This window comes from Pseudomonas sp. B16120, from assembly GCF_044218845.1.
GTDB classification, from domain to species: Bacteria; Pseudomonadota; Gammaproteobacteria; order Pseudomonadales; family Pseudomonadaceae; genus Aquipseudomonas; species Aquipseudomonas paracarnis.
The window spans coordinates 738,870-969,555 of sequence record NZ_CP162588.1; the positions used below are offsets into that span (position 1 = coordinate 738,870).

Consider the following 230,686-nt stretch of genomic DNA (forward strand, 5'->3'; position numbering starts at 1 on the left):
TTTGCACTTGCCCCCAAAGACTGTGGGCGCAGTTGTGGATAACCTGCGCGCATATGGCTGCAAGCTACGGTTTATAAGGCTTTGCGTCGCTTGATTAAAAAGTGATCAGTCAAGCATGCGCGTGTGTGCACAGCGGTTGCCGCAAACGCGGCGTAAGGGCATTCTGCTGGCTGTTTTTTTCCCGATGCCCGCAAGGAGAACACCATGTCCGACACGCTGTTTATCACTGGCGCTACTTCAGGTTTCGGCGAAGCCTGTGCCCGTCGTTTTGCCGAGGCCGGCTGGAAACTGGTGCTCACCGGTCGTCGTGCCGAGCGCTTGAATGCCTTGGTCCAAGAGCTTTCCAAGCAGACCGAAGTGCATGGCCTGGTGGTGGATGTGCGCGACCGCAAAGGCATGGAGGAGGCCATCGCCAACCTGCCGCCGTCGTTCGCCACGCTGCGCGGCCTGATCAACAACGCCGGCCTAGCCGTGGGCACCGACCCTGCGCCCAAGTGCGACCTCGACGATTGGGAAACCATGGTCGATACCAACATCAAGGGCCTGCTGACCACCACCAACCTGCTGTTGCCGCGCCTGATTGCCCATGGCCGCGGGGCCGGGATCATCAACCTGGGCTCCATCGCCGGTAACTACCCGTACCCGGGCAGCCATGTGTATGGCGGTTCCAAGGCGTTCGTGAAGCAGTTTTCGTTGAACCTGCGCTGCGACCTGCAAGGCACCGGCGTGCGCGTGACCAATATCGAGCCGGGCTTGTGTGAAAGCGAGTTCTCCCTGGTGCGCTTCGGCGGTGACCAGGCGCGTTATGACGCCACCTACGCAGGTGCCGAGCCGATCCAGCCGCAGGACATTGCCGATACGATTTTCTGGGTGATGAACACCCCGGCCCACGTGAACATCAACCGCCTGGAGCTGATGCCGGTGAGCCAGACCTGGGCTGGGTTTGCGATTGAGCGTGGGGCCAAAGGCTAAGACCGCGTCGCTGCCACCGCAGGCAAGCCAGCTCCCACATTTGACGGTATTCACACATCCAAGTGTGGGAGGGGGCTTGCCTGCGATGGCGGCAAATCGGCCAAAATGCGGCATAAGGTACACTGCCCGCCTGAAAACCCCACCGCACCCAGCGGTTTAAAGGTTTTGACAGGAGGCAATGTGAGTAACCGAGGTGAGCAGGCACTGCTCAAACAATCGACTATCCTGATGTTCGCAGTCGCGATCGCCGGGATTGTCACGGGTGTGATATCCGGCGCCCAATCCATTCTGTTCGACGGCTTTTTCTCGCTGATCGCCACCGCCATCAAGGTGCTGATGCTGATCACGGCCAAGCTGATCGCCAAGAAAAGCAACGAGCGTTTCCAGTTCGGCTATTGGCACCTGGAGCCAATGGTGCTGTTGATCGAAGGCAGTTTCCTGCTGCTGATCGCCATCTACGCGTTCCTCAATGGCGTGTTCGGCATTATCAATGGCGGGCGCGAAATCGAGTTGGGGCTGGTGATCATTTATGCGGCGGTGTTTACCGTCGTGGAGTTCGCCTACTTCTTCTATGTGCGCTACCGCAATCGCACACTCAAATCGTCACTGATCCAGTTCGACAACATCAGTTGGCTGGTGGACGCGATGCTGTCGGTGGGCTTGCTGATCAGCTTCCTGGCCGCACTGTTGCTCAAGTCCCAGGGCTATGGCGAGTGGGCGGTCTACGTGGACCCGTTGATTCTGATCCTGCTGGCCCTGAGCATGCTGGCGCCGGCATTCAAGATCCTGCGCCCGGCGCTGCGCGAAGTGTTGGGCATCGCGCCGGATCACTTGGACGACAAGGTTCGCGAAGTGATGGACGCGGCGCAGGCCAAGCATGGTTTCGACGACTATGTGTCCTATGTGCAGAAGCACGGGCGTGCGCGGTTTATCGAAATTCATGTGGTGCTGCCAGCGAATTACCCGGTGGATAACGTCGCGACTCTCGATGGGCTGCGGGAAGAGATATCCACAGGGCTTGGGGCGGCGGATGCGGCGCGGTGGTTGACGATCAGTTTTACCGGGGATCGCAAGTGGATTGCCTAAAGTCTGTTAGAGCGAGGTGAGGCTATCGCAGGCAAGCCAGCTCCCACATTTAAATGTGCGAACACTATCAACTGTGGGAGCTGGCTTGCCTGCGATGGGCCCAGCAGGTCAGCCCAGATGCTGGACCAAGCCCTGATAGCAAGTCGCCAAATGATAAGGCGTAGTCGAAGGCATATCCCGTCGGCTCACCTTACCCTCGGCATCCAGGCATTCATGCCAACCCTTGGCATGCAAAAAGCGCTGTTGCAGCGCCTGCAACTGACGCTGCAGCACCGCTTCACTGCCTGGCCGCAAGGTCAACGCCCGCAGGTACTCCGCCTGTGCCCAGATCCGTTGGGTACCGTCGCGCACCGTGCCATCCAGCGCAAGCATGCCGCTGACCGCCCCGCTTAACTTATCCACACCCTTTTGCTCGGCATAGGCAAATGCCCGTGTCAGCGAGCCATGCAGCGCGGTGCCGCGTAGCGCAGCTGAAGACTCGAGCAAAAAGAACCATTCGAACTGATGCCCCGGCTCAAACCAGTTATCCACAGCGCCCACAGGTTTTTCCATCATCACGCCGTGCTCGCGGTCGATGAAACGTTGCTGCATGGCCGTCGCCAGTGCCAGCAGGGCCGCTTGTACCTCGGCGTCCTCACGCACTGCGAGGGTGGCCAGGAAACCTTCGGCCAGGTGCATCAGCGGGTTTTGCAACGGGCCTGAGTTGAGGGAGGCCCAATTGCGTTCCAGTACGGCCTCGTACAAGCCGTCACCGGTGGCAAAACGTTGGGCGACGACTTCCAGGGCAGCGTTGAGCACCGATTCCACCAACGGCTCACGCATCTTGGCCCAGTAATGGGCGCAGGCAAAAATAATGAAGGCGTGGGTGTAGAGGTCTTTGCGCTTGTCCAGCGGTTGGCCGGCAGGGTCGATGCTGTAGAACCAGCCACCGTGTTCGGCATCATGAAAGTGCCGTTGCAGGGAGCGAAACAGCGCTGCCGCACGTTCTTCGGCGAAAGCCGCGCCGGGTTCGCCGATCAGGCTGGCGAACAGGTACAGCTGCCGGGCGCAGGCCATGGCGCGATAGCGCTGGGGGGGCAGTGGCTGGTGGTCGGCGTCCAGGGCCTCAAAGGGCAGTGCCAGGTCGGCATTCCAGCCCGGGCCTTGCCAGAGAGGCACGATCAGGTCATGGAAGTGCGTGAGCACAGGCGTCAGGGAAGAGGGGGAAGCGATGGGCATTGGCTGGCGTCGTCACGGCAGGGGTGTAGGCGCGCATGGTAGCAGGCTGATCGTTCCCACGCTCTGCGTGGGAATGCATTTTATGACGCTCTGCGTCATGCTTTGGAACGCAGAGCGTCTTCGGCTGCGTTCCCACGCGGAGCGTGGGAACGAGAGGCCCTCAGCAGTGCCGCAAATCAGCCCGCCAGCAACCACACCCCAGTCGCCGCCGAAGCCGCCCCGGCCACTCGCACCAAGGGTGCAGCAGCAGCTGGCAAAAAGCGCACGACTGCATAACCGGCTGCATGCAACGCCGCGGTCGCCCCCACAAACCCAGCGGCATACGCCCAAGGGCTGGTCATATCCGGCAGTTCCAGGCCATGGGCCACGCCATGAAACAGCGCAAACAACGCCGTGGCGCCCACGGCCACGAACAGCGGCGGCCGCACCGCCAATGCTACCGCCAGGCCCAAGGCCAGCACCGAAGCAGCAATCCCGCTTTCCAGCGCCGGCAGTTGCAGCCCTTCAAAACCCAGCACGCCGCCGATCAGCATGGTGCCGACAAAGGTGCATGGCAGCGCCCAGCGCGCGGCGCCTTTTTGTTGGGCCGCCCAGAGGCCTACCGCAAGCATGGCCAGCAAGTGATCGAGGCCGCCCAGGGGATGGCTGATACCGGCCACCAGGCCATTGTCGCCATGGCCCGGATGGGCGAAGGCCAGGGCAGGCGCGAGCAGCAGCGCGGCGGCGGCGAAAAGTCTGTTGAGTCTCATGGACAGGTTCCTTATGGGTTGATCAGGCGGCGGTCAGCAGGCCCTGGCGTTCGATGAAGGCGACGATGTCATCCAGGCCGACCCCGGTTTTCTGGTTGCTGAACACAAAGGGTTTGCCGTTGCGCATGCGTTGAGTATCGCTGTTCATCAGGTCCAGCGACGCGCCGACCAGCGGGGCCAGGTCGATTTTGTTGATCACCAGCAGGTCGGATTTGCAAATGCCAGGCCCGCCCTTGCGCGGCAGCTTGTCGCCCGCAGACACATCGATCACATAGATGGTCAGGTCCGACAGTTCCGGGCTGAAGGTGGCCGACAGGTTGTCGCCGCCGGACTCCACCAGAATCAGGTCCAGGCCCGGAAAACGACGGTTGAGTTGGTCCACGGCCTCCAGGTTGATCGAGGCATCTTCGCGAATCGCCGTGTGTGGGCAGCCGCCGGTTTCCACGCCGATGATGCGCTCCGGCGCCAGGGCCTGGTTGCGCACCAGGAAGTCGGCATCTTCACGGGTATAGATGTCGTTGGTCACCACCGCCAGGTTGTAGCGATCGCGCAGCGCCAGGCACAGGGCCAGGGTCAGGGCGGTCTTGCCCGAGCCTACCGGGCCGCCGATACCGACGCGCAGGGGTTGTGTGTTCATGTGCTTCTCCAGAATCAGGAACGGAACAGGCGGCTGTACTGGCGCTCGTGGGCCATGCACGCCAGGGACAGGCCAAAAGCAGCGCTGCCCAAATGGTTAGGGTTAATGCGCTCGGCATCCTGCTGGGCTTGTTGCAGCAGCGGCAGCAGTTCACTGGTTAGACGCTGGGCGGCTTGCTGGCCCAGTGGAAGGGTTTTCATCAGCACGGCCAATTGGTTTTCCAGCCAGCTCCACAGCCAGGCGGCGAGGGCGTCGTCGGCGTTGATGTGCCAGGCGCGCGCGGCCAAGGCCCAGCCAAGGGCCAGGTGCGGTTCGTCGCGTTGAGCGAGAAAGTCACGGGCGCTGTCGTCCAGTTCCGGCAAGCCGTTGAGCAACTGTTGCAGGGAGTAGCCCATCTGGCGGCTTTCCTGATACAGCTCCCGGGTCTCACGGCTGGCGCGGTGCTCGTCGCACCACTGCGCCAGTTGCGCCCAGTCCTGCTCGATGGCTGCGCGGCAATGGGCGAGCAACAGCGGCGCTTCGAAACGCGCCAGGTTGAGCAGCAACTGGTCACTGATCCAGCGTCGGGCGCTCGCGGCATCCTGCACGCGGCCGTTGTCCACCGCCATTTCCAGGCCCTGGGAATAGCTGTAGCCGCCAATCGGCAATTGCGGACTGGCCAGGCGTAGAAGCGCCCAGGCTGGGTTCATAGACGTACGCCGAACTGATGCAGCTTGGGGGCGTAGTTGAAGTCTTCATCCCCATGGCGCGAATGATGATGGCCGCCGCCATAGGCGCCGTGCTCGGGTTGAAACGGCGCTTCGATGGTCTGTGCATCGGCACCCAGCTGTTCAAGCATGGCCTTGAGCACGTAGTCATCGAGCAGGCGCAGCCAACCGTCACCGACTTGCAGGGCTACATGGCGGTTGCCTAGGTGATAGGCGGCGCGAGTCAACTCGAACGCGTTGCGGCAGGTGACATGCAGCAGTTGTTCAGGGCGGGCGCACACCCGTACGACGCGTCCGTCTTCTGCCTGTAGGAATTCACCATCATGCAAGGGCGGCTGGCCCCGCTCCAAAAACAGGCCGACGTCTTCACCGTCGGCACTGAAACAGCGCAGGCGGCTTTTGCTGCGGGCTTCGTAATTGAGCAGCAACTCGGCGGCCCAGAGGGCTTGGGGGGCGATTCGGCGATGTATCACCAGCATCAGAGAGCTTCCAGCTGTGAGCGATGAAAGACCTAGAGCAAGGGGCTTGCCAATCACGGGATTGAGTAGGAATTCCCTGTAGTCAGGCAGGCATGCTGCTCAATAGGGCGTCAGATAATTCAGTGTGTGAATCAATTTGGTGCGTGGCGAGGTTTATAGCACCGGCGAAGGGCGTTTTGCGTTGATGGAGGCGCTTGTCTTGATGAAATTTCTTTCATCTTTTTCTCTGTAGGCAGTTTTTAGGATTTGTCCTACGAATCATGAGGATTTGGAGTTCATGAGATTACCTGAGGGTTCTTTAGGCTATGCGCCCTGTTTAATACCACCGCGACGTTCATCATGCTTCGATCAATTTTCTGTATATGCCTGGTCAGCCTGACCTTCTTTATTTCATCGGCATCGGCCAATTTTCAGCCCCGCGCCAGCTTCGGCTCGTCGCTGCAAAGCCTCAAGCCGGCTTCCATCGACGACGTGATCGACCGCGCCCATGAGTTGCTCGGTACACCCTACAAGTGGGGCGGCACCTCGGCGGAGCAGGGCTTCGATTGCAGCAGCTTCCTGGTGTACCTGTTCAAGACCCAGGCCAATATCCAGATACCGCGCACCACCACGGCCATGCACCGTTCATCGGCGGCGACCATCAAGCGCAATGCGTTGAAGCCTGGGGATGCGGTGTTTTTCAAAGGCAACGGGCGCGGCCAGGTCAGCCATGTCGGGCTTTACATTGGCCACGGCAAATTCATTCATTCGCCGCGCACCGGCAAAACCATTCGTATCGATTCATTGAGCAATAGCTACTGGAACAAGCACTACACCAGCGCCAAACGGTTCCACACGGCGGGTTGATTGCTTTATTCGGTGCTGCCCAGCCCTTGCCAATGCTTGAGGCCGATAAAGATAAAGCGCAGTTGCTGGGTGATTTTCGCTTGGGGCGTAAGGTGGGCCGGCAGGGCGTGGGCCGGTGGGTCGATAATATCGGGCAGGGTGGCGAACACGCTCTTGACGATCAGGTCGGCCATCACATGCAAACCTTCGGCATCCAAGTGCTGGAGTTTGGGCATCAGCGTCAGGTCGGCGGCCAGGTCGCGGGTGATGTCTTCGCGCAGGGCGGCGATGGCTTGGCGCACGGCCAGGCAGCCGCCGTACTGTTCGCGAGCCAGGAACAGGAACTGAGAGCGGTTAGCCGAAACCACATCGAGAAAGATGCGCACCGAGGCATCAATGATGCCGCCCATCACGAATTCGTTGTGGCGCACCAGGCGGATCGTGGCGCGAAAGGTCTGGCCGACCTCGCTGACCAGTACCAGCCCCAACTGGTCCATATCGGCGAAATGGCGATAGAAACCGGTGGGCACGATACCCGCCGTCTTGGCCACTTCACGCAGGCTCAGGCTGCCAAACCCACGGCCGCACTCCATCAGATGCCGGGCTGCGTCCATCAGGGCGAGGCGGGTCTGTTGCTTCTGTTCGGCGCGGGGCAGCATGAGCGGATGAGCTTTGTCGGCAAGTACAGCGACGCACTCTAGCAAAAGCGCTTTGCCGGCGTCGAACTTGGCAGGGGCGGGGCGTGACGCGGTCTATATAAAAGCAAAAGCCCGATCGGCAGATCGGGCTTTTTTCTGGGCCACCACAGGCTTAGCTCTGTGCTTGATGCAGTTCTTGCAGACGGTCGGCACCGCCTTCAGCAACGCCTTCGGTGTAGGCACGTTTGTTGGCTTGTTCAGCACCGCCTTCGACCAAACCTTTCTCTTGCAGACGGTTGTAGCCATTTTCAGCTACGGCGCCTTTGGCGTAATCACGGTTTTCGTCTTCTTGCGAACCGCTGCGAGCCACGGTTTGGCTGGTTTGCACGGCTTGGGCTTTGTTCTGTGGGGTGGCCTGTTCGGCAGCTGGCAGGGCAAAGGCGCTGGAAGCCAGGACAGATAACAGAACGGTAGCGAGTAATTGGCGTTTCATGATGGTTGCTCCTAGGGAGGGCGATAAAGTGGGTACAGGGCTAATGTTACCCTTGATAAGTCGATATAAAAGTTCATAAACACAATGGTAATAATCAACAGAATTGATTGTTCTCGCCGGAGGCTCTAGATCGAGCCTCTCAAGCCCGCGGCTTTGCACCGATGTGGGTATTTTCGACACGAACCTGGGTAACAATGGTGCGTCGTCGATGGGGAAAATTGTCTGGTTGATCAGGAAAATCGCTTTTTTCGGCTAAATCCGCCGTTGCGTTAAACCCCCAGGCACTTTGCCAGTCGTAGTCCTATAAGCTGTTTAAAAGGCTGTTGCCCAGCCAGTCGTATTCAGGAGCCCTGTGCAATGACGCGCACTCGTAAAATTCTCGCTTGGAGCTGCGCCAGCTTCGTTCTGTTGATTGCCATCGTGGTACTGGTGTTGGTGTTCTTCGACTGGAACCGCATCAAGCCGCCCCTCAATGCCAAGGTCTCCGAAGAACTGCATCGTCCGTTCGCCATCAACGGCAACCTCGCCGTGGTGTGGCAGCGTGAGCCCGATGAAGGCGGCTGGCGCGCCTGGGTGCCGTGGCCCCATGTGATTGCCGAAGACCTGACTCTGGGGAACCCCGATTGGTCGAAACAACCGCAGATGGTCACGCTCAAGAAGGTTGAGCTGCGCATTTCGCCCCTGGCCTTGCTGGTGCAGCGTGTGGTGATCCCCCGCATCGACCTCACCGAACCCAGTGCCCAGTTGCAGCGCCTGGCGGATGGCCGCGCCAACTGGACGTTCAAGTTCGACCCCAAGGACCCCAACGCCGAACCGTCCAACTGGGTGGTGGATATTGGCGCCATCGGCTTCGACAAAGGCCATGTGACCCTTGACGATCAAAGCATCAAGACCCAGCTGGATGTGATCATCGACCCGCTGGGCAAGCCGATCCCCTTCGGTGAAATCGTCGGCGACGCCGATGCCAAGAAGGCCCTGGAAAAAGGCTCGGCGCCCCAGGACTACGCGTTCGGCCTCAAGGTCAAAGGTCAATATCATGGTCAGAAGCTCGCGGGCACGGGCAAGATCGGTGGCTTGCTGGCCTTGCAGGACGCGGCCAAGCCGTTCCCGCTGCAAGCCCAGGTCAAGATCGCGGACACCAGCATCGCCCTGGCCGGCACCCTGACCGACCCGCTGAACCTCGGCGCCCTGGACTTGCGCCTGAAGCTTTCAGGCAGCAGTCTGGGCAACCTGTATCCGCTGACCGGCGTGACCCTGCCGGATTCGCCGGCCTATTCCACCGACGGCCACCTGATCGCCAAACTGCATGAGGCCAGCGGCGCCTCCTTTCGCTACGAGAACTTCAACGGCAAGATTGGCAACAGCGACATCCACGGCGACCTGGCCTATGTCGCCAGCCAGCCACGCCCCAAGCTCAGTGGCGCGCTGGTGTCCAACCAACTGCTGATGGATGACCTGGCGCCTTTGATTGGCGCGGACTCCAACGCCAAGCAAAAAGCCCGTGGCGGTGAAAGCAAGCAACCGGCGACCAAAGTGCTGCCGGTTGAGGAGTTCCGCACCGAGCGTTGGCGCGATATGGATGCCGATGTGGAGTTCACCGGCAAGCGTATCGTGCACAGTGCCGACTTGCCCTTTACCGACCTCTACACCCACCTGGTGCTCAACGACGGCCAACTGAGCCTTGAACCCCTGCGCTTTGGCGTGGCCGGTGGGAAGCTCGATGCGCAGATTCGCTTGAACGGCCGCACTACGCCGATGGAGGGCCGCGCCAAGCTGACGGCGCGCAACTTCAAGCTCAAGCAGTTGTTCCCGACTTTCGAACCGATGAAAACCAGCTTCGGTGAACTCAACGGCGATGCTGATATTACCGGGCGCGGTAACTCGGTGGCGGCACTGTTGGGCACATCCAACGGTGACCTGAAGATGCTCATCAACGATGGTGCCATCAGCCGAAGCCTGATGGAAATCGCCGGGCTCAACGTGGGCAACTACGTGGTCGGCCGCCTGTTCGGCGACGAAGAGGTAAAGATCAACTGCGCGGCGGCGGACTTCGGCATCAAGACGGGCCTGGCGACCACACGGTTGTTTGTGTTCGATACCGAGAACGCGATCATCTACATCGACGGCACCGCGAATATGGCCACCGAGCAACTGGACCTGACCATCACGCCGGAATCCAAGGGTTTTCGCCTGTTCTCCCTGCGTTCACCGCTTTACGTCAATGGACCTTTCATCAAGCCCAATGCTGGCGTGAAAGCCATTCCGTTGGCGCTACGTGGTGCAGGCATGGTCGCCCTGGGCGTGATCGCCGGGCCGGCCGCTGGCTTGCTCGCCTTGGTTGCCCCAAGCGGTGGCGAGCCCAATGAGTGCGCACCGTTGCTGCAACAGATGAAGGAAGGCAAGGCGCCCAAGACCGTGAAGTAATTGTGGGAGCGGGCTTGCCCGCGATAGCGGGGTATCAGTCAATGATTTATCAACTGATCCAACGCTATCGCGAGCAAGCCCGCTCCCACAGGGGGATGTTGCGGTGTTAGTTATTACAGATCCTGCAGAATATCCGCCATATCGTCCGCGTGTTCTTCTTCCTGAGCCAGGATGTCTTCGAAGATGCGGCGGGTAGTCGGGTCTTTGTCACCGATGTACTGGATGATCTCGCGGTAGCTGTCTACTGCGATCCGCTCGGCCACCAGGTCTTCGTAGACCATTTCCTTCAAGGTGTTACCCGCCACGTATTGCGCATGGGAGTTTTTCGACAGCAGGTCGGGGTTGAACTCCGGCTCGCCGCCCAGTTGCACGATACGCTCGGCCAGTTTGTCAGCGTGCTCGGCTTCCTGGGTCGCATGTTCCAGGAACTCATCGGCAGCCACGCTGGCCTTGAGGCCGTTGGCCATGAAGTAGTGACGCTTGTAGCGCAACACGCAGACCAGTTCAGTGGCCAGCGACTCGTTGAGCAGTCGGATGATTTCCTGACGGTCGGCGTCGTAGCCTTCGGTCACGGCACCGTTTTCGACGTTCTGGCGGGCGCGGCTGCGCAGGGTCGCAACGTCAGTCAGTTGTGCTTGAGTCATTTCAATCTCCTGGGGCTAATCCGGTTGTACGCCACGCTCTGCCGGCGTGATCGCTATTGGTTGTGAGTCCCGGGCCAGGCGAAAAGTTTTATCGGATTTAACAGGATGTGTCCTGAGGGCGTCTGACCGGTGTGGTCCAGCGCTCCGACAGGATCACTCCACCCAGGGTCAGCAAGCCACCCACCAGGTGATACCGCGCCAACTCTTCCTTCAGCACCACCGCCGCAATCAGCGCGGTAATCAGCGGCAGCAGGTTGAAGAACAACGTGGTACGGCTGGGCCCCAGGGTCTTGACCGAGTGCATCCACGCCAGCGGTGCCAGCATCGAAGCCAGCAGGCAGGCATATAGCACCAGCGGAATATTCGCCCAGCCCAAACCGGCCTTGGCCGAGAACAGATACAGCGGCAGCAGCACCATCACCGCGACCAGCACCTGCAAATACAGCAGCACCAACGGCGGCAGGCGCAGCTGCCATTTTTTCAGCAGGGTGCTGTAGACCGCATAAGCCAATGTTGCCACCAGCATCATGCCGTCGCCCAGGTTGACCCCATGTTGCAGCAACGCGCCCAGGCTGCCGGCCGACACCACCACGACCACGCCTGCGAACGACAGCACCGCGCCGGTCAGCGCACCGAAGGTCAGGCGTTGGCCAAGGCTGATGATCGCGGCGGTCAGCGCCATCAACGGCATCAGAGACAGGATGATGCCCATATTGGTGGCGCTGGTCAGCGTCGCGGCGTAATAGGCCAGGCTTTGATACACCGCCATGCCGAGCACGCCGAGGATAAAGATCTTGCCCAGGTTGGGACGGATCTGCGGCCAGTGGGCGACCACCGGTTTGAGCATGAACGGCGTGAACAGCAACGCAGCGAACAGCCAGCGGTAAAAGCCGATTTCAGCCGGGAAGATCGAGCCCACGGCCAATTTGTTGACCACGGTGTTGCCGGCCCAGATAAAGATAGCCAGCAGCGGATACGCGTATTGCATTGAAAAGAAACCCAGTGTGTTGACGAGGCAGGATTATCCTCTGTCTGGATCGAAGCCTATACTGCGATCCAGACAACTGAGCGTTGAATCCAGACAATATGTCCCGACACACCGTACGCCTGCCCGATTTCGCCCGCCTGCCAAGCCCGGTGTACTTTCGGTATTCCGATTTTGCCCCGGACACCGAATGCACCCCCCACCAGCACACATGGGGCTCGCTGGATTACTCGGCCAGCGGTGTGATGCGCATGGAAGTGGCGGGCAATCGCTTCATGTCGCCACCGCAATACGCCGTGTGGGTGCCGCCGCTTACCGAGCACAGCTCCTACAATGCCGAGGCGATTGTCTACCACTCCGTAGGGCTGGCGCCGCAGCTGTGCGAGCAGTTGCCGCAGCAGCCTTGCACCCTGGCGATCAGCGACATTCTCAAGGCGATCCTCAAGGATTTCGCCCTGCGCGATGTCAATGCACCGCGCACCGATGCCGACATCCGCCTGGCCCAGGTGCTGGTGGACCAGCTCAGGCAGGCGCCGGTCCACGACTGCTTCCTGCCCTACGCCCGCCACCCGGGATTGCTTGGGGTCTTGGAGGGCATGCAGGCAGAACCGGGAGACAACCGCCCTCTGGCGCAATGGGCCGAGCAGGTGCATGTGAGCGAGCGCACCCTGGCGCGCCAGTTTGTGCGCGAGCTGGGCATGAGCTTCGGCGAATGGCGCCAGCGCTTGCGCTACCTGGCGGCCATCGAAGCGCTGGACAGCGACCGCAGTGTGCAACACGTGGCGTTTGATCTGGGCTACAGCACCGCCTCAGCGTTTATCGCCATGTTCCAACGCCACGCCGGCTGCACGCCGGAGCAATATCGGCGGGCGAACATTCGTGGCCGGTGAAGTTGTAACAGGTTTTGACTACACTGCGCTGTAGGCCGTGCCCGTCGGCACGGTAACAGGGAGAAAACTCCATGAAGATGCTGCGTATTCCGTTGTTGATGATGGGCCTGCTGATGTGTGCCCAGGGTTTTGCCGCCACTGCCCAGCAAAACAAAATGACCACCTGCAATGCCGAGGCCACCACCAAGACGCTCAAGGGCGATGACCGTAAGGCCTTCATGAAGACCTGCCTGTCGGCACCTGCCGCCAACGACGCCAAGACCCTGACCCCGCAGCAGCAGAAGATGAAAGACTGCAATGCGTCGGCGAAAACCAAGGCGTTGACCGGTGATGCGCGCAAGACATTCATGAGCACCTGCCTCAAGGGCTGATCGCGAGTTCACGAATGCTGCAGAACCCCTGTGGGAGCTGGCTTGCCTGCCTCGGTATGACGGATACACCGAGGTGCCCGCATCGCAGGCAAGCCAGCCCCCACACTTGATCGTATTCACAACACCCGCTCTCGCTTGATTCTTCCAAGGCTGGCAGACTGCCCATCCTTCAACGCCGTTTGTTTTGAGGCTGTATGCCAACGTTTTCTCAGCGTCATGTGTTGTTGCTGTCCAGCTACATCATCATTTTCGGCGGGTTGCTGCTGGTACTGCCGCTGAAATTGCTACCCAGCCTGCTGGCCGGCCTGTTGGTCTATGAACTGGTCAACATGCTCACCCCTCAACTGCAACGCCTGATCGAAGGCCGGCGCGCGCGCTGGCTGGCGGTGGCCTTGCTGGGCACCTTGATCGTCAGCGTGTTGGCCTTGATCTTCGCCGGCGCCATCAGCTTCCTGCTCCACGAAGCGGAAAACCCCGGGGCTTCCCTGGACAAATTCATGGGCGTGGTCGACCGCGCGCGCGGGCAATTACCGCCGTCCATCGATGCTTACCTGCCCGCCAGCGCCGCGGAGTTTCGCGTGGCCATCGGTGATTGGCTAAGCAAGCACCTGAGCGAACTGCAACTGGTTGGCAAAGACGCCGCCCACATGTTCGTCACCTTGCTGATCGGCATGGTGCTGGGTGCGATCATCGCCTTGCAGCGCGTGCCCGACTTGACCAAGCGCAAACCCCTGGCCGCCGCGCTGTTCGACCGCCTGCACCTGTTGGTCCAGGCGTTTCGCAACATCGTCTTCGCCCAGATCAAGATCGCCGCGCTCAACACCGCCTTCACCGCGGTGTTCCTGGCAGTGGTGCTGCCGTTGTGTGGCATTCACCTGCCGTTGACCAAGACCCTGATCGTGCTGACCTTCCTGCTCGGTCTGCTGCCCGTGATCGGCAACCTGATCTCCAACACCCTGATCACCATCGTGGCGCTGTCGCTGTCGATCTGGGTGGCGGTGGCGGCGCTGGGGTATTTGATCGTGATCCACAAGGTCGAGTACTTCCTCAACGCGCGAATCGTCGGCGGGCAGATCAGTGCCAAGTCATGGGAGTTGTTGTTGGCGATGCTGGTGTTTGAGGCAGCGTTCGGCCTGCCGGGGGTGGTGGCGGGGCCGATTTACTATGCCTATCTGAAAAGCGAGCTGAAGCTGGGTGGGATGGTTTAAGCCTTGTCCGCCTGGGCTGACGCCATCGCGAGCAAGCCCGCTCCCACATTGAAATGCGATCACCTGTGGGAGCTGGCTTGCCTGCGATGACGGCCTGTCAGCCGAAGCCTATCTACCTGAAACCCCAACGATCCAACTATGTGGGCTTGCTCGCGAAGGGCCCGCCACGGTTTCAGCTAAAACTCAGCTGCCGTAACGCTTGCTCGCCTCAATCGCCAAACCACTGCCAATGCTGCCGAAGATATTACCTTCCACATGCCGCGCATTCGGCAGCATTGCCGAGATGCTGTGGCGCAGTGCCGGAATGCCGCTGGAACCACCGGTAAAGAACACCGTATCCACCTGGGCCACGCTCACCGAGGCGTCATTGAGCAACTGCGTGACACTGCCGCGCACGCGTTCGAGCAGGTTGTCGATGGACGATTCGAACAGCGCCCGGCTCAGGTCTACGCTCAGGCCCGCTTCGATGCGGTCCAGCGGCACGTGGCGGCTGTCTTGATGGGTGAGCTGGATCTTGGTTTCTTCCACTTCCATGGCAAGCCAGTGCCCAGCACGCTGTTCGATCAGCTTGAACAGGCGGTCGATGCCGCCGGTGTCTTCGATGTCGTAGCGCATGCTGCCCAGGGCCAGCTGGGATTTTTGCGAGTACACCGAGTTGATGGTGTGCCAGGTCGCCAGGTTCATGTGGTGGCTGGTGGGCATGTAGGCGCCGCTCTTCATGCGGCTGCCGTAGCCGAACAGCGGCATCATGCCAGCGAGCGAGAGTTGTTTGTCGAAGTCGGTGCCGCCGATGTGCACGCCGCCGGTGGCGAGGATGTCGCTCTGGCGGTTGTCGTTGTGACGACGATCCGGCGACAGGCGCACCAGGGAGAAGTCGGAGGTACCACCGCCGATATCGACGATCAATACCAGCTCTTCTTTCTCGATGGTGGACTCGTAGTCGAACGCCGCTGCAATCGGTTCGTACTGGAACGAGATGTCCTTGAAGCCGATCTTGCGCGCCACATCCACCAGGGTGTTTTCCGCTTCCTGGTCGGCCATCGGGTCGTCATCGACGAAGAATACCGGGCGGCCCAGTACCACTTCTTCGAATTCACGACCGGCGTTGGCTTCGGCGCGGCTCTTGAGCTGGCCGATAAACAGTGCCAGCAGGTCGGTGAAGGGCATGGCAGTGCCGAGCACGCTGGTGTCGTGTTTGATCAGCTTGGAACCCAGCAGGCTCTTGAGCGAGCGCATCAGGCGGCCTTCGTAGTTCTCCAGGTATTCGTGCAGCGCCAGGCGACCGTACACCGGGCGGCGCTCCTCGAAGTTGAAGAAGACCACTGACGGCAGGGTGATTTTTCCGTCCTCCAGCGCGATCAGCGTCTCCTCGCCGGGGCGGATCCAGCCGACGGTGGAGTTGGACGTGCCGAAGTCAATGCCGCAGGCACGGGCTGGAGATTCGTTTTTCATGTCTAACAGGTTCCGGTCAAAAAACGGCCGCGCAGTGTATGTCACTCGCGAGCGGATGCGTAGACCGGTGATCCGTAAATCAGTGCGTAATCGCGCTACATAGCTACGTCTTGAACCGGCGGGTGCTTGGTTAGGCTGCGGTTTTACTGCCCTCACGGACGAACTGCTATGCCTGATGCAACCTTCAATGCCGACCTGCGCGGCGTGCATTACGACTTTCTCAAACAACGTGTGCCGAACTGGTTCAAGGAAGGTACGCCGCAACGCCAGGAAGAACTGGGCAAGCACGAGATGGATATTCCTGCCTGGTACCTGGCCGCCACCCACACGGACAAAACCACCCTGGCGGCGCAGCATTCACGCTTTCGTGAAACGCTTAATTCGATTGAGGCGCACCTGGGCCAGATTGAAGACGTCCTGACATTCGCCGAGCAACCGCTGAAAGATGCGATCAAAAAGGAGTTCAATCTGGAGCTGGATGTACGCAATGTGTTCTTCGTGCGCAAGTATGGCTCCAAAGGCGCTCGCGATGACTTCTACGGTGCCTTTGTTTTCGAACAACAAAATGACGCATCGCTGACCTACACATACCGCGGCATTTCATTGCTGGAAGCCGCCCTGGCCAATTTCGAGGCCGATGAAGAACAGCCCTGCGCGTGCACCGATTGCCAACTGATCACCACCTTCAACCCGCAAAACCCCAACATCATTGCGAGCTTCGCGGCGGTCAATGCCCAAGCTGTAGCAATCGCCCCCCACGCGTTCGCCAAGCTCTGCCGCACTCTGGACCTGGGCGCGCTTTACCAGGCGCATATCAAGGCGGTGGTTGAACCTGCAGACGCCGGCGAGCGCCAGGCACTGCAGCAGCTACTGGAAGAACACCAGCGCCAGCAGCTTGCAGTGTGCATCGAGATTGCCAGGCTGCAGTTGAACGGAGCGCTGAGTGCCGATGCCTATCGAATGCTCAAGCAGGTGGTGACCGGTTCTGATATCCCCAGGCTTGGTGGGAAACCGGTGACTTATGCCGCACTTAAAGTATTCGATAGCGTGTTGGTAGGGCCGCTTTTGATCGGGCCCGATCGTCAAAATACGAGCCGCTCCGAGCCGCTGGTGGTGTACATCCCCGGTGACCCCCAGCAGCCCGTCAAGGAATATGCGTCAAGTAGCGAGTTCATGGCTGACTTGCGCACACGCCTGCACAGCGCATCGTATCGACGCTTTTTCAGCCGCTTTGTGCCGGTGCGCGACCAAGGCGGTTTTTTCGCCCGGTTCAATCGGTTGTACCAGCCTGCCAACAACGGAAATGGCGGGGCAGACTATCCGCTGCGCACACCGTTAGCGCGGTTGCCGATGCAAGACTGGGTCGTTGCCGGTGACCTGTGGCAGCGCAGTCGCCAAGCACATATCAGCAAGATTTTGAGTGATGCACGTGCCGTGGCCGTGCCCACTGAAGATGAAGACCGCAAGGCTCGGCTCGAACGTTTGGAGAGCTTTTTCGACGCGGCTGTCAGCGTGTTCAACCTGGCCGCTTTTGTAGTGCCGGGGCTGGGGCCGATCATGCTCGCGGTGGGTGCTTCGCAAATGTGCTACGAAGTGTTCGAGGGCATTGAGGCCTACGAACAGGGCGAGCCGCGCCAGATGTGGGCGCATTTCGCTTCCGTGGCGCTGAACGTTGCCTTCATCGCCGCCGGTTCCAAGGTGTTGCCTGCCGTCAAATGGCAGAGTGCGGTGGATCATCTCAAACCGGTGACGCTGCCAACAGGCAAGCAGGTGCTGTGGAACCCTGATCTTGCGCCCTATGCATCGCCACTCAAACCTTTGCCCGAGGCCAAGCCCGATGCGTTGGGCCTGTACGAGCACGAAGGCCAACAGTTGGTGCCGTTCGACGACTCCCATTATCAGGTCAAGCAAGACCCACACACAGGTCAATACCGCATCCAGCATCCGAGCCGTCCCAATGCCTATGCGCCGGAACTGGAGCACAACCATAACGGGGTCTGGAGCCATGAACTGGAGCAACCGCTGACGTGGGACGAGCCCACGCTGCACAAGCGCCTGGGCCTCGTCGGACAGTCCGAACCGCTACGTATCAGCGGCGTCGAGACCGATGCGTTGCGCCAGACCATGGTCGATCATGAGCCGCTGCCGCTCTTGCTGGACGACACCCTCAAGCGCCTCGAACTGCACCGGCAACTCAGCACCTTTGTCGAGCAAATCAAAAGCAGCGACCCGCTGGTGTACCAGAAAGCCGATCCTGTGCTGCAATTTGACATGCTCCAGCGCCGCGGTTTGCTGCCCGATAACGTACCGCTTAAAGTCATTGGCCCCACCGGCGATGTGCTGTGGGAAACCGCCGATGCGCCAACTTCAGTGCGCAAGCGTGTGATAGTGCTGACCGAAAGCACCGTGGCTCAGGGCCGCTTGCTCAGGGAGTTGCTGTACACCTTGCAGGGTGTCGACCCGCAGCTCAAGGAGTTCCCGGGTAGCCCCGATCAATCCCTGGACGTTCGCTGCGGCCAACTGCGCCAGTACCTCGGCGATGCCGTGCAGAGTCTCAAGGGGCCGTTGCTGGAAGAACGCTACCGAGCGCTGAACCCCGCGCCCGATGCGGATGTACAACGTGTGCTGGACGCATTCCCGTCCTTGCCGACCCTGGCGGCCGAGCGGCTGTTGCAAGGGGCTGCGGCAAACGAACTGGAGGCCTTGCGCAGCAGCGGTCGCTTGCCTGAGCGATTGGCCGAGCAAGCGAAATGGTGTGCCCAGCAAACCCGTGTGGCGCGTGCCTACGAGGGCCTGCACCTGGACACTCAGACCGGACTCGACAGCCATCGCTTGGCCTTGCGCACCCTGGAAACGTTGCCAGGATGGCACCGAGGTTCGCGGCTGGAGTTACGCCAGTATTCCCCTGAGGGCACGGTGCTCGATGCCATCGGCTCACCCGATTTCCCGCACAAGCGAACCTTGGTGCTGCTGGAGAGCGGCGAATTCCAGGCTTCCATGCCCGGCGATTTCTACAGTGCCATCTGGGAGCAACTGGCGCTCGACGAGCGTCAGCGCCTGGGCCTGGGCAGCGCCGCTGAGCTCAAGCAGGCGATTCAGCGCAGCCCTTTACCACGCACGGAGCTGCTTACGGTGCTGGAGGCCAACCCACTGCGCAAACCGGAGTATGACCCGATGGTTCGTCTGTTGGGTGGCGGGCCGGGGTTTCGTCTGTTCAGGAAAATTGGCAACGCGTTGCGCACGGACAGAGGGCGTGTACGGCAGTTGTTTCCCAGCTTCAACGAGGAGCAAATCACCGCGTTTATCCAATCCTTGGGTGATGACGTGACTGGGGGACTAGCGCGGCGGGAGGAAGAGTTTCGGGCACTGAAAAAAACCTTGAAGGTGTGGTGGCGCGCCCAAGGGCCGCAAGCCATGAATGCCTACAGCGTTCAGACAGAGCTGGTCAATCAAGTCGTGCGTTGCTGGCGGCGGGAAACCGGGGCGTCACTGAAGCTGCATTACGGCAGGGGGGAACGGTTTGATTTGCCGCCAGTGAGTGCAGATTTCAGTCATGTGCAACACCTTGAGCTGTCCGACATCAGTTGGTCGAGCAACGCGGGCAAGTTTCTCGACAACTTCAGGCATCTGGAGGGTTTGAAGATCTTCAATGGCGACGTTGCCGAATTTGCGCCTGTGATCGGGGAAATGAAAAATCTGACTTCGTTGAACATCACCTTCAGCGGGCTTCGATTGACACCGCACAGTGCGCACTTGTTAAGCCGGCTCAGCGCGCTTGAAAACCTGGACCTGATGCATAACCCGTTAGGTACATTGCCCGACTTCAGTGGTATGCCAAACCTCACGGAGTTGAACTTGCGCGGTACGCAGATTGACCGGTGGCCTTCTGGATTAACCAGCCTGACCGGATTAAAGCGTGTCGACCTGTCGAATAACCGACTGAAGGAGGTCCCCGCGCAACACTTGACGCCGCCGGCGGATCAGCTCGAAGCGGTCGTGCGCACGAATAACGTCACCATCGTGCATGGCAACCCCTTTGCGGCCGACTATTGGCAGAAGTTCGACCAGTATTGGAAGAACCTGACGCAGAACCATCCGCGGCTCCTGCGAGGCGCCCTTGAGGACGCCTTCGACAGCGCGAATCCAAGGCTTCGGGTTATGCAGAAACTATACCCGAACAACAGCGTGCAGTTTTCCAGGGGGATGATTTGGGCGTTGGGCGAGGCCGCCGAGGCAGAGCTGGCGTCGCGTGAGCAGGCATTTGACACGCTGCTGCGTCAGTTGGAGGGCTGGCGGTTCTCCGGCGGCGGTGAGCGCCAGCGCTATGTGCGGGTTGGGCAACGTTCCACCGAGGTGGCGGCACTGAGTGATCGCGCAACGGCCCAGCAACGTATCTTGAGTTGCTGGCGCAGGGAAACCCCGCAGCAACTCACCCACGCGGGTGACCCCTTCGGTCTGGAGCTGGACCTCAGTGGCCTGAACCTGCCGAGCCTGCCTGATCTGGATGCGGATTTCAGCCATGTCGGTTCACTCAAATTGAGCAACATGAACCTCAATACGTCGCCTGAAGGTTTTCTCTCTGGCTTTCGAGGCGTGCGCTGGCTGGACCTGTCGAGTAACCGGTTGCGCGAATTGCCACCGGCGCTGGGGCAGATGCAGGGCTTGACCCGGCTGTCCCTGCAAAACAACCGGATACGCCTGACCCCCGATTCTGCAGCGATGCTGTCGTCACGCACCACGCTCAGGGCGTTGCTGCTCAATTCAAACCCACTGGGTATCACGCCGGATTTCAGTCAAATGTCGGATCTGCGTTCATTGGGCATGGGGGCAACCGGCATTGATAGCTGGCCGACGGGCTTGGGTGGCCAACCAAGCCTGGATGCGGTGTACCTCAGAGGTAACAATATTTCCACATTGCCCGATTCGCTGATAGCCCCGCCGGAAGAGCAACTGGCACAGACCCTGCGCGTCACCCGTGTGACCGATCTGGATTTGAACCCGCTGTCGGTCGAGACGCGACAACGCATAGTCGCTTACGGCAACCGGCTAAGTGCGGGAGAACGAGCCACTAACAGGCTGGTCGCCAGCGTCATGCGGGTGGCTGATCGTCCTGTGGTGTTGGCTGCCACTGATGCTCCGTTCCGGCGCTGGTCCACCGGGTTCTCCACGCAACAGGTTGCGCAGCGCAGACTTCAATGGGCCGCCCTGCAGGCCTTGCCCGGTGCGCAAGGTTTCTTCGAAGTGCTGCGTGACCTGGAAGTCGCACCAGCAGGCCATGCAGACTTGCAGCGGCGCGTGTGGGACGTGATCGATGGCATCACGCAAAACAGCGCCGAGTCCGAGCAGTTGCGCAAGGAAGTGTTTGAATGGGCGGGCCGGGCGGCCTGTTGTGATCGCGCGGCCCTGACCTTCAGCAACCTTGAGATCCTGCTGATGACCCACAACGCCAGGACCCTCGCACTGGACGCGTCCCAGGGAGCGGCGCTGCTGAAACTGTCCAGGGGGCTGTTGCGCCTGGAGGAGCTGGAGAAGATCGCACTGCAAGATATCGATCAGCGTAGAACTGCGATCCGCAAGCGCGACGACTTGACCTCCGCTCAGCGCGAGGTGGAGTTCAGCCGCTTGGAAGAGGTGGAGATTCGGCTGGCGTATCGTCATGGCCTGAAGGATCGCCTTGAGTTGCCGGGCCAGCCGCAACAGCCACGGTTCGCCCGTCTGGGTAATGTCTCCTTGGAGATGCTTAATGATGCCTATCAGCGAGTCATCAGCCTGGATAACTCCGCACAGGAGTTTCAGGCCGTGCTTTCAAGGGACTTCTGGAAAGATTATGTGGCGAACAAATACCGCGCACGGTTTGAAGTACAGAACGAGCCCCATCACCAAAAAATGGATACTTTGCGGCGTGATTTCGAGGCTGGGACGTTATCGCGCGCAGCCTACGATGCCAAGGCCGAGGAGTTGCAGGCACAGTTTGCGATTGAAGAAGCGCAGTTGATTGAAACCTTGACCCGCGATGAAGTGGCGCAGGCGTTGGTACCCACGGCAACGCTTGAGGCGCTGGTGGAAAGCACCTCCGTGAACCTGCAACTTTCCCAGGCGCAAGCCATTGAATTCAATGGCAAGCAATATTTTGTCGCGAGCATGCCCGACGCGGGCGACGGTGAGTACTACGTGCTGTGGGTACAGGCGGTGGACAATCCGTTGCTGTTGACCAGCAGCGGTGTGATTGCCAAGCCTGATATCACCGGGGTCTGGAAGCGCCGGGGCCTGAGGGGCGGGATGGTACCGCAAGGTTCGGACGATGAATTTGTGGAGGCCTCGGAGTCCATGCCGGTGCGGCCATACACGGCGGGCGAACTCAGCTATATGCGCCGTGAAATCCATTTCACGGCCAATCCCAATCCGGCCGGCAGCTACGTCCGTGCCAACAACGGCAAGTATCCGCTGAGGGATTATCAGGGACGGCCTATTCGAATCAGGTCGCTGGAGAAGCAGGTGACCCAGGACTCGGGCGCCCACTACACCTCGGCGCAGATCAAGCCTTACATCCAGTTCGAGGGATATGAACAGGTCGGCGCGCGCTATGAAGCGCAACTGCAACTGCGCACGTTCACCGAACAAGACGTGAAAGTGCCGGGCGAGAAAGCGTTGATCGGCCAGTCGATGGTGGTGGCCAACCGCCGAATCGCCAAAGGCGAAATCGTCGGTGTGTACGGCGGTACCGTGCTGCCGTTCGGTATCTTCGGGCCTGGCGAACAGACCTATACCATGAAGGTGGGCAGCCAGAGGGTTGCCCACGGGAACACGCTGGTGGAAGAACCGATTCACTTGTCGGGTGACAACATCCTGTCGCGAATCAACACCCACTTTGAGTACGACGAAAACGGCACACCCCTGCGCCAGGCGTTGGGAGGCTACAACGTTGAGACCGTGGCTTTCGACGTCGAGGCCGACATGTGGCTGGGCGTGGGGCCTGACGCGCAGATCAAGCGCAAGCCATTTTTACTCAATGCCATTTTCGCTACCGAAGATATCGCCGCTGGCACCGAGTTGCGTTTGGACTACCAGTACACCGAAGACATGATAAGAGGCCGATTTGCCTGATTCTTGCGTTGCGGGTAACGCGTCTGTCGTCGTAAATAGACGCGTCCTATCTTGAAAGTCCATGTTTTGCCCCAATCTTGTGGGCATATCCAGGCGGTACACAGCCATTGCATTGATGCCGTGTATCGCCATTTAACTTATGACGCGCCCTGACATCAATTCCCAGGCTGCCAGCCATGGCGTGCCGTGTGGCGGGCTGCGCGATATCGATAACGGATGGTGATGCCCCCATGGATTTCAAAGACTACTACAAGATTCTCGGTGTCGAGCCAACGGCTGACGACAAGGAGATTAAGTCGGCTTATCGCAAGCTGGCGCGTAAATATCACCCGGACGTGAGCAAGGAAAAGGATGCCGAAGCCAAGTTCAAGGACGCGTCCGAAGCCTATGAGGCACTGAAAAGTGCTGACAAGCGCGCCGAGTACGACGAGCTGCGTAAATACGGCCAGCATGGCCAGCCGTTCCAGGGGCCGCCGGGCTGGCAGAGCCGTGGCGGCTTTGGCGGTGGCCAGGACGCGGGCGACTTCTCGGATTTCTTCAGTTCGATCTTCGGCTCGCGCGGTGACGCTTTCGGTGGCGGCCAGCGCCGTCCCGCCGGGCGCAAGGGCCAGGATGTGGAGATGCAGTTGACGGTGTCGCTGGAAGAAACCCTGTCGACCGAGTCCAAGCAGATCAGCTTCCAGGTGCCCCAGTACGATGCCTCCGGCCGGCACGTCAGCAATACCGTCAAGAGCCTGAACGTGAAGATCCCGGCCGGTGTGGCCGATGGCGAGCGCATTCGCCTCAAGGCCCAGGGTGCGCCTGGCATTGGTGGTGGGTCCAATGGCGACTTGTACCTGATCATCAAGTTTGCACCACACGCCAAGTTCGAGGTGGATGGTGAAAACCTGATCATCAACCTGCCGCTGGCGCCGTGGGAGTTGGCGCTGGGTACGGAAGTCGCGGTGCCCACGCTGACCGGCAAGATTAATCTCAAGGTGCCCGCCGGCAGCCAGAACGGCCAGCGCATGCGCGCCAAGGGCCATGGCTTGCTGAACAAGGCCGGGCAGCGCGGTTATCTGTTCATCCAGCTCAAGGCTGTCATGCCCAAGGCGGCGGATGATGAGGTCAAGGCGTTGTGGGAGGCCCTGGCGCAAAAGGCTGCGTTCAATCCGCGCGAGCAGTTCTGAACAGATCATTGATTTAGTTAGCGCCAGCCGCAAAAACGGCGTGCCTAGGATGACAACCTCTTCCAAGAAAAGGTTGTCATCCCATGCCGGACTTTCAGGTCATCGACCCCGCCACCCCGCCTCCTGGTGAGCAGGGCCAGCATTACGAACTGATCAAGCAGGCGATCCCCACTTGCCTGGTCAACAGTTCGCCCTCCCGTCGCAAGGCCCTCAAGGACACGCCGCCGGCTATTCCCCGCTGGTATGACGCCGCTTCCCAGGCACGCAAAGATCAGCTCAAAGTGTTGCTGGACGCCCGTTGCGAGTCGCTCAACGAACTGGAGAAAACCTTCAGTCCCATACGCTCGGAGCAAGCGTTTGCCCAACCCTTGCTGGAAGCCGAGCTAAAGGCTATCGGCCACGAGCTGGACGTCAATCAAACCTGGTTGCGCCTGTATGTACCGGTCGAAGATGCCTTTGGCGTGAAGACCGGTGGCTTCAGGGTCAAAACGTTCTCCCTGCTGCACGCTGCCCTCGGCAACTTTGAGCAACGGGAGACTCGAGAGGGCTATTTCAACAGCGCCTCAGGTTTCATTACCCAACCGGACGTGCGCGATCATTTCGAGCGCCACACCACGACCCTGAAGATTCATGCGTTCACCCAGCTGTGCCGAGACCTGGACCTGGGCAAGCAGTACCAGGCTCACCTGCGGGCGCAATTGAAACCTGACGACGCCAAATCCCAAGCCGAACTGCGCGAACGTTATGTCCGGCATCAGAAAGCCGCCTTCAAGGCGGCGGCGTACCTGGCATTGCTCAAAGGCGACATTGGCGACAGCGACCACGCGCTGCTGATGCGCGTGGCGGCCGGGGAAAAACACATCCTCAGCGACGGCAAGCCCATCGGGTATCGCAGCCTGAGCCTGATGAACCTGCATGTGCACGATTGCCTGGTCATCGACACTTGCGCCAAGCCTGGCTACACCTGCTGGGTCATCGTCTATATTCCCGATGACCCCGACCATCCCATCAAGCGTTATGAAAGCTTCAATGACTTTCGCAATGATTTGACCGAGCGCCTGAGCGCGAAAACCACCCAGCAAGCTGACCGCTCCCAAGGCTGGAAGGCTACGCCGAACCAGCATTTTTTTGCCCGGTTCGTTGCCGACAAAGACCGCGCCTACTACTACAAACGACTAACCGAACTGGTGCTGGACGCACCTCCCCAGCCGTTTGGTGCACAGGCCTTGCGATCGGAGTGGGGGCGCTTGCTGACTTCTCCGTCCTTTGCCACGCCTTCGACACTGGGCGAACCCCAGCCCTACGTGCGCGTACATGCCGCTGCCCCTGAATTCAACATTCGCGCCCACACCCTGACGGACCTATGGCAAGTTGCAGACCTGTGGACCTATCGCCTGGGCAGCCTGCGTACGCGGCTGTTCGAGAACGCCCGGCATCGTGCGGTGAGCACCTCCGATGTCGATGAGGCCTCGCGTTCACTGCGCGCTGCGCATTACCTGAGTATCGGCCTGTTCGGCCTGAACCTGGTGGCCATGGCGGTGCCGCCGCTGGGTGTGGTGATGGCTGTGGCGATGGCCGGGCAACTACTTTACGAAGTCATCGACGGTGTTATCGAGCTGAGCGAAGGCGACCGCGAAGCGGGCTGGGCGCACATCACCGACGTGGTGGAAAACCTGGCGGCGCTGGCGGTACAGGCAGCCGTGGTGCACTTCACCGTGTCGCCGTTTATCGAGCAGCTCAAATCCGTTACCCTGCCCAGTGGCAAGACTCGGCTCTGGAAACCCGACTTGTCGGCCTATGAGCACACCGCGTCCCTCCCTTCAGTGGCGGCGGATGAGCAAGGCCTGCACCGGCACAACGGCCAGACCGTGCTGCCGTTGGAGGGCAAACGCTATGCCGTGCAACAAGACCCGCTGACCGAGCAATTCCGCATCCTCCATCCCACACGTGCCGAGGCCTATCAACCGATATTGAAGAGCAACAGCGCTGGCCTCTGGAACCATGAAGTGGAACGCCCGCACACCTGGGAAGGCGCCACGTTGATGCGGCGATTGGGCCCGGTGACGGAGGGCTTCAGCGATGCCGAGTTGGAGCAGGCGCGCAGCGTGGCGGCTGTGAGTGAGGACGTGCTGCGCCGCGTGCATGTGGAAGGCGAGCCGGTGCCGGCGATCCTGCTCGACACCCTGCGCCAGTTCAGGGCGTATCGCGATGCGGTGAACGTCGCCGAGGGCATTCGCCAGGGCTCGCTCAGCAGCGCACTGTGCAGCTATGCCGCATCCCTGGCGGTGGAGTCGCCGGGATGGCCAGCGAGCAAGGCGATCGAGGCATTTGCCGGCACCGAGTTGAGCGGACCGTCGATCAAATACGGTAATCAGCAGGCCGCGGCGGCGGACACCGTGCAGGTCCACCGCGCCGATTTGATGAGCGGCCAGTTGCCCATACGCATTATCGAAGCGCTCAGCGAACCTCAGCGCGATGCTCTGGTGGGCAGTTACACCGCCCGCACACCCGAGGCGAGAACCGAGGCCCTGAGATTGAAACTCGAACAAAGGGCCATCGAGGTGCGCGAGCGGTTGATGAAGAGTATCTACGTCGAGCAGCAGCCACCCTCCGACACCGCGATTATGCTGATCCAGCGCGACTTCAGTGGCGTGCCGACGATTTTGGCGCGCGAAGTGCTGGTGGACGCGACGCCGAGCGAGCGCGACACGATGAACCGCGCCAAGCGCATTCCCCTGCGCCTCGCTGAAAAGGCGCGCCGGGCGCAGCAGCAAATGCGCCTGACCCTCGCGTATGAAGGCTTGTACCTCGACGCGTTGGCCGGCCCAGACACCGAAACCCTGGCCCTGCACACACTGCCGGCACTGCCCGGCTGGTCGGACAATTTGCGCCTGGAAGTTCGCGAAGGCCGGTTTGAAGGCCCATTGCGCGCCAGCTTCGGCCCCCTGGAGGCGAGTAGTCGCAAGGTGTTGGCACGCATGGAGGATGGGCGTTACCAAGCCTTCGATGAGCGCGGCCAGCACCTGCATGGGCTCAATGGTTTCTATGGTGCTTTGCAGCATGCGTTGACCGATGCCCATCGCAACGCGATTGGCGTGCCCCACGTCGGCCAGGGTGAGCAATTGAAGGGGTTGATCAAGCAGCATGCAATAGGCCGAGTACCGTTGCGCAAAGCCTTGGGCATGTCGCCGGAAAAACTGCCTTTTTTTCGACCGCCCAGCGTGTTGCCGGGTGAGCGTCGCGGCTATCCATTGAGCGGGCGGGGTGGCACTGAGTGGGAAAAAATCACGCGCGAGCGGATCCGCAGCCTGTACCCGCAAATCACCCGGGACGAAATGCTCGCCCTGATCAACGAGCGCGGCGCGCTGGACCTGAGCTGGCTGCGTGCGTTGGAGCAAGAGTACAAGACCCTGCAGGCCACCTTGCACAACTGGTTGAGCACACCGCCCCAGGGCATGGAGGCGTTCGGTGACCAGCAACGCCAGGTGCTGAGGGCCAGGCGCAAGATTTATACGGCGCTGGATGACGCCTGGAGAAAGGTCGGCCCACGGCACTACGATCGAAATGGGCGCCTTTTGGGGCAGAAAATCGAATGGTTGGAAGACGACCTGGCACAGCAGCTCAGAACCTTGCCCGCACTGACTGCAAACTTCGACCATGTCAGCTACTTGGGCATTGTGGGAACCGAAGGCTCGCAGCTGACGGATGCGGATGTGCAGCCACTGCTCGCCAACTTTCGCGGTCTGCGTCGATTAGGGATCGAGGCTGCTCAACTGACAAGCGTGCCGTCAGCCATCGAACAGATGCCGCATTTGCAGCGGTTGCATTTGGGCGGCAACGATATTGTCCTGACGCCTGAAGACGTCCTGCGCTTGAAAGATCGGGTGCGTCTCAAGGAGTTGTTTTTGGACATGAACCCACTCGGCTTGCCACCCGATGTTGGGCGCATGCCGCGCTTACAGACCTTGCTGCTCAATGACACAAGCCTGGAGGAGTGGCCTGCCAGTGTGTTCCGTGTGCCCAGGCCGGAAAATTTCATTCTGGATATGCGGCAGAACCCGATAGCGCGGATTCCCGAGTTCGCGCCGGGCTCGGATAAGGCACTGATTGTGGCGAAAACCTTCCTCACCCGTGAAGAGCTGACGCCTGAGCTGCTTGCTCAATTCAAGCGGTACATCGAGGCCGCTGGCCGGGATCCGGATCGCCAATTGCCGAAAAGGGGCGCGCTCGACAGCGAGCAGTGGAAAACCGGTTATTCGGCGCAGGAATGGCCCTCCAGGCAAGTGTTATGGGACATGCTTGAAGGCTCGTTTGGCTCTGAGGGCTTTTTCAATCTTCTTCGTGCCGTCAGGCACTCCGGGGACTCGACAGGCAGGGGCGGCGTATGGTTGCCGGAATTGACCGCCAAAGTCTGGCGCATGCTTGAGGCGATGGGCGAAGACGCCGAATTACGCGAACACTTGTTCCTGATGGCCCGGGACCCAGCGGCCTGCGTGGACGCCGGGGCGCAGTTGTTCAATTCGATGGGCGTTGCCGTGCTGCATTGGTCAGCCTACTTCAGCGAGGATGTCGACGCCGTGCGCAGGGCCGTGTTCAACCTGGCCAGGAGGAAATGGCGCCTTGATGAGCTGGGGCGTATTGCCCATGCTCGCGTCGCCGAGTTGCAGGAGCAGGGCGCCAGGTTTCCCGAGTATGATGCCCAGGGCCTGCGCATTGAGCATTACGATGGCGCCGGTAATGTGATCGCCGATATCGACGAAGTCGAAATCTATCTGGCGTATACGGTGCCGCTGGCCACCCGGCTGGACTTGCCCTGGCAATCCAGAAGCATGATGTTTCGCGAGGACTATGTCACGGCGCCGATGGTGGAGGCGGCATTCCAGCGCGTACAGCTGCAGGATCAGGGCGCGCAGTTGCGTGACAATCTGCTGGAGCAGCCGATGTGGACTGACTTCCTGCAGCGTGCGCATCAAACTGATTACGCGCTGATTGCCGAAAAATTCGACGCCCTGATCGACTATGAGGCCGCGCAGGCACAATGGGCCGCCGCTGCCCACCTCCCCGAGAGAGCGAGGCAGGCCCTGCGTCAAACCATCAGCCAGACAGCCCGGCGCCTGGGCCGATCGGCTTCGGAAAGTGAACCGGGGCAACTGATGCCCCAGCAAGACTACGATGACACCTTTGGCCGCATCAATGCCGAGCTGATCACCTTGAACCAGACACTGACCGATCAAGCGATCAGCGCCATCCTCTAGAACAGGAAGTACCGCTGGGCCATCGGTAACACCTCGGCCGGTTCGCACCACAGCAACTGACCGTCAGCCTTGACCTGATAGGTTTGCGGGTCAACCTCGATATCCGGCAGGTAATCGTTGTGGATCAGGTCGGTTTTCTGCACATCGCGGCAACCCTTGACCACCGCGATCTGCTTCTTCAGGCCCAGGGCCTCGGGCAGTCCGGCCGCCTGCGCGGCCTGGCTGATAAACGTCAGGCTGGTGGCGTGCAGGGAGCTGCCGAAGCTGGCGAACATGGGGCGGTAATGCACCGGCTGCGGCGTCGGGATCGAGGCGTTGGCGTCGCCCATCAGGCTCGAAGCAATGGCGCCGCCCTTGAGGATCAGCGTGGGCTTGATGCCGAAAAAAGCCGGGCGCCACAGCACCAGGTCGGCCCATTTGCCGACTTCGATGGAGCCGACGATATGGCTGATGCCGTGGGTGATCGCCGGGTTGATGGTGTATTTGGCGATGTAGCGCTTGGCGCGGAAATTGTCGTTGCCGGGGCCGTCGCCGGGCAGCGGGCCACGCTGTTTTTTCATCTTGTCGGCGGTCTGCCAGGTGCGTGTGATCACCTCGCCGACGCGGCCCATGGCCTGGCTGTCGGAGCTGATCATCGAGAACGCGCCGAGGTCGTGCAGGATGTCTTCGGCGGCGATGGTTTCGCGGCGGATGCGGCTTTCGGCGAAGGCCACGTCTTCGGCAATGCTCGGGTCCAGGTGGTGACACACCATCAACATGTCCAGGTGTTCGTCGATGGTGTTACGCGTGAACGGCCGCGTCGGGTTGGTGGAGCTGGGCAGCACATTGGGGAAACCGCAGGCCTTGATGATGTCCGGTGCATGGCCGCCACCGGCACCTTCGGTGTGGTAGGTGTGGATGGTGCGGCCCTTGAGCGCGGCGAGGGTGGTTTCGACAAAGCCCGACTCATTGAGGGTGTCACTGTGGATCGCCACCTGCACGTCGTAGGCATCGGCGACGCTCAGGCAGTTGTCGATGCTCGCCGGCGTGGTGCCCCAGTCTTCGTGCAGCTTCAAGCCGATCGCACCGGCCTTGACCTGCTCGATCAGCGGCTCGGGCAAACTGGCGTTGCCCTTGCCGGTAAAGCCAATGTTCATCGGGAACGAATCGCTGGCCTGCAGCATCCGCGCAAGGTGCCACGGGCCGGAGGTGCAGGTGGTGGCGTTGGTGCCGGTAGCCGGCCCCGTGCCGCCGCCGATCATGGTGGTGACGCCGCTGGTCAGGGCCTCTTCGATCTGCTGCGGGCAGATGAAGTGCACATGGGAGTCGATGCCGCCCGCCGTGAGGATCATGCCTTCCCCGGCGATCACTTCGGTGCTGGCGCCGATGGCCATGGTCACACCGGGCTGGATGTCCGGGTTGCCAGCCTTGCCGATAGCGTGGATGCGGCCGTTCTTGAGGCCCACGTCAGCCTTGACGATGCCCCAGTGGTCGATGATCAGCGCGTTGGTGATCAGCGTGTCGACCACTTCATGGGCGAGCAACTGGCTCTGGCCCTGGCCGTCACGGATCACCTTGCCGCCGCCGAATTTGACCTCTTCGCCGTAGACGGTGAAGTCCTGTTCCACTTCGACGAACAGTTCGGTGTCGGCCAGGCGCACCTTGTCACCGACGGTGGGGCCGTACATGTCGGCGTAGGCTTGGCGGGTGATTTTCATGTGTGTGCCCTGAAGAATAGGTGTTGAATGTGAAATCGCTATCGCAGGCAAGCCAGCTCCCACAGGGGATTGCATTTCAACTGTGGGAGCTGGCTTGCCTGCGATGAGGCCCTAAAGGTCGCCCATGACCCGCCCTGCAAACCCAAATACCCGCCGCCCACCACCCAAATCCACCAACTCCACCTCCCGACGCTGCCCCGGCTCAAACCGCACCGCCGTGCCCGCCGGAATATTCAGGCGCATGCCACGGCTGGCCGCTCGGTCGAATTCCAGCGCGTCATTGGTCTCGAAAAAGTGGTAATGCGAGCCCACCTGGATCGGCCGGTCGCCGCTGTTGGCCACGCCGAGGGTGAGGGTGCGGCGGCCGACATTCAGTTCGATCTCGCCAGGCTGGATCTGATATTCACCAGGAATCATGCAGGTTGCCCCAGGGTCTTGAAGTAGATGGCGGTCGGGCTGTAGCGCCCGTCCGGGCTTTGGCAATAGTCGGGCAGCTCACCGATTTTGGTGTAGCGCAGCGACTGGTAAAAGGCTTCGGCGCCGGAGCCGGCCTCGGTGTCCAGGTACAGCAGGCCACGCTTGTGCTGGCGCGCGGCGAGTTCCAGGGTATTCATCAATTGCTGGCCCAGGCCATGGCGACGGGCGCTGCTGTGCACCAGCAACTTTTGCACCTCGGCGCGGTTCAGACCGTTGGCTTTCTGGCACAACGCCAATTGCACGCTGGCGATCACCTGCTCGTCGCGCACCACCACCCACAGCAGCAGGCTGGTGTCCTCGACACCGGCTTGCACGCCGCTCAGGTAGTCCCGGGCCTGGGCCTCATCGAAGTCGGCCATGAAGCCCACCGACGCGCCGTGCTGCACCGCGTCCAGCAACAGCTCGATCAAGCCCCGGCGGTAGTGGGCAAAACTTTCCGCATTGACTCGACGCAGTTGTGCAGCGCTCATCGATGTCACTCCTTGGGCGGTTGTGCGCCCGGGTTCAAGGTCAGTTGCATAAAGGTCAGGTCCAGCCAGCGGCCGAACTTGATGCCCACTTGCGGCATTTGCCCGGTAGTCACGAAGCCCAGGCGCTCATGCAGGCGGATCGAGGCCAGGTTGCCGCTTTCGATGGCGGCGACCATGACGTGCTTGCCGCAGCTGCGGGCGCGCTCGATCAGGGCCTGCATCAGGTGTGGGCCGAGGCCTTTGCCACGCTGGTCATTGCGCACGTATACCGAGTGTTCGACGCTGTAGCGGAAGCCTTCGAAGGGGCGCCAGTCGCCGAATGAGGCGTAGCCGGTGACTTCGTCGTTGTCCACCGCCACCAGGATCGGGTATTGCTGCGCCTGGCGCGCACTGAACCAGGCCTGGCGGTTGGCCAGGTCCACCGGTTGCTCGTTCCAGATCGCCGTGGTGTTCAACACCGCGTCGTTGTAAATGGCGCGGATTGCCGGCAGGTCGTGTTCGGTTGCATCACGAATCATGGCTGCGCCTCAGGCAATGGGCTGGTGGACGGTGACCAGCTTGGTGCCGTCGGGGAACGTGGCTTCCACCTGGATATCCGGGATCATTTCCGGGATGCCTTCCATAACCTGTTCGCGGCTGAGCAGGGTGGTGCCGTAGTGCATCAGGTCGGCCACCGTGCGGCCATCGCGGGCGCCCTCCATCAGGGCGGCGGAGATATAGGCGATGGTCTCCGGGTAGTTGAGCTTCACTCCGCGTGCCAGGCGCCGTTCGGCGACCAGGCCTGCGGTGAAGATCAGCAGTTTGTCTTTTTCCCGTGGGGTCAGGTCCATGGTTCAGGGTCCTTCATAAAATTCATTCTTAAATACATAGAAGATCCCATGTGAAGCTGATTTATGTGGGAGCTGGCTCCACAGTTTGATCTTCATGTGCTCCAGATTCTTGGTGATATCGCTTCCCTGCCGAGTACGGCCGGTCGCAAAAGCCGCCATAAATCAATCAACCACCCCCGCGCCAGCAGCGCTTCACTGGCCAGGCACCGCGCCACCAGCAAGCCGGGCAGTTGGGTCAGGTCACCGCGCACCGCGTGGGGCAGTGAGCGGCATTGTTCCAATAATTCAGGTTCGATCTCACCGGTCACCAACAATGTGGCAAACACCGGCTGCCCATCCAGCCCGATAGGCGAATCCAGCAACCCATCGGCGCCCACAATGCGCTGGCGCTCATGCCAGAGCAACTGGCCGTCGCGGCGAATGTCCAGGTGCGATTGGAAATGGCCCAGGTCGAACCGTTCGCCACTGGCCGGGCGCCCCAGGGCGACCACATCCCAATAGAACAACCGTGCATCGCCCAACAGCTCGATTCGCGTGGTGAGTTCGGCCTGGGCCGCGCTGAACACGATGGTTTCCTGAGGCAGCCATTCCAGGGTCGCGCCGGCTTCCACAGTCAGTTCAAGTTGCTGATACGCCGGGCCGCTGGCGCGGTACCACTTGGCGGCGCCGGGGCTGGTCAGTTGTGCCCAGGCACCCGTGCCCACATGGGCGCTGATATCCAGGCGATCGCCACCGGCAATCCCGCCGGGTGGGTGCACGATGATGTGCTGGCACACCTCGGGGCCTTCGGCGTACAAGTGTTTTTGCACGCGCAGCGGGCCAAGGTGGCGGCGCAATACCGGGCGTGTGGTGTCTTTGACACGCGCGTAGCCGAGTTCCAGTTCGGCGTGCCAGCTGGGCGTGAACAGGGCAGGGGTAATGGGCAGGTTCATGGCGTGTGCTTATCGTTAGGAGGCTACAGATTAGATGGTTACCAGCCCACGCACACCCTCGCTTTCCATATTTTCACCACGGCCCTGCTGCACGATTTCGCCACGGGACATCACCAGGTACTGGTCAGCCAGTTCAGCGGCAAAGTCATAGAACTGCTCCACCAACAGGATCGCCATGTCGCCGCGCTCCGCGAGCTTCTTGATCACCGCGCCGATCTCCTTGATGACCGACGGCTGGATGCCTTCGGTGGGCTCATCGAGAATCAACAGGCGCGGGCGGCTCGCCAGGGCGCGGCCAATCGCCAACTGTTGTTGTTGGCCCCCGGATAAATCGCCGCCGCGGCGGTGCTTCATTTGCAGCAATACCGGGAACAGTTCGTAGATGAAGGCTGGCACCTCTTTGGCTTCGGCGCCGGGGAAGCGCGACAGCCCCATCAGCAGGTTTTCCTCCACGGTCAGCCGCGCAAAAATCTCGCGGCCCTGGGGCACGTAGGCGATGCCGGCATGTACGCGCTGGTGCGGCTTGAAGCCGGTGATGGCCTTGCCTTCCCAGTTCACCGCGCCTTCCTTGGCTGGCAGCAGACCCATCAGGCACTTGAGCAGGGTGGTCTTGCCCACGCCGTTACGCCCGAGCAGGCAGGTGACTTCGCCGACCTTCACGTCGAAGGACAGCCCGCGCAGAATATGGCTACCGCCGTAATACTGGTGCAGCTTGTCGACTTGCAGCATTCTCAAAACCTCCTCAATCCCCCTGCGGGAACCGGATCAACTGTGGGAGCTGGCTTGCCTGCGATGCAGGCGACCCGGTGTGTCAGGTAAACCGCTATCGCAGGCAAGCCAGCTCCCACATACAGCCGTTCGTGTCAGCGTTAGCGGCCGAGGTAAACCTCGATCACCCGCTCATTTTCCTGCACCTGTTCTAGCGACCCTTCGGCCAGCACGCTGCCCTGGTGCAACACAGTCACATGGTCGGCAATCGAGCCGACAAACCCCATGTCGTGTTCCACCACCATCAACGAGTGCTTGCCGGCCAGGCGCTTGAACAGTTCGGCGGTGAACTCGGTCTCGGCGTCGGTCATGCCCGCCACTGGTTCATCGAGCAGCAACAGTTGCGGGTCTTGCATCAGCAACATGCCGATTTCCAGGAACTGCTTCTGGCCGTGGGACAGCAAACCGGCTGGGCGATGCACCGAGGCGGTGAGGCGGATGGTGTCGAGCACTTCCTCGATGCGGTCTTTTTGCTCGCCGTTGAGGCGCGCTCGCAAGCTGGCCCACACCGACTTGTCGGTCTTCTGCGCCAGCTCCAGGTTTTCGAACACGCTGAGGGCTTCGAACACCGTGGGCTTCTGGAATTTGCGCCCGATGCCGGCCTGGGCGATCTGCACTTCGCTCATGCGCGTCAGGTCCAGGGTTTCGCCAAACCAGGCCTTGCCGTGGCTGGGCCGGGTCTTGCCGGTGATCACGTCCATCAGCGTGGTCTTGCCCGCGCCGTTGGGGCCGATGATGCAGCGCAATTCGCCAACGCCGATGTACAGGTTCAGGTCGTTGAGGGCCTTGAAACCGTCAAAGCTGACGCTGATATCTTCCAGGGTCAGAATGGTACCGTGGCGGGTGTTGAGCCCTTTGCCCGCGACCTGGCCGATGCCAATCGCATCGCGGCCGCTGCCTGCGTCGAAAATAGGTTCAAGCATGACGTTCCTCATTTCTTCAGCAGGCCGATAACGCCCTTGGGCAGGTACAGGGTGACGATAATGAACAGCGCCCCCAGGAAGAACAGCCAGTACTCGGGGAAGGCCACGGTGAACCAACTCTTCATGCCATTGACCACACCGGCGCCGAGCAGCGGCCCGATCAGCGTGCCACGCCCGCCCAGCGCTACCCACACGGCGGATTCGATGGAGTTGGTCGGTGACATTTCGCTGGGGTTGATGATGCCCACTTGCGGCACATACAGCGCACCGGCAAGGCCGCACAACACTGCGCTCAACACCCACACGAACAGCTTGAAACCGCGTGGGTCGTAACCGCAGAACATCAGGCGGTTCTCGGCATCGCGCAGGGCGGTGAGCACGCGCCCGAACTTGCTCTTCGCCAGGCGCCAGCCGATGTAGAGGCTGGCCACCAGCAACAACACCGTGGCGAAAAACAACACCGCCCGCGTGCCCGGTTCAGTGATGCCAAAACCTAAGATGCTGCGGAAGTTGGTAAAGCCGTTGTTGCCGCCGAACCCGGTCTCGTTGCGAAAGAACAACAGCATCCCGGCGAACGTCAGGGCCTGGGTCATGATCGAGAAATACACGCCCTTGATCCGCGAGCGGAAGGCGAAGAAACCGAACACCAACGCCAGCACACCGGGGGCCAGTACCACCAGGCACAACGCCCAGAGGAAGTGGTCGGTGCCGGCCCAGTACCAGGGCAATTCGGTCCAGGACAAAAAGGTCATGAACGCCGGCAACTCGCTGCCTGCCGCCTGGCGCATCAAGTACATGCCCATGGCGTAGCCGCCCAAGGCGAAGAACAAACCGTGGCCCAGGGACAACATCCCGGCGTAACCCCACACCAGATCCAGCGCGAGGGCGACGATGGCGTAACAGAGAATCTTGCCCACCAGGGTCAAGGTGTAGGCCGACACATGCAGCGGGTTGTCGGCAGACAAGAGCGAGCACAGGGGCAACGCCAGCAGCAGGAGCAGGATGACTGCACCGACTGCAATCGTGACCTTGGGGCCGGCCTTTTGCGTGGCCGTAAGCATCAATGGCTGGTTCATCAGTCGATCACCCGTCCTTTCAGTGCGAAGAGTCCTTGCGGGCGTTTCTGGATAAACAGAATGATCAGCGCGAGGATCAGGATCTTGCCGAGCACGGCGCCGATCTGGGGGTCGAGGATCTTGTTGGCGATCCCCAGGCCAAAGGCGGCCATGACACTGCCGGCCAACTGGCCGACGCCGCCGAGCACCACCACCAGGAACGAGTCGATGATGTAGCTCTGGCCCAGCTCCGGGCCGACGTTGCCGATCTGGCTCAGCGCCACGCCGCCCAAACCTGCGATACCGGAGCCGAGGCCAAAGGCGAGCATGTCCACGCGCCCGGTGGGCACGCCGCAGCAGGCGGCCATGTTGCGGTTCTGGGTGACGGCGCGCACGTTCAGACCCAGGCGCGTCTTGTTCAGCAGCAGCCAGGTGAGCACCACCACGAACAGCGCAAAGGCGATGATCACGATGCGGTTGTACGGCAGCACCAGGTTGGGCAGTACCTGGATGCCGCCAGACAGCCAGGCCGGGTTCGACACTTCGACATTCTGCGCGCCGAACACCAGGCGCACCAGCTGGATCAGCATCAGGCTGATGCCCCAGGTGGCGAGCAGGGTTTCCAGTGGGCGGCCATACAAGTGACGGATGACTGTGCGTTCCAGCGCCATGCCGATGGCCGCGGTGACAAAAAACGCCACCGGCAACGCGATCAACGGGTAGAACTCGATGGCCTGGGGCACATAGCGCTGCATCATCAACTGCACCACATAGGTGGAGTAGGCGCCGAGCATCAGCATCTCGCCGTGAGCCATGTTGATCACGCCGAGCAGGCCGAAGGTGATCGCCAGGCCCAGGGCCGCCAACAGCAGGATCGAGCCCAGGGACATGCCGCTGAACGCCTGGCCGAGGATTTCACCCATCATCAGTTTGCGTTTGACCTGGGCCAGGCTGGTTTCAGCGGCGGTGTGCACGGCGGCGTCGGCTTCCACGCCTGGCGCCAGCAGCGCTTCAAGGCGCGTGCGGGCCAGCGGGTCGCCGGTGCTGCCGAGCAAGCGCACGGCTGCCAGGCGCACCACCGGGTCGGGGTCGACCAATTGCAGGTTGGCCAGGGCCAGGCTCAGGGCGCTGTGCACCTGCTCATCCGTTTCGGCGGCGACCTGCTGGTCGAGGAATTTAAGTTGTGCAGGCACCGCGCTTTTTTGCAGGGTGCGCGCTGCGTCCAGGCGCACCTTGGGGTCGGCGGCGAGCAGTTGCTGGCTGGCTTGCACGTTATTGATCAAGCCGCGCAGGCGGTTGTTCAGGCGCACGGTCTTGGTTTCGCCGTTGAGCATGAGTTGACCTTGCTCAAGGGCGTCCACCAACTCGATACGCGTTGGGTCGGGGTGGGCGGCCCAGTCCTGCAGGAGTTTGGCTTGCTGCACCGGGTTGGCGGCAAGGAAGTCTTCGGCGTCGCTGGCGTGTGCGCCAAAGGGCAGCACCAGCAGCACGGCGAGGATGAGGCGGTGGAGGGCAGTGGGCATAGCAAAATGTCCTGATCATGCGGGGACAGTGTGGGAGCAGGCTGTGTGGGGGCTGGCTTGCCTGCGATGGCATCGCTGCGGTGTGTCAGGCACACCGAGTTGTTTGCATCGCAGGCAAGCCAGCGCCCACAGTGACCATGTCCTACATTCGAGCTGTGGGGGGCGTTAGTTGCTCTTCACGGCATAGTCCGGCTTTTTGTCATTGCCCGGGATGTAGGGGCTCCACGGCTGCGCACGAATCGGCGCTTCGGTCTGCCACACCACCGAGAACTGCCCGTCGGCCTGGATCTCACCGATCATCACCGGCTTGTGCAGGTGGTGGTTGGTCTTGTCCATGGTCAGGGTGAAGCCCGACGGCGCGGCGAAGGTCTGGCCGCCCAGGGCTTCACGCACTTTGTCGACGTCAGTGGACTTGGCTTTTTCCGCCGCCTGCGCCCACATATGGATGCCCACATAGGTGGCTTCCATCGGGTCGTTGGTCACGGCTTTGTCGGCGCCCGGCAGGTTGTGTTTCTTGGCGTAGGCTTTCCAGTCGGCCACGAACTTCTGGTTCACCGGGTTTTCCACCGACTGGAAGTAGTTCCAGGCCGCGAGGTTGCCCACCAACGGCTTGGTGTCGATGCCACGCAGTTCTTCTTCACCCACCGAGAACGCCACCACCGGTACCTCGGTGGCTTTCAAGCCTTGGTTGGCCAGTTCTTTGTAGAACGGTACGTTGGAGTCGCCATTGACGGTGGAGACCACCGCGGTCTTGCCACCGGCGGAGAACTTCTTGATGTTGGCGACGATGGTCTGATAATCGGCGTGGCCGAACGGGGTGTAGACCTCTTCGATGTCTTTATCCGCCACGCCTTTGGAATGCAGGAACGAGCGCAGGATCTTGTTGGTGGTGCGCGGGTACACATAGTCGGTGCCGAGCAGGAAGAAACGCTTGGCGCTGCCGCCTTCTTCGCTCATCAGGTATTCCACCGCCGGGATCGCCTGCTGGTTCGGCGCCGCACCGGTATAGAACACGTTGGGCGACATCTCTTCACCTTCGTACTGCACCGGGTAGAACAGCAAACCGTTGAGTTCTTCAAACACCGGCAACACCGATTTACGCGACACTGAGGTCCAGCAGCCGAACACCACGGCGACCTTGTCCTGGGTCAGCAGTTGGCGGCCTTTCTCGGCGAACAGCGGCCAGTTGGACGCTGGGTCTACCACCACCGGTTCGAGCATCTTGCCGTTCACCCCGCCTTTGGCGTTGATCTCGTCGATGGTCATCAGCGCCATGTCTTTGAGCGAGGTTTCGGAGATCGCCATGGTCCCGGACAACGAGTGCAGGATGCCGACCTTGATGGTCTCGGCGGCCTGGACGGTCCAGGTCAAACCCATGGCGGCAATGGATGCCGACAAAGTGAAAGCCTTGATCAAGCTGCGACGCTTCATGGTGCGATCTCCGTGTACCGATAATTGTTGTGGGGCAGATACACAGGGCTTTGCAAGGGCTGTGCCTGCTACGCCAGACACGGGTTTACCGGCGGGTTCGGGAGGTAAAGCCGCTCCGTGGCGCACCAGGTTGGCGCCACGGAGGCCGTTGGGTGCACGGCAGGCTTCAAAAGAGGGCGTTGGGCGACAATGCTTCAGGCGTTTGCGCTAATGCGTGACAGCAGCAAGCGATCCAGCGCCCACACCAGGACCAACGAAGCCCCTACCAACGGGAAAATGATCGCCAGCCCGAGCATGATCGCCATCGCGGTTTTCCACTTGGGCAGGTCGTGGCGCAGCGGCGGTACACCCAGTCCACCCTGGGGCCGGCGCTTCCACCAGATCACCACGCCGCTGACCGCACTGAGCAGAATCATCAGGCAGATCACCAGCACGATCAGTTGGTTGACCCAGCCGAACATCTTGCCTTCGTGCAGCATCACGCCGGTCTCGGTGGCGCGTGCGACCAGGTTGTAATGATCCCAGCGTACATCGGCCAGGACCTTGCCGGTGTACTGGTCCACGTGCAGGGTGGCGTCGTTGCGCGGGTCGTCGGCGAACACCGCGACGGTGAATACACCGGAGGCGGTGGTGGGGAAGGTAACGCTGTAGCCGGGCTCGACCTTGCGTGTGTTGGCCAGGTCGACCACCTGTTGCAGGCGCACCGTGGGTGCGGCCGGGCCTGCGTGCATTGCGCCGTGATTCATATGCTCGGCGTGGTCGCCGGACATTGGCATCGGCGTGTTTTCCAGGGCCCAGGGCACGGTTTGCTGGGTGGCCGTGTTGAGCACACGGGCCTGCTGGTCGGACTGCGGCACGCTGTTCCACATCGCGGCTGGGAAGGTGTTCCACAGGTCGGCGTATTGCTTGCCCCAGAAGCCGGTCCAGGTCATGCCGCTGAGCAACATCACCAGCAGGAACGCTGCGCCCCAGAAGCCGGCGACAGCGTGCAGGTCACGCCAGAACAAGCGGCCACGGCTGCCGAAGCGCGGCCATAACACGCCGGCCGAGGACTTGCCCCGCGGCCACCACAGGTACAGGCCGGACACCACCAGCATCACGCCCCAGCCAGCGGCCAATTCGATCAGGCGATCGCCCACGGTGCCGATCATCAGTTCGCCGTGCAGGGCGCGGACGATGGCTTGCAGGTTGTTGTTTGCGTCTTGCTCACCGAGGACGGTGCCGCGATAGGGGTCGATGAACACCGTCACCTCGTGGGCATCGTTGCGCATCACGAACTGCGCGCTGCGAGTGGCGCCGGCAGGGGGCAGGTATTTGCTGATCGCGGCGTGGGGGTAGGCGGCCTGGGCGCGCTGCAGTTGCTCGTCGGCGCTCAGCGCATGTTCGGCGGCGGGCACGGTGAGCAGGTGGCCGTACATCAGCGGGTCGAGCTGGGGTTTGAACAGGTAGATGATGCCGGTGAGGGCCAGCAGCACCATGAAGGGGGCGACGAAGAGGCCGGCGTAGAAGTGCCAGCGCCAGGCCAGGTTGTAGAAGGAAATTTTTTGTGTGGTCATCGGCTGCTCCGCATAAGGCTTTTGATTTTTCTTGGTCTGTTACACCGTCATCGCAGGCAAGCCAGCTCCCACAGGGGACTGTATTGCACCTGTGGGAGCTGGCTTGCCTGCGATGCTTTTAGAAGCTCATGTCCACCTTGGTCCAGAGCGTACGCCCCGGCTCCTTGATGGCCTGCGGGTCGTTGGCTGGGTAACCGAAGCCTGCGTTACCGGCCAGGTTCAGATGCTCGGCGTAGGCCTTGCCAAACAAGTTGTCGACGCCGGTGCTGACCTTGAAGTGCTTGTTGATGCGGTAGGCCGCGTTCAGCGAGAACACGCCGAAGCCGCCGCTCTTGTCGTAGTCCTTGCCGACCACGTTGCCTTTGTTCGGGTCGATACGGTGTTGCGCCGCGACCACCCTCCACAACGCACCAGCGCTCCAATCGTCTTCGCTGTAGGTCAGGCCCAGGCGCGTGTCCAGCGGTGGCATTTGTGGCAGGGCCTTGCCGTCGCTGCTGTTCTTGCCCCAGGCATAGGCGAGGCTGGCGTCGGCTTTCCAGTGTTGGCTCAGCTTGTACGCTGCGCCCACTTCGCCGCCCATGATGCGTGCGTCCACATTGCGCGCCTGGGAGGTGGTGCCCATCATGCCGGGCCTGTAGTCGAACAGGATGAAGTCGCGCACCTGGCCGACATAGCCCGACACCCAGGCTTCCAGGTCGGCGCTCTTGTACTGGGCACCGAAGTCGAGCTGGGTGGTTTTCTCGGGCTTCACGCCGTCGAAGGCATTCACCGAACCGGCCGCGCCGGTGTTGGGGGAAAACAGCTCCCAGTAATCCGGGAAACGTTCCGCGTGGCCCAGGCCGGCATACAGCGTGGTGGGGCTGTCCGCCAGGTCGTGCTCATAACGCACAAAGCCCGAGGGCAATGTATCGGCGCGGGTGTCGCCGGCGGTCGGGTTCGGGCGCGACATCATTCCCGAGCCGGTGCGTTGACGGAAGTCCTTGGCCGAGGCGCGGTCCAAGCGCGCGCCGGTGATCAGGCGATCGTTGTCGGCGGCGTACCAGGTCAGTTCGCCGAACACACCGTAGTTGTGGAAATTGGCGTCCTTGTTGCGCGGCAAATCCTTATACGTGTCGATACCCATGCTGCTGCGCGCACGGTGTTCATTGGTCTGCGCATCCAGGCCGCTGATCAATTGCACATCCGCCCAGCGCCAGGTGGCCTTGATGCGTGCGCCAAGGGTGCGGCGGTCGACGTTGGACGCCATGGGGCCCGCCATCATGCCGGTGCCCGAAGGGACACGCAGGCTGTAGTTGTCCATCACATGATCGGCGTAGTTGTAGTAGACCTGGGCCTCGACCTTATCCAGCACCTCACCGATATTGGACTTTTCGAAACGCAGCCCCAGGCTTTCGCGCAGAAACTGCGAGCCGTCCATGCCGCGCCCGGCGTAGCGCGCCTCGCCGTCGCCACGCCCGGCGGTGAGTTCCAGCAGGGTGTCGGCGTCGGGCGTGAAACCCACGGCCACGTCACCGTTCCACTTGTCATAGCGCGAGGCGACGGTGTCGTTGTTGCCGTCCTTGTAATCGTCGGCATGGGCCTGGTTGCCGATCACCCGCACGTAGCCCAATGGCCCGCCGGCAGCGGCATCGATGACCTTGTCGAAACGCCCGTTGGAGCCGGCCAATACGCTGGCGTTGACCCGTGTGCCCAGCTCGCCGAACTGCTCCGGCTCACGCTCGAACAGGATGGTGCCGGCAGACGCGCCCGGGCCCCAGAGCACGGTTTGCGGGCCTTTGATCACGGTGAGCTTGTCGTAGGTTTCCGGCGAAATATACGAAGTTGGCGCATCCATGCGGCCCGGGCAGGCGCCGAGCATCATGCCGCCGTTGGTGAGGATATTCAGGCGCGAGCCGAACATGCCGCGCAGCACCGGGTCGCCGTTGGTGCCGCCGTTGCGCACCAGGGCGAAGCCGGGGATGGTCTTGAGGTAGTCGCCGCCATCGCTGGCGGGCACCGGTTGGCGAGGGTCTTTGGGGTTGGTGACCACGGTCAGCGGTGAGCTGGGGGCGATCGCGGTGATGACGGTGGGGCTCAGCTCATGCTCGTCGGCGTGAGCGTGGGCAGCCAATAGTGCGCCGCATAAGGCGGTGAGCAGGGCAGTACTTCCCAAACGGGTGTCAGCAGAAAACCTGGACATGACAAATTCCATCAATCAATCGTAAACAACACGGCCAGCAGCCTGCGGCTGTCTGTCTAAAGTCGGCCGGGGTGAAGTAACGCTGTGAAGGGCTTACGAAACGATGGGCGGCGCACGGCTACGGGCGCCGGGGAAGATGCTCTGCCGGGAATGGCCCAGGCGCGTGGCGGGTGTGAGGGCGTTGGCGGGCGGCGGGGTGCCGAGGGCCACGAACGACACACTGCCGGGCAGGGCCGGGCAGCTGAATAGCAGGTCGCAATAGCCGCACTTGGCCCAGAGTGCGTGGTGTTCGGCTGGAGCTTGGGTGTGATGGGATTTACCGTGGTCGCTCGGCATATCCATGGGCATTTCCATGGACATACCGGCGTGATGATCCATCGGCATCGCCTGGGAAATCAGCGGACCGATAAAGATCATCAGCATGGCGAACAGGCTGATCCAACTGCCGCGCTTCACGCGGTAGTGGGGAGACAACCTGGCGCGAGGAGCGCCCATCGAGGTTGGCTTACTGAGCGTGCATATGCTCGTGGCCAGCCATCGGTGGCGCTTTGTGCACCGACACTTGCACCTCGACCTTGCCGGCTTTCTCGAAGGTGAGGGTCAGCGGGAATTGCTTGCCATCGGCGAGCAGGCTGCGGTCCTTGAGGCCCAGCAGCATGACGTGATAGGCCATTGGCGCGAAGGTCAGTTCACCCTTGGCTGGTACGGCCACGTTGGGCACCTGTTGCATCTTCATCAGGTCGCCTTGCATTACGTGCTCATGCAATTCGGCTTTCTCCGCCAAGGGCGTCTCGGCACTGAGCAGGCGATCTGCCGTCTCCCCAGTATTGTGAATCACAAAGTACGCCGCGACGGTGGGCGCATTCGGCGGCAATTCCTGGGACCAGGGATTGCTGACCTCCAAGTCGCCGGCCTTGTAGTCATCGGCATTGGCAGCACTGAACACCGGCAGCAGCAACGCGGCCAGAAGCAGGGAAGATTTAAGCATGGCAGTTCTCCAGAACGGTTCTAAACGCAGTTCACTTGCGAAGAAGATCAGACCGTTGGAGAGGCGCGGGGGTTAAGGCTTGGCCATTGCTGGCGCGGGGTGGGATTGCGCAATAAGCGCGGCGGCAGGCTCTGCACCGCCTCGAAGCGCGTCACATACAACTGCGGCACATGCCCTGGCAACGCCACCAACGGCGCCGAACCCGAGCAACACCAGCAATGCTGCATAGCCGAGTGATCATCCGGCGGCGCCGGGATTTCCAGCTTGCCCAGGGCAATCGCCTTGAGGCTCGCGCCATTGGACGAACAGAACCCGCCCCACATCAGACGCTTGATCGGGTCATCCGTCTGCTGCATCGCACTGGCCAACGGCATGGCAAACGCATTGAACAGCACTGCAAGGCAGGCGATCCAGGCAATTGCAAAGCGTTGACGGGCCATGGCGGATAATCCGTAGGGTTAAACGATCAGGCGGGTATTTAGCCTGATCGGGCGGGATAAGTAAAAAGGGCGGGTGTGGTTTGGTGTCGCAGTGGTGGGTTTGAGGATAGACGAGAACGGCCGCTTGCCAATTTTGCAGAAGGGACGCAGCGTACCAGGCGGGCTGATCGTTCCCACGCTCTGCGTGGGAATGCCGCGTTGGACGCTCTGCGTCCGCTTTTAAAGCCGTGACGCGGAGCGTCACAGGATGCATTCCCACGCGGAGCGTGGGAACGATCAAGTCAGGTATAGGGCTTTTTCCAGCCAATGGTTGCGCAGTTGATTGAGCTAGCGCCTTGGCTGGCTGATCTACTACCGTCATTTGATAACGCAATTCCAAAGTGTGTGCGGGCTTGCTCGCAAAGCGGTGTGTCAGTCGCTGGATGTTTTGGCCGACACACTGCCTTCGCGAGCGAGCCCGCTCCCAAATTATGCAGCGGGTACGCCGTGGACCTGCATATCGACACCCAGGGCTTTTCTAATCACGGCAAAAATCGCCGCAAGGTTATCCATGCTGGGGTTGCCGCTGGCCGAAAGCATTCGGTGCAGGCTTTTGCTAGGTTTGGCGGTTTGTTTCGCAAGGCCTTCAAAGCCTACTGTGGCGTTGACTAAATCACGCAGGATCACGCGAGAGATTTCCGGCTCGCCATTGAGAAATAGCGTAGCGGCCTCGTCGAGAAGCGCTTGGGCGAATGCAGGGTCTCGCTGGGCACGTTCAGCGATGGTGTGTTTGTAGCTACGGGTAAGCGCCATGCTGGTCACCTCTTTTGTTTCAATTTCTTGTCACGCTGATACTCGTTAATCAGCGACTTTACGACCTTGATATCGCGCTTTTGACTGGACTTATCACCACCACCGAACAGGATGATTAATCGATGTCCTTCTCGTATCAAATAGATTCGCAAGCCGGGTCCCCAGTCGATACGGTATTCGCCTAGCCCATCGAACCACTTGATGTTGCTGGTGTTGCCTGTTTCAAGCCGAACTAAAGCGGTTGAAACTCGAGTTGCCGCTGGGACACTCAAGGATGAAAACCACTCATCGAACGGACTGGAATCGTTGTCGCGTTGGTATTCTTCGATCTCAATCATTAGCCGTCCTGAAGGTAACAAATAGGTTACTAATCAAGCAAGCGAGCGATCCTGACTCATCGAGTGAAGTTTGCCAACGCGCTGAGTGTTTCTTCAGACGACAGGAATTCCCTATCTACTTGAGCCAACATCGGCCGCTTCAACACCAACACCGGCACCCCACGCTCACGCGCCACTTCCAGCTTCGGCTCGGTGGCGGTGCTGCCGCTGTTCTTGCTGATCAGCACATCAATTCGCCGTTCTTCGAATAACGCCCGCTCGTCCTCGATGAGGAACGGCCCGCGTGCGCCGATCACTTCACAGCGCTTGTTGCCCGGATACACATCCAGCGCGCGCAAGGTCCAGAACTGCTCGGCGGGGATTTCGTCGAGGTGCTGCAAGGGTTCGCGACCCAAGGTGAACAGCGGGCGCTTGAAGGGTTTGAGCGCTTCGACCAGTTCGGCCCAGTCGGCGACCTCTCGCCAGTCATCCCCCGGCTGCGGCTGCCAGGCCGGGCGGCGTAATGCCCAGCAAGGTACGCCGCATGCCCTTGCAGCCTCGGCCGCGTTGCGGCTGATCTGCGCCGCATACGGGTGCGTAGCATCAAGGATCAGGCTGATGCGTTCGGCACGTACAAACTGCGCCAAGCCTTCACTACCGCCGTAGCCGCCGACCCGCACCTGGCAGGTGAGGTCGGTGGGTACGCGGCCCACGCCGGCCAGGCTGTAGACGTGTTCAGGCCCCAAGGTGCGGGCGATGGCCAGCGCTTCCGTGACCCCGCCCAGCAGCAGAATTCTTTTCATAGCGGCTTGATCACTTCCAGCAACGTGATCGGCAGCGCCTGGCGCCAGGTATCGAACTCGCCCAAGGGCTGCGCCTGGGCCACATGGATGCGGGTCAGTTCGCCGCCATGCTCGGCACGCCAGTTCATCAAGGTCATTTCGCTTTGCAGGGTCACGGCATTGGCAACCAGGCGGCCACCGGGGCGCAGGTGTTGCCAGCAGGTATCGAGCACGCCGTCGCGGGTGACGCCGCCGCCGATGAAGATGGCGTCTGGTGTTTCCAGGCCGCTTAACGCCTCCGGCGCCTTGCCGCGAATCAGTTGCAGACCGGGCACCCCGAGGGCGTCGCGGTTGTGTTCGATCAGGCCTTGGCGGCCGGTGTCGGCTTCAATCGCCAAGGCACGACAGCTGGGATGGGTGCGCATCCATTCAATACCGATGGAGCCACTGCCCGCGCCCACGTCCCATAACAGTTCGCCCGGCATGGGCGCGAGGCGGGCGAGGGTCATGGCGCGCACATCGCGCTTGGTCAGTTGGCCATCGTGTTTGAAGGCTGAGTCCGGCAAGCCGGCAAGACGCGACAGACGCGGTGCGTTCGCATCCGCCAGGCAGTCGATGGCGACCAGGTTCAAATCGGCAACCGTAATGTGCTCCCACGCTTGCGCGTGCCCGTCGATACGCCGTTCAGCCGGGCCGCCCAGGTGTTCAAACACACTGATGCGGCTGGGGCCAAAACCGCGCTCGGTTAACAACGCAGCAATCAAGGCGGGACTGCTGCCATCATTGCTCAGTACCAACAAGCGCACACCACTGGCCAAATGCGTGTTGATTGCCGCCAATGGCCGCGCCACTACCGACAATGTCACCACCTCCTGCAACGGCCAGCCCACGCGCGCCGCCGCCAGGGATACCGACGAGGGCGCGGGCAAAATCGTCAACTCCTCAGCCGCCACTTGCCGGGCCAGGCTGGCGCCGACGCCATAGAACATCGGGTCGCCACTGGCCAATACGCACACAGGCTCTCCACGCCGCGACAACACCGGCTCCAGGGAAAACGGGCTCGGCCACAGCTGGCGCTCGCCACCAATACACTGCGGCAGCAGGTCCAACTGGCGCTGAGCACCTATAATCCGCGTGGCGCGCAGCAAGGCATGCCGGGCATTCCTGCCCAGGCCTTTGAAGCCGTCTTCACCGATGCCTACAACCGTCAGCCAGGGCGACATATCAATTCCTTGAACGACATCCGACGGGCAGGCTTTTCATGCCGCCGGACAAAGCAGGCATAATACCGCGCCTTTGCCCATCAACCGGTAGCCCCGTGAACCCAACGCCCGCTGTGAATACCTTGCGCCCCTCGGCTTGTCCGGGGTTGCTGCGTATTGTGCAGGCGTTGGACGGCGGCATTTGCCGAGTCAAATTGGCGGGCGGCGCGATCACTGCCGCCCAGGCCCACGCCGTGGCGGACGCGGCCCAGGCGTATGCGGGCGGGGTGATCGAGGCGACCAACCGCGCCAACCTGCAGATCCGCGGCATCGGCGCCGAGCAGGAGGCGTTGATCGCCCGGCTGCTGGCGGCGGGCCTGGGCCCCAGCAACGCGGGCGGTGACGACGTGCGCAACCTGATGCTCAGCCCCAGCGCCGGCATCGACCCGCAGATGCTGTTCGACACCCGCCCGCTGGCCGCACAGATCCTCGCCACTCTGGAGAACCATCCGCGTTTCCATGAATTGTCGGCCAAGTTCGCGGTGCAACTCGATGGTGGCGAGGACCTGGCGATGCTCGAACATCACCACGACCTGTGGTTATCGGCCTTCGTACGCCACGGCGAAACCCTGCTCGCGTTCGGCCTGGCCGGCTGTCCGGGCCTGGATGCGCCCCTGGCCGCCGTGCCATTGGGCCAAGGCCTTGAGTTGGTAGTGGCTGTGCTGGAAACCTTTCTGGACCTCGCCACCCCAGAGCAAACGCGTATGCGTCATTTGCCTGTGGATAACGTACTGAGCCATTTGCGCTTGCCGTTGCTGCCAATCGACGGCTTCGAGCGCCCGCCCAGCGACGCGTCGCTCCAGGTGGGCACTTATCCACAAGTGCAAAAGAATCAGTTCTACGTCGCCGCCCTCGCGCCCTTGGGCCGCCTGGACCCGACGATGCTCAAGGGCGCCGCACAACTGGCCAGCGACTATGGGGACGGCACCTTGCGCTTCACCCCCTGGCAAGGTGTGCTGGTGCCCAACGTCGAAAAGCCTCACGCCGTGACCGAGCGCCTGGCGCAACTGGGCTTTATCTGCTCGCTCGGCCACCCGCTGGCGCGCATGATTGCCTGCACCGGTTCCAGCGGCTGCGCAAAAGGCCTAGCCGACACCAAGGCCGACGCCGTGCAACTGGCCGCTCTGCAATCGGGCGTTGAGGTGCATCTGTCCGGCTGCCCGCGCTCCTGTGCTGCCGCGCACACCGCGCCAGTCACCTTGCTGGCGGTGAGCCCCGGCCACTACGACCTCTATTTTCGCGATGCAGCCCAGCCTGGTTTTGGCCGGCTGCACGCGCGCACTCTTTCCATTGAAGCGGCGGGCGCCCTGTTGCGCGCTCGTCCACGGAGCAACACCGATGATTGATTACATCCGCGACGGTCAGGAGATCTATCGCAACTCCTTCGCCATTATTCGCGCGGAAGCCAAGTTGGACCGCATCCCGGCTGATTTGGAAAAACTCGCGGTGCGGGTGATTCATGCGTGCGGCATGGTCGAAGCCATCGACGGCCTGCAATTCTCCGAAGGGGCCGGCAAGGCCGGGCGTGACGCGTTGGCCGCTGGCGCGCCGATTCTGTGCGATGCGCGGATGGTCTCCGAAGGCGTGACTCGCACACGCCTGCCGGCCAATAACCAGGTGATCTGCACCCTGCGTGACGACAGCGTGCCGGAGCTGGCGCGGGAGCTGGGCAACACCCGTTCCGCCGCCGCCCTTGAGCTGTGGCGCCCGCACCTGGAGGGCAGCGTGGTGGTGATCGGCAACGCGCCGACCGCGTTGTTCTACCTGCTGGAAATGCTCGACGCCGGCGCGCCGAAACCGGCGTTGATCCTCGGTTTCCCGGTGGGTTTTGTCGGCGCCGCCGAATCCAAGGCCATGCTCGCCGCTGACAGCCGTGGGGTGCCGTTCGTGATCATGCAAGGTCGCCTGGGCGGCAGCGCCATGGCTGCCGCCGCCGTCAATGCCCTGGCCACGGAGGTCGAATAATGCAGGTGCGCGGACGTTTGCTTGGCCTGGGCGTAGGCCCCGGCGACCCGGAACTGATCACCGTCAAGGCTCTGCGCTTGCTGCGCGAATCGCCGGTGGTGGCGTACTTCGTGGCCAAGGGCAAGAAGGGCAACGCCTTCGGCATCATCGAGGACCACCTGGTGCCGCAACAGACCCTGATGCCGCTGGTGTACCCGGTGACCACTGAAGTGCTGCCCGCGCCGCTGTCCTACGAGCAAGTGATCAGCGACTTCTACGACAACGCCAGCCTCGACGTGGCCGCGCACCTGGACGCGGGCCGCGACGTGGCGGTGATCTGCGAAGGTGACCCGTTTTTCTACGGCTCCTACATGTACCTGCATGACCGCCTGGCCGAGCGCTACGACGCCGAGGTGATTCCAGGCGTGTGCTCGATGCTCGGTGGTGCCTCGGTACTCGGCGCGCCGTTGGTGTATCGCAACCAGAGCTTGTCGGTGCTCTCGGGCGTGTTGCCCCACGAGGACCTCAAGCGCCGCTTGGCGGATGCCGATGCCGCAGTGATCATGAAGCTGGGGCGCAACTTTCCGAAAGTGCGCCAGGTGTTGGAAGAACTGGGTCTGGCCGAGCGGGCGTTGTACGTGGAACGCGCGACCATGGCCAACCAGAAGATCGTGCCGCTGGATCAGGTGGAGCCGATGTCGTCGCCGTATTTCTCACTGATCATCGTGCCCGGTGAACGGTGGCAAGGTTGATGACCCCGGCGATTGTGATTCTGGGCCAGGGCAGCCTGGCGACTGCGCGCAAGCTTCAGCAGGTTTACCCCGGCGCGTTGATCCACGGTTTGGCCACACGGGTTGAAGGTGCAGACCGCACCTACAGCGAATTCGGCGCGACCTTGCGTCAGCTTTATCAGCAGGGCACGCCACTGATTGCCCTGTGCGCCGCGGGCATTGTGATCCGCACCCTGGCGCCGTTGCTGCTGGAAAAGGGCGAAGAGCCCGCCGTGCTGGCCGTGGCCGAAGACGGCAGCGCGGTGGTGCCGTTGCTCGGTGGCCTGGGTGGCGTGAACCTGATGGCGCGCGACATTGGCGCAGCACTCGGCGTGTCTGCCGCCATCACCACCAGCGGCGAGTTGCGTTTTGGCACCTGCCTGCTCAACCCGCCAGCGGGCTATCAACTGGCCGACATCGAGTTGGGCAAACGCTTTGTCTCCGACCTTCTGGCCGGCGAAAGCGTGCGCATCGAAGGCGCGGCGCCATGGCTGGAGGAGGCTAACCTGCCTCAGGATCAACAAGCGCGCCTGGCGATTCATGTGGGCAGTGCCGAGCGCACACCGGCAGCCAACGAGTTGCTGATTTACCCGCAGAATGTCTACGTCACCTGCCGGCCGGGTGCGCAGTTGGCCGAGCGTGTGCGCACGGCGTTGCAGGAGGCGGGCGTGGCCGTGCAATCCCTGGCCTGCCTGCTGGCCAGCGACCTGCAGATGGCTGACGCGTCCTTGCATGAGGCCGCGTCGGCCTTGGGTGTACCGTTGCGCTTTGCCGCGCTGACACCCGTTGCGGACATCAGTATTACCGTGGCCGAGCAGCCCTTGGACCTGTCACAGGTTGGGCGCCCGCGCGGGCGGCTGGCGGTGATTGGCCTGGGCCCCGGCGCCGCAGAACTGATGGTGCCGGCGGTGAAGGCGGAACTGGCGCGTTGCACCGATGTGCTGGGCTATGAAACCTACGTGCGCATGGCCGGGCCATTCCGTGACGATCAAGTGCAACACTGCACCGACAACCGCGAAGAAATGCAGCGCGCCCGCCACGCCTTCGAGCTAGCTGCGCAAGGCCGCTCGGTGGTGGTGGTGTCCTCTGGTGACCCGGGTGTATTCGCCATGGCCGCGGCGGTGATCGAGGCGCTGCACGAGTCCAGCGAGCCGGCCTGGCATCAGGTCGACCTGGAAATCCTGCCAGGGGTCTCCGCCTCGCTGGCCACCGCCGCCCAGGCAGGCGCGCCGCTTGGGCATGACTTCTGTGTGATGTCGCTGTCGGATAACCTCAAGCCTTGGTCTATCATCGAAAAACGCCTGGACCTGGCTTCCCAGGCCGACCTGGCCTTGGCGTTCTACAACCCGATCTCGCGGTCGCGGCCTTGGCAACTGGGGCGCGCCCTGGAAATCGTCGCGCTGCATCGCACGCCACAGACGCCAGTGGTGCTGGGCCGTGACATCGGCCGCCCAGGCCAGACACTGCGCGTCACCACCTTGGGGCAACTGACGCCCGAGCAGGTGGACATGCGCACCATGGTACTGATCGGTTCATCCACCACTTGTGTGTTCCCGCGTGCGGGTGGCGGCGAGTGGGTGTACACGCCACGTTGGTATGGCAACAAACCCAACTCCTGAAACAGCCCCGTTGGCTGCCGGAAAGCTCCGAATATCCCAGGGATTCCCCTGGCGTTGTTCGGAGCTTTTTCTTTTTTATGCGATGAAAACCGCACGCCTGCCCGCCGCGCCTTGTCATTGCTGGACGCTGGTTTTGGGCGGGGCAGGCCAAGGGATGTTTGTCGCATGGAAACCCCGCCGCTCCCTGGACTAGTGTGGAAGCAAGCCCCATGTGGGGTGCTTGTGGAGAACAGAAAATGGAGCGACGTCACAAAAGGATCAACAGCAAAAAAAGGCGCAAGTTGATTGCCGCCTACAAGTTACCGGGCGCACCTGCCAGGCAGGCCACGGCAGTGTTGGATAGCGAGGATGATTGCAATGCGGCCGTGGTCAACAACGGCGTGATTTCGTTTGCCGAAGGCTTGTCGGCGTTGAATCGGGAATACGTGCGCAAAAGCTATCTGCTGGCCAGCAGTTATGTGAGCGATGTGCTGAACGTCCAGCGAGGCAGCGAGGCGTGGTACGAGGAATTTATCAAGGTGATGGTCAGCCTGGGGTGGCTGCCGCTGCGCAGTCGCTTTGAGCGAGTCTCGCGTGCGGGCAAGGGCCTGACGGTGCAACTGGCGGCGCTGAATATCATCGCCTCGATGCTGACGTCGACGGCGCTGTCCGGGCCACTGCTCAGCGCATTGCCAAAGCTGGCTGCCGATGCGCTGGACGCACTGAAGCGCCAGCCAGCATCTTTCGAGCTGTTCAAGCGCAATTGCGCAGTGCGTGAGGGCGGCGATTTCGGCCTGGCCTCCTGCGTTGAAACAGACGGCGAGTTGATCATGGTGCTGGTGACCTACAGCACCCATGGTGTGGATAAACAGGTGGGCCTGCCCTTCCTGGAGTGGGACAGCTCCTCGTTCGAGGCCTTCAGCGGGCAGACTTGCCTGGTGCTCAATACCTCGATGGTCAACGAGAAAACCATCCAACTGATGCGCGAAAGCGCCGGTGACAAAGTGGAAATGGCTATCGCCAAATACCGGATCTAGGGCACCAGGTAGCCGCGTACCCCGGTAAAAATGATTTGCGCGGCCAGGGCGCAGACGAACAGGCCCATCAACCGGCTGACAATCTGCAAGCCCTGGTCGCCGAGAATGCGTTCGATACGGTTGGACAGGTACAGCACCACGCCCACCGTCAGGCTGGCCAGGGCAATACTGAGGATGGCGGTGAGCTTATCGTCCCAGTGCGGTTGGCTGACGCCCATCACCAGTAAGGCGCCAATGGTGCCGGGGCCGACGGTGAGCGGGATGGTCAGCGGCACGATGGTCACGTCCTGCTGCACGTTGTCGGTCTGCACCGCCGACTTGCCCTGAGCCATGCCTAATGCGGAGATAAACAACACGCTGCCGGCGCCGATACGGAACGCATCCACGGTAATGCCGAACACGCTGAAAATTACCCGACCGAACAGGTAGAGCAACACGCTCGATACCAGGGTGGCCAGTGCAACTTTCCACGCCAGGCGCCGACGCTCCTTGCTGGAGTAGCCACGGGTCAGGCTGATAAAGCAGGACAGCACAAAGAACGGGCTGTAGAGCACCAGCATCTTCAGGTAAACGCTGAACAACACATGGAGCATGGGGGCGGCTCGCGGGCGGGGAAAGTGTGGAGGAGTCTATCCGACACAGATCAAATGTGGGAGCTGGCTGATCGTTCCCGCGCTCTGCTGATCGTTCCCACGCTCTGCGTGGGAATGCATCCAGTGACGCTCTGCGTCGCGTTCAAGCAGGACGCGGAGCTTACCGGGCGGCGTTGCCACGCGGAGCGTGGGAACGATCATCAGGAAAGGGTGCTGTGCTCAGGGCGCTGTTGGCGCTGCGCCACCCAGTAGTCCACCAGCTCGCGCAGTTGCGACAGTTCCACCGGCTTGGCCATATGCCCGTCCATGCCCGCCTGGCGTGCGCGTTCTTTGTGTTCCGACAGGATATGCGCGGTAAGCGCCACCACCGGCGTGCGCACGCGTTGATGGCTGATTTCCCACGCCCGCAGTTGCTGCGTGGCGGAGAAACCATCGAGGATCGGCATCTCACAGTCCATCAATACCAGGTCATAACGCTGGGCTTTCATTGCCTGCAGCGCTTCTTCGCCGTTGCTGGCGGTGTCCGGGTTGAGGTTGAGCTTGCCGAGCATGCCGCGAATCACTTTGGTGGAGATGCTGTTGTCTTCGGCTACCAGGATGCGGAAATCGCTGGGCACGGTAATGGCTGCCGGTGCGCTGGGGGCCGGGCGTGCAACGAGGGCGCCTTTGCTGCGCTGGGTCAGCTCATCGGCCAGGGTGGTCTTGAGGGTATAACCCGCCACTGGCTTGGCGAGAATGCGCTTGATCCCACAGTTGCGCGCAATGATCTTGCTCGGCGCGTTACTGATGCCGGTGAGCATGATCAGCAGTATGTCGTGGTTCAGGCTCGGATCTTCCTTGATCTTCGCCGCCAGTTGCATGCCGGTCATGCCGGGCATGTTCTGGTCCAGCAGCACCACGTCAAAGTAATCACGCAGGTGCGCTTTGGTACGCAGCAGCGCCAGGGCCTCCTTGCCCGAAGGCGCGGCGCTGACGTTCAGGCCCCAGGCCGTGCACTGCTGCACCAGCACTTTGCGGCAGGTGTCGTTATCGTCCACCACCAGTACGCGGGCGTCCTTGAGCGGGCCGTCGAGGTCGCTGGTCGGATGCTCCAGGCGTTCCGGGTCCAGGGGCAGGGTCAGCCACAGGGTGCTGCCCTGGTGACTGCCGCTTTTGATGCCGAACTCGCCGTTCATCAACAGGATCAATTGGCGGGCAATGACCAGGCCCAGGTGGCCGCTCAAACGCGTCGCCGAGAGGAAGTTCTTGCTGTGCAGTTCGCTGTGCAGCAGGGCGTCGCGTTCGGCGGCTTCCATGGGCACGCCGCTGTCTTGCACGGCAATGCGCAGGCGTGGCTTGGGGCTGCGCTCATCCAGGGCGACGACGATCAGCACTTCGCCTTCATCGGTTTTGTGCAGGGCGTTTTCCAAAAGGCTCAGCAGCGCCTGGCGCAGCCGCGTCGGATCACCGCTGATCACCCGTGGCACCTGAGGCTGGATAAAGCTGATCAGCTCGACATTCTGCTGCTCGGCCTTGGCGCGGAAGATGCTCAGGCAGTCGTCGATCAATGCATTGAGGTCGAACTGCACATCATCCAGTTCGATCTGACCGGATTCGAGCTTGGAAATGTCGAGAATTTCGTTGATCAGGGTGAGCAACTCGTTACCGGCGCTGTGGATGGTCTGCACATAGTCGCGTTGCTTCACCGACAACGGCGTGCCCAGCAGTAACTCGGTCATGCCCAGCACACCGTTCATGGGCGTGCGGATTTCGTGGCTGATCTTCGCCAGGAACTCGGCCTTGGCGGCGATTTCGGCGTTGCTGGCCGCCAGGTCGCGGCTCAGGCTGAAGCGGGTTTCGACAATGGCGCGCTGGCGCTCGCCGAGGGCCAGGCTCATCAGCAGGCCGCTGAGGCAGATAAAGCTCAGCAGGGTGACGATCAGGCCTTGTGGCGCCACCAGGGTGAGGCCGAGCAGGGCGGGCAGGATGATCAGCGTGCCGATGTTGAACACCACCATGGCCGCCACGAACAAGCGCGCCGGGCGGTAGCCTTTTTGCCAATGATAGGCCGAGACGAACAGCATGCTCAGGCCCGCCAGCGCGACCAGGGCATAGGTGATGATGTTCAGCGGCAAGGTGTTGACGAACAACAACAGCAAGCCGCACAGGACGATCAGCAGGATGTCCGCCATCAACACTTTATTCAGCGGGTGCGGGCCCAGTGGCATGAAAAAGCGGTAGGCAAACATCAACCCGCAGGGTGCGGTCAGCAGTAGGGCCAGGTAGGCGCCAGGGGTCTGGATCGCGTGCCAGTTCGGCAGCCACGGCCCCACCAGGTTGAGCAGTAGCGCCAGGCTGAGCATCAACAGGAATTCGCACGCGGCCAGCCACAGGCTACTGCGCGAGCGGTGGTAGGCGAATCGCGTGAGGTTGTGCAGGATCAGCATCGACAGCACGCCGAACAGCAGACCGTAGATCAATGTCTGGTTCTGGTTGGCAGCGGCCAGCACCGCCGGTTCCAGGGTGATGTAAGGGCGCAGTTCGTGTTCCGAGACCAGGCGCAAATACACCTCCAGGGGCCGCGGGCTCTGGGGCATCGGTAACATGAAGTCACTGCTGGGCAACGGGCGCTCAGCCTGGGGTTGGCGAGTGCCGGTGATTTGCTGCTCCACCAGGGTGTCGCCGTCCAGTACGTACAGGCTCAGGCTGGACAGGTCCGGGGCAAACACCCGCAGCACTTGTTCGTGCTTGCCGGGTTGCAGCCTGAAGCGCACCCACAACGCACCGTCCGGCTGCGCGGCAGTGATCCGGTCCAGTTCGATGGGGCTGAATTGATTGGTATAGCGGGCGGAACGGATGTCGCTCAGTTGCAGGTCGGCCTGTTCATCAAGCAATACCGCCCAGCCACTGCCTTGTGCGGCGGCCTGGGCCGGTAGCAAGCAGAGCAGGGTCAGTAGACTGATTGTGAAACCTATGGCGATCCTGAGCCAGCGCACGGCGAAATCCCTTCGGTAGGTGGATGCACGGGTTAACTATGCGCGGGGCGACAGGGTACGGCAAGGGCCAAAGGCCCTTACCTAACCGAACGGATAGCTACTGCAAGTGTAGCTGCTCAGTTGTTCTCACCACGTTCGCGGGCAATGGCACGGTAGCCAATGTCGGTGCGGTAGAAGCAGCCTTTCCAGTCGATTTTCGCCGCCAGTTTGTAGGCCTGTTGTTGCGCGGCATCGACACTGGCACCCATCGCGGTGGCGCACAATACGCGGCCACCGGCGGTTACAACTTTGCCGTCCTTGAGCGCGGTGCCCGCGTGGAACACCTTGCCTTCCAGCGCAGCGGCGGCGTCGAGGCCTTCGATCACATCGCCCTTGGCGTAGTCGGCAGGGTAGCCACCGGCCGCCAGCACAATCCCAACACTAGGACGTGGGTCCCACTGCGCTTCGACCTTGTCCAGGGCCTGGGCGAGGGCGGCTTCCACCAGCAGCACCAGGCTCGATTGCAGGCGCAGCATCACCGGTTGGGTTTCCGGATCGCCGAAGCGGCAGTTGAACTCGATGACTTTGGGGTTACCTGCTTTGTCGATCATCAGGCCGGCATAGAGGAAACCGGTGTATACGTTGCCTTCATCCGCCATGCCGCGCACGGTTGGCCAGATCACCAGGTCCATGACGCGCTGGTGCACGTCGGCGGTTACGACGGGTGCCGGGGAGTAGGCACCCATGCCGCCGGTGTTCGGGCCGCTGTCGCCGTTGCCGACGCGCTTGTGGTCCTGGCTGGTGGCCATCGGCAATACGTTCTTGCCGTCGACCATCACGATAAAGCTGGCTTCTTCGCCATCGAGGAATTCCTCGATGACCACCCGCGAGCCGGCGTCACCAAAGGCATTGCCGGCGAGCATGTCGCGCACGGCGTCTTCGGCTTCCTGCAGGGTCATGGCGACGATCACGCCTTTACCGGCAGCCAGGCCATCGGCCTTGATCACGATCGGTGCACCTTTCTCACGCAGGTAAGCCAGGGCCGGCTCGATCTCGGTGAAGTTCTGGTAGTCGGCCGTGGGGATCTTGTGGCGAGCCAGGAAGTCCTTGGTGAAGGCTTTCGAGCCTTCCAGCTGGGCGGCGCCCGCGGTAGGGCCGAAGCAGTCCAGGCCACGGCTGCGAAACAGATCGACGACGCCTGCCACCAGTGGCACTTCCGGGCCGACGATGGTCAGGGAAACATTCTTCTCGGCAAAATCTGCCAGTTGCTCCAGGGCCAGCACGTCGATGGCGACGTTTTCGCACTTGGCTTCGATGGCGGTGCCGGCGTTGCCGGGGGCCACGAAGACTTTCTGCACGCGTGGGTCCTGGGCTACTTTCCAGGCCAGGGCGTGTTCACGGCCACCGCTGCCAATGATCAAAACATTCATTTCAAAAACCTCGTTAGGATGATCGTTCCCACGCTCTGCGTGGGAATGCCTCTACGGACGCTCTGCGTCCGAGGGACGCGGAGCGTCCCTGGCTGCGTTCCCACGCGGAGCGTGGGAACGATCAATCAGTGGCGGAAGTGGCGCATGCCGGTGAAGACCATCGCAATGCCAGCTTCATCAGCGGCGGCGATGACTTCTGCATCACGCATCGAACCGCCTGGTTGGATCACGGCAGTCACACCGGCTTTCGCAGCATTGTCCAGGCCGTCACGGAACGGGAAGAATGCATCGGAAGCCATCACCGAACCCACCACCTGCAAACCGGCGTGCTCAGCCTTGATCGCGGCGATACGCGCCGAGTTCACGCGACTCATCTGACCAGCGCCGACACCGATGGTCTGGCGGTTCTTGGCGTAGACGATGGCGTTGGACTTGACGTATTTGGCCACTTTCCAGGCGAAGATCAGGTCGTTGATCTCTTGCTCGGTCGGCGCGCGCTTGGTCACGACTTTCAGGTCCTGGCTGCCGATCATGCCGATGTCGCGGCTCTGTACCAGCAGGCCGCCATTGACGCGCTTGTAGTCCCAGGCCGCGGCGCGGTCTGCCGACCACTCGCCACAGGCCAGCAGGCGCACGTTGGCTTTGGCGGCGACGATGGCGCGGGCTTCTTCGCTGACGCTTGGGGCGATGATCACTTCGACGAACTGGCGCTCGACGATGGCCTTGGCGGTCTCGGCATCCAGTTCGCGGTTGAAGGCAATGATGCCGCCGAATGCGGATTCGGTGTCGGTGGCGTAGGCCAGTTCGTACGCCTGGCGGATACCGCCTTCAGCGTCCGGGCTGACGGCCACGCCGCACGGGTTGGCGTGCTTGACGATCACGCAGGCCGGTTTGACGAAGCTCTTCACGCATTCCAGCGCGGCGTCGGTATCGGCCACGTTGTTGTAGGAAAGTTCTTTGCCTTGCAGTTGGGTCGCGGTGGCAATGCCCACTTCGGCAGGCTTGGCTTCCACGTAGAACGCCGCGCTCTGGTGCGGGTTCTCACCGTAGCGCATTTCCTGGGCCTTGATGAACTGGCTGTTGAAGGTGCGCGGGAACTGGCTGCGGCCTTCGGTGCTGAGGGTGTCAGCCGCCTGGTTCACGGTGCCCATGTAGTTGGCGATCATGCCGTCGTAGGCGGCGGTGTGTTCGAACGCCTTGAGCATCAGGTCGAAGCGCTGGGCGTAGGTCAGGCCACCGGCCTTGAGGTTTTCCAGGACGTTGGCGTAGTCACTGGCGTTGACCACGATGGCCACGTCTTTATGGTTCTTGGCCGCCGAGCGCACCATGGTCGGGCCGCCGATATCGATGTTTTCGATGGCGGTCGGCAGGTCGCAGCCTGGCTTGTTGATGGTGGCTTCGAACGGGTAGAGGTTAACGGCCACCAGGTCGATCGGCTTGATGCCGTGCTCGGTCATGATGGCGTCGTCGATGCCGCGACGGCCAAGGATGCCGCCGTGGATTTTCGGGTGTAGGGTCTTGACGCGACCGTCCATCATTTCTGCGAAACCGGTGTAGTCCGCGACTTCCACTGCGGCCACGCCGTTGTCCTGCAGCAGTTTGAAGGTCCCGCCCGTGGAGAGGATTTCCACACCCAGGGCTTCCAGCTCCCGGGCAAATTCAAGGATCCCGGTCTTGTCGGAAACACTGATCAAGGCACGGCGGATCGGCAGGCGGGTGGTCTGGTCGGTCATCTCAATTTCCATCAAAAGCAAAGGAAGTCAGCAAAAAAGGCGACCGGTTTTACGCGGGCGCCTTTCTGGTTTGATTGAATGCTTACAGCAAATCGTACTGCTTGAGCTTTTTGCGCAAGGTGCCACGGTTGAGGCCCAGCAGCTCACTGGCTTTGGTCTGGTTGCCCTTGACGTAGTTCATCACGCTTTCGAGCAAGGGCGCCTCGACTTCGGAGAGCACCAGGTTGTACACATCCGTGACGGAAGCGCCCTCAAGGTGGGCGAAATAATTGTGCAGCGCCTTCTCGACACTCCCGCGAAGGGTCTGGCCTTCTTCGCTAGGCGTGTTGAGGTGCTGTTTCAAATTGACGTTGTCGCTCACGGGTGTTGTTCCACTCACTAAAGTCTCGGTCATCATCGTCATGCGGCCACCCCTTCTCCATCCCCTGTTCCCAGGCTCTTGTCGCGTCCGGCGAAGAACTCACGAACGGTGGCGACCTGTGCCTGCGTTTCATCCAAACGATTGAACTGAGCGCGGAATTCCTTGGCGCCCGGCAAGGTGGCGAGATACCAGCCGACATGCTTGCGAGCAATGCGTACTCCCATCACGTCCCCATAGAAGGCGTGCAGGGCGGCCAGATGCTCTAGCAGAATACGTTCCACCTCGACCAACTCTGGTGCCGGCAAGACTTCACCAGTACGCAGGAAATGCTCGATTTCACGAAAAATCCACGGCCGCCCCTGGGCGGCCCGGCCAATCAACAAACCATCGGCACCGGTCGCGTGCAGCACGCGCCGGGCTTTCTCGGCACTGTCGATGTCGCCATTGGCAAAGACGGGCATCGACACGGCCTGCTTGATCGCGGCAATGGTGTCGTACTCGGCTTCACCGGTGTAAAGGTCGGCGCGGGTGCGGCCATGCACCGCCAGCGCTGCAATACCAGCCTGTTCAGCGATCTTCGCCACCGTCAGGCCATTCTTGTTGTCCCGGTCCCAACCGGTACGAATCTTCAGGGTCACCGGTACATCTACTGCGCCGACAACGGCCTGCAGGATCTCGGCGACCAACTGCTCATCTTTCAACAGCGCGGAACCGGCGGCCTTGTTGCAGACCTTTTTGGCCGGGCAGCCCATGTTGATATCGATGATCTGTGCACCCAGCTCCACATTGGCCCGGGCTGCATCCGCCAGCATCTGCGCATCGCCACCGGCGATCTGCACCGAGCGTGGCTCGGGATCACCTTCGTGGATCATGCGCATCCGCGACTTGCGGGTGTTCCACAAACTCATGTCGCTGGTAACCATTTCAGAGACTACTAGACCCGCGCCCAAACGCTTGCACAGCTGACGAAAGGGCTGGTCGGTGACACCCGCCATCGGGGCGAGGATCAAGCCGTTCTGCAATGTGTATGGGCCGATGCGTACCGCCGACATAGGACTTCCCTGTTGTGGGGCCGGATCATTAGAGTTCGAAAAAGGGTTGGCATGATACCCGCTCTCGATGACGGGTTAAAGGCTGAATTGGATAAAATCTGAACAGTTATTTTTTTATCGCCATCGGTTTGGTTGACGATGGCCAAGTCAATAATCCGCCGTCAAACCTCGGTGGGCGCGCCGTTTCACTCGGGTGAATGGAAGCTCAGGCTGTAATTCACGGCTTTGTTGCCGGGGTCCAGGATGTCCAGGGAGATGTGGATTGGCGTCTGGGAGGGCATTTCGCTCACGCCGGCCAACTCGCCGCTCAGGTATTCGGCGGGCTTGAAGCGACGACTGGCAATCAGGCTGCCGTTCAAGTCCGCAAAGCGCAGCTCCAGCAGTGGGAAGGGCTGGGAGAAGGTCGCGCGGTTATAGAGGATGGCATCCACCACCAGTGCCCCGGCGAACTCGGGGTGGCTGCGCACCACCAGGTTGCTGCTCTTGATATGGGTAATGTCGACCCGCGATGGCACGGTGCACCCCAGTTTCGGGCATAGCGTCTGGAACCACGGGCGATAGGCGTCCTGGCGGGCCAGGTCGTCGAACTGGTAGGCGATGTACTGGCCGGCCAGGCCGGCGGCGGCGAGTACGACCAACAATATCCAGAGCAGACGGCGACCCCAGCCTGACGGACGCTTCTGCGCATACAGGTGCAGGGGGTCGTCTTCCAGGTCCTGGAGCAACTCATCGTGTACACCGGCCTCCGTTCGCGCGCGCTTGCGTCGCGCGAACGCGCGGTCTTCGGGTTCAGGCTCATCGTGCTCGTCGCGGGTGGGTGTCAGCGGCGGGTCGAGGTCGTCATCCACGGTAGTGGCGTGCGGAGCTGGTTCGTCATCGAGTTCGTTGACGTGGGCCGACAGGGACGGTTCGGTGCGCTGTTTGGACGCAGGTGCCTTAACCGGCTCGGGCTCTTCTTCTGGTGCCTGTGCGCGCTCTTCGGGTGGCTCACTGAACAGGCTGGCCGCCCATTTTTCTTCCTCGGCCTTGACCGTGTCGCGGCTGGCACTGAAGGACTCTTCCTTTTGCCGACGGTCGGCGCCTGGCTGGCGACGTTCTGCGCCCACTGCCTGGGTGTGCTGGATCTCGCGACGTTCCAGCCTGGCCAGTTCCTTGTCCAGGTTATCCAGGTCCAGCTCTTCGGCCGTCCACTGCTTCTGGCTGATGGCCCGCGGTGGCGGGGGAGGCATTTCGACAGTCGGTTCGGCGGCCGGCTCGGCGGTGGTCGGCACTTCAGGCTCCGGCGCAGACGCCTGGGCCCGTTGCTCCAGCAACTGGCGAGCGGCGTTGAATACTTGCAGACACGAGCCGCAACGCACCACGCCGCGAGCCACGCTCAGCTGAGCGTGGTTGACGCGAAAACGCGATTGGCAATGTGGGCACTGGGTGACGAAACTGTCGGTCATGCGGCCATCCGATTCAGGCAAGCGCTCATTCTAGCGCCGACGACCGCTGATGCGTACCCAGCCATCACGGTTGGCGATCGGGTCCAGCTCGAAGTCCTTGGCGTAGGCCGCAGCCACGTCTTCACCTTGCTCGGCGAGGATGCCCGACAGCGCCAGGCGCCCGCCCGGCTTGACCAGGCTCGACAGTTGCGGCGCCAGCGACACCAGTGGCCCGGCGAGGATATTGGCCACCAGCACATCGGCCTGAACCTGGGGCAGGTCCTCAGGCAGGTAGAGTGGGAATTTGCCCTCGGCAATGTTGTTGCGCCCGGCGTTATCGCGGGAGGCTTCCAGGGCCTGCACGTCGATATCGGTACCCACGGCCTCCTTGGCGCCCAGCAGCAGGGCGGCGATGGCCAGGATCCCCGAGCCGCAGCCGAAGTCCAGTACGTTGCTGTCGGTCAGGTCCTGGCCGTCCAGCCATTCCAGGCACAGGGCGGTGGTCGGGTGCGTGCCGGTACCGAACGCAAGGCCCGGGTCCAGCAGCAGGTTGACGGCGTCTGGCTCAGGAGCAGCGTGCCAGCTTGGCACGATCCACAAGCGCTGGCCGAAGCGCATGGGCTGGAAGTTATCCATCCAGCTGCGTTCCCAGTCCTGGTCTTCGATGACTTCGCTGTGATGCTCGGGTAGCGGGCTGCCGGTGAGCAGTTCCATATGGGCCAGAACGGCAGCGGCGTCGGTGCCGTCTTCGAACAGGGCCAGCAAGTGGGTGTGGGACCACAGCGGCGTGGTATTGAGTTCCGGCTCGAAGATCGGCTGGTCTTCGGCGTCCATGAAGGTCACCGACACGGCACCCACTTCGAGGAACGCGTCTTCGTAGGTTTCGGCTTGTTCTGGGCTGATGGCGAGACGGACTTGCAGCCAAGGCATGGCGGGCACCTTTGAAAAAAATGAATGTGCGGCGGGCAGGCCGCGAAAGCGCGCAAGTTTACGCGAGAGCAAGCCAGAAGACGACTGCGCCGACGATCGTTCCCACGCTCGGCGTGGGAACGCCTCTTGTGGCGCTCCGCGCCACGCCTTAACAACGGGACGCGGAGCGTCCGAGGCGGCATTCCCACGCCGAGCGTGGGAACGATCAGGGGTCGGTGGCCCATAAACAACAAAACCGCCCGAAGGCGGCTTTGTTGGGTGGAGCACTTACTGGTTGGCCAGCTTGTGTTCCAGGTAGTGAATGTTCACACCACCTTCGCAGAAGCCTTCATCACGAACCAGATCCCGATGCAGCGGGATGTTGGTCTTGATGCCGTCGACCACGATTTCGTCCAGGGCGTTGCGCATACGGGCCATGGCCTCGTCGCGAGTGGCGCCCCAGGTGATCAGCTTGCCGATCAGCGAGTCGTAGTTGGACGGAACCTTGTAGCCGCTGTACAGGTGCGAATCCACACGTACGCCGTTGCCGCCGGGCGCGTGGAAATGCTTGACCAGGCCAGGGCTTGGGATAAAGGTTTTCGGGTCTTCGGCGTTGATGCGGCACTCCAGCGAGTGGCCGTGCATCTTCACGTCGTCCTGGGTGAACGACAGCACGTTACCGGCGGCGATGCTCAGCATCTCCTTGACGATGTCGATACCGGTGACCATCTCCGATACCGGGTGCTCTACCTGCACACGAGTGTTCATCTCGATGAAGTAGAAACGGCCGTTCTCGTAGAGGAACTCGAAGGTGCCGGCGCCACGGTAGTTGATATCGATGCAAGCCTTGACGCAGCGTGCCAGGACTTCCTGACGCGCCTTTTCATCCAGGCCCGGAGCCGGAGCTTCTTCCAGGACTTTCTGGTGGCGACGTTGCAGCGAGCAATCGCGGTCGCCCAGGTGGATAGCGTGGCCCTGGCCATCGGACAGTACCTGGACTTCCACGTGACGTGGGTTGGTCAGGTACTTCTCCAGGTAGACCATCGGGTTGCCGAACCAGGCGCCCGCTTCGGAGCGGGTCTGCTTGGCGGCTTCGATCAGGTCTTCTTCCTTGTGCACCACGCGCATGCCGCGACCACCACCGCCACCGGCGGCCTTGATGATCACCGGGTAGCCGACTTCGCGACCAATGCGCAGAGCGGTTTCCTCGTCTTCAGGCAGTGGGCCGTCGGAGCCTGGAACGGTGGGCACGCCGGCCGCGATCATGGCGTCCTTGGCCGAGACCTTGTCGCCCATCAGGCGAATGGTTTCGGCTTTCGGGCCGATGAAGGCAAACCCGGATTTTTCCACCTGTTCGGCGAAATCGGCGTTTTCCGCGAGGAAGCCGTAGCCGGGGTGGATGCCATCGGCGCCGGTCACTTCTGCCGCAGCGATGATGTTCGAGACTTTCAGGTACGAGTTCGTGGCCAGTGGCGGGCCGATGCAGATGCTTTCGTCCGCCAGCTTCACGTGCATCAATTCGGTATCGGCCGTCGAGTAAACAGCGACGGTCTTGATGCCCTCTTCCTTACAGGCGCGCAGGATACGCAGCGCGATCTCGCCGCGGTTGGCGATCAGGACTTTTTGCAGTTTCTTCGCAGGTTTCAACATCGAAGGCGCTCCGCGGTTCAAACGATGGTGAACAGCGGCTGGTCGTACTCAACCGGCTGACCGTTTTCTACCAGGATGGATTCGATGACGCCGGCTTTTTCCGCGGTGATGTGGTTCATCATTTTCATCGCTTCAACGATGCAGATGGTGTCACCCACTTTCACGGTTTTGCCCACTTCAACGAAGGCTGGCGAGGTCGGTGCCGGGGTGCGGTAGAAAGTACCGACCATTGGCGACTTGACCACGAAGCCGTTCAGCGCAGGCGCGGCTGGGGCGGCAGGTGCAGTGGCGGCGGCAGGCGCGGCAGCCGGAGCTGCAGCGGCTGGAGCCGGTGCTTGCATCTGTGGCGCGTAGAACTGTTGGGCCGGGGTCTTGCTGTGACGGCTGATCCGTACGGACTCTTCGCCTTCCTTGATTTCCAGCTCGTCGATACCGGATTCTTCCAGCAGTTCGATCAGTTTCTTAACTTTACGGATATCCATGAATCATCAACTCCCAAGGGTCGGTCAGGGGCGTTTAGCCTGTTCTTCAATGTGTTCCAGGGCGGCCTCCAGGGCCAGTCGGTAACCGCTGGCGCCAAGGCCGCAGATCACTCCTACCGCTACGTCGGAGAAGTAAGAGTGATGGCGGAAAGCTTCGCGTTTGTGCACGTTCGATAAATGCACTTCGATGAATGGGATGCTCACCGCCAGCAGCGCGTCACGTAATGCAACGCTTGTATGCGTAAAAGCGGCGGGATTGATCAGAATAAAGTCCACGCCTTCGCCACGCGCGGCGTGGATGCGATCAATCAATTCATACTCGGCATTGCTTTGCAGGTAGAGCAAATGGTGGCCGGCTTCACGTGCCCGTCGTTCCAGGTCGAGGTTGATCTGATCGAGGGTTACTGCCCCGTAGACGCCCGGTTCGCGGGTGCCAAGCAGGTTCAGGTTGGGTCCGTGAAGAACCAGTAAGGTCGCCATTGGCTGTTCCTTGTTATTGGTGTGGGTGCGTCAGAACCCGGCGACTATGCCGCAAAGCCTTTGTGACTGTCCAGTTCTATGCAGTAGCCGGCACGATTAGCGAGGATTGCGCAAAATTTGTGACTGTGGTCTTAGATCCAGTCATCGCTAATACGGCACTGAGATCGCTGGAGACTCATTGTGGGAGCGGGCTTGCTCGCGAATGCGGTGGATCAGCTAAAGATGCATTGACTGACACACCGCATTCGCGAGCAAGCCCCCCACATTTGGTCCACACCGGTCGGGATATCGGGTCAGACGCGGAAGGCTTGCACGGCGGTAGTCAGTTGCCCGCCCAGTACCAGCAGGTGCTCGCCCTGGCTACGGCCCTGGCCAATGCGCAGTAAATTATCCTCACCCAATTGATGTATCCGTTCACTGTTGTCGCGAATCTCGCTCACGGCTCCACTTTGCTGCGCGGTCACATCGGCAATGCGTACGGCGGTATCCGAGATGGTCTGGATCGCGCCGACGATTTCATCCAGCGCGCCATCCGCCGCCTGGGCCTGCTGGGCGGTGGCTTCGGCGTGTTCGACCTGGGCGCGCATGCCTTCTACCGACTGGTGCGCGGCAGTTTGCAGGCCGGCGATCAGGCCCTGGATTTCGGCAGTGGCACCGGCGGTACGCTGGGCCAGGGAACGCACTTCGTCGGCCACCACGGCGAAACCACGCCCGGCCTCACCGGCGCGGGCGGCTTCGATGGCGGCGTTGAGCGCAAGCAGGTTGGTCTGGTCGGCAATCGAGCGAATCACCGTGAGCACGCCGCCGATGGTGGCGGACTCTTCGGCAAGTTTCTCGATCATCTGCGCGTTTTGCTGCACTTCGCCCACCAGCGCATGCAGCCCGGTGAGGCTCAGGCCGATCACACGCTGGCCTTGCTCCACGGCCTGGCCCGCACTGCGGCTGGCGCCGGCCGCCTGGCTGGCATCCCCGGCAACTTGCTGGATGGTGGCTTCCAACTCACCCAGGGAATCACGGATTTGCGCGGTGTCGCCGGCCTGGCGTTCGGCGCCGTCGTGCAGGCCGCTGCTCAGTTCGGCCAGGGCGCGGCTGCTGCCCGCCACTTCTTCGGCATTGCCGCGGATGGTGCTTACCAAATCCACCAGGTAGGCGCGCAGGCGGTTGAGGGAGGCCTCGATATCGTGCAGCTCACGGTTGGTCTTGCCCAGGGCAATCGGTTGGCTGAAGTCGCCTTCGGCCCAGGTCGACAAGGCGGGTGCCAGGTTGGTCAGTACGCGCGCCAGGCGGCGTTGCAGGGTGTCGATCAGCAATGCGATCAGCAGGATCAGGCCAATCATCACGCCCTGCATCACGCGTACTTCGCCCTGGATCCTGGCATGTTGCGCGCGCACCACGGGTTCCAGGCCGGCGATGGCTTGTTGCACGTTAGTGATTTTAAGGTGGGTGCTGGCGGCGAGATCGGCGCGTTGCTGGATCTGTTCACGGGTGCGCTGCAGCTCGGCGGGGTAGCGGGTCAGCAGGCTGTTGAGTTCGCGCTTGAGGTCGACGCCGGTGTCCTGAGCTTCGGTTTTTTCGGTGTTTTCCAGCCCCATCAGCGCGGAAAAATCATCGGTGTTGGATTCAGCGCTGGCCTTTATTCCCAATAGGGGCAGTTGCGCGAGCAGGTCGGCCTGGGTTCGCAGGTTAGTCACCTCCCGCTCGACATCAGCAGCCAACTCGGCGCGCCCGCTGCTGACCAGCTTGTCGCGGGCCAGGGACAGTTTGCCCAAATGTTGCGAGGCGGCGAGCAGCGGCGACATATAGCGCGCAGCCTCCGCGGAATTGACGCCGCTGGCGTACTGGCTCAGTTGTTCCAGGTTTGCGCCCAGTTCACGTTCGGCTTGCAGCAACAGCGCTTGCGGGTCGCCAGCCAATTTACCGGCGGCCAACAGGTCAGTCTTGCTGAAGGTCTCCAACTCCACGAGGCTGGGCCGCAGGCTTTGCGCCAATTCGGGCGGCAGTTCGCCCAGTTGCAGCTGCAGGCTTTCCAGGCTCTGGGTGGCACTGCTCAGGCGCAGGGCATCGCCGCTGGCCAAGTAGTCCTCGATGTTTCGGGCGGCCTGGTTTTGAAAGATCTGGGACAACCCCAGGTAGCGCTCCATCAACAAGTACGGGCGCTCCAGCGCCCGTTGCGACCACCACAGCGTCGCGCCGAGGGCCAGGCACACGGCCACCAGCAGAAGGGTATTGAGATTGGTCAGCAGCTTCAGGCGCATGCGGGGTTTCAACCGACGGCAAGAGATAAGCGCCTGAATTTATTGCGTTTGTATTACAGCGTTATGACCGAATCGGTGGATTCTGGTGAAAAGATGGCACTTTGCTTTGATGTGCGAGCGGCTTGCACGCGGTTGCGTCCGGCGTCCTTGGCGCGGTAGAGCGCTTCGTCAGCCTGAGCGGCCATCATCAGGCTGTCGGAATCGTCGCACAGCTCCACCAGGCCGGCGCTGAAGGTGCACCACAAATCCTGCGGTTGGGCGGGGTAGTGGATTTCTGCAAAGCGCCGGCGAATGTCGTCTAGCACCTTGCAGGCCGATTCCAGGTCGGTGTCGGGCATCACGATGGCGAACTCTTCACCGCCGTAGCGGCCGATGTAATCGGTCTTGCGCAAACGCTGCTTGAGAAACAGTGCCAGGCTCTTGATCACCCGGTCGCCCATGGGGTGGCCGTGGCTGTCATTGACGCGCTTGAAGTGGTCGATATCGAGCATGGCAAAGCTAAGAGGCTTGTTCTCGCGGCGGGCGCGGAAGCTGCAATCTTCGAGCAGTTGCAGGATATGCGTGTGGTTGTACAGCCCGGTGAGGCTGTCGCGCACCATCCGCGCCTTCAAGTTGCGCGCACGCGACGCCCGGTTGCGCACAGTGGTGATCAGGTGACGCGGCTTGATCGGTTTAGTGAGGAAATCGTCACCGCCCTCGCTCATCGCATCCAGTTGCTTATCCAGGTCGTCCTCAGCCGACAGGTAGATGATCGGCACGCTGACGTAGCGGTCGTTGTGGCGAATCACCTTGGCCAGTTCGGTGCCGGTACAGGCAGGCATGTACATGTCGAGGATGATCAGGTCGGGTTGGAAATCCGCCAGCTCGGCCATGGCCTGGATCGGTTCGATCAAGGTGCGGGTGATAATCCCGGCACTGTTGAGCAAGCGTTCGGTGTGCAGCGCCTGGGCCCGCGAGTCGTCGATGATCAGCACTTTGTACGGTTCGTACTGGGCCGCGCAGGTCAGCACTTCGATCTTTTCCAGCAGGCTTGAGGCTTCCAGGGTGCCGGTCAGGAACTCTTCGCCACCGGCGCGCACGGCGGCCAGGCGCGTCGGGGTGTCGGTTTCGTGCAGGCTGAAAAACAACAGTGGCAGCTTGTGCTCCAGGCCCTCTTGGGCTTCTGCAGCGAGCTTCAGGCCCAGGCCTGTGCCGCAGAAGTCCACGTCCATCACGATCGCCGACGGCAAACGCTCTGCCATGGCCGCGCGAAAGGCGGCGACGCTGTCCAGGGCGTGGGCGCTCATGCCAAAGAATTCGAGCTGCTTGGCCAGGCGCTCGGCGCGGTCATGGTCGGCGAGCATCACATAGATCGGCTTGCGCATCGGCGGCAGGAAGGTTTGCTCAAGCTGGTCGCCCTGGCGCAGGCCGGTGCGGGACAGGCGTTGCATCAAGCGGTTGAGCTCGGTGATCAGTTGGCTGCTCAGGCGGCCACGGTTCTCGTCCACGGCTTGCAGGGATTCACTGATATGCCGTGCCAGTTGCGTGTGTTCGGGCTGTTCGAAGCGTTCGGCGAAGCGCTGCAGGCGCAGGTTGGCTTCGCTGAGTTCGGAAAAGTCGGCGTTCGACCACTCGCTGCGTTGCAGGCGCTGCCAGATCTCAAGAATTTGACGTGCCTGATGAATTACCCGCTGGGCAAAGTGCTGCTTGAGACGCTCGCGGCTGGGGTCTTCTGACTCGGTCATATCCTGACTACTGTGAGGGTGCATGCTGAGGTCGACTGATGGCTCTATGCTAGCACCTCTTTTCTGATAGATGAGTGTCATACGTCAATTAAGTCTGCATGCCAGAGATTCAGTTATTGACCGGCTGGTCGCCCAGCGTAAAAGGTGTGCATCCTTTATAGTCCAAGCGGCCCGGTGCGCCACTTTCGTGTAAAAGCCCCGCACCGATGGGCACGATGGGGTAGGGTTGTGGTCGGAATGTTTGAACGCACCCGGACAATTGACGTGCATGAACTCAAGTGATTGAAAGGATATCGCCATGCTGGACTGGAAAAACCGCGAAGGCAGTGCCAAAGGCCCCGCCCCTGAGCCCAAGTCGGCCAACCGCAGCTATTTTCGCAACCTGCTGATGAGCCGGGCGTTGCTCAGCATCATCGGCTTGTACCTGCTGGTCACCGGTGGCCTGGGTTGGTACTGGAGCCAGGAGCCGGCGCTGTTTCCGGTGCAGCAAAACGCCCAGCTTGCCGCCGAGAAGGAAGGCAAGCAGATGGTGGTGGGTTACACCACCGTTGAAACACTCAAGACCGTGGTCGGCACCTTGCTGAACAAGCCAGGCGGCTACATCTCCAACGACCGTTTCCCTCCGGGCTTGTGGATGGACAATATGCCGAGCTGGGAGTACGGCGTGCTGGTGCAGGTGCGTGACCTTACCCGCGCCCTGCGTAAAGACTTCGCCCGCTCCCAGTCGCAGTCGGCTGAAGACGCTGACTTGGCCAAGGCCGAGCCGCGCTTCAACTTCGATAACAAGAGCTGGGTGCTGCCTTCCAGTGAGTCGGAATATCAGGAAGGCATCAATTCCCTGAGCCGCTACGAAGCGCGCCTGTCTGACCCGAACCAGCGCGGCGCGCTGTTTTATGCGCGTGCCGACAACCTCAACAACTGGCTGGGTGATGTGGCCACCCGTTTGGGTTCGTTGTCCCAGCGTCTGTCCGCCAGCGTAGGCCGGGTCAAGTTGAACACTGCGCTGAAAACCGAGGCGCTGGCGCCGGGTGAAGTGCCGCAGGTTGATGAAGAAGTGGTGGAAACCCCATGGATGCAAATCGACAACGTGTTCTACGAAGCGCGCGGCCAGGCGTGGGCCCTGTCCCATCTGTTGCGAGCCATCGAAGTCGACTTTGCCGACGTACTGGCCAAGAAAAACGCCACCGTCAGCGTGCGCCAGATCATTCGTGAGCTGGAGGCCTCGCAGGAACCGGTATGGAGTCCTATGATTCTTAACGGCAGTGGCTTCGGCGTACTGGCGAACCATTCGCTGGTGATGGCCAACTACATTTCCCGGGCAAACGCTGCAGTGATCGACTTGCGTCAGCTCCTCAACCAGGGTTGATGATGGACGCTACTCAAAAGGAGGCCGCACACCGAGCGGCTTCCGATGCTGAACTGATCTGCTGGGTCGACGAGCAGGACCACCTGCTCGGCCACCTGGTCAGGTCCGACCTGCGCCAGCGCGGCTTGATTGGCCGCTGCACGTTTATCTTCCTGTTCAATTCCAAAGGCGAGTTGTGTGTGCACCGGCGCACGCTCAGCAAGGCGTTGTATCCAGGGTATTGGGATACGGCGGCGGGTGGGATGGTGGCCGAAGGTGAGAGTTATGCCGTTTCGGCAGCCCGCGAGCTGGAAGAGGAATTGGGCGTCAGCGGTGTGCCCTTGACCGAACATGACCATTTCTATTTTGAGGATGGCGACAGTCGGCTTTGGTGCAAATCCTACTCTGCCGTCTGGGACGGCCCCCTGCGCCTGCAGCCCGAGGAGGTCATGGAAGCGCGGTTTTTAAGCATCGAAATCATCCAGCAAGAGGCCGAACAAAAGCCCTACTGCCCGGACGCCCAGGAAGGCTTGCGGCGCTATCTGGCCTCGCGTCGCTAAAGTTGCAAAAAATGGCGCCATTTGGCTCTTAGCAAGTCGGCTTTTTGCCGTTACACTGCGCGCCTTTTCACCCGAACCACATTAGCGGTTCGGTAGCGCTGCCCCTGCCTGAGTGGGGCTTCGCGGTCGGTCACCGCCTTGTGCGGCGCCGATCAGTCTTCATCCTCCCAAGAGGATTGCCGGTGGCCAAAAAAGCCGCATCCTTCGCCGCCCTTGGTGGCCTGGTATTTTCCACCGATGCAGGTCGACACTGCCCGGACTGTCGTCAGCCCGTGGATTCGTGCACCTGCAAACAGACCCTGATCCCCGAAGGCGACGGTATTGCCCGCGTGCGTCGCGAGAGCAAAGGCCGTGGCGGCAAGACGGTGACCACCATCACCGGCGTGCCCCTGGCTGAAGAGGCCCTGAAGGAATTGGCCACCTCGCTGAAAAAGCGCTGTGGCACCGGTGGCGCGTTGAAAGACGGGGTTATCGAGATCCAGGGCGATCACGTCGAGTTGCTGTTGGCCGAGCTGATCAAGCTCGGGTACAAGGCCAAGAAGTCCGGCGGCTGAAAGCCTCTTCCCAACCTGTGGCTAAACTCTGTCCTGCCAGTGGGGTCTACTTCCCTTGCAGGCAAATCGTCATTTTCATTCTTTAGACTGCGCCAGCCTCCGCGAGAGGTGGCGCCTTCGCCTTCATTTATAGGGGACTTCGATGTCCGTACGACGCACACGCAAAGACGATGGCAGCCAATGGACAGTTGCGGACAGCCGCAGTGTTTACGGGATTCGCCATTGGGGGGCCGGGTATTTCGCGATCAATGAAGCCGGTCGCGTAGAAGTTCGTCCGAACGGCCCGAACAGCACGCCCGTCGACCTGTACGAGCAAGTCGATGAGCTGCGCAAAAGCGGCCTGTCGTTGCCGCTGTTGGTACGCTTCCCCGATATCCTGCAAGACCGCGTGCGCCAATTGACCGGTGCCTTCGATGCCAACATCGAACGCCTGGAATACCAGAGCAAGTACACCGCGCTGTACCCGATCAAGGTGAACCAGCAAGAAGCGGTGATCGAGAACATCATTGCCACCCAGAACGTCTCCATCGGCCTGGAAGCCGGCTCCAAGCCTGAGCTGCTGGCCGTGCTGGCCCTGGCGCCGAAGGGCGGCACCATCGTCTGCAACGGTTATAAAGACCGTGAGTTCATCCGCCTGGCGCTGATGGGCCAGAAGCTCGGCCACAACGTGTTCATCGTGATCGAGAAAGAGTCCGAGGTGGGGCTGGTGATCGAAGAGGCGGCGAGCCTCAAGGTCAAGCCGCAGGTGGGCCTGCGTGTGCGCCTGTCGTCCCTGGCATCGAGCAAGTGGGCGGACACCGGTGGCGAGAAATCCAAATTCGGCTTATCCGCAGCGCAGCTGCTGTCAGTGGTCGAGCGCTTCCGCGCGGCCGGCCTGGACCAGGGCATCCGCCTGCTGCACTTCCACATGGGCTCGCAGATCGCCAACCTGGCCGACTACCAGCACGGGTTCAAGGAAGCCATTCGTTACTACGGCGAACTGCGCAACCTCGGCCTGCCGGTGGACCACATCGACGTCGGTGGTGGCCTGGGCGTGGACTACGACGGTACCCACTCGCGCAACGCCAGTTCGATCAACTACGACATGGACGACTACGCCGGCGTGGTAGTGGGCATGCTCAAGGAATTCTGCGACGCGCAGAGCCTGCCGCATCCGAACATCTTCTCCGAAAGCGGCCGTTCCCTGACCGCTCACCACGCCATGCTGGTGGTACAGGTCACTGACGTCGAGAAGCACAACGACGAAATCCCGACCATTGAAAACAAGGAAAGCCTGCCCGAAACCGTGCAATGGCTGGTGGACCTGCTGGGCCCGACCGACATCGAGATGGTCACCGAAACCTACTGGCGCGCCACCCACTACATGAGCGATGTGGCGGCCCAGTACGCCGACGGCAAGCTGACCCTGGCCGAAAAAGCCCTGGCCGAACAGTGCTACTTCGCGGTGTGCCGCCGCCTGCACAACTCGTTGAAAGCCCGCCAGCGCTCGCACCGCCAGGTGCTGGACGAACTCAACGACAAGCTGGCCGACAAGTACATCTGCAACTTCTCGGTATTCCAGAGCTTGCCGGATACCTGGGCCATCGGCCAGGTCCTGCCTATTCTGCCGCTGCACCGCCTCGACGAAGAGCCGCTGCGCCGCGCCGTGCTGCAAGACCTGACCTGCGACTCCGACGGCAAGATCAAGCAATACGTCGACGAGCAAAGCATCGAAACCAGCCTGCCGGTTCACGGCTTGAATGAAGGCGAAGATTACCTGCTGGGTATCTTCCTGGTCGGCGCCTATCAGGAAATCCTGGGCGACATGCACAACCTGTTCGGTGACACCGACTCGGTGAACATCTACCAGCGTGAAGACGGTTCGGTGTACAGCGCCGGGATCGAGACCCACGACACCATCGAAGACATGCTGCGCTATGTGCACTTGTCGCCGGAAGAGTTGATGACGCATTACCGGGACAAGTGCGCCAGTGCGAAGATCTCGGCCTCGGAGCGCACCCAGTTCCTGGATGCGTTGCGCCTGGGCCTGACCCGTTCTTCGTACCTGTCCTCGTAATAAAAATGTGGGAGCGGGCTTGCCCGCGATGGCGGAGTGTCAGGCAACCGTTAGGGGGCTGACCCACCGCCATCGCGGGCAAGCCAGCTCCCACATTTGGGTCTGCGTTCCTTCAGTTCCCGCCCAGCCACAGCCCTTGCCGATTCAAGTGCCAGGCAATTGCCCACAGCGTCAGGCTGCGCACCGCCATGAACAGCAGGAAGGTGATCCACAATCCGTGGTTACCCATGCCCTGCAACGTCCAGGCAATCGGCAGTACCAGCAGCACCGTCAGCAACATCCCATTGCGCATCTCCCGTGCGCGCGTTGCGCCGATAAACAAGCCATCGAGCAAATAACTCCACACCGCAATCAACGGCAATACCGCAAGGTAGGGCAGGTAGATATCGGCGGTTTCGCGTACGCTGGGGATATCGGTTTGCATGGCGATAAATAGATGGCCGCCGAAGGTGAACAGCAGGGCGAAGCCGATGCTGGCGATCAGTGACCAACCGCAGGCCACGACCAATGAGCGACGCAACGCCTGCCGGTCACGGGCGCCGATGGCGTGGCCGCAGAGGGCTTCGACCGCGTGGGCCAAGCCATCCAATGCGTGAGCCGTCAGTAACAGGCCGTTAAGCAGCAGCGCATTGGCTGCCACGGTGGCATCGCCCAACCTTGCGCCTTGCACGGTGATCATGAAAAACACCGACTGCAACGCCAGGCTGCGGATGAAGATGTCGCGGTTGACCGCCAGCAACGGGCGCCAGCTTTGCCACAGTTTCAACGCGGCCCAGGCGATATGCCCCGGATAGGCGCGCAGGGCTTTTTGCGTGAGCGCCAGGCCGAGCAGGGCGCCGGTCCATTCCGCGATCACCGAGGCACGGGCGGAGCCGACCACGCCCCAGTCCAGGCCAAGTACAAACCACAGGTTAAGCGCAATGTTGACCAGGTTGGTGGTCAGCAGAATCGCCAACGGCGCCCGCGCATTCTGAGTGCCGAGGAACCAGCCGACCAGCGCATAGCTGGCGAGGGCGGCTGGCAGACCGAACAGACGGGTGTGGAAAAACTCGCGGGTCAGTTGGTTCAGTTCTGGCGAAGGCTGCATCCATTCCAGGGCCAGATGGCTCAAGGGAATGCCCGCGGTGCCCAGCAGCATCGCCAGGCCCAGCGCCAGCAACAAGCCTTGCAACAGGATCTGCCGCAACGCCGCGCCATCGTTGCGCCCGGCGGCTTGGGCGGCGAAGCCGGTGGAGCCCATGCGCAGGAAGCCCATGGCCCAGGCGAGGAATGTATACAGGCTGGCGCCGACAGCCACGGCGCCCAGTTGATGGGCGTGGGGCAGGTGGCCGATGACCATGCTGTCCACCAGGGCCACCAAGGGCACCGAGATATTCGACAGGATCATCGGCGCGGCCAGGGCCCAGACGCGGCGGTGGGTAGGGCGGTGGCGCCAGTCGGACAATAAGGTGGACATGCAGTCTCCTTCGGGGGAGCGGCATTGTACCCGGCCATCAGTTGTACAGCAGGCCCAATGTGGGAGCTGGCTTGCCTGCGATGACGGACTCTTTGCCAACTCATCCGGTGACTGACCCACCGCTATCGCAGGCAAGCCAGCTCCCACATTTTGATCTTGATCGCCAATGGTTGTGGGATTTGGCTTGGCTTCATGCCCCACCAAGAACCAACCGCCCCTCCGTCGGTCAATGTGACCGGTGCCGCAGCGGCTTGGTCGGCGCTGATATATAGTTCACCCCTCGGTTCCCTCTGACTATGAGTTCCCCATGCTTAACAAAGGACTGTTCCTGGCCTGCGCGCTGGCCCTGCTGAGCGCTTGCGATTCTTCCGATAAACCCGCTGCACCGCCTGCGCCCACTGTGGCGGCAGCGCCGAAGCCGGTGAAAGCTGCGGTGGACGTGGCAGCGTTGAAGCAACGCTATGCCGGGCGCGAGCTGAGCGTGGTGGACGTGTCCGAGGTGCAGTTGGACGGGGCCAGCACCTTGTCGGTGAGCTTTTCCATTCCTCTGGATCCGGATCAGAAGTTCGCCGACAAGCTGCACCTGGTAGACAGCAAGTCCGGCAAGGTCGATGGCGCCTGGGAACTGTCCGATAACCTGATGGAATTGCGCCTGCGCCACCTTGAGCCGCAGCGCAAGCTGGTGCTGACCGTGGACGCCGGGGTGAAGGCAGTCAACGGCAACACCCTCGCCGCCGAATACAGCGCCCGCCTGGAAACCCGCGACCTGCAAGCCACCGTCGGCTTCGCCAGCCGCGGCACCCTGTTGCCGACGCGCCTGGCCGAGGGCCTGCCGGTGATCGCGTTGAACGTCGACAAGATCGACGTGGAATTCTTCCGGATCAAACCCGAATTCCTGCCGTCATTCCTGGCGCAGTGGGGGCGTAATACCAGCCTGCAAAGCTATGAGTCCCGTGAACTGCTGCCGATGGCCGAGCTGGTCTACGGCGGGCGTTTCGACCTGAACCCGGCGCGCAATACCCGCGAAACCCTGCTGCTGCCGATTGCCGGCCTCAAGCAGTTGCAGCAGCCGGGCGTGTACCTGGCGGTGATGCGTGCTTCGGGCACCTACAACTATTCGCAACCGGCCACCCTGTTCACCTTGAGTGATATCGGTCTGTCGGTGCACCGCTATGCCAATCGCCTGGATGTGTTTACCCAGGCGTTGGAAGGCGGTAAGGCGCTCAACGGCGTCGAACTGGAAATCCTCGATGCCGAAGGCCGCGTGCTCGGCCAGGGCAAGACCGAAGACGGTGGCCACGCCGAGTTGCCACTGCCGAAAAAAGCCCAGGTGTTACTGGCCAAGCAGGGCGAGCAAACCAGCCTGCTGCGCCTGGATAGCGCCGCGCTGGACCTCGCCGAGTTCGATATCGGCGGGCAGCCCTCTCACCCGTTGCAGTTCTTTGTGTTCGGCCCGCGTGACCTGTATCGCCCCGGCGAAACCGTGCTGCTCAACGCGCTGTTGCGTGACAAGGATGGCAAGGCGGTAAAGCCGCAACCGGTCAGCGTCGAAGTACGGCGCCCGGATGAACAGGTGAGCCGCAAGTTCGTGTGGGAAGCCGACGCGTCCGGCCTGTATCAATACCCGTTGCAACTGGCCGGCGAGGCGCCGACCGGTCGCTGGCAGTTGGTATTCGACCTCGGTGACGGCAAGCCGCAACTGTATGAATTTCTCGTCGAAGACTTCCTGCCCGAACGCCTGGCGCTGGAACTCAAGGGCAGTGACACGGCGTTGAGCCCGGCGGATAACCCGGTCATCCAGGTCAACGGTCGTTACCTCTACGGCGCGCCCGCGTCCGGTAACCGCGTCAGTGGCCAGGTGTACGTGCGCCCACTGCGTGAGGCGGTCAAATCCCTGCCGGGCTACCAGTTCGGTTCCGTCACGGAAGAAGAGCTGAGCCAGGATTTCGAGCTGGACGAAAGCGTACTCGACGCCAATGGCGAGCAAGCGCTGACCCTGGAAAGCAAGTGGGCCGAGGCCAAATCGCCGTTGCAACTGATCGTGCAAGCCAGCCTGCAAGAGTCCGGCGGTCGGCCGATCACCCGGCGCCTGGTGCAGCCGATCTGGCCGGCCGAGCAATTGCCGGGCCTGCGTGGCCTGTTTGATGGCAAGGAAACCAACGGCGATGGCCCGGTGGAATTCGAAGTGCTGGTGGCCAACCAGGACGGTCAGAAACTGGCCGCGCAAGACCTCAAGGTGCGCCTGGTGCGTGAGCGCCGCGACTACTACTGGAACTACTCGGAGAATGACGGCTGGAGCTACCACTTCAACGAGAAATTCCTCAACCTCGATGAGCAGAGCCTGAACATCAAGGCGGGTGACACCGCCAAGGTCAGCTTCCAGGTGGAGTGGGGCCCTTACCGCGTGGAGGTCGAAGATCCGCAGACCGGGCTGGTCAGCAGCCTGCGTTTCTGGGCCGGCTACCAGGCCCAGGACAACACCGAAGGCGGTGCCGTGCGCCCCGACCAGGTCAAGCTGGCGTTGGACAAACCCGCCTATGGCGATGGCGACACCGCCAACGTCACCGTCACGCCACCGGCTGCCGGTAAAGGCTACCTGTTGGTGGAGTCTGCCGAAGGTCCGCTGTGGTGGCAGGAAATCGACGTGCCGGCCGAAGGCAAAAGCTTTGCGGTGAAGCTCGATCCGAAATGGTCGCGCCACGATCTGTATGTAAGCGCCCTGGTGATTCGTCCGGGCGAGCGCAAAGCCAACATCACGCCTAAACGCGCCGTGGGCTTGCTGCACCTGCCGCTGGATCGTACCCAGCGCAAACTCGGCCTGACCCTCACCGCGCCAGAGAAAATGCGCCCCAAACAACCGCTGACGGTGAAGATCGCCGCCAAAAACGCCGATGGCAGCGTGCCCCAACAGGTGCACGTACTGCTGGCGGCGGTGGACGTGGGCATCCTCAATATCACCGAATTCCCAACGCCCGATCCGTACGCCAGCCTGTTTGGCCGCAAAGCCTATGGCGTCGACCAATTCGACATCTATGGGCAACTGATCGAAGCCGGTCAAGGGCGCCTGGCCAGCCTGGCATTTGGTGGCGACGCGGCATTGGCCAAAGGCGGCAAGCGCCCGGACACCAGCGTTACCATCGTCGCCCTGCAAAGCGCCCCGGTGACTCTGAACGACAAAGGCGAGGGTGAAGTCAGCGTCAATATCCCCGACTTCAACGGCGAACTGCGCCTGATGGCCCAAGCCTGGAGCGATGATCGCTACGGTATGGCCGAAGGCAAGACCGTGATCGCCGCCCCGCTGATTGCCGAGTTGTCGGCGCCGCGCTTCCTGGCAGGAGGCGACCAGACCACCCTGGCCCTGGACCTCTCCAACCTGTCGGGCAAGGCCCAGAAACTCGATGTGCAATTGACCGCGCAAGGTCAGCTGCAGTTGGTCAACAGTGGCGCGCAATCGGTTGAGCTCAAGCAAGGTCAGCGCACCACCCTGCGTATTCCGGTACAAGCCTGGGGCGGGCTCGGCCAGGGCAAGGTCACGGTCACCGTCAACGGCCTGGACTTGCCGGGTGAAAACCTGCCGCCGTTCAGCCGCGAATGGACCTTGGGCGTACGCCCGGCGTACCCGGCCTTGCTCAAGCATTACCGCGCAGTGCTCAAGGATCAGCCGTGGAGCTTGCCGTCGGGCGCATTGGATCAATTCGATGCATCGGGACGTGAGGCGTTGTTGAGCCTGTCGAGCCGGCCGCCGTTGAACCTGGGCGCGCAGATCAGTGCACTCAAGGCGTACCCCTACGGTTGCCTGGAGCAAACCGCCAGTGGCTTGTACCCGTCGCTGTACGCCGACGACGCGCTGCTCAAGCGCCTGAGTATCAAGGGCGAGCCGGATGCCGAGCGCAAGCGCAAGATCGAGTTGGGCATTGAGCGCCTGCTGGGCATGCAGCGCTACAACGGCAGCTTTGGTTTGTGGGGCGCCGATGGCGAGGAAGAATATTGGCTGACCGCCTATGTCACCGACTTCCTGCTGCGCGCCCGCGACCAGGGTTTTGCCGTCCCGCCTGAAGCCTTGAAAAAGGCCAGCGAGCGCCTGTTGCGGTATGTGCAGGAACGTAATCTGATCGAGGTGGATTACAGCGACAACGCCGAACACACCCGGTTTGCCGTGCAGGCGTATGCCGGCATGGTGTTGGCGCGCAGTCAGCAGGCGCCATTGGGCGCGTTGCGCAGCCTGTTCGAACGGCGCAGCGACGCACGCTCCGGCTTACCGCTGGTGCAGTTGGCCATTGCCCTGCAGAAAATGGGTGACCAGCCCCGTGCGGATCAGGCGTTGTTGGCCGGCTTGGCGGCGCAGCGCAATGCCAATGAGTGGCTGGCCGACTACGGTAGCCCGCTGCGCGACCAGGCGATGATCCTGGCGTTGCTGGAGGAGAACGACTTGGCCAAGGGCCAGCGCGAGGAGCGGTTGTTCACCTTGTCGGATCAGTTGGCCGCCAGCCCGTACCTGTCGACCCAGGAGCGTAATTCCCTGTTCCTGGCCGGGCGCCTCGGGTTCGCCAAGCCGCAAGCGAACTGGCAAGTGTCGCTCACCGGCAGCGGTGGCGTACGCGAGTTGAACAACCAGCAATCGACGTTGGAGTTGGACGGTAAGTTGTTGTCCAGCGACCTGGCCTTGAGCAATCAGGGTGAAGCGCCGGTGTACCAGCAATTGACGGTCTCGGGTTATCCACAAGTGCCGCCAGCGGCCGGTGGCAACAACCTGAGTATCCGCCGCGAATACCTGGGCATGAACGGCCAGCCGTTGAACCTGCGTAACCTCAACAGCGGTGATCTGGTGCTGGTGCACTTGGCGGTCAGCGCCAAGCAACGGGTGCCGGATGCCCTGGTGGTCGACCTGTTGCCTGCCGGCCTGGAACTGGAAAACCAGAACCTGGCCCAAAGCGCGGCGAGCCTGGAGAACGCCAGCAGCCAGGTGAAGGAGTGGCGTGAGTCGATGCAGAATGCCTCGCTCAAGCATCAGGAGTTCAGGGACGATCGCTATGTGGCCGCGATGAATCTGGATGGCTATGGCACCACGCACTTGCTGTACCTGGCGCGCGCGGTGACACCGGGAACCTACCGCGTGCCGCCGCCGCAGGTAGAGTCGATGTATCGGCCGAACTGGCAGGCGGTGGGCGAGACGCCGGTGGATATGGTGATCAAGGGCCGCTGAAAGACAATGGTTGAATCCCTGTAGGAGCGAGCAAGCTCGCTCCTACAGGGGGAATCGAGCGTTTGCCCGTCAGTGCACAACCCAACTCAGCAACCACAGCCCCAGCATCAGCCAGATGATCCCCACGATAATCGAGGCCCGCATAAAGGCGCGTACCGCCGAGTAGAGGAACAACAACCCGACAATCAGGGTAATGATGCTGATGATCGAGGTGTCCATGCCCAAGGTGCGTGACAGGCCGTCGATAAAGTTGCCGCCGGCGTGGGTCAAGGCCCCGAACAAACCGCTGAGCCCGTCGACGATAAAACGGATGACGGAACCGAGCGCCTGGCCCAACCATTCGAAAAAGCTTTCTACCTGCATGTGCGTGTCCTGATGAGAAGGTGGGCGTAACTGTGCCTTTGGTTGTCGATAACGCAGGCGAGTTCCCTGCAAGCATAGAGGTTTGCCCGTTTGAGTTTTAGTTTAATCACGTCCGAATGTACGCGGCCCAATGTGGGAGTTGGCTTGCCGGCGATAGCGGTGGGGCAGTTGTGGATAAGTTGACTGATCCTGCGCTATCGCAGGCAAGCCAGCTCCCACAGTTATTGCGCTGGGCTTTGGGTTGTGTGGTGTTGGTGGTTGCCCTGCTATGGCTGGCCGATCGTATCTGGCCCTTGCCCCTGCCTCAGGACGACCTGGCCCGGGTAGTGCTGGCCGAAGATGGCACCCCCCTGTGGCGATTCGCCGATGCCGATGGCGTATGGCGCTACCCGGTACACACCAGCGAAGTATCGCCTTATTACCTCGACGCGTTGCTCACCTATGAAGACCGTTGGTTCTACCAACACCCCGGCGTAAACCCGTTGGCGCTGGTGCGTGCGACCTGGCAAAACCTGAGCGGCGCGCGGGTGGTGTCCGGCGGCAGCACTTTGTCGATGCAGGTTGCGCGCCTGCTCGACCCACATTCACGCACCCTGCACGGCAAGTTACGCCAGCTGTGGCGTACCGCGCAGCTGGAGTGGCACCTGTCCAAGGACGAAATCCTCAACCTGTACCTGAACCGCGCACCTTTCGGCGGCACGCTGCAGGGCGTGGCGGCGGCAAGCTGGGCGTACCTGGGCAAGTCACCGTCTCAGCTGACTCACGCCGAAGCCGCGTTGCTCGCGGTGTTGCCCCAGGCGCCAAGCCGTTTGCGCCCGGACCGTCATCCGCAGCGCGCCCAGGAGGCCCGCGACAAAGTGCTGCGCCGCCTGGCCGAGTTTCAGGTATGGCCGCAATCGGCGGTTGATGAAGCCCTGGAAGAACCCCTGCTGCTCGCCCCACGTTTGGAACCTAGCCTGGCGCCTCTGCTCGCACGCCGGCTGAACCGCCCCGACAGCCCGCCGCTGATTCGCACCACCCTGGATGCCACCTTGCAACGCCGTCTGGAAGACCTGTTGCTGGGCTGGCGCGCACGCCTGCCGGAACACACCTCGGCGGCCATCCTGGTGGTGGAAGAAGAAAGCATGGCGGTGCGCGCCTACCTGGGGTCGGTGGATATCAACGACACCAAGCGCTTTGGCCATGTGGACATGATCAGCGCGCTGCGTTCGCCCGGTTCAACCTTGAAACCTTTTCTCTACGGGATGGCGTTGGACGACGGCCTGATTCACTCTGAATCCCTCTTGCAGGATGTGCCTCGACGCTATGGTGACTACCGCCCTGGCAACTTTTCCATGGGCTTTACCGGGGCAGTGCCGGCGAGCACGGCGTTGTCCAGCTCGTTGAACCTGCCGGCGGTGCAACTGCTGGAAGCCTACGGGCCCAAGCGCTTTGCCGCGCAGATGCGCATCGGTGGCGTGCCGTTGGCGTTGCCGGCATTGGCCGAGCCGAACCTGGCGCTGATCCTCGGCGGTGCGGGCAGTCGCCTGGAGGACCTGGTGAGTGGCTACAGCGCCCTGGCCCGCGATGGCAAGAGCGCCACCCTGCGGTTGCAACCGGACGATGCGCTCAGGGAGCGGCCGTTGCTGTCGCCCGGCGCCGCGTGGATTGTGCGGCGCATCCTCAGCGGCCAGGCGCGGCCCGACCGCGACCCGCGTGCCGAGCTGGTCCAACGCCCGGTGCTGGCGTGGAAGACCGGTACCAGCTACGGCTTTCGCGATGCCTGGGCGATTGGCGTAGGCCCGCGTTACCTGATCGGCGTATGGATCGGCCGGCCCGATGGCACGCCGGTACCCGGGCAATTCGGCCTGGCGTCGGCAGCGCCGTTGATGCTGCAGGTGCACGACGTGCTGACCAACCGCGACAGCCAGCGCGGCATCAGTGCGCCGGTCAAACCGGTGCCTGCCAATATCGGCGTGGCGGCGATCTGTTGGCCGCTGGGCCAGCCCATGAGCCGCAGCGACCCCAACTGCCGCCGCCAGCGTTTTGCCTGGACCCTGGACAACACCACGCCGCCGACCTTGCAGGCATTGGATCAACCCTTGAGTGTGGGCTTGATGGAAAGCATCTGGGTTAACACCAAAGGCTTGCGGGTCGATGCCCATTGTCCTGGCGCAACCTCCAAAAGCATTGCCCTATGGCCGGCACCGCTGGAGCCTTGGTTACCCAGGGTTGAACGCCGCGAAGCGCGCATCCCGCCGGCTGACCCGGACTGCCCGCCACCGGCGCTGGCCGCGTCATCGCCGTTGTCCATCGTAGGCGTACGCGAGGGCGATCAATTGCGTCTGCCCGCTGCCAGTCAGCAAGCCTTGCGCCTGAACATCTCCGCCCTGGGCGGCAGTGGCCGGCGTTGGTGGTTCCTCAATGGTGCGCCGTTGGGCGACAGCGCCAATCAGGACAGCATCAATGCCAGTTTTGAACGGCTGGGCCGCTATCAGCTCAGCGTATTGGATGAAGCCGGTCAAACCGCCAGGCTCGAATTCAGCGTTGTCGACTGATCGCTGATCGTTCCCACGCTCTGCGTGGGAACGCCGCCTGGGACGCTCCGCGTCCCGTCATGGGGTAAGCTATACCCATTCAGGAGCCCGCGCATGAACCTCGAACACCTCACCGAACGGCTGCACCGCATCCGCGATACCAATGACTGGAAACAGTTTCACAGCCCGAAAAACCTGGCCATGGCTGCCAGCGTGGAAATGGCCGAGCTGGTGGAAATCTTCCAATGGCTCACCGAAGACCAATCCCGCCAACTGCCCGCCGATAAACTCGCCCATGCGGGCCAGGAGGTCGGTGATATCGTCCTGTACCTGCTGCTGCTGTGCAGTGAACTGGGCCTGGATATGAACGAAGTGGTGCGCGCCAAACTGGCCGATAGCGAACGGCGGTTTGCCCATGAGTGATCGTCATTTCGACCAGTTGGCCACGCGCTTTGCCGAAAAAATCTACGGCGGCGCCAAGGGCGCGATTCGCCTTGCGGTGCTCCAGGCCGACCTGGTAGAAGCCTTGCCGCAACGCCCATTGCGCGTGCTGGATATCGGTGCAGGCCTGGGGCATATGTCGCTGTGGCTGGCCGAGCAGGGCCACGAGGTAACCCTGGCCGAACCCGCTGCGCCGATGCTTGAAGGGGCGCGTCAGCGCTTTGCTGACGCCGGCCAGACCGCGACCTTTATTCATGCACCGTGGCAGGACTTGCTCGGCCAACTCACCGAGCCTTACGATCTGGTGCTGTGCCATGCCGTGCTGGAGTGGTTGGCCGAGCCCCACGCCATCCTGCCGGTGCTGCACCAACTGACGCTGCCGGGGGGCTGGTTGTCCCTGGCCTTCTACAACCGTGATGCGTTGATCTACCGCAACCTGCTCAAAGGCCACTTCCGCAAAATGCGCAAGAACGACATGGCCGGCGAAAAGCAGAGCCTGACGCCGCAACAACCCCTGGACCCACGGGAGTTGGCGACGCAACTCGAAGGGCTGTGGCAGGTCGAAAGCCAAAGTGGCGTGCGGGTGTTCCACGACTATATGCCGGTGGAATTCCAGGCGCGCGCCAACCTGCAGGACTTGTTGGAGATGGAGCTCGCTCACCGTCGTCACCCAAGCTTTGCCGGGCTTGGGCGATATTTGCACTGGATCTGCCGCCCGGTTTAAGCGGCCCAGCGTGGGAGGTCGACATGCGTCGTCTCGGTTTAATCCTGTTGTCTTTAGGTCTTGGGGCTTGTTCGAGCCCCAACCCTTACGTCGCCAGTTCGGCACCGATGCCGCCGGCGCCCGCCCAGGCAGCCACTACCTTTGATGCCAGCGCTTACCCCGCGCCGGTACGCGACTATGGCGCCTACCGCAGTTGGGGCTGGCTCAACGGCCAGTTGCCGGCGGGTACGGCCTGGGCCGATTCGGCGCAGATTGCCGAGGCGGTCAGCAGCGCTCTCGACCAGCGTGGCTTGCGTCCCTTGCATGACAAGCGTGCGCCCGACCTGCTGGTGAGCGCTGATGTACGCCTGGAAAAACGCCTGCGCCAGGTCCAGGATGATTACGGGTATGGCTACGGTGGCTACAACCGTTATGGCAATGGTTATGGCATGTACAACAGCGTGCCTGTGGTGCGTACCTATGAAGTGACAGTGGCCGTGGCGCGTATCAGCCTGTTCGATGCACGCACCCGCCAGCCGGTGTGGAGCACCAGCGCCGAAACCACCAGCCAGGGCAGCCTGAGCGAACGCGCCGATAGCTTGCGCAAGGCGATGCAGAAGGCAATGGCCGCCTATCCGCCCAGTTAGCAGCTATTCTCATTACAGGCCCACGTTGTTTTTTGGAGAACACCATGCTTCGTCGCATCGCTGCACTCGCTGTTGTCATGTTGCTGGGCGGTTGCCAGAGCAACCAGGTCAACCATGATTTCGACGCCAGCCGAGACTTCGGCGCCTATCGCAATTGGGCCTGGAAAGACCCGGCGTTGCAGTACCGTCCCGATGACCCGCGAATCAAGAGCGACCTCACCGAGCAACGCATCCGCCAGGCCGTGGGCGAACAGCTGGATCAGCGCGGTTTGCGTCCTGCGGCGGCGGGTACCAAGGCAGACCTGAATGTGCAGGCCTATTTGATTGTCGAAGACCGCCAGCAGCAAGTCACCACCAACTATGGCGGTGCCTGGGGCGGCCCGTGGAATGGTTATTGGGGCGCGCCGATGTACAACGAAACGCGCAATATCACCTACAAAGTGGCGACCATCCAGATCGACCTGCTCGACGGCAAGGACGGCAAACTGGTGTGGCGCGGCAGCGACGAACAAATGATGGCCAGCACGCCAAACCCCGAGGATCGCAACAAGGCCATCCGCAGCACTGTGACCAAGATCCTCTCCAACTACCCGCCGCGCTGATCACCCCCTCTCACCCCTGTGGGAGCTGGCTCGCGAAAGCGGTGTGTCAGTCACTGCTTCAGTTACTGCACTACCGCTTTCGCAGGCAAGCCAGCTCCCACATTTGATCTTCAGTGTTTTGAGCATAGCGTTCGCTTAGCTGAGTTGTATTAGGGGGCCGACATTCAGGGCATCTCCGCCAGTCGCCAATGTGGCGAGTTGCCAGCAACCTGTCGAAGCCTTGTCTACACTCCAGTGCAACGGAGAGTTAGCGCAGGAGTGCTTCGATGTCTCCCCGATTCGGTTCCAGACAGCATGGTGCAATAGGCTTGATGGCGGCAGGCACCTTGGCCTTGGCTCTGGTGTTTACGTTGCTGGCGGTCGACAGCGGGCGCTTGTATCTGGAAAAGCGCAAGCTGCAATCCGTCGCCGATACCTCGGCGTTGGAGGCAGCCGGTCTCGGTGGCCAATGCGGCACTAACACCACCGCCAACGCCTATGCCACGCAAAATGCGGCGCGCAACGGTTTTGTGGTCGGTAATGGCAGCACCCTGGCGGTGACATGCGGCACCCTGGCGACCAACGCCCTCAACACCCGTGTGTTCAGCGCCGATGCCACCAAGAGTGACGCAATCCGCGTGGTGGCCTCGCGCACCGTCCTGACCAGCATCGCCAATGGCCTGTGGAACCTGTTCAGCGGCGCGCCGATCAACCCGCAGATCAACTTGAGCGCCACCGCCGTCGCGGCGACACCGCCGCCCGTGGCGCAGTTGTCGATCCGCAGCAGCCTGGCCAGCGTCGATTCAGGCAAATCCCCGCTGCTCAACCTGGTGATCGGCAACCTGCTCGGCGGCAACCTTTCGCTCACGGCGGCGGGTTGGAACGGCTTGCTGCAGACCAACGTCAACCTGCTCAGTTACCTCGACCAACTAGCGATCAACCTGAACGTGAAGGCCGGTGACTACGATGCCTTGCTCAGTACCGCGGTCTCGGCGACTCAACTGATCGACGCTGCTGTGAAGGTCTTGCAGAAAAACGGCGCGGCGGCCACGGCAGTCATCAATGACGTGATTTCGATTCAAGCCATTGCACCTAACAGCAAGCTGTTAACGGTGGGAGACCTGGTCGACATCGCCACCGGCACGCCGACAGCGGCGCTGAACAGCAACGTGCAATTGTTTCAACTGCTGGAAGCGGTAGCGCAGTTGTCCAGTAGCAAGAATGCGGTGAGTGCGGCGGCGCAACTGAACATTCCGTTGGTCGGTAACGTTTCGATCCAGACTAAAGTGATTGAGCCACCGCAGCTGTCGGCGATTGGCAATCCGTTGTTGGCCAAGGAAGGTTTGAAAAAGAGCCCGCCGACCGATCAGATTTTTGTACGCACTGCGCAAGTGCGGACTTTGGTGTCTGTTCAACTGCCCGTGCTGAACGGTATCAATGGATTGACGTCTGCGGTCTCCGCTATAACGACGCCGGTGACAGGTGTCGTGAATAACTTGCTGCATTTAAACTTGGTGAGCCTGCTGGATCCACTCTTGTGCCTGATTTTAAAGCCTTGTGACCATACGGATGTTCAGTTGTTGAGCGGCCTGGACATCAATATCGAGGTGGCGAGCGCGAAGAGTCATGTCACGGATTTCAATTGTGCGAGCAATGCGGCGAAATCACTGACCGTTCAGGTTGAGACTGCGCTTGCAGATGTGTCGGTAGGGAAAGTGGATCCGGTACAGGCATTTTCCTCAGCAGTGGAAGCTGATGTGAAACCAGTAGCACTTGTTGATATCGGTGTGCAGACATGCAAGGGAATATTCGGCTGTGGCCCACGTAAGGCTGGTGTAGGTGGGAGCTTATCCTTATCGGTTGTTCACGCAAAGGTTGGCGGGGGGGAGCAAGCTCTAGTGTTTTCTCCAGTCAACGATATGAATCTGACACCCACTTATAAATCTGTTCCTCCCTCGACAGAAGTGGTCAAAGGATTGGTCAATACCTTAGGGGCTATTCAAGTGAATTACGTTCCCCCAGCCGGAAGCTCTCCGGGTGGAATCCTGCCGGCGGTCTCGGGTTTACTCTCCACCATCACCAATACGCTGGTCACCGCGATCAAAAGCGTATTGTCGCCAATACTAGACCCGATTGTGGATGGCTTGCTCAGCGCCTTGGGCATTAACCTGGGCAACGCCGAAGTCGGCGCCAATCTCACCTGCCATATGGGCCGGGCTTATCTGGTGATTTAGCCTGTTGGTCTATCTGACGCACCGCGTTCCAAATGTGGGAGCTGGCTTGCCTGCGATAGCGGCCTGCCAGTCGACACAGTTATACCTATACCGAATACATATCCACCTGCGGTAACGGCCGCTTAGGGTTCCGCTTTTACAGCCAGCCCTTTCAAGGTCTTCTGTAAAATCCCCTGAAATTCATTCAGGGGGTACCTAAACGATGTGGGCGGAAGTTCTAGCGCGTTTCGAGAAAAAAGCACCTGCCAGTGTCATGGCCAAACTGGCGCTGCAGCAGGCTATTGCCCCCGAGTGGATTGATCAGGTTTTCGAAGAACACCGGCAACGGCAGTATTCTCGTGAGCTATTGTTCTCGACCATCATCAAGCTAATGTCCCTTGTTTCATTGGGCTTGAAGCCATCTCTGCACGCCGCCGCGCGACAACTGGAGGACCTTCCGGTCAGCCTGGCGGCTCTCTACGACAAGATCAGTCGTACCGAGCCTGCTCTGTTGCGCGCCCTGATTACGGGCTGTGCACAGCGCCTGGCTCCAACCATCCGGGAGCTGGGCTGCACGGCGATGCTGCCGGGTTGGCAGGTTCGGGTAGTGGACGGTAATCATCTGGCATCCACTGAAAAACGTCTGGGAGCTTTACGCAACGAGCGCGGCGCCGCTCGTCCCGGTTTTTCGGTTGTTGCATACGATCCCGATCTGGATCAGGTCGTCGACCTTCAGGCGTGTGAGGATGCCTACGCAAGCGAGCGCGTTTGTGTGCTGCCTTTATTGGCCAATGCCGAGCCAGGCCAAGTGTGGCTGGCTGACCGGCTTTATTGCACGCTCCCGGTTATGGAGGCTTGTGAGCAAGTCCAAACTTGCTTTGTCATTCGTCAGCAAGCCAAGCATCCACGCTTGATTCAAGAGGGTGAGTGGCAAGAGCCAGTACCTGTGGAAACTGGCACTGTGCGTGAGCAGATCATCCAGGTCAAAGGCGGTTACCAATGTCGGCGTGTCGAACTGACGCTTCATTCGCCAACGGACTCCGGCGACAGCAGCTTGATGTTCTGGAGCAACCTGCCTGAGAGCGTCAGTGCGCAACAGATCGCCGAACTGTATCGCCGCCGCTGGAGCATTGAAGGTATGTTCCAGCGACTGGAAGCGATCCTGGAAAGTGAGATCGAAACCCTTGGCAGCCCAAAGGCTGCCTTACTGGGGTTCGCAACGGCGGTATTGGCTTACAACGTCCTGGCTGTTCTCAAACGCAGTGTTGAACAAGCTCATCGGGATACCCAGCCTGAAGGATGGGAAGCCTCGATTTACCATTTAGCGGTTCAGGTCAGGAGTGGATATGAGGGAATGCAGATTGCGCTGCCCTCGGAACATTTTCCTGTCATTCCGTTGGAAAAACTGGCTCAGCACTTATTGGCGCTTGCCAGAAATATCCAACCTAAACAAGTTGCGAAAAGCCCCCGTGGCCCCAAGGTACCCAAGCCCAAAACATGGGTTAAAGGCACCGCGGTGAATGCGCATGTTTCAACGGACCGGATAATCAAGGCTGCCAAGACGAAAAGACCTTGAAAGGGCTGGCTTTTACAGCGGCTCGCTTCGCATCGTGGTTAGCTGATTGAGTTCTGCGCGATGGGCAACTCGACGCAGAATTTCGCGCCGGCCTCGCCGTTGGTAACGCTCAAGCGCCCACCCATGTTTTCCACAATCCCATAGCTCACCGAGAGCCCCAATCCGGTGCCGACGCCGATTGGCTTGGTGGTAAAGAACGGTTCGAAAATCCGCTCCAGCAAGCGCGGGTCTATCCCGCCGGCGTTGTCTTCGACCCAGATGCGTACATGGCGGCTGTCGTGCTCGCTGTGCAGGGCAATCCAGGGGCGCAGGGCAGGGTCTTTTTCTCGTTGGCTGAGCAATGCGTCACGGGCGTTGACCATCAGGTTGATCAGCACCTGTTCCAATTGGTCGACATAGCCTTTGACCTGCACCGAGAAGTCCGCGGGGCTGATGCGCACGTCCACACCTTTGCCGCGCAGGCCTTCGCTGAGCAGGGACAGAGTGCCTTCCAGCGCCTGTGCGGGGTCGAACGGTTGCTGCTCGATTTCCGAGCGGCGGCCGAACACGCGCATATGGTCGACCACCCGTGCTGCACGTTGCACCTGGGCGTCGATGCGCTGGAGTTTTTCCGTGAGGTAGTCGATTTGCACATCGCCATTGCCCAGGCGCTTGAGCACGTTGACGACGGCCATGTGCATCACGTTCAGCGGTTGGTTGATCTCATGGGCCAGGCCGGTGGCCATTTCGCCGAGGGTGGCCATTTTCGCGCTTTGGGTCAGTTGCTGCTGGGAGCGGCGTACTTCGGTGTTGTCGCGCCCCACGGCCTGCACCTCGATCAGGGCGCCTTGTTCATCGAAGACGCCACGGTCCGACCACACCCACCAGGCATGTTCGCGCCCCGGCAGTTGCAGGCTGATTTCCGCCGTGCTCACCGGGAATTCCGGGGTCAGTTGCTGGATGCGCTGTACAAAGGCGGCGCGTTGTTCATCCGACAGCCACTGGCCCAGGTCGATGCCTGGCAATTGCTCGGGCCGACATTCCAGGTAATTGGCCAGCGGCGTGTTGCCGAAGGTGAGGATCAGGTCGGGGCGGTAGCGACAGATCATCGCTGGCGAGTCTTCTACCAGGATGCGGTAGCGTTCTTCACTTTGGCGCACCTGCTCGGCGGCCAGGGTCGCTTCGGTGACGTCCAGCCACAGGCCTACGGCTTCCACCGGCAGGCCGAGGTCGTCGCGCAAAAGCTTGGCTTCGTCGAGCAGCCAATGGTAGTTGCCTTGTTTGTCGCGCAGGCGGTAGCGGCTGCGCACGTTGCCTTCGCGCAGCAGTTGGCGGGTGCGTTCGAAGTAGCGTTCTCGGTCGTCGGGGTGGATCAGCGCTGCCAGGGTGTCGTGGTTGCAATCGGCCAAGGTCCAGCCCAGCAGCGGCAACAGGCTGGCGCTGAAAAATGCCGGGTGCAGCGCGCCGTTGACGTAGCGCTGCACATAGATGACGGCCGGTGAGCTGGCGATCAGGTTGTCCAGGCGCGCATGGGCGGCGGCGGCTTGCAGTTGCTGGTTCTGGATGTCGCTGATGTCGAGCATGAAGCCGATCCAGCGCCGTTCATTGCCGGCGCCCAGCACTTGGCCTTGTATGCGGTACCACAGGGGCGACTGCTCGGACTCGGTGCGTTGCAGGCGCACGCTGGTCAGCAGTGGCTTGCCCAGGGCTTGCAGGTCTTTCAGGCGGCTGTCGAGGGCCTGGCGGTCGGCGGGGTGGATAAGTTCGAGCCAGGTGCCGAGAGGTTGGCGGGTGGGGCCTTCGTCCAGGCTCAGGTTGCGCAGCAATTGTGGCGCCAGCTGGATCTCCTGGGTGGCGGGCAACAGTTCCCACCAGCCAGTGCCGAGCAGGCCTTGCAGGGCTTCAACCCGTTCCAGTTGCTGGTGGTGACGCTGTTCGCGCAGGCGGCCCAGCAGCGGCGCGGCGAGTGCTGCGCACAGGTTCAGCCAGTCACGCTCGCCGGTGTGGTGTGCCTGGCCGTTATAAAAACCACACAGCAGCCACGCGGCGGCGCCATGGCTGTCGCGGTACGGCACCAGGAAGCCGTCGGCATTGCCAAATACACCGTGCAGGCGCGGGTTGTCGCTGCGCCCCTGGACAATGTCCAGGCTCAGTGGCGTGTTGCCGTTGATGCTGTCCAGGCTGGTGCCCAGGTGTTGCCCGGTTTGCCATAAGGCCGGGGCGTCGTGGGCGGCGTAGTGGCTGTAGATGCGCCAGCCCTGGTCATCTTCGTCGAGCAGTGCCATGGCGACGCAGGGGATGCGCCAGCGCTGGGCCACGCTGCGCAGGTGTTCGCTGAACACCTGGGGTAAGCGGTTGAGGCTGCACACGCGCAGCTGTTCGCTCATCAGGGCGGCGAGTTGGTGGTTCTGTTCGCGTTGCTGCACCCGTACTCGGTCGGCCAGCAGGTCAGTGATGTCCAGCAGGTGCAGGGCCCAGCCGTCACCCTCCGGCTCGATCCAGCCGCGGGTATGCAGGGCCTGGCCGGCAGCGCCCTGAAAGTCGAGGTCCAGGCCGTGTCGTTGCCACTCCTGCGGCGTGCCCTCGACACTCAGTGCGCTATCGGCACACAGCAAGGTCTGCAAGGGCGCGTTGGCAAGATGCTGGGCAAGTAAAGGCTTCAAGGTGCCCGAGATGTTCAGCACCCGACCCAGGTTGTCCAGTTGCACTTGCAGGCCCGGCGCGGGTGCTGCTGGCGCGTCCAAGGCCAGGGCGCTGGTGCGCCCGCGCAGGCGTGCGAACAATTTATCCCCCGTCGTCAAAACTGAAGGCTCGAGGTAGCAGTGAGGTTGGTGGGCAGGTTGGGTACGGTGCCCACCCCGGGCAATACCAGCGCCGGCAAGACCGCTTTGATATTGGCCGAGGGGTAGGTGATCTTCACTGTCAGCAAATTATTGGTGTAGGTGGCGGTGATATAGCCGGGCAAGAATTTCAGTGAGCCGGGGATCCAGTTCAATTGGGCCTGGGCGGCATCCTTGGCGCGTTGCACCACCAGGGCCGAATAGCCTGCGGTGCTGGGGTCCAGGGACACACTGCGGCGTACCCCTTCAGCCGCCGCCTGGTGAAATGACTGCATCAACAGCAATGGCAAGCTGTAGCTGAGCATGCCGTAGAACACCGCAAAGAAAATCACGAAGACCAAGGCAAACTCGATCGCCGCAGCACCTTTTTGCTTTCTCGGGAGGCTCGATTTCATGACTGCGTCTACCCTGAGGCGAGTACTTGATATCAGCATAGAATCATTCAGCCAAAAGGGATGTTTTTTACGTGATCCAGACGCTAGTGATTGTGCTGTGGTTGGGCGTATGTGCCGTGCAGGATATTCGCCAGCGCCAGATTGCCAATACGCTGACCCTGGGCGTTGGGCTGCTGGCGTTGATCTACCTGCTGTGGGCGGGGTCGACCTGGCTGGGCGCGCCCCGCAGCGAGGGCGGCCTGGCCTTGGCTTTGGCACTGGTACTGACCTTGCCGGGCTATGCGTTGGGCCGCTTTGGCGCGGGAGACGTGAAGTTGCTCGCCGCCCTGGGGCTGGCCTCCAATATCGAGTACCTGCTGGGGTCGCTGATCTGTGCGGGCATCGCCATGGTGGCCTGGACACTTATGCATCAAGGGCTTAGCTCAAACCGCGTTGAGCGGGGAGGGCAAGCGTCAACAAAACAGCCTTTTGCGCCCTTCGTTTTGACAGGTTTTGCCGGCAGCTGGTTTTGGATCCATCAGTCGCGCGAGTTGATTAATGCTATGTACATAGTCGGAAAGTACGTCTACGTTTAATCAGGAGTTGTGTAGGAATTTTCGTCAGAAAGGATAGGTCATCATTTGGCTTGCCAGGCATGGAGTAGCGCGTGAACAAGCTTACGTCCGCAGTAAAAGTGCTCGTAGTCGACGATCAACCCTTAATCGTAGAGGAGCTCTGTGAATTTCTTGAAAGCAGCGGGTACCGTTGTGTCCCGTGCGAGTCCAGTGAGCAAGCTGTCCAGCGTTTCAAGGAAGACCTTCAGATCGGTTTAGTGCTGTGTGACCTGCATATGCCGGACATGGACGGCATCGAGCTGGTCCAGGCGCTGCAACGCATCGCCGGCAAACATCGCGCGTTCGAAGCGATCATGCTTACCGGGCGCGCCGACAAGCAGGATGTGATCAAGGCCCTGCGTGCGGGCATCGCTGATTACTACCAGAAGCCGATCAACCTCGATGAATTGCTCGAGGGCCTCAAGCGCCAGGAAGTGGCATTGGAGGAGCGGCAGAAAGACCTGCAGCTGGGCACGCTCAACCAGAAGCTGCAGTACCTGTCCGAATCCATCAACGACTTGTATATGGACTTGGACAAGGTGCGCCGAAATCCGACGCCCCAGGACCATGACGGGGACCCTTCGGCCGATGAAGCCGGGCCGTTGGAGATCCCGGCGATCTTCAATCAACTGTCACCGCGCCAGTTGGACGTGGCCCGCCTGGTGGGCAAGGGCCAGACCAACTACCAGATTGCCTGTGAGCTGGGGATTACCGAGAACACGGTCAAGCTGTATGTGTCCCAGGTATTACGCCTGACCCATATGCACAACCGCACGCAGTTGGCGCTGGCGTTGTCACCGAACAACTCGGCGATGCGCCAGCGAGTAACGGCGCACTAGCACCGCCCCCTGTAGGAGCGAGCTTGCTCGCTCCTACAGGGGGGATTTTATTTGCTGCCCTGCGCAGTCCCGCCTACTTTCTGATCAAAAAACTCCGGGATTGGATGCTTGTTGCTGTCCAGCCAGCGCTTGAGCGCCTGTTCGCGTTCTGCCGGCGTGGTTTTTTGCGGGTTGGCCGAGGCTGCACGCCCGCTCAGTTGCAGCGCCATCCAGTTTTCCGTTTCTGCCTGCCGGGGTGAAGATGGCCCCGCTTCGATGGCCGAAGCAAGGAGGGGCAGGGCCAGGCAGGCAAGGCCGGCAAGGTGGTGGAATTTCATCATCGACTCCCTATTTCACAGAGGCCGGCAGCGTGTCGCTGACCGCCGCTACCTGATCTTTGACTGGACGCTGCGGTGCCGTGCCAGCCTCCTTGAGGTGTTGCGCCCGTGCCTGGGCCCGGGTCACCTGATCAGGGCTCAACCCGAGTTGGCCGACCACTTTCGCGGCCTGCTCCCAATTGTCCTGATAGATCAGCAAGGTCACCAGGTTCACTGCCGCCAGTTGATCGCTTTGCTTGAGCTCGATGGCGGTCATGAATTCAAAGCGTGCGTCGTCCAGGCGCCGTTGATCGAGGTACACCACGCCCAGGTCATTGCGGATTTTTTCGTCGGTGGGCGCCAGCCGTGCCGCACGTTGCAGGTGAGCCATGGCCTGGCCGTTGTCGCCCTTGGCCGATGCCAGTTGCCCCAGGCCGTGCTCACCGTCGGCGGCCAGGCAGGTGCCCAGCAGGCTGCGGTACAACGGCTCGGCGTCAGCACGGCCCAGCAAGCGATAGGCACGGGCCTGGCGTTGACGAACCTGGGGCAGGGTGCTGGGCAGGTTCTGCAGGTTGGCGAGGCTGGCGTGCAGCTTGCCTTCGTTGGCCATGTCATCGGCCAGGTTCAGCGACAGCTCCTGGTCGGCGCTGGGCTTGGGGCAACTGCCCGGCGCCAGCAACCCGGCCCACGGAACCTGGCCATTGCTGGCACAACCGCCCAACATCAGCAGGCTCAAGGCGACGATCAGTGGTTTCATGGCAGGCTCCTCAAAAATTATTCAAGGCTCGGGAGATGGCGATCATGGCCGGCCCCCCCAGCACGATCAGCAAGGCGGGAAACAGGAACACCATCATCACCACGGACATCTTCGCGGACATCTTCGAAATGTATTCCTGCAGGCGGGTCAGGCGGCGGTCGTCGAGCAACTGCTTGAGGGCCAGCAGGGATTTCATCGCACCGCCGCCTTGGTGGATCAACTGCTGAAGGATGATGCAGGTGTCGGTGAACTCATCCACGGCCAGCAGGCGTGCGGTCTTGCCCAACTCTTCGGACAGCTCCAGACCCGAGTCGACCCTTGCCAGGACCAGCCGCAGTTCATGGGTCAGGTCTGGCAGCAAGCGCTGGGCTTCGGTGCTCAACACCCGCAGCGATTGCTCAACTGCCATGCCGGATTCGAACAGGATGCGCAGCAACGGAATGAAGGTGGAAATTTCCCGAGCGATGCGCTCCTGGCGGTATTTCGCGCTGAGGGCCAGGATGCGTTTGGGCAGCAGGTAACCGATGCCCAGGGCAATTGCCGGGGCAATCCAGGGCGAGCCAGCATGGGGGAACAGCAGTTGCTGGCCGAGCAGGGTCAAGCCCAGTAGCACGATGGGCACGCCGATCTGGAAAGCCGCAAACATGGACCGCTGGTTGGCTTTGCGCCAGCCGACGCGGTTGAGCAGGGTCTGGGTTTCGTTGTCCAGGCTGACCGAGCGCTGGGCCACGGCGCTGGCGCCCAACTGGCGCATCAGGCTGCCGAGTTTGTCCTCGCGGGTCAGTTGGCCTTGCAGGCGTTGGCTGACCAGGCGTTGACGGCGCTTCTGCTCCAGCAGGTTGCCGACGATCAAGGCGACGGCGGCGAGCGACAGCAGGATGCAGATCAGGATGGCCATCTCAAATACTCCGCAACATGCGCCACATGACGAAGGTGCCCGTGATGTCGAGCGCCACCGCGGCCAGCAGCAGGTAGCGCCCTGTACCGTCGTTCCACATGCTCATCAGGTAGCCTGGGTTGACCATCAAAAAGTAGCCGACCATGGCGATGGGCAAGCCCGCCAGCACATAGGCGGTCATGCGCGTTTCGCCGGTCATGGCCTTGAGTTGGCGCGCACCCTGTTCGCGCTCGCGGATCATCTTGATCAGGTTTTCCAGCAGCTCGCTGGCGTTGCCGCCGTAGCGGTGGTTGACCTTCAGGCCCAGGGCAAACAGGCGGAACTCATCGCGTTCGTAAAACTCGGCAAAGTCGCTGACCGACTCCGGCAGGCTCACGCCCATTTGCACGTTACGCTGGATGCGGCTCATCGCCTGTTTGAGCGGCGCTTCGGTGCTGTCGATTGCGCCCAGAACGGCGTCTGCCAGGGTGCGCCCAGACTTGAGGCTGCGCACGCTGTGGTCCAGCAGCTGCGGTAATTGTTCGACCATGCGCTGCACTCGCCGTTGGTAGCGCCAGGCGATATACACCCGCAACAGCAGCGGCGGCAGGATCAGCATGGCCAACAGGCCTAGCCCGCCGGCCAGCAGATAGCCCAGCAACATGCCCGCGGTCCAGCCACTCAGCCACAACCCCAGGCGGTCGGTGGGCTTGCCCAGGCCGGCGCGCTGGAACATGCGCTCCAGCGCAACCCAGCTGCCGTTCGGCTCCTGGGCTACCGGCTGGCCATCGGAGAGCCGCTCCAGCACCCGATCGGTACCGGCCTGGCGCAGCCCTCGCTGGAACAGCCAGACGGACAGGCTGATCAGCAGGATGCAAATGAGCAGCAAGACAAGTCCGGTCATAAGCCCTCTCTACAACGGCAATGCCGATTCACGCCGCAGCTTGTCGCCGGCCGGGTTGAGCGCTTCGCGCAGGAAGCCAAAACCGGTACGGCGGTCGAGGCGGAACAGGGTGTTGGTGACATACACGTCGTCGCGCACGCCCACCACTTCTACCACCTCGCTGACGCAACGGCGCCCATCGGGCAGGCGCGTCAACTGGATCACCACATCCAGTGCGGCGCAGATCATCTGCCGCAGGGTTTTCTCCGCCACCACACGGCCGGTCAGACCCACCAGGGTTTCCAGGCGCAATAGCGCGTCCTGGGCATTGTTGGCGTGCACGGTGCTCATGGAACCGTCATGGCCGGTGTTCATGGCCGTCATTACGTCGAGCACTTCGACGCCACGGATCTCGCCAAGGATGATGCGGTCCGGGCGCATCCGCAGGGCGTTGCGAATCAGGTCGCTGGCCTTGACCTCGCCATGCCCCTCGGCATTGGGCGGGCGGGTTTCCAGGCGCACCACGTGGGGGTGGCCCAGTTGCAGCTCGGCCACGTCTTCGATGGTGACCAGGCGTTCGTGGGGGTTGATCAATTGGCTGAGGATATTGAGTAGCGTGGTCTTGCCGGTGCCTGTGCCGCCACTGATGAGGATATTGCAGCGCTTGCCCACCGCTTCCTGGAAGAACTCGAAAATAGGGTGGTCGATGGTCTGCATCGCCACCAGGTCGCTGCTCTTGAGCATGTCCTTGCGAAACTTGCGGATCGACAGGCAGGGACCGTCCAGGGCAATCGGCGGGATGATCGCATTGACCCGGCTGCCATCTGGCAAGCGCGCATCGACCATCGGTGACGACTCATCCAGGCGCCTTCCAAGGGGCGCGAGAATGCGCTGCATGACGCGTTCTACATGGTGCGCGTCGATAAAACGCAGATCGCTCTGATGGAGTACTCCGTCACGCTCGATAAACACCCGGTGCGGGCCGTTGACCAGAATCTCGGTGATCGACACATCGCGCAGCAGCACTTCCAGCGGGCCGAAGCCAGTCAGCTCGTCGACGATTTCCTCGGCCAGGCGCTCCATTTCATAGCGCGAGATCGCCAGGTGCATGCGCGTGATGTATTCGGCCACTTTGTCGATGACAAATTGCGCCAGGGATTGGCGCGAGCCTTCCAGCAGATTCTGGCCCGACTCTTCGATGGCATCGATGATGTAGCGATGCAGCACCAGTTTCAGGCCATCATGGTCGTTGTGCGCGGCGCTTCCACGGGCCGGGGCGCCGAAGAGTTTTTCGCCGTTCATCGACTCGCCCCCAGCAGGCGTTCGAACCAGCGTGTCGAGGGTTTATCCAAGCCTTCGGTACGTTTGGCCAGGCGCTCGCCCAGGTGACGCAGGGCTTGGGTCAACGCTTCGCGGGGGGCCAGGGTGAACAGGCTTTGCCCCTGGTTTTTGGCGTTCAGGCGCACTTCCGGGCTCAGGGGCAGCACGGCGATGCACTCCAGGCCGAAGCTTTTTTCCAGGGCTTCGGTGTCGGGGGCACAGCCTTTGATGTAGCGATCGACGAGCAGCTTGGCATGGTCGAGCTTCATGCCTTTTTCGCGCCACAGGTTCAGCACCGCCAGGTTACGCCGACAGTCGAGCACTCCCTGGTCGGTGCACCACAGCAACTTGTCGCAGTGGCTGACAAAGGTACGCAGGGCTTCGCTGTCCGCTTGCCCGGTGAGGTTGACCACGATGTGCTGGAAGTGCTGGCGCAAGGCGCTGAGCAACATGTACAGCTCGGCGGCGCTGGTCATTTCCAAGGGTTCATCGCTGGCGGCGTAGGCAAGGATCCGCAGGCCGTCGTCGGTGCTGGTGAAGGCGCTGTTGATGAGCGTGGCGTCCAGGCGGCGCAGGTGGCGCAAGGCGTCGCCGAAATTGAAGGTGCTGTCCAGGCCCAGCAGCGCGAGGCTATCGCCCCTGGGCAGGCCGAGGTCGAGCATCAGCGTCTGCTGGCCGCTTTTTTGCACCACCATCGCCAAGTGGCTTGCCAGCAAGGCGCCATCGGTGTTGCCCTGGGCACCGTAGAGCACGGTGAGGCCGCCGAGGTGGGCGTTCGGCGCGGTGGGCGGCAAGCGCTTGCTCAGGCGCCGCACCAGCCCGGCCACTTCGCTGGAGCGCGAGCCATAGGCGACAAAATCCCGCGCACCGGCACGCATGGCGTTGAGCACCAACTGGTTGTCCATGCCGTCGCCCAAGGCCACCACCGCCAACATCGGCTTGGCTTCCAGGGCGCCTTCGATCAAGGCGCTCTGGGCCACCAGGTGTTCACGGTCCAGGCCCACGAACACCAGGTTGGCGAAGGTCACGTCCACCAGTGCCAGCAATTCATCGAGGCTGCCGCCGCCCACGCTGATCACTTGGCCAAGGGGCGCCAGTGCACCTTGGAGCCATTCCAGGTCGGTGCTGTTGCGGGTGATTGCCAGGAAGGTCTGGCTCAGGCTATCGCTCATTGGGAAAGTCCGCTGCGACGGTCGAAGTTGCCGTTTTCCAGGAAGAACAGCCGGAACCAATTCGGGTCATAGGTGCGCAGTTTTTCGCCGGGCAGCGACGGCAACTGCGCATTGGCAGCCAGTGGCTGGACCAGATGCGGCGTGACAATCATCAGCAGTTCTTTTTCTTCGCTGTTGATATTGGAGTCGCGGAAAAACGCACCAAGGATCGGGATATCGCCCAGGCCCGGGAGCTTGGCGATGGTGGAGCGGTTGGTGCTGCTGATCAGGCCGCTGATCACAAAGCTTTCGCCATCGGCCAGTGACACACTGGTGTCGGTGCGTCGGACGGTCAGGGCAGGCACCTGGATGCCCTCAATCCGGATCGCGTTGTTGTAGTCCAGCTCGCTGACTTCCGGGGCGACCTTCAAGGCGATGCGGTTGTGGTCGATGACCGTGGGCGTGAGGGTCAGGCGAATGCCGAACTCCTTGTACTCGATGGTGATGGTATCGCTGCCGGCACTGGGCACCGGAATCGGCACTTCGCCGCCGGCCAGGAAGGTCGCGCTCTGGCCGCTCATGGCCACCAGGCTCGGGCGTGCGAGGGTGTAGGCGAAGCCACTGCTTTCCAGGGCGTTGATCAGCGCCTTGACCCGGCCACCGCCAAAACCGATGTTGAAGCTGTCAGCGCTCACCGGCAATTTGAAGATGCCCTCTGAAGGGGACAGCAAGCTTGGGCTGCCGAGGAAGAAATTGTTGCCCATGCCCAGGATCTTGGTGCTGGCTTCCTTGAGCTTGGTGCGGCTGACCTCGACGAAGCGAATATCGGTCTGCACCTGGCTGGGCAGCGTCGGGTCTTCGGAGGGCGACAGCGATTGGCTGGTCAGCGCCGAGGTGGCCTTGCCTTTAACGAACACCATGCTCTGACGCGGCGTGGTCGAGCAGCCGGTCCACACCATCAGGCTGGTGGCACCGCTGCCGACACCGGTGAGCAGAAAGTGGCGGTCGCCGTTGACCCGCACGTCGGCGATTTTCGGATCGCCGATAGCCAGGCGTGTAATCGCTACCGGCGATTGCAGCTCGGTCTGCAAGCCTTCGCCCACCTCGATCACAGCGGGCAGTTGGCCCAGGGTGTTGCAGTTGCCCGATGCGCCCATCGCCATGCCCAGGGGCAGGCACGGCAGCATCAAGGCCAAGGCCAATTGAGCGTAGCGTTGGCTCATTCAAGGCATCCTTGTTCAATCAGGGGGTAGGTTGTGCCGCCGCCGCGCCGCGAATCACTTCGACGCCCCGACGCTGGCCGGTGTCGGCCACCGCGGGGGTGATTTTTTTTGGCGGGCCGCTGAGGGCCAATTGGGTGAATTGGTAGAGGTCGCGGTTGGCGCTTTGCACCTTGTCCGGGGTGTCGCTTTCGCCGGCCCAGTAGCGGCTGAGCAATTGTTCGTCGGCACTGCGCACGGCCAGGCGCAGCGTGCCGGCTTGGGAGGCGAGCATCAGTCGGCTCAGCAAGGGTTCGGGCACCGCCAGCACCACACTGCGCGCGGCAGTGCGGCGTTGGGCAGCCTGGGCGCGTTCTTCGGCGGTGGCGGGTGGCGGTACGGCCGGGGTGCCGTCGTTGGCCAAGCCCAACTGGTCGCCGACGCTGAGCAGGCGAATCGCTGGGATGACCACCTGCGCCGACTGCTCGGCATTGGCATTGTCCTGGCGCAAGAACAGCAAGACATCCACGTAATCGCCGGGGCTCAACTGGCCACCGGCACCGATGACCTCATCGACGGCGACGGCCAGTGCGCGTTCGTTTGTACGAATCATGCGGGCCAGGGGGCCGCCGGCGGTGAAGCTCTCATCATTGAGCCAGGTGCCGGCACCCAGGGCCCGCAAGGGCGTGCGGCCGATGGCCTGGTCAACGCTGGTCAGGCTGCCAGCCGGCACGGTGCGCAGTTTTTCCACGGCGACATCGGCAGCGGTGAGGGGCACAAAAGGCGCAACCGCGTGCACCAGCACCACGACCGGCTGGCGGGTCTGGTCTTCCACGACAGCAACGGTTTTTTCAACGGAAATGACAGGTGCTGGCGAGGGCGCTACGGCGGGTGCCTGCGGACGGCTCAGCACCAGGCCCCAATACCCTGCAACCAGGGCTCCGATAAGCAGCAAGCCAGCAAGGACCATGCTGATACGACTGTTCATGACGGCGCTCCCTATCCTGTTGCACTGCTTTTATTCCCGTTAATCCAAACGAGTTAAATTCGCAACTGGGCTGTGATGAACAACTAACGATTTGGCTATTTGAAGGTAGCCCAGCTAGGACAAATTGCCATTACTGAATGAAAAATTTATCTGCGCGGTTAAAGCGAGGGCTGTAAATAACGGATTTGTGGGGCTGGCGCGGCGACTAATGCTTTATGATTAATTCGTTCTTACAGTTGTGAGTGTTAAATTTGTTGACAATGCTCTAGTGGCACACGGCAATCATTGTGCGGGCCAGCTGTATCGGCGCTTTGTGGCGCATGAAGGAGATCTCATATGATCCTTGACCTGTTCTTGAAATTTTACATTCACGCTCAGTTATTCCTGCGCCGTAGAGACGGGGCGTCGGCCATTGAATATGTGATTATTGTGGCGATAGTTGCGTTGGTTATCGTTGGTTTCGGTTCCGAGATTGGGGATAAGATAAAAGGTATCTTTCAAAAAATCTCCGATGAGCTGCCGGCTGCGACTTAGCTGTGATTGCTGTACGTATCTGTTCCGGTGATTCTTTTTATCAGGTACCGCCCATGACCCACCCTTCGTCATCCCGCCAACAAATCCTATTGGTGGATGACGAGGAGGATGCGCTGATCGAGTTGGCCGAATCCCTCGAAAACGAGGGATTCGTCTGTTTTACCGCGACTTCCGTCACCTTCGCCTTGCAAGAATTGACACTTAACCCCGATATCGCCCTGGTCATCACCGATCTGCGCATGCCCGAGGAAAGCGGTATCTCCTTGATCAAGCGCCTGCGCGAACACACCTCACGCTCGCATTTGCCTGTGATCGTGATGTCTGGCCATGCGGAAATGGATGATGTCAGCGATATGCTGCGCTTGCAGGTGCTGGATCTGTTTCGCAAGCCGATCTACCTGGCTCGCTTGCTCGATACCCTCAATAGCCTGTTTCCCCTCTCTACACCTGGTCGGTAACGGACCGGCACCGCTTATCAAATGTGGGAGCTGGCTTGCCTGCGATAGCGGTGGTTCAGTTAAAGATTCATTGACTGACACACTGCCTTCGCGAGCAAGCCCGCTCCCACATTTGGCTCGTGGGGTGCCAGGCACTTAGTCGCCGACTGTCCGGCCCTCATCGCAGGCAAGCCAGCTCCCACCGTTTGATCGCGGGGGCTCAGGTAGAGAGGTTTCGGCTGTCAGGCCGAAGGGATCTGTCGGGCACTGATTCTGTGAGCAACACAGACCCTTGTGGGAGCTGGCTTGCCTGCGATAGCGGTGGCTCAGTTAAATATTCATTGACTGACACACCGCCTTCGCGAGCAAGCCCGCTCCCACATTTGGCTCGTGGGGTGCCAGGCACTTAGTCGCCGACTGTCCGGCCCTCATCGCAGGCAAGCCAGCTCCCACCGTTTGATCGCGGGGGCTCAGGTAGAGAGGTTTCGGCTGTCAAGCCGCAGGGATCTGTCGGGCACTGATTCTGTGAGCAACACAGACCCTTGTGGGAGCTGGCTTGCCTGCGATAGCGGTGGTTCAGTTAAAGATTCATTGACTGACACACTGCCTTCGCGAGCAAGCCCGCTCCCACGTTGATTACAGGTGCCCTCATCACAGTTGATAACTGAAACTCAGCGTATATCGCGGCCTGCGATTAAAGCTGTCCAGGGCGATATCCGACATTGGCTTGGCCGCCTCCAGCGCGATGTTGTAGTACTTTTTGTCGCCAAAACGTAAACCCACCGCCGCCGAGGACATGTCGTTGGCCTTGACCGGCAGGTCGTTGAACCAGGATTTGGCGCGGTCGACTACGACGTAGGGTTGCAGGATCTTCACCCAGTTGCCGGTGCGGTTGAAGCTGTAGTTGACCTCGTACGCCACCCCCCAGCCCTTGTCGCCCGAGCCTTGGTCGTCCGGGTAGCCACGGCCGAAATTCTGCCCGCCGAAGGTCGCGCGCTCGCTGTCGGGCAGGGTGTTGTCGCTCCAGTACAGCGCACCCGACAACACGCCTTGCCAGTTGTCGAAGAACTTGTCGCTTTGCACGCCGGAAAGGCGCAGGCGGAAGAAGTCGAGGTCGGGTTTGGCCACGCCCAGGTCACTGCGGGCCTTGGCGCCCAGACCGTCGATGCCCTGGTACAGACCACCACTGATGATGCGCAGGCGTTGCGCGTCGGCTTTGCGCCAATCGCCTTCGAAGGCCAGGGCGCGCAGGTTGGATTCGATGTCGAAACGCAGCGGGTAGCCCACCAGTTTATAGCGCGTGGTCTGGTCGACCGCGTACAGGCGCGTGCCCAGGGTGAGCGACTCGGTGGGGGAGGCGATGAACGGATGGCTCAGGCCAATGGAGTAGCGGTCTATGGACTGGTGCGGCTTGAGTTCGAAACCGCCGTCCAGTTGCACGCTGCTGTTGGGGTCGGCGCGATAGCGTTCGGCGGCGAGTGCCAGTTGGGTGCCCTCGGCGTTGATGAACTGGTTGTAGTCCACACGGTAGTAGTGTTCTTTGTCCTCGCCGGGTGGGAACAGGCCGCTGACGCTGAGCTGCTCGCCCATGGACGTCTGGGAATTGCTGGTGGCGCTCAGCAACGCTTGCGTGCCGCCACGGCTTTTTTGCACCAGGCTCATGCTGGTGGTGAAAGGTTTGCGGCTGGCCTGGATCTGCATGTGCGTGGCGCCATCAGTGGTGCCCGGTGGCGGTACTTGCGCCTGTACGCTGAGGCCGGGGATGCGGCTCATCAGCGTGGTGTAGCGCTCGAAAGTCTTGCGGGTCAGCGGGCGCTCAGCCAGGAGCTTCTGCGCGAGTTTATCGACGTAGGCCGACACCGAACCGATGTCGCCGGTTTGTTGATAGTCCTTGATGTAGCCCTCCACCAGTACCACGCGGACCAGGCCGTTTTCGAAATTCTGTTGCGGCAGGAACGCGTAGGACAGCAGGTAGCCATCCTCCTGGTAACGGCGGGTGATCCCACGGGTCGCTTCAATCAGTTGGGCGAGGTTGGTTTCTCGTCCAATCAACGGCGCATACACCTGTGCCGTCTCGGCGAGCGGGTAGACCGTTCCGCCTTCGATCTGCAACTTTCGAATAGTGACCTTGGTGTCCATCAACAGCGGCTGACCGGCAGTCGGTGGCGCTTCAGGTACCTGGGTTTTCGACGAGGGTGGTCGGTAGGCGTCGGCGGGCAGGTTGGGCACCGGCAGGGTGCGGACAGTGTCGTTGCTGTTAAGAAAGCTGGGAAGGGTCTCGGCCTGGACGTAGGCACTGAGGGTGAGCAATAACAACGGCGTCAACACGCGCATAGGACACTCCATGGTCAACTGCAGCAGCGCTTCGGGCCCGCCGGGTTCTGGGACTCGGTTCGGGAGGGTGGCGATTGATAAAGCGTGTCGCCGCCCATAAAAAAGACGAGAGACTTATTAAAGGTCTCTCGTCTCAACCAAGCGTAGGCGCTGTAGGGGAGGCCGTCTAATCGGCCAGGTGCATTTCTATTTGCCGGTCAGGCCGTTCAACAAACCGCCCAGACCGCCAGTGGCCGTAGTGCCGCCTGTGGTTGTGGCCGTGCCGGTTGCTGTGGCGGTGGTGCCGATATTCAGGCCACCGAGCAAACCACCGCTGGTGCCGCCAGTGGTGCCGCCCGTCACCAGGCCACCCACCGAGGCGACGGTGCCGCCGACCGCTGTGACGGTGGTGCCTACCGCGTTGGTGATCGGGTTGGCGTTGGCCGCCGTCAGGTTGGTACCCAAGCTGCTGACTGCGCCGCCGACTTGAGTGACCAAACCATTCACCGGAGCACCCACACCGGTAGTCGTGCCGATGGTTTGCGTCAGGTTGGTGACGCCGCTGGTCACAGGATTGAGCGCTGCGCCGACATTGGCCGCCACGGTGGCGACCGGTGCGGTAGCTGCGGTGTTTGCTACACCTGTGCCACCCAGCACAGTGCCCAGCGACGCAACGGTGCCGCCGACTGCACCACCGGTCACACCCGCTGCACTGACGGTGCCGTTGGTGTTGCCCACGTTCAGGCCGGTACCTACGTTAGCCACCAGGCCACCCACCAGCTCTGGAAGGCCGGAAGCCGAGGTGCCACCGGTTGGGGCCACATAACCGCCCGATTTATCCAGTGTGCCACCGACGCCAGTGAGCACGGTGCCGACAATACCGGTGACCGGGTTGCCCGTGCCGCCAGTGCTGGCGACTTGAGTACCCAGGCCAGTGACAGCCGAACCGACTTTATCCAGTACGCCATTGAGTGGAGCGCCCAGGCCGGTTGCGTTGCCCAGGTTGCCGGTGGTGTTTTCCACCAGCGACACTACAGGCACCACTACTTTGCTGCCTAAGGTATTGGTCAATGAACCCAGTGGGCCCGTGGTGCTGGCCGTGCTGAGGGTATCGCCGAGCATGGTGACGGTGGTGCCGACTTTATCCACAACGCCACCTACCGCAGTGCCTACTCCGCCTGTCACACCGCCGACGACGGGTACTCCCCCGAGGGTGGTTGACAGTGATTGGCCGGTGGTCGAGAGGCCGCCGCCCAAATCGGCCACCCCATTACCTACGCCTGCTACCGTGGTGCCCAGGGAGTTGGTGTTGGTGCCCAGTGAGCCCAAGCCGGCGGTTACGCCAGTGCCGATGCTGTTAACAGCGGTGCCTGCCGAGGTGACCAGGCCGCCAGCGGTTGCGCCGACGATGGGTACGCCATTCAACGTCGAACCCAGGTTACCGACCGCTGTACCGACATTGCCGACTGTGGTGCCAAGGGTGCCGGCGATCTGGCCGGTGACCAGTGGGGTGGTTGTCGAACCAGTGCCGCCGCCAGTGCCGCCGCCAGTGCCGCCACCAGTACCACCGCCAGTGCCGCCACCAGTACCACCGCCAGTGCCGCCGCCGGTGCCGCCACCAGTACCACCGCCAGTACCGCCGCCGGTGCCGCCGCCAGTGCCGCCACCAGTGCCGCCACCAGTGCCGCCACCAGTACCACCGCCAGTGCCGCCGTCACCACCGCCCGTGCCACCACCGGCTCCACCGCCAGTGCCGCCGTCACCGCCGCCCGTGCCACCACCGGTTCCACCGCCAGTGCCGCCGTCACCGCCGCCTGTGCCACCACCGGTCCCACCGCCTGTACCGCCATCACCGCCACCAGTACCTCCACCTGTGCCGCCTCCGGCGCCTGCACCCGCATCCGGCGATGACGCCGCCACGCTGGATTTATGCCCGCCACCACCGCTGCTGCAGCCGCCCAGGCTCATTGCCAGAACGAGGGCCAGCGCGGTACTTGCTTTCCAAAACACGACTTGAGTTTTCATGATTGAGTTCCTTGCACCTGGTACAACCTTGGTTGTTTCAAACCCTCGTTATTTCTTTGGATAACGATAGGTTTGTCCGTGTGGCTATCTCAGGCCAGGGCACTCTTTCACGCAATGCTCAACTTGGTATTAACGATTTATATACACCCGGGCTTAGTCGGCTTAGGAACTAATACCAAAGGTGTAATGGGAGTGTGTTTCGGATTGTTTAGATGATTAAAATCAAAGGCTTGTAAAAAAGCGGCGGACCTCTCAGGGTCCGCTATAACTTAGGGTGTATATATACAATTAATCAGGGGGTTTTCAGGAAATCGGCTGCCACTTGCCCCGCATGTGTTGAATATCCCCAGCGCCTTTGAGTTCCAACCCTCCGCTGGAACCGGCCGCGCTACTTATTAATATCACTTCACTGGGCAGGCGCACCGGCTTCATGAACTCGACGTCAATTTCAATATTGGCGGCCGGCAAGTGTTCTGCCAGCGCCGCGAGGGTGCGGGCCTTGTTCCACAACCCGTGGGCGATGGCCTGGGGAAAACCGAACAGCTTGGCGGTAGGCGCACTAAGGTGGATGGGGTTGTAGTCGCCAGACACGCGTGCGTAGCGGCGGCCTATGTCAGTGGGCGCTTTCCAGCGCGTCAATTCGGTGAGCGTGCCTGGGGTTTGCAATCCGCTCTCCAGGGCTTCGCCTTCCAGCTTCACGCCCCGGCATAACATTTGGCTTTCGGCTTCCCACAAGAGCCCAAGGGCATCCTCTATAACGGTGACGATGTCAAAGGTGGCCCCCTTGGGATGGGGGCTGAGATTGCGTGCGTAGACACCGACACTCACGTCACCGACTCCACCCAAAGGCCGATGAATACGGATGCGATTGCGCAGGTGGATCAACCCCAGCAGTGGAAATGGAAAAGTCTTGTCCGTCAGCAATTGCAGTTGCAGGCCGAACGCGAGGATATGCGGATAAGTCGCGGGCAGCATCGGGCTGTCAGCAAAGCCGCATACCTTGCGATAAGCCGCAACCGCGCCGGGATTGACACTTATCCGGCAGCGCAACCCACGTTCGGGCAATGTGCTGCCGGTGATCTTGCGCTTGAGCGCCGCGCGCCAATACAGCGGCAGTAGAGACGGGGTGCTGTCCAACGTTTGCCATTGCATGCTTACGCTCCCAGAAGACTTTGCCCACACACTCGCAGCGTCTGGCCGCTGACCGCACCGGAGCCCGGCTGGCTCAGCCAGGCGACGGCTTCGGCCACATCCTGGGGCAAGCCACCTTGACCCAGGGAACTCATGCGGCGCCCGGCCTCACGCAGGGCGAAGGGGATATGCGCGGTCATCTGGGTTTCGATAAACCCAGGCGCAACGGCGTTGATGCTGATCCCACGTTCCTTCAACAGCGGCGCCCAGGCTTGAGCCAGGCCGATCAATCCGGCCTTGCTTGCGGCATAGTTGGTTTGCCCACGATTGCCGGCGATGCCACTGATGGAGGCCAGCAACACCACCCGAGCGTTGTTTTGCAGTGTGTCGTTGTCGAGCAGGGCCTTGGTCAGCACTTGCGCAGCCTTGAGGTTGACCGCCAGCACTGCGTCCCAGTATTCCGGGGTCATGTTGGCCAGGGTTTTGTCGCGGGTGATGCCGGCGTTGTGCACCAGGATGTCGAGCCCGTCTGGCAGGTGCTCGATCAGTTGGCGTGCGGCATCTTCAGCGCAGATATCCAGCACCACCGTGCGCGCATTCAGGCGTGCGGCCAGGGCTTCAAGGTCGGCCTTGGCCTGGGGCACATCGAGCACAATGACCTCGGCGCCGTCGCGGGCCAGGGTTTCGGCGATGGAGGCACCGATGCCTCGAGCGGCGCCGGTAACCAATGCCTTGCGCCCGGCCAGCGGGCGCGTCCAATCTTGCACCGGCGTATCGCAGGCCGCCAGGCGAATCACCTGGCCGGAGATATAAGCGCTTTTGGGCGAGAGGAAAAACCGCAGCGCGCCTTCCAACTGATCTTCGGCGCCGTCGCCCACGTACAGCAACTGCAGCACGCCACCGCTGCGCAGCTCCTTGGCCAGGGAGCGGCTGAAGCCTTCCAGGGCGTGCTGGGCGCTAGCGGCGAAGGGGTCGCTGAGGCTTTCCGGCGCTCGGCCAAGGATTACCAGGTGTGCACTGTGGTCGAGATTTTTCAGCAGCGGTTGGAAGAATTCGCGCAGTTGCTTGAGCTGCTCGGTGTGTTGCAAAGCACTGGCGTCGAACACCACCGCCTTGAGCTTGGGGCCGTGTCCTGGAATCCACGCGGGCGCTGTCGAGGCTTCGGCGCCGTAGCTGTAGACGGCGTCGGTGAGTCGGTTGGCAAATGCCAGCACCTGGGTTGCCAATGCGCCACCGCCCAGCAGCAGGGCGCCTTCGACCGGGCGCAGGCGCCCGGCTTGCCAGCGTTCCAGGCGTACCGGTGACGGCAGGCCAATGGCGGCGACCAGGCGATGGCCGAGGCTTGAGTTGGCGAAGTCGATATAACGGTCAGACATGGAACGCTCTCCGAAGGCTGGGGTTCAAAGGTTGACCACCCTGGGGTGGCAGTCGTTCGATTGAGCCTAGGCTAGGCTTGATGATTCCACCCACCACCACAAGGGAGCTTTCCATGACTCAATTGCGCCGTGTAGCGATCATTGGCGGTAACCGCATTCCTTTCGCCCGTTCCAATGGCCCCTATGCCACGGCGAGTAACCAGGCGATGCTGACTGCCGCGCTGGAGGGCCTGATCGAGCGCTACAACCTGCACGGCCTGCGCATGGGCGAGGTGGCCGCCGGCGCGGTGCTCAAGCATTCCCGTGATTTCAACCTGACGCGTGAATGCGTGCTCGGCTCGCGCCTGTCACCGCAAACCCCTGCGTACGACATCCAGCAAGCCTGCGGCACCGGGCTGGAGGCGGCGCTGCTGGTGGCCAATAAAATCGCCCTGGGCCAGATCGAATGCGGCATTGCCGGCGGGGTGGACACCACCTCGGATGCACCGATTGGTGTGAATGAAGGGCTGCGCAAGATCCTGCTGCAAGCCAACCGCAGCAAATCCCTGGGAGATAGATTAAAACTCCTGTTACAACTTCGTCCTCATCACCTCAAGCCGGAACTGCCGCGCAACGGCGAACCGCGCACCGGTTTGTCCATGGGTCAGCACTGCGAGCTGATGGCTCAGACCTGGCAGATCCCCCGCGCCGAGCAGGACCAGCTTGCGCTGGAGAGCCACCAGAAGATGGCGGCGGCCTACGCCGAGGGCTGGCACAACGATTTGCTCACGCCCTTTCTCGGCCTCACCCGCGACAACAACCTGCGCCCCGACCTGACCCTGGAAAAACTCGCCAGCCTCAAGCCGGCCTTCGAGCGCAGCGAAAAGGGCACGCTCACCGCCGGTAACTCCACGCCGCTGACCGATGGTGCCTCTCTGGTGCTGCTGGGCAGCGAGGCGTGGGCCAAGGAGCGCGGCCTGCCGATCCTGGCTTACCTGCGCGATGGCGAAGCAGCGGGGGTGGATTTCGTCCACGGCGCCGAGGGCCTGTTGATGGCGCCGGTGTATGCGGTGCCACGCTTGCTGGCGCGCAACGGCCTGACCTTGCAGGACTTTGATTACTACGAGATCCACGAGGCCTTCGCCGCCCAAGTGCTGTGCACGCTCAAGGCCTGGGAAGACGCCGACTATTGCAAGACCCGCCTGGGCCTGGACGCACCGCTGGGGTCGATCGACCGCAGCCGGCTCAACGTCAAGGGCAGTTCCCTGGCGGCGGGCCATCCGTTTGCCGCCACCGGTGGGCGGATCGTCGCCAACTTGGCTAAATTGTTGGATGCGGCGGGCAAGGGCCGTGGGCTGATTTCCATTTGTGCCGCCGGTGGCCAAGGCGTGACGGCGATTATCGAACGCTGATTGCCGACAAAATTGGCCCATTGAATGCATTCTCAAGGGGTCAGAGGTCAGTAGCCTCTCCCCCCGGCGAGCCGATTGCCGTATAACGAGTTCCACACGCGTGTTTGGTAATACAGGACCCACAATAAAAGCTGATGAAGACTCCTAAACGCATTGAACCCCTGATCGAAGACGGTCTGGTCGACGAAGTGCTGCGCCCTCTGATGAGTGGTAAAGAAGCAGCTGTTTATGTGGTGCGCTGCGGCAATGAATTGCGTTGCGCCAAGGTTTACAAGGAGGCGAATAAACGAAGTTTTCGTCAGGCATCCGAATACCAGGAAGGCCGTAAGGTCCGTAACAGCCGCCAGGCACGAGCCATGGCCAAGGGCTCCAAGTTCGGCAAGAAAGAAACCGAAGATGCCTGGCAGAACGCGGAAGTGGCGGCGCTGTTTCGCCTGGCCGGTGCGGGCGTTCGTGTGCCCCAGCCGTTCGACTTTCTCGAAGGCGTACTGTTGATGGAACTGGTGGCCGACGAATACGGCGATGCGGCGCCGCGTCTGAATGACGTAGTGCTGGAGCCGGACCAGGCGCGCGAATACCACGCCTTCCTGATCTCCCAGATCGTGCTGATGCTGTGCACCGGCCTGGTGCACGGTGACCTGTCCGAGTTCAACGTACTCCTCACGCCTACGGGCCCGGTAATCATCGACCTGCCCCAGGCGGTGGATGCGGCGGGCAACAACCACGCGTTCAGCATGCTGGAGCGCGATGTCGGCAACATGGCTTCCTACTTCGGGCGTTTTGCCCCGGAGTTGAAGAAAACCAAGTACGCCAAGGAAATGTGGGCGCTTTACGAAGCCGGCACCTTGCACCCGGCCAGTGTATTGACCGGTGAGTTCGACGAACCGGAAGAACTGGCGGATGTGGGCGGTGTGATCCGTGAGATCGAAGCGGCGCGGCTGGATGAAGAGCGTCGCCAGGCAATTCGCGCAGCGGATGACGCGCCACCGAGCAAAGTGCCGGACGAGCCACCGCCGCCGCCTTGGATGCAGTAACTCACAATGTGGGAGCTGGCTTGCCTGCGATGCAGGCACCTTGGGGTATCAGTGACACCGAGGTGATGCTATCGCAGGCAAGCCAGCTCCCACATTGATCGTTCCCACGCTCTGCGTGGGAATGCATCCCTGGACGCTCTGCGTCCCAAAGCGTGACGCGGAGCGTCGAAAGCGGCATTCCCACGCGGAGCGTGGGAGCGATCATTGCGTACGGTCTGTCAGGCGCAGCAGTTGCCCGCGGCCAACTCCTTGAGGATCGGGCAATCGGGCCGGTGATCGCCTTGGCAGTGCTCCATCAGGTCCTGCAAGGTATCGCGTAGTTGCCCCAGCTCACGAATCTTGTGGTTCAGCTCGTCGATGTGCTGGCGCGCCAGGGCTTTTACGTCGGCGCTGGCCCGCTGCCGGTCCTCCCACAGGGTCAGCAACTTGCCGACTTCTTCCAGTGAAAACCCCAGGTCCCGCGAGCGCTTGATGAACGTCAGGGTGTGCAGGTCGTCGTGACCGTACACCCGGTAGCCGCTGTCGGTGCGGTGGGCGGTTTTCAGCAGGCCAATGGCTTCGTAGTAGCGAATCATCTTCGCGCTTAGCCCGCTGGTGCGGGCGGCTTGGCCGATGTTCATGGGCGTTGATCCTCCAAGTCCTTGGGTTTCCAGGTTTTCAACAGCAGGGCGTTACTCACCACGCTGACGCTGGACAAGGCCATGGCGGCGCCAGCCAGTACCGGGTTGAGCAGGCCGAAGGCGGCCAGGGGAATGCCGATCAAGTTATACACAAAGGCCCAGAACAGATTCTGTCGAATTTTCGCGTAGGTCTTGCGGCTGATCTCCAGGGCGGCCGGCACCAGGCGCGGGTCGCCACGCATCAAGGTGATACCGGCGGCGTGCATGGCCACGTCGGTGCCGCCGCCCATGGCGATGCCGATATCGGCAGCGGCCAGGGCTGGTGCATCGTTGATACCGTCGCCGACCATGGCCACCACGCCGGTTTTTTTCAGCTCGGCCACGGCAGCGGCTTTATAGGCGGGCAGTACTTCGGCATGCACATCGTCGATGCCCAAGGCCTCGGCCACCACCCGTGCACTGCCGTGGTTATCGCCGGTGATCAGGTGGCTGCTGATGTGCTGCGCCTTGAGTTGTTGCACGGCTTGCAACGCGCCGGGCTTGAGCGTGTCGCCAAAGGCAAACAGCCCCAGCACGCGCGGCTGCGCACCTTGCTCGATCAGCCAGGACAAGGTGCGGCCTTCGGCTTCCCATTCCTTGGCACGCGGGCCCAAGTCGCCTGCGTCCAGGCCGGTTTCTTCCAGCAAGCGGCGATTGCCCAGCGCCAGTGGCCGACCGTCGAGCGTACCGGCAATGCCGCGCCCGGTGAGGGATTGGCTGGCGCTCACATCGGCCACGTCCAAGCCTTTTTCGCGGCAAGCATCCAGCACGGCCTTGGCCAATGGGTGCTCACTGCCGCGCTGCAAGGCGCCGGCCTGTTGCAACAATAGGGCTTCGTCACCATCCACGGCCGCCAAATGCGCAATGTTGGGCGCGCCTGAGGTGAGGGTGCCGGTTTTGTCGAACACCACGGCGCTCACGGCGTGGGCACGCTCCAGGGCTTCGGCGTCCTTGATCAAAATGCCATGGCGCGCGGCGACGCCGGTGCCGGCCATGATCGCGGTCGGCGTGGCCAGGCCCAAGGCACAAGGGCAGGCGATCACCAATACGGCGACCGCATTGATGATGGCGGTTTCCAGGGAGGCGCCGTACAGCCACCAGCCCACCACGGTAATCAGCGCCAATACCAGCACGGCCGGCACGAACACCTGGCTGACTTTATCCACCAGTTTCTGAATCGGTGCCTTGGCGGCCTGGGCGTCTTCGACCAGGCGGATGATGCGCGCCAGCACACTTTCTGCGCCCAGGGCCAGGGTGCGCACCAGCAAACGGCCTTCACCGTTGATGGCGCCACCGGTGACCGCATCGCCGGGTTGTTTGGGCACCGGCAGGCTTTCGCCACTGATCAGCGCTTCATCGGCATGGCTCAGGCCTTCCACCACTTCACCGTCCACCGGGAAGCGTTCGCCGGGTTTGACCAGCACCAGGTCACCGTGCTTCAACGCACTGATGGCGACGTCTTCTTCGCGGCCGTCCTGCACGCGGATCGCCCGTTCCGGCCGCAAGGCTTCAAGGGCGCGGATGGCGCTGGCGGTCTGGCGCTTGGCGCGGCTTTCCAGGTATTTGCCCAGCAGCACCAGAGCGATCACCACCGCCGAGGCTTCGAAGTACAGGTGCGGCGTCACGCCTGGGGCGGCGGTGAGCCATTCGTAGATACTCAGGCCGTAGCCGGCACTGGTGCCGATCGCCACCAGCAGGTCCATATTGCCGGCGCCGGCGCGCACGGCTTTCCACGCGGCGACATAAAAGCGCGCGCCCAGGATGAATTGCACCGGTGTGGCCAGGGCAAACTGTATCCAGGCGGGGAGCATCCAGTGCAGGCCGAAGGGTTCTACCAGCATCGGCAGCACCAAGGGCAACGCCAGCAGAATGCCCGCCACCAGCGACCAGCGCTCGCGGCGCAGGCGTCGGGCTTGATCGGCGTCGGTGGCGGTTTCGCTTTGGGGCAGGGTGGCGGTGTAGCCGGCTTTGTCGACAGCGGCGATCAGCACGCTGGGGTCCATCTGGCCCTGTACTTCGATGTGCGCGCGTTCATTGGCCAGGTTGACGCTGACACGTTGCACGCCCGGCACCTTGCCCAGCGCGCGTTCGACCCGCCCGGCACAGCTGGCACAGGTCATGCCGCCGATGGGCAGGTCAAAGGTGGTGGATCCATTCATGGGGCAGTCCTCCAGAAGAAGTTGCCACTAGGATCAACCTTAACCTGTGGGGAAGGTCAAGCCCCTTCAGTATTCCAATGCCGCGGCTTTGAGGTACATGCCGTCCGGGCCCTGGGCAATGCGTAATTTGCGTACGTCACCGGCTTTCAAGGTGATGTTCTGCGCGGGTGGCGCGAGCATGCCTGGCAGACAGCCGGGGGCCTGGCTCGGCAACACTTTCAGGCGCAACGACACATCGCCAGGGGGAAGGTTGAAGGCGGTGGCCTGTTCCTGGAACAGACGCCCGGCCAGTTGGTCCTGGATATACAGGCCGATCTCGCAGTGGGTCGGCACTTCCAGGCGTTCGCGGGAAATAATCAGCACCGCATAATCTTCAGCAGCGAGGGCCTGGGGCGCAGCGGCAGGCAAGCTCATCAGGCCGGCAAGGGCAAAAAACAACCAGCGCATGGCGAATGCTCCGTGGTTCACAGCTAGGGAGGTTGAAGCTTGGCCGACGTCGCCGCCGAATACCAGCCCGGCAGAAATACTGAGAACTTGACCTTGCCATCATGGCAAGCTCGACACTGGGCTCAACCTCATCAAAGGAGTCATGTCATGCAAATATTCAGCGTTGAAGGAATGACCTGCGGCCACTGCGTTAAAGCGGTGACCCAGGCGGTACAGAGCAAGGATCCGGCGGCGAGTGTAAAGGTGGATTTGGCAGCGAAAGAAGTGGGTGTGGAAAGCCGCTTATCTGCAGATGACGTGATCGGCCTGATAACCGAAGAAGGCTACAGCGCCAAGCTGGCGTGATTTTTCTGATCGTTAGCCACCTAACGTAATGTTCATGGCACCCAAGCGCGGCTAGACTGTTGAGCTGCCGACTCACTTGGGTGTCTGATGAACCTTCGCATAATCCTGATTCTGGGCGCCTTGAGCGCCTTCGCGCCGTTGGCGATCGACTTTTACCTGCCGGGCTTTCCGGCAATGGCCACGGCCTTCGCCACTGATGAAAAACATATCCAGCTGACCCTGGCCGTGTATTTCGCGGGCCTGGCTATTGGCCAATTGATCTACGGGCCGCTGGCCGACCGCTTTGGCCGGCGCGTGCCGCTGCTCAGCGGCGTCACCCTGTTTACCCTCGCGTCTTTCGCCTGTGCGTATGCGCCGTCCCTGGAGTGGCTGATCGGTGCACGCTTCGTGCAGGCCCTTGGCGGGTGTGCGGGCATGGTGATTTCCCGGGCGGTAGTTAGTGACAAATGCGATGCCGTGGGCTCGGCCAAGGTGTATTCGCAACTGATGCTGGTGACCGGCCTGGCCCCGATCCTGGCGCCATTGGCCGGTGGCCTGATGGTCGGCGTGTGGGGCTGGCAGTCGATTTTCCTGGCGTTGTCGTTATTCAGCGTGATGGCGGCCATCGCCGTGGCGGTCGGGTTGCCGGAAACCTTCCCGGCCGATCAGCCGCGCCATCCGTTGTCGGGCTCGTTGCGCCGCTACGGCTCGCTACTGTCAGACCGGGTGTACCTGGGCTATGCCTTGACCGGCGGCATCTCGATTGCCGGGATGTTTGCCTACATCGCCGGCTCCCCCTTCGTATTTATCAAGCTCTATGGCGTGCCGGCCGAGCATTACGGCTGGTTGTTCGGCTCCAACGCCGCGGGCTTTATCCTGGTGGCGCAACTGAACGCAAGATTGCTCGCCAAGCGCGGCCCCGCGTTTTTGCTGTCGCGCACCGTGTGGGTGTACGTGGCGGCGGCGTTGACGCTGTTGGGAATTGCCGCGTTGCGCACCGAGGCGCTATGGCCGTTGCTGGTGCCGCTGTTTATCTGTATCGCCAGCCTGGGCTGCATTTTGCCGAATACCTCGGCCTGTGCCATGAGCGGGCAGGGGACTCGGGCCGGCAGCGCGTCGGCGTTGCTCGGTTGCATTCAGTTTGGTGTGGCGGCAGGCGCGGCGTCGTTGGTCGGTGTGTTGCACAACGGCACGGCGATGCCGATGGCCATGGTCATCTGCCTCTGCGGGGTGCTGGCGGTGACCATTGCCATGGCGACCCAGCGCCTGCAACGGGCAAGGGCCGTACAGGCGCAGGTCTGACGTTCGGTTCAGCCAGCGGAACGTTGCTGGTTGAGGGGGAAGCGGTGGGGAGCCTGGATCCGGGCCTGCAGCGTGTCGGCGAAGGCCCGGGCCTCGGCTTCACTGCGAAAGGTGATGGCCTCGCCGTCGAGACGAACTTGCCATTGGCTGCCGGGGGATTTTGCTAACGCTTTTATCAGGATTTTCATTGCTGACTTCCTCACGTAAAAGAATCGTGGCAAAGGCGGCCAATATAAACCTGAACGGGCTCATAAATATGACAAGGATCAACTCTCGGACTAATGGTGTCGTCCATTACCTACGTGGATAACGGACGACACTGACAGCCGTTTTTTCAGAACCCTTCCAGCACGATCTTGCCCTTGGCCTTGCCGCTTTCCAGCAGGGCGTGGGCGCGGCGCAGGTTCGCCGCATTGATCACGCCGAAGTGCTCGCCCACCGTGGTTTTCAGGGTGCCGGCGTCGATCAGTTCGGCCACGCGGTTGAGCAGGTTGTGCTGTTCGATCATGTCTGAGGTCTCGAACATCGAACGGGTGTACATGAACTCCCAGTGCAGCGACAGGCTCTTGCGCTTGAGCTTGCTCACATCCAGGGCCTTGGGATCGTCGATCAACGCCAGCTTGCCTTGGGGTTGCAGCGCTTCGACCAGTTGGTCCAAGTGATGCTCGGTCTGGGTCAGGCTGGCAACGTGGGTGACTTGCCCGTGCCCGGCCTGTTTCAACACTTCGCTCAGCGGCTGGCTGTGGTCGATCACTATGTGCGCTCCAAGAGCCTTGGCCCATGCCTGGGTTTCGGGGCGAGAGGCAGTGCCGATGACCTTCAGCGCCGTGAGCTGGTTGGCCAGTTGAGTCAGGATCGACCCCACGCCACCGGCAGCGCCGACGATCAGCAGGCTCTGGCCTTGATCGTCTTTGCCTTCAGCGACCTGCAAGCGTTCGAACAACAGCTCCCACGCAGTGATAGCGGTCAGCGGCAATGCGGCCGCTTCGGCAAACCCCAGGCTTCGGGGCATATGGCCGACGATGCGTTCATCCACGGTGTGCAGTTCGCTGTTGCCGCCTGGGCGTACCAGGGAACCGGCGTAGTACACCTTGTCGCCGACTTTGAATAACGTCACGTCACTGCCGACCGCCTTGACCACACCCGCCACGTCCCAACCCAGCACCTTGGCGGCGCCATTTTCCGGGGCGACGTTCTGGCGCACCTTGGTGTCCACCGGGTTGACCGAGATGGCTTTGACTTCCACCAACAGGTCACGGGGGCCGGCAACGGGAGCTGGTAATTCGATGTCTTGCAGGGATTCTGGATCGTTGATCGGCAGTGAGGCGTAGTAGGCAATGGCTTTCATGATGACTCCAAGTGAATACGGTCAAGGTAGGAGCGAGCTTGCTCGCGAAGATCGTTAACGATGACGCGGTGTTTCTGGTTTCGCGCGCCGTCCTTGGGGTTTTCGCGAACAAGCTCGCTCCTAAAAAAAGGCGGGATCAGGCGAGAAATTTCAGGCGTTTGAGTTCGAAGTGTTCGATCACATCGGCGGCCTTGGCGCGAAAGCTCTGGATATGCGCGCTCTGGTCGTGGTCGGCCAGCGCAGCGTCGTCGCTCCAGCGCTCGAGCATGTAGAAGGTCTCGGGGTGTTGCAGGTCCTGGTGCAGGTCGTACTGCTCGCAACCGGCTTCCAGGCGGGTCGGTTCCAGCAGGCCGCGCAGCAGGGTTTCCAGGGTGGCGTGCTGGCCGGGTTTGGCGATCAGCGTGGCGATGACATTAAAAGCGGTGGACATAGTCGACTCCTGGCACGGGCTAACGGGATGGGCAGATGATTGGCTATTTCCCACGCCGATAAAAGCGGCTAAAACAGCAGGCTGTTTCAACCAAATATTGATAATGAGCGGGTATGCATGCTGCGTTTTGATGATTTGCAGTTGTTTGTGCGGGCAGCGGACTTAGGCAGCCTGTCGGCCGCGGCGCGGGTCATGGACCTGTCACCGGCGGTGGCCAGTGCTGCACTCAAGCGTATCGAACAGCAACTGGGCACGCGCTTGCTGGCGCGCTCTACCCGCAGCCTTCGGCTGACGGCCGAAGGTGAGGGCTTTCTGGAGTACGCACGGGCGTCACTGAGTGCGCTGGATGAAGGGCGGCGCCTATTGGCCAGTGGTCAGGATCACGTCAGTGGTGTGCTGCAATTGTCGGCACCCTCGGATTTTGGCCGCAACCAACTGTTGCCGTGGCTGGATGCGTTCCAGCAGGAGCATCCGCAACTGAACGTGCGCCTGTTGCTCGGTGATCGCATTGCTGACTTGTTCCGTCAGCCCGTGGACATTGCCCTGCGTTACGGCGAACCCGAAGACTCCAGCCTGATTGCGCTGCCCATCGCTGCGGACAATATTCGCGTACTCTGCGCTGCACCCAGTTACCTCGTCCGGCATGGCGAGCCGCGGCATCTGGAACAATTGGCCCAGCACAATTGCCTGCTGTACATGCTCGGCAGCCGCGTCCACGACCACTGGGGTTTTTACGATGGCAAGCGCCACGTAAGCCTGACGGTCAGCGGCGATCGCTTCAGCGATGACGCTGATGTGGTGCGCCGCTGGGCGGTGGCGGGCATGGGCATCGCCTACAAGTCTTGGCTGGATGTGAGCACCGATGTGCTGGCCGGGCGCTTGCGTTTGATCCTGCCGGAACTGCAGGGCGAGCGCACCCCGCTCAACCTGCTGTGCGCCCACCGTGCGCAATTGAGTAAACCCATCAATCTGCTGCGGGACATGCTCGTGTCCCGCTGTGCGACATTGACGGCGCAGCGACCGGGACGCATGGTTTCCCGTCAATAGCCTGCGCCACGCTCGGAAGTTTCACTCGTCTCCTGTCCTGATCTGCACTGTCAGACGCCGCGGAACCTACTGCCCGCGCACCTATACTTGGGCGTCAACCGCAGCAGAAAAAATGGTTTAACAGGGAGTGAATACATGGGAGCAGCACCTTGCATCAGCCAGATCGCCAGCTTGCTCGCCGAGCCTAAACGCACGGCCATGCTCTGGGCCTTGATGGACGGTTCGGCGAAATCTTCAGACGAGCTGGCAGCGCTGGCCGGTTTGTCGCCGGCGTCAGCCAATGCACACTTGGCGCGGCTGACCGGCAGCGGCCTGTTGCGGATCGAGGCACGGCGAGGCCAGCGCCTGTTTAGGCTAGCGGCCGCTGATGTCAGCACCGCCATTGATGCATTGGCCAGCACCACCATGGCCAGCGCGGCCCGCAGCACCCCGGATGTTTTGCCACCGGCGCTGCGAGCGCCGCCGTTGCTGCGCCGCGCCCGCTGGTGCCACGGCCACCTCGGCGGTGAACTGGCGGCGCAGCTGTATCAACGGATGCTTGAGGCCGGATGGATCGAGCGCCATGAGCAGCGTACCGAGGTGACGCCCAGGGGCGTGCAAGCGTTGGCGGAACTGGGCATTTTTACCCAGGCATTGGCATCGCCGCTGGCCTGCGACTGTTTCGACTGGAGCCAGCAACAACCCCATCTGGGCGGTGCGCTGGGGGCGGGCTTGATGCAGCTGTTTTTGCAGGCGAACTGGATCAGCGTGATCAACGAGTCACGGGCCCTGTCGGTCAATGACGGGGGGCTTGAGCACATAGCTCGCGTTGCCAAGCTGTAGGAGCGAGCTTGCTCGTGAAAAACTTGAGGGCGCCGCGTTTTATCCAGATGCCCCGCGTTATCGTTAACGTTCTTCGCGAGCAAGCTCGCTCCTACAGGTGCTGGCGTCGCTCTCAGCTGTCGTCAGGTCGCATTCAGCAATAGCCGGCGTAAACGATGCCGCACACTCGCCAAGGGGATTTTTTCATACGAGGGGTGCGGCATGGGTAGGCAGGGTTATAGCGCGGCGGAACGCCTGGAACGGTTGCCCATCAGCGGTTACCACCGAGTCATTTTCATCATCATCGCCCTGGCGTTTTTCTTCGACTCCATGGACCTGGCGATGATGACCTTCCTGCTGGGCTCGATCAAAGCCGAGTTTGGCCTGAGCACGGCCCAGGCCGGGTTGCTGGCCAGTTCGAGTTTTTTCGGCATGGTGGTGGGCGCTTCGCTGTCCGGGATGCTTGCTGATCGCTTCGGGCGCAAGCCGGTGTTCCAGTGGAGCATCGTACTCTGGGGCCTGGCGAGCTACCTGTGTTCCATGGCGCAGACGGTGGAGACGCTGACGTTGTTCCGGATCCTGCTGGGCATTGGCATGGGCATGGAGTTTCCCATTGCCCAGTCGATGCTGTCGGAGCTGATCCCCGCCAAGCGACGCGGCCGTTACATCGCCTTGATGGATGGCTTCTGGCCGTTGGGTTTTGTGGCCGCGGGCGTGTTGTCTTACTTCTTGTTGCCGGTGATTGGCTGGCGCGACATCTTTCTGGTGTTGGCGATACCGGCGGTGTTTGTGCTGGCCATCCGTTTCTTTATTCCGGAGTCGCCGCGTTGGCTGGAACAGGCTGGGCGCCATGAGGCGGCGGACAAGGTCTTGCTTGGCATCGAGCAGAAGGTGCGCGATTCCCTGGGCCGCGCCGACTTGCCGGAGCCGATTGCCCTGCCACGGATCGAGAGTGCGCCGGGGACGTTTTTCTCCGCGTTCCAGCAGCTGTGGTCCGCGCAGTACCGCCAACGCACGATGATGATCTGGAGTGTGTGGTTCTTCGCCCTGCTTGGGTTCTACGGGCTGACGTCGTGGTTGAGTGCGTTGTTACAGCAATCGGGTTTTGCTGTGACTCAGTCGGTGTATTACACGGTGATCATTTCCCTGGGCGGAATCCCAGGCTTTTTGATGGCCGCGTGGTTGGTCGAGCGCTGGGGGCGCAAGCCCGTGTGCGTGGTGACCTTGCTGGGCGGCGGGGTGATGGCGTTTGTGTATGGGCAGAGCGCAGTGTTTGGCGGCAACGTAAGCCTGCTGATCACCTCGGGGTTGTTGATGCAGTTCTTCCTGTTTGGCATGTGGGCGGTGCTGTACACCTACACGCCGGAGTTGTATCCCACCTCGGCACGTGCGACCGGCTCGGGGTTTGCGTCGGCGATTGGGCGGGTTGGCTCGTTGCTGGGGCCGTTGGTAACCGGACTGGTATTCCCGATAACCGGGCAGGGCGGGGTATTTGCCTTGGGTGCGCTGTGCTTTGCGGTGGCGGCGCTGGTGGTGTGGTTGTTCGGGATGGAGACCAAGGGCAAGACCCTGGAAGAACTCACCCAGGCTTAAAGCTGATGGGGCCATGTGGGAGCCGGGCTTGCCCGCGATAGCGGTAGGTCAGGCAATAAGAGGCTGGCTGATACACCGCTATCGCAGGCAAGCCAGCTCCCACAGGTTGAGTCCAGGTCTATTCAGTTATGGCTTCACGAGCCGCGCATCCAGGCTGTTCTGCGCCAGGCGTTTGGCCTGGTCCTGAGTCATGCCCAGGCTGGTGTGCAGCGCATGGAAGTTCTCAGTGACGTAACCGCCGAAGTACGCCGGGTCATCCGAGTTCACGGTGACCTTTACGCCACGTTCGAGCATGTCGAGGATGTTGTGCTGGGCCATGTCGTCGAACACGCAGAGCTTGGTGTTGGACAGCGGGCACACGGTCAACGGGATCTGCTCGTCGATGATGCGCTGCATCAAGCGCTCGTCTTCGATGGCGCGCACGCCATGGTCGATGCGTTGGATTTTCAGCAGGTCGATGGCTTCCCAGATGTACTCGGGCGGGCCTTCTTCACCGGCGTGGGCCACGGTCAGGAAGCCTTCGTGACGGGCACGGTCGAACACGCGCTGGAACTTGCTCGGTGGGTGGCCCATTTCCGAGCTGTCCAGGCCCACGGCCACGAACGCGTCACGGAATGGCAGCGCCTGGTCGAGGGTTTTCTGCGCTTCGTCTTCGCTCAGGTGGCGCAGGAAGCTGAGGATCAAACCGCTGGTGATGCCCAGTTGCTGCTCGCCGTCTTTGAGTGCGGCGGCGATGCCGTTGAGCACCACTTCGAACGGCACGCCACGGTCGGTGTGGGTTTGCGGGTCGAAGAACGGTTCAGTGTGAATCACGTTCTGGGCCTTGCAGCGCAGCAGGTAGGCCCAGGTCAGGTCGTAGAAATCCTGGGACGTGCGCAGCACATCGGCGCCCTTGTAATACAGGTCGAGAAACTCTTGCAGGTTGTTGAAGGCGTAGGCCTTGCGCAGGGTTTCGACGTCGTTCCATGGCAGCGCAATCTTGTTGCGCTCGGCCAGGGCGAACAGCAGCTCAGGCTCCAGCGAGCCTTCCAGGTGCAGGTGCAATTCAGCCTTGGGCAGGGCGTTGAGCCAATCGTACATTTTTAAATTCTCATCAGGTGCAATGGCGGCATTCTACAGGCCATGGCTGAAATAATCGGCAAAACCTGACCAGCAGGAGAGTATTTCTGTCACTCACGCAAGGGCGGCCTGAACTAAGGTGTAACGAAACGTTAGTGGCTCGGCGCAGTCTGTACCCCATCAATGACTGATTCGCTGTATGAAAAGGCCCGGAATGCTCACATCCCTCAAGCAAGAAAAATTCATGCTGCTGGCGCTGATTGCCGCCATCGCCGCCTACCCGCTGGAACACTGGATGCTCCACAGCGGCCAACTGGTCGCGCTGCTGGCCGGCTTCGCGCTGATCGCGTTTATCGTGATGGCATCGATGCGCGTGGCTCATCACGCCGAGCAGTTGGCGGAAAAAGTCGGTGACCCCTACGGCACCATGATCCTGACCCTCGCCGCGGTATTGGTGGAGGTGGTGATCCTGGCGATCATGATGAGCAACGAGCCATCGCCGACGCTGGTGCGCGACACCATTTACTCAGCGGTGATGCTCGATATCAACGGCATCCTCGGCCTGGCCGCGCTGATGGGCGGCATCAAGCATGGCGAACAGTCCTACAACGATGACTCGGCGCGCACCTACAGTGTGATGATTCTTACTGCCATGGGTGTGTCGATGGTGGTGCCGGAATTTATCCCCGAAGCGGACTGGAAAATTTACTCGGCCTTCACCATTGGCGCGATGGTGGTGCTTTACACCTTGTTCCTGCGCATGCAGGTGGGGCCGCACAGTTATTTCTTCAGCTACAGCTATCCGGAAAAACGCCGTAAGAAACAGCCGGAAGACGAGCACGCGCCGTCTGTCAGCCTGACGTTTTCCATTGCGACCCTGGTGTTTGGGGTGATCGTGATTGGCGCGCTGGCCGAGGTGATGTCAAAGACCCTCGACCTGGGCCTGGAAGGGACCGGCGCACCGCCGGTGATTACCGCGATTGTGGTGGCGGCTATCTCGGCCGCGCCTGAGATCCTCACGGCACTGCGCGCCGCGTTGGCCAACCGCATGCAATCGGTGGTCAACATCGCGCTGGGGGCTTCCTTGTCTACGGTGATCCTGACGGTGCCGGTGATGGAAGCCATGGCGCTCTACACCGGGCAGCCGTTCCAGATGGCGATGACGCCGGTGCAAACGGTGATGGTGTTTATCACCCTGATCGTCAGCGCGATCAACCTCAACGACGGGGAAACCAATGCGATAGAAGGGATGACGCATTTTGTGTTGTTTGCGACCTTTATCATGCTGTCGCTGTTGGGGCTATAACCCGATTTGAACGGCGCCGCAGACCCAATGTGGGAGCGGGCTTGCTCGCGAATGCGGTGGTTCAGTCACAGATGTACTGACTGACACAGCGCATTCGCGAGCAAGCCCGCTCCACATTTGGATTGGTACCTGGCTTAGGTGCCTGCGATCAACTGGCGCGCTGCCTGGCTGTGATCCGCGATCAAGCCTTTCAGATCCAGCCCTTCGACTTGGCCGTCGATCACCCGCCATTGACCTGCGATCATCACCCGGTCTGCCCGGTCCGCACCGCACAACAGCAGCGCGGAAATGGGGTCATGGCTGCCGGAGAAGCGCAGCTCATCAAGCTTGAACAGTGCCAGGTCCGCCTGTTTGCCTACTGCCAACTCGCCAATATCCGTGCGCCCCAGCAACTGCGCCGAGCCCTTGGTGGCCCAGCCCAATACACCTTCGGGGGTGATCTTTTCCGCGCCGTAGCGCAGGCGCTGGATGTACAGGGCCTGGCGTGCTTCAAGGATCATGTTCGAGGCGTCGTTGGAGGCGGAGCCGTCCACGCCCAGGCCGATGGGGGCGCCGGCGGCGAGCAGGTCCAGGGTCGGGCAAATGCCGGAGGCCAGGCGCATATTCGAGCTTGGGCAATGGCAGATGCCGGTGCCGGCTGCGCCCAGGCGCTCGATTTCGTCCGGGTTGAAGTGAATGCCGTGGGCCAGCCAGGTGCGCGGGCCAAGCCAGCCGACGCTGTCGAGGTAATCCACGGTACGCAGCCCGAAGCGTTGCAGGCAGAAATCTTCCTCATCAAGGGTTTCCGCCAAATGGGTGTGCAGGCGCACGTCCAACTGGTTGGCCAGCTCGGCGCTGGCTTGCATGATTTCGGGGGTGACGGAAAACGGCGAGCACGGCGCCAGGGCGATCTGGATCTGCGCACCGTCACCGCGCTGGTGATATTCGCGGATCAGGCGCTGGCTGTCTTCGAGAATCACTTGGCCTTGCTGCACCGTTTGCTGCGGCGGCAGGCCGCCATCGGCTTCGCCCAGGCTCATGGAACCGCGGGTGAGCATGGCGCGCATCCCCAGTTCACGCACGCTGTCTACCTGCACATCAATGGCGTTTTCCAAACCATCGGGGAACAGGTAGTGGTGGTCGGCCGCCGTGGTGCAGCCCGAGAGCAGCAATTCGGCCAGGGCGACTTTGCTGGCCAGGGCGAGTTTTTCCGGGGTGAGTCGCGCCCATACCGGGTACAGGGTTTTCAGCCAGGGAAACAGCGGCTGGTTGACCACCGGGCCCCAGGCACGGGTCAGGGTTTGATAGAAGTGGTGGTGGGTGTTGATCAGCCCAGGCAGCACCACATGCTCGCGAGCATCGAACACCTGCGCGCAAGGCTGCGCGGGCGCTTGCCCTTGGGCCAGCACTTCGGTGATGACACCGTCTTGCAGCACCAGGCCGCCACGGGCATCGAGGCCATTGGCAGTGAAAATGGCGAGGGGGTTTTTTAACCAGATACGGGTCGCAGGCATTGGCCGGCTCCTCTGAATGATGGGTTCAGGTTTGCCAGCTCAGTGTTGCCCTGTCTGCTGATCCAGGGTCGCCGGGGAGGGCGAGGAGGGCAGTTTACGCGTGGATCGTTATCGACGGCAATTGGTCGATAACGACCCTTTGCCACTTACCAGGCGATGGTGTCGCCTTTGTAGTCGACGAAGTGATGGCCGCCTTTGCCGGTGTAGGCATTTACCTGGTCCACCAGGCCGCGCACGCTGGTCTCGACGTCGATGTGGGCGTTTTCGCCGCCCATGTCGGTCTTCACCCAGCCTGGATGCAGCGACAGCACCGTCGGTTTGGGCTCGCCCAGTTGCGTGATAAAGCTGTTGGTCATCGAATTGAGGGCGGCCTTGCTGGCTTTGTACAGCGCCAGGTCCGAGCCGTCGGGAATGGTCACGCTGCCCAGTACTGAACTCATGAAGGCCAGCACGCCGGTGTCTTTGCGGATCTGCCCGACAAAACGCTGGGCCAGGTTGATCGGCGCCACGGCGTTGGTGAAGAACAACTGGCCGACTTCCGCCAGGGTCGCGTGGCCGGGCTCCTGATTGGCCGGGCCTTTGACGCCGGCGTTGACGAACAGCAGGTCAAAGGTGCGATCTTTCAGGTGTTGGGCCAGGGCGATCACGGCTTGCTGATCGTCCATGTCCAACTTCTCGATTTGCACCGGCCCCACGGCTTTCAACGCATCGGCCTTGTTCGGATCGCGCACGGTGGCGGTCACGTCCCAGCCGTCCTGGAGCAGTTGCTTGACCAGGCCAAGGCCCAGCCCGCGCGAGGCGCCGATGATCAGTGCGGTTTTTGGCGTAGACATGAAAGGCTTCCTTTGAAATCGCGGTTCAGGGAGTTCAGCGCATAACAGTAGCAGTTTCAGCGTTCGAGCAGGATGCGCCCACGGCTCAGGTCGGCGAGCTGGGTTTGCAGGGTGTCGATGTGCGCCTCCCCCAGGGCGAGTTGCAGTTCTACGCCGTTGGCGGTAAAGGTTTCTTCCACCACAAGCCCGCCGAGTTCAGCGACACGCAGCTTCACCAGGTTCAGTTCGGAGAAGCCACAGGCGCAACGCAGGGGGACGCGGCTGATCAGCTCGATGCGCTCGGCATTTTGCAGGCATTTATTGGCCCCGCCGCCATAGGCGCGGGCCAATCCACCCGTGCCCAGTTGAATGCCGCCGTACCAGCGGATCACCAAGACGGCCACCTGATCAAAGCCCTGGGCCTCGATGGCTGCAAGAATCGGGCGCCCGGCGGTGCCTCCGGGTTCGCCGTCATCGCTGCTGCGGTATTGATCGCCCAGCTTCCAGGCCCAGCAGTTGTGCGTGGCGTTGAGGTCGCTGTGTTGCTCGAAAAACGCCTGGGCGTCCTGCGGGCTGGTAATCGGCGCCGCCAAGGTGATAAAGCGACTTTTGCGTATTTCTTCACGAAACTCGCAAAAGCCGGTGAGCGTAAAAGACATAAATCGCTTCGTTTATAGGGCTGGCTTGATGCCGCAGCCTTTGAGAATGATATGGATCAGGTTGGTGCCGGCATCTTCCATGTCCTGCTTGGTCAGCTTGGTGCGACCGGTAACACGGCAGATCTGGGTGGCGAAGTCAGCGTAGTGCTGGGTGCTGCCCCACAGCAGGAAGATCAGGTGCACAGGGTCGACGGGGTCCATTTTGCCGGCGTCGATCCACGCCTGGAACACTGCGGCACGGCCACTGAACCAGGCCCGATAGTCCTGGCCGAAATATTCAGTGAGGCATTCGCCACCGCTGATGATCTCCATGGCGAAGATCCGCGAAGCCTGGGGTTGGCGGCGCGAGAATTCCATCTTGGTGCGGATGTAGCGAGCGAGCGCCACGGCCGGTTCGTCCTCGGCGGTCAGCGCGTTGAAGGTGCTGTCCCACAGTTCGAGGATATTGCTCAGCACCGCGACGTACAGGCCCAGCTTGTTGGTGAAGTAGTAGTGCAAATTGGCCTTGGGCAGCCCGGCACTGGCAGCGATGGTGTTCATGCTGGTGCCTTTGTAGCCATGACGCGCGAATTCATCTTCAGCAGCCTGGAGAATCGCTTGTTCGTTCTTTTGCCGAATGCGGCTGGCGGGTTTACCGGCGTGGTTGCTGTGGGCAGGAACTTCGAGGCTCATGGAGGTTTCCGTGCTGATCGATAGAGACGACGTGTGCACAGATAACCCACCCTCAAGCCTCAGACAAGTCCTGATGCAATAAAACCGTCAAAGCGGCTCCAGGCTGTCGCGTTCCGGGCTGTGGTTTGCGGCGGCGGTACTTGCCTTGGCCTCCGGCAGTAACAGGCACAGCAGGATGGCGGTGATACCGCCGCTGGTGATGGCGGAGTCGAACAGGTTCTGCACCAGTGTCGGCATCAGGTGCAGCAGGTTAGGTTGCGCGGCGATACCCAGGCCAACGCCGAATGAGGTGGCGATGATCAGCATGCTGCGTCGGTCCAGCGGTGCCTGGGCAAGGATGCGCACGCCGGCCGCCGCCACGCTGCCGAACATCACCAGGGTGGCGCCGCCCAGCACCGGCTTGGGGATTTGCTGCAGCACGGCGCCGATCAATGGAAACAGGCCCAGACAGAACAGCAACACGCCGATGTACAAACCGACGTAACGGCTGGCCACGCCGGTGAGTTGGATCACGCCATTGTTCTGCGCAAACGTGGTGTTGGGGAAGGCGCTGAAGGTGGCGGCGATCATGCAGCTCACCCCATCGCCGAGCACGCCGCCCTTGAGCCGGCTTATATAAGAAGGGCCGCTGATGGGCTGGCGGGCAATCATGCAATTGGCGGTGAGATCGCCGACGGTTTCGATGCTGCTGATCAGATAAATCAGCGCAATCGGCAGGAAGGCGCTCCAGTCGAAGTTGAAACCAAAGCGGAATGGTGTAGGCAGGCTGACCAATGGCAGGTCAGGCAACGCCTGGGGAGTCAGTTTGCCGCTGAACCACGCCGCGAGGCTGCCCAGGGCCAGGCCGATGATGATGGCCGACAAGCGTACCCAGGGCGTGTTCGAGCGGTTGAGCAGGATGATCGTCAATACAACGAACAGGCCCAGCGCCAAGTTGGCGGGAGCGCCGAAGTCCGGTGCATTGAAACCACCGCCGAGGTCGGTGATGCCTACTTTGATCAGGCTGATGCCGATCAGCGTAATTACGATGCCGGTCACCAGGGGAGTGATCACGCGGCGCAACTGGCTGATAAAGCGGCTCAATACAATCTGCACCGCCGCGCCGAAGAAGCACACGCCGAAAATCATCGCCAGAATGTCTTCCGGGCTGCCGCCGCGTTGTTTCACCAGAAAGCCTGCAGACAACACCGCGCCGAGAAACGCAAAGCTGGTGCCTTGCAGGCAGATCATGCCGGCACCGATACCAAACGGCCTGCGTGCCTGGATGAAGGTGCCTACGCCGGAAACCATCAACGCCATGCTGATCAGGTAGGGCAAGTGGGCGGTGAGGCCGAGGGTGGAGCCAATAATCAGAGGCGGCGTGATGATGCCGACGAACGCCGCCAATACATGTTGCAGGGCCGCGAGGAAAGCGGGCAGTGGTTTCGGCCGGTCGTTGAGGCCGTAGATCAGGTCGCTGGGGCTGGAGGATTCTGGGGGCATGGCGGGTCAACTCAAGGCGGACGGTTCAAGGTCCTTGAACCCTTGCAAAAAGCTGTCCATATGCTCAGCTTTTTGTGCAAGGCCCGAGTTAGCGGGTGGCGGCCAGGCTTTCGAGGAAGCTTTCCAGCACCAAATGAGGGCGACGGCCCTTGCGCGTGACCGATGCCAGGCTCAAATCGTAAAAACGTGTCGCCGGTTTCAGCGCACGCAGTCGGCCTTGTTGCACCCATAGGCTGGCGTAGTGATCGGGCAAATAGCCGATATAACGCCCGGTGAGAATCAGGAACGCCATGCCTTCACGGTCTGACGCACTGGCGGTGCAGTTGAGCGCCTGGTAATGGGCCTGGATTTCCGCGGGTAAGCGGAAGGTGGGGGCGATGGCATCCTGGCTGTCGATGCGTTCGTCGTCGAGTTGCTTGTTGTCGGCGTAAAACAGCGGGTGGCCGACCGCGCAATAGAGCAAGGAGCGTTCGCTGTACAGCGGCTGGTATTCCAGGCCCGACAGTGCGCTGGCCTGGGGCACCACACCGACGTGCAGGCGACCGTCGAGTACGCCTTGCTCCACTTCATTGGGGGCGATCATGCGAATCTGGATCTGCACGTCCGGGCCGCGTTCCTTCAACTGCGCCAATGCGTGGGTGATGCGCATATGGGGCAGGGTCACCAGATTGTCGGTGAGGCCAATGATCAACTCTCCGCGCAAATGTTGGTGCAGGCCGTTGACCTCGGTGCGAAAACTTTCCAGGGCACTCAGCAGTTGCAGGGCAGACTGATAGACCTCGCGGCCTTCTTCTGTCAGAGAGAACCCGGCGCGGCCGCGTTGGCAGAGCCTCAGCCCGAGCCGTTGTTCAAGGTCGCTCATCTGCTGGCTGATGGCCGAGCGCCCGATGCCAAGGACGGTTTCCGCTGCCGAGAAGCCGCCGCACTCCACCACGCTGCGAAAGATGCGCAGCAAGCGAATATCGAAGTCACTGACTTGGGCCAAAGGGTCGGGACGACGGCTGCTCATAGTTTAGTGAAGGCCTGACTGAAGGTTAGAAGAGTTGGATTTCACCGACTTTATCCCCGTGGCAATTTAGCTGCAACAACGCTTTTTCAATCCCGACGCTGCCTTTTGCCCTGCGAGGTTTTGCTGATGAACATGCCCGAAAACGCCCCATCGTCACTGGCCAGCCAATTGAAGCTGGATGCGCACTGGATGCCTTACACCGCCAACCGCAACTTCCAGCGCGATCCACGCCTGATCGTGGCCGCCGAGGGTAGCTGGTTGACCGATGACAAGGGGCGCAAGGTCTATGATTCGTTGTCGGGCCTGTGGACCTGTGGCGCCGGGCATACGCGCAAGGAAATCCAGGAAGCGGTCGCCAAGCAATTGGGCACCTTGGACTACTCCCCAGGCTTCCAATACGGTCATCCGTTGTCCTTCCAGTTGGCGGAAAAGATCACCGACCTGACCCCAGGCAACCTGAATCATGTGTTCTTCACCGATTCGGGCTCTGAATGTGCCGATACGGCAGTGAAGATGGTGCGGGCCTACTGGCGCCTCAAAGGTCAGGCCACCAAGACCAAGATGATTGGTCGAGCCCGTGGTTACCACGGTGTGAACATTGCTGGTACCAGCCTGGGCGGTGTGAACGGTAACCGTAAGCTGTTTGGCCAGGCGATGATGGACGTCGACCATCTGCCTCACACCTTGCTGGCCAGCAACGCCTTCTCCCGGGGCATGCCGGAGCAGGGTGGTATTGCCTTGGCCGATGAGTTGCTCAAGCTGATCGAGCTGCATGATGCGTCGAACATCGCAGCCGTGTTTGTCGAGCCGATGGCCGGTTCCGCTGGCGTATTGGTGCCACCGCAGGGTTATCTCAAGCGCCTGCGCGAAATTTGCGACCAGCACAATATCCTGTTGGTGTTCGACGAAGTGATCACAGGCTTTGGCCGCACCGGCTCGATGTTCGGTGCCGACAGCTTTGGCGTGACACCGGACCTGATGTGCATCGCCAAGCAAGTCACCAACGGCGCGATCCCGATGGGCGCGGTGATTGCCAGTAGCGAGATCTACCAGACCTTCATGAATCAGGCGACGCCGGAATACGCCGTGGAATTCCCCCACGGCTACACCTACTCGGCGCACCCGGTGGCCTGCGCGGCGGGCTTGGCGGCATTGGACCTGTTGCAGAAAGAAAACCTGGTGCAGAGCGTAGCCGAAGTCGCACCGCACTTTGAGAATGCGCTGCACGGTTTGAAGGGCAGCAAGAACGTGATCGACATTCGCAACTACGGCCTGGCCGGTGCGATTCAGATTGCCCCGCGTGATGGAGATGCCATCGTGCGTCCATTCGAGGCCGGCATGGCATTGTGGAAGGCCGGTTTCTATGTGCGTTTTGGCGGCGACACCCTGCAGTTCGGGCCAACCTTCAACAGCAAGCCGCAGGACCTGGACCGTCTGTTTGACGCGGTCGGCGAAGTGCTGAACAAGATCGACTGATTTCTCCTTCTATATAGAACAATTTTTCAGGAGCCCTGCATGAGCCTTATCCAGCATTTGATCAACGGTGAGCTGGTCAACGACAGCGGTCGTAGTGCCGACGTCTATAACCCGTCTACCGGCCAGGTGATTCACCAGGTGCCGTTGGCCAGCCGTGAAACCATTCAACAGGCGATTGACTCAGCCAAGGCGGCGTTTCCGGCCTGGCGCAATACGCCGCCGGCCAAGCGTGCCCAGGTGATGTTCCGTTTCAAGCAACTGCTGGAGCAGAACGAAGCACGGATTTCGCAGTTGATCAGCGAAGAACATGGCAAAACCCTGGAAGACGCCGCGGGTGAACTCAAGCGTGGGATCGAGAACGTGGAGTACGCGTGCTCGGCGCCGGAGATTCTCAAGGGTGAATACAGCCGCAACGTAGGGCCGAACATTGATGCGTGGTCGGACTTCCAGCCATTGGGCGTGGTAGCGGGTATTACCCCGTTCAACTTCCCGGCGATGGTGCCGTTGTGGATGTACCCGCTGGCGATTGTCTGCGGTAACTGTTTCATCCTTAAACCTTCAGAGCGCGACCCGAGTTCGACGCTGTTGATCGCGCAGCTGTTGCAGGAAGCCGGGCTGCCCAAAGGCGTGCTCAGCGTGGTGCATGGCGACAAGGGCGCGGTGGACGCATTGATCGAAGCGCCTGAAGTCAAAGCCTTGAGCTTTGTAGGCTCGACGCCGATTGCCGAGTACATCTATTCCGAAGCGACCAAACGTGGCAAGCGTGTGCAGGCGCTGGGCGGGGCGAAAAACCACGCGGTGCTGATGCCGGATGCAGACCTGGATAACGCTGTGAGTGCCCTGATGGGCGCGGCGTATGGTTCCTGCGGTGAGCGTTGCATGGCGATCTCGGTGGCTGTGTGCGTGGGCGATCAGGTGGCGGATGCATTGATTGCCAAGCTGGTGCCACAGGTCAAGGCGTTGAAGATTGGTGCGGGCACTTCTTGCGGGCTGGATATGGGCCCGTTGGTGACGGGGCAGGCGCGAGATAAAGTCAGTGGCTATATAGAAGACGGTGTGTCGGCGGGGGCTGAGCTGGTCGTTGATGGCCGTGGCTTGAGTGTTGCCGGGCATGAGCAAGGTTTTTTCCTCGGTGGCAGCTTGTTTGACCGCGTCACCCCTGAGATGCGTATCTATAAAGAAGAGATCTTTGGCCCGGTGTTGTGCGTAGTGCGGGTGGATAGCCTGGAAGCGGCGATGCAACTCATCAACGATCATGAATACGGCAACGGTACTTGTATCTTCACCCGTGATGGTGAAGCGGCGCGTCTGTTCTGTGATGAGATTGAAGTCGGCATGGTGGGTGTTAACGTGCCGCTGCCGGTGCCGGTTGCGTATCACAGCTTTGGTGGCTGGAAGCGTTCGCTGTTTGGCGACTTGCATGCCTATGGGCCGGACGGGGTGCGTTTCTATACTCGTCGCAAGGCGATCACCCAGCGTTGGCCGCAACGGGCCAGCCATGAAGCGTCGCAATTCGCCTTTCCCAGCCTGTAAGGCTCGGTAGGTAAAAGGCCGGCCCCTTGGGGCCGGCCTTTGCGTTGTTGGAGCTTTTTTGACTTATATGACAGAAATGTGAAAAAGAAGGTTGACGGCAAATTCTGGAAGCCTATAATTCGCCCCACTTCCGGCGCAGTCGAAACGGAAAACTCCTTGGTAGACAATGAGTTACGCAGTTCTCGACAGCAAGTTGTTTCAGTTCATCGAAGCCAAAAGGAAGTTGAAAAAGAGGTGTTGACAGCAGCGTGTAACGCTGTAGAATTCGCCTCCCGCTTACGAGAGATCGCAAGCGCAAGTGGTTGAAGTTGTTGAAGAAATCTTCGAAAACTTCTGGAAATAACCACTTGACAGCAAGTGAGGCTGCTGTAGAATGCGCGCCTCGGTTGAGACGAAAGATCTTAACCAACCGCTCTTTAACAACTGAATCAAGCAATTCGTGTGGGTGCTTGTGGAGTCAGACTGATAGTCAACAAGATTATCAGCATCACAAGTTACTCCGCGAGAAATCAAAGATGTAACCAACGATTGCTGAGCCAAGTTTAGGGTTTCTTAAAAACCCAAAGATGTTTGAACTGAAGAGTTTGATCATGGCTCAGATTGAACGCTGGCGGCAGGCCTAACACATGCAAGTCGAGCGGTAGAGAGAAGCTTGCTTCTCTTGAGAGCGGCGGACGGGTGAGTAATGCCTAGGAATCTGCCTGGTAGTGGGGGATAACGTTCGGAAACGGACGCTAATACCGCATACGTCCTACGGGAGAAAGCAGGGGACCTTCGGGCCTTGCGCTATCAGATGAGCCTAGGTCGGATTAGCTAGTTGGTGAGGTAATGGCTCACCAAGGCGACGATCCGTAACTGGTCTGAGAGGATGATCAGTCACACTGGAACTGAGACACGGTCCAGACTCCTACGGGAGGCAGCAGTGGGGAATATTGGACAATGGGCGAAAGCCTGATCCAGCCATGCCGCGTGTGTGAAGAAGGTCTTCGGATTGTAAAGCACTTTAAGTTGGGAGGAAGGGTTGTAGATTAATACTCTGCAATTTTGACGTTACCGACAGAATAAGCACCGGCTAACTCTGTGCCAGCAGCCGCGGTAATACAGAGGGTGCAAGCGTTAATCGGAATTACTGGGCGTAAAGCGCGCGTAGGTGGTTTGTTAAGTTGGATGTGAAATCCCCGGGCTCAACCTGGGAACTGCATTCAAAACTGACTGACTAGAGTATGGTAGAGGGTGGTGGAATTTCCTGTGTAGCGGTGAAATGCGTAGATATAGGAAGGAACACCAGTGGCGAAGGCGACCACCTGGACTAATACTGACACTGAGGTGCGAAAGCGTGGGGAGCAAACAGGATTAGATACCCTGGTAGTCCACGCCGTAAACGATGTCAACTAGCCGTTGGAAGCCTTGAGCTTTTAGTGGCGCAGCTAACGCATTAAGTTGACCGCCTGGGGAGTACGGCCGCAAGGTTAAAACTCAAATGAATTGACGGGGGCCCGCACAAGCGGTGGAGCATGTGGTTTAATTCGAAGCAACGCGAAGAACCTTACCAGGCCTTGACATCCAATGAGCTTTCTAGAGATAGATTGGTGCCTTCGGGAACATTGAGACAGGTGCTGCATGGCTGTCGTCAGCTCGTGTCGTGAGATGTTGGGTTAAGTCCCGTAACGAGCGCAACCCTTGTCCTTAGTTACCAGCACGTTATGGTGGGCACTCTAAGGAGACTGCCGGTGACAAACCGGAGGAAGGTGGGGATGACGTCAAGTCATCATGGCCCTTACGGCCTGGGCTACACACGTGCTACAATGGTCGGTACAGAGGGTTGCCAAGCCGCGAGGTGGAGCTAATCCCATAAAACCGATCGTAGTCCGGATCGCAGTCTGCAACTCGACTGCGTGAAGTCGGAATCGCTAGTAATCGCGAATCAGAATGTCGCGGTGAATACGTTCCCGGGCCTTGTACACACCGCCCGTCACACCATGGGAGTGGGTTGCACCAGAAGTAGCTAGTCTAACCTTCGGGAGGACGGTTACCACGGTGTGATTCATGACTGGGGTGAAGTCGTAACAAGGTAGCCGTAGGGGAACCTGCGGCTGGATCACCTCCTTAATCGACGACATCAGCTGCTCCATAAGTTCCCACACGAATTGCTTGATTCATTGAAGAAGACGAAAAGAAGCAGCCCGAAATTGGGTCTGTAGCTCAGTTGGTTAGAGCGCACCCCTGATAAGGGTGAGGTCGGCAGTTCGAATCTGCCCAGACCCACCAATTTTGTGTGGGAAACGCCTGTAGAAATACGGGGCCATAGCTCAGCTGGGAGAGCGCCTGCCTTGCACGCAGGAGGTCAACGGTTCGATCCCGTTTGGCTCCACCACTACTGCTTCTGTTTGTATAAAGCTTAGAAATGAGCATTCCATCGTTGTGATGGTGAATGTTGATTTCTAGTCTTTGACTAGTTCGTTCTTTAAAAATTTGGGTATGTGATAGAAAGATAGACTGAACGTTACTTTCACTGGTAACGGATCAGGCTAAGGTAAAATTTGTGAGTTCTCTTAATTGAGAAATTCGAATTTTCGGCGAATGTCGTCTTCACAGTATAACCAGATTGCTTGGGGTTATATGGTCAAGTGAAGAAGCGCATACGGTGGATGCCTTGGCAGTCAGAGGCGATGAAAGACGTGGTAGCCTGCGAAAAGCTTCGGGGAGTCGGCAAACAGACTTTGATCCGGAGATGTCTGAATGGGGGAACCCAGCCATCATAAGATGGTTATCTTGTACTGAATACATAGGTGCAAGAGGCGAACCAGGGGAACTGAAACATCTAAGTACCCTGAGGAAAAGAAATCAACCGAGATTCCCTTAGTAGTGGCGAGCGAACGGGGACTAGCCCTTAAGTGGCTTTGAGATTAGCGGAACGCTCTGGAAAGTGCGGCCATAGTGGGTGATAGCCCTGTACGCGAAAATCTCTTAGTCATGAAATCGAGTAGGACGGAGCACGAGAAACTTTGTCTGAATATGGGGGGACCATCCTCCAAGGCTAAATACTACTGACTGACCGATAGTGAACTAGTACCGTGAGGGAAAGGCGAAAAGAACCCCGGAGAGGGGAGTGAAATAGATCCTGAAACCGTATGCGTACAAGCAGTGGGAGCCCACTTTGTTGGGTGACTGCGTACCTTTTGTATAATGGGTCAGCGACTTATTTTCAGTGGCGAGCTTAACCGAATAGGGGAGGCGTAGCGAAAGCGAGTCTTAATAGGGCGTCTAGTCGCTGGGAATAGACCCGAAACCGGGCGATCTATCCATGGGCAGGTTGAAGGTTGGGTAACACTAACTGGAGGACCGAACCGACTACCGTTGAAAAGTTAGCGGATGACCTGTGGATCGGAGTGAAAGGCTAATCAAGCTCGGAGATAGCTGGTTCTCCTCGAAAGCTATTTAGGTAGCGCCTCATGTATCACTGTAGGGGGTAGAGCACTGTTTCGGCTAGGGGGTCATCCCGACTTACCAAACCGATGCAAACTCCGAATACCTACAAGTGCCGAGCATGGGAGACACACGGCGGGTGCTAACGTCCGTCGTGAAAAGGGAAACAACCCAGACCGTCAGCTAAGGTCCCAAAGTTATGGTTAAGTGGGAAACGATGTGGGAAGGCTTAGACAGCTAGGAGGTTGGCTTAGAAGCAGCCACCCTTTAAAGAAAGCGTAATAGCTCACTAGTCGAGTCGGCCTGCGCGGAAGATGTAACGGGGCTCAAACCATACACCGAAGCTACGGGTATCACGTAAGTGATGCGGTAGAGGAGCGTTCTGTAAGCCTGTGAAGGTGAGTTGAGAAGCTTGCTGGAGGTATCAGAAGTGCGAATGCTGACATGAGTAACGATAATGGGTGTGAAAAACACCCACGCCGAAAGACCAAGGTTTCCTGCGCAACGTTAATCGACGCAGGGTTAGTCGGTCCCTAAGGCGAGGCTGAAAAGCGTAGTCGATGGAAAACAGGTTAATATTCCTGTACTTCTGGTTATTGCGATGGAGGGACGGAGAAGGCTAGGCCAGCTTGGCGTTGGTTGTCCAAGTTTAAGGTGGTAGGCTGGAATCTTAGGTAAATCCGGGATTCTAAGGCCGAGAGCTGATGACGAGTTACCTTTCAGGTAACGAAGTGGTTGATGCCATGCTTCCAAGAAAAGCTTCTAAGCTTCAGGTAACCAGGAACCGTACCCCAAACCGACACAGGTGGTTGGGTAGAGAATACCAAGGCGCTTGAGAGAACTCGGGTGAAGGAACTAGGCAAAATGGCACCGTAACTTCGGGAGAAGGTGCGCCGGTGAGGGTGAAGGACTTGCTCCGTAAGCTCATGCCGGTCGAAGATACCAGGCCGCTGCGACTGTTTATTAAAAACACAGCACTCTGCAAACACGAAAGTGGACGTATAGGGTGTGACGCCTGCCCGGTGCCGGAAGGTTAATTGATGGGGTTAGCTAACGCGAAGCTCTTGATCGAAGCCCCGGTAAACGGCGGCCGTAACTATAACGGTCCTAAGGTAGCGAAATTCCTTGTCGGGTAAGTTCCGACCTGCACGAATGGCGTAACGATGGCGGCGCTGTCTCCACCCGAGACTCAGTGAAATTGAAATCGCTGTGAAGATGCAGTGTATCCGCGGCTAGACGGAAAGACCCCGTGAACCTTTACTATAGCTTTGCACTGGACTTTGAATTTGCTTGTGTAGGATAGGTGGGAGGCTTTGAAGCGTGGACGCCAGTCTGCGTGGAGCCATCCTTGAAATACCACCCTGGCAACTTTGAGGTTCTAACTCAGGTCCGTTATCCGGATCGAGGACAGTGTATGGTGGGTAGTTTGACTGGGGCGGTCTCCTCCTAAAGAGTAACGGAGGAGTACGAAGGTGCGCTCAGACCGGTCGGAAATCGGTCGTAGAGTATAAAGGCAAAAGCGCGCTTGACTGCGAGACAGACACGTCGAGCAGGTACGAAAGTAGGTCTTAGTGATCCGGTGGTTCTGTATGGAAGGGCCATCGCTCAACGGATAAAAGGTACTCCGGGGATAACAGGCTGATACCGCCCAAGAGTTCATATCGACGGCGGTGTTTGGCACCTCGATGTCGGCTCATCACATCCTGGGGCTGAAGCCGGTCCCAAGGGTATGGCTGTTCGCCATTTAAAGTGGTACGCGAGCTGGGTTTAGAACGTCGTGAGACAGTTCGGTCCCTATCTGCCGTGGACGTTTGAGATTTGAGAGGGGCTGCTCCTAGTACGAGAGGACCGGAGTGGACGAACCTCTGGTGTTCCGGTTGTCACGCCAGTGGCATTGCCGGGTAGCTATGTTCGGAATAGATAACCGCTGAAAGCATCTAAGCGGGAAACTAGCCTCAAGATGAGATCTCACTGGAACCTTGAGTTCCCTGAAGGGCCGTCGAAGACTACGACGTTGATAGGTTGGGTGTGTAAGCGCTGTGAGGCGTTGAGCTAACCAATACTAATTGCCCGTGAGGCTTGACCATATAACACCCAAGCAATTTGCGAACTCGAGAGAGGCCAGATTGCGGTGTGTGAAGACGAAAATGAACCGAAAGTTCGACGCTCACAAAACACCACGATCTATCACATACCCAATTTGCTGAAGCGAGGCCAGCTGGCCACGACTCAGTACCCGAATTTCTTGACGACCATAGAGCATTGGAACCACCTGATCCCATCCCGAACTCAGCAGTGAAACGATGCATCGCCGATGGTAGTGTGGGGTTTCCCCATGTGAGAGTAGGTCATCGTCAAGATTAAATTCCGAAACCCCAATTGCGAAAGCAGTTGGGGTTTTGTTTTGGGCGCTCGAAAAGTGTCCACCTTGTCCCGCACGCCTGTCCGCCCCCACCTGCGACCTGACTGTCCCGACAAATTTGCACAGTTATTTCTGAGCGACACCACTAGAATAGCCACCTAACCATTTTTAGAGTCAGAGCCCTATCTATGCCCGATCCGGTTGATGCCCACGAGGTATCGGATTTACCGCTAGACGATCTGGTGGCATGCCATGAGTGCGACTTGCTGATGCGCAAACCAACGCTCGCCCTCGGCGAAAAAGCCCAATGCCCACGTTGTGGTTACGAGCTATACGCTCATCGGCACAATGTGGCCGAGCGCAGCCTCGCCTTGGTACTGGCAGCCCTGCTGCTGTACATCCCCGCGAACTTTTTGCCCATCATGCAGCTCAATCTACTCGGGCAGTCCTCGGAGGACACCGTGTGGAGCGGCGTGGTCGGCCTGTTCGATACCGGTATGCAAGGCGTTGCCGCCGTAGTGTTCCTGTGCAGCATGGGCATCCCCTTGCTCAAGCTCCTGTGCCAATTGGCAGTGCTGCTCAGTATTCGCTGGAACATAGGGCGCAATTACGGGCTGCTGCTATACCGCATCTACCACCACATGAAGGATTGGGGGATGTTGGAGGTCTACTTGATGGGTGTGCTGGTGGCGATCGTAAAGCTCGCCGATATGGCCTCCATCACCATTGGCCTGGGTCTGGTCTGCTTCGTCAGTTTATTAATAGTCCAAGTTCTGCTTGAGGTGGTGATGTCACCTCATCAGATCTGGCAAGCGCTGTCAGGAGAGGATGACCATGCGGGCGATTGATGCAGGCATTCTGATTTGTACCGAATGCCATGAGTTGAACAAGCAGGAAGCGGATACCGATGAGCAACTCTGCACCCGTTGCGGCGCGTTGATCCATGCCCGTCGCCCTAATAGCCTTACACGCACCTGGGCACTGTTGATCACCGCCGCAATCCTGTATATCCCCGCTAACCTGTTACCCATCATGACGGTCAGCTCCCTCGGCCAAGGCGACCCCAGCACCATCATGTCGGGTGTCATCCAATTGGTGCAGCACGGGATGTTTCCTATCGCTGCCGTGGTGTTCATCGCCAGTATCCTGGTACCGACCTTCAAGTTGGTCGGCATTGGCTTGCTGCTTTTCTCGGTGCAGCGTCACCAGCCACTGTCCGCGCAACAACGCATTGTGATGTATCGCTTTATCGAATTCATTGGGCGTTGGTCCATGCTGGATATTTTCGTGATCGCCATCCTGGTGGCGGTCGTTAACTTTGGGCGACTCGCCAGTGTCGAGGCCAACCTCGGCGCTGCGGCGTTCGCCAGTGTGGTGATCTTGACGATGCTTGCCGCAGTAACTTTCGATCCCCGACTGATTTGGGATAACACGGAGTCGGACGACGACCATGAGTGATTTGCCTAAAGCTAAAACCCGCCCAGCCTCTAACTGGTCGGCCATTTGGGTGTTGCCCCTGATTGCCCTGATCATCGGTGGCTGGCTGGGGTGGCGTGCCTATTCCCAGCAAGGTATCGAGATTCAAGTTCGCTTTGAGAGCGGTGAAGGCATTCAGATCAACAAGACCGAAGTGGTCTACAAAGGCATGACCGTGGGCAAGGTCAAAACCCTGGCCCTGGATGACGAAGGCAGCAATCGCGGGGTGATCGCCACCATCGAGATGAACAAGGACGTGGAGCAGTACCTCAAGACCAACACCCGCTTCTGGTTGGTCAAGCCCAGCGTCAGCCTTGCCGGTATCACCGGCCTGGAAACCCTGGTTTCAGGTAACTACATCGCCGCCAGCCCCGGTGATGGCGAGCCCACGCGCAAGTTCAAGGCGCTCTCCGAAGAGCCGCCGTTATCCGACGCCAAGCCCGGCTTGCACCTGACCCTCAAGGCCGATCGCCTGGGCTCGCTGAACCGTGGCAGCCCGGTGTTCTACAAGCAGATTCAGGTCGGCCAGGTTAAAAGCTACCTGCTGTCTGAAGACCAGAGCACCGTCGAGATCAAGGTCTATATCGAGCCGACCTACGCCAACCTGGTGCGCAAACACACGCGTTTCTGGAATGCCAGCGGCATCAGTATCGACGCCAACCTTTCCGGCTTGAAAGTGCGCAGCGAATCCCTCTCCAGCATTGTCGCCGGAGGTATCGCCTTCGCCACTCCTGAAAACCGCAAAGACAGCCCGCCCACCGACCCGAGCCTGCCTTTCCGCCTATACGAAGATTTCGATGCCGCCGCAGCGGGGATCAAGGTCAAGGTCAAGCTCACTGACTTTGAAGGCCTGCAGGCCGGGCGTACGCCGGTCATGTACAAAGGCATCCAGGTCGGCAGCCTGAAAACCCTGAAGATCGATCCGGACCTGTCCAGCGCCAGCGCCGAGCTGACCCTCGATCCATTGGCTGAAGATTACCTGGTCGAAGACACGCAATTCTGGGTGGTCAAGCCGTCCATCTCCCTGGCAGGCATCACTGGCCTGGAGGCCTTGGTCAAGGGCAACTACATCGCGATTCGCCCAGGCGACAAAGGCACCCCGCCACAACGCGAATACGTAGCCCGCGCCAAGGCCCCGCCTTTGGACCTGCGTTCCCCGGGGCTGCACATGGTGCTGCTCACCGACAGCCTGGGCTCGTTGGATGTCGGCAGCCCGATTCTGTACAAACAGGTCAAAGTCGGTTCGGTGCAGAGCTACCAGTTTTCACGCAAGAAAAAACAGCTGGTGATCGGCGTTCATATCGAGAAGGAATACGAAAGCCTGGTCAACGGCTCGACGCGCTTCTGGAATGCCAGCGGCGTCACCCTTACGGGCGGCCTCACCGGCGGCATCCAGATCAAAAGCGAGTCCCTGGCCAGCCTGATGGCGGGTGGTATCGCCTTCGAAACGCCGGAACCGAATGTGCCATTGAAACATCGCATCCCGCGCTTTCGCCTGTATGCCGACCGTGATGCCGCCAACCAGCACGGCACTCTGGTGACCATCAAAGTCGACCGCGCCGACGGCCTGAGCGCCGGCACACCGGTGCGCTTCAAGGGGTTGGATGTCGGCAAGATCGAAAGTGTCGACCTCAGTGCCGACATGCAGTCGGTGCTGCTCAAGGCGCGTATCACTCAGGTCGCGGACCGCATTGCGCGTACGGGCAGTCAGTTCTGGGTGGTCAAGCCGGAACTGGGCCTGATGAAGACGGCTAACCTGGAGACCCTGGTCACCGGCCAATACATCGAAGTGCAACCGGCCGCGAAAAATGCCGGCCCGCAAAAGAGTTTTGTCGCCCTGGCCCAGCCGCCCGAAGCGGTGCATCAGGAGGCTGGCCTGAGCCTCACACTCAGCGCTGCCCGCCGTGGTTCGCTGAAGGAAGGGGTACCGGTCACCTACCGTGAAGTGACGGTGGGTAAAGTCACCGGCTACGAGTTGGGCCAGACCGCTGACCGCGTGCTGGTGCACATCCTGATCGAACCCAAGTACGCGCCGCTGGTACGCAGTGGCAGCCGCTTCTGGAACACCAGCGGCTTTGGCCTCGACTTCGGCTTGTTCAAGGGCGCGACCGTGCGTACCGAGTCCCTGGAAACGCTGGTGGCCGGCGGGATCGCCTTTGCCACCCCGGATGGCGAGCGCATGGGTAACCCGGCACGGCCGCAGCAGACGTTCCCGTTGTTCGACAAGTTTGAGGATGAATGGCTGACCTGGGCGCCTAAGATTCCACTCGGTAAATAAACCGAGGCGCGGCTATCGCGGGCAAGCCCGGCTCCCATAGTTGGAATGCATACTTGCTGAAAATGCATATCCCTGTGGGAGCCGGGCTTGCCCGCGATGAGGCCCACAAACACACCGCAAATCCCAAACCGAAAAAAAGGCCGCGATCCAAAGGATCGCGGCCTTTTTGCCTTTCAGTACAACCCGTCAGACTTCATCCAGCTCCGGCTCGTCCGCCTGTACATTCATCGTCGCCTTCACCACATCATGGCGACGGATGTACTTCCAGTCCGCCTCATCGATGTAGATCCCGTTCGGCCCGCTGCCGCCTTCCAGGTCAATCGCCACCTGGGCAGAGACCTGCGGCTTTACACTCGCCAGGATCGGCACGAAGCCCAGCTGCAAGCTGGTTTCCAGCAAGGCGGCCTGGTTCTTCTCATCGATGTCTGCCGCTTCATCGAGGTAGTACGGCAACCGTACGCGACCGGCCTGGTCGCGGTCCATCAAGTGCAGCAACAGGTACATGTTGGTCAGCGCCTTGATGGTCATGGTGGTGCCGTTGGACGCAGCGCCGTCGATGTCGGTATGGATCACCGGCTGGCCGTTGACCTTGGTGATCTCGAACGCCAATTCGAACAAGTCCTTGAGGCCCAACTGGTTATGGTTGGCGGCTACCAGGCGAGCCAGGTATTCCTTGGCTTCTTCGTTCTTGTTGTCCTGTTCGGCGCTCTGGCTGAGGTCGAACACCGAGAGGGTCTCGCCTTCTTCATACTGACCGGCACTGTGGATGATCTGGTCGATATGCTTGAGGGCTTCCTTGTTCGGCGCCAGCACGATGCGAAAGCTCTGCAGGTTGGACACCTGGCGTTTGTTGATCTCGCGGTTGAACAACGCCAACTGGTGTTCAAGGCTGTCGTAGTCGCTGCGGATATTGCGCAGGGTACGGGCGATATCGGTGACCGCCGCACGACGTGCCTTACCAAGCGTCAACGCCTCATCGGTGCGGTGCGCATAAGCGTTGATCAGCAGCTGCAGGCGACGCTCCATGTCATCTTCGCTGTCGAACTTGGCCACGCCCTTGAGACGCACCTGGGCGTACAGCGCTTCGATCTGGCCATCGGCGCGCAGCAAGCCCTGCCAACTGTCCTGATAGTCATTGAGCAGCGGCAGCAGGTTGTCCATGGAGTCGTCGACCGGGTCCATGAATGGCGTGCCGAACGGCAGGTCCGCCGGCAAGAGCTGACGACGGCGCAAGGCGTCATCCAGCGTGCGTTGCTTGGCTTCCATGTCACCGATCTGGCGGCCGACCAATTGCAGCTTGGCCGACAGTTGCTGGACGCGCTCGGTAAAGGCATCGCTGGAACGTTTCAACTCGTCCTGGGCGGCTTCCATCTGCGCCAGGTTTTCCAGCTTCTCGCCTTCCTCGGCACTCAGGGTCTGGGTGCGGCGGAAGTCTTCCAGGGCCTTCTGGGCATCCAGTACCTGCTGGTACAGCGCTTCGGTCTGGGTCTTGCTCGCGGCGCGGTCGGACGCCACGGCCTGCTGGGTTTTCAGTTGCTTGAGTTCTTTTTCCAGACGTTCTTTCTGGTCACGCAACGCGGCGCGGTCCGCCAGGGCTTGCAGTGCCGGCGGCTCGATGTGCGAGATATCGATGGACAGCCCCGGCACTTCAAAACGCTCGCCCTTGAAGCCATCGAGGATCTGCTCCAGGGATTTGACCCACTGGCCGTCCTCGTCCAGCGTGATGCCATGTTCGCCCAGCGGCAGGCTGAACAACGAGCTGTTGAACAGGCGCATCAGGCGCTCGACATCCTGCTGCGAGAACTCTTCGCGCAGCTTGGCGTAGCTGTTGTTGTCCGCGTGATCGAGCTGCTGCTTGACCGACTTCAAGCGCTTTTCCAGGTCGCGCAGGCGCTCGTCCAGGTCCTCGGCGCTGAACTGTCGCGACTGCGCCAAGGCGCCCGCCAGTTCATCGTGGGCGTCTTTGGCGGCGAGCAGTTGTTGCTCCAGCATCTTGACGTCATCCACCAGGGCAAAGCGATGCTTGAGCACCGACAACTCGCCCAACCAACGCTGGATGCCGCTGATTTCGCGCTCCAGGCGCATCAGCTCTTGGGTGCCGCCGCGCTGGTCGTTTTGCAGCGCGTCCTGCTCGTTGCGGTAGTGTTCGGCCTGGATGGTCAGCTCTTCCTTGCGCGCACTGGCGTAGTCCGACCAAGTGCCCAGCAATGAATCCAGCAGTGGCGACAGGCGATGCAGTTTGCCGCGCAGGGCGTCGCGCTGTTTCACGCCATTGGCCAAGGCTTCAACCAAGGGGCCGGCTGCCACCAGCGAGTTGTAGTCCTGCTCCATGCGTCGCACATCGCGGAAGGCTTCTTCACAGGCTGCGATGTAATCGACACTGCCCGAACGCAGGCTGTGTTCGAAGGCATCAAGGAACAGTTGCTTGAGCTTGGCCGCGGTGATTTCGCGCATGTGTAGCAGGTTGATAAACAGCGCGCGGAACGTCTTCAGGCTCTGCTCGCTGGTGGAGCGCAGCGGAATCAGGGTCAGGTCCAGCGGGATCGACGTATGCCCGCCCACCAGCAAGCGCCGCAGCTCATCAGGCTTGAGTTCGTAGGCTTTGAGGCCCTCGCGCTCAAGGTTGGTGAACAGCTCTTTCTGGCGCAGGCAGGTGTCGTTTTTCTGGTAGTGGGCCAGGTCCAGCTTGCCGGCGTAGGCAAAGAACTGATGACCAAAGCCGCCGCCCGGGCCGCGGCCGACCACGCCGATGACGTGGGGGCCGTGGGGCAGCGAGACTTCTACCAGGATGTAGCTGGTGTCGGTGGCAAAGTAGAAACGCCGTGATTGTTCCAGGGTGTACTTGCCGAAGCTCATGTCCGACATACGTGCCAGGATCGGGAACTGCAAGGCGTTGATCGAGGCGGATTTACCCAGGTTGTTGGCGCCGTACACCGACAGCGGCTCTTCCAGCGGGAACAAACCCAGGCTGTAACCGGCGGTGTTCAATAGGGCGAAGCGGCGGATGCCGTAGCGTTCCTTACTCATGCGTCGGTCTCCTGTTCTTCGGCAATGGCACGGGCCAGGGCATCTTCTTCGCTTTCCTCAGTGAAGGCGCTCAAATCCAGCGGGTCATCGGTCTTCAGCAGTTTCTCATCGCTGTCTTCGTCGATAATCACCGGTGCTGGCAGTGGCAGTACGCTGTGCACGCTGGCGGCGAGGTCGCGGTCTTGCTGCACCGACAGGCACACGTCCAGGAAGCGGTGCATCGGCGGCAGGAAGCGGTAGATACCGTTGTCTTCGCTGGCAAAACCCAGTTGGGTCATGCGGCGCATGATTTTTTCTTCGAGTTCTTCCTGGGTTTGCACCTCGGCCTGGATAAACAGGTCACGGTATTTCTCCAGCAACGAAGGCAATTCATCACGGCCCAGGCTGCCGCCGTCGAGCACGGCAACCGGGTCGCGGCCTTGGTCGGCCAGGTGTTCGACGATGATGAAAGTAAACAAGGCCAGGCGCTGGGCGGTTTTGTTCACCTGCGCGGCAGCCACGGCGGTGTCCGGGACGAAGTAGTAGAAACCGCGGGTATCGCATACCAGCTCAAAGCCCAGCGCCTTGAACAGCGTGCGGTACTGGTCCTGGAAGTTCGACAATTGCGCGTACAGCTCCGGGTCGCGGCGGCTGACGTGGTAACCCTTGAACAGCTCGCGAAAGATCGGCGCCAGTTGGGACAGTTCGGATAGATCAAGATGCATAAGGCGTGCTCGCAGAATTCTCGGTGGCATCGACGCCGGCCGGGAGCAGGGCGAAGGAGCGCAGGCTGACCTGGTGCTCGTGGGTGTGGTAATCGCGACGTTCCAGGCGCTCGCGCTTGAAGCGTTTTTCCCGGGACAGGCGCGAGAACCAGTACAGCAATTCATCGGTGGCGCCGTCCGGTTCCTGCTCCAGCAGCCAGGTCATCAGGTCCGGCATTGGCAACGCGTCTTCGCAGCGTTCAAGCATTTCCTTGACCGTACGCGGTGCGCGCGGGGCTTCGCCTTTGTGCGACTTGTGCGCCTTGGGGAAACGCGCCGGTTTCGGCTCGAAATTCGCCAAGGCGTACACATAGGCTTCGACTTGGCTGGCACTGCCCAGGAAGGTACTTTGCGGCCGCGTGAACATCGGCATCGCCGCTTGCGGCACCGCGTCCAGGCCTTTGCGGCGAATCGCCGACAGGGCCAGCGCCGCACCGCGAGTCACGGCGTTATGCCGGCGTGCTTCTTCACGCAGCGGCAGCAGCAACTCCCGTGCATGGCGCAAGGTCAGCTGGGCGCTGGTTTGCATTTCGAGAATGCGTGCGTGGGTGCGCAGCAGCATGTCGTCGTCCACCAGGTGGCCAAGACGCTGTTGCTCGGTGAGCATGCGCAGCAGCACGTTTTCCACCTTGCGCACGCCTTGCTCGAAGGCGCCGTCGGCGTTCACCAACTGGATCATCGGCTCGACGTATTCGTCCCAGGTCGCCAGTACTTCGGCGTAGCGCTGGCGCAACGGAATCTGGCGGTCGCTGGTCTTGGCGCGGTCAGCCACGGCGGCGAGGGCCTGTTCGTCGTTGGCAAGTTTTTTCAGCACGTCGCGCACGCGCATATCCAGCAGGCGCAGTTGCCGAGCCAGGTCATGGCCGTCGCGGATGTCGAAGGCGTCCTGGATATAACCGGCCAGGCGCTCCAGGTGGCGCAGGTAGGCTTCGATTTCCAGGCACAGGCCAAGCCGGTGCTCCTTGCGAAGATAGGCGAGGAAGTCGTGGATCTGCGCGTTGAGCTCGAAACGGTTCGGGCTCTTGGCGACAGGCACCAGGATATCCAGGCGAATCCACACGTCCAGCAGGCTGGTGATGTCCTGGGGCGTGCTGTCCAGTTGTTGGGCGGCCAATTGCGCGCGCAGCTCGCCCAGGCTCAGGGTGCCTTGGTCGAAGTGTTCGCACAGAGGCTCAAGTAAGGCCCAGTGTTCGGCGAGGGCGCGCAGGACGCGCTTGGGTTCGATCATGGGAATGGCCGGCTGGTTGGCGATTAAAAGTCGCGATTGTACTGCATCAGGCGCGGGATTTATCCACAGCCGGTCAGTGCGCAGTGGGCGATTGTGGCCGAACAGCGGTAGAATCCCCGCTCTTTACTTATCCACAAGTGGCCGAGCTGTGCTTATCGAGTCCCGACGTCGCGCTTACTTGACCGCCATGCAGGTGGTCAACTGGCTGCCCCGCACCGAACTGCCGTTTGCCGCACCATCGCGGCCCGAGTTGTTGCAGGCGCTTGAGCCCTACGAGGCGTTCGAGTCGTCGGGAGAAGAGGCGGCCGCGCCCGTGGCGGTGGTCAAACCCACCCCAGAGACGCGCCCGGCGGTCGAGCGGGCCAAGATCGAAGTGCCGCGCCCTGCGCCGGCGACCAAGGCTGCCAAGGTGGTGGAGGAGGCTGCGCCGGTGGCCAAGGCGCCCGTGGTGCCGCCGCCACGCTTTGCCCTGCAATTGCTGCGGGCCGGGCGTTGCCTGTTGCTGGTGGAACTGCCGACCGGCGAGCGTTTCCAGTCCCGCGACCCGGCCTACCTGTTGCTCAAGGACATGCTGCGCGCCGCCGGCCTGCCTGACAGTCCTCAGATCGTCGGTGAGCCGGTGCGCTGGCCGCTGCTGGTGCGCGGCACCATGGACCAGGGCCCGGAGGCCGCACGAGATTTCGTCCAGGGGTTTGTCTCGGCACGCCTGGAAGACGAGCCCTGCGTGTGCCTGTGGCTGATTGGCCTGCCCGCCGTGCGGTTTGCCGGTGAAGCCAACGCTGAGGCCTGGTACCGCGAGCTGCAGGTTGAAGGCCTGGGGTCGGTGTGGGCCCTGCCGGGCCTGGAATTATTAATGGAAGAGCCACAGCGTAAGGCTGATGTCTGGCAAGCCATGCGCCGGCTGATGGCGCGCTGGAAAACAACTGATGAGTGAGGCTTTATCCTTTCGCCCGATGACCGAGGCTGACCTCGACGCCGTGCTGAAAATCGAATACGCGGCGTTCAGCCACCCGTGGACCCGTGGGATTTTTCTCGACGGGCTGGGCAAGTACCAGATCTGGCTGATGTTCGAAGGCGAGCAGCAAGTGGGGCATGGGGTGGTGCAGATCATCCTCGATGAAGCGCACCTGCTGAACATCACCGTGAAACCGGAAAACCAGGGCCGTGGTTTGGGCCTGGCGCTGCTGGAGCATTTGATGTCGCGTGCCTATGCCGCCAATGCGCGAGAATGCTTCCTCGAAGTGCGGGACAGCAATACCGGCGCGTTTCGCCTGTATGAGCGTTATGGCTTCAACGAGATCGGCCGTCGCCGGGATTACTACCCCGCTGTGGGTGGCCGCGAAGATGCAGTCGTGATGGCCTGCACCCTGGTTGATTAAATACACAGCCCCCTATGTGCAGAGCCTCTGTGGGAGCCGGGCTTGCCCCGATGCAGGCACCTCGGTTTTCAAGTAACACCGCAGTGATACCATCGCAGGCAAGCCAGCTCCCATCGGGTCAGCGCTTGCCGTTCAGTGGGTCCAGATCAGCCAGTTCCGCCTCATCCAGCCCACTCCCGCCGCCAATGTCATTTTCTCCCACGACGCTCAAGTCATAGTCGGCGGCATTGTCTTCGCCTTCCTCCTGCGCATCTCGTGCGCCGTCCTCACGGATCAGCGTCTGCGGGCTCATATCGTCATCGGTGGATTCATGATCATCCGTCGAAGCGCCGGTCAGCCCGGCTTCGCGCACCCGTTCGTCGGGCATCAGATGGTCGCGCTCACGGCGCGGCAACTCGTCGCCGATTTCCGCAGTCTGGTCCTGCTCGTCAAAATCCAGCTCGCGCATCTCACCCATGCGGTCTTCGTTGTCATCGATCGGTTCCGGCTGTGTTGCGCCGTAGGGACGTCGTGATTCAGTCATGGCCAATCCTCATACTGTGGGGCTTATAGTGTGTGGACAGGCATGGCAGCCAAAAAATTCAAGCTAATTAGCGCCTGGCGTGACCCGGACGAGGGCTTGTCAGTCACAAACCTGCGCATCATTCCTGAGGCTTCCCTGATGAACGAACTACAAGACCTGCTTGATAACAACGAACGCTGGGCGGATGCGATCAAACAGGAAGATCCCGAATTCTTCGCCAAGCTCGCCCGCCAGCAGACCCCGGAATACCTGTGGATCGGCTGTTCCGATGCCCGTGTACCGGCCAACGAGATCGTCGGCATGTTGCCTGGTGACCTGTTCGTGCACCGCAACGTCGCCAACGTGGTGCTGCACACTGACCTCAACTGCCTGTCGGTGATCCAGTACGCGGTGGACGTGCTCAAGGTCAAACACATCCTCGTCACCGGCCACTACGGCTGTGGCGGCGTGCGTGCGTCGATGCAGGACCGCCAGTTCGGCCTGATCGATGGCTGGCTGCGCACCATTCGCGACCTTTACTACGAAAACCGCGATGTGCTGGCCCAGTTGCCGACCGAAGAAGAGCGTGTGGACCGCATGTGCGAGCTCAACGTGATCCAGCAGGTGGCCAACGTCGGCCACACCAGCATTGTGCAAAATGCCTGGCACCGTGGGCAGAGCCTGTCGATCCATGGCTGCATCTATGGCATCAAGGACGGCCGTTGGAAGAGTTTGAACACCACCATCAGTGGCTTCGAGCAACTGCCGCCGCAATACCGCCTGCGTCCGTTGGGCGAAGCCTAGAGCCGTTTGTTTTCGTGCCACCAGGCCAGGCCTTGGGCGTTCAACGGCTCTTTGCTGCCGGTGATCCAACCCCGGCAGTTCAGCTCGCCGCAATGGCAAGCGAACTGCCGGTACAGCGCGTCTTCGGTTATGGCGTAATCCAGGGTCAGCAGGCTGCCTGCGGTAATGGTGTTCAGGGTCCATAGTTCCATGTACGTGGTGTCCAGAAGCACGTTCGGCTTGCAGGAGTGCCGTATCAGGCCGCAGAACCAGCTATCGTACAAGTGGATACGCGACGACAGTTGCAGCGTATGCGAGCGGCGCTCGCTGACTGCGTAGCCTGAAACCAGGGCGATGCGTACTCGACTGTCAAAGTCGATGCGCGCTTTGATTCCACCCCTCTTGCCATTAGGGTATCGCACGACCTTGAATTGTGCGGTCGAGGGGTAACCCTGTTCCACCTGCAGCGTTTCAAAGGGATAGAGGCCGTCATTCACAGCCGCTTTAGCCTTATCCATGGCTCGAGTTTTCATTACTCTCCTGAACGGGGCTGCATGGACCTGCGGACCTGGCGGCCAGTCTTGCAGCAAATGGGCGCGGCCCAAGATTCGCCGAAGTGGGATCCGATTTCTACTGTCAAAGTTGACAGTAGAAACGGTTTATTCACCTTAAAGCGCAGGGGCCGTGACGGTGGGGGCGGGGGCGGCATTTCTCAGCTGTTTCAACTGCGCCTTGATGGGCGCTGTGGCGCACTTGGCGTTGGCCTGCTCGGGTGTCAGGTGGCGCACCGAGGTGTAGAACAACTCACACGTCTGCTCCTTGCGCGTGACCTGCCACGTGTTCTGGCAGGCCTTGAGCAATACATTTGCATCGCTGGCGGGCTTCTGGCCCATGCCGGCTTGCCAGCAGGCGGCGCTCAAGTCCTGGCCCATCACTTTCAAGCCGGCGTCGTCGGCTTTTTGCTCGTCACCGTCATAGCTGTCGGGGCTGGCGGCATACCAAATGTAGCTGGGGTGGTTGGCGCCCAATACCGAGACGGTTTTGCCAGGCTCCGGGCTGATCTGCGCCAGGCTCAGCACGCCCACGGTTTGCCCGTATTGTTGCTGGATCCAGCTACGCACCGGCGCGCCGAAGGCCACCATCGGCAATGCGCCGCCAGGGCGCAGGCTCAGCTCCTTGACCATGCGGGTCTGGTAGTCGGTGAAATACCCGTAGACGGTTTCCAGGTCTTTGCCGGCATTGGACGGTGCAGCGATGGGCGCGATATCGATGATGGTCTGGTACGCCGGCGTTTCCGTGGCCGGTACGCCATTTTCGCTTAACAAGGTGGCCCAGCGGTCGGTGGTGGCCGATTCCAGGTAATCCTGGGCCTGGGTCAGCGAGTAATCCGGAGGGAAGTGCAACAGCTCAATGCTTTTGCGGTTTTCCAAGGCCATGCCTAACGGCAGGAACAGGTACCAGTTGTAGGCCCATTTGCCATCGCTGTTGAGCTGGCGCGCACCTTGGTAAGCCAGGTCGGCGGTATTGAGCAGCGTGGTCAGTGGCTGGCCGTAACCGTCTGGCACGCCGCTGAAGGTCGCCGTGACCTGACCGTCGTGGGTCTTCACACTGACCTTGGCCCGGCTGTAACCGTCACGTTGCAGGCTCTGGTTCAAATAGTGTTCGGCGGTCTGCTCCAGTGACCATGGCCGAAAGCAGATCACGTTGCAGTTATTGGGGTACGCGAACAACTGGGTGACGCGCTGCGTGCTGCCCAGTGGCACCTCGATGTCGGCCTGTACGACCGCACTCGCCAGTAGTGCGGCGAGGGTGAAGGACAGCCTGGTCGGTTTAAACATAGTCAATTCCTTGTCAGCGAAGCCCGTCTGCGCGGGATGGAAGCCCACCTGCACACAGTAGCGGCTGACCAGGAAAATCGCGTGTTAAATCGCCCGGCATGTCGTTATTGGATAAGCCCCTACAGGCTGAACTGCAGAGCATTGCTCAGATCGCCCATGGGCTTCTGGCCGCGTGCGATCATCGCGTCATCACGCTGCTTGAGGCCGTCCAGGGTCTCCAATTGGAACACCCGGGTGATCAAACGCAGGATCGATGCCGTGTCGTACACCGTATGGTCCACCGTGCCTTTGCGGGCAAACGGCGACACCACCAGCGCCGGCACCCGCGAGCCTGGGCCCCAGCGGTCACCCTGGGGCGGCGCCACGTGGTCCCACCAGCCGCCGTTTTCATCCACGGTCACCACCACCACCATGTTTTTCCACTGCGGGCTTTCTTGCAGCACCTTCAAGGCGCGGGCGATATGGCGGTCGCCCGAGGCCACGTCGGCATAACCGGCGTGCATGTTCAGGTTGCCCTGGGGTTTGTAGAAGCTCACGGCGGGCAGCTTGCCGGACTGGGCGTCGGCGAAGAACCGGTTGGTGCTCGACTCATCGCCCAAGCCACCGTCGCGCAAGCGCTTGGCACGTTCTGCGGGGTTTTGCGGCCCTTGCTGTTTGAAGTAATTGAACGGCTGGTGGTGGTACTGGAAATTCGGGATCTTGGGGATGCCGCCGGAGTCCTTGAACTGCTCCAGGGTGGCTTGCCACGCACCGGCGTACCAGGCCCAGTCGATGTTCTTCTTCGACAGCTTGTCGCCAATATGCTCGTGGGTTTGCGGCACCAGCACATTGGGCAGGTCGGGCTTGGAATAATCCGGGTTCTGCGGGTCGCGGATCCAGGTGGGCCAGTAGGGCGGGGCCAGGGTGTTTACCCCGTAACCATCGGGTGTCAGTGCGCTGGGGCCGAATTGCGGCGGGCCGGACATGGCGCTGGCCGGTGACGTGTCCAAGGGTTTGAGGCGTGTGCCGCGAGGGTCATCGCTTTGCAGCGTGGCGATCTGCGCTTTGGCCACCGACTGCGCGGCATTGGGATAAAACGGCGCGGTGGCGCTGATCAGGTACTGGTGGTTAAGGAACGAACCACCAAACGCGCCCTGGAAGAAGTTATCGCACAGCACAAACTCCTTGGCCACGTCCCACAGGCGCAGGGCATAACGGCTTTGGGCGTAATGGCCCATCACCAGCCCACCGGAATCGCCCCAGGCGACAAAACCATCATTCTTGCCGCCGTTGATCTGCATCTGGTTCTGGTAGAACACGTGCCACAGGTCGCGAGTCACCAGGCTCAATGGCAGGTCTTCGCCCTGCGGGCCTTTGAGGGCAAACGGCGCGTTGGGCAGGTTTTGCTGGAATTGCACTTCGCTGGGGTAAGTCACCCCGTCCACCGTTTGTGGGCCGACTTGCAACACACCGCCCCAGCTCGGTGGCAGGGCAGGCAATACGCTGCCATCGCGGTCGCGCTGCTGGAAGTCCTTGGCGGTTAACGCCGACAGCGGTTTCTCCACCCCGGGGAAATCTGCGAACAGGTTGTTGAAGCTGCGGTTCTCGGCGTAAATCACCACCACGGTTTTCACCTGCTCGCGCAACGCTTTGTCCAGTTCCTGGGGCGTGAGCGGCCGCGTCACGGGTGGGCTCGGTGCTTCGCTGGTATTGCCGCAGGCACTCAAGGTTGCACCCACCCCCAACACCGCCGCACCGCCGAGGAAGCGCCGACGGCTGGTGTCTACCGGCGTTTTGGGGGCGCAGTCGTGGGCAGGGTGGTCGTTGTGCTCGTCACTCATTGCGAGGAATCCTTGGCGAGATGTTGCAAGATATTTCGCAGGACGGTAGCAATGGAATGTGACGGAACAAAGACAGGCGTGTGATGGGCGGGGCGTGTCTACACAGCTCAAGCGCTGCTAGACTGCCCTTCTGATGCACATCACTGAGATGAGTCGTGAGACCTTCAACTGCACTTGATCTGCAACGAACGGCTGTACGAGAAGTGGTCGGACGTTTCCGTATTTCCAATCCCAGAGTATTTGGGTCGGTACTGATGGGGACTGACCAAGAAGGCAGTGATCTTGATTTGCTGGTAGACGCGCCGCCGGGCACAACGCTCTTTGATCTCGGTGGGTTGCAGGTCGAGCTTGAGGACTTGCTCGGCGTTAATGTCGACCTGCTTACGCCTGGCGACTTGCCTTTGAAGTTTCGCGATAAAGTGCTAGCGGAGGCCCGGCCAGTATGACGGAAAGTCGGCTAGGGGATTATCTGGCAAGCTGCCACTGACGCGATCACTTTTGTAGAGGGCTTGAGCAAAGAAGAGTTTTTGGAGGACCGGCGAACACAACAAGCTGTGGTCATGAGCCTGATCATCATTGGTGAAGCGTCGACGAAAATCATGGATCAGCATCCGGACTTCGCGGCACGCCATTCACATATTCCTTGTACAGAGTGCATTACCTGATCTATTGGCACGCCTTCCTGTAAATCCTTGACCGCAACTGTTCTACCAACAGTTGCGGTCACCCGTTATTCAGGGCATCACAGGCGGCAAATACTTCAGCGTCGTTCCCAACGCCCACAGCAGAAACAACACCAGCGGCGTATGCACCAGCAACTGCACAAATGAAAACCCGATCAAATCCCGCGCCTTCAAGCCCAGCACACCCAGCAACGGCAACATATAAAACGGGTTGATCAAGTTCGGCAGCGCCTCGGCGGCGTTGTAGATCTGCACCGCCCAGCCCAGGTGGTATTGCAGGTCATTGGCCACTTGCATCACATACGGCGCTTCGATGATCCACTTGCCGCCACCCGAGGGGATGAAGAAGCCCAGCACTGCCGAGTACACACCCATCAGCAGGGCGTAGGTGTCGTGTGAGGCGATGGAGGTGAAGAACGTCGAGATGTGGTGCGCCAGGGTCTGGCCGTCGCCGCCCTTGACTACCGTCATCAGCGCGGCGATCGAACCGTACAGCGGGAACTGGATCAGCACGCCGGTGGTGGTCGGCACCGCACGGGCCACGGCATCGAGGAAGCTGCGTGGGCGCCAGTGCAGCAGCGCGCCCACCATGATGAACAGGAAGTTATAGGTATTGAGCCCCGAGATGGCGCTGATCGCCGGCTTGGTCGAGAACTCATGGAACAGCCAGCCGGCCGCCAGCAACGCCAGCAGAATCGTCAGCAACGGGCTGTGTTCCAGCCATTCACCGGGGCGCGTCGGCGCCTGCGGCTTGGGCAGGTTGAAGGCCGGGTCAATGCCGCAGGCCTTGGCATCCCGGGCGCTGTTGGGGCCAGGCGCGGTGGCGTAGGCGATGATCAGCGACACTACGATCAGCGCCAGCAACAGCACGCCGGATTGCCACAAAAAAATGGTCTCGGTGAACGGGATCATCCCAGTGATCGACAGGATCGACGGCGGCAAGCTGGCCGGGTTGGCCTGCAACTGCGCGGCCGACGACGACAGCCCCAGCGCCCATACGGCACCCAGACCCAGGTACGCCGCAGCGCCAGCGGCGCGGTAGTCCATGCGCAAGTCCGTGCGTCGGGCCAATGCCCTTACCAACAAACCGCCGAACACCAGGGACAGGCCCCAGTTAAGCAATGAAGCCACCATGGAAATCAACGCCACCCAGGCCACGGCCGAACGGCCATTCTTGGGAATACGTGCCAGGCGGTCGATCAACTTCACTGCCGGCGGTGAACTGGCGACCACGTAACCGCCGATCACCACAAAGGCCATCTGCATGGTGAACGGGATCAGGCTCCAGAACCCATCGCCAAATGCCTTGGCCGCTTCGGCCGGTGCGGCGCCCATGCCCAGGGTCGCCACGGCGACGATAATCACGGCAAGGGCGGCAAACACCCAGGAGTCAGGAAACCAGCGCTCGGCGAAGTTGGAGCAACGCAGGGCAAATCGGGCATAGCGGCTGTCTTCGATAGCATCGGCCACGAGTCTTTCCTCTTGTAGTTATTATGGGGTTTGGCAGTTTTACGGCATGTTCCTCTACGGCCATTGATTTGGGAATGTTGTTATCTTCAACGATCAATGAGTAAAACAAATATATCCGCCGCGATTGCCATCGATGGGCTCAGCTCATAACCTGCACGCCATTTTGTTTGTCTGCCGAGCCTGCACATGACTGCCACCTTTTCCCCACGGGCGCAGCGTTTTTCCCGCTCCGACTACAAAACCCTGGGCCTGGCCGCCTTGGGTGGAGCCCTGGAAATCTACGACTTCATTATCTTCGTGTTCTTTGCGCTGACCCTTAGCCAACTGTTCTTCCCCCCAGAAATGCCCGAGTGGCTGCGCCTGCTGCAAAGCTTTGGCATCTTCGTCACCGGTTACCTCGCCCGTCCACTGGGCGGCATCCTGATGGCGCACTTTGCAGACCACCTGGGACGCAAGCGCGTCTTCAGCCTGAGCATTCTCATGATGGCCTTGCCCTGCCTGCTGATCGGCGTCATGCCGACCTATGCGCAAATCGGCTATTTCGCCCCGCTGATCCTGCTGGCGCTGCGCGTGCTGCAAGGCGCAGCGGTGGGCGGCGAAGTGCCCAGCGCCTGGACCTTCGTCGCCGAGCACGCACCGCGTCACCATCGTGGCTATGCCTTGGGTTTTTTGCAGGCCGGCCTGACCTTCGGTTACCTGCTGGGGGCACTGACCGCCACTTTGCTCGCGCAAGTCTTCACCCCCGCCGAGATCCTCGCCTACGCCTGGCGCTTCCCCTTCCTGCTCGGCGGCGTATTCGGCGTGATCGGCGTATGGCTGCGCCGCTGGCTCAGCGAGACCCCGGTATTCCTAGAGATGCAGGCGCGTCGCCAAGCCGCCGCCGAAATGCCCTTGCGCACCGTGCTGCGCGACCATCGCGCCGTGCTGCTGCCGGCGATGATCCTCACCTGCGTGCTGACGTCTGCCGTGGTGGTGCTGGTGGTCATCACCCCGACCATGATGCAGAAAACCTTCGGCATGAGCCCCAGCCACACCTTCGCTCTGAGTGCCCTGGGCATCGTCTTCCTGAATATCGGCTGCGTCCTCGCCGGCCTGCTGGTGGACCGCATCGGCGCGTGGCGCGCGGTATTGGTCTACAGCCTGTTGCTGCCGGTGGGCATTGCGCTGCTGTACGCCAGCCTGATCGCCGGCGGCGTGTGGCTCGGCGCGGCGTATGCCGTGGCGGGCCTGAGTTGCGGCGTGGTGGGCGCGGTGCCGTCGGTGATGGTCGGGCTGTTTCCGGCGCAGGTACGGGTATCGGGGATTTCCTTCACCTACAACATTGCCTACGCACTCTGGGCAAGTACTACACCGTTGTTGTTGATCGCGCTGATGCCAACCAGCCCGTGGATCTGCGTGGGGTATTGCGTAGTGATGGGGGCGGTTGGGGTAGCGAGTGTGGCGCTGTTTGGCAAGCGCCACACCTTGGCCGCCTGAGGGTCAGGTCAGGAAGTGCCAGAGCAACAAGGTACCCGCCAACCCAACCACCGAAACAATCGTCTGCAGCACCGACCACACCCAGATCGTCTGCTTCAACTGCAAGCCAAAGTACTCACGCACCATCCAGAATCCGGCGTCGTTGACGTGGCAGAAGAACACCGAGCCGGCGCCGATGGCCAGGGCGACCAATGAGCTTTGAGTCGCCGCCAACCCGGCCATCATCGGCGCGAGGATGCCGGCGGTCGTGGTGGTGGCCACGGTGGCCGAACCGGTGGCCTGGCGCAGGGCCACGGCAATCAGCCAGGCCAGCAGCAAGTAGGGCATGTGCGCGCCTTCGGCGACTTTGCTGATGGTCTGGCTGACGCCGGCGTCCAGCAGGGTTTGCTTGAGGCCGCCGCCGGCGCCGATGGTCAGCAGCAGTACGGCGATAGGCGCCAGGGCTTTGCGCAGGGTGTTGCCGACGTCGGCGCGTGGCATGCCCGCCGCCCAACCCAGGCAGACGACCGCGGCGATTACGGCCAGGCCGAGGGCGACCAGCGGTTCACCGAGGAATTTCAAGGTCAGGGCGAGGGTGCTTTCCGGCGCCAACGCGACTTTGGCCAAGGTGCTGCCGAGCATCAGGATCACCGGCAACAGAATGATCAGCAATGACACACCGAAGCTCGGCTGGCGCGGGGCCTTGGGCGGTGCGCTGAACAAGGCGCCGATATCCGCCGGTTCATCCACGTGCAGGCGCTTGGACAGCCAGTTGCCATACAGCGGCCCGGCCAGGATCACGGCTGGCACCGCCAGGCAAAAGCCCAGCAACATGGTCAGGCCCAGGTCGGCGTGCAATGCGCCCACGGCGATCAGCGGCCCCGGATGCGGCGGCATCAAGGCATGCAGGGTGGTCATGCCCGCCAGCGCAGGGATGGCGATTTTCAGCAATGGCTGGTTTGAACGCTTGGCCATCACAAAGATGATCGGCACCATCATCACCAGGCCCACTTCGAAGAACAGCGGCAGGCCGATCACCATGGCAACCAACGCCATCACCCAGGGCAATGACTTGCCTTTGCCCAGCCCGAGCAACGTGGTGGCAATACGGTCGGCCGCGCCGGATTCGGCCATCAGCGCGCCGAGCATCGCACCCAGGGCAATGATGATCCCGGCTTCGCCGAGAATCGCCCCGGCGCCTTTACTGAACGCCTTTGCCACTTCTTCCGGCGGCAGGCCGGCGCCGACCCCGGCGATAAAGGTGCCGATCAAAATCGACAGGAAGGGCGGCAGTTTGGTCGCGCTGATTAGCACAATGATGCTGGCGATCGCCAACAGCACGCAGAGCATGAGGCGGGTGTCGTGAACCATCCACGCGGCAGTCGATAACTCCAAGACGGGACTCCTTATCGAGCAGGTCGGCTAATATGTTTCTTTTTGTTTCAGCCTGAAAAGCATACCTGATAGCGCTCCCCCAACGCGTGCATGAACGATTTTGGTGCGCCCGAAGCTAACGACGCTCTGGCGCTCAGATGACAATTTTGCAAACCATGCCAGTGGAACTGGCCTATAGCTCTATGATCCGCCCCATCCCAACCCACGAGGACATTTCATGAGCGCAGGACACAGCCACGCCCAAGTACGCGCCGGCCACGAACGCAAGTTATGGATCGCCCTGGGGCTGACCGGCAGTTTCATGCTGGCCGAAGTCATCGGCGCCTTTGTCACCGGCAGCCTGGCGCTGTTGTCCGATGCAGCGCACATGATGACCGACGCCCTGGCCCTGGCGATTTCCCTGGTGGCGATCCAGGTCGCCAAGCGCCCGGCAGACCGCAAGCGCACCTTCGGTTATGCGCGGTTCGAGATCCTGGCGGCCGCCTTCAATGCATTACTGCTGTTCGCCGTGGCGTTCTACATCTTGTACGAGGCTTACCAGCGGCTGCAGGCGCCCGCCGAAATCCAGTCCACCGGCATGCTGGTGATTGCGCTGCTGGGGCTGGTGGTCAACCTGATCTCCATGCGCCTGCTCAGCGCTGCCAGTGGCGAGAGCCTTAACGTCAAGGGCGCCTACCTGGAAGTCTGGAGCGACATGCTGGGCTCCGTCGGCGTGATCATTGCCGCGCTGGTGATCATGTTCACTGGCTGGGGTTGGGTTGACTCCGTGGTCGCGGCCGCCATCGGCTTTTGGGTATTGCCGCGCACCTGGACGTTGCTCAAGGCGAGCATGAACATCCTGCTGCAAGGTGTGCCGGAGGGTGTGGACATCGAGCAGGTGGAGCAGGCCATCCGCAGCGTGCCGGGGGTCAGGGACGTGCACGACCTGCATATCTGGGCCCTCACCAGTGGCAAGAACGTGCTGAGTACGCATCTGGTCGCGGATGCGTCCCAGGGCACTGAGCAACAGATCCTCAGCCGAGTGACGGAGTTACTGCACGAACAGTTCGATATTTCCCACGCCACGATCCAGGTCGAGGGCGAGGGTTTTCAACATGACGATCACGACGAAGTGCATGCCTGAGCCTGGCTAACGGATTTGTAATCTTTCGCCCACGGCCCTGATAAGTACCGAAAGCTACATTGCCCCCGCTGGGAAACCTCAGCGACTTCATGGGCGTGGAACTCTCGTTATGGCAATTTTTGTTAGAACACTGTTGGGGGCGGCGGCATTGGCAGTGTGGATATCCGCAAACGCCGCCCAGGCACAACCCCTCACCCTCGATGCTGCCTTGCAAACCGCCTTCGCCAACAACCCGGACCTGGCGGCCGCACAATGGGAAATCGACATCGCCGAAGGCGGCCGCCAACAGGCCGGCTTGATCCCCAATCCGGTGGCCTCCTGGGACGCCGAAGACACCCGCCGCAACAGCCGCACCACCAGCATCAAACTCAGCCAGACCCTGGAACTGGGCGGCAAGCGCGGTGCGCGTATCGAAGTGGCCACCCGCGCCCAGGATGCCGCCGCGCTGACCCTGGAGCAGCGTCGCAACTTGTTGCGCGCCGAGGTCATCGACAGCTACTACGGCGCCCTGCGTGCCCAGGAACGCCTCGACCTGGCGCAACGCTCCATGACGCTTGCCGAGCGCGGCCTGGTGGTCGCCAACGGGCGCGTCACTGCTGGCAAGTCGTCACCCGTGGAAGCCACTCGCGCCCAGGTGCAGGTGTCGCAAATCCGTCTGGAATTGAACCGCGCCCAGATCGGCCTCACTGACGCCTACCGTCGTCTGGCCACCAGCACCGGCAGCGCCGCCACCGACTTCCAGGTCGTCGCCACGCCAAGCACTTCCGTACCGGCGTTACCCGCCGCCGCGCCATTGTTGGCACGCCTTGAGCAGACCGCCGAATTGCGCCTGGCCGAACTCAACATTGTGCAGAACGAAGCCAGCGTGGGCCTGGAAAAAGCCCAGCGCATTCCGGACCTGGACGTGTCCATCGGCAGCCAATACGACGCCAGCGTGCGCGAACGGGTGAACCTGGTGGGCGTGTCGATGCCGATCCCGTTGTTCAACCGCAACCAGGGCAACATCCTCGCGGCCACCCGACGCGCCGACCAGGCCCGCGACCTGCGCAACGCCGCCGAACTGCGCCTGCGCACCGAAACCCGCCAGGCCCTGGACCTGTGGCAAACCGCGAACACCGAAGTGCGCGCGTTCAACCAGCAGATCCTGCCCGCCGCACAAAGTGCGGTAGACAGCGCCACCCGTGGCTTCGAGATGGGCAAGTTCAACTTCCTCGACGTGCTCGACGCCCAGCGCACCTTGATCGCGGCCCGTACCCAATACCTTGCTGCCACCGCCCAGGCCACCGAGGCCTGGGTACGCATCGAACGCATTTACGGCGACCTCGCCCGCTTTTGATTTTTCCTGGAGTCTCCTGATGAACAAAAAACATGGCATGGCGCTCGCCGTCGCCCTGGGCCTGATGCTGTCGGGCTTCGCCCACGCCGAGGAAGAAGAAGGCAAGCTCGAACTCACCGAGCAGCAGATTCAAGCCGCCGGCATCCAGTTGGCCCAGGCGCAACCGCGCGCCATCAGCACCGTGCTGACGCTGCCGGGCGAGGTGCGTTTTGATGAAGACCGTACCTCCCACATCGTGCCCCGTGCGGCGGGCGTGGTGGAGGCGGTGAAGGTCAACCTGGGCCAGTCGGTGAAGAAGGGCGAACTGTTGGCGGTGATCGCCAGCCAGCAGATTTCCGACCAGCGCAGCGAATTGGCCGCCAGCGAGCGCCGGGTCGAACTGGCGCGCACTACCTTCCAGCGCGAGCGTCAGTTGTGGCAGGACAAAATCTCTGCCGAACAGGATTACCTGCTGGCGCGGCAAACTCTGCAAGAAGCCGAAATCGCCCTGAACAATGCGCGGCAAAAAATGACTGCGCTCAGCGGCACTGCCGTATTGGCCGGCGGCAATCGTTATGAACTGCGTGCGCCCTTCGCCGGTGTGGTGGTGGAAAAACACCTGGGGGTGGGCGAGGTGGTCAGTGAAACCAGCAATGCCTTCACCCTCTCGGACCTGTCCCAGGTGTGGGTCACCTTCGGCGTATTTCCCAAAGACTTGAACAAGGTTCGCGTGGGCAAACCGGTGAAAGTCAGCTCGACGGAAATGGGCACCGAAGTGCTGGGTACCGTGGCCTATGTGGGCAACTTGCTCGGTGAGCAGACGCGCACCGCTACCGTGCGGGTGACGGTCCCCAACCCTGACGACGCCTGGCGCCCGGGCTTGTTCGTGGCCGTGCAAGTGGCCACCGATACCTACCAGGCCAAGGTGACCGTGCCGCAAACCGCTATCCAGACCGTCGAGGACAAACCCTCGGTGTTTGTGCGCACGGCGGACGGCTTTATCACCCGCCATCTTGAACTGGGCGTCAGTGAAAACGGTTACGTCGAAGTGCGTAAAGGCCTGGAGGCCGGCGCGCAGGTGGCGACGGCTGGCAGCTTCATCCTCAAGTCCGAACTGGGCAAAGGCTCGGCCGAACACGCCCATTGATCCTGCGAGTGATTCCCCATGTTTGAGCGCCTTATCCAATTCGCCATCGAGCAGCGCATCATCGTGTTGCTGGCGGTGCTGTTGATGGCCGGTGTCGGCATCGCCAGCTATCAGAAACTGCCCATCGACGCAGTGCCTGACATCACCAACGTACAGGTGCAGATCAACTCGGCGGCGGCCGGTTTTTCGCCGCTGGAAACCGAGCAGCGCATTACCTTTCCCATCGAGACGGCCATGGCCGGCCTGCCGGGCCTGCAGCAGACGCGTTCGCTGTCGCGTTCCGGTTTGTCCCAGGTCACGGTGATTTTCAAGGACGGCACCGACCTGTTCTTTGCCCGCCAACTGGTCAACGAGCGTCTGCAAGTGGCGCGCGAGCAATTGCCCGACGGCATCGAAACCGCGATGGGGCCGATTTCCACTGGCCTGGGGGAAATTTTCCTGTGGACCGTCGAAGCCGAGGACGGTGTGCGCAAAGAGGACGGCACGCCCTACACTCCCACCGACCTGCGGGTGATCCAGGATTGGATCATCAAGCCTCAATTGCGCAACGTGCCAGGCGTGGCCGAGATCAATACCATCGGCGGCTTCGCCAAGGAATACCAGATTGCGCCAGACCCCAAGCGCCTGGCCGCCTACAACCTGACCCTCAACGATCTGGTCACGGCGCTGGAGCGCAACAATGCCAACGTCGGCGCCGGTTACATCGAGCGCAGCGGCGAACAGTTGTTGATCCGCGCGCCGGGCCAGGTGGCGTCTATCGACGACATCGCCAACATTGTCATCACCACCTCGGACGGCACGCCGATCCGCGTGCGCAATGTGGCCCAGGTCGACATTGGTCGTGAGCTGCGTACCGGCGCCGCCACCGAAAACGGCCGTGAGGTGGTGCTGGGCACGGTGTTCATGTTGATCGGCGAGAACAGCCGCAGCGTGTCCCAGGCGGTGGCGAAAAAGCTTGAGGAGATCAACCGCTCGCTGCCCGAAGGCGTGGTGGCTGTCACTGTTTACGACCGCACCAACCTGGTGGAAAAAGCCATCGCCACCGTGAAGAAAAACCTCTTCGAAGGTGCATTGCTGGTGGTGGCGGTGTTGTTCCTGTTCCTGGGTAATATCCGTGCAGCGCTGATCACGGCGATGGTGATTCCGCTGGCGATGCTGTTCACCTTCACCGGCATGTTCACCAACAAAGTCAGCGCCAACCTGATGAGCCTGGGCGCGCTGGACTTCGGCATTATCGTTGACGGTGCGGTGGTGATCGTCGAGAACGCCATCCGCCGTCTGGCTCATGCGCAACACCGTCATGGCCGGTTGCTGACCCGCAGTGAACGCCTGCACGAAGTGTTCGCCGCGGCCAAGGAGGCGCGACGCGCGCTGATCTTCGGGCAGTTGATCATCATGGTGGTGTACCTGCCGATCTTCGCCCTCACGGGCGTGGCCGGGAAGATGTTCCACCCGATGGCCTTCACGGTGGTGATTGCCTTGCTCGGCGCGATGATTCTGTCGGTGACCTTCGTACCGGCGGCGATTGCGTTGTTTGTCACCGGCAAGGTCAAGGAAGAAGAAAACATTGTGATGCGCAGTGCACGCCGGGTGTATGACCCGGTGCTCAACTGGGTGATGGTGCGTCGGCCCTTGGTGTTCGGCCTGGCCGCACTCACCATCGTCGTCTCGGGTCTGGTTGCCAGCCGCATGGGCAGTGAATTTATCCCCAGCCTCAGCGAAGGCGACTTTGCCCAGCAGGCGCTGCGTGTGCCCGGCACCAGCCTGACCCAATCGGTGCAGATGCAGCAGCAACTGGAAAAAACCTTACTGGCCCAAGTGCCGGAAATCGAGCGGGTGTTTGCACGCACCGGTACGGCGGAAATCGCCTCCGACCCGATGCCGCCGAATATTTCCGACAGCTACGTGATGCTCAAACCCAAGGACCAATGGCCGAACCCGAAGAAGTCCCGCGAGGCAATTATCGCTGACATCCAACGGGCCAGCGCGATTGTGCCGGGCAGCGTGTATGAGCTGTCGCAGCCGATCCAGTTGCGTTTCAACGAGCTGATTTCCGGAGTGCGCAGCGATGTGGCGGTGAAGGTGTTTGGCGATGATATGGCGGTGCTCAACCAGACAGCTGGGGAAATCGCCGAGACCTTGCAGAAGCTCAACGGCGCCTCGGAAGTGAAGGTGGAACAGACCTCCGGCCTGCCGGTGCTGACCATCAATATCGACCGCGACAAGGCCGCTCGCTTTGGCCTGAATGTAGGTGATGTGCAGGACACCATCTCCGTCGCGGTCGGTGGGCGCCAGGCCGGTACGCTGTACGAGGGTGATCGGCGTTTTGATATGGTGGTGCGCTTGTCCGATACGTTGCGCACCGATATCGACGGCTTGTCACGCCTGTTGATCCCGGTGCCGGCGCTGGCGAGTAGTACCTCGGGGCAGTTGGGCTTTATCGCCTTGTCCCAGGTTGCCAGCCTCGACCTGGTGCTGGGCCCCAACCAGATCAGCCGCGAGAACGGCAAGCGCCTGGTGATCGTCAGCGCCAACGTGCGCGGGCGCGATATCGGCTCGTTTGTCGAGGAGGCCGAAGCCGCCATCACCACCCAGGTGAAAGTCCCCGCCGGTTACTGGACCACCTGGGGCGGCCAGTTCGAACAGTTGAAGGAGGCTTCTGAACGCTTGCGCATCGTGGTGCCGGTGGCCTTGCTGTTGGTGTTCGGGTTGCTGTTCATGATGTTCAACAACCTCAAGGACGGCCTGCTGGTGTTTACCGGCATCCCATTCGCGCTCACCGGCGGGATCATGGCGCTGTGGCTGCGCGATATTCCGTTGTCGATTTCAGCGGGGGTGGGCTTTATCGCCTTGTCGGGCGTTGCGGTGCTTAATGGCCTGGTGATGATCGCCTTCATCCGAAACCTGCGCGAGGAAGGTCGCTCATTATCGGTGGCGATCCACGAAGGCGCGTTGACCCGTCTGCGCCCGGTGCTGATGACCGCGCTGGTGGCGTCCCTGGGGTTTATCCCCATGGCGCTCGCCACCGGCACCGGTGCCGAAGTGCAGCGCCCATTGGCGACAGTGGTGATTGGCGGGATTATTTCTTCGACCTTGCTGACCTTGCTGGTGCTGCCGGCGTTGTACCAATGGGCTCATCGCCGCGATGAAGAGACCGCCTGACAACCGTGAAAACGCCGCAACCCCCCTGGGGGAGCGGGCTTGCTCGCGAATGCGCCGGGTCAGTCGATACCTGTACTGACGGATACACCGCCTTCGCGGGCAAGCCCGCTCCCACAGGGGGCCAACGGTGCTTCCAGAGCCTGGGGAAACACCAGGCTGAACCGCGTAAAACGCCCAGGCTGGCTGGTGACATGAGCATGCCCCTGATGCAAATGCATGATCGATTTCACGATGGCCAGCCCCAGCCCGGTGCCGCCCTCGGCACGGGTACGGCTGCTGTCGGCGCGGTAGAAACGTTCGAACAGGTGCGGCAGGTGGTGCGCTTCAATGCCTCGCCCCGGGTTGCCCACCGACAGCGATACGCTCTGCTCGTAGGTCTCCACCAACAGCAACACGGTAGAGGCCTCGGGTGTGTGGCGAATGGCATTGGAGAGCAAGTTGGAAATCGCCCGCTGGATCATCAGCCGATCGCCCGTCACCCAGGCATCGCCGCGCAGGCTCAGGGTGATGTGTTTGTCTTCGGCACTCAGGGCAAACAACTCCATCACCCGCTGGGCTTCCTGCGCCAGGGACACCTCGGTGAATGAGGCCCGGGCCGCCGGGTGGCTGACCTGCGCCAGAAACAGCATGTCGCTGACAATCCGCGCCAGGCGTTCGAGCTCTTCGGTGTTGGATTCCAGCACCGCCTTGTATTCCTGCGGCGGGCGCTGGCGCGACAGGGTCAACTGGGCCTTGCCCATCAGGTTGGTCAAGGGCGCGCGCAGTTCGTGGGCCAGGTCATCGGAGAATTGCGAGAGTTGCTGCACCCCGGCGTCCAGGCGGTCGAGCATCACGTTGATGCCGTGGGCCAGTTCACCCAGTTCGTGGGGCAGGTTGTCCACAGACAAGCGATGGGTGAGGTCTTGGGTGGTGACTTTCGCCGCCACCTGGCTGAACTGCTTCAACGGTGCCAGGCCCCGTTGCACCAGCCACCAGGCGCCCATGCCAATCAGTATCAGCAGTAGCGGCAACGCAATCAGCGTGGCGCGCAGGTAGGCACTGAGCAATGCCTGGTCGTCCATGCGGTCCAGGGACAGCAGCACCCGCACGCGTTCACCGTTGGCCAGGCGCATCAAGCTGGAGGCACTGAGTATCTGGTTGCCGTAGCTGTCGACCCAATTGAGATAGCCCAGGGTTTCCCGTGGCTTGAAGTCGGTGAGCAGTGGCTCCTGGGGCTTGCTGCCGACGTTCAGCAGCACGCTGTTATCGGGCGCGGTACCGACGATGGTCAGGTGGAAATTGTCGTGGCCGATCACCAGGTCCATCAGCGAGTGCGGGCGGGCGCGGATGGCATGGGCGTCCAGGCCCAGGGCCAGGCTGTGCTGGATCTGTTCCATCTTGCTTTCCAGGTTCTTGCGCGCGAGTTTTTCCAGCTCATGGGTGAGGGCCAGGTAGGCCAGGGTCGCCAGCAGCAACACCAGGCCCGCGCCCATCAGGCTGACCGTCAGGCCCAGGCGCATCGACAGGCTGCCGGTCTTCATGGGCGCGCTTCCAGCACGTAGCCCACGCCGCGAATAGTGTGGATCAGCTTGACCTCGCTCTGGTCATCCACCTTGGCGCGCAGGCGGCTGATGGAGACTTCGACCACGTTGGTGTCGCAGTCGAAATTCATGTCCCAGACCAGTGAAATAATCTGTGTGCGGGTCAGCACTTCGCCGGCCTGGCGCATCAGCACTTGCAACAGGGCGAACTCCTTGGTGGTCAGGTCGATGCGCCGGGTGCCGCGATAAGCGCGGTGGCGGCGCGGGTCCAGTTCCAGGTCCGAGACGCGGAACACTTCCGGCTGTGGAATGTGCTCGCTGCGACGCATCAGGGTGCGCACGCGGGCCAGCAGTTCGGGAAACTCGAACGGCTTGACCAGGTAATCGTCGGCGCCCATGTCCAGGCCCTTGATCTTGTCAGCCAGCCGGCCACGGGCGGTGAGCATCATCACGCGCTGGGTGCCGTTGCGGCGCAATTCTTCCAGTACTTGCCAGCCATCCTTGCCCGGCAGGTTGACGTCCAGAATCACCAGTTCATAGGCGTGTTGCCCTGCCAGGTGCAGGCCGTCGACGCCATTGGCGGCGCAGTCGACCACGTAGCCACTTTCGTTCAGGCCCTGTTGCAGGTAGTCGGCGGTTTTCTGCTCGTCTTCAACCACAAGAATACGCATGGGGGTTACCTCTTGAATTAGGGGGAGAGAAGGCGCCCATGTCCCTATGGCGGCGGTTTCGGAAGTGGGAAAAGTCTGAAGGCTAAAGTAGCTTTAGGGTCAACTGCGACCGTCGGTCGCATGTGTCGCAGGCAAAAAAAACGCCCCAAGCGGGGCGTTAAAAATTCATCTCTTTCCAAAGGAGCTACACAAAAGCTTCAGAGATGAATGTGCTCGGGTGAATAAGTTGAAGCGAGTATAGAAAGTTCCACTTAACGAGAAGCTGAGGCCAATATTACAATTTTGATAACTGGCTATTTGTGAACAGATGTTAGTTAATCGCGAGCGAATGTAAGGGCTACAGCACGACCAATGGGTATTCGGCAATCAGACGAACTTCTTCCAGGTCTGACTCGAACGCACTGGAGCGCACGGTGGCCTGGCGCAAGCGCAGGGACAAATCTTTCAAACGCCCACTTTGCACCACGTACTTGGCCTCGATATCCCGTTCCCAACGGCGTTGATCGGTCAAGGGGTTACCCGCTGCATCACGGCGCATATACACGGCATTGGCGTTGCTGTAGTCGGCGCCGGTGCCTTTGCCGTAGCGGGTCATGAACGACAGGCCGGGAATGCCGAACGCCTGCATGTCCAGGTCGTAGCGCAGCATCCATGAGCGCTCCTTGGGCGCGTTGAAGTCGCTGTACTGGATGGAGTTGTTGAGGAAGATCGAGTCTGACTGGCGCAGGTAATCAAAATCATCGTCGCCGTTGTTGCGCTGGTGCGACACGGCCAGGCTGTGGGCACCGACCTTGACCCCGAGCCTGGCGCTCCAGATGTTGTTGTCGAACTCGCCGAGCCGTTTCTGGCCTTCGTCCACGGCCTTGTAGTAGTTGAAGTCGCCGAACAATGACACGTCGTCGGTCAATGCGTAATTGGCATTGCTGCCGAAGTAGTACTGATCCCAGGCGTCCTTCAAGCGGCTGCTGTACAGGCTAAAGCCCAGATGGCTGTTGAGCTGGTAGTCACCGCCGAAGTAGGCGATCCAGGGCGAGTCGACCTTGCCTGCATAGAAGGTGGCAAAGCCTTTTTTCATGCCGCTTTCACTGGGCTGGCTCATGCCGCTCAGGCGCCCGCCTTGCAGGCTCAAGCCTTCCACGCTGGTGTTTTGCAGGGTGACGCCGCGAAAGCTCTCGGGCAACAGGCGAGAGTCGCCGTAGGCCACCACCGGGGTGAGTGGGAACACGTCGCCGGCCTTGATCACCGTGTCCAGCACGCGCAGTTTCGCCGCGCCGCCGATTTTGCTGTAGCTGTCTTCCGGCTGGTTGTCGCTGTTCACCGGCAGCACGCCGAACGAGCCTTTGCCGCCGCTGCGGCCGCTGCCCGAGTCAAGCGTCAGGCCGTACATGGCGAACGCGTCCAGGCCAAAACCCACGGTGCCCTGGGTAAAACCGGATTCGAATTTGCCGATAAAGCCCTGGGCCCAGGCTTCGGAGTAACCATTGCCAGTGGGGCTGGACTGGCCTTTGCGGTCATCGCGGTTGAAGTAGAAATTGCGTGCCAGCACGTTGATGCGGCTGCCCTCGATAAAACCTTCGGGCTTGTCCTCCACCGCCAAGGCGGCCATGGGCAGTGCAGCCATCAGTGAAAAGGGAAGGGTGTAATGACGAATGCTCATGATGCGCTCCTCGGTGATGGCAGTTATCGGCTTCTTATAGAGGCGGGCGTTTTTATTGATCTGGCCCTGGCTGATAGTTGCAAACGACGGATAACAGCTGCATGGCGCGAAGATTACAATTCTGGAAACTAACGGCCATCTAACAAATAAGTAATGTTCTGGTGAACCTGGCGTCAGGGTGGGTTGGTTAATCTCGACACTGAACTTTTCAGTCGAGGAAACCGCGATGAACTTTTATAAAGCAGGTTTGGCTGTATTAACGGCTGTGTTGTCATTCGGCGCACTGGCCGAAGGGGGTGGGGATCGCACCTTTGCCCTGATGATGGAGCGCAATGAGAAAGCCATGGCCGCCTACGCCATCAAAAAAGGCAAGCCGGTGCCCGAAGTCCAGGCGTACCGCTATGGCATGGACCTGGACATTGCCAAGGTCGTCAACGTGACGCCGCCGATCCGCTCGTGCAACGCCGTGCCGTCGCGCATGACCTACGAAGACTCCAGCGGCAAGCTCAATACCCTGGAGTATCAGGTCATGGGCGTGTGCCGTAACAATGGCGGTTGAAAATATAGTTCGGCCCAGGGCTCAAGCGCTCTTCAGAAAACCCCGGCAGCGCCGATGCAAGGGAGTACACCCACCTCACTTGCCTAACGGTGCCCCATGTTCAATACCCGCCTGAAGCAGGAGCTGACCGCTCTGCGCGAAGAATTGTCGAGCTTGCTTCAGGTGAAAGAGAGCCTGGAAAGCGAAATGCTCTGCCTGACGCTGGACCCTGAAGGCCGTGTGGAGTGGGCCAATGCCAACTTCCTGCAGGAGCTGGCTTACTCGCTGGGCGAGATTGTCGGGCGCGCGATCGAAGACCTGGTGCCGGCCCACGTGCGCCAGGACGAGTTCCAGCTGCGCTTCAAGCACGCGCTGGCCCGCGGCGAACACTTTGCCGGCGCCGTGCGCCTGATGCGCGGCAATGGCAAGGAAGCCTGGTTGCGCTCAATCGTGCAGCCGGTGCGCAGTTCGGAGGGGCGCATCAAGCAGTTTTCGATGTTCTCCAGCGACCTTACCCGCACCATCGAGAGTTCGCGTGAACATGAAAACCTGATCACCGCGCTGATGCGTTCTACTGCGTTGATCGAGTTCGATCTGGAGGGGCATGTACTCACCGCCAATGACCGCTTCCTCGGTGCCATGGGTTACAGTCTGGCGCAGATCGAAGGCAAACATCATCGTATGTTCTGTGAACCACAGGAATACAACAGTGCCGAATACCAACAGTTCTGGAAGCGCCTGAACGCCGGTGAGTTCGTCGCCGCGCGCTTCAAACGCGTGGACAGCCACGGCCGCCTGGTGTGGTTGGAGGCCACCTACAACCCGGTGCTGGACGCCAATGAGCGGTTGTACAAAGTGGTCAAGTTCGCCACGGTCATTACCGACCAGGTCAACCGCGAGCAGGCGGTGGCCGAGGCCGCCAATATTGCCTACAGCACCTCGTTGCAAACCGACGACAGCGCCCAGCGCGGTACCACTGTGGTCACCCAGGCCGTGGACGTGATGCGCGACCTGGCCCAGCACATGCAGCAGGCCGGCGAAGGTATCGAGGCGCTGAATGCCCAGTCCCAAGTGATCGGCAGCATCGTCAAGACCATCAGCGGCATTGCCGAGCAAACCAACCTTTTGGCGCTCAACGCCGCCATCGAAGCGGCGCGTGCCGGTGAACAGGGGCGGGGCTTTGCGGTGGTGGCCGATGAAGTGCGGCAATTGGCGTCACGCACCAGCAAAGCCACCGAGGAAATTGTCGGTGTGGTGCGCCAGAACCAGGACATGGCCCGCGACGCGGTGGCCTTGATGGCCGACGGTCGTGCGCAAGCCGAGCAGGGCCTGGCCCTGGCGGCGGAGGCGGGTACCGTGATCGTCGAGATTCAGGACGGTGCGCAAAAGGTGGTGAGTGCGGTCGGGCAGTTTGCCAATCAGCTGTCGAGCTGACCTGTCGGGCTTGTGCTTGAGGTATCGTAGGTCTTTTCTCGCTTGCAGAGCTGATCGACCATGAGCCCTACGTTCCGTCGCCCCGTACCACTGTCCAAGGCTTACCGTTTGCTCAACCACGGGCCGACCGTGTTGGTGAGTGCAGCCCACAACGGCCAGCGCAATATCATGGCCGCTGCCTGGGCCATGCCGCTGGATTTCGAACCACCGAAAGTCGCGGTGGTGCTCGACAAGGCCACCTGGACCCGCCAACTACTGGAAGGCGCCGGCACTTTTGTGCTGCAGGTGCCTTGTGTTGCGCAGGCTGATCTGGTGCAGACGGTGGGCAATACCCGCGGCGTTGAAACCGACAAATTCGCAGCCTATGGCCTGCACACTTTCAGCGGTGAGCACACCGAGGCGCCGATGCTGGAAGGCTGCGTGGCCTGGCTGGAATGCCGCTTGCTGCCCGAGCCGCATAATCAGCAGACCTATGACCTGTTCCTGGGCGAAGTGGTCGCGGCCTATGCTGATGAGCGGGTATTCAGCGAGGGCCGCTGGCATTTTGAGGGGCATGATGAACTGCGCACGTTGCACCATGTGGCGGGCGGAAACTTCCTGGCCATTGGTCAACCGGTTGTCGGGCGCCAGCTCTGACAGAGGCGCAAAGCCACGAAGATCAACTGTGGGAGCTGGCTTGCCTGCGATGGCATCATCTTGGTGTACCTGATGTACCGAGGTGTCTGCATCGCAGGCAAGCCAGCTCCCACATGGGGTTTATGGTGTCTTCAGGTTCGTGGCATGCACTCGAGGGTGCGGTTTACTACGGTCTTGGCCATCTCCAGCAAGTGCCATGCGGCATGGATTCGGGCGCGGTCGTGGGGTTGCAGGTGATCGCAACAGTCCCACACCGTGGCCGATGCGCTGTTGATCAGATGGGAAATATAGAGTTGAGCGTCTTCGAAGCTGAGTTCTTCATTGACGACTAGGCAATCCATGGGTGGATCGGGAAGTGCTTTGGTCATGGTGTAACTCCTGATTGAGGCAGAAGCCGGCCCAGTCGCGACTAAACGAAGGGTGGCGGCTGTACGCAGGTTAGTCGACCGGCTAATCAGGAAAATCCGGCGCACCCGAGGGTGCCCTGCGCACAGCCACCATAAAACCTCATGGAGGACCATGCGCCTGATTAGAGTCCGGGCGACTAAACCCGATCACTGAAAAGGCAGTGACGGGCCGAAGACTAGCCATCGATTCCAACAGGCACAAGGCGGCAGGGATTGTCTCGGAAACGTCCTGCAATTTAAAGGGACGCAGCTTGCTGGCCCTTTACAAACCATGACCAAATGCCAGCAACGCCACCTCATCCAACTGTGGGAGCTGGCTTGCCTGCGATGGCATCAATAAGGTGTGTCTGATACACCGCGGTGTCTGCATCGCAGGCAAGCCAGCTCCCACAGTCCAACCCAGTACTCAGCGTCCGAGCATTTTCACCCAACGCGATGGCGGCATGCCGTAGGTGCTGCGAAATTGGCGGGTCATGTGGCTTTGGTCGGTAAAGCCTGCGGTCATCGCCGCATCCACCAACGATTGGCCCTGGGCCAATAAGTGGCGCACCAGGTCCAGCCGGCGCATGGTCAGGTAGCGGTAGGGGCTGGTGCCGAACAACAGACGAAAATCCCGCGATAACGCCCACCGGTCGCGGCCGGCATGGTCGGCAATTTCATCGAGGGTGATGCTGCGGCCCAGGGCGCTGTGGATGAATTCACGGGCGCGTTCGGCCGCGACGTAGTCGAAGGATTTAGGGCGAATGAGGGCCCCGGACGCAGCGCTCAGCGCGTGGGCCAGGTCGAACATAGCGTCTTGTTCTTGCATCGGGTCTATCGGGCAATCCAGGCTCTGCAGCAACACTTCGCTGGCGCGGTGCAGCCGTGGGTCGGTGGACAAGCCGCCGGGGATAAACGGCAACGGCTGGCCACCGAGGATCTGCTGGATCAGCGCCGGCTCCACATAAATCATCCGATACTTGAAGCCTTCGTCGCTGCCGGCGCGACCGTCATGGGTTTCATCGGGGTGGATCACCATGGTGGTGCCAGGCAGGCTGTGGGTCGTGCCGCCGCGATAATGAAAACTCTGTACGCCGAACAACGTGCGCCCGATGGCGTAGGTGTCATGGCGATGAGGGTCGAAGGCAAAGCCGGCAAAGTACGCCTCGATACGGTCAAGGCCACTGGCGTGGGGCGCGCGGTGCAGCCAGTCGAGGGAGTGGATGGGGTTGCCCATGGTGACTTGTCACAAAAGGAGGTGGAAACACGTTAACTGAGTCTGCACCGGTTGTCTGCTGGGGTCTTGTACGATTGTGCAGGTATTGGGCAATGCACATCGGGTAGCGAATCGCTGACCACCCATGGTAAGAAGCCTTACTTTCAACAGTGAGGCCGGGTCATGAGCAAGGTGCGGGTAGGGATTATTTTTGGGGGGCGTTCGGCTGAGCATGAGGTCTCGCTGCAATCGGCGCGCAACATTGTCGATGCCCTTGATCGCTCACGCTTCGAGCCGGTTTTGATCGGTATCGACAAGGCCGGTCACTGGCACCTTAATGACACCTCGAACTTCCTGCTCAACCAGGAAAACCCGGCGCTCATCGCCCTCAACCAGTCCAACCGTGAATTGGCCGTGGTGCCCGGCAAGGCCAGCCAGCAAGTGGTAGAGACCTCTGGCCAGGGCGTGCTTGAACACATCGACGTGATCTTCCCGATTGTCCACGGCACCCTCGGTGAAGACGGTTGCCTGCAAGGCTTGCTGCGCATGGCGGACTTGCCCTTCGTCGGTTCCGACGTGCTCGGCTCGGCGGTGTGCATGGACAAAGACATCAGCAAGCGCTTGCTGCGCGACGCGGGCATTGCGGTCACGCCGTTCATCACCCTTACGCGAGCTAATGCGGCGCGCACCTCTTTTGAAACGGCCGCTGGCAAGCTCGGTGTGCCGATGTTCGTCAAGCCCGCCAACCAGGGTTCGTCGGTGGGGGTAAGCAAAGTCGGCAGCGAAGCCGAGTACCGCGCTGCCGTTGAACTGGCGTTGGGGTTTGATGAGAAGGTGCTGGTGGAGTCCGCCGTCCAGGGCCGTGAGATCGAATGCGCCGTGCTGGGCAATGACGAGCCCATCGCCAGCGGTTGTGGCGAGATCGTGGTGAGCAGTGGTTTCTATTCCTACGACAGCAAATACATCGATGGCCAGGCCGCCCAGGTGGTGGTGCCGGCGGCGATCAGTCATGACGCCAGCGAGCGGATCCGCAGCCTGGCCATTGAGGCGTTTGAAGTGTTGGGCTGCGCCGGGTTGGCGCGGGTGGATGTGTTCCTGACGCAGGACGGCGAAGTGCTGATCAACGAGATCAACTCACTGCCCGGTTTTACCCGCATCAGCATGTACCCCAAGCTGTGGCAGGCGGCAGGCATGAGCTACAGCGAGCTGGTGAGCCGGTTGATCGAGCTGGCGCTGGAGCGGCATGCGGGGCGCAAGGGCTTGAAGATCAACCGCCAGTGATTGGCCCGAAGCAGTAACGCGATCAGGCGTTACTGAGTACTTCGCGAAAAACGTCCGGCCTTATGGCCGCAATATGCAGTAGCGAACGTGCTGCTCCGGAAGGTGCGCGACGCCCTTGCTCCCATTCTTGAAGGGTTCTTACTGACACGCCCAGAAGCTCGGCAAATTTGGGTTGTGAGAGCCCTGTCTTGCTTCTTGCTTCGGCAGCCTGAGTGACCTCAACGTGCTGCACGGCACCGTAACGTCCCGCTTTGACATCCTGAATGGCTGTGAGTAGTTCTTCGCCTATATTGCGTTTGGCGTCACGTTCCTTCAGTTCTTTATCAGTGAGTGGCATGGTTCATTTCCTTTGCGATTTTGTACAGGATATGTGCCGGAATATTCTCCGTGGCGCTCTTGCCATAAATCAGTAGCGCGACGACTGCTCCGCACTCCAGTTGTGTGGTGTAGATGACCCGCACTGATCCACTTTTACCCCGGCCCTTCATGCTCCAGCGTATCTTTCGGCAACCTCCCGAGCGCGGAATGACATTTCCAGCATCAGGATGGCTGGCGAGAAACGCCATGAAGATACCTTTTTCATCTTCAGTCCAATAGTCAGGCCATTGCCTGCTGAAGAGAGGGGATTCTATGAGAGTGAACACGCGAAATTCTACGTCTTTGACGTAGCCTCTGGCAAGAAAGGGCGGGCCAGAAAATCGCAGGTGAGATGGGGCTGCTCAAGAAGGTTTTTATCGCAAAAGATGACATGGCACTTTGAGTTCTGGCGCTCCGCGTAGGATTTAAGGCGTAAGGGTGCAGGTCTTTTTTTATAAGCCTGTACGGATAGATCAACACCTTAATCACCCAACGCCTCACCTTCACGCCGAGGGTCCGCGCCACCACTGAGCGTCACCTTGCCCTGGGCATCCCGTGTGCGCACGATGGCCTGCACGCCGCTGGTCATCTCGATCTCGCTCAGGGCGTGGCCCTTGTCCTTGAGCGCCTGTTTAAGCGCCGGGCTGAACAGCCCAGCTTCCAACTCGGTAGCACCATTGCGACTGCCGAAGTTGGGCAGGCTGATGGCCGCCTGCGGGTCGAGCTTCCAGTCGAGCATGGCCACCAGGGATTTACTCACGTACTCGATGATCTGCGAGCCGCCGGGGGAGCCGACGGTAGCCAGCAGTTCGCCCGAGTTGCGGTCGAACACCAAGGTCGGCGCCATGGCCGAGCGTGGGCGTTTGCCCGGTTGTACGCGGTTGGCTACAGGCTGGCCGTTTTCTGCGGGGATGAACGAGAAGTCGGTCATCTGGTTGTTGAGCAAAAAGCCCTGGACCATCACATGAGAGCCGAATGCTGCTTCAACCGTGGTGGTCATCGACACGGCGCCGCCCTGGTCGTCCACTGCCACCACCTGTGAGGTGGAGATGCGCAGCGGCGAGCGGTCTGGCGCATACGCTACCTGAATACCGGCGGGTTGGCCGGGCTTGGCGATGCCCATGCTGCGTTCGCCGATCAGCGTGGCGCGCTGCGCCAGGTAACTCGGTGCGACGAGGCCGGCGACGGGTACGGGGGTGAAGTCTGCATCGGCCACGTACAGCGCGCGGTCGGCAAAGGCCAGGCGCCCGGCTTCGGCGAGCAGGTGCACGGCCTCGGGTGTCGGCTCAAGCCCGGCCGGCGAGGCACTCTTGACCGGTGTCATAGGGGCGATGGCCAGGCGCGGGGTGCGGGTTTCCAGCGCCTGCAGTGTCCCGAGGATCTGCGCCACGGCAATCCCGCCCGAGGACGGCGGTGGCATGCCGCAGACCTTCCATTGTTTGTAGTCGGTGCACAGCGGTGCGCGTTGCTTGGCGGTGTAGCTCTTGAGATCAGCCTGGGACAGGCTGCCGGCATTGCGATGGCCCTGCACCTTGCGTGCGATCTCATCGGCAATCGATCCTTGGTACAACGCATCCGGCCCTTCCTTGGCGATGCGCTTGAACACCGCGGCCAGAGCCGGGTTTTTCAACAGCGTGCCGGTGGCTTTTGGCGAGCCATCGGCATTCAGGAAGTACGCCGCCATGTCGGGCGATTGCGCGATAAAGCGGTCAGTCGCGATCAAGCTGTGCAAGCGTGGGGAAATGGCGAAGCCTTGCTCCGACAGGCGAATCGCCGGTTCAAACAGCTTGGCCCATGGCAAGCGGCCGCTCTTTTGGTGCGCCATCTCCAGGGCGCGCAATACCCCTGGAGTGCCCACCGAGCGCCCGCCAATCTGCGCATCCGTGAACGCCATCGGCGTACCGTCGGCCTTCAGGAAAAGACGCTCCGTGGCCCCGGCCGGCGCAGTTTCGCGGCCGTCATAAGCCTGCACGTTGTGCCCATCCCACAGCATGATGAACGCACCGCCGCCGATGCCGGAAGACTGCGGTTCCACCAGGGTCAATACCGCTTGCATGGCAATCGCCGCATCAATGGCTGAACCGCCTTGACGCAGCATTTCACGCCCGGCTTCAGCGGCCAGCGGGTTGGCGGCGGCGGCCATATGGCGCTCGGCGTGGCGGGTGCTCAGGTCGGTGCGGTAGCCCGAGCCCAGCTCTGGCGCCGGAGGCTGTTCGTTGACGGGCGTGTGGCAGGCGGCGAGGGCCAGGGTTGCGGCGATGACTGTCAGACTGCGGCGGGAAATCAAAAACACGCGCTGAACTCCGTTCATGTTGAGAAGGTGCTGTGGTCCTTGGGCTACTGCGTTGTTTACAGGTAAATCGTGCCTTGCATGTACAGCACGGCCTTGCCGGAAATAATCACCCGGTCACCCTGCAGTTCACAGCGCAGCTGGCCCTTACGCTGGCCGCCTTGCTCGGCGCTCAATTGCGATTTGCCCAGGCGCTCGGCCCAGAAAGGTGCCAGCGACGTGTGCGCCGAGCCGGTAACCGGGTCTTCATTAACGCCCACATTCGGGCCGAACCAGCGCGAGACAAAATCAAACCGAGTGCTTTTAGCGGTCACCGCAACCCCGCGTTTAGGCAGGCCTTTGAGCCGCGCAAAGTCCGGTGTGAGAGCCGCCACCTGTGCTTCATCTTCCACCAGCACGATGTAGTCGTCGGTGCCAAACACCTCGGCGTTTTCAAGCCCCAGGGCGCTCAACATGCCGTGGGGCGGCTCGCAGCGTTCGGGTTTTTTGGCCGGAAAATCCATCGCCAGCTCATCGCCGTTGCGCGTTACCCGCAACTCGCCGCTACGGGTGGCAAAGCGCAGAACCTGCGGGGCGTCCGCCAACTTGTGGATCAATACCCACGCGGCTGCCAACGTGGCATGGCCGCACAGATCCACCTCGACTTCCGGCGTGAGCCAACGCAACTCATAGAACTCGCCACGGGGTACAAAGAACGCGGTTTCCGAAAGATTATTCTCGGCTGCAATCTGCTGCAGTTGCTCGTCGGCCAGCCACTCAGTGAGTGGGCACACCGCTGCCGGGTTGCCGCCGAAGGGATGGTGGCTGAAAGCGTCGACTTGGTAGATGTCCAGTTGCATCGGGGCACTCCGTGTTTAGGGGAGGCAGGACACTAACAGTGGGGTTGGGGGGCGTCAAAATACAGTTGGGGAGTTTTTTTGCGCGCATAAAAAAACGGCCTACCTTTCGGTAAGCCGTTTTTAGTACTTGGTGGCTACACAGGGACTTGAACCCCGGACCCCAGCATTATGAATGCTATGCTCTAACCAACTGAGCTATGTAGCCAAGTGGCGCGCATTATTCGCTTGGAACGGCAATGCGTCAAGCGTTTTTGTTGAAAATTTTTCTACGCTTTCAACTGTTTAAGCCAAAGCGCTGATTTTGGCGACGGGCGGTGGCGAATGCACCGTGCATGAGGGGAGCGCAAGCGCTAAGCGTCTTCGAGGGTCTACTCACGGGCCCAGTCCGACAGTGTTGGGCAGATATCCCTGTCGCCCAACGCTTGACTGGCTAGTTCAACTTACTGATGCAGTGGGGTGTGGGTGACGCGCTTGAGCTGTTCGCGTGCCCGTGACAGGCGCGAGCGCACGGTGCCGATAGGAATGTCCAGTACGTCGGCGGTGTCCTGGTAACTGCCGTCGGTTTCCAGGGAGGCATACAGTGTTCTGCGCATCTCTGTGGGCAAGTGATCAATTGCGCTCAGGGTATTTTCCAGGCGTCGGTTGACCTCGAATTCCCAATCCAGGCTGTGGTTTTCTTCATGGCCATGCCACAGCGACTCGTCGAATTCGCAATGAGAGGGCTTGGCATACAGGCGCCGGAAGTGATTGCGGATCAGGTTCTGCGCGATGCCGCACATCCAGGTGCTGAGCGTCGCGGTACCACTGAAGCGCTCGCGATTGCGCCAGGCCTCCAAGTAAGTCAGTTGCAATAGATCATCCGCGTCTTCCGGGTTGAGGACCCGTTTGTGAATGAAGCGCCGCAGTTTTTTCTGTTGATCGTCTGTCAGATGGAGCATGAATTGAGGCGAATTGCCACCAAGGTGAACTAAGGCTTCAATAGGGATATTCATGATTTTTTCCTTAAGGTAGACGCAGTCGAAAACGTATCGACAGGAACCCGATTGCACTGCGTGTGCCAAAGAGAAAAAATCGTTTAATAGCTTGATATACATAGATAAATATTTTGAATGGAGGTGTTTTTACGCAGACTTTTGCACGGGGGAACAGGTGCCTGTGCAAGTCTTTTCAAACCCGCCTCAGCCTCAAATTTCTATGGAACCGTATGGGTGGGCCTCGCCACACAGGGAAAACACTCTTCCTGAACTGGCCTGTCCATGAAAGTCGAATCTCGCAACGATGTGCAAACGGTCCAAAGCTCGGATCAACCTGTTATCAACACTGGCTCCGTGCCTTCACCTGCGAAGGGTGTCGACGAACTGGCCCATCTGTTCAATCAGGAAGTGGAGCTCAATAAGCTCCCGCTGGCCCATCGGCAAATGGGCGTGCGCGTGCCTGCGGCTGAAAAGCTGGTGGAGCTTTATGACCAGTTGGGTCACCCGGCCCAGGCGAGCATGGCTTCGGTTTCGCGCCGAATCAGGATGCAGTTGCTGCAAAGCGCCAGTCTCGAAAAATTGCTCGACCTCGCCGGAGGCGACCCGGCGCGTGCTTTCGTGGTGCTCAAGCATGTGGTGAGCGAGGCGGACGCTGAAGTCCGTAAATCCGAAGCGGCCCTTGCACACGCAGCCATCGCCAAGCTGGAGGCGCGTTTCAAGGGCGAAATCCAGGCCGGCCTGAACATCGCCTTAACACTGCAAGCCGCCAGCGTGGACCCCGAGGAGCGCCAGGCCCTACGTGCGCTCTACTACGCCAGCGTGGTCACGCGCCAATCCCTGGCAACAATGATGCAAGCCCTGCTGGGTGTATACGGCGGTGATGGGTTTCAAGCAGGGCTTAACGTGATGCGTAAAGCCCTGGCAGACGATATTGCCGCCTTGGTGTCCTCGGTGCCTACACCATTGCTGCGCTCCTTGCTGGTGGGGCTGCGAAGCTGCGGGCAGTTGAGCGCAGTGCTGGCCAGTTGCGTGACGTGCAAGCAGCGCCTGGAGATGGAGGATGAGGCCGTTACGCTGCTGCAGCGCCTGCTCGGATATGCCAGCAGCGGCATAGGCGCCGATGAAATTCTGCGGTTGGGGAATGAGATGGGGAGTGGTTCGCCTACCAGGCAATTGACAGCTCTCAACGCGCTTTACCCTCTGATCCGGCAGTTACCTTTGGCCTTGTGGCCTGACACCAGAGTCCGTGAGGAAACCTTGTTCAAGTTTGTAGCGGTGATGGACGAACTGAACCGGATCGATGGCGGAACCCAGCGTTCTCCTGAGCTGGCCGAGGCTATGACGTGACTCTGCTGTCGACCATCAATGGCTTACTGCTCAAAGTGGCACAGCGAGCTGAAGTGCTGGGCGCTGTGGTGGTCATGGCCATTATCTTTATCTTTATCGTTCCACTGCCGACCTGGCTGGTAGATATTCTGATTGCTCTCAATATCTGCATATCTTGCCTGTTGATCGTACTGGCGCTTTATCTACCGGGCCCTTTGGCGTTCTCGTCGTTCCCGTCGATCCTGTTGTTGACCACTATGTTTCGATTGGCGCTGTCGATCGCGACCACGCGCCTGATCTTGTTGGAACAGGACGCCGGTGACATCGTTGAGGCGTTCGGTAATTTTGTGGTGGGGGGAAACCTGGCGGTGGGGATGGTGATCTTCCTGATCCTGACCCTGGTCAACTTCCTGGTGATCACCAAGGGTTCGGAGCGGGTTGCCGAGGTCGCGGCGCGATTTAGCCTGGATGCAATGCCGGGTAAGCAGATGTCTATCGACAGCGATTTGCGTGCCGGGTTGATTGACGGTGTGCAGGCGCGCGACAAACGCGATCAGCTGTCGCGTGAAAGCCAGCTGTTTGGGGCCATGGATGGCGCCATGAAGTTCGTCAAAGGCGACGCCATCGCCGGTTTGATCATCGTCGTGGTCAACCTCTTGGGCGGCTTCTCCACGGGCATGTTCCAGCACGGGTTGAGCGCTGCCGATTCCATTTCGTTGTATTCGGTGCTGACGATTGGCGATGGCCTGATAGCACAGATTCCAGCGCTGCTGATCTCTCTGACTGCGGGCATGATCATCACCCGCGTGGCGCCGGATGGACGCAAAGGCGTCAGTAACATGGGCGTCGAAATTGCTCGGCAAATGACCAGCGAGCCCAAGAGCTGGGTGATTGCCTCGGTGGGAATGCTTGCGTTTGCCCTAGTGCCGGGCATGCCTACCCTGGTGTTTATTCTTATCGCGCTGATCACCGGCTGTGTGGGTTACTACCTGGTACGCCAGCGTCAACGACAGGCAGAGCCCGCCAACGAAGCCGCCGAGGTCGTTCGACCTGAAGAGAACGGTAAAGAGGACTTGCGCGGATTTGATCCGTCGCGCCCCTACCTGTTGCAGTTTTCCCCCGTGCTGCGCGGAACGCCTGAGGTGACGGACCTGATTCATGGGATTCGCCAGGCGCGAAACTCGCTGGTCGCCAATATCGGCCTGACATTGCCGCCGTTCGAAGTTGAACTCGATGATTCCCTGGCCGCCGATGAAATGCGCTTTTGCGTGCATGAGGTGCCCATGGTCAGGGCGTCAGTGGTCAACCATGTGGCTGTTGAGCGCAAGGCGCTGACGGTTGAGCCTGAGCACGCCATACCGGGGCTGGCTGAGCGGGATGAACAGGATTGGCTCTGGTTGCCTCCTGATGACCCGCTGCTGGAGGACCCAGAGCTGGAGCGCTTCACGGCTACGCACCTGATCCTGGAACGCATGAGGCAGGCAATGATGCTTAGCGGGCCGCAGTTCCTGGGGATTCAGGAGAGCAAGTCGATCTTGAGTTGGCTTGAGCATAACCAGCCGGAACTGGTGCAGGAACTGCAGCGCATCATGCCGCTCTCGCGTTTTTCGGCGGTGTTGCAACGCCTGGCCAGTGAAGGCGTGCCGCTGCGAGCAGTGCGGCTGATTGTCGAGTCGCTGATCGAGTACGGGCAGCATGAGCGTGAGCCGGAAGCCCTGGCCGACTATGCGCGCATTGCCCTCAAGGCACAGATCTACCACCAGTACAGCGAGGCCGATGGCCTGCATGCCTGGCTGTTATCTCCGCAGAGCGAAAACATCCTGCGCGAGGCGCTGCGCCAGACCCAGACCGGCGTGTTTTTCGCGCTGGACGAGAACCACAGCGCGGCCTTTATCAGTTTGCTCAACCAAGCCTTTGTTCTAAGGGCCAAGAGCAAAAGTGTGATGTTGGTGGCGCAAGACTTGCGCAGCCCATTGCGGACCTTGCTGCTGGAAGAGTTCAACCATGTACCGGTGCTGTCTTTCGCTGAGTTGGGAAGCACATCCAAGGTCAAGGTCCTGGGGCGCATAGACCTGGGCCAGGAAGCCTTGATGCGGGGGGCGGCGGCATGAGCCTGCGGCCATGGTTAACACGAAAGAGGGCTCGATAATGTATGAGCTAAGGGTGCTTGATGGCCAGCGCCAGGGCGCTGCGTTGCCGTTGTTTGGCGAGCAATGGAGTATTGGCGCCCAGGCAGATGCTGACTTGGTGCTGAACGATCCAGGGGTTGCCGAGCAGCATGCGTTGCTGCGCTTTTTTGAGGCTAACTGGTCGGTGCAGGCCCAGGCGGAACTGTTGTACGGGGCTGCTGGGCAAGCCATGGCGCAGATCCCGAATCTGGCATTGAACGTGCCCTTTCTGGTGGGCAGCGTAAGGTTGTGCGTCACCCTGGCGGATCAACCGTGGCCCGAGCCTGTGGCGCCGGCGGCCGCAGCGGTGCCATCGCCGGATGAACCCGCGCAGGCACTGATGTTGTCCGCCATTGCGCCCTCGCAGCAAAAGCGCTTGATCAGCCTGGTGCTGGTGATGGCGATCATCATCGCCGTAGTGGGCATGGTCTCGACAGGGGAGCATGAGGCCCAGGCTTCGCTGATGCCAGCGGTGGCTGGCAAACAGGAACTGGCCTCGCCGATTGATGTGCGCCAACAGTTGGTGAAGATGCTTGGCGAGCGTGAGTTGAACCCGCGCATCGGCTTGCAGGTGATCAACGGCCAAGTCGTGCTGAGCGGGGATGTTTCCCAGGAGGATGTGGAGTTGGTGTCGCGGATGCTCAGCCGTTTTGGTGAGCAATTCGACAGTGCGGTGCCGGTGATCAGTCGTGTCCGTGTGCGCGATGAGGCCTTGCCGTTCAGGATTGTGCAGATAGTGGGCGGACCGAACGGCCACGTGGTTCTGGAAGAGGGCAGCCGGCTTTTTCTGGGGGATCAGATAGACGGCCTGCGCCTGGTGCTGATCGACAACAGCAAGGTGGTTTTCGACGGTGCGCAGCGTTATGAGGTGCTTTGGTGAGTACGCAATTGCAAGCGCGTCTCGACGCCTGGCAACAGCGCCAGGCCCAGGCGCTGAGCAGCTTTGCGCCAGTGGCGATGCGTGGTCGCATCCAGCGCGTCAATGGCATGTTGCTGCAATGCCGATTGCCTCAGGCGCGCATCGGCGATTTGTGCCAAGTGGAAAAAGGGCCGGGCGATTTCATGCTCGCCGAAATCATCGGCTTTGATCAGCAGGATGCAGTACTCAGTGCCCTGGGTAATCTGGAAGGCGTACGAGTGGGCGCTGGCGTTGAGCGCCTGGGCGTTTCGCATCGTGTGCAGGTCAGCGAGGCGCTGTTGGGCCAAGTACTGGATGGTTTCGGGCGACCGATTACGGGGCAGGGCGCCAGTGCGTTTGTCGAAGCTGAACTGCCCGATACCAGTGCGGTGCTGTGTGAAGCGCCGTTACCCACCGAGCGCCCGCGGATCAACCGTGCCCTGGCCACTGGGGTGCGTTCCATTGATGGCTTGATGACGCTGGGTGAAGGCCAGCGCGTCGGTCTGTTCGCCGGGGCCGGTTGCGGCAAGACGACTCTGTTGGCCGAGATCGCCCGTAACGTCGAATGCGACGTCATCGTGTTCGGCCTGATCGGCGAGCGAGGCCGCGAGTTGCGTGAGTTTCTCGACCATGAGCTGGATGAGCAACTGCGCTCCAAAGCGGTACTGGTGTGTGCTACGTCTGATCGCTCCAGCATGGAGCGCGCTCGCGCTGCATTCACCGCCACGGCGTTGGCTGAAGGTTTCCGGCGCAAGGGTCAACGGGTGTTGTTGCTGATTGATTCCCTGACTCGTTTCGCCAGGGCCCAGCGCGAAATTGGCCTGGCTGCCGGTGAGCCCCTGGGACGCGGTGGTCTGCCGCCTTCGGTGTACAGCTTGCTGCCGCGTCTGGTGGAACGCGCCGGGTTGACCCGTGACGGTGTGATCACAGCGATCTACACGGTGCTGATCGAGCAGGACTCCATGAACGACCCAGTGGCCGACGAAGTGCGTTCGTTGCTTGACGGCCATATCGTGCTGTCGCGCAAATTGGCCGAGCGTGGGCACTATCCGGCGGTGGATGTGCTGGCGAGCCTTTCACGAATATTGAGCAACGTCGCAGAACCTGCGGATATCCAGGCGGGCACGGCGTTGCGGCGTTTGCTATCGGCGTACCAGCAGATTGAGTTGATGCTCAAGCTGGGCGAGTACCAGCCTGGCAGCGATGCCCTGACGGACCTGGCGGTGAACAGTCGCCAAGCGGTGGATGGTTTCCTGCGCCAGGATTTGCGTGAGCCGACACCGATGGCTGTCACGCTGGAGCAACTCAAGGAGCTGACCGCCCATGTCCCATTCTGACGTACTGCTCGGTGAGGTGGAGACGCTGCGGCGCCTGCGCAGGCACCGGGCCGATCGGGCCGAGCGTGCCCTGCGTGAGGCCAAGCGTGCGCAGCAGGCCCTGCTTGCGCACATCCAGCAGGCCCAGGAAGCACTTGAACAGACTCGGCAGGAGGAAGCCCGGCAAAGTGCGCAGTTGCTCAGTCAGCATCAGGGCCAGACCCTGACCTTGAAGGGGCTGAAATCCTGGCGCGCGCAGGAACACTCCTTATCCGCCAGCACCCAGCGAGAAGAGGGGCAGCTTGAGGCGTTGCGCAGCCAACGGCCAGTAAAAGAAAGCCACGTTGGCAAAGCCCAGAGGCAAGCCACCGAATGCTTGCGACAGGTCGAAAAGTTACAGGAGTTATCACTTTTACTGGCACGGGAGCCGGCATGACTAAGGTTGCTAATAAATCCCCTCAAAGACCGCCCCTGCGGGAGCCACGGGAAGAACGTGAGCCGGGAACAGCGGGCGTGGTGCCCTGGGAGCAAGGGCGACTGTTTGCGCGGCTGTTTGCTGATGAGCGTGAGGGCACAGGGACTGGAGCCTCCTTATCGGGAAAAAAATCAGCATCCGGTATCGCCATGATCGAGGCGCTCGCCGAACAGCTGGCGCCGCGTGTATTGGCCGGTTCGCAATGGCCGTTGCAGGCAGTGTTGTACTTGCCACGTCTGGGACGGATCAATGCCAGCGTGCGCCGAGAACAGAGCGCCTGGACCATTGAGCTGGAAGCAGAACAGGGCGCCACGGCACGGTGGCTCAGTGGCGTACGACAGCAGTGTGAGGAACGTTTTGCGCAAGCGCTGGGGCGGCCAGTCAGCGTACTTGTGCCAAGCGTCGGCAACCTATGATCGTACCGCTACTGACATTCCCGTCGATCAAGAGCGACTTGGTTGCCGCACGCAACCGACTGGGGCGCGGCCTGTACCTGCCGTTCCATGTCGCGGGTCAGGCCGGTGAGCTGCGGCTTGAGCCTGGACGTGCGCCAGTTGGCAGTGAAGCGGTGTGCTTTGACACGCAGTGCGGCGTGCTGGCGCTCGCTAAGGCAGGGCCGTTGCTCAGCCTGATGGGCGAGTGTCCGGTGACCCTCGCTGGGGCCGACAACGAACCAGACTCCTGGTTCTGGGCGTTGTTCCAGTATTACCTGAGCCCCGAAGTGCGGTCGTTGTTGGGTTATGTGAGATTGCTGCACACCGAGCGACCAAGGGGGTTTGGCTGCCGCCTCACCGTGACCCTGGGGGCATCCTGGGCTGAGGGTTATGCCTGGTTGAGCCCCGAAAGCTTTTTGGCCTTGCACGAGGCGAGTTCCTGGCGGGCCACGGCTGCGCCACTGCCGTTGTCGTTTCAATTGGCAATTGCCGTGACCCTTGGGCGGTTGCGGTTACCGATTGTACAGGCCAGTAGCCTGCGGACCGGCGATGTGCTGGTGCTTGAACAGACCTTCTTCCAGGCCCTGGGCAGCGGCTATGTGCAGGTTGGCAGAGAGCGCCTGCACGGGGGCATTGACGATGACAACGGGCGGTTACGTTTCATTCTTACTTCTATCGAGGACATGTCCGTGGACGAAGATTTAGCTGTACCTCATTACTCGGGGCATGAAAACGATGAACCTGTCATGGACGTATTCGGCCCCGAGCCGTTCGATGAGTTGAGCATGACGCTGAACGTACGCTGCGGAACACTGAACCTTACCCTGGGGGAGCTGCGTAACCTCGTGCCCGGCTCGGTATTGGGCATTGCCGGTTTCGCCCCGGGCACGGCGGGACTGTATTACGGTGATCGACCCATCGGCCAGGGACAGTTGGTGGAAGTTGACGGGCGTCTGGGGTTGCAGTTGTCCCGAGTGGTGTTCGGTCGATGATTCTTCAGGGGCTGGACCCGGTAGTTCTGGCGGTATTTCTGGGGGCGTTGTCGTTGATGCCCATGCTGTTGGTTGTCTGCACGGCCTTCTTGAAAATCGTGATTGTGCTGATGATTACCCGCAATGCCATCGGCGTACAACAGGTGCCTCCAAGCATGGCCATCAACGGAATCGCCCTGGCTGCCACCTTGTTCATCATGGCGCCGGTGGGTTACGAGATCGCCGAGAACCTCAAGGCTTCGCCTCTGGACATGACCAACGTGCAAACGTTTCTGAGTACCGGCAATGAGGCCATCAACCCCTTGCGTGCCTTCATGCTGCGTAATGTGGACCCGGATGTGCTGACCCATCTATTGGAAAATACCGCACGTCTGTGGCCAGCGAAAATGGCGCAGGAGGTGCAGCGTGAGGATCTTATCCTGCTGATTCCGGCCTTTGTGCTTTCGCAATTGCAGGCGGGGTTCGAGATCGGGTTCCTGATCTACATCCCCTTCATCGTGATCGACCTTATTGTTTCCAACCTGCTGCTGGCGCTGGGTATGCAGATGGTCTCGCCGATGACCATTTCCCTGCCGCTCAAGCTGCTGCTGTTCGTGCTGGTGTCTGGCTGGTCGCGGTTGCTCGACAGCCTGTTCCTTTCTTATCTCTGAGTGGCGTATGGAACCTATCGTGCTGTTCAAGCAGGGCATGTTGCTGGTGGTTGTACTGTCGGCGCCGCCGCTGATCGTGGCGGTGGTGGTGGGGGTACTGACTTCCCTGGTACAAGCACTGATGCAGATCCAGGACCAGACATTACCCTTTGGTATCAAGCTAGTGGCGGTGGGTGTCACATTGATCCTGACGGGCCGCTGGATTGGCGTTGAGTTGATCCAGCTGATCAACCTGACGTTTGAAATGATCGGCCGTTCGGCCCTGAACTGAGGCGTTGCCTGTGCTGCTTTATCTTGACTACCTGCCCAGCCTGGTGATTGGCATGGCGCGTATTTACCCCTGTGGCATTTTGGTGGCGGCGTTTTGTTTTCAGCACGTGCGAGGCCTGCCTCGGCACACCATCGTGATGGTCCTGGCGCTGCTGCCCGCGCCGGGTATTCACGCAGCTTTGGCAGGGCAGGACGCTTCAGCAATCATGCTCGGTGCGCTGATGATCAAGGAAGTGGTCCTGGGGTTGCTGCTCGGGGTGTTGCTGGCGATGCCGTTCTGGATGTTCGAGTCGGTCGGGGCACTGCTGGACAACCAGCGTGGAGCCTTGGCAGGTGGCCAACTTAACCCGTCACTGGGGCCGGACGCGACACCGATCGGGCACATGTTCAAGCAACTGGCGATTTACCTGTTGATGGCCGTTCTGGGGTTGGGCACGCTGACCCAGGTGATCTGGGACAGTTATCTGATCTGGCCACCCACCGTGTGGTTTCCGTTTCCAGCGGCTGATGGCATGAGCGTATTTGTCGGGATGCTGAGTGACACGTTCATGCACATGATGCTTTACGCTGCGCCCTTTATTGCCGTGTTGTTGCTGTTGGAGTTTGGCATCGCGTTGCTGGGCGTCTACAGCCAGCAATTGCAAGTGAGTACCTTGGCGCCACCGGTCAAATGCCTGGCGGGAATCGGTATTTTGTTGCTGTACTTTGCATTGTTGCAGGATCTTATTGTCGGGCGTATGAGCCAGCTGGGTGACCTTAAGCACTATCTGGGGCTTTTGTTCTCGGTCTCGGCACCGTGAGTGATTCGGGGGAAAAAAAGCACCCGGCGTCCGCCAAGAAACTGCGTGACCAACGCAAGAAAGGTCAGGTCGCGCAAAGCCAGGATGTGAGCAAGCTGTTGGCACTGACGGCTATCATTGAAGTCGCCTTGTTCACTGCCGAGACCAGTTTGCAGCGCTTTCAGCAACTGATGGTGTTCCCGATGTCGCGCTTGAGCCAGCCGTTTGTGCGAGTGCTGGAAGAAGTACTGGTGGAGGGCCTGGTCATGTTTTTCTCGTTCTCTCTGCTGATGGCCGGGCTTGCAATTGCTGCGAAGCTGATTGGCAGCTGGATGCAGTTCGGCTTGTTGTTCGCCCCGCAAACGCTCAAGCTGGATTTCAATCGCCTCAACCCTATCAGCCAGATCAAGCAGATGTTTTCTGCCCAGTCTTTGATGAATCTGTTGATGAGCATAGCGAAGGCGTTCCTCCTGGGCTTGATTGTGTACGTGGTGGTTTGGCCCTCTTTGGGGGCGTTGATCAATCTTGCCAACAGCGATCTGCAGAGTTACCTACTGGCGCTGATCGCGTTGTTCCGTCACTTGCTGCATGCCTGCCTGGGGCTGTTGCTGGTGTTGGCGTTGATCGATCTGACGTTGCAGAAGCACTTCTTCGCCAAGCGTATGCGCATGACACAGGTTGAGGTCGTCAAAGAATACAAAGACATGGAAGGCGACCCTCATGTGAAGGGGCAGCGCCGTCAGTTGGCGCAGCAATTGGCCCAGGAGGAACCGAAGGTCAAATTGCCCAAGCTGGAAGAGGCAGACATGCTGGTAGTCAACCCGACGCACTTTGCGGTCGCCCTGTATTACCGTCCTGGCAAGACGCCTCTGCCCCTGCTGATCAGTAAAGGCACGGACGACGAGGCGCGAAAACTGATCGCGCGCGCGAAGGCCGCCGAGGTGCCCGTGATTCAGTGTGTGTGGTTGGCGCGTACGATCTACACCAAAAAGTTGGGAGCCAGCATTCCTCGCGAAACCCTGCAGGCCGTGGCGTTGATCTATCGCACCTTGCGCGAGCTGGACGATGACGCCAAACGCGAGACGCTGGAGCTCCCGGAGCTTGACCAGCGCTGATCAGCGAATGGATCCTGGGTCCAGGACACTGAGACCTGCCAGCGAGAGCATCCGGCTCAGCATCCTGTCCAGATTGCCGGGCGGTGTTGGCAGCGCGTGCCAGATCACCATGGCGCCCTGGGCATCGAGGTAGACAAAGCACCCCTCGAAGACCAGGGCCTGCTCAAAGCGGCGCTGTAATATCCGTTGCAATTGCCCGGCTTGCAACGCTTCGCGAGCGACATGCAGAGCCAGCCCCGGGCGATTGCCCGCCTGCAACGTGCACACTTTGATACCGGGCGCGAGGGACTGGTGAGCGGCAGCGCCGCTCACCAGGTCGTTCAGCACTACCTGGGGTTGGTTGCCGGGCATTTGCGTCGTGCTCATCGCTCCAGCGATACCGTCTGGTAGTCCGCGCGCTCCCCGGACGGTCCAGGCTGGACGCGCATGTGCGATGGCCACCAGATCACCATCTTCTGCGCGGTCGACTGCGGGCGTGAGCAGGAGTCGCCTTTGCATGTTGGGGTACAAGCGCTGACGAGCAGCGCCGCACCGATCAGGGTGACGCACAACAATTGATGCTTCATGGTCGGGCCTTTTTGACAGGAGTAATCAAGGTAGGGCGCGGTACGCTGAGGTGTTCATCCTTCTTCACCGGGCGCATGGCGATAAAGACTTCGGCTTCTTCTCCCGGCTTCAACCAGGCGCGTGGCCACACGGTGACGGCCAAAGTCTGCGAGTTGCTGCATTCTTTTTCATCGATGCGCACATTGCGGTTGAACTGGTTGCGCATCACCACGACGGCGACGTTGTACTCGGGGCCTGCGTACCATTGGCTGCGCTCGGTGTTCAGCGCCAGCAAGTCGCGGGGGCTGCACAGCGTGTTCAATCCCAGGGGCATGGGCGCCAACTTGAAGGCCTTGGGCACTTCTCCCGTCACCAGATGCGCCAACGTGCTGATGATGTCGCTACGCTTGATCTCGGGCTGGTGAGGGGCGTTGCGCCTGGCCAGTGGTGCAAGGGCCGTCTGCAACTCGGCCTGGTCTGCCTGAGGCAAGTAGCGGGACGGATCGGCCTGGTCGCCGATGACGCGTGGGGTGATGATGAACAGGCGTTCACGCCGATTGTTCTGCCGTTCGCTTGAAGAGAACAACGCCTTGCCCAGCAGTGGGATATCGCCCAGCAGCGGCACCTTGTTGTGCTTGTCGGTGCTTTCCGTGACATGGAATCCGCCCACCACCATTGAGCGTTTTTCCGCCATGACCGCCTGGGTACTGACGTTACCGCGGCGCACATCCAAGTTATTGAGGTCACGATTGGGGTTGGACTCATCGAACGTACCGTCCTCGATATCCACCACCAAGTGAATCTGATGGCTGCCTCGGCTGGTGATGACGCGGGGCACGACCTGCACGCTGGTACCCACGGTGACCGGCAGGATGGTTGCGTTCTGACGACCGGGTGTCAGGTACTGAGTGCGGTTGAAGTCGATCACCGCCGGTTGGTTTTCCAGGGTGAGCACGGAGGGGTTGGACACCATGGTCGCCAGCCCCTTGGCTTCCAGGGCGCGTATGTCAGCATAGAAACGGTCGCGATTCTCGATCGACAACTGCTGCGATGTGCCGGGCGCCATATTTGCACCACCACGGAAACGGCTGTTCTGAAACCCCCAGTTCACGCCGAATTCACGCAATTGGGTGCGCTCGATATCCAGAATGATCGTATCGATTTCCACCAACTTGCGCGCCACATCGAGTTGAGCGATCAACTCGCGGTACATGGCCTGGCGCTCTGGCAGGTCATAAATGAGCACCGCGTTATTGCGCATATCGGCTTCGACGCGAATGCGACTGGTGGGTGCCGGCGCCCGCGGGGTGAGTGTGGCGCCAATATCCATTGGCATGGGAGTGCTGTTTGTAGCGAGCATCTGCCCCAGCAACGGGTTGCTCAAGCGGGGAACGTTGGGTACGAGAGGGGCGGGCTGTGAGGCGGGGCGCTGGGCTAACGCAGGGGGTGTCGCGTTGGAGCGTGGCTCCAGTAAGCCCCGCACAATGCTGGAAACACCGGCAATGGTGATCTTCTGGCCGCGATAATCCACGTGGCGATCCGCTGCATTGGCAAACTTCAGCGGGAAACTCAGCACGCTCTGTTTTTCGTCCACCGAGCGGCGTTGGCTGCTGAACTGTTTGACTTGCTCGATATAGCGCCGAGGCCCTGAGACCAACACGATGCCATCGTCGGGCAACTCACCCCAACCGAAGCGGCTGTCGAGCAGGCCGATATCAGTGAGGGCTTGCTTGAGGTCGGCAATGGTCTCGGAGGAGACCTCCAGGCGCGCTGACTCTTGCTGGTCCAGAGTACTGACGTAGAGCGTGTTGTTGTACAGGTACCATTGGAAGCGATGCTCTACCCCCAGGCGGTCGAGCAATGACTGCGGGGTGTTAGCGCGTATCTTGCCATTGACGATGCCTTCCAGCAGGCCCTCGATCTGCAGTTGTGTACCGAAGGTCTGGGCGAAATCTTCGAGTACCTCGCGCACCGGCTTATGCTCGGCTTCATAAGCGTAGGCGGTGTTTTTCCATTCCGAAGGGATGGCGGCCAGCGCGCTTTGTGCTGAAACCAGCAACCAGGAAAACAAAAACACATTCCGCCAGTGGGTTCTTTTGGCTGTAACGGCAGGCGAGCCAAGGTACGAGCGATTGCCCTTATGGGTCTTGTTAGACATAGACAGTTCTCTGATTAGTACGAACGTGAACTTAGCGGGGTGGGTTTGAGGTTTTGAACTGGGCGAGCAAGTCGTGCATTGATTGCGCGCCATGTGTCGCGTTGGTTGAGCAGGGCTTCAAGGCAGCCAAGCAGGCCGGCTTCTCCACGGTCGGCGCGCAGGCTGTTAATCACCCATAGCGCTCCCGTGTCGGCTTTTTGAGCCAATGCACCTTGAAAATGATTCAAGCTGGCCGCGCCCAGGCGCAGCCAGCCTTGCAAGGCTGAGTTATCGGGTAGAGAAGAGGTCAGTTGAGCCCCCAATAAAACGGTGTCTCCCTGACGTTGCAGGGTGACTTCGTCGTCGCCCTCAAATAGAGCGATTTTTTCCTTTCCGCTGCTCAACCAGTCACTCACGAGCGCCTTCATCTACTGGAAGCTTTCAATAGTTGTTTTAAGCATTTGGTTGACGGTTTTACCGTGCTCGTTATAAAGCGCAAAGGTGACCTCTCTACGCGTTACCAAGTTGTGAAAGAGTTCGCTGTCTTCGGCGGCCAGGCTTTCTTCGAAGCCGGCTTTGAACTCCTTGTATGTCGATGTTTTATTTCGGGCAATCGAATGAGTCAGTTCTTTGAAAAAATCCATGATTTTTCCTCGGTTTTCTATTGTCGATGGATGAATTTAAACAGTCAGCTCTGAGTGATTAACATAAAGAAAGTCTCTATGTTCGTAGGATTAAATCTCGATCAAGTACTCTTTATCCTGCTTGAAAAAAGTGTCGAGCATGGCGTTCCAGCTGATACGGAAGTCGCCCTCATCTGTTTTCAGTACGAGTGTCTGAAGATGAACTGTGTCGTCGGCGCTTAACTTCCAGGCGTTGCTCTTGTGGCGTGCAAGGCTCTGCCTTATTTCCTCAAGATCAAGGGGATGACAGAGCAGCGTCGCGCTGACTTCCTGAACTTGGCTCTCCAGCAAGTGCTTTAACAGTGCTGCGAGCCTTTGCGGGGCAGTCGTCTCGCCGAGCAAGCAGCGAATGGCCTGGTTGGTTATGGAGGTCGCATAGTGTTCAAGGTTGTCGCGCATCGTTTGACGGTCGCGTTCCCATTGCTTGAGTTGTGCATCTGCGCGTTGCCAGATTTCCAATGAGGCTTGTTCAAGCATGGCCTCGCATTTTTTCTCGGCCATACTTATCAATTCGTCGGCCTGGGCCTTGGCGTGGCTCAAGAGGTGGTTGGCGTGTTCCCAATGGGCAAGCTCTTCGCGCTTGATAAGGCTTCCTCGTGCGCCGGATGCGTCATTGCGTAACTCAATAGTATGTCGGCATAACATTACTGTTTTCCTCACCTGTGCGAGACAGGGGCGTGTTGCCGCTCGCCATGGTCGTGACGCGCCAGACGACGGCCTGCCAGAGAGTGTTCAATCGGCCGCTTGCATGTTCGAGTGGGGCGTTTGCTATTTCAGCCTCGCTCACACGTGTACGGGGAAAGCGCAATCGAAGACGCTGCCAGATAGCCGGTTCAACCCAGCTATGAAGCAGTCGCAGTGGATCGGAATGTGGGGGCAGCATGGAGGGGTGCAGCGCCATGGAGAGGCGCATGCACCACTGGTGATGACTTTCACTCAATGGTGATGGCGCTTCGGGATTGAATATGTGCGTGACCAATGCCAGCCCCAGGTTCAGTTGATCCGTCGTGGCCAGGGCCAACCGAAGCACGGTAGCGTGAGGCGCAGCAGGCAAGCAGGCTTTAAAACCCGTCAGGTTGTCGGGCACTGACCGGCCGTTGTAAAAAAGCCTTTCAATCGCACGATACTCCTCACCTCGCCAGTCTTCGTGGGCCTGCTTCCAGGGAAAAGCCCACCACTGAGCCCAGGCCAGTTGTTCACGCATGAGGGGGTCGGGTCTAGGTGCCATGCGTTGACCCCGCTGAGTCGCCTTTAATGGCCGGCTCCTGGGAGTGACGCTTGCGCCGCGCTTGGAGGAAGATCATGGCGGCCACGGCCGAAACCAGAGCGAGCAGCACAATCATTATGCTGGTTCGCCAGAAGCCGAGATCGTCGCCAGGCACCAGGAAGGGGCCGAAATACACCAGGCGTTGCTGTTCCTGATAAGTGGAGGCAGGTACAAACACCACAGTGAGTTTTTGCGGGTTATCCACCGCTGTGGTCATCCCGGGAATACTGCTTGCCACCATTCTGCGGACCCGCGCACGGATGTTGTCGGGATCCAGGCGTGGATCATGCTTGATAAACACGGAGGCAGATGCAGGTTGGACCGGCTCTCCTGGCGCAATGCGCTCGGGCAACACCACATGCACGCGTGCGACAATAACGCCATCGATCTTGGACAAGGTGGTTTCAAGCTCTTGGGATAAGGCATAGATGTAGCGGGCACGCTCTTCCAGGGGGGTGGAAATGACCCCTTCCTTGCGAAATGTATCCCCCATGGTGGTCCGGGCAAGTCGAGGAAGGCCTGCCGCTTCCAAGGTACGTACGGCGCGCCCGATGTCGTTTGTATTGACCGTTACGACGACGCCATCTTTGGCCGGGGTCTTTTGCGCACGAATATGTTTATCAGCCAATTCGGCGACGACCTCATTGGCTTCTTGCTCGGACAATTGGCGATGAAGTTCCACTCGGTCACCGCATCCGCTCAATAGAAAAGCCATGCTCAAAACTAAAGCGACACGCAGAGAGTTATTCATGCTCAGGACTGCATGTTACTGATCTTGTCGATGCACTGTGTTGTCTTGGCCAGGCATTTCACCATCAGTTGTGATGTGAGTTGTGCGTTATATAACTCGCGTGGGTACGTACCTATAGCCTCAACATCTATACCTTTTTTGGTTGAGCGGATTATTTTTGCGAAGCCATTTCTTGAGTTACTGAGATGCTTGGAGGCCTCTGTCAAAAGCAGTGAGGCCTGAATTCATAGAATAAGCGCAACGCTTGAAACGAGAGGCAGAGAGCCAGCCACCGGTAGAATCCAGGCTCTCACACCGAAGGATTCAAGCGCAGATGACTACGCATTACCGGCAGCTGACTCAGGGACAACGTTACCAGATTGAGGCTGGCTTGAGCGCCGCAGAGAGCCAGGCGAGCATTGCAAAGCGGGTCGGCGTGCATCCCTCGACGATCAGTCGCGAGGTTCGCCGCAACAGCACCCAGAATATCTACAAGGCTGTTTCTGCGGCCCATGAAAGTGATGCTCGTCGAGCGGGTGCGCGCAAGTTTTGCAAGCCGGCGACATGGCTCAGCCATCATCTCCCGGTGTGGCTCAAGCATGGCATGAGTCCGGAGCAGATCGCCCAGCGGTTGAAGCAGGAGCAGCCAAGCCGGGCGGTCAGCCATGAGTGGATTTATCGGTTCATTGCCGCCGAACAGCGCGCCGGTGGTGAGCTTTATACCTATCTGCGACATCGCCGAAAGCGCTACCGGAAACGCTATGGAAGCCACGATCGGCGCGGGCAGCTGCGTAATCGCGTGTCAATCAGTGAACGCCCAGCCGAGGTCGAAAGCCGCGAGCGCCTGGGGGACTGGGAGGGCGATACGGTACATGGACTGGGCGGTAACCTGGTGACCCTGGTTGATCGCAAAAGCGGCTATCTGAGCGCCTATCCGGTCAAGCGCAGAACGCGCCGGCAGGTAACGCGGGCGATCAATCTGATGCTTCAGGGCCATGCCGCTCACACGCTGACGCTGGATAACGGAAGGGAGTTTGCCGGGCATGAACGCATCGCGCTACGGAGCCAGTGCCAGGTCTTTTTTGCAGACCCCTATTCATCCTGGCAACGTGGCACCAATGAAAACACCAACGGTCTGCTCCGCCAGTATTTCCCCAAGGGCAGCGACTTCAGCAAGCTGACCGTCGAAGCCGTCAATCGGACAGTAGCGAGGATCAATCTACGCCCGCGCAAGCGCTTGGGCTGGAAGACGCCGTACGAAGTGCATACAGGGGTGAGCGTTGCACTTATGTGTTGAATTCAGGAGGCTTCAGGCTTGGCAGAGAGTGTGCTCGTTGGACGTTCGAGCATCGTTGAAAAAAAACTCACGTCCATACCGTCTGCCGATTGTTCCGGTGCTACACGGTGAAGTTCAGTGCTGTTGCCTTTCGGTGAAAAACGGTCGTTTATTTGCATACAGTGTCTACTTATTCAAGGTGGGCAGCGGCTCGACAGAAAATGGCCTGTCGGGAGGGTTGGACGATTACCTTTCGGGCTAAAAAGCCGGAAAGGTAATCGGTCACCTGATAGTTATTGACCTGAGCCCGAACGGATCAGCGATTGAATGTTCTTCACTTCAGCGCTCTTCCAGCCGTTTTTTATGGCATCAGCCTTCATCTTTTCGAAGATAGCTTCGGCTGATCCCTCATCACTACCACCGGCCCCACCTGCATTCGCTGACGAAAATGCGTCCTGAGCTACCGAACTGCTACTGCCTGTTGCGCCAACATTCATATGAAACTCCTACTATGATTTTTGGGGTTTGTTTATGCCATCATCAAAAGCGCGGGAACGCCTATGTCTTAAAAATTTGCTCCCGGCTATGACTGTGTGGCCTGTATGTGTAATGGGTTCCAGATGTTTCTAAGCCTCGATGTTACTAATTGTTTTATTGCGCAGAGGCTTGATCGAAACGTTGGAGATACAGGGGGTATGGTCTTTTGTTAACTGTTAGAGCAACGATTGAGCTTATGCCAATGATATGTCTAGTTGTTTCATTTTGTAATATAGCGTGCGCTTCGCAACCCCCAGCTCAATGGCTACGGTATCCACACAGTGTTGGTGACGGTACATCGACTCTTCAATCAACGCTTTTTCAATTTGTTGAAGGCGTGCCTTCAGGTCCGTCTGAGGGGGCGGCTGACGGCAGGCGGGCGCTGAGAGCGGCGGGAGGCCCAGGACGAACCGTTTCGCCGCCGAGCGTAGCTCGCGAACATTACCCAGCCACGGGTGGCAGAGCAGTTCATGCAACAGGCCGTCAGAAGGCGATGGAGGTGTGCAATTGAACTGGTCTGCTTCTTCCTGAATCATCTGCAGAAACAACGGGATGATGCGCTCGCGCCGATCGCGCAGGGCGGGCAGTTCGATGTTCACGACATTCAGCCGAAAGTAGAGATCACGCCTGAAGGCGCCCTGGTCGACCATGATTTGCAGGGATTGCTGGGCCGATGCAATGACGCGCATGTCCACGGAAATGAACCGAGTCGAACCCAGGCGCTCCACCCCGCGGCACTCCAGCACACGCAGTAGCTTGGCTTGCAGGCTCAAGGGCATGCTGTCGATCTCATCAAGGTACAGAGTACCCAAGTGGGCGGCTTCGACAAATCCAGCCCTTGATTGCACTGCCCCGGTGTAGGCGCCGCTGTTGACACCGAACAGCTGGCTTTCCGCCAGGCTTTCAGGGATGGCCGCACAGTTCACGGCGACAAAATTACCTCGTCGACCCGATAAGCGATGAATCCGTTGTGCAAGCGTATCTTTGCCGGTACCCGTTTCTCCCAACAGCAGGATGTCAACGTTAAGCGCGGCAGTGTTGTTAAGTGTGGTTTCAATTTCCTGACCATCGATGAGTGAAACGTCTGTTGTATTATCCTTCTGGACGTAGGCCGACATCGATGTGTACTCCCTGTTCGCTAGTACTTCACTGTAGAAGGACGGTGTGCAAGCGCCAACTCAGTAGAACGCAGAATATAAAAGTTGTCACCCGGCGAAGAGGTAGTTATGTGCCGGAATAATGTAGGAAAATGACTGTAAGTTTAAGTTTTTAATGTGCTCGGCTTTAGTTTGGTTAAAGCGTCGAAAAAGGTAAGTAGGAAGATTCTGAGATAGTTGAGTATTTGGATATGTGTTTTTATTTGTAAGCTTAAATACCGGCCACAAAAAAGCCGATGCAATGCATCGGCTTTTTGTTCGCAGTCAATACTGCGGTGGTGCTTACACGTTAAAGCGGAAGTGCATCACATCGCCATCTTTAACAATGTAGTCCTTGCCTTCCAGGCGCCATTTACCGGCTTCCTTGGCACCGGCTTCACCCTTGAACTGGATGAAGTCGTTGTAAGCGATCACCTCAGCTCGGATAAAGCCTTTCTCAAAGTCGGTGTGGATCACGCCAGCAGCCTGTGGCGCGGTGGCGCCGACCTTGACGGTCCAGGCGCGGACTTCTTCGACACCGGCGGTGAAGTAGGTCTGCAGGTTGAGCATTTCGTAGCCTGCGCGGATCACGCGGTTCAGGCCAGGCTCTTCCAGGCCCAGGGCCTCGAGGAACATGTCCTTTTCTTCGCCGTCATCGAGCTCGGCGATTTCCGCTTCGATCTTGTTGCACACCGGAACAACGATGGCGCCTTCTTCGTCGGCAATAGCCTTGACCACGTCGAGCAGCGGGTTGTTCTCGAAGCCGTCTTCGGCAACGTTGGCGATGTACATCACAGGCTTGGTGGTCAGCAGGTGGAAGCCCTTGATCACGGCCTTCTCGTCTGCGCCCATGTTCTTCATCAGGCTGCGCGCTGGCTTGCCTTCGGTGAAGTGCGCGATCAGTTGCTCCAGCAGGCCCTTCTGGACCACTGCATCCTTGTCGCCGCCCTTGGCGTTACGCGCGACTTTCTGCAGTTGCTTTTCGCAGCTGTCGAGGTCGGCGAAGATCAGTTCCAGGTCGATGATCTCGATGTCGCGCTTGGGGTCGACGCTGTTGGAGACGTGAATCACGTTCTCGTCTTCAAAGCAGCGGACCACGTGGGCGATAGCATCGGTTTCGCGGATGTTGGCCAGGAACTTGTTGCCCAGGCCTTCACCTTTCGAGGCGCCGGCGACGAGGCCCGCGATGTCGACGAACTCCATGGTGGTCGGCAGGATGCGCTTGGGATTGACGATGGCCGCCAGTGCGTCAAGACGCGGGTCCGGCATCGGCACGATGCCGCTGTTGGGTTCGATGGTGCAGAAGGGGAAGTTCTCCGCCGCAATACCGGACTTGGTCAGGGCGTTGAACAGGGTGGACTTGCCGACGTTGGGCAGGCCGACGATGCCGCAATTGAATCCCATGGTGTTTCCCCTCGGATAAGAGTCAGGCCTTCTGGCTGTGCAGGTTTTTCATCGCACGGTTCCATTCACCGGCGAAGATATCCGGCAGCACGCCGAGGGCAAAATCGATGCTGGCATCGAGTTTTTCCTGTTCGGCGCGTGGCGCACGACCCAGGACGAAATTTGAAACCATACTGGCAACGCCTGGGTGGCCAATGCCGAGCCGCAGACGGTAAAAATTATTCTGATTGCCCAACTGCGCGATGATGTCACGCAGGCCATTGTGCCCACCATGCCCGCCGCCGAGCTTGAGCTTGGCTACGCCGGGTGGCAGGTCCAGTTCGTCATGGGCCACCAGGATTTCTTCGGGTTTGATCCGGAAGAAGCCCGCAAGCGACGCGACAGCCTGGCCGCTGCGGTTCATATAGGTGGTGGGAATCAGTAGACGAACATCCTGACCCTGGTGCGAGAAGCGCCCGGTCAGGCCAAAATATTTGCGATCGGCCACCAGGTTGACGCCTTGGGCGTGGGCGATGCGCTCAACAAAAAGGGCCCCCGCGTTATGCCGGGTCTGTTCGTATTCGGCGCCTGGATTTCCCAGGCCAACGATCAGTTTAATGGCAGTCACGACAGGAGCCCTTCCTTTGGAGTTGTGGATAACATCGCCGTACCCAGGTGCGGCGAAAGTGGACGACACTACATCATTTACTCAAGAGTAAACGCCGCGTTATCGCCCGCTTTCTCGCTACGTTTCGGTCCGCGATGTTTCCTCAAGCTCCGGCAATACAGAGTGAATTACTCTGCAGCGCCTTCTTCAGCTTCTTCTGGAGCAACGCGTGGAGCGTGAACGTTGGCAACAGCTTTGTCATCACCGTGAGCCAGTGCGACAAACTCAACGCCTTTAGGGGCCTTGAGGTCGGACAGGTGAACGATGGCGCCGATTTCCAGAGCCGACAGGTCGACTTCGATGAACTCAGGCAGGTCTTTCGGCAGGCAGGTCACTTCGATTTCGTTCAGGACGTGAGAGATCTCGCCGCCTTTCTTGACCGGAGCTTCTTCACCCACAAAGTGCACAGGCACGATGGCGGTCAGTTTCTGGCCAGCTACAACGCGAACGAAGTCAGCGTGCATGATGAACTGCTTGGAAGGGTGACGCTGCATCGCTTTAACGATGACGTTCTGCTTGGCGCCGTCGACGTTCAGCTCGATAACGTGGCTGTAGGCAGCTTCGTTTTCGAACAGCTTGGCGATTTCCTTGGCCAGGATGGTCACGGATTCAGCAGGCTTGTTACCACCGTAGACAACGGCTGGGATGTTGGCGGCGTGACGCAGGCGGCGGCTCGCACCTTTCCCCAGGTCAGTACGCGCTTGGGCGTTCAGAGTAAATTCGTTCATGTTGTATCTCCAAAATAGCCATCATCGAGGGGCGTTTGCGACCAGCGCCGAACTCGATATGGGCAAAAAAGCCCCGCCCCAGCGGAATGCTGGGGCGGGGCGCTTTTCGTCAGTGAGGTGATCCGTTGGTTTGACCCTTAACGGAACATCGCGCTGATCGATTCTTCATTGCTGATGCGGCGAACCGCTTCGGCAACGACCGGTGCAATATCCAGTTGGCGGATACGTGCACAGGCTTGAGCTGCGGCGGACAACGGAATGGTGTTAGTCACCACCAGTTCGTCCAGCACGGAGTTCTCGATGTTTTCGATCGCTCGGCCCGACAGCACAGGGTGTGTGCAGTAGGCGAAGACTTTTGCTGCACCGTGCTCTTTCAAGGCTTTCGCCGCGTGGCACAGGGTGCCGGCGGTGTCGACCATGTCATCAACCAGAATACAGGTGCGCCCTTCGACATCACCGATGATATGCATCACTTCAGAGTGATTGGCTTTCTCACGGCGTTTGTCGATGATCCCGAGGTCCACGCCCAGGGATTTGGCAACAGCCCGTGCACGCACGACGCCACCAATGTCCGGGGACACGATCATCAGGTTTTCAAAGCGCTGGTCTTCGATGTCATCCACCAGGACGGGGGAGCCGTAGATGTTATCTACCGGAATATCGAAGAACCCCTGGATTTGGTCAGCGTGCAGGTCAACCGTGAGCACACGGTCGATACCTACCACGGTCAGCATGTCAGCAACGACTTTCGCGCTGATAGCTACACGTGCGGAGCGCGGACGGCGATCCTGACGGGCATAACCAAAGTAAGGGATTACAGCTGTGATTCGAGTCGCTGAGGAGCGGCGGAAGGCATCAGCCATCACGACGAGTTCCATCAGGTTATCGTTGGTCGGAGCGCAGGTCGGCTGAATAATGAAGACGTCTTTACCGCGGACATTTTCATTGATCTCGGCTGTAATTTCGCCGTCGGAGAATTTACCGACAGAGATGTCACCGAGAGGGATATGCAGCTGACGTACGACACGTCGAGCCAGATCGGGGTTGGCATTCCCCGTAAAGACCATCATCTTGGACACGCGCAGTACCTAGAGGCTGAGGGTAACCTGGATGAGTATTAGAAAATGGCAGGGGCGGCTGGATTCGAACCAACGCATGGCAGGATCAAAACCTGCTGCCTTACCGCTTGGCGACGCCCCTGTATCTGTTGCAACGAGTGCCTAACACTCGGTTCCTTTTAGAGCAGACTTTGCAGCTTGCGATGCAACATCGAAACGTTGCTTCCTTTTGCTACAAACCCTGTAAGGGTCTCTGTAAGAAGGGCCGAGACTTTATCAGCTTCAGCTTTGCTTGGGAAGCCCCCAAACACACAACTTCCAGTGCCGGTTAATTTTGCTTCGGTAAATTTACCTAACAAATTCAAAGCGTTACGTACCTCTGGATAACGCCTTGCTACAACCGGTAAGCAGTCATTTCGACTGTTTCCCTTGGGAACGGGGCGCACTTTAATGGGAGAAGAGTTACGTGTCAACAACGGATCTGAAAAAATTTCTGCTGTACTTACAGATACTTGCGGCACCAGCACGACATACCAAGGTTCTTCGGGCTCTACAGGGGTGAGTTTCTCCCCAACGCCTTCAGCAAATGCGGCGTGCCCCCGCACGAAAACCGGGACGTCGGCGCCCAGCGTGAGGCCCAGCGCAGCAAGGCGATCGTGGTCCCAGCCCAGTTGCCATAAGTGATTTAGGCCCAACAAAGTGGTCGCGGCATTGGAGCTGCCGCCACCGATACCCCCGCCCATGGGCAGGATTTTGTCGATCCAGATATCAATGCCAAGTGGGCAGCCGGATTGTGCCTGAAGTTTTTTGGCTGCCCGCACAATCAGATTGCTGTCGTGGGGCACGCCGTCGAATTCGGTGTGCAGTTGGATTACGCCATCCTCACGCACGGCAAAGGTCAGCTCATCGCCGTAGTCGAGAAACTGAAACAGCGTCTGCAACTCGTGGTAGCCATCTTCACGACGGCCAAGGATGTGCAGCATCAGGTTGAGCTTGGCCGGGGAGGGCAGGGTCAATTTTTGTGCGGACACGTTATTGCCCCAGTTTGCGCGGTTGCCAGTCCTTGATCACCAGCGTGACATCAAGGTCGGTGCCATGCAGCTTGATACGTTCGGGAAGCCAATAGCCGCTTTGCTCCACGTAGCTCAAATATTCGACCTGCCAGCCATCCTGCTCCAGGGTGGCGAGGCGGCTGTCGCCATTGAGGCTCAGCCGGCTCTTGCTGTCAGGTGCCGGCAGGCCGCGGACCCACCAGACCAGATGAGAGACGGGCAGCTTCCAGCCAATCTGCTGCTCCAGCAGTTCTTCCGGAGAGGTTGCCTCGTAGCGGCCCTGATTGGCCACTTCCAGGCTTACTTGCCCTGGCCTGCCAGTCAGGCGGGCTGCGCCACGACCCAGGGGGCCCGAGAGGCGAATGTCGTAGTAGTCCTGGCGTTGCAGCCAGAACAGGGTGCCGCTGCCGGAGTCTTTCGGCGCACGCACCCCGACCTTGCCCTCGATCTGCCAGCCATCGATGCTGCTGAGCTGGTCCTTGTGTTGTTTCCATTGTGCCGGGTTGCCCTGGCCTTCAACGGATTCACGGCTGCCGATGCCCGCGCAACCGGCGAGCAGGGCGATGAAACTGAAAACGATAATGTGGCGCAAGAACATAAGCTTAAAGGGTCTCGGATCCGGTCAGGCGCTTGATGGTGCTGCGCAGGATAGGGCTGTCGGGTTGTTCCTTGAGGAACTTTTCCCAGATTTGTCGGGCTTCGCGCTGCTTGCCATTGGCCCAGAGCACTTCGCCCAGGTGTGCGGCAACTTCCTGGTCCGGGAAACGCTCCAGCGCCTGGCGCAGTAAGCGCTCGGCCTCGTCGAGGTTGCCCAGGCGGTAATTCACCCAGCCCAGGCTGTCGAGTACGGCCGGGTCTTCCGGGTTGAGCGCGTGGGCCTGTTCGATCAGCACCTTGGCTTCGGCGTAGCGCGTGGTGCGATCGGACAAGGTGTAGCCCAGGGCGTTAAGGGCCATGGCGTTGTCCGGGTCACGCTTGATAATCAGGCGCAGGTCTTTCTCCAACTGCGCCAGATCATTGCGTTTTTCCGCCTGCATGGCGCGGGTGTACAGCAGGTTCAAATCGTCTGGGTATTGCAGCAACGCCTGTTGCAATAACTTCCAGGCGCGTTCGCCCTGCTTGTTGGCCGATAAGGTCTCGGCCTGGATCAGGTACAGCTGGATGGCATAGTCCGGCTCGGCATCGCGGGCCGCGGCCAGGCGTTTTTCCGCTTCGTCGGTGCGGCCATTGCTCATCAGGATGTCGGCTTGGCGCAACTGCGCTGGCAGATAATCATTGCCGGGGCCGACTTGGGCGTATTCAAGCAGGGCCGCCTGCGGGTCGTTGCGCTCTTCAGCGATGCGGCCCAGGTTCAAGTGCGCCGAATCCACGTGGCTGTCACGTTCGATCAGCTCTTGCAGGTAGCCCTTGGCCTCGTCCCAGGCCTTGGCTTCCAGGCACACCAATGCCAGGGAATAACGCAGTTCGTCGTCGTCCGGGTATTGCTGGACCAGGTTGGCGAACTGCACTTTGGCGTCTTCCATCCGGTCCTGCTCAACCAGCATGCGTGCATAGGTCAGGAGCAGGCGCTTGTCGCCGGGGTATTTCTTGATGCTTTTTTCCAGCAGCGGAATCGCTTCCTTGCCGCGGTTAAGGCTTTGCAGCAGGCGTGCACGCAACAGGATCGGCGCGATTTCGCCTTCTTCCGGCGGGTTCTGTTCCAAGAGGTTGAGCGCGGCGTCGGCTTCATCGTCCTGTTGCAGCAGCAGGGCCTTGCCGAAAATCAACTGGCTGTTCTTCGGATGCTTTTGCAGCAGGCGATCGAAACTCTTCATCAGGCCGTTGCGCGTGTCCTGGTCGGTGTCGGCGGCCGATAGCGCAAGAAAGTCAAAATGTGTGTCGCCCTTGCCCTGCAGAACCTTCTCCATATAGACCATGGAGTCGTCATAGCGCCCGGCACGCGCCAGTTGCACCGCCGCGGCGCGTTGGGCTTCCAGATCATCCGGCGCGTTTTTGGCCCAGATCAGCGAGGTGTCCAGCGCTGCCTGGTCGGCGCCCAGGTATTCGGCGATGCGAAACGCTCGCTCGGAAATCCCCGGGTCCTGGGTGTTGATGGCCTGGGTCACGTAATTATCCAGTGCAATATCGAAGCGATTGCGCTGGCCGGCCAGTTCAGCGGTCAGCAGGCTGTAGATCGTTTCTTCACTGAACGAGGAATAAACCTTGGGTTTTTCAGGGGCGGGAGTGCTGTCTTCCACCGGCGACGTAGCGTCCGGCGACACGGGTGCCATGGCCTGGCAGCCGCTGAGGAAGACAAAAGCGAGGAGCAACGCGGAAGATCTATTCATATAGGAAGAGGACGACTAACCTGCGGTCGGATCATCATGACACAAGCCTTCGGCCAAACATAACCGGGGCACTCGGAATACGACTATTGCTGCCTTTTGCCTTTCCTTTGTAGAAGCGAGCTTGCTCGCTCCTACAAAAGTGCATTGATAGGCATAAGATATAGGGACAATAGACGACGGTGGTTGTTCTGGATCTTTCGAAGTAGGACAATTGTCGGCTTCCCGACATCATCAGCGATATTGAATGGCCTTCCTCGCACTCGGTATTAACCACAAGACTGCCTCCGTAGACGTGCGCGAGCGCGTGGCGTTTACGCCAGAGCAGTTGGTTGAGGCCCTGCAGCAGCTCTGCCGGCTTACCGACAGCCGCGAAGCTGCGATTCTTTCGACCTGCAATCGCAGCGAGCTCTATATAGAGCAGGAACATCTCTCGGCGGATGTGGTGCTGCGCTGGCTGGCCGATTATCACCATTTGAGCCTCGATGACCTGCGCGCCAGCGCTTATGTGCATGAAGAGGATGCGGCAGTTCGTCACATGATGCGCGTGGCGGCCGGTCTCGACTCGCTGGTGTTGGGTGAACCGCAGATTCTCGGCCAGATGAAGTCCGCCTACGCCGTGGCGCGTGAGGCCGGCACCGTCGGCCCATTGCTGGGCCGCCTGTTCCAGGCCACCTTCAATTCCGCCAAGCAAGTGCGTACCGATACGGCCATCGGCGAAAACCCGGTGTCCGTGGCATTTGCCGCTGTGAGCCTGGCCAAGCAGATTTTCAGCGACTTGCAGCGCAGCCAGGCCCTGCTGATCGGCGCTGGTGAAACCATCACCCTGGTGGCCCGTCACCTGCACGATCTTGGCGTGAAGCGCATCGTGGTCGCCAACCGCACCCTGGAGCGCGCCAGCATTCTGGCCGAGCAGTTCGGTGCGCATGCGGTGCTGCTGTCGGACATTCCCGCTGAACTGGTACGCAGTGATATCGTCATCAGTTCCACCGCCAGCCAATTGCCGATTCTGGGCAAGGGCGCGGTCGAGAGCGCCTTGAAGCTGCGCAAGCACAAGCCGATCTTCATGGTGGATATCGCCGTTCCCCGGGATATCGAGCCCGAAGTCGGCGAGTTGGACGACGTTTACCTCTATAGCGTTGATGATCTGCATGAAGTGGTCGCTGAAAACCTCAAGAGCCGGCAGGGTGCCGCCCAGGCCGCCGAGGAAATGGTCAGCACCGGTGCCGAAGATTTCATGGTGCGCCTGCGTGAACTGGCGGCAGTGGATGTGCTCAAGGCGTATCGTCAGCAGGGTGAACGCCTGCGTGATGAAGAGTTGCTCAAGGCCCAGCGCATGCTGGCCAATGGCAGTGGCGCCGAAGAGGTGCTGATGCAATTGGCCCGTGGCCTGACCAACAAACTGCTTCACGCGCCTAGCGTCCAGTTGAAAAAGCTTACCGCCGAAGGCCGCCTCGATGCGCTGGCCATGGCCCAGGAACTCTTTGCCCTCGGTGAGGGCGCGTCAGACAGCTCTTCGGATAAAAAACCGCAATGAAAGCGTCACTGCTCAATAAACTGGACGTGCTCCAGGACCGTTTCGAAGAACTGACCGCCTTGCTCGGCGATGGCGAGGTCATTTCCGATCAGACCAAATTCCGTGCCTATTCCAAGGAGTACGCCGAAGTTGAGCCCATTGTGGCCACCTATAAAAACCTGCTGAAAGTCCAGGCCGACCTCGAAGGTGCCCAGGCCCTGCTCAAGGACAGCGACCCGGACATGCGTGAAATGGCCGTGGAAGAAGTCCGCGAAGCCAAGGACAAACTCGCTGAGCTTGAGGGTGACTTGCAACGCATGTTGCTGCCCAAGGACCCTAACGACGGACGCAACGTGTTCCTCGAAATCCGCGCCGGCACCGGTGGCGACGAGGCGGCGATTTTCTCCGGCGACCTGTTCCGCATGTATTCGCGTTATGCCGAGCGTCGTGGCTGGCGGGTGGAGATCCTCTCCGAGAACGAGGGCGAGCACGGCGGCTATAAAGAAGTCATCGCCCGGGTTGAAGGCGACAACGTCTATGGCAAGCTGAAGTTCGAGTCCGGTGCGCACCGCGTACAGCGGGTGCCGGCCACCGAGTCCCAAGGCCGTATCCACACCTCGGCGTGCACCGTCGCGGTGTTGCCTGAGCCGGACGAACAGGAAGCCATCGAGATCAACCCGGCGGACTTGCGCGTCGACACCTACCGCTCATCCGGCGCGGGTGGCCAGCACGTTAACAAGACCGACTCGGCGATCCGTATCACTCACTTGCCGTCGGGCATTGTGGTGGAGTGCCAGGAAGAACGTTCCCAGCACAAGAACCGTGCACGGGCCATGTCCTGGTTGTCGGCCAAGTTGAACGACCAGCAGACCAGCGCCGCGGCCAACGCAATTGCCAGCGAACGCAAGCTGCTGGTGGGCTCCGGCGACCGCTCCGAGCGTATCCGCACCTACAACTTTGCCCAAGGCCGGGTTACCGACCATCGGGTCAACCTCACCCTGTACTCCCTCGACGAAATTCTCGCCGGTGGCGTGGATGCGGTGATCGAGCCGTTGCTCGCCGAATACCAGGCCGACCAACTGGCGGCGATAGGTGACTGAATGACCATCATTGCCAGCCTGCTGCGCGCCGCTGACCTGCCCGACTCGCCGACGGCGCGCCTGGACGTGGAGTTGCTGTTGGCCGCTGCCCTGGGCAAATCGCGCAGCTACCTGCATACCTGGCCGGAAAAGATCGTCAGCAGCGAAGACGCCCTGACCTTTGCCGGCTACCTGCAGCGCCGCCGCAGCGGCGAGCCGGTGGCCTATATCCTCGGCCAGCAAGGCTTCTGGAAACTCGACCTGGAAGTAGCACCGCACACTTTGATCCCCCGCCCGGAAACTGAGTTGCTGGTGGAAGCTGCCCTGGAATTGCTGCCCGCCACGCCCGCCCAGATCCTGGACCTGGGCACCGGCAGCGGTGCCATCGCCTTGGCCCTGGCCAGCGAACGGCCGGCCTGGCAGGTCACGGCGGTCGACCGCGTGCTGAAGGCCGTGGCCCTGGCCGAGCGCAATCGTCAACGTCTGCACCTCACTAACGCTACGGTGCTCAACAGCCATTGGTTCAGCGCCCTGCAAGGCCACCGCTTCGACCTGATCATCAGCAACCCGCCCTACATTGCCGACAATGACCCGCACCTGGCGGCCGGCGATGTGCGCTTCGAACCGGCCAGTGCGCTGGTGGCGGGGCACGATGGTCTGGACGACTTGCGCCTGATCACCCAAGAGTCTCCTGACCACCTGAACGACGGAGGCTGGCTGTTGCTCGAGCACGGTTACGACCAGGCCCAGGCCGTGCGCGATTTGTTGCTGAACCAGGGCTTTGACGGCGTACACAGCCGCATCGATCTCGGCGGTCACGAGCGCATCACCTTGGGGCGCCGCCCGTGCTGACCGATCAGGAGTTGTTGCGCTATAGCCGGCAGATTCTGTTGCAGCCTGTCGACATCGACGGCCAATTGCGCCTGAAGCAGAGTCGCGCGTTGATCGTCGGCCTGGGTGGCCTGGGCGCTCCGGTGGCGCTTTACCTGGCCGCTGCCGGGGTGGGCGAATTGCACCTGGCGGATTTCGATACAGTCGATTTGACCAACCTGCAACGCCAGATCATCCATGACACCGACAGCGTGGGGCAGACCAAGGTCGATTCGGCCATGGGGCGCCTGAGGGCGATCAACCCTCAAGTCACCCTGGTCGCCCATCGTGCTGCGCTGGATGCCGACTCGCTGGCCGCTGCGGTCAACGCAGTGGACCTGGTGCTCGATTGCAGCGACAACTTCTCTACCCGCGAGGCGGTCAATGCGGCCTGCGTCGCCGCCGGCAAACCCCTGGTCAGTGGCGCGGCCATTCGCCTTGAGGGGCAGTTGTCGGTATTCGACCCCCGTCGCGCCGACAGCCCCTGTTACCACTGTTTGTACGGGCACGGCAGCGACACTGAACTGACCTGCAGCGAAGCCGGCGTTGTCGGGCCGTTGGTGGGGGTGGTGGGCAGCCTGCAAGCGCTGGAAGCCTTGAAGCTGCTGGCCGGTTTTGGTGAGCCGTTGGTGGGGCGCCTGTTGTTGATCGATGCGCTGACCACGCGTTTTCGCGAGTTGCGCGTCAAGCGTGACCCAGGCTGCAGCGTCTGCGGGGCAAAGCATGGTTAAGGGCGCGCCTATTGGTGTGTTCGATTCCGGCATCGGCGGCCTCACGGTGCTGGAAGAAATCCAGCAGTTGTTGCCCCACGAGTCACTGTTGTACGTGGCGGACTGCGGGCACATTCCTTATGGCGAGAAAACGCCGGCGTTCATTCTTGAGCGTTCTCGCTCGGTCGCTGAGTTTTTCCGCGAGCGGGGCGCCAAGGCCTTTGTGATTGCCTGCAACACGGCCACGGTCGCCGCGGTGGCCGATTTGCGCCAGCACTACCCCGACTGGCCGCTGGTAGGCATGGAGCCTGCGGTCAAACCTGCTGCCGCAGCCACGCGCAGTGGCGTGGTGGGTGTGCTCGCCACCACCGGTACCCTGCAAAGCGCCAAGTTCGCCGCCTTGCTCGACCGCTTCGCCACCGATGTACGGGTGATTACCCAGCCGTGCCCGGGCCTGGTGGAGCTGATTGAAGCCGGCGACCTCAACAGCCCGGCCTTGCGCGCCCTGCTGCAAGGCTATGTCGAGCCGCTGCTCAGCGCCGGTTGCGACACCATCATCCTGGGTTGCACTCATTACCCCTTCCTCAAGCCACTCCTGGCGCAGATGCTGCCCCCCAGCATCATCCTCATTGATACCGGCGCCGCCGTGGCGCGCCAACTCAAGCGCTTGCTGGGTGATCGCGACCTGCTGGCCGCTGGCGAACCTGAACCTGCACAGTTTTGGACCAGCGGCGATCTGTGTCACCTAAGAAATATCCTACCGACACTTTGGAAACATCCTGGAGTTGTGCGAAGCTTTGGCTCGTGAAAATTTCGTGAAATAACACTGAAAAAAGCTGAACTTCTGGCTATGCGTCGGCTTCTATAGCCCGTTAGCCTGTACATAACCCAATTATTCCGTTTGCAAAGGACGTTTCACATGAAGCGCTTGTTCTGTTTGGCTGCGATTGCGGCCGCTATGTTGGGACACTCTGTTTCAGCCCAGGCCGCCGGCCTGGAGTTCGGCTTGGGGAGCACCAGCGATTCGACGCTGACCTACCGCCTGGGCCTGACCTCCGATTGGGACAAAAGCTGGATGCAGAGCAATGTCGGCCGACTGACCGGCTACTGGAGCGGCGCCTATACCTATTGGGAAGGGGACGACCGTGCAGGCGCCAGCAGCCTGTCGTTCTCGCCGGTATTTGTGTATGAGTTTGCCGGCGAGTCGGTCAAGCCCTACATCGAAGCCGGTATCGGCGTGGCGTTGTTCTCCCGCACTCGGCTGGAAGACAACAACATCGGCCAGTCCTTCCAGTTCGAAGACCGCCTGGGTTTCGGCCTGCGGTTCAACGGCGGGCATGAAGTGGGCATTCGTGCCACGCATTATTCCAATGCCGGCATCAGCAGCAACAACGATGGGGTAGAGAGCTACTCGCTGCACTACACCATGCCGCTCTAATCTCAAGAACACTTGGCCCCCTGTGGGAGCGGGCTTGCTCGCGAAAGCGGTGTATCAGCTAGCACATACTTAGACTGACCCACCGCATTCGCGAGCAAGCCCGCTCCCACACAAGCCCGTGATCGTCACGAAGTTCGGGGTCAGCGATAGGCCGTGGTAATACCTTCGCGCTCTTCAAGGCATTCCGGCGCCCCCATCTCGAACTCCCGGCAAATCAACGGCCGAAGCTCATAGATCGTGCACATCATCGTGTCGCGGTCCAGCGCTGCGCACCAGCCGTCGTCCAGGCGCAGCATCACCTCACCTCCCCAATCGTCGGTATCGATAAAGCGTTGCGGCACGCCGGTGTCGGTGATCAGCATGACTTCCAGCTGGCAGCAACAGGCCGCGCACGTCGAGCAGGTGACGGGTTCGGTGATTTGAATGTGAGGGATGTTGGTCATAGGCGCGCAGTGTAAGGCAAGTGCGCTAGACGCGTATGAATGCTCGGACGGGCGTCAGTATTCCAGCCTCTGTGCAACCCCGTGCAACAGCGGAAAGAGCATGGCCCATAACAGCGCCAGGCCGATCAGTGTTGGGGTGGTGCCGTACGCAAAACTCACGCCTGCCAATTGGCTGCCGGCGTAATAAGACAACGGCCCGCCCACCGCGCCTAGCAGGCTGGCCAGCCACCAGGGCCGTGCGCTCCAGGCCAGGCAATGGCGCAAGGTGGTGGCCAGCAAGGCCCATAACAGTATCAGCCACAGCGGAATCAGTGGTCCCGGCGTATTGAACTCAAACACGCCGAGCCCGCGCAGTGCTGTATCGACCAGCGTTCCCAGCACCGTCACGGCCAGAATCACTTGCCCCTCTCTTGCCCAAGCACTTATCCACAGCAAGTGTGCGCCCAGTACCGCGACGCCGATCAGCAACCAACGGCTATCGCCGCCGAGTACGCAGGCAAACCAGCCGCACTGAAACAGCACGGCATTGGCCAGGGATTTAAGCACTGAAACGCCCGAGCAGCGGCGGATTGATGGCCGCCGGTTTGGCCAGCAGCAACTGCGCGGTGCCGATGGTGCGCTCCATAAAGCCGCCTTCGCAGTAGCACAGGTAAAACTCCCACAGGCGCAGGAAGTATTCGTCATAACCGAGTTCCGCAAGACGGCCATGGGCGCGGCGAAAGTTTTCATGCCACAGGCGCAGGGTGCGAGCGTAGTGCAGGCCGAAGTCTTCCATGTGCAGCAGGTTCATGTCGGTGTCGCGGCTGACGATCTGCAGCATGTTTTGCACACAGGGCAGCGCGCCGCCGGGGAAGATGTAGCGCTGGATAAAGTCGACGCTGCGCTTGGCCTGTTCAAAGCGCTGTTCACGTATGGTGATGGCTTGCAGCAGCATCAGGCCGTCGGGCTTGAGCAACTGGGCACATTGTTTGAAATAGGTGGGCAGGAAACGATGGCCCACCGCTTCAATCATTTCGATCGACACCAGCTTGTCGTACTCACCGGTGAGGTCGCGGTAATCGCTCAGCAGCACGGTCACTTGATCTTGCAGGCCCAGCGCCTCGATACGCTGGGCGGTGTAGGCGAACTGCTCCTTGGACAAGGTCGTGGTGGTGACCCGGCAACCATAATGCTGCGCCGCATACAACGCCATGCTGCCCCAGCCGGTACCGATTTCCAGCAGATGGTCGCTGGGCTTGAGCGCCAGTTTCTGGCAAATCCGCGCCAGCTTGTTCAGCTGTGCCTGCTCCAGGGTGTCATCAGGCGTCAGGAACTGCGCCGCCGAGTACATCATGGTGGGGTCGAGAAATTCTTCGAACAGGTCGTTGCCCAGGTCGTAATGGGCGGCGATGTTTTTTTGCGAGCCTTTGCGTGTGTTGCGGTTGAGCCAGTGCAGGCCCTGAGTGAACGGCCGGGCCAGGCGTGCCAGCCCGCCTTCCATGGCGTCGAGCACCTCCAGGTTGCTGACCATCACCCGCACCACGGCGGTGAGGTCGGGGCTGGTCCAGTAACCATGGATAAACGCTTCGCCGGCGCCGATCGAGCCATTGGCCGCCACCAGCCCCCATACCGCCGCGTCGAGAATCTGGATCTCGCCCAGCAGGTGCGCTTCCCGTGCGCCGAAGACTTGCCGCTCGCCATCCTCGATGATCACCAACTGGCCGTGGCGCAATTGGCTGAGCTGGCGCAACACGCCTTTGCGCAACAGCGCAGCGGTCATGCCGTTGACGTTCAGGCGGTTAGCCTTGACCGATAAGCTAGGGGATTTCATGGTGGCGATCCTTGGTATACCCGACTGCGGTGCGAGAGGCGCCATCGGCGGCCTGGTGGGAAAAAATCGGTGTGCGTTTGAGCAGCAGGCGCAAGGCTTGCCAGTAGATCGCAAGGCCGGTCTTGGCGGTCATCCAGGGGAAGCGCCACAGATAGCGATGCAGGCTGGCGCGGCTCAGTGCCTGTTTTTCCAGGCTCAAGGTGGCGTCGAAGACTTTTTGCGTGCCCTGCCAATCGGCCATATGCACGCCGAGCCTGGCGGCGGGCGGGCTGAAACTCATGCGGTATTCCAGCTCGCGAGGCAAAAACGGCGACACATGGAAGGCCTTGGCCACGGCGAAATGCTGGTGCTCATCGGCGCCCAGTGCCTGGGCGGGCAGCACGTAGTGATAGCGCTCGCGCCATGGGGTGTTGGTCACTTCACACAGGATCGCGCCCAGTTGCCCGTCAGCCTCGAAGCAGTAGAAGAAACTCACCGGGTTAAAAGCCAGGCCCCAACTGCGGGCCTGGGTCAGCAGGCAGATAGCGCCCTGGGGCGTATGCCCCAGGGCCTTGCCGACTTCGTCGCGCACAGCATCGCTCAAGCTCATGCCGTGGCGCGTGAATTCACGCAGGTAATCCTGCTGGCGGAAACCGAAAGGCGCCAGGCGACTCGTGCCAGCCAGCGGCGAGAGCCCCAGTACTTCGTCCTCTTCGCTGAGGTCCAGGTACAGCAGGCCGATGCGGTAGCGAAAGGCGTGGGCCTTGGGCGTAAACCGCCGATGGGCGATCCAGCCGCTGTACAGGGCGCTGTTCACAGGGTTTCCCCAAACGCCTGGGCCATGCGCAGAGCGCTGACCACGCCGTCTTCGTGAAAGCCGTTGGCCCAGTAGGCCCCGCAGTAGAAGGTATTGCGCACGCCGTTCAATTCTTCCCAGCGTGCCTGTGCGGCGACTGCGGCCAGGCTGTATTGCGGATGGGCGTAGGTGTAGCGCGCCAGGATCTTTAGCGGGTTGATCATCGGCGTCTGGTTGAGGCTGACGCAAAAGGTAGTGGCGCTGTCGATGCCTTGCAGGATGTTCATGTCATAGGTGACGGCGGCCTGTTGTTGCACGTTGCCCGTCAGCCGATAGTTCCAGCTGGCCCAGGCCAGTTTGCGGTCGGGCAGCAGGCGTGTGTCGGTGTGCAGCACCACGTCGTTGTCGGCGTAGGGCAGGGCACCGAGGATCTGCTGTTCGGCCTGGCTGGGGTCATCGAGCAAGGCCAGGGCCTGATCGCTGTGGCAGGCGAACACCACGCGGTCGAAGGTTTCGCTGCCGGCCGGGCTGTGGATAACCACACCCTCGTCGCTGCGTTGCACCTTATGCACAGGGCAGTTGAGCCGTATCTGTTCGCGAAAGCTGCGGGTCAGCGGCTCGATATAACAGCTGGAGCCGCCTTCGATCACGCACCATTGCGGGCGGTTGCTCACCGAAAGCAAGCCGTGATTCTTGAAGAAGCGCACAAAAAACTGCAGCGGAAACTTGAGCATATCGGCCAAGGACATCGACCAGATGGCCGCGCCCATCGGCACGATGTAATGCCGGATAAACCTGGGGCCATAGCCGCCAGCGGTGAGGTAATCGCCCAGGGTCATGTCGGCGCTGATGCGCTGCTCTTGCAAGTCCAGGGGCGCCTGGCGATTGAAGCGCAGGATATCGCGCAACATGCCCCAGAACCCCGGCGACAGGATGTTGCGGCGCTGGGCAAACAGGCTGTTGAGGTTGTTGCCGTTGTACTCAAAGCCAGTGCTTTGGTCACACACCGAAAAGCTCATCTCGGTGGGTTTGAACCTGACCCCGATCTGCTCCAGCAGACGGATGAAGTTGGGGTAGGTCCAGTCGTTGAACACAATGAAGCCCGTGTCCACCGCATAGCTTTTGCCGTCGACCGTCACCTTGGCCGTGTGGGTATGCCCGCCAATGCAGTCACTGGCCTCGAACAGCGTAATGTCGTGGCGACGGCTGAGCAGGTAGGCGCTGGTCAGCCCGGCGATGCCGCTGCCGATAATGGCGATCTTCACAGGTCGTCCTTCTTCGGTGGCGGGCTGCGCAGCATGCGTTTGCCGATGATCAGTTGCGCGCGGTTGGGCAGCTTCGACAGCGGCCACAAGGTGGCAATGAACAGGGCCGGAAAGGCGATTTCCAGCGGGCGTTTTTCCAGCTTGGCGAAGATGTGTTTCGCGGCTTTGTCGGCCGGCCAGCTCAGGGGCATCGGGAAATCATTGCGCTCGGTCAGCGGCGTGTCGACGAAGCCTGGGCTGATCACCGTGACATCGATGTTTTCTGGCGACAGGCCGATACGCAGGGATTCGAACAAGTAACGCAGGCCGGCCTTGGACGCGCCGTAGGCTTCGGCGCGAGGCATGGGCAGGTAGGTCACGGCACTGGCCACGCCCACCAGATGCGGGGTACGCCCGGCGCGCAACAGCGGCAGCGCGGCCTCGATGCAATAACTGCTCGCCAGCAGGTTGGTACGCACCACGTGCTCGATGATCGAGGCGTCAAATTGCCGGGCGTCGACGTATTCACAAGTGCCGGCGTTGAGGATCACCGTGTCCAGCGAACCCCAGACCTCGCTGATACGCTCACCGATCTCGCGCACGGTCTGGCTGTTGGTCAGGTCGCCGGCCACCACCAGCACCTGGCCTGGATATCGAACGGCGAGGGCATCCAGCGGGCCTTGGGTGCGGGAACTGAGGGCCACGTGGGCGCCGCTGTCGAGCAACTCCACGGCCAGCGCCGCACCGATACCACTGCTGGCGCCGGTCAGCCAATAACGACGGGGCGGTGTAAGGCTCATCCCATTCTCCTTTTCAGCCAACGAATAACGCGACCCAGTAGGGGGACATGTTCATAGAGCAGGGCGCCGGCATCGAAGTAGTCGCGATGGCGGTAAACCTTGTCGTGCCACATCAAATGGGAACAGCCTGGCACCTCGATCACCTGGCCGCCGGCCAGGCGTGGGTGACGAAAACGCATAGTCCAGCGCAGGTAGCCCTCGCCTTCGGCCACGGTATCGAAGCCGTGGAAGTCAAAATTCAGCTCGCTGACGTTGCTGTACAAGTCGGCAAAGTAACGCTGCAACGCTGGCAGGCCCTGAACTTCATGCAGGGGGTCGGCGAAGGCGACGTCCTCGCTGTACAGGCGGCCGAGCAGGTGCAGGTTGTGCTTGTCCAGCGTGGCGAAGGTGGGGGCGAACTGGCGCAGGAAGTCACTCATGTTCGGCCATCTCCTGACGCGAAGGCAGCCGGCGAAATGCGGCCAAGGCGCGCTCGCGAGACTGTTTCAAATCGACGATGGCACGCGGGTAATCCGCCACGCCGAACAGGCCGCCAGCCGCTTCGGGGTTGTGCACTTGTTTTTTATTCAGCGCGGCCAGTTCCGGGAGCCAGCGTTTGATGAATACGCCGTCGCCGTCGAATTTTTCCGATTGGCTCAGCGGGCTGAATATCCGGAAATACGGCGCCGAGTCGGTGCCGGTGGACGAACTCCACTGCCAGCCGCCGTTGTTGGCCGCCAGATCACCGTCGATCAGGTGGCGCATGAAGAAGCGCTCGCCTTCGCGCCAGTCGATCAGCAGGTTTTTGGTCAGGAACATCGCCACCACCATGCGCAGGCGATTGTGCATCCAGCCGGTTTCCAGCAATTGGCGCATGGCCGCGTCGATGATCGGCAAGCCGGTGCGCGCCTGTTGCCAGGCGGCCAGGTCTTCGGGCGCCTTGCGCCAGGCCAGCGCTTCGGTTTCCGGGCGAAACGCGCGGTGGCGGGAAACCCGTGGGTAGCCGACCAGGATGTGCTTGTAGAACTCGCGCCACAGCAGCTCGTTGATCCAGGTGATGGCGCCGATGTCGCCGCTTTCGAACTCGCCCTGGTTGGTTTGCAGCGCGGCGTGCAAGCACTGGCGCGGCGAAACCACACCGGCGGCCAGGTAGGCAGAAAGCTGACTGGTGCCGGGCTTGGCCGGGAAGTCGCGTTCGTCCTTGTAATAGCTGATCTGCTGATCGGCGAAGGCATCAAGGCGACGGCGCGCTTCGTCTTCGCCAGCGGGCCAGAGGGCACGCAAGGTTTCGCTGGGTGTCGGGAACCCTTCGACTGCCGTTGGCACAGGGTCGCTCTTCACGCCAGGCTCGGCCTGGGCCTTTGGCGTCGGCACCCTGCGGGGCAGGGCGCTGTGCAGGCGGCTGTAGCAGACCTTGCGGAACTGGCTGAACACCTGGAAGTAGGTGCCGGTCTTGGTCAGCACACTACCCGGCTGGAAAAACAGTTGGTCCAGGTAGCTGTGGAAGGTCACGCCGTCAGCTTCCAGGGCCTGGGCCACGGCGCTGTCGCGGCGGCTCTCGTGAATGCCGTATTCCTCGTTGACGTGTACCGACTCCACCGACAGCTCGCGGCACAGTTGGCTCAGTACCGTCGGCGCCTGGTCCCAGGTCGCGGCGTGGCGGATTAACAGGGGGATGTTGAGGTTGTCCAGTGCCTGGCTCAGGTGCTGCAAGTTGCGCAGCCAGAAATCGACTTTGCACGGCGCGTCATCATGCGCCTGCCATTGCTCGGGTGTGATCAGGTAAACAGCCGCGACGGGGCCGCGCTGGCTCGCGGCCGCCAGGGCAGTGTTGTCGTGCAGGCGCAAGTCGGTGCGCAACCAGATCAGATGCATTCAGACAATTCCACGCTGGATCAATAATTGATGGGCCGACAACAGGTCCTCGGCCACGGACAACTCAGGGATGTCCTGGGTTAATACGCCCAACTCGGCGTGGTGGATGCACACCGTTGGTCCGGCAATCACGGTTGGGCAACGGATGCCGCCCAGCAGTTTGCTGAGGGCCGGCACCTGCAACGCCTTGCTCGAATACAGCAGCACCGCACGCGGTTGCAGGTGTTCCACCGCCAGGGCGAGTTCGCCCATCGGCAGCGGCCAATCGAACACTTCCACCGGGCAATCGGCACTGCTGGCCAGCCAGGCGCTGAGCCACAGGTGGGGTTCCAGGGGCAGGTCGGAATGATTGACCAGCAACAGCGGCGCGCCGTGGAGTTGACGATTGTTGTGATAGATCCGTGCGCCGAACTTGCTGCGCAACCAGGACAAGAAGAACACCCGCTCCATCTGCGCGCCGAACTGGCCCTGCCAGCGTTGTTCCAGCTCGTTGAGCAGCGGCAGCATCAGTTGCTCGCACAAGGTACGTGGTGGGTACAGCGCCATGGCCTGGTTGAAGGCGTCATCGACCCGGCGCTCGGCCAGTTCACTGATGGCACTCACCAAATGCTGGCGCAGGCTCTGCCACTCGTTTTCCATCGGCTCCGGGCTACCTTGGGCGGAGTCGATCAGCCCTTTGACCTGGCTGACCGGCACGCCGCGATTGAGCCAGGTGAGGATGGCCTGGATGCGTTGCACGTGTTCGGCGCTGAACAACCGATGCCCTTTGGGCGTGCGCTGGGGCACGATGAGGCCGTAGCGGCGCTCCCACGCGCGCAGCGTCACCGCATTCACGCCGGTCTGGCGCGCCACCTCGCGGATCGGCAGCCAACCGTTTTCCAGGGCCAGGGCGATGTCTTCGCCGGGTTCGTCGAGCAGGGCAGGTTTCATGGGTTAGATCGCATTACGCAGGCTGAGGTTTTCCGGGTGCGGTTGCAGGTAGGCCTGCTGCGCGATGTAGCGGTCCGGATGTTGGCGAAAGTGGTGCTTGAGCAGGGTCAGCGGCACCACCAGTGGCACGATGCCGTGGCGGTATTGGCCGATGACGGTCTGCATTTCCTGTTTGTCATCGGCGCTGATGGCCTGCTTGAGGTAGCCACTGATGTGTTGCAGCACATTGGTATGGGTACCGCGAGTCGCGCATTTTTTCAGGCCCGCCATCAGTTCGCTGAAATAGCCGTCGGCCAAAGCTTGCAGGTCAATGCCCTTGCCCATGCTGCCGAGCAAGTGGCCCAGGCTTTTGTAATGCGCCGGGCTGTGGGCCATCAGCAGGTACTTGTAGCGCGAGTGAAACGTCAGCAAGCGGTGACGGGTAAGGCCGTCGGCCAATAGTTGCTGCCAACTGGCGTACACGAATACGCGGGTGAGGAAGTTTTCCCGCAGCACCGGGTCGTTCAGGCGACCGTCTTCCTCCACCGGCAGGTTGGGGTGGCGGGCACAAAACGCCTGGGCGTAAATACCGCGCCCGCCACCGTCGACGGGCGTGCCGTTGTCGCGGTACACCTTGACCCGCTCCAGCCCACAAGACGGTGACTTTTGCATGAAAATGTAGCCGCACAGGTCGGTATGTTCCCGGGCCATTTGCTGGCCGTAATCGTCCAGTGGCTGAGTGACATTGAGCGCAGGGTTTACGCTGCCCACAGCCTGCGGTTGGTTGGGATCGCCGACCAGGCGGATCGCTTGCCGAGGAATGCCCAGGCCGATGGCAACTTCAGGGCACAACGGGACAAAATCGAAGTAGTCACTCAGGGTCTGGCTGCATAGCAGGGACTGTTTATGACCGCCATTGAAGCGCACGTTCTCACCCAGAAGGCAGGCGCTGATGGCGATCTTCGGTTTCACATGGCTGGACATAAGCAAACCTCTGCAAGAATCCTGTACAAGCTAAAAATCTTGTACAACTAAATCTCATCATAGGCTCGATGTTGTACAAGTCAAATAATTTGTACAGGTTTGTGCCGCCGCTTTATTTCCAGCCGATTTTCCAGTCTTCAGCGTTTTTCAGGGTCTGCCAGGGCAGGCGTTCGGCGCGCCGAGTCAGGATGGCCTGCAGTTCGATGTCCAGCACCGTGCCCTCGTCGTCACGGAACAACTCGGTGACCAGGAAGTGTTTTTCCTTGTGGCGAGGATGAGCTGCCGTCCATTTTGACAGCAGCAGTTTGGCGGGGTTGATGCGGTTCATTGCAGGTGCTCGATCAAGCGTCGCGCCGCTTCCTGGCCACTCAACCAGGCACCTTCCACCCGACCGGACAGGCACCAGTCGCCGCAAACGAACAAGCCCAGGTCGGCGTCGGCCAGCACACCGAACTCATGGCTGCTGGAGGGGCGTGCGTAGAGCCAGCGATGCGCCAGGCTGAACGACGGCGCGGGCATGGCGCTGTGCAGCAATTCGGCAAAGGCGCCGTGCAGGTGTTCGATCACCGCTTCCTTGGGCAGGTCCAGGTGGGCCTTGCTCCAGGCGCTGGTGGCGTGCAGCACCCAGGTGTCGAGGGTGGTGTCGCGCCCAGGCTTGCTGCGGTTGCGTGCCAGCCAGTCGAGGGGGCTGTCTTGCACGAAGCAGCCCTCCATCGGCGTATCCAGGGGCTTGTCGAACGCCAGGGCGATGGCCCAGGTCGGGTCCATTTTCACCCCGGTGGCGGCGCTCGCCAGCTTGGGCGCGGCGGCCAGCAGGGCGGTGGCTTGGGGCGCCGGCGTGGCAATGATCACGTGACTGAAAGGGCCGTGATTGCCGCCGTCCGCGTCGAGCAGGTTCCAGTGCTGCGTGCCCTGGAAGACTTCGGTGATGCGGCAACCGAACTCCACCGGCAAGTCGTCGAGCAGGGCGCGGGTGATGGCGCTCATGCGCGGTGTGCCCACCCAGCGGATCTGCTCATCGGGGGAGGGCGTCAACTGCCCGGACTTGAAGTTATACAGCTGGGGCTTCCACTGCTCGGCCCAGCCGTTGCTTTGCCAGCGCTGCACTTCGTTGACGAAGCGCCGGTCGCGGGCGGTGAAATATTGCGCGCCCATGTCCAGCGCGCCGGCGTCGCTGCGCTTACTGGACATGCGGCCACCGCTGCCGCGGCTTTTATCGAAGAGTTGTACTGCGTGCCCGGCGTCTTGTAACGCTCGGGCGGCGGAGAGACCGGCGATGCCGGTACCAATGATCGCGATGGGAACAGTCATGGGAGGCCTCGTTTTACCGTTGGGTACAGACTACGCCGACACCAATAGCTGTACAATATTGTTTTTTGGTATAAGTTTTGGCGTGCCTGATTGTGTGGCGTGACCTATGGTTAAGCTAAGGCTTGAACCCCCGTCACGCTCAATTATCAAATTGATCCCTGCTTATAAAATAGACCAGTGAGCGGCGGCGAACGTTACATGAGGAGAGTCCCATGCATATTTTGCTGACCGGCGGTACCGGCTTGATCGGTCGCCAACTCTGCAAGCACTGGCTCGCGCAAGGCCATCGCCTGACGGTGTGGAGCCGGCAACCGGAAACGGTCGCCCAGGTGTGTGGTGCGCAGGTGCTCGGGGTGGCTCGTCTACAAGAGGTGATTGGCGCGGTGGACGCGGTGGTCAACCTGGCAGGCGCGCCTATCGCCGACCGGCCTTGGACCCACAAGCGCAAGGCATTGCTGTGGAACAGTCGCATTCACCTCACCGAAACCTTGCTGGCCTGGATGGAAAGCCTGGAGCAAAAACCGGCGGTGCTGATCTCCGGTTCTGCGGTGGGTTGGTACGGCGACGGCGGCGAGCGCGAACTGACCGAAGCCAGCGGCCCGGTGCTGGATGACTTCCCCAGCCAGTTGTGTATCGCCTGGGAGGAAACCGCCCAGCGTGCCGAAGCCTTGGGCATTCGCGTGGTGCTGGTGCGTACGGGGTTGGTGCTGTCTGCCGAGGGCGGCTTTTTGTCGCGCCTGCTGCTGCCGTTCAAACTGGCGCTGGGCGGGCCGATTGGCAGTGGACGGCAGTGGATGCCCTGGGTGCATATCAAGGATCAAATCGCCCTGATTGATTTTCTTCTGCACAAGCAAGACGCCAACGGTCCTTATAATGCCTGCGCGCCACACCCGGTGCGCAACCGCGAATTTGCCAAGACCTTGGGCCAGGTGCTGCACCGCCCGGCGTTCATGCCGATGCCGGCATTTGCGTTGAAGGTTGGCCTGGGTGAGTTGTCCGGCTTGTTGCTGGGCGGGCAAAAGGCTTTGCCTGAACGGCTGCAGGCCGCAGGTTTCACTTTCCAGTTCACTGAGTTGCGTGCGGCTCTGGACGACTTGTCCAGCCGCCTCTAAAGATAGGATGTTGCATGACCGATCACGCGTTGTTACTGGTCAACCTGGGTTCGCCAAAGTCCACTTCAGTGGCCGATGTGCGCAGCTACCTCAATCAGTTCCTGATGGACCCTTATGTGATCGACTTGCCGTGGCCGGTGCGGCGCTTGCTGGTGTCGCTGATCCTGATCAAGCGCCCCGAGCAATCGGCCCATGCCTATGCGTCGATCTGGTGGGACGAAGGTTCGCCGCTGGTGGTGCTGAGCCGCCGCCTGCAACAGCAGATGACCGCGCAGTGGACCCAGGGCCCGGTGGAACTGGCGATGCGTTACGGCGAACCGTCCCTGGAAACGGTCCTGACGCGCCTGGCCGCCCAGGGTATTCAAAAAATCACACTGGCGCCGTTGTACCCTCAATTTGCCGACAGCACCGTCACCACGGTGATAGAGGAAGCCAAGCGAGTGGTGCGCGACAAGCAACTGAATGTGCAGTTTTCGATCCTGCAACCGTTCTACGATCAGCCTGAGTACCTCGATGCGCTGGCGGCGAGTGTGCGCGCTTATGTGGAGCAGGATTACGATCACTTGCTGCTCAGTTTCCATGGTTTGCCTGAGCGTCACCTGACCAAGCTCGACCCTACCGGCCAGCACTGCTTCAAGGACGCCGACTGCTGCAAGAACGCATCCCCTGAAGTGCTTGCCACCTGTTACCGCGCGCAGTGCTTCAGCGTGGCGCGGGATGTGGCCGAGCGGCTGGGTTTGCCGGAGGGCAAATGGTCGGTGGCGTTCCAGTCCCGCCTGGGCCGGGCCAAGTGGATCGAACCCTACACCGAGGCGCGCCTTGAGGCATTGGCCCAGCAAGGGGTGAAGAAGCTGCTGGTGATGTGCCCGGCGTTCGTCGCCGACTGTATTGAGACGTTGGAGGAAATTGGCGATCGCGGTCGCGAGCAATTTTGTGAAGCGGGGGGCGAGGAGTTGGTGTTGGTGCCTTGCCTGAATGACGAGCCGCAGTGGGCGGCGGCGCTTAATACCCTGTGCGAACGGGCGCCGGTTGCCTTGTAATCGAGCCCTGCGGTGATCCAATTGTGGGAGCTGGCTTGCCTGCGATGGCGGCCTAACCGCGACGCTTCCCTACTTGACCCCCCGCGGACCAACTGTGGGAGCGGGCTTGCTCGCGAAGGCGGCATGGCAGTCAACACAGTTGGATTGTGTACATATCCATTCCTGCGGTAACGGCTGCTTAGGGTTCCGCTTTTACAGCGGGTCACTTTGGAAAAGAGCCGGAATGCCGGCCCAGCCCAAAGTAACCAAAGGGCTCTTGCCCCACCACTCGGCACCTCGCCTAGGCTCGGTGTGCCCGAACACAGGCTTGAATCCGTGGGCCGCCGCCACGCGCCATCCATGGCGCGGGGCGGCTAACCCGGCGTCCTGCCGGGTTACCCACGAATTCAAGCCTGCGTTCGGCCAGCGTGGTTTAACGGGGCGCCTGAGATCAAGATCACAAGCAGATCAAGATCAAGAGCGGCTCGCTTCGCATCGTGATTACCTATGGTCATCGCAGGCAAGCCACACATTTTGACTGTATCTACAGATTAAGGGTCAGGCTAACCGTGAAGTTGCGCGGCTCGCCGGGGTTGACCCAATAGTTGCTGTAGGACCGCTCGTAGTACTTTTCATTGAACAGGTTGTTGAGGTTCAGCCCCACCGTCACGTTCTGCGTGGCCTTGTAATGGGCCAGCAAATCCACGGTGTGGTAGGCGGGCAGTTCGAAGCCTGTGCCGGCTTCGCCTGAGCGGTCACCTACATAGGTGAACGCTGCGCCCAGGTCTGAGCCACGCAATGCGCCGTCCTGGAATTCATACACACCCAACACACTGCCGCTGCGCTTGGCCACGCCGAGAATGCGGCTGCCCGTGGGGATGATTTTGTCGCCCTTGGTCACTTCAGCGTCGATGTAGGCCAAGGCGCCGATCACGCGGACTGCGTCGGTCACTTGCCCGGTTACTTGCAGGTCGAAGCCCTGGCTGCGGGCCTTGCCCATGGCGCGGTTGAGGTTGGTCGCCGGGTCCAGGGTCAGCACGTTTTCCTTTTCGATATGAAAGGCCGCCAGAGTGGCGCTGAGGCGGTCGTCAAACAGCTCGCTCTTGATGCCCACCTCATAACCCACGCCTTCTTCGGGCTTGAAGGACTTGCCACCGGCATCCAGACCGCCATTGGGCTTGAACGAGGTGGAGGCGTTGGCAAACACGCCGACTTCTGGCGTGAGCTGGTAGAGCAGGCCGGCGCGTTGAGTGAAGGCGTCGTGGGTTTGGCGGCTCTTGGCGTGGTTGAGGGTGAAGTCGTCGGTGCTTTGTTCGAAGTGTTCGAAGCGCGCACCGATCATGCCGCGCAGGCGGTCGGTGAAGATGATCTGGTCTTGCAGGTTCAGTGCGTGGCTTTTGGTTTGTTCGAAGAAGTCAGTGCCGGAGCGTATGCCGTTGGGTTTGGGCTGGCCGTACACCGGTTTGTAGATGTCGATGGGATAGTCGCCAGCGATCGTCGTCACACGCTCTTTCTTGCGGTAATCCTCGTATTCGGTGCCGATCAACAGTTCATGTTGCCAACTGCCGATATCGAACACCCCGCGCAGTTCCAGCTGGGTGATGCTGTCATGCCAACCGGTGGAGCGTTCACGGTAGCGGCGATTGACGCTGTGGCCGTCTGCGTTCAACGCCCGGCTTTCCGAAGCATCGCCCCACAGGCTGCCTTGCTTGTAATGGCTGGCCAGGCGCAGTTTCCAGGCGTCGTTGAGGTGGTGTTCCAACGCCGCCTGAATGCGGTTGTTGTGGTTGCGGATATTGCCGTCGTTGGGCTCGCCGAGGAAGGTGGAATGGGACATGCCGGTGTTGGCGACGATGCCCCGGTCGAAGGTGGAGCTGTGGCGCACGAATTCGCTTTCCACCAGCAGCGTGGTGTCCGGGTCCAGTTGCCAACTGAAGGAGGGCGCGACGAACACGCGCTTGGCGTCGACGTGATCGCGAAAGCTGTGGTTGTCTTCAACCGCCAGGTTCACTCGCGTCAGCACGCGCCCCTCGCTGTCCAGCGGCGTATTCACATCCAGCGCGGTGCGGTAACGGTCCCAACTGCCGGCGCTGGTCTGCAGCGTGGTGAAGGCCTCGGGCTGGGGTTTCTTGGTGACGATATTCACCGTGCCGCCGGGATCGCCACGCCCATAGAGGCTGGCGGCGGGGCCCTTGAGCACTTCGATGCGCTCGATATTCGCTGCGTCCGGGGTGCTGGGGTAACCACGGTTGGCGCTGAAACCATCCTGGTAGAACTCGGACGTGGTGAAGCCGCGCACGCTGTATTCGTAGAGGGTCAGGCCGCCGAAGTTGTTTTGCTTGGACACACCGCCGGCGAATTCCAGGGCGCGTTCAACGCTGGTACTGCCCAGGTCTTTGAGTACCGTGGCCGGAATCACGCTGATCGACTGCGGGATGTCGCGCAAGGCCGTGTCGGTCTTGGTCGCACTGGCAGAGCGGGTGGCACGGTAGCCGTCGACCGGACCGGTGGCGGATTCATAGGCGTCGGAAGTGACGCTGATGGTGTCCAGCTCCAGGGTGTTTTCTTCGGCGTAGGCAGGGTCGAGCAGCAAACCCAGGGCCAGGCCGGCCAGGGGCACAAACTTTCGAGACGACATGATAGAGCGTTCCAATAGCGATATTGAAACAATATAACATGCCTAATGAGAATGAATCGCTAAGAAATATAGCCTTACAAGCGCCCGCGAACGGGCGCGTGGGTCGCGACGGTTATTGCTCTTCTTTCACTGGCGCGGTCGCCGGTGGTGGGCGCAGGCCGATTTCCGCCGACAGTTTGATCTCCTTGCCGTTGCGCATCACCAGGATCGCCACCTTGTCGGTCGGCTTGATCCGCGCCACCTGGTTCATGGACTTGCGGCCATCACCCGCCGGCGCGCCGTCGATGCTGAGGATCACATCGCCCAGTTGCAGGCCGGCTTTCTGCGCCGGGCCGTCGCGGAAGATCCCCGCTACCACGATGCCTGGACGCCCGGTCAGGCCAAATGACTCGGCCAGTTCCTTGGTCAAAGGCTGTACTTCAATGCCCAGCCAGCCGCGAATCACCTGGCCGTGCTCAATGATCGACTTCATCACTTCCATCGCCAGCTTTACCGGGATGGCGAAACCAATGCCCTGTGAACCGCCAGACTTGGAAAAAATCGCGGTGTTGATGCCAGTCAGGTTGCCATTGGCGTCCACCAGCGCACCGCCCGAGTTGCCGGGGTTGATCGCCGCGTCGGTCTGGATGAAATCTTCGTAGCTGTTAAGGCCCAACTGGTTACGCCCGGTGGCGCTGATGATGCCCATGGTCACCGTTTGCCCCACTCCGAACGGGTTGCCGATGGCCAGCGCCACATCGCCCACGCGCAAACCGTCGGAGCGGCCGAGGGTGATGGCCGGCAGGTTCTTCAGATCAATCTTGAGTACCGCCAGATCCGTTTCCGGGTCGCTGCCCACCACACGGGCCAGGGTTTCGCGGCCGTCACGCAGGGCCACCACGATCTGGTCGGCGCCCGTGGTCACGTGGTTGTTGGTGAGGATGTAGCCTTCGGGGCTCATGATTACGCCGGAGCCGAGGCTGGATTCCATGCGGCGCTGCTTGGGGCCGTTGTCACCGAAGTAGCGGCGAAATTGCGGGTCTTCAAACAACGGATGCGCAGGTTTGTTGATGACCTTGGTGGTGTACAGGTTGACCACCGCCGGAGCGGCGATGACCACGGCATCGGCATAGGTCACCGGCCCTTGCACCACTGTGTTGGTCTGCGGCGCCTGTTGCAGGTTCACATCCAGTGTGGGCAGGCCCACCCACTGGGGATAACGCTGGATAATCAGCATCGCGATCAGCACGCCAGCCAACAATGGCCATCCAAAAAAACGCAGTGCCTTGAGCATCAAGTAAGTCCTGACAGGTTGCAGGGGGCGGGAGAGCGCCCATAATGTCGCGCATTATACGAGGCTGTGACGCCTGCGAACGGGATATTTAGGAGTCTTTTATGGCCGTGCCCCTTACTACCCTCGTCGAGGAAGCCGACCGCTACCTCGGCAGCGCCAAAATTGCCGATTACTGCCCCAATGGCCTGCAGGTCGAGGGCCGGCCCCAAGTGATGCGCATCGTCAGCGGCGTGACCGCCAGCCAAGCCCTGCTGGACGCCGCTGTCGAAGCCAAGGCCGACCTGGTGCTGGTGCACCACGGTTACTTCTGGAAGGGCGAAAACCCATGCATCACCGGCATGAAGCAGCGCCGCCTCAAAACCCTGCTCAAGCATGACATCAGCCTGCTGGCCTACCACTTGCCCCTGGACCTGCACGCCGATGTCGGCAACAACGTGCAACTGGCTCGCCACCTGGACATCACCGTCGAAGGCCCGCTGGACCCCGGCAACCCAAAAATCGTCGGCCTGGTCGGCTCCCTGGCCGAGCCCTTGTCACCCCGCGACTTCGCCCGTCGCGTGCAGGACGTGATGGGCCGCGAACCGCTGCTGATCGAAGGCAGCGAGATGATTCGCCGCGTCGGCTGGTGTACCGGTGGCGGCCAGGGCTACATCGACCAGGCGATTGCCGCGGGTGTCGATTTGTACCTAAGCGGTGAAGCGTCCGAACAGACCTTCCACAGCGCCCGGGAAAACGACATCAGCTTCATCGCCGCCGGCCATCACGCCACCGAACGCTATGGCGTGCAGGCGCTAGGCGACTATCTGGCGCGGCGCTTTGCCCTGGAGCATCTGTTCATCGACTGCCCCAATCCGATCTAAAGCACAGCATGAACACCGTGTGCGCTGGCTTGCCTGCGATGGCATCACCTCGGTCAGCCTGAAGGAGCACGGCGCCTGTATCGCAGGCAAGCCAGATCCCACATTGAGCGAGTTGGGCGCCAAACTCGGCGGCATATTCATATACCGTTTCGGTCTAGCTGGCTCCCTAAATAGAAGAAGTTGCTGTGCTAGCATGCCTCGCTCGAACACGGCCCGCTGGCCGTCCATAAGATCGTTTTTCCGTGAGTAACCATGGTCGACAAACTGACGCATCTGAAACAGCTGGAGGCGGAAAGCATCCACATCATCCGCGAGGTCGCCGCCGAGTTCGATAACCCGGTGATGCTCTACTCGATCGGTAAAGACTCCGCCGTGATGCTGCACCTGGCACGCAAGGCCTTCTTCCCGGGCAAACTGCCATTTCCGGTGATGCACGTCGACACTCGCTGGAAATTCCAGGAGATGTACAAGTTCCGCGACAAGATGGTCGAGGAATTGGGGCTGGACCTCATCACCCACATCAACCCCGATGGCGTGGCGCAGAACATCAACCCGTTCACCCACGGCAGTGCCAAGCACACCGATATCATGAAGACCGAGGGCCTCAAGCAGGCGCTGGACAAGCATGGTTTCGACGCAGCATTCGGCGGTGCCCGTCGCGATGAAGAGAAATCCCGTGCCAAAGAGCGCGTGTACTCGTTCCGCGACAGCAAGCACCGTTGGGACCCGAAGAACCAACGCCCGGAGCTGTGGAACGTCTACAACGGCAACGTCAACAAGGGCGAGTCGATCCGCGTGTTCCCGCTGTCCAACTGGACCGAGCTTGACATCTGGCAGTACATCTACCTGGAAGGCATTCCGATCGTGCCGCTGTACTTCGCCGCCGAGCGCGAGGTGATCGAGAAGAACGGCACGTTGATCATGATCGACGACGACCGCATCCTCGAGCACCTGTCCGACGAAGACAAAGCCCGTATCGTCAAAAAGAAAGTACGTTTCCGCACCCTTGGCTGCTACCCGTTGACGGGTGCGGTGGAGTCCGAAGCCGAGACGCTGACGGACATCATTCAGGAAATGCTCCTGACGCGAACTTCCGAGCGCCAGGGCCGTGTCATCGACCACGATGGTGCAGGCTCGATGGAAGATAAAAAACGTCAAGGCTATTTCTAAGGGGCTGTCATGTCGCATCAATCTGATTTGATCAGCGAGGACATCCTCGCCTACCTGGGCCAGCACGAGCGCAAAGAGATGTTGCGCTTCCTGACCTGCGGCAACGTCGATGACGGCAAGAGCACCCTGATCGGGCGCCTGCTGCACGACTCCAAGATGATCTACGAAGATCACCTGGAAGCCATTACCCGCGACTCGAAGAAGTC

The 230,686-nt window shown here is 60.7% G+C and carries 200 protein-coding genes, 4 tRNA genes, 3 rRNA genes and 4 pseudogenes (1 of these 211 running past the window's edge); 87 read left to right on the forward strand and 124 right to left on the reverse strand.

Annotation, left to right across the window (positions count from 1 at the left end; translation table 11 throughout):
• The first annotated feature begins 204 nt into the window (after positions 1-204).
• Both AB4P90_RS03680 and AB4P90_RS03685 read left to right on the forward strand, forming a co-directional pair.
• Positions 205-972 carry an SDR family oxidoreductase gene (locus tag AB4P90_RS03680; protein ID WP_014716689.1) on the forward strand — a complete coding sequence of 256 codons (768 nt, stop codon included), beginning with the start codon at positions 205-207 and terminating at the stop codon, positions 970-972.
• A 180-nt stretch (positions 973-1,152) separates the two neighbouring features.
• Complete coding sequence (locus AB4P90_RS03685; protein WP_014716690.1) at positions 1,153-2,058, forward strand: cation diffusion facilitator family transporter; 906 nt, start codon at positions 1,153-1,155, stop codon at positions 2,056-2,058.
• A gap of 108 nt (positions 2,059-2,166) precedes the next feature.
• Here the strand turns inward: AB4P90_RS03685 and AB4P90_RS03690 are convergent, their stop codons facing one another.
• From AB4P90_RS03690 to ureE, 5 genes are all read right to left on the reverse strand, one after another.
• On the reverse strand, positions 2,167-3,276 hold the full coding sequence (locus AB4P90_RS03690) for an AGE family epimerase/isomerase (RefSeq protein WP_058410312.1): 1,110 nt from the start codon (positions 3,274-3,276) through the stop codon (positions 2,167-2,169).
• A 176-nt stretch (positions 3,277-3,452) separates the two neighbouring features.
• Complete coding sequence (locus AB4P90_RS03695; RefSeq protein WP_038448676.1) at positions 3,453-4,025, reverse strand: HupE/UreJ family protein; 573 nt, start codon at positions 4,023-4,025, stop codon at positions 3,453-3,455.
• A gap of 22 nt (positions 4,026-4,047) precedes the next feature.
• The gene (gene ureG, locus AB4P90_RS03700) at positions 4,048-4,662 is read right to left on the reverse strand and encodes an urease accessory protein UreG (RefSeq protein ID WP_014716693.1); all 615 of its coding nucleotides are present in this window, start codon (positions 4,660-4,662) and stop codon (positions 4,048-4,050) included.
• 14 nt (positions 4,663-4,676) lie between these two features.
• Positions 4,677-5,351 carry an urease accessory protein UreF gene (locus AB4P90_RS03705; protein WP_020301618.1) on the reverse strand — a complete coding sequence of 225 codons (675 nt, stop codon included), beginning with the start codon at positions 5,349-5,351 and terminating at the stop codon, positions 4,677-4,679.
• Positions 5,348-5,848 carry an urease accessory protein UreE gene (gene ureE / locus AB4P90_RS03710; protein ID WP_014716695.1) on the reverse strand — a complete coding sequence of 167 codons (501 nt, stop codon included), beginning with the start codon at positions 5,846-5,848 and terminating at the stop codon, positions 5,348-5,350. Before ureE ends, AB4P90_RS03705 begins: the two co-directional genes overlap by 4 nt.
• A 339-nt stretch (positions 5,849-6,187) precedes the next feature.
• On the opposite strand from ureE, the gene AB4P90_RS03715 reads away from it, so the two are divergent.
• Entirely contained in the window at positions 6,188-6,694 is a 507-nt protein-coding gene (locus AB4P90_RS03715) for a C40 family peptidase (protein ID WP_103451336.1), read from the forward strand.
• Positions 6,695-6,699: 5 nt separating this feature from the next.
• Here AB4P90_RS03715 and AB4P90_RS03720 read toward each other — a convergent pair whose 3' ends face one another.
• A complete protein-coding gene (locus tag AB4P90_RS03720; protein ID WP_003188114.1) occupies positions 6,700-7,332 on the reverse strand; it encodes a TetR family transcriptional regulator in 633 nt (210 codons plus the stop codon).
• 151 nt (positions 7,333-7,483) lie between these two features.
• On the reverse strand, positions 7,484-7,804 hold the full coding sequence (locus tag AB4P90_RS03725) for a hypothetical protein (RefSeq protein ID WP_003188116.1): 321 nt from the start codon (positions 7,802-7,804) through the stop codon (positions 7,484-7,486).
• Between the two features lie 357 nt (positions 7,805-8,161).
• Between AB4P90_RS03725 and AB4P90_RS03730 the strand changes: the two genes are divergently transcribed.
• Positions 8,162-10,228: an AsmA family protein gene (locus AB4P90_RS03730; RefSeq protein WP_395605666.1), complete on the forward strand. Its 2,067-nt coding sequence runs from the start codon at positions 8,162-8,164 to the stop codon at positions 10,226-10,228.
• A gap of 113 nt (positions 10,229-10,341) precedes the next feature.
• On the opposite strand, the gene AB4P90_RS03735 is transcribed toward AB4P90_RS03730, so the two are convergent.
• Complete coding sequence (locus tag AB4P90_RS03735) at positions 10,342-10,872, reverse strand: bacterioferritin (RefSeq protein WP_014716698.1); 531 nt, start codon at positions 10,870-10,872, stop codon at positions 10,342-10,344.
• A gap of 97 nt (positions 10,873-10,969) precedes the next feature.
• Complete coding sequence (locus AB4P90_RS03740; RefSeq protein WP_014716699.1) at positions 10,970-11,860, reverse strand: DMT family transporter; 891 nt, start codon at positions 11,858-11,860, stop codon at positions 10,970-10,972.
• Positions 11,861-11,958: 98 nt separating this feature from the next.
• Here AB4P90_RS03740 and AB4P90_RS03745 point away from each other — a divergent pair, with 98 nt between their 5' ends.
• The 3 genes from AB4P90_RS03745 to AB4P90_RS03755 all read left to right on the forward strand — a co-directional run bounded on the left by AB4P90_RS03745 (position 11,959) and on the right by AB4P90_RS03755 (position 14,326).
• Positions 11,959-12,747, forward strand: a complete 789-nt coding sequence (locus AB4P90_RS03745) for a helix-turn-helix transcriptional regulator (RefSeq protein WP_003188122.1) — start codon at positions 11,959-11,961, stop codon at positions 12,745-12,747.
• Between the two features lie 71 nt (positions 12,748-12,818).
• A complete protein-coding gene (locus AB4P90_RS03750; RefSeq protein WP_014716700.1) occupies positions 12,819-13,118 on the forward strand; it encodes a PsiF family protein in 300 nt (99 codons plus the stop codon).
• A gap of 194 nt (positions 13,119-13,312) precedes the next feature.
• On the forward strand, positions 13,313-14,326 hold the full coding sequence (locus AB4P90_RS03755) for an AI-2E family transporter (protein WP_003188124.1): 1,014 nt from the start codon (positions 13,313-13,315) through the stop codon (positions 14,324-14,326).
• 183 nt (positions 14,327-14,509) lie between these two features.
• Here AB4P90_RS03755 and AB4P90_RS03760 read toward each other — a convergent pair whose 3' ends face one another.
• Complete coding sequence (locus AB4P90_RS03760; RefSeq protein ID WP_014716701.1) at positions 14,510-15,778, reverse strand: Hsp70 family protein; 1,269 nt, start codon at positions 15,776-15,778, stop codon at positions 14,510-14,512.
• Positions 15,779-15,946: 168 nt separating this feature from the next.
• Here AB4P90_RS03760 and AB4P90_RS03765 point away from each other — a divergent pair, with 168 nt between their 5' ends.
• From AB4P90_RS03765 to AB4P90_RS03775, 3 genes are all read left to right on the forward strand, one after another.
• Complete coding sequence (locus tag AB4P90_RS03765) at positions 15,947-22,882, forward strand: dermonecrotic toxin domain-containing protein (protein WP_395605667.1); 6,936 nt, start codon at positions 15,947-15,949, stop codon at positions 22,880-22,882.
• Between the two features lie 230 nt (positions 22,883-23,112).
• Positions 23,113-24,051 carry a DnaJ C-terminal domain-containing protein gene (locus tag AB4P90_RS03770; protein ID WP_060767964.1) on the forward strand — a complete coding sequence of 313 codons (939 nt, stop codon included), beginning with the start codon at positions 23,113-23,115 and terminating at the stop codon, positions 24,049-24,051.
• Positions 24,052-24,134: 83 nt separating this feature from the next.
• Positions 24,135-29,306, forward strand: coding sequence for a dermonecrotic toxin domain-containing protein (locus tag AB4P90_RS03775; protein WP_395605668.1), 5,172 nt, complete (start codon positions 24,135-24,137; stop codon positions 29,304-29,306).
• On the opposite strand, the gene ureC is transcribed toward AB4P90_RS03775, so the two are convergent.
• The 20 genes from ureC to cbiE all read right to left on the reverse strand — a co-directional run bounded on the left by ureC (position 29,303) and on the right by cbiE (position 47,689).
• Positions 29,303-31,003, reverse strand: a complete 1,701-nt coding sequence (ureC, locus tag AB4P90_RS03780; protein WP_020301612.1) for an urease subunit alpha — start codon at positions 31,001-31,003, stop codon at positions 29,303-29,305. The genes AB4P90_RS03775 and ureC overlap by 4 nt on opposite strands.
• A 111-nt stretch (positions 31,004-31,114) precedes the next feature.
• Positions 31,115-31,420, reverse strand: a complete 306-nt coding sequence (locus AB4P90_RS03785; RefSeq protein ID WP_003188134.1) for an urease subunit beta — start codon at positions 31,418-31,420, stop codon at positions 31,115-31,117.
• Complete coding sequence (locus AB4P90_RS03790) at positions 31,417-31,950, reverse strand: GNAT family N-acetyltransferase (protein WP_020301611.1); 534 nt, start codon at positions 31,948-31,950, stop codon at positions 31,417-31,419. The genes AB4P90_RS03785 and AB4P90_RS03790 overlap by 4 nt, the downstream gene beginning before the upstream one ends.
• A gap of 5 nt (positions 31,951-31,955) precedes the next feature.
• The gene (locus AB4P90_RS03795) at positions 31,956-32,468 is read right to left on the reverse strand and encodes a GNAT family N-acetyltransferase (RefSeq protein ID WP_019818288.1); all 513 of its coding nucleotides are present in this window, start codon (positions 32,466-32,468) and stop codon (positions 31,956-31,958) included.
• A 9-nt stretch (positions 32,469-32,477) separates the two neighbouring features.
• The gene (gene ureA / locus AB4P90_RS03800) at positions 32,478-32,780 is read right to left on the reverse strand and encodes an urease subunit gamma (protein ID WP_003171437.1); all 303 of its coding nucleotides are present in this window, start codon (positions 32,778-32,780) and stop codon (positions 32,478-32,480) included.
• A 92-nt stretch (positions 32,781-32,872) separates the two neighbouring features.
• Positions 32,873-33,712, reverse strand: coding sequence for an urease accessory protein UreD (locus AB4P90_RS03805; protein ID WP_014716708.1), 840 nt, complete (start codon positions 33,710-33,712; stop codon positions 32,873-32,875).
• Positions 33,713-33,742: 30 nt separating this feature from the next.
• On the reverse strand, positions 33,743-34,441 hold the full coding sequence (gene urtE, locus AB4P90_RS03810) for an urea ABC transporter ATP-binding subunit UrtE (RefSeq protein WP_034134779.1): 699 nt from the start codon (positions 34,439-34,441) through the stop codon (positions 33,743-33,745).
• Between the two features lie 140 nt (positions 34,442-34,581).
• Positions 34,582-35,415, reverse strand: a complete 834-nt coding sequence (gene urtD, locus AB4P90_RS03815) for an urea ABC transporter ATP-binding protein UrtD (RefSeq protein WP_014716710.1) — start codon at positions 35,413-35,415, stop codon at positions 34,582-34,584.
• On the reverse strand, positions 35,412-36,479 hold the full coding sequence (gene urtC / locus AB4P90_RS03820) for an urea ABC transporter permease subunit UrtC (RefSeq protein ID WP_395605669.1): 1,068 nt from the start codon (positions 36,477-36,479) through the stop codon (positions 35,412-35,414). Before urtC ends, urtD begins: the two co-directional genes overlap by 4 nt.
• Complete coding sequence (urtB, locus tag AB4P90_RS03825; protein WP_395605670.1) at positions 36,479-37,981, reverse strand: urea ABC transporter permease subunit UrtB; 1,503 nt, start codon at positions 37,979-37,981, stop codon at positions 36,479-36,481. The genes urtC and urtB overlap by 1 nt, the downstream gene beginning before the upstream one ends.
• Before the next feature lie 165 nt (positions 37,982-38,146).
• A complete protein-coding gene (urtA, locus tag AB4P90_RS03830; RefSeq protein WP_003188149.1) occupies positions 38,147-39,412 on the reverse strand; it encodes an urea ABC transporter substrate-binding protein in 1,266 nt (421 codons plus the stop codon).
• 194 nt (positions 39,413-39,606) lie between these two features.
• Positions 39,607-40,968: a PepSY-associated TM helix domain-containing protein gene (locus AB4P90_RS03835; RefSeq protein WP_395605671.1), complete on the reverse strand. Its 1,362-nt coding sequence runs from the start codon at positions 40,966-40,968 to the stop codon at positions 39,607-39,609.
• 118 nt (positions 40,969-41,086) lie between these two features.
• The gene (locus AB4P90_RS03840; RefSeq protein WP_014716715.1) at positions 41,087-43,147 is read right to left on the reverse strand and encodes a TonB-dependent copper receptor; all 2,061 of its coding nucleotides are present in this window, start codon (positions 43,145-43,147) and stop codon (positions 41,087-41,089) included.
• Positions 43,148-43,240: 93 nt separating this feature from the next.
• Positions 43,241-43,642, reverse strand: coding sequence for a DUF2946 domain-containing protein (locus tag AB4P90_RS03845; protein WP_032904023.1), 402 nt, complete (start codon positions 43,640-43,642; stop codon positions 43,241-43,243).
• A gap of 10 nt (positions 43,643-43,652) precedes the next feature.
• Positions 43,653-44,135, reverse strand: a complete 483-nt coding sequence (locus AB4P90_RS03850) for a copper chaperone PCu(A)C (RefSeq protein ID WP_014716717.1) — start codon at positions 44,133-44,135, stop codon at positions 43,653-43,655.
• A gap of 47 nt (positions 44,136-44,182) precedes the next feature.
• Entirely contained in the window at positions 44,183-44,575 is a 393-nt protein-coding gene (locus tag AB4P90_RS03855) for a DUF2946 domain-containing protein (protein WP_003188156.1), read from the reverse strand.
• Between the two features lie 468 nt (positions 44,576-45,043).
• Positions 45,044-45,367, reverse strand: coding sequence for a DNA-binding protein (locus AB4P90_RS03860; protein ID WP_014716718.1), 324 nt, complete (start codon positions 45,365-45,367; stop codon positions 45,044-45,046).
• A gap of 5 nt (positions 45,368-45,372) precedes the next feature.
• On the reverse strand, positions 45,373-45,705 hold the full coding sequence (locus AB4P90_RS03865) for a type II toxin-antitoxin system RelE/ParE family toxin (RefSeq protein WP_019818285.1): 333 nt from the start codon (positions 45,703-45,705) through the stop codon (positions 45,373-45,375).
• A gap of 56 nt (positions 45,706-45,761) precedes the next feature.
• Entirely contained in the window at positions 45,762-46,487 is a 726-nt protein-coding gene (locus tag AB4P90_RS03870; RefSeq protein ID WP_020301605.1) for a cobalt-precorrin-6A reductase, read from the reverse strand.
• Entirely contained in the window at positions 46,484-47,689 is a 1,206-nt protein-coding gene (cbiE, locus tag AB4P90_RS03875) for a precorrin-6y C5,15-methyltransferase (decarboxylating) subunit CbiE (protein WP_395605672.1), read from the reverse strand. Before cbiE ends, AB4P90_RS03870 begins: the two co-directional genes overlap by 4 nt.
• A gap of 38 nt (positions 47,690-47,727) precedes the next feature.
• On the opposite strand from cbiE, the gene cobG reads away from it, so the two are divergent.
• From cobG to AB4P90_RS03900, 5 genes are all read left to right on the forward strand, one after another.
• Entirely contained in the window at positions 47,728-49,074 is a 1,347-nt protein-coding gene (gene cobG / locus AB4P90_RS03880) for a precorrin-3B synthase (RefSeq protein WP_395605673.1), read from the forward strand.
• The gene (locus tag AB4P90_RS03885; RefSeq protein WP_014716722.1) at positions 49,067-49,693 is read left to right on the forward strand and encodes a precorrin-8X methylmutase; all 627 of its coding nucleotides are present in this window, start codon (positions 49,067-49,069) and stop codon (positions 49,691-49,693) included. Before cobG ends, AB4P90_RS03885 begins: the two co-directional genes overlap by 8 nt.
• On the forward strand, positions 49,693-50,424 hold the full coding sequence (locus AB4P90_RS03890) for a precorrin-2 C(20)-methyltransferase (protein ID WP_019818281.1): 732 nt from the start codon (positions 49,693-49,695) through the stop codon (positions 50,422-50,424). The genes AB4P90_RS03885 and AB4P90_RS03890 overlap by 1 nt, the downstream gene beginning before the upstream one ends.
• Positions 50,424-52,061: a precorrin-3B C(17)-methyltransferase gene (gene cobJ, locus AB4P90_RS03895; protein ID WP_020301602.1), complete on the forward strand. Its 1,638-nt coding sequence runs from the start codon at positions 50,424-50,426 to the stop codon at positions 52,059-52,061. Before AB4P90_RS03890 ends, cobJ begins: the two co-directional genes overlap by 1 nt.
• Before the next feature lie 236 nt (positions 52,062-52,297).
• Entirely contained in the window at positions 52,298-53,077 is a 780-nt protein-coding gene (locus AB4P90_RS03900) for a hypothetical protein (protein WP_019818279.1), read from the forward strand.
• On the opposite strand, the gene AB4P90_RS03905 is transcribed toward AB4P90_RS03900, so the two are convergent.
• The 13 genes and pseudogenes from AB4P90_RS03905 to AB4P90_RS03965 form a co-directional block, all read right to left on the reverse strand.
• Positions 53,074-53,670 (reverse strand): MarC family protein, encoded by a 597-nt coding sequence (locus AB4P90_RS03905; protein WP_003171467.1) that lies wholly within the window; start codon positions 53,668-53,670, stop codon positions 53,074-53,076. The genes AB4P90_RS03900 and AB4P90_RS03905 overlap by 4 nt on opposite strands.
• A gap of 200 nt (positions 53,671-53,870) precedes the next feature.
• On the reverse strand, positions 53,871-56,645 hold the full coding sequence (locus tag AB4P90_RS03910; RefSeq protein WP_019818278.1) for a hybrid sensor histidine kinase/response regulator: 2,775 nt from the start codon (positions 56,643-56,645) through the stop codon (positions 53,871-53,873).
• 116 nt (positions 56,646-56,761) lie between these two features.
• Positions 56,762-58,054 (reverse strand): phosphoribosylamine--glycine ligase, encoded by a 1,293-nt coding sequence (purD, locus tag AB4P90_RS03915; RefSeq protein ID WP_014716727.1) that lies wholly within the window; start codon positions 58,052-58,054, stop codon positions 56,762-56,764.
• Positions 58,055-58,179: 125 nt separating this feature from the next.
• Positions 58,180-59,787, reverse strand: a complete 1,608-nt coding sequence (purH, locus tag AB4P90_RS03920; protein WP_014716728.1) for a bifunctional phosphoribosylaminoimidazolecarboxamide formyltransferase/IMP cyclohydrolase — start codon at positions 59,785-59,787, stop codon at positions 58,180-58,182.
• Positions 59,788-59,869: 82 nt separating this feature from the next.
• A complete protein-coding gene (gene fis / locus AB4P90_RS03925) occupies positions 59,870-60,190 on the reverse strand; it encodes a DNA-binding transcriptional regulator Fis (protein WP_002555375.1) in 321 nt (106 codons plus the stop codon).
• Positions 60,187-61,200: a tRNA dihydrouridine synthase DusB gene (gene dusB, locus AB4P90_RS03930; protein ID WP_003188182.1), complete on the reverse strand. Its 1,014-nt coding sequence runs from the start codon at positions 61,198-61,200 to the stop codon at positions 60,187-60,189. The genes fis and dusB overlap by 4 nt, the downstream gene beginning before the upstream one ends.
• Positions 61,201-61,385: 185 nt before the next feature.
• Entirely contained in the window at positions 61,386-62,645 is a 1,260-nt protein-coding gene (locus AB4P90_RS03935; RefSeq protein ID WP_395605674.1) for a DUF3426 domain-containing protein, read from the reverse strand.
• A 30-nt stretch (positions 62,646-62,675) separates the two neighbouring features.
• Positions 62,676-63,554 carry a 50S ribosomal protein L11 methyltransferase gene (prmA, locus tag AB4P90_RS03940; protein WP_034126418.1) on the reverse strand — a complete coding sequence of 293 codons (879 nt, stop codon included), beginning with the start codon at positions 63,552-63,554 and terminating at the stop codon, positions 62,676-62,678.
• Positions 63,555-63,821: 267 nt separating this feature from the next.
• Positions 63,822-65,183, reverse strand: coding sequence for an acetyl-CoA carboxylase biotin carboxylase subunit (gene accC, locus AB4P90_RS03945; protein WP_003188188.1), 1,362 nt, complete (start codon positions 65,181-65,183; stop codon positions 63,822-63,824).
• A 17-nt stretch (positions 65,184-65,200) separates the two neighbouring features.
• Positions 65,201-65,665, reverse strand: a complete 465-nt coding sequence (gene accB, locus AB4P90_RS03950; protein ID WP_014716731.1) for an acetyl-CoA carboxylase biotin carboxyl carrier protein — start codon at positions 65,663-65,665, stop codon at positions 65,201-65,203.
• A 24-nt stretch (positions 65,666-65,689) separates the two neighbouring features.
• Positions 65,690-66,145, reverse strand: coding sequence for a type II 3-dehydroquinate dehydratase (gene aroQ, locus AB4P90_RS03955; protein ID WP_014716732.1), 456 nt, complete (start codon positions 66,143-66,145; stop codon positions 65,690-65,692).
• Between the two features lie 293 nt (positions 66,146-66,438).
• Positions 66,439-66,954, reverse strand: a pseudogene (locus AB4P90_RS03960) (methyl-accepting chemotaxis protein); the annotation flags it as partial.
• Positions 66,955-68,453: 1,499 nt separating this feature from the next.
• Positions 68,454-70,124 carry a PleD family two-component system response regulator gene (locus AB4P90_RS03965; protein WP_019818274.1) on the reverse strand — a complete coding sequence of 557 codons (1,671 nt, stop codon included), beginning with the start codon at positions 70,122-70,124 and terminating at the stop codon, positions 68,454-68,456.
• A gap of 298 nt (positions 70,125-70,422) precedes the next feature.
• Between AB4P90_RS03965 and AB4P90_RS03970 the strand changes: the two genes are divergently transcribed.
• The 4 genes from AB4P90_RS03970 to speA all read left to right on the forward strand — a co-directional run bounded on the left by AB4P90_RS03970 (position 70,423) and on the right by speA (position 74,639).
• Positions 70,423-71,490: a DUF2333 family protein gene (locus AB4P90_RS03970; RefSeq protein WP_003188197.1), complete on the forward strand. Its 1,068-nt coding sequence runs from the start codon at positions 70,423-70,425 to the stop codon at positions 71,488-71,490.
• A 2-nt stretch (positions 71,491-71,492) separates the two neighbouring features.
• The gene (locus tag AB4P90_RS03975; RefSeq protein ID WP_014716735.1) at positions 71,493-72,029 is read left to right on the forward strand and encodes an NUDIX hydrolase; all 537 of its coding nucleotides are present in this window, start codon (positions 71,493-71,495) and stop codon (positions 72,027-72,029) included.
• A 182-nt stretch (positions 72,030-72,211) separates the two neighbouring features.
• A complete protein-coding gene (locus tag AB4P90_RS03980) occupies positions 72,212-72,583 on the forward strand; it encodes a translation initiation factor Sui1 (RefSeq protein ID WP_003188201.1) in 372 nt (123 codons plus the stop codon).
• A 142-nt stretch (positions 72,584-72,725) separates the two neighbouring features.
• Complete coding sequence (speA, locus tag AB4P90_RS03985) at positions 72,726-74,639, forward strand: arginine decarboxylase (protein ID WP_003188203.1); 1,914 nt, start codon at positions 72,726-72,728, stop codon at positions 74,637-74,639.
• A 112-nt stretch (positions 74,640-74,751) separates the two neighbouring features.
• On the opposite strand, the gene AB4P90_RS03990 is transcribed toward speA, so the two are convergent.
• Entirely contained in the window at positions 74,752-76,095 is a 1,344-nt protein-coding gene (locus tag AB4P90_RS03990; RefSeq protein WP_395605675.1) for an MATE family efflux transporter, read from the reverse strand.
• 307 nt (positions 76,096-76,402) lie between these two features.
• Here AB4P90_RS03990 and AB4P90_RS03995 point away from each other — a divergent pair, with 307 nt between their 5' ends.
• Entirely contained in the window at positions 76,403-81,298 is a 4,896-nt protein-coding gene (locus AB4P90_RS03995; RefSeq protein WP_395605676.1) for an alpha-2-macroglobulin family protein, read from the forward strand.
• Between the two features lie 69 nt (positions 81,299-81,367).
• Here the strand turns inward: AB4P90_RS03995 and AB4P90_RS04000 are convergent, their stop codons facing one another.
• Positions 81,368-81,661 carry a hypothetical protein gene (locus AB4P90_RS04000; protein ID WP_003188208.1) on the reverse strand — a complete coding sequence of 98 codons (294 nt, stop codon included), beginning with the start codon at positions 81,659-81,661 and terminating at the stop codon, positions 81,368-81,370.
• Between the two features lie 245 nt (positions 81,662-81,906).
• On the opposite strand from AB4P90_RS04000, the gene pbpC reads away from it, so the two are divergent.
• From pbpC to AB4P90_RS04035, 7 genes are all read left to right on the forward strand, one after another.
• On the forward strand, positions 81,907-84,198 hold the full coding sequence (gene pbpC / locus AB4P90_RS04005) for a peptidoglycan glycosyltransferase PbpC (protein WP_395606083.1): 2,292 nt from the start codon (positions 81,907-81,909) through the stop codon (positions 84,196-84,198).
• Between the two features lie 93 nt (positions 84,199-84,291).
• Positions 84,292-84,600 carry a MazG-like family protein gene (locus tag AB4P90_RS04010; RefSeq protein ID WP_003188211.1) on the forward strand — a complete coding sequence of 103 codons (309 nt, stop codon included), beginning with the start codon at positions 84,292-84,294 and terminating at the stop codon, positions 84,598-84,600.
• Complete coding sequence (locus tag AB4P90_RS04015) at positions 84,593-85,342, forward strand: methyltransferase (protein ID WP_014716739.1); 750 nt, start codon at positions 84,593-84,595, stop codon at positions 85,340-85,342. Before AB4P90_RS04010 ends, AB4P90_RS04015 begins: the two co-directional genes overlap by 8 nt.
• Positions 85,343-85,365: 23 nt before the next feature.
• On the forward strand, positions 85,366-85,968 hold the full coding sequence (locus AB4P90_RS04020) for a DUF4136 domain-containing protein (RefSeq protein ID WP_014716740.1): 603 nt from the start codon (positions 85,366-85,368) through the stop codon (positions 85,966-85,968).
• 44 nt (positions 85,969-86,012) lie between these two features.
• Positions 86,013-86,570 carry a DUF4136 domain-containing protein gene (locus AB4P90_RS04025; protein ID WP_014716741.1) on the forward strand — a complete coding sequence of 186 codons (558 nt, stop codon included), beginning with the start codon at positions 86,013-86,015 and terminating at the stop codon, positions 86,568-86,570.
• A 266-nt stretch (positions 86,571-86,836) separates the two neighbouring features.
• Positions 86,837-88,783: a pilus assembly protein TadG-related protein gene (locus AB4P90_RS04030; RefSeq protein ID WP_395605677.1), complete on the forward strand. Its 1,947-nt coding sequence runs from the start codon at positions 86,837-86,839 to the stop codon at positions 88,781-88,783.
• Between the two features lie 253 nt (positions 88,784-89,036).
• Complete coding sequence (locus AB4P90_RS04035) at positions 89,037-90,338, forward strand: IS4 family transposase (RefSeq protein WP_074059269.1); 1,302 nt, start codon at positions 89,037-89,039, stop codon at positions 90,336-90,338.
• A gap of 38 nt (positions 90,339-90,376) precedes the next feature.
• Here the strand turns inward: AB4P90_RS04035 and AB4P90_RS04040 are convergent, their stop codons facing one another.
• Both AB4P90_RS04040 and AB4P90_RS04045 read right to left on the reverse strand, forming a co-directional pair.
• Positions 90,377-93,118 carry a PAS domain-containing protein gene (locus tag AB4P90_RS04040; protein WP_395605678.1) on the reverse strand — a complete coding sequence of 914 codons (2,742 nt, stop codon included), beginning with the start codon at positions 93,116-93,118 and terminating at the stop codon, positions 90,377-90,379.
• Positions 93,115-93,552 (reverse strand): TadE/TadG family type IV pilus assembly protein, encoded by a 438-nt coding sequence (locus AB4P90_RS04045; protein ID WP_003188217.1) that lies wholly within the window; start codon positions 93,550-93,552, stop codon positions 93,115-93,117. Before AB4P90_RS04045 ends, AB4P90_RS04040 begins: the two co-directional genes overlap by 4 nt.
• Positions 93,553-93,623: 71 nt before the next feature.
• Here AB4P90_RS04045 and AB4P90_RS04050 point away from each other — a divergent pair, with 71 nt between their 5' ends.
• Both AB4P90_RS04050 and AB4P90_RS04055 read left to right on the forward strand, forming a co-directional pair.
• Positions 93,624-94,127, forward strand: a complete 504-nt coding sequence (locus AB4P90_RS04050) for a prepilin peptidase (protein ID WP_122300896.1) — start codon at positions 93,624-93,626, stop codon at positions 94,125-94,127.
• A 71-nt stretch (positions 94,128-94,198) separates the two neighbouring features.
• Positions 94,199-94,984 (forward strand): response regulator transcription factor, encoded by a 786-nt coding sequence (locus AB4P90_RS04055; RefSeq protein ID WP_014716747.1) that lies wholly within the window; start codon positions 94,199-94,201, stop codon positions 94,982-94,984.
• 47 nt (positions 94,985-95,031) lie between these two features.
• On the opposite strand, the gene AB4P90_RS04060 is transcribed toward AB4P90_RS04055, so the two are convergent.
• Genes AB4P90_RS04060 through cpaB form a run of 8 tightly spaced genes read right to left on the reverse strand, consistent with a single transcriptional unit; the run spans position 95,032 to position 102,455 of the window.
• Entirely contained in the window at positions 95,032-95,301 is a 270-nt protein-coding gene (locus AB4P90_RS04060; RefSeq protein WP_003188221.1) for a DUF3613 domain-containing protein, read from the reverse strand.
• 10 nt (positions 95,302-95,311) lie between these two features.
• A complete protein-coding gene (locus AB4P90_RS04065; protein ID WP_019818344.1) occupies positions 95,312-96,037 on the reverse strand; it encodes a tetratricopeptide repeat protein in 726 nt (241 codons plus the stop codon).
• A 10-nt stretch (positions 96,038-96,047) separates the two neighbouring features.
• On the reverse strand, positions 96,048-96,935 hold the full coding sequence (locus tag AB4P90_RS04070) for a type II secretion system F family protein (RefSeq protein WP_019818343.1): 888 nt from the start codon (positions 96,933-96,935) through the stop codon (positions 96,048-96,050).
• Position 96,936: 1 nt separating this feature from the next.
• Entirely contained in the window at positions 96,937-97,818 is an 882-nt protein-coding gene (locus AB4P90_RS04075; RefSeq protein ID WP_014716750.1) for a type II secretion system F family protein, read from the reverse strand.
• A 9-nt stretch (positions 97,819-97,827) separates the two neighbouring features.
• Positions 97,828-99,099 (reverse strand): CpaF family protein, encoded by a 1,272-nt coding sequence (locus tag AB4P90_RS04080; protein WP_014716751.1) that lies wholly within the window; start codon positions 99,097-99,099, stop codon positions 97,828-97,830.
• Complete coding sequence (locus tag AB4P90_RS04085) at positions 99,096-100,289, reverse strand: Flp pilus assembly protein TadZ (RefSeq protein ID WP_014716752.1); 1,194 nt, start codon at positions 100,287-100,289, stop codon at positions 99,096-99,098. The genes AB4P90_RS04080 and AB4P90_RS04085 overlap by 4 nt, the downstream gene beginning before the upstream one ends.
• Positions 100,286-101,491 (reverse strand): type II and III secretion system protein family protein, encoded by a 1,206-nt coding sequence (locus tag AB4P90_RS04090; RefSeq protein ID WP_014716753.1) that lies wholly within the window; start codon positions 101,489-101,491, stop codon positions 100,286-100,288. The genes AB4P90_RS04085 and AB4P90_RS04090 overlap by 4 nt, the downstream gene beginning before the upstream one ends.
• Before the next feature lie 19 nt (positions 101,492-101,510).
• Complete coding sequence (gene cpaB / locus AB4P90_RS04095) at positions 101,511-102,455, reverse strand: Flp pilus assembly protein CpaB (protein WP_038448732.1); 945 nt, start codon at positions 102,453-102,455, stop codon at positions 101,511-101,513.
• Positions 102,456-102,791: 336 nt separating this feature from the next.
• Between cpaB and AB4P90_RS04100 the strand changes: the two genes are divergently transcribed.
• Both AB4P90_RS04100 and AB4P90_RS04105 read left to right on the forward strand, forming a co-directional pair.
• On the forward strand, positions 102,792-102,989 hold the full coding sequence (locus AB4P90_RS04100; RefSeq protein ID WP_073453197.1) for a Flp family type IVb pilin: 198 nt from the start codon (positions 102,792-102,794) through the stop codon (positions 102,987-102,989).
• A gap of 53 nt (positions 102,990-103,042) precedes the next feature.
• Positions 103,043-103,447: a response regulator gene (locus AB4P90_RS04105; RefSeq protein WP_020302459.1), complete on the forward strand. Its 405-nt coding sequence runs from the start codon at positions 103,043-103,045 to the stop codon at positions 103,445-103,447.
• A gap of 630 nt (positions 103,448-104,077) precedes the next feature.
• Here AB4P90_RS04105 and AB4P90_RS04110 read toward each other — a convergent pair.
• The 4 genes from AB4P90_RS04110 to AB4P90_RS04125 form a co-directional block, all read right to left on the reverse strand.
• Positions 104,078-105,760: a ShlB/FhaC/HecB family hemolysin secretion/activation protein gene (locus AB4P90_RS04110; RefSeq protein ID WP_020302458.1), complete on the reverse strand. Its 1,683-nt coding sequence runs from the start codon at positions 105,758-105,760 to the stop codon at positions 104,078-104,080.
• A 186-nt stretch (positions 105,761-105,946) separates the two neighbouring features.
• Complete coding sequence (locus tag AB4P90_RS04115; RefSeq protein ID WP_395605679.1) at positions 105,947-107,764, reverse strand: collagen-like triple helix repeat-containing protein; 1,818 nt, start codon at positions 107,762-107,764, stop codon at positions 105,947-105,949.
• Between the two features lie 303 nt (positions 107,765-108,067).
• Positions 108,068-108,916 (reverse strand): MaoC/PaaZ C-terminal domain-containing protein, encoded by an 849-nt coding sequence (locus AB4P90_RS04120; RefSeq protein ID WP_020301947.1) that lies wholly within the window; start codon positions 108,914-108,916, stop codon positions 108,068-108,070.
• A 2-nt stretch (positions 108,917-108,918) separates the two neighbouring features.
• A complete protein-coding gene (locus tag AB4P90_RS04125; protein ID WP_014716759.1) occupies positions 108,919-110,271 on the reverse strand; it encodes a 3-oxoacyl-ACP reductase in 1,353 nt (450 codons plus the stop codon).
• A 113-nt stretch (positions 110,272-110,384) separates the two neighbouring features.
• Between AB4P90_RS04125 and AB4P90_RS04130 the strand changes: the two genes are divergently transcribed.
• Together AB4P90_RS04130 and AB4P90_RS04135 are read left to right on the forward strand one after the other, a co-directional pair.
• On the forward strand, positions 110,385-111,662 hold the full coding sequence (locus AB4P90_RS04130; RefSeq protein ID WP_395605680.1) for an acetyl-CoA C-acetyltransferase: 1,278 nt from the start codon (positions 110,385-110,387) through the stop codon (positions 111,660-111,662).
• A 134-nt stretch (positions 111,663-111,796) separates the two neighbouring features.
• Positions 111,797-112,696: a PA4780 family RIO1-like protein kinase gene (locus AB4P90_RS04135; protein ID WP_014716761.1), complete on the forward strand. Its 900-nt coding sequence runs from the start codon at positions 111,797-111,799 to the stop codon at positions 112,694-112,696.
• 218 nt (positions 112,697-112,914) lie between these two features.
• Here AB4P90_RS04135 and cueR read toward each other — a convergent pair whose 3' ends face one another.
• From cueR to AB4P90_RS04150, 3 genes are all read right to left on the reverse strand, one after another.
• The gene (gene cueR / locus AB4P90_RS04140) at positions 112,915-113,316 is read right to left on the reverse strand and encodes a Cu(I)-responsive transcriptional regulator (RefSeq protein WP_014716762.1); all 402 of its coding nucleotides are present in this window, start codon (positions 113,314-113,316) and stop codon (positions 112,915-112,917) included.
• Positions 113,313-115,514 carry a cation-translocating P-type ATPase gene (locus AB4P90_RS04145; protein ID WP_020301946.1) on the reverse strand — a complete coding sequence of 734 codons (2,202 nt, stop codon included), beginning with the start codon at positions 115,512-115,514 and terminating at the stop codon, positions 113,313-113,315. The genes cueR and AB4P90_RS04145 overlap by 4 nt, the downstream gene beginning before the upstream one ends.
• Before the next feature lie 66 nt (positions 115,515-115,580).
• Complete coding sequence (locus AB4P90_RS04150; RefSeq protein ID WP_014716764.1) at positions 115,581-115,961, reverse strand: hypothetical protein; 381 nt, start codon at positions 115,959-115,961, stop codon at positions 115,581-115,583.
• Between the two features lie 147 nt (positions 115,962-116,108).
• Here AB4P90_RS04150 and AB4P90_RS04155 point away from each other — a divergent pair, with 147 nt between their 5' ends.
• A complete protein-coding gene (locus tag AB4P90_RS04155; RefSeq protein ID WP_014716765.1) occupies positions 116,109-116,306 on the forward strand; it encodes a heavy-metal-associated domain-containing protein in 198 nt (65 codons plus the stop codon).
• Positions 116,307-116,393: 87 nt separating this feature from the next.
• Complete coding sequence (locus AB4P90_RS04160; protein WP_395605681.1) at positions 116,394-117,587, forward strand: multidrug effflux MFS transporter; 1,194 nt, start codon at positions 116,394-116,396, stop codon at positions 117,585-117,587.
• An 8-nt stretch (positions 117,588-117,595) separates the two neighbouring features.
• On the opposite strand, the gene AB4P90_RS04165 is transcribed toward AB4P90_RS04160, so the two are convergent.
• The 3 genes from AB4P90_RS04165 to AB4P90_RS04175 form a co-directional block, all read right to left on the reverse strand.
• Entirely contained in the window at positions 117,596-117,775 is a 180-nt protein-coding gene (locus tag AB4P90_RS04165; RefSeq protein ID WP_014716767.1) for a hypothetical protein, read from the reverse strand.
• Between the two features lie 146 nt (positions 117,776-117,921).
• Complete coding sequence (locus tag AB4P90_RS04170) at positions 117,922-118,935, reverse strand: zinc-binding alcohol dehydrogenase family protein (RefSeq protein WP_014716768.1); 1,014 nt, start codon at positions 118,933-118,935, stop codon at positions 117,922-117,924.
• Positions 118,936-119,071: 136 nt separating this feature from the next.
• Positions 119,072-119,365: a putative quinol monooxygenase gene (locus AB4P90_RS04175; protein WP_003188253.1), complete on the reverse strand. Its 294-nt coding sequence runs from the start codon at positions 119,363-119,365 to the stop codon at positions 119,072-119,074.
• Positions 119,366-119,482: 117 nt separating this feature from the next.
• Here AB4P90_RS04175 and AB4P90_RS04180 point away from each other — a divergent pair, with 117 nt between their 5' ends.
• The 3 genes from AB4P90_RS04180 (at position 119,483) to AB4P90_RS04190 (ending at position 122,806) form a co-directional block, all read left to right on the forward strand.
• Entirely contained in the window at positions 119,483-120,412 is a 930-nt protein-coding gene (locus tag AB4P90_RS04180) for a LysR family transcriptional regulator (RefSeq protein ID WP_014716769.1), read from the forward strand.
• A 135-nt stretch (positions 120,413-120,547) separates the two neighbouring features.
• The gene (locus AB4P90_RS04185) at positions 120,548-121,234 is read left to right on the forward strand and encodes a helix-turn-helix transcriptional regulator (RefSeq protein ID WP_020301942.1); all 687 of its coding nucleotides are present in this window, start codon (positions 120,548-120,550) and stop codon (positions 121,232-121,234) included.
• 201 nt (positions 121,235-121,435) lie between these two features.
• Entirely contained in the window at positions 121,436-122,806 is a 1,371-nt protein-coding gene (locus tag AB4P90_RS04190; RefSeq protein ID WP_014716771.1) for an MFS transporter, read from the forward strand.
• 126 nt (positions 122,807-122,932) lie between these two features.
• On the opposite strand, the gene AB4P90_RS04195 is transcribed toward AB4P90_RS04190, so the two are convergent.
• Positions 122,933-123,886 (reverse strand): adenosine deaminase, encoded by a 954-nt coding sequence (locus tag AB4P90_RS04195; protein WP_014716772.1) that lies wholly within the window; start codon positions 123,884-123,886, stop codon positions 122,933-122,935.
• 193 nt (positions 123,887-124,079) lie between these two features.
• Between AB4P90_RS04195 and AB4P90_RS04200 the strand changes: the two genes are divergently transcribed.
• Positions 124,080-125,171 carry a calcium:proton antiporter gene (locus AB4P90_RS04200; protein ID WP_003188263.1) on the forward strand — a complete coding sequence of 364 codons (1,092 nt, stop codon included), beginning with the start codon at positions 124,080-124,082 and terminating at the stop codon, positions 125,169-125,171.
• Positions 125,172-125,305: 134 nt separating this feature from the next.
• Here AB4P90_RS04200 and AB4P90_RS04205 read toward each other — a convergent pair whose 3' ends face one another.
• The 6 genes from AB4P90_RS04205 to AB4P90_RS04230 all read right to left on the reverse strand — a co-directional run bounded on the left by AB4P90_RS04205 (position 125,306) and on the right by AB4P90_RS04230 (position 131,298).
• The gene (locus AB4P90_RS04205) at positions 125,306-126,664 is read right to left on the reverse strand and encodes an 8-oxoguanine deaminase (RefSeq protein ID WP_020301940.1); all 1,359 of its coding nucleotides are present in this window, start codon (positions 126,662-126,664) and stop codon (positions 125,306-125,308) included.
• A gap of 146 nt (positions 126,665-126,810) precedes the next feature.
• The gene (locus AB4P90_RS04210) at positions 126,811-127,497 is read right to left on the reverse strand and encodes an SDR family oxidoreductase (protein WP_201913696.1); all 687 of its coding nucleotides are present in this window, start codon (positions 127,495-127,497) and stop codon (positions 126,811-126,813) included.
• 56 nt (positions 127,498-127,553) lie between these two features.
• Positions 127,554-128,135: a YigZ family protein gene (locus tag AB4P90_RS04215; RefSeq protein WP_014716775.1), complete on the reverse strand. Its 582-nt coding sequence runs from the start codon at positions 128,133-128,135 to the stop codon at positions 127,554-127,556.
• Positions 128,136-128,147: 12 nt separating this feature from the next.
• The gene (locus tag AB4P90_RS04220) at positions 128,148-128,807 is read right to left on the reverse strand and encodes a TetR family transcriptional regulator C-terminal domain-containing protein (protein ID WP_395605682.1); all 660 of its coding nucleotides are present in this window, start codon (positions 128,805-128,807) and stop codon (positions 128,148-128,150) included.
• A gap of 87 nt (positions 128,808-128,894) precedes the next feature.
• Positions 128,895-130,289, reverse strand: a complete 1,395-nt coding sequence (locus AB4P90_RS04225) for a uracil-xanthine permease family protein (RefSeq protein ID WP_032902919.1) — start codon at positions 130,287-130,289, stop codon at positions 128,895-128,897.
• Between the two features lie 88 nt (positions 130,290-130,377).
• The gene (locus AB4P90_RS04230) at positions 130,378-131,298 is read right to left on the reverse strand and encodes a LysR family transcriptional regulator (protein WP_003188270.1); all 921 of its coding nucleotides are present in this window, start codon (positions 131,296-131,298) and stop codon (positions 130,378-130,380) included.
• A 126-nt stretch (positions 131,299-131,424) separates the two neighbouring features.
• On the opposite strand from AB4P90_RS04230, the gene AB4P90_RS04235 reads away from it, so the two are divergent.
• From AB4P90_RS04235 to AB4P90_RS04280, 10 genes are all read left to right on the forward strand, one after another.
• Complete coding sequence (locus tag AB4P90_RS04235) at positions 131,425-132,774, forward strand: aspartate aminotransferase family protein (RefSeq protein WP_003188272.1); 1,350 nt, start codon at positions 131,425-131,427, stop codon at positions 132,772-132,774.
• 39 nt (positions 132,775-132,813) lie between these two features.
• The gene (locus AB4P90_RS04240; RefSeq protein ID WP_014716778.1) at positions 132,814-134,307 is read left to right on the forward strand and encodes a CoA-acylating methylmalonate-semialdehyde dehydrogenase; all 1,494 of its coding nucleotides are present in this window, start codon (positions 132,814-132,816) and stop codon (positions 134,305-134,307) included.
• A gap of 572 nt (positions 134,308-134,879) precedes the next feature.
• Positions 134,880-136,416: ribosomal RNA gene (locus AB4P90_RS04245) — 16S ribosomal RNA — on the forward strand.
• 82 nt (positions 136,417-136,498) lie between these two features.
• Positions 136,499-136,575 (forward strand) — tRNA-Ile (locus AB4P90_RS04250).
• Between the two features lie 30 nt (positions 136,576-136,605).
• Positions 136,606-136,681: transfer RNA gene (locus tag AB4P90_RS04255), tRNA-Ala, on the forward strand.
• 247 nt (positions 136,682-136,928) lie between these two features.
• Positions 136,929-139,820 (forward strand): 23S ribosomal RNA (locus tag AB4P90_RS04260).
• Positions 139,821-139,977: 157 nt separating this feature from the next.
• Positions 139,978-140,093, forward strand: a 5S ribosomal RNA gene (gene rrf / locus AB4P90_RS04265).
• The 16S, 23S and 5S rRNA genes sit together here with 2 tRNA genes alongside, the layout of an rRNA operon.
• Before the next feature lie 190 nt (positions 140,094-140,283).
• Entirely contained in the window at positions 140,284-140,943 is a 660-nt protein-coding gene (locus AB4P90_RS04270) for a paraquat-inducible protein A (protein WP_102666834.1), read from the forward strand.
• The gene (locus AB4P90_RS04275) at positions 140,930-141,553 is read left to right on the forward strand and encodes a paraquat-inducible protein A (protein WP_019817033.1); all 624 of its coding nucleotides are present in this window, start codon (positions 140,930-140,932) and stop codon (positions 141,551-141,553) included. The genes AB4P90_RS04270 and AB4P90_RS04275 overlap by 14 nt, the downstream gene beginning before the upstream one ends.
• A complete protein-coding gene (locus AB4P90_RS04280; protein ID WP_014716781.1) occupies positions 141,546-143,849 on the forward strand; it encodes a PqiB family protein in 2,304 nt (767 codons plus the stop codon). Before AB4P90_RS04275 ends, AB4P90_RS04280 begins: the two co-directional genes overlap by 8 nt.
• A gap of 186 nt (positions 143,850-144,035) precedes the next feature.
• On the opposite strand, the gene mksF is transcribed toward AB4P90_RS04280, so the two are convergent.
• Genes mksF through mksB form a run of 3 tightly spaced genes read right to left on the reverse strand, consistent with a single transcriptional unit; the run spans position 144,036 to position 148,847 of the window.
• On the reverse strand, positions 144,036-146,876 hold the full coding sequence (mksF, locus tag AB4P90_RS04285; protein ID WP_014716782.1) for an Mks condensin complex protein MksF: 2,841 nt from the start codon (positions 146,874-146,876) through the stop codon (positions 144,036-144,038).
• Positions 146,873-147,580, reverse strand: coding sequence for an Mks condensin complex protein MksE (mksE, locus tag AB4P90_RS04290; RefSeq protein ID WP_014716783.1), 708 nt, complete (start codon positions 147,578-147,580; stop codon positions 146,873-146,875). The genes mksF and mksE overlap by 4 nt, the downstream gene beginning before the upstream one ends.
• The gene (gene mksB, locus AB4P90_RS04295; protein WP_014716784.1) at positions 147,570-148,847 is read right to left on the reverse strand and encodes an Mks condensin complex protein MksB; all 1,278 of its coding nucleotides are present in this window, start codon (positions 148,845-148,847) and stop codon (positions 147,570-147,572) included. Before mksB ends, mksE begins: the two co-directional genes overlap by 11 nt.
• Positions 148,848-149,034: 187 nt before the next feature.
• On the opposite strand from mksB, the gene AB4P90_RS04300 reads away from it, so the two are divergent.
• Together AB4P90_RS04300 and rimI are read left to right on the forward strand one after the other, a co-directional pair.
• Entirely contained in the window at positions 149,035-149,781 is a 747-nt protein-coding gene (locus AB4P90_RS04300; RefSeq protein ID WP_014716785.1) for a hypothetical protein, read from the forward strand.
• Positions 149,774-150,226, forward strand: a complete 453-nt coding sequence (gene rimI, locus AB4P90_RS04305; RefSeq protein ID WP_003188286.1) for a ribosomal protein S18-alanine N-acetyltransferase — start codon at positions 149,774-149,776, stop codon at positions 150,224-150,226. The genes AB4P90_RS04300 and rimI overlap by 8 nt, the downstream gene beginning before the upstream one ends.
• Before the next feature lie 118 nt (positions 150,227-150,344).
• Here the strand turns inward: rimI and AB4P90_RS04310 are convergent, their stop codons facing one another.
• The gene (locus tag AB4P90_RS04310) at positions 150,345-150,749 is read right to left on the reverse strand and encodes a hypothetical protein (protein WP_014716786.1); all 405 of its coding nucleotides are present in this window, start codon (positions 150,747-150,749) and stop codon (positions 150,345-150,347) included.
• Between the two features lie 138 nt (positions 150,750-150,887).
• On the opposite strand from AB4P90_RS04310, the gene can reads away from it, so the two are divergent.
• Positions 150,888-151,532, forward strand: coding sequence for a carbonate dehydratase (gene can / locus AB4P90_RS04315; protein ID WP_003188288.1), 645 nt, complete (start codon positions 150,888-150,890; stop codon positions 151,530-151,532).
• Here can and AB4P90_RS04320 read toward each other — a convergent pair.
• The 3 genes from AB4P90_RS04320 to acpA form a co-directional block, all read right to left on the reverse strand.
• Complete coding sequence (locus tag AB4P90_RS04320; protein ID WP_014716787.1) at positions 151,529-152,044, reverse strand: hypothetical protein; 516 nt, start codon at positions 152,042-152,044, stop codon at positions 151,529-151,531. The two genes, can and AB4P90_RS04320, sit on opposite strands and share 4 nt — an antisense overlap.
• 135 nt (positions 152,045-152,179) lie before the next feature.
• The gene (locus tag AB4P90_RS04325; protein ID WP_072434126.1) at positions 152,180-153,349 is read right to left on the reverse strand and encodes a hypothetical protein; all 1,170 of its coding nucleotides are present in this window, start codon (positions 153,347-153,349) and stop codon (positions 152,180-152,182) included.
• Between the two features lie 119 nt (positions 153,350-153,468).
• Positions 153,469-155,169, reverse strand: a complete 1,701-nt coding sequence (gene acpA / locus AB4P90_RS04330; RefSeq protein WP_395605683.1) for an acid phosphatase — start codon at positions 155,167-155,169, stop codon at positions 153,469-153,471.
• Positions 155,170-155,324: 155 nt separating this feature from the next.
• On the opposite strand from acpA, the gene AB4P90_RS04335 reads away from it, so the two are divergent.
• Positions 155,325-155,615, forward strand: coding sequence for a nucleotidyltransferase family protein (locus AB4P90_RS04335; RefSeq protein WP_032893707.1), 291 nt, complete (start codon positions 155,325-155,327; stop codon positions 155,613-155,615).
• Positions 155,612-155,813, forward strand: a pseudogene (locus AB4P90_RS04340) (DUF86 domain-containing protein); the annotation flags it as partial. The gene AB4P90_RS04335 and the pseudogene AB4P90_RS04340, both read left to right, overlap by 4 nt.
• A gap of 90 nt (positions 155,814-155,903) precedes the next feature.
• Here the strand turns inward: AB4P90_RS04340 and AB4P90_RS04345 are convergent.
• Positions 155,904-157,322, reverse strand: a complete 1,419-nt coding sequence (locus AB4P90_RS04345; protein ID WP_003188294.1) for a short-chain fatty acid transporter — start codon at positions 157,320-157,322, stop codon at positions 155,904-155,906.
• 186 nt (positions 157,323-157,508) lie between these two features.
• Between AB4P90_RS04345 and AB4P90_RS04350 the strand changes: the two genes are divergently transcribed.
• Positions 157,509-158,798: an MFS transporter gene (locus AB4P90_RS04350; RefSeq protein WP_395605684.1), complete on the forward strand. Its 1,290-nt coding sequence runs from the start codon at positions 157,509-157,511 to the stop codon at positions 158,796-158,798.
• 3 nt (positions 158,799-158,801) lie between these two features.
• Here the strand turns inward: AB4P90_RS04350 and AB4P90_RS04355 are convergent, their stop codons facing one another.
• Positions 158,802-160,172 carry a gluconate:H+ symporter gene (locus tag AB4P90_RS04355; protein ID WP_014716791.1) on the reverse strand — a complete coding sequence of 457 codons (1,371 nt, stop codon included), beginning with the start codon at positions 160,170-160,172 and terminating at the stop codon, positions 158,802-158,804.
• A gap of 217 nt (positions 160,173-160,389) precedes the next feature.
• Between AB4P90_RS04355 and AB4P90_RS04360 the strand changes: the two genes are divergently transcribed.
• From AB4P90_RS04360 to AB4P90_RS04375, 4 genes are all read left to right on the forward strand, one after another.
• Entirely contained in the window at positions 160,390-161,295 is a 906-nt protein-coding gene (locus AB4P90_RS04360) for a cation diffusion facilitator family transporter (RefSeq protein ID WP_014716792.1), read from the forward strand.
• Positions 161,296-161,404: 109 nt separating this feature from the next.
• Positions 161,405-162,631 carry a TolC family protein gene (locus tag AB4P90_RS04365; RefSeq protein ID WP_032902209.1) on the forward strand — a complete coding sequence of 409 codons (1,227 nt, stop codon included), beginning with the start codon at positions 161,405-161,407 and terminating at the stop codon, positions 162,629-162,631.
• 19 nt (positions 162,632-162,650) lie between these two features.
• On the forward strand, positions 162,651-163,757 hold the full coding sequence (locus tag AB4P90_RS04370) for an efflux RND transporter periplasmic adaptor subunit (RefSeq protein ID WP_020301440.1): 1,107 nt from the start codon (positions 162,651-162,653) through the stop codon (positions 163,755-163,757).
• 18 nt (positions 163,758-163,775) lie between these two features.
• On the forward strand, positions 163,776-166,919 hold the full coding sequence (locus tag AB4P90_RS04375) for a CusA/CzcA family heavy metal efflux RND transporter (RefSeq protein ID WP_395605685.1): 3,144 nt from the start codon (positions 163,776-163,778) through the stop codon (positions 166,917-166,919).
• A gap of 59 nt (positions 166,920-166,978) precedes the next feature.
• Here AB4P90_RS04375 and AB4P90_RS04380 read toward each other — a convergent pair whose 3' ends face one another.
• The 3 genes from AB4P90_RS04380 to AB4P90_RS04390 form a co-directional block, all read right to left on the reverse strand.
• Positions 166,979-168,439 (reverse strand): heavy metal sensor histidine kinase, encoded by a 1,461-nt coding sequence (locus AB4P90_RS04380; RefSeq protein WP_395605686.1) that lies wholly within the window; start codon positions 168,437-168,439, stop codon positions 166,979-166,981.
• Positions 168,436-169,110 (reverse strand): heavy metal response regulator transcription factor, encoded by a 675-nt coding sequence (locus AB4P90_RS04385; RefSeq protein ID WP_014716797.1) that lies wholly within the window; start codon positions 169,108-169,110, stop codon positions 168,436-168,438. Before AB4P90_RS04385 ends, AB4P90_RS04380 begins: the two co-directional genes overlap by 4 nt.
• Before the next feature lie 337 nt (positions 169,111-169,447).
• Positions 169,448-170,767 carry an OprD family porin gene (locus tag AB4P90_RS04390; RefSeq protein WP_395605687.1) on the reverse strand — a complete coding sequence of 440 codons (1,320 nt, stop codon included), beginning with the start codon at positions 170,765-170,767 and terminating at the stop codon, positions 169,448-169,450.
• 226 nt (positions 170,768-170,993) lie between these two features.
• Between AB4P90_RS04390 and AB4P90_RS04395 the strand changes: the two genes are divergently transcribed.
• From AB4P90_RS04395 to AB4P90_RS04410, 4 genes and pseudogenes are all read left to right on the forward strand, one after another.
• Positions 170,994-171,326: a DUF2790 domain-containing protein gene (locus tag AB4P90_RS04395; RefSeq protein WP_014716799.1), complete on the forward strand. Its 333-nt coding sequence runs from the start codon at positions 170,994-170,996 to the stop codon at positions 171,324-171,326.
• A 186-nt stretch (positions 171,327-171,512) separates the two neighbouring features.
• A pseudogene (locus AB4P90_RS04400) lies at positions 171,513-172,151 on the forward strand (PAS domain-containing protein); the annotation flags it as partial.
• Positions 172,152-172,307: 156 nt separating this feature from the next.
• Positions 172,308-172,739: pseudogene (locus AB4P90_RS04405) on the forward strand (methyl-accepting chemotaxis protein); the annotation flags it as partial.
• A 60-nt stretch (positions 172,740-172,799) separates the two neighbouring features.
• A complete protein-coding gene (locus AB4P90_RS04410) occupies positions 172,800-173,375 on the forward strand; it encodes a flavin reductase family protein (protein WP_236466029.1) in 576 nt (191 codons plus the stop codon).
• 131 nt (positions 173,376-173,506) lie between these two features.
• Here AB4P90_RS04410 and AB4P90_RS04415 read toward each other — a convergent pair whose 3' ends face one another.
• Together AB4P90_RS04415 and AB4P90_RS04420 are read right to left on the reverse strand one after the other, a co-directional pair.
• Entirely contained in the window at positions 173,507-173,743 is a 237-nt protein-coding gene (locus tag AB4P90_RS04415; protein ID WP_050587211.1) for a hypothetical protein, read from the reverse strand.
• Positions 173,744-174,188: 445 nt separating this feature from the next.
• Positions 174,189-174,998: an AraC family transcriptional regulator gene (locus AB4P90_RS04420; protein ID WP_060766646.1), complete on the reverse strand. Its 810-nt coding sequence runs from the start codon at positions 174,996-174,998 to the stop codon at positions 174,189-174,191.
• 162 nt (positions 174,999-175,160) lie between these two features.
• Between AB4P90_RS04420 and ddlA the strand changes: the two genes are divergently transcribed.
• Positions 175,161-176,258 (forward strand): D-alanine--D-alanine ligase, encoded by a 1,098-nt coding sequence (gene ddlA / locus AB4P90_RS04425; RefSeq protein ID WP_038448779.1) that lies wholly within the window; start codon positions 175,161-175,163, stop codon positions 176,256-176,258.
• Between the two features lie 22 nt (positions 176,259-176,280).
• On the opposite strand, the gene AB4P90_RS04430 is transcribed toward ddlA, so the two are convergent.
• The 6 genes from AB4P90_RS04430 to AB4P90_RS04455 form a co-directional block, all read right to left on the reverse strand.
• Positions 176,281-176,595, reverse strand: a complete 315-nt coding sequence (locus tag AB4P90_RS04430; protein ID WP_019817027.1) for a DNA-binding transcriptional regulator — start codon at positions 176,593-176,595, stop codon at positions 176,281-176,283.
• Positions 176,582-176,824 carry a hypothetical protein gene (locus AB4P90_RS04435; RefSeq protein ID WP_395605688.1) on the reverse strand — a complete coding sequence of 81 codons (243 nt, stop codon included), beginning with the start codon at positions 176,822-176,824 and terminating at the stop codon, positions 176,582-176,584. The genes AB4P90_RS04430 and AB4P90_RS04435 overlap by 14 nt, the downstream gene beginning before the upstream one ends.
• Positions 176,825-177,096: 272 nt before the next feature.
• A complete protein-coding gene (gene ggt / locus AB4P90_RS04440; protein ID WP_339233015.1) occupies positions 177,097-178,926 on the reverse strand; it encodes a gamma-glutamyltransferase in 1,830 nt (609 codons plus the stop codon).
• A gap of 38 nt (positions 178,927-178,964) precedes the next feature.
• Positions 178,965-179,744 carry a PhzF family phenazine biosynthesis protein gene (locus tag AB4P90_RS04445; protein ID WP_020301448.1) on the reverse strand — a complete coding sequence of 260 codons (780 nt, stop codon included), beginning with the start codon at positions 179,742-179,744 and terminating at the stop codon, positions 178,965-178,967.
• Between the two features lie 128 nt (positions 179,745-179,872).
• Positions 179,873-179,949: transfer RNA gene (locus AB4P90_RS04450), tRNA-Met, on the reverse strand.
• Between the two features lie 235 nt (positions 179,950-180,184).
• A complete protein-coding gene (locus AB4P90_RS04455; RefSeq protein WP_014716807.1) occupies positions 180,185-180,736 on the reverse strand; it encodes an RNA polymerase sigma factor in 552 nt (183 codons plus the stop codon).
• Positions 180,737-181,000: 264 nt separating this feature from the next.
• On the opposite strand from AB4P90_RS04455, the gene AB4P90_RS04460 reads away from it, so the two are divergent.
• From AB4P90_RS04460 to sctU, 11 genes are read left to right on the forward strand one after another with little or no spacing between them, the layout of a single operon-like run.
• Positions 181,001-182,065, forward strand: coding sequence for a TyeA family type III secretion system gatekeeper subunit (locus tag AB4P90_RS04460; protein WP_395605689.1), 1,065 nt, complete (start codon positions 181,001-181,003; stop codon positions 182,063-182,065).
• Complete coding sequence (sctV, locus tag AB4P90_RS04465; RefSeq protein ID WP_014716809.1) at positions 182,062-184,155, forward strand: type III secretion system export apparatus subunit SctV; 2,094 nt, start codon at positions 182,062-182,064, stop codon at positions 184,153-184,155. Before AB4P90_RS04460 ends, sctV begins: the two co-directional genes overlap by 4 nt.
• Before the next feature lie 37 nt (positions 184,156-184,192).
• Entirely contained in the window at positions 184,193-185,092 is a 900-nt protein-coding gene (locus AB4P90_RS04470) for an FHA domain-containing protein (protein WP_020301449.1), read from the forward strand.
• Positions 185,089-186,447, forward strand: coding sequence for a FliI/YscN family ATPase (locus AB4P90_RS04475; RefSeq protein ID WP_014716811.1), 1,359 nt, complete (start codon positions 185,089-185,091; stop codon positions 186,445-186,447). The genes AB4P90_RS04470 and AB4P90_RS04475 overlap by 4 nt, the downstream gene beginning before the upstream one ends.
• Positions 186,434-186,862 (forward strand): YscO family type III secretion system apparatus protein, encoded by a 429-nt coding sequence (locus tag AB4P90_RS04480; RefSeq protein WP_014716812.1) that lies wholly within the window; start codon positions 186,434-186,436, stop codon positions 186,860-186,862. The genes AB4P90_RS04475 and AB4P90_RS04480 overlap by 14 nt, the downstream gene beginning before the upstream one ends.
• Positions 186,859-187,317, forward strand: coding sequence for a type III secretion system HrpP C-terminal domain-containing protein (locus AB4P90_RS04485; protein WP_177480967.1), 459 nt, complete (start codon positions 186,859-186,861; stop codon positions 187,315-187,317). The genes AB4P90_RS04480 and AB4P90_RS04485 overlap by 4 nt, the downstream gene beginning before the upstream one ends.
• A complete protein-coding gene (locus tag AB4P90_RS04490) occupies positions 187,314-188,327 on the forward strand; it encodes a FliM/FliN family flagellar motor switch protein (RefSeq protein WP_014716814.1) in 1,014 nt (337 codons plus the stop codon). The genes AB4P90_RS04485 and AB4P90_RS04490 overlap by 4 nt, the downstream gene beginning before the upstream one ends.
• Positions 188,324-188,977, forward strand: coding sequence for a type III secretion system export apparatus subunit SctR (gene sctR, locus AB4P90_RS04495; protein WP_014716815.1), 654 nt, complete (start codon positions 188,324-188,326; stop codon positions 188,975-188,977). Before AB4P90_RS04490 ends, sctR begins: the two co-directional genes overlap by 4 nt.
• A gap of 7 nt (positions 188,978-188,984) precedes the next feature.
• Entirely contained in the window at positions 188,985-189,248 is a 264-nt protein-coding gene (sctS, locus tag AB4P90_RS04500; RefSeq protein WP_014716816.1) for a type III secretion system export apparatus subunit SctS, read from the forward strand.
• 10 nt (positions 189,249-189,258) lie between these two features.
• The gene (gene sctT, locus AB4P90_RS04505) at positions 189,259-190,047 is read left to right on the forward strand and encodes a type III secretion system export apparatus subunit SctT (RefSeq protein ID WP_395605690.1); all 789 of its coding nucleotides are present in this window, start codon (positions 189,259-189,261) and stop codon (positions 190,045-190,047) included.
• Positions 190,044-191,141 (forward strand): type III secretion system export apparatus subunit SctU, encoded by a 1,098-nt coding sequence (gene sctU / locus AB4P90_RS04510; RefSeq protein ID WP_395605691.1) that lies wholly within the window; start codon positions 190,044-190,046, stop codon positions 191,139-191,141. The genes sctT and sctU overlap by 4 nt, the downstream gene beginning before the upstream one ends.
• On the opposite strand, the gene AB4P90_RS04515 is transcribed toward sctU, so the two are convergent.
• The 8 genes from AB4P90_RS04515 to sctJ all read right to left on the reverse strand — a co-directional run bounded on the left by AB4P90_RS04515 (position 191,142) and on the right by sctJ (position 196,525).
• Positions 191,142-191,507: a transcriptional regulator gene (locus AB4P90_RS04515; protein WP_233086067.1), complete on the reverse strand. Its 366-nt coding sequence runs from the start codon at positions 191,505-191,507 to the stop codon at positions 191,142-191,144.
• Complete coding sequence (gene hrpT / locus AB4P90_RS04520) at positions 191,504-191,707, reverse strand: HrpT family type III secretion system protein (RefSeq protein WP_014716820.1); 204 nt, start codon at positions 191,705-191,707, stop codon at positions 191,504-191,506. Before hrpT ends, AB4P90_RS04515 begins: the two co-directional genes overlap by 4 nt.
• The gene (sctC, locus tag AB4P90_RS04525) at positions 191,704-193,845 is read right to left on the reverse strand and encodes a type III secretion system outer membrane ring subunit SctC (RefSeq protein WP_014716821.1); all 2,142 of its coding nucleotides are present in this window, start codon (positions 193,843-193,845) and stop codon (positions 191,704-191,706) included. The genes hrpT and sctC overlap by 4 nt, the downstream gene beginning before the upstream one ends.
• A 14-nt stretch (positions 193,846-193,859) precedes the next feature.
• Positions 193,860-194,252, reverse strand: a complete 393-nt coding sequence (locus AB4P90_RS04530; protein WP_014716822.1) for a hypothetical protein — start codon at positions 194,250-194,252, stop codon at positions 193,860-193,862.
• Entirely contained in the window at positions 194,253-194,468 is a 216-nt protein-coding gene (locus AB4P90_RS04535; RefSeq protein ID WP_014716823.1) for a hypothetical protein, read from the reverse strand.
• Between the two features lie 90 nt (positions 194,469-194,558).
• Positions 194,559-195,152 (reverse strand): type III secretion system stator protein SctL, encoded by a 594-nt coding sequence (sctL, locus tag AB4P90_RS04540; RefSeq protein ID WP_014716824.1) that lies wholly within the window; start codon positions 195,150-195,152, stop codon positions 194,559-194,561.
• Positions 195,130-195,711 (reverse strand): type III secretion protein, encoded by a 582-nt coding sequence (locus AB4P90_RS04545; protein ID WP_224796991.1) that lies wholly within the window; start codon positions 195,709-195,711, stop codon positions 195,130-195,132. The genes sctL and AB4P90_RS04545 overlap by 23 nt, the downstream gene beginning before the upstream one ends.
• A gap of 13 nt (positions 195,712-195,724) precedes the next feature.
• Positions 195,725-196,525, reverse strand: a complete 801-nt coding sequence (sctJ, locus tag AB4P90_RS04550; RefSeq protein WP_395605692.1) for a type III secretion system inner membrane ring lipoprotein SctJ — start codon at positions 196,523-196,525, stop codon at positions 195,725-195,727.
• Between the two features lie 313 nt (positions 196,526-196,838).
• Here sctJ and AB4P90_RS04555 point away from each other — a divergent pair, with 313 nt between their 5' ends.
• Positions 196,839-197,801, forward strand: coding sequence for an IS30-like element ISPpu17 family transposase (locus AB4P90_RS04555; protein WP_004577240.1), 963 nt, complete (start codon positions 196,839-196,841; stop codon positions 197,799-197,801).
• A 272-nt stretch (positions 197,802-198,073) separates the two neighbouring features.
• On the opposite strand, the gene AB4P90_RS04560 is transcribed toward AB4P90_RS04555, so the two are convergent.
• From AB4P90_RS04560 to AB4P90_RS04605, 10 genes are all read right to left on the reverse strand, one after another.
• On the reverse strand, positions 198,074-198,277 hold the full coding sequence (locus AB4P90_RS04560; RefSeq protein ID WP_395605693.1) for a type III secretion protein: 204 nt from the start codon (positions 198,275-198,277) through the stop codon (positions 198,074-198,076).
• Between the two features lie 234 nt (positions 198,278-198,511).
• On the reverse strand, positions 198,512-199,435 hold the full coding sequence (locus tag AB4P90_RS04565; protein ID WP_395605694.1) for a sigma 54-interacting transcriptional regulator: 924 nt from the start codon (positions 199,433-199,435) through the stop codon (positions 198,512-198,514).
• 321 nt (positions 199,436-199,756) lie between these two features.
• On the reverse strand, positions 199,757-200,857 hold the full coding sequence (ychF, locus tag AB4P90_RS04570) for a redox-regulated ATPase YchF (RefSeq protein ID WP_014716830.1): 1,101 nt from the start codon (positions 200,855-200,857) through the stop codon (positions 199,757-199,759).
• A 22-nt stretch (positions 200,858-200,879) separates the two neighbouring features.
• Positions 200,880-201,464, reverse strand: coding sequence for an aminoacyl-tRNA hydrolase (gene pth / locus AB4P90_RS04575; protein WP_395605695.1), 585 nt, complete (start codon positions 201,462-201,464; stop codon positions 200,880-200,882).
• A 167-nt stretch (positions 201,465-201,631) separates the two neighbouring features.
• On the reverse strand, positions 201,632-202,231 hold the full coding sequence (locus AB4P90_RS04580; RefSeq protein ID WP_003188351.1) for a 50S ribosomal protein L25/general stress protein Ctc: 600 nt from the start codon (positions 202,229-202,231) through the stop codon (positions 201,632-201,634).
• A gap of 137 nt (positions 202,232-202,368) precedes the next feature.
• Complete coding sequence (locus AB4P90_RS04585; protein ID WP_003171603.1) at positions 202,369-203,310, reverse strand: ribose-phosphate pyrophosphokinase; 942 nt, start codon at positions 203,308-203,310, stop codon at positions 202,369-202,371.
• Positions 203,311-203,356: 46 nt separating this feature from the next.
• Positions 203,357-203,431 (reverse strand) — tRNA-Gln (locus AB4P90_RS04590).
• A 37-nt stretch (positions 203,432-203,468) separates the two neighbouring features.
• Entirely contained in the window at positions 203,469-204,272 is an 804-nt protein-coding gene (gene ispE / locus AB4P90_RS04595) for a 4-(cytidine 5'-diphospho)-2-C-methyl-D-erythritol kinase (RefSeq protein ID WP_178114207.1), read from the reverse strand.
• Positions 204,273-204,321: 49 nt separating this feature from the next.
• The gene (gene lolB, locus AB4P90_RS04600) at positions 204,322-204,939 is read right to left on the reverse strand and encodes a lipoprotein insertase outer membrane protein LolB (protein WP_003188354.1); all 618 of its coding nucleotides are present in this window, start codon (positions 204,937-204,939) and stop codon (positions 204,322-204,324) included.
• A 4-nt stretch (positions 204,940-204,943) separates the two neighbouring features.
• The gene (locus AB4P90_RS04605) at positions 204,944-206,668 is read right to left on the reverse strand and encodes a tetratricopeptide repeat protein (protein ID WP_014716833.1); all 1,725 of its coding nucleotides are present in this window, start codon (positions 206,666-206,668) and stop codon (positions 204,944-204,946) included.
• Positions 206,669-206,912: 244 nt separating this feature from the next.
• Here AB4P90_RS04605 and hemA point away from each other — a divergent pair, with 244 nt between their 5' ends.
• The 6 genes from hemA (at position 206,913) to AB4P90_RS04635 (ending at position 212,278) form a co-directional block, all read left to right on the forward strand.
• Positions 206,913-208,202, forward strand: a complete 1,290-nt coding sequence (gene hemA, locus AB4P90_RS04610; RefSeq protein WP_003188356.1) for a glutamyl-tRNA reductase — start codon at positions 206,913-206,915, stop codon at positions 208,200-208,202.
• Positions 208,199-209,281 carry a peptide chain release factor 1 gene (prfA, locus tag AB4P90_RS04615; protein ID WP_014716834.1) on the forward strand — a complete coding sequence of 361 codons (1,083 nt, stop codon included), beginning with the start codon at positions 208,199-208,201 and terminating at the stop codon, positions 209,279-209,281. The genes hemA and prfA overlap by 4 nt, the downstream gene beginning before the upstream one ends.
• Positions 209,282-210,112, forward strand: coding sequence for a peptide chain release factor N(5)-glutamine methyltransferase (prmC, locus tag AB4P90_RS04620; RefSeq protein WP_395605696.1), 831 nt, complete (start codon positions 209,282-209,284; stop codon positions 210,110-210,112).
• Positions 210,106-210,861, forward strand: a complete 756-nt coding sequence (locus AB4P90_RS04625; RefSeq protein ID WP_020301462.1) for a molybdopterin-synthase adenylyltransferase MoeB — start codon at positions 210,106-210,108, stop codon at positions 210,859-210,861. The genes prmC and AB4P90_RS04625 overlap by 7 nt, the downstream gene beginning before the upstream one ends.
• Positions 210,854-211,648 (forward strand): glutamate racemase, encoded by a 795-nt coding sequence (murI, locus tag AB4P90_RS04630; protein WP_395605697.1) that lies wholly within the window; start codon positions 210,854-210,856, stop codon positions 211,646-211,648. Before AB4P90_RS04625 ends, murI begins: the two co-directional genes overlap by 8 nt.
• Positions 211,649-211,759: 111 nt before the next feature.
• Positions 211,760-212,278, forward strand: a complete 519-nt coding sequence (locus AB4P90_RS04635) for an acyloxyacyl hydrolase (protein WP_014716838.1) — start codon at positions 211,760-211,762, stop codon at positions 212,276-212,278.
• A gap of 140 nt (positions 212,279-212,418) precedes the next feature.
• Here the strand turns inward: AB4P90_RS04635 and AB4P90_RS04640 are convergent, their stop codons facing one another.
• The 12 genes from AB4P90_RS04640 to AB4P90_RS04695 form a co-directional block, all read right to left on the reverse strand.
• Positions 212,419-212,721: a YkgJ family cysteine cluster protein gene (locus AB4P90_RS04640; protein WP_003188364.1), complete on the reverse strand. Its 303-nt coding sequence runs from the start codon at positions 212,719-212,721 to the stop codon at positions 212,419-212,421.
• A 54-nt stretch (positions 212,722-212,775) separates the two neighbouring features.
• Positions 212,776-213,267, reverse strand: coding sequence for a DUF2878 domain-containing protein (locus AB4P90_RS04645; protein ID WP_038448807.1), 492 nt, complete (start codon positions 213,265-213,267; stop codon positions 212,776-212,778).
• A complete protein-coding gene (locus AB4P90_RS04650; RefSeq protein ID WP_020302482.1) occupies positions 213,260-214,531 on the reverse strand; it encodes a cyclopropane-fatty-acyl-phospholipid synthase family protein in 1,272 nt (423 codons plus the stop codon). The genes AB4P90_RS04645 and AB4P90_RS04650 overlap by 8 nt, the downstream gene beginning before the upstream one ends.
• Positions 214,518-215,327 (reverse strand): DUF1365 domain-containing protein, encoded by an 810-nt coding sequence (locus tag AB4P90_RS04655; RefSeq protein WP_395605698.1) that lies wholly within the window; start codon positions 215,325-215,327, stop codon positions 214,518-214,520. Before AB4P90_RS04655 ends, AB4P90_RS04650 begins: the two co-directional genes overlap by 14 nt.
• Positions 215,324-216,571 (reverse strand): NAD(P)/FAD-dependent oxidoreductase, encoded by a 1,248-nt coding sequence (locus AB4P90_RS04660; RefSeq protein ID WP_395605699.1) that lies wholly within the window; start codon positions 216,569-216,571, stop codon positions 215,324-215,326. Before AB4P90_RS04660 ends, AB4P90_RS04655 begins: the two co-directional genes overlap by 4 nt.
• The gene (locus tag AB4P90_RS04665; protein WP_032903982.1) at positions 216,568-217,350 is read right to left on the reverse strand and encodes an SDR family oxidoreductase; all 783 of its coding nucleotides are present in this window, start codon (positions 217,348-217,350) and stop codon (positions 216,568-216,570) included. The genes AB4P90_RS04660 and AB4P90_RS04665 overlap by 4 nt, the downstream gene beginning before the upstream one ends.
• Positions 217,347-217,769, reverse strand: coding sequence for a nuclear transport factor 2 family protein (locus tag AB4P90_RS04670; protein ID WP_014716844.1), 423 nt, complete (start codon positions 217,767-217,769; stop codon positions 217,347-217,349). Before AB4P90_RS04670 ends, AB4P90_RS04665 begins: the two co-directional genes overlap by 4 nt.
• On the reverse strand, positions 217,762-219,204 hold the full coding sequence (phrB, locus tag AB4P90_RS04675; protein ID WP_014716845.1) for a deoxyribodipyrimidine photo-lyase: 1,443 nt from the start codon (positions 219,202-219,204) through the stop codon (positions 217,762-217,764). Before phrB ends, AB4P90_RS04670 begins: the two co-directional genes overlap by 8 nt.
• Positions 219,205-220,134, reverse strand: coding sequence for a MerR family transcriptional regulator (locus tag AB4P90_RS04680; RefSeq protein ID WP_014716846.1), 930 nt, complete (start codon positions 220,132-220,134; stop codon positions 219,205-219,207).
• 3 nt (positions 220,135-220,137) lie between these two features.
• Positions 220,138-221,097: a DUF523 and DUF1722 domain-containing protein gene (locus AB4P90_RS04685; RefSeq protein WP_014716847.1), complete on the reverse strand. Its 960-nt coding sequence runs from the start codon at positions 221,095-221,097 to the stop codon at positions 220,138-220,140.
• Between the two features lie 112 nt (positions 221,098-221,209).
• Entirely contained in the window at positions 221,210-221,425 is a 216-nt protein-coding gene (locus tag AB4P90_RS04690; RefSeq protein WP_014716848.1) for a TIGR02450 family Trp-rich protein, read from the reverse strand.
• Positions 221,422-222,408 (reverse strand): NAD(P)/FAD-dependent oxidoreductase, encoded by a 987-nt coding sequence (locus AB4P90_RS04695; protein ID WP_395605700.1) that lies wholly within the window; start codon positions 222,406-222,408, stop codon positions 221,422-221,424. The genes AB4P90_RS04690 and AB4P90_RS04695 overlap by 4 nt, the downstream gene beginning before the upstream one ends.
• 212 nt (positions 222,409-222,620) lie before the next feature.
• On the opposite strand from AB4P90_RS04695, the gene AB4P90_RS04700 reads away from it, so the two are divergent.
• Together AB4P90_RS04700 and hemH are read left to right on the forward strand one after the other, a co-directional pair.
• Complete coding sequence (locus AB4P90_RS04700) at positions 222,621-223,520, forward strand: TIGR01777 family oxidoreductase (protein WP_038448815.1); 900 nt, start codon at positions 222,621-222,623, stop codon at positions 223,518-223,520.
• Positions 223,521-223,534: 14 nt separating this feature from the next.
• Positions 223,535-224,560: a ferrochelatase gene (gene hemH, locus AB4P90_RS04705; protein ID WP_395605701.1), complete on the forward strand. Its 1,026-nt coding sequence runs from the start codon at positions 223,535-223,537 to the stop codon at positions 224,558-224,560.
• A 523-nt stretch (positions 224,561-225,083) separates the two neighbouring features.
• Here hemH and AB4P90_RS04710 read toward each other — a convergent pair.
• Together AB4P90_RS04710 and algW are read right to left on the reverse strand one after the other, a co-directional pair.
• Positions 225,084-227,177: a TonB-dependent siderophore receptor gene (locus tag AB4P90_RS04710; RefSeq protein WP_069868941.1), complete on the reverse strand. Its 2,094-nt coding sequence runs from the start codon at positions 227,175-227,177 to the stop codon at positions 225,084-225,086.
• Between the two features lie 112 nt (positions 227,178-227,289).
• Complete coding sequence (algW, locus tag AB4P90_RS04715) at positions 227,290-228,450, reverse strand: Do family serine endopeptidase AlgW (RefSeq protein WP_003188388.1); 1,161 nt, start codon at positions 228,448-228,450, stop codon at positions 227,290-227,292.
• A 101-nt stretch (positions 228,451-228,551) separates the two neighbouring features.
• Between algW and AB4P90_RS04720 the strand changes: the two genes are divergently transcribed.
• From AB4P90_RS04720 to cysN, 3 genes are all read left to right on the forward strand, one after another.
• A complete protein-coding gene (locus AB4P90_RS04720; RefSeq protein WP_020302961.1) occupies positions 228,552-229,310 on the forward strand; it encodes a Nif3-like dinuclear metal center hexameric protein in 759 nt (252 codons plus the stop codon).
• A 252-nt stretch (positions 229,311-229,562) separates the two neighbouring features.
• The gene (gene cysD / locus AB4P90_RS04725) at positions 229,563-230,480 is read left to right on the forward strand and encodes a sulfate adenylyltransferase subunit CysD (RefSeq protein WP_016971196.1); all 918 of its coding nucleotides are present in this window, start codon (positions 229,563-229,565) and stop codon (positions 230,478-230,480) included.
• A gap of 9 nt (positions 230,481-230,489) precedes the next feature.
• Positions 230,490-230,686, forward strand: partial view of a sulfate adenylyltransferase subunit CysN gene (gene cysN / locus AB4P90_RS04730; RefSeq protein ID WP_003188392.1) — the start only. The gene runs 1,702 nt beyond the window's last position; only the first 197 of its 1,899 coding nucleotides appear in the window; it begins with the start codon at positions 230,490-230,492; the stop codon falls past the right edge of the window.

Coding starts and splice junctions, on each gene's coding strand:
- AB4P90_RS04380 (WP_395605686.1), bottom strand. CDS start 168,439: ATGAAGACCGGCAGCCTGTCGATGCGCCTGGGCCTGACGGTCAGCCTG.
- AB4P90_RS03995 (WP_395605676.1), top strand. CDS start 76,403: ATGCTTAACAAAGGACTGTTCCTGGCCTGCGCGCTGGCCCTGCTGAGC.
- AB4P90_RS04080 (WP_014716751.1), bottom strand. CDS start 99,099: ATGAACGGCGAAAAACTCTTCGGCGCCCCGGCCCGTGGAAGCGCCGCG.
- AB4P90_RS04350 (WP_395605684.1), top strand. CDS start 157,509: ATGACTGCCACCTTTTCCCCACGGGCGCAGCGTTTTTCCCGCTCCGAC.
- purD (WP_014716727.1), bottom strand. CDS start 58,054: ATGAATGTTTTGATCATTGGCAGCGGTGGCCGTGAACACGCCCTGGCC.
- rimI (WP_003188286.1), top strand. CDS start 149,774: ATGAGTGAGGCTTTATCCTTTCGCCCGATGACCGAGGCTGACCTCGAC.
- AB4P90_RS03990 (WP_395605675.1), bottom strand. CDS start 76,095: ATGTCCACCTTATTGTCCGACTGGCGCCACCGCCCTACCCACCGCCGC.
- lolB (WP_003188354.1), bottom strand. CDS start 204,939: ATGTTCTTGCGCCACATTATCGTTTTCAGTTTCATCGCCCTGCTCGCC.
- AB4P90_RS04240 (WP_014716778.1), top strand. CDS start 132,814: ATGAGCCTTATCCAGCATTTGATCAACGGTGAGCTGGTCAACGACAGC.
- ispE (WP_178114207.1), bottom strand. CDS start 204,272: ATGCTGCACATCCTTGGCCGTCGTGAAGATGGCTACCACGAGTTGCAG.
- prfA (WP_014716834.1), top strand. CDS start 208,199: ATGAAAGCGTCACTGCTCAATAAACTGGACGTGCTCCAGGACCGTTTC.
- AB4P90_RS03790 (WP_020301611.1), bottom strand. CDS start 31,950: ATGAGCGCTGCACAACTGCGTCGAGTCAATGCGGAAAGTTTTGCCCAC.
- AB4P90_RS04075 (WP_014716750.1), bottom strand. CDS start 97,818: ATGACCGGACTTGTCTTGCTGCTCATTTGCATCCTGCTGATCAGCCTG.
- AB4P90_RS04545 (WP_224796991.1), bottom strand. CDS start 195,711: ATGCGTGAACAACTGGCCTGGGCTCAGTGGTGGGCTTTTCCCTGGAAG.
- AB4P90_RS04700 (WP_038448815.1), top strand. CDS start 222,621: ATGCATATTTTGCTGACCGGCGGTACCGGCTTGATCGGTCGCCAACTC.
- hemA (WP_003188356.1), top strand. CDS start 206,913: ATGGCCTTCCTCGCACTCGGTATTAACCACAAGACTGCCTCCGTAGAC.
- cysD (WP_016971196.1), top strand. CDS start 229,563: ATGGTCGACAAACTGACGCATCTGAAACAGCTGGAGGCGGAAAGCATC.
- sctL (WP_014716824.1), bottom strand. CDS start 195,152: ATGTTATGCCGACATACTATTGAGTTACGCAATGACGCATCCGGCGCA.
- AB4P90_RS04070 (WP_019818343.1), bottom strand. CDS start 96,935: ATGGCCATCCTGATCTGCATCCTGCTGTCGCTCGCCGCCGTCGCCTTG.
- AB4P90_RS03770 (WP_060767964.1), top strand. CDS start 23,113: ATGGATTTCAAAGACTACTACAAGATTCTCGGTGTCGAGCCAACGGCT.
- AB4P90_RS03850 (WP_014716717.1), bottom strand. CDS start 44,135: ATGCTTAAATCTTCCCTGCTTCTGGCCGCGTTGCTGCTGCCGGTGTTC.
- AB4P90_RS03730 (WP_395605666.1), top strand. CDS start 8,162: ATGACGCGCACTCGTAAAATTCTCGCTTGGAGCTGCGCCAGCTTCGTT.
- AB4P90_RS04135 (WP_014716761.1), top strand. CDS start 111,797: ATGAAGACTCCTAAACGCATTGAACCCCTGATCGAAGACGGTCTGGTC.
- AB4P90_RS04110 (WP_020302458.1), bottom strand. CDS start 105,760: ATGCGCGTGTTGACGCCGTTGTTATTGCTCACCCTCAGTGCCTACGTC.
- ureC (WP_020301612.1), bottom strand. CDS start 31,003: ATGAAAATCACCCGCCAAGCCTACGCCGACATGTACGGCCCCACCGTC.
- AB4P90_RS04565 (WP_395605694.1), bottom strand. CDS start 199,435: ATGTCGGCCTACGTCCAGAAGGATAATACAACAGACGTTTCACTCATC.
- sctC (WP_014716821.1), bottom strand. CDS start 193,845: ATGTCTAACAAGACCCATAAGGGCAATCGCTCGTACCTTGGCTCGCCT.
- AB4P90_RS04035 (WP_074059269.1), top strand. CDS start 89,037: ATGGCCAAACTGGCGCTGCAGCAGGCTATTGCCCCCGAGTGGATTGAT.
- AB4P90_RS04145 (WP_020301946.1), bottom strand. CDS start 115,514: ATGAATGGATCCACCACCTTTGACCTGCCCATCGGCGGCATGACCTGT.
- AB4P90_RS04325 (WP_072434126.1), bottom strand. CDS start 153,349: ATGTTTAAACCGACCAGGCTGTCCTTCACCCTCGCCGCACTACTGGCG.
- AB4P90_RS03775 (WP_395605668.1), top strand. CDS start 24,135: ATGCCGGACTTTCAGGTCATCGACCCCGCCACCCCGCCTCCTGGTGAG.
- AB4P90_RS04185 (WP_020301942.1), top strand. CDS start 120,548: ATGGGAGCAGCACCTTGCATCAGCCAGATCGCCAGCTTGCTCGCCGAG.
- AB4P90_RS03695 (WP_038448676.1), bottom strand. CDS start 4,025: ATGAGACTCAACAGACTTTTCGCCGCCGCCGCGCTGCTGCTCGCGCCT.
- ureE (WP_014716695.1), bottom strand. CDS start 5,848: ATGCTGGTGATACATCGCCGAATCGCCCCCCAAGCCCTCTGGGCCGCC.
- AB4P90_RS04445 (WP_020301448.1), bottom strand. CDS start 179,744: ATGCAACTGGACATCTACCAAGTCGACGCTTTCAGCCACCATCCCTTC.
- AB4P90_RS04375 (WP_395605685.1), top strand. CDS start 163,776: ATGTTTGAGCGCCTTATCCAATTCGCCATCGAGCAGCGCATCATCGTG.
- AB4P90_RS04015 (WP_014716739.1), top strand. CDS start 84,593: ATGAGTGATCGTCATTTCGACCAGTTGGCCACGCGCTTTGCCGAAAAA.
- AB4P90_RS04690 (WP_014716848.1), bottom strand. CDS start 221,425: ATGAACCGCATCAACCCCGCCAAACTGCTGCTGTCAAAATGGACGGCA.
- AB4P90_RS03935 (WP_395605674.1), bottom strand. CDS start 62,645: ATGACCGACAGTTTCGTCACCCAGTGCCCACATTGCCAATCGCGTTTT.
- AB4P90_RS04410 (WP_236466029.1), top strand. CDS start 172,800: ATGAGCCCTACGTTCCGTCGCCCCGTACCACTGTCCAAGGCTTACCGT.
- AB4P90_RS04530 (WP_014716822.1), bottom strand. CDS start 194,252: ATGAAGGCGCTCGTGAGTGACTGGTTGAGCAGCGGAAAGGAAAAAATC.
- AB4P90_RS03805 (WP_014716708.1), bottom strand. CDS start 33,712: ATGAACCTGCCCATTACCCCTGCCCTGTTCACGCCCAGCTGGCACGCC.
- AB4P90_RS04030 (WP_395605677.1), top strand. CDS start 86,837: ATGTCTCCCCGATTCGGTTCCAGACAGCATGGTGCAATAGGCTTGATG.
- AB4P90_RS04180 (WP_014716769.1), top strand. CDS start 119,483: ATGCTGCGTTTTGATGATTTGCAGTTGTTTGTGCGGGCAGCGGACTTA.
- AB4P90_RS04020 (WP_014716740.1), top strand. CDS start 85,366: ATGCGTCGTCTCGGTTTAATCCTGTTGTCTTTAGGTCTTGGGGCTTGT.
- AB4P90_RS04415 (WP_050587211.1), bottom strand. CDS start 173,743: ATGACCAAAGCACTTCCCGATCCACCCATGGATTGCCTAGTCGTCAAT.
- AB4P90_RS04130 (WP_395605680.1), top strand. CDS start 110,385: ATGACTCAATTGCGCCGTGTAGCGATCATTGGCGGTAACCGCATTCCT.
- AB4P90_RS04085 (WP_014716752.1), bottom strand. CDS start 100,289: ATGAGCGATAGCCTGAGCCAGACCTTCCTGGCAATCACCCGCAACAGC.
- accC (WP_003188188.1), bottom strand. CDS start 65,183: ATGTTGAAACCTGCGAAGAAACTGCAAAAAGTCCTGATCGCCAACCGC.
- AB4P90_RS04270 (WP_102666834.1), top strand. CDS start 140,284: ATGCCCGATCCGGTTGATGCCCACGAGGTATCGGATTTACCGCTAGAC.
- algW (WP_003188388.1), bottom strand. CDS start 228,450: ATGCTCAAGGCACTGCGTTTTTTTGGATGGCCATTGTTGGCTGGCGTG.
- AB4P90_RS04065 (WP_019818344.1), bottom strand. CDS start 96,037: ATGAAACCACTGATCGTCGCCTTGAGCCTGCTGATGTTGGGCGGTTGT.
- AB4P90_RS04200 (WP_003188263.1), top strand. CDS start 124,080: ATGCTCACATCCCTCAAGCAAGAAAAATTCATGCTGCTGGCGCTGATT.
- ggt (WP_339233015.1), bottom strand. CDS start 178,926: ATGAACGGAGTTCAGCGCGTGTTTTTGATTTCCCGCCGCAGTCTGACA.
- AB4P90_RS04580 (WP_003188351.1), bottom strand. CDS start 202,231: ATGAACGAATTTACTCTGAACGCCCAAGCGCGTACTGACCTGGGGAAA.
- ureG (WP_014716693.1), bottom strand. CDS start 4,662: ATGAACACACAACCCCTGCGCGTCGGTATCGGCGGCCCGGTAGGCTCG.
- AB4P90_RS04220 (WP_395605682.1), bottom strand. CDS start 128,807: ATGAGCCTCGAAGTTCCTGCCCACAGCAACCACGCCGGTAAACCCGCC.
- cobJ (WP_020301602.1), top strand. CDS start 50,424: ATGACCCCGGCGATTGTGATTCTGGGCCAGGGCAGCCTGGCGACTGCG.
- AB4P90_RS04420 (WP_060766646.1), bottom strand. CDS start 174,998: ATGGGCAACCCCATCCACTCCCTCGACTGGCTGCACCGCGCGCCCCAC.
- AB4P90_RS04150 (WP_014716764.1), bottom strand. CDS start 115,961: ATGCGCTGGTTGTTTTTTGCCCTTGCCGGCCTGATGAGCTTGCCTGCC.
- AB4P90_RS04320 (WP_014716787.1), bottom strand. CDS start 152,044: ATGAAAACTCGAGCCATGGATAAGGCTAAAGCGGCTGTGAATGACGGC.
- dusB (WP_003188182.1), bottom strand. CDS start 61,200: ATGTCGGCGGTACGCATCGGCCCATACACATTGCAGAACGGCTTGATC.
- can (WP_003188288.1), top strand. CDS start 150,888: ATGAACGAACTACAAGACCTGCTTGATAACAACGAACGCTGGGCGGAT.
- AB4P90_RS03970 (WP_003188197.1), top strand. CDS start 70,423: ATGCTGGACTGGAAAAACCGCGAAGGCAGTGCCAAAGGCCCCGCCCCT.
- AB4P90_RS03725 (WP_003188116.1), bottom strand. CDS start 7,804: ATGAAACGCCAATTACTCGCTACCGTTCTGTTATCTGTCCTGGCTTCC.
- mksE (WP_014716783.1), bottom strand. CDS start 147,580: ATGCATCTTGATCTATCCGAACTGTCCCAACTGGCGCCGATCTTTCGC.
- AB4P90_RS04000 (WP_003188208.1), bottom strand. CDS start 81,661: ATGCAGGTAGAAAGCTTTTTCGAATGGTTGGGCCAGGCGCTCGGTTCC.
- AB4P90_RS03690 (WP_058410312.1), bottom strand. CDS start 3,276: ATGCCCATCGCTTCCCCCTCTTCCCTGACGCCTGTGCTCACGCACTTC.
- AB4P90_RS03975 (WP_014716735.1), top strand. CDS start 71,493: ATGGACGCTACTCAAAAGGAGGCCGCACACCGAGCGGCTTCCGATGCT.
- prmC (WP_395605696.1), top strand. CDS start 209,282: ATGACCATCATTGCCAGCCTGCTGCGCGCCGCTGACCTGCCCGACTCG.
- AB4P90_RS03765 (WP_395605667.1), top strand. CDS start 15,947: ATGCCTGATGCAACCTTCAATGCCGACCTGCGCGGCGTGCATTACGAC.
- AB4P90_RS03860 (WP_014716718.1), bottom strand. CDS start 45,367: ATGGCGCTTACCCGTAGCTACAAACACACCATCGCTGAACGTGCCCAG.
- AB4P90_RS04480 (WP_014716812.1), top strand. CDS start 186,434: ATGTCCCATTCTGACGTACTGCTCGGTGAGGTGGAGACGCTGCGGCGC.
- AB4P90_RS04490 (WP_014716814.1), top strand. CDS start 187,314: ATGATCGTACCGCTACTGACATTCCCGTCGATCAAGAGCGACTTGGTT.
- urtE (WP_034134779.1), bottom strand. CDS start 34,441: ATGCTGCAAGTCGACAAGCTGCACCAGTATTACGGCGGTAGCCATATT.
- AB4P90_RS04190 (WP_014716771.1), top strand. CDS start 121,436: ATGGGTAGGCAGGGTTATAGCGCGGCGGAACGCCTGGAACGGTTGCCC.
- accB (WP_014716731.1), bottom strand. CDS start 65,665: ATGGATATCCGTAAAGTTAAGAAACTGATCGAACTGCTGGAAGAATCC.
- cobG (WP_395605673.1), top strand. CDS start 47,728: ATGCCGCCGGACAAAGCAGGCATAATACCGCGCCTTTGCCCATCAACC.
- AB4P90_RS03965 (WP_019818274.1), bottom strand. CDS start 70,124: ATGACCGAGTCAGAAGACCCCAGCCGCGAGCGTCTCAAGCAGCACTTT.
- AB4P90_RS03720 (WP_003188114.1), bottom strand. CDS start 7,332: ATGCTGCCCCGCGCCGAACAGAAGCAACAGACCCGCCTCGCCCTGATG.
- AB4P90_RS04160 (WP_395605681.1), top strand. CDS start 116,394: ATGAACCTTCGCATAATCCTGATTCTGGGCGCCTTGAGCGCCTTCGCG.
- AB4P90_RS04670 (WP_014716844.1), bottom strand. CDS start 217,769: ATGAGTGACTTCCTGCGCCAGTTCGCCCCCACCTTCGCCACGCTGGAC.
- AB4P90_RS04485 (WP_177480967.1), top strand. CDS start 186,859: ATGACTAAGGTTGCTAATAAATCCCCTCAAAGACCGCCCCTGCGGGAG.
- AB4P90_RS04685 (WP_014716847.1), bottom strand. CDS start 221,097: ATGTCCAGCCATGTGAAACCGAAGATCGCCATCAGCGCCTGCCTTCTG.
- fis (WP_002555375.1), bottom strand. CDS start 60,190: ATGACGATGATGACCGAGACTTTAGTGAGTGGAACAACACCCGTGAGC.
- AB4P90_RS04360 (WP_014716792.1), top strand. CDS start 160,390: ATGAGCGCAGGACACAGCCACGCCCAAGTACGCGCCGGCCACGAACGC.
- AB4P90_RS04460 (WP_395605689.1), top strand. CDS start 181,001: ATGAAAGTCGAATCTCGCAACGATGTGCAAACGGTCCAAAGCTCGGAT.
- AB4P90_RS04680 (WP_014716846.1), bottom strand. CDS start 220,134: ATGAAACCTGCCCTGCTCGACGAACCCGGCGAAGACATCGCCCTGGCC.
- urtC (WP_395605669.1), bottom strand. CDS start 36,479: ATGAACCAGCCATTGATGCTTACGGCCACGCAAAAGGCCGGCCCCAAG.
- AB4P90_RS03705 (WP_020301618.1), bottom strand. CDS start 5,351: ATGAACCCAGCCTGGGCGCTTCTACGCCTGGCCAGTCCGCAATTGCCG.
- AB4P90_RS04300 (WP_014716785.1), top strand. CDS start 149,035: ATGCAGGTGGTCAACTGGCTGCCCCGCACCGAACTGCCGTTTGCCGCA.
- AB4P90_RS03885 (WP_014716722.1), top strand. CDS start 49,067: ATGATTGATTACATCCGCGACGGTCAGGAGATCTATCGCAACTCCTTC.
- AB4P90_RS04100 (WP_073453197.1), top strand. CDS start 102,792: ATGATCCTTGACCTGTTCTTGAAATTTTACATTCACGCTCAGTTATTC.
- AB4P90_RS04430 (WP_019817027.1), bottom strand. CDS start 176,595: ATGCCACTCACTGATAAAGAACTGAAGGAACGTGACGCCAAACGCAAT.
- urtA (WP_003188149.1), bottom strand. CDS start 39,412: ATGAAGCGTCGCAGCTTGATCAAGGCTTTCACTTTGTCGGCATCCATT.
- sctJ (WP_395605692.1), bottom strand. CDS start 196,525: ATGAATAACTCTCTGCGTGTCGCTTTAGTTTTGAGCATGGCTTTTCTA.
- AB4P90_RS03870 (WP_020301605.1), bottom strand. CDS start 46,487: ATGAAAAGAATTCTGCTGCTGGGCGGGGTCACGGAAGCGCTGGCCATC.
- AB4P90_RS04125 (WP_014716759.1), bottom strand. CDS start 110,271: ATGTCTGACCGTTATATCGACTTCGCCAACTCAAGCCTCGGCCATCGC.
- AB4P90_RS03715 (WP_103451336.1), top strand. CDS start 6,188: ATGCTTCGATCAATTTTCTGTATATGCCTGGTCAGCCTGACCTTCTTT.
- AB4P90_RS03900 (WP_019818279.1), top strand. CDS start 52,298: ATGGAGCGACGTCACAAAAGGATCAACAGCAAAAAAAGGCGCAAGTTG.
- prmA (WP_034126418.1), bottom strand. CDS start 63,554: ATGCCTTGGCTGCAAGTCCGTCTCGCCATCAGCCCAGAACAAGCCGAA.
- AB4P90_RS04515 (WP_233086067.1), bottom strand. CDS start 191,507: ATGAGCACGACGCAAATGCCCGGCAACCAACCCCAGGTAGTGCTGAAC.
- AB4P90_RS04215 (WP_014716775.1), bottom strand. CDS start 128,135: ATGTCTTTTACGCTCACCGGCTTTTGCGAGTTTCGTGAAGAAATACGC.
- AB4P90_RS04230 (WP_003188270.1), bottom strand. CDS start 131,298: ATGAGCAGCCGTCGTCCCGACCCTTTGGCCCAAGTCAGTGACTTCGAT.
- AB4P90_RS04205 (WP_020301940.1), bottom strand. CDS start 126,664: ATGCCTGCGACCCGTATCTGGTTAAAAAACCCCCTCGCCATTTTCACT.
- AB4P90_RS04280 (WP_014716781.1), top strand. CDS start 141,546: ATGAGTGATTTGCCTAAAGCTAAAACCCGCCCAGCCTCTAACTGGTCG.
- AB4P90_RS03745 (WP_003188122.1), top strand. CDS start 11,959: ATGTCCCGACACACCGTACGCCTGCCCGATTTCGCCCGCCTGCCAAGC.
- purH (WP_014716728.1), bottom strand. CDS start 59,787: ATGACCGACCAGACCACCCGCCTGCCGATCCGCCGTGCCTTGATCAGT.
- AB4P90_RS04195 (WP_014716772.1), bottom strand. CDS start 123,886: ATGTACGATTGGCTCAACGCCCTGCCCAAGGCTGAATTGCACCTGCAC.
- AB4P90_RS04235 (WP_003188272.1), top strand. CDS start 131,425: ATGAACATGCCCGAAAACGCCCCATCGTCACTGGCCAGCCAATTGAAG.
- AB4P90_RS04175 (WP_003188253.1), bottom strand. CDS start 119,365: ATGTCCACCGCTTTTAATGTCATCGCCACGCTGATCGCCAAACCCGGC.
- AB4P90_RS04720 (WP_020302961.1), top strand. CDS start 228,552: ATGGCCGTGCCCCTTACTACCCTCGTCGAGGAAGCCGACCGCTACCTC.
- speA (WP_003188203.1), top strand. CDS start 72,726: ATGTCCGTACGACGCACACGCAAAGACGATGGCAGCCAATGGACAGTT.
- AB4P90_RS03735 (WP_014716698.1), bottom strand. CDS start 10,872: ATGACTCAAGCACAACTGACTGACGTTGCGACCCTGCGCAGCCGCGCC.
- mksB (WP_014716784.1), bottom strand. CDS start 148,847: ATGATCGAACCCAAGCGCGTCCTGCGCGCCCTCGCCGAACACTGGGCC.
- AB4P90_RS04695 (WP_395605700.1), bottom strand. CDS start 222,408: ATGACTGTTCCCATCGCGATCATTGGTACCGGCATCGCCGGTCTCTCC.
- AB4P90_RS04210 (WP_201913696.1), bottom strand. CDS start 127,497: ATGTCTACGCCAAAAACCGCACTGATCATCGGCGCCTCGCGCGGGCTG.
- AB4P90_RS03680 (WP_014716689.1), top strand. CDS start 205: ATGTCCGACACGCTGTTTATCACTGGCGCTACTTCAGGTTTCGGCGAA.
- AB4P90_RS04365 (WP_032902209.1), top strand. CDS start 161,405: ATGGCAATTTTTGTTAGAACACTGTTGGGGGCGGCGGCATTGGCAGTG.
- AB4P90_RS03865 (WP_019818285.1), bottom strand. CDS start 45,705: ATGATTGAGATCGAAGAATACCAACGCGACAACGATTCCAGTCCGTTC.
- ureA (WP_003171437.1), bottom strand. CDS start 32,780: ATGGACCTGACCCCACGGGAAAAAGACAAACTGCTGATCTTCACCGCA.
- ychF (WP_014716830.1), bottom strand. CDS start 200,857: ATGGGATTCAATTGCGGCATCGTCGGCCTGCCCAACGTCGGCAAGTCC.
- mksF (WP_014716782.1), bottom strand. CDS start 146,876: ATGAGTAAGGAACGCTACGGCATCCGCCGCTTCGCCCTATTGAACACC.
- AB4P90_RS04560 (WP_395605693.1), bottom strand. CDS start 198,277: ATGAATGTTGGCGCAACAGGCAGTAGCAGTTCGGTAGCTCAGGACGCA.
- AB4P90_RS04310 (WP_014716786.1), bottom strand. CDS start 150,749: ATGACTGAATCACGACGTCCCTACGGCGCAACACAGCCGGAACCGATC.
- AB4P90_RS04165 (WP_014716767.1), bottom strand. CDS start 117,775: ATGAAAATCCTGATAAAAGCGTTAGCAAAATCCCCCGGCAGCCAATGG.
- AB4P90_RS04390 (WP_395605687.1), bottom strand. CDS start 170,767: ATGAGCATTCGTCATTACACCCTTCCCTTTTCACTGATGGCTGCACTG.
- AB4P90_RS04025 (WP_014716741.1), top strand. CDS start 86,013: ATGCTTCGTCGCATCGCTGCACTCGCTGTTGTCATGTTGCTGGGCGGT.
- AB4P90_RS03785 (WP_003188134.1), bottom strand. CDS start 31,420: ATGATTCCTGGTGAATATCAGATCCAGCCTGGCGAGATCGAACTGAAT.
- cbiE (WP_395605672.1), bottom strand. CDS start 47,689: ATGTCGCCCTGGCTGACGGTTGTAGGCATCGGTGAAGACGGCTTCAAA.
- AB4P90_RS03890 (WP_019818281.1), top strand. CDS start 49,693: ATGCAGGTGCGCGGACGTTTGCTTGGCCTGGGCGTAGGCCCCGGCGAC.
- AB4P90_RS03855 (WP_003188156.1), bottom strand. CDS start 44,575: ATGGCCCGTCAACGCTTTGCAATTGCCTGGATCGCCTGCCTTGCAGTG.
- AB4P90_RS04010 (WP_003188211.1), top strand. CDS start 84,292: ATGAACCTCGAACACCTCACCGAACGGCTGCACCGCATCCGCGATACC.
- AB4P90_RS04395 (WP_014716799.1), top strand. CDS start 170,994: ATGAACTTTTATAAAGCAGGTTTGGCTGTATTAACGGCTGTGTTGTCA.
- AB4P90_RS04455 (WP_014716807.1), bottom strand. CDS start 180,736: ATGAATATCCCTATTGAAGCCTTAGTTCACCTTGGTGGCAATTCGCCT.
- AB4P90_RS04605 (WP_014716833.1), bottom strand. CDS start 206,668: ATGAATAGATCTTCCGCGTTGCTCCTCGCTTTTGTCTTCCTCAGCGGC.
- AB4P90_RS04115 (WP_395605679.1), bottom strand. CDS start 107,764: ATGAAAACTCAAGTCGTGTTTTGGAAAGCAAGTACCGCGCTGGCCCTC.
- AB4P90_RS03740 (WP_014716699.1), bottom strand. CDS start 11,860: ATGCAATACGCGTATCCGCTGCTGGCTATCTTTATCTGGGCCGGCAAC.
- AB4P90_RS04640 (WP_003188364.1), bottom strand. CDS start 212,721: ATGACCAACATCCCTCACATTCAAATCACCGAACCCGTCACCTGCTCG.
- urtB (WP_395605670.1), bottom strand. CDS start 37,981: ATGCCCACTGCCCTCCACCGCCTCATCCTCGCCGTGCTGCTGGTGCTG.
- AB4P90_RS04665 (WP_032903982.1), bottom strand. CDS start 217,350: ATGAGCCTTACACCGCCCCGTCGTTATTGGCTGACCGGCGCCAGCAGT.
- hrpT (WP_014716820.1), bottom strand. CDS start 191,707: ATGAAGCATCAATTGTTGTGCGTCACCCTGATCGGTGCGGCGCTGCTC.
- cpaB (WP_038448732.1), bottom strand. CDS start 102,455: ATGAACAGTCGTATCAGCATGGTCCTTGCTGGCTTGCTGCTTATCGGA.
- AB4P90_RS04155 (WP_014716765.1), top strand. CDS start 116,109: ATGCAAATATTCAGCGTTGAAGGAATGACCTGCGGCCACTGCGTTAAA.
- AB4P90_RS04650 (WP_020302482.1), bottom strand. CDS start 214,531: ATGAAATCCCCTAGCTTATCGGTCAAGGCTAACCGCCTGAACGTCAAC.
- cueR (WP_014716762.1), bottom strand. CDS start 113,316: ATGAACATCGGCCAAGCCGCCCGCACCAGCGGGCTAAGCGCGAAGATG.
- AB4P90_RS03905 (WP_003171467.1), bottom strand. CDS start 53,670: ATGCTCCATGTGTTGTTCAGCGTTTACCTGAAGATGCTGGTGCTCTAC.
- AB4P90_RS04370 (WP_020301440.1), top strand. CDS start 162,651: ATGAACAAAAAACATGGCATGGCGCTCGCCGTCGCCCTGGGCCTGATG.
- AB4P90_RS04170 (WP_014716768.1), bottom strand. CDS start 118,935: ATGAAAGCCATTGCCTACTACGCCTCACTGCCGATCAACGATCCAGAA.
- sctS (WP_014716816.1), top strand. CDS start 188,985: ATGGAACCTATCGTGCTGTTCAAGCAGGGCATGTTGCTGGTGGTTGTA.
- AB4P90_RS04105 (WP_020302459.1), top strand. CDS start 103,043: ATGACCCACCCTTCGTCATCCCGCCAACAAATCCTATTGGTGGATGAC.
- AB4P90_RS04120 (WP_020301947.1), bottom strand. CDS start 108,916: ATGCAATGGCAAACGTTGGACAGCACCCCGTCTCTACTGCCGCTGTAT.
- AB4P90_RS04710 (WP_069868941.1), bottom strand. CDS start 227,177: ATGTCGTCTCGAAAGTTTGTGCCCCTGGCCGGCCTGGCCCTGGGTTTG.
- AB4P90_RS04045 (WP_003188217.1), bottom strand. CDS start 93,552: ATGAAATCGAGCCTCCCGAGAAAGCAAAAAGGTGCTGCGGCGATCGAG.
- murI (WP_395605697.1), top strand. CDS start 210,854: ATGGTTAAGGGCGCGCCTATTGGTGTGTTCGATTCCGGCATCGGCGGC.
- AB4P90_RS03845 (WP_032904023.1), bottom strand. CDS start 43,642: ATGGGCGCTCCTCGCGCCAGGTTGTCTCCCCACTACCGCGTGAAGCGC.
- AB4P90_RS03795 (WP_019818288.1), bottom strand. CDS start 32,468: ATGATTCGTGATGCAACCGAACACGACCTGCCGGCAATCCGCGCCATT.
- AB4P90_RS04555 (WP_004577240.1), top strand. CDS start 196,839: ATGACTACGCATTACCGGCAGCTGACTCAGGGACAACGTTACCAGATT.
- AB4P90_RS04090 (WP_014716753.1), bottom strand. CDS start 101,491: ATGAGCCAACGCTACGCTCAATTGGCCTTGGCCTTGATGCTGCCGTGC.
- AB4P90_RS03835 (WP_395605671.1), bottom strand. CDS start 40,968: ATGACCACACAAAAAATTTCCTTCTACAACCTGGCCTGGCGCTGGCAC.
- AB4P90_RS03750 (WP_014716700.1), top strand. CDS start 12,819: ATGAAGATGCTGCGTATTCCGTTGTTGATGATGGGCCTGCTGATGTGT.
- AB4P90_RS04385 (WP_014716797.1), bottom strand. CDS start 169,110: ATGCGTATTCTTGTGGTTGAAGACGAGCAGAAAACCGCCGACTACCTG.
- AB4P90_RS04275 (WP_019817033.1), top strand. CDS start 140,930: ATGCGGGCGATTGATGCAGGCATTCTGATTTGTACCGAATGCCATGAG.
- AB4P90_RS04435 (WP_395605688.1), bottom strand. CDS start 176,824: ATGGCGTTTCTCGCCAGCCATCCTGATGCTGGAAATGTCATTCCGCGC.
- AB4P90_RS03760 (WP_014716701.1), bottom strand. CDS start 15,778: ATGAAAAACGAATCTCCAGCCCGTGCCTGCGGCATTGACTTCGGCACG.
- AB4P90_RS04635 (WP_014716838.1), top strand. CDS start 211,760: ATGAAGCGCTTGTTCTGTTTGGCTGCGATTGCGGCCGCTATGTTGGGA.
- acpA (WP_395605683.1), bottom strand. CDS start 155,169: ATGAGTGACGAGCACAACGACCACCCTGCCCACGACTGCGCCCCCAAA.
- AB4P90_RS04535 (WP_014716823.1), bottom strand. CDS start 194,468: ATGGATTTTTTCAAAGAACTGACTCATTCGATTGCCCGAAATAAAACA.
- aroQ (WP_014716732.1), bottom strand. CDS start 66,145: ATGGCGACCTTACTGGTTCTTCACGGACCCAACCTGAACCTGCTTGGC.
- ddlA (WP_038448779.1), top strand. CDS start 175,161: ATGAGCAAGGTGCGGGTAGGGATTATTTTTGGGGGGCGTTCGGCTGAG.
- AB4P90_RS03840 (WP_014716715.1), bottom strand. CDS start 43,147: ATGTCCAGGTTTTCTGCTGACACCCGTTTGGGAAGTACTGCCCTGCTC.
- AB4P90_RS04225 (WP_032902919.1), bottom strand. CDS start 130,289: ATGCCCCCAGAATCCTCCAGCCCCAGCGACCTGATCTACGGCCTCAAC.
- hemH (WP_395605701.1), top strand. CDS start 223,535: ATGACCGATCACGCGTTGTTACTGGTCAACCTGGGTTCGCCAAAGTCC.
- urtD (WP_014716710.1), bottom strand. CDS start 35,415: ATGAGGAACGTCATGCTTGAACCTATTTTCGACGCAGGCAGCGGCCGC.
- phrB (WP_014716845.1), bottom strand. CDS start 219,204: ATGCATCTGATCTGGTTGCGCACCGACTTGCGCCTGCACGACAACACT.
- AB4P90_RS04470 (WP_020301449.1), top strand. CDS start 184,193: ATGTATGAGCTAAGGGTGCTTGATGGCCAGCGCCAGGGCGCTGCGTTG.
- AB4P90_RS04060 (WP_003188221.1), bottom strand. CDS start 95,301: ATGAAATTCCACCACCTTGCCGGCCTTGCCTGCCTGGCCCTGCCCCTC.
- AB4P90_RS03755 (WP_003188124.1), top strand. CDS start 13,313: ATGCCAACGTTTTCTCAGCGTCATGTGTTGTTGCTGTCCAGCTACATC.
- sctR (WP_014716815.1), top strand. CDS start 188,324: ATGATTCTTCAGGGGCTGGACCCGGTAGTTCTGGCGGTATTTCTGGGG.